The following is a 230686-nucleotide window of genomic DNA, read 5'->3' as shown; positions in this document are numbered from 1 at the left end:
GCAGCGCTCGGCCATGACGGCGAGGACGTCCTGCTCGTCGGTCCAGCGGTCGCCGAGTTCGAGGCCGAGCCAGAAGTAGGCGTTGCCGTTGGCGAGTTCGCGGTAGTGGGAGAGGTTGTTCTCCCGGGGGGTGGCGACGTCGCCCGCGATCCGTGTCAGAACCAGGTGTTCGATCAATTCCGAACGAGTGGGTACGGGCGTGGTCGGCATACGGTCAGTATCGCCCGGGGATCGTCATTCCGGCGGGGGCGTCGCCGAGCTGTGACCTCCCCTTTCACGGGCCGTGGCCCGGTGCGCGGTGACGATCCCGGCGGCCGCGAGCGCCGCCGTCACCGCTCCGGTGACGAGGACCGGCATCGCGGTGAACGTACCGGCGAGTACGAGCAGCGCGGCCACGGGGAAGCGCGCGCCCACGCCCAACCCCTGCGCGACATGGTGCGGGCGCAAGTGCAGCGCCCACAGCGTGACCAGGTAGATGGCGACGGGCACCGTGAGGGTCGCCGCAGCGGTTGTGTTGGGTATGTGGGCGTGGTGGGTCACGTGGTCCACGTTGACGGCCAGTCCGGCTCCCACGGCTGCGGCCGCACCGAAGATCAGGTAGTGGCCGTACCCCCAGATGAAGCCCGTGCGGGTGGAGGTCAGGATCCGGGCGGCGGGTTTGGCGAAGTAGAGCCACCACATGGAGAAGACGGTCAGCAGGCCGCCGCCCGCCAGGACGTAGAGGTCACCGGTGGCCTCCTCAGCGTCGATGGCCCTGCGGACGGCCGTAGTGGCGGACAGGATGGATTCGCCGAGCACGATCATGGTGAACAGCCCGTAGCGTTCGGCGATGTGCTCCGCGTGCCACGGTGTGTGGCTGCGGCGTTCACTCAGCAGGGGGACGCTCAGGTCGAGGGCGGCGAGCAGGGGGAAGACGGGCAGTTGCGCGTCGGCCGGCACGATCAGCCAGACCGCCCACAGGGCCTGCACGACGACGAGGCCGCCCGCGAACCGGAGGGCCGTCGAGCGTCCCGCCGCGTCGCCGTGGGCGGCCCGCAGCCACAGCGAGATGGCGGCCAGCCGCATGACCGTGTAGCCGACGACGATTCCCGCGAAGTCGCCGTCCCCGTACGCCCGCCGTACGCCCGCCGCCAGGATGAGCGCGCCGGTGATCGTCACGAGCGCGGCCAGCCGGTACGGCACGTCGTCCGTGTCGTAGGCGGAGGCGAACCAGGTGAACCCCATCCAGGCCCACCAGATCGCGAAGAAGCAGGTCAGGAAACCGGTGAGGGCGGTGGTGAGGTGGTCGTCGGCGAGGAAGTGGTGCAGTTCGGTGGACACCTGGGCGACGGCGACGACGAAGCAGAGGTCGAAGAACAGCTCCAGCGGTGTGGAGGTCCGGTTCTCCTCGGCCGTGTCGCGGGCCGCCATCGGGCGGTGCCAGGGGTGGTGCGCGGCCATGCGGCCCCCGTGGGGCGGGAGTGCGGCGGCCGGCCGGCGGGAAGCCGGCCGGCCGGGGACGCCGGGGTGGCTCAGGCGCGGCGGGTGACCCGCTGGACCAGGCGGCCCGCGGAGCCCCGTACGCGGTCACCGCGCCGGCGGGCGACGGAGGCGGGGTTCACCTTGTCGGCGAGCCTGCCGAGGTCACGGCCGAGCCGTTCCCGGGTGGCCGTGATCTCGGCCTTCAGCCGGTCGGAGTCCGACCGGTGGGATGACGTGCCCATTGCGCGTCCTCCTTCAGTGTGTCGACGGTCTTCGTCGGAGCCGGGGAGAAGCTGCGCATGCGCGCCCGGCCCTTCGTGAACAGCACGAGGCCGACCACGGCCCAGAACGCCGCCACGATCAGCGCCGCCCACACCTCGTCCATGACATGGGCGAGGGCGAACATGCCGGCCAGCGAGACGAAGACCACCACCAGGTAGCCCGCGAAACCGGCGCCGCCGAACATGCCGGCGGACGTGCCGGCCTTGGTGGCCTCCTCGCGGATCTCGGCCTTGGCCAGCGCCGTTTCCTGACGGAACAGCGTCTCGACGTCGGACGTGACGTCGGACAGCAACTCGCCGACCGACGGGTCCCGCGTGGGCGAGTACCGCGACATGTCAGACCTCCAGGGACTCAGGTGCTCTTCGGGCCATGCGCCCGGCGAGTAACCAGCCCTCGGGGGTCCGAAACGGGCGGATCAACTGATGGAGGCCCCTGGGGGCGGAGTGCGCTGTCAGCGGTAGGCGTCGCGACGGTGCGCCACTTCGACCACGGTGATGTTCACCCGCTGCCGGTTGATCTCGTAGATCACGCGGTATTCGCCCCGTCCTTGGTGTGCTCGGCGAGCAGGTCCTCCAGGGAGACACGCGTCCCGTCGTCCACGGGGCGCTCCCGGGCGGCGAATCGCCGATCAACCTCCTCCTCCGCGGCTTCGTAGTCCTCCATGGACACCACGGCGGCGATCGGCTTGCCGTGCCGGGTGATCACCGTCACCCCGCCCGCGGCCGAGCGCGTCAACACAGGGCCGAGCACGGCAGGCAGGTCGGCTTCGTCCACGCGGTCAGGCAGATCGGGTTCCACGCTCATGCTACGAACCGTAGCGTCCCGAACACTGCGCGGCGAGGGTGCTCAGGGCCTCCGCTTCTCAGCGATGGTCGGAAACGTGGCCGAGGAACGAGGTCCAAGCGGGAGTGGTGAAGGTGAGGACGGCCCCGGCGCGGTTCTTGGTGTCGCGCACGGGGTGAAGCCCGGCGACGTTGAACGCGACCTCGACGCAGTCGCCACCAGTCTCGTTCGAGTAGGAAGACGTCCGCCACGAGGCGGTCTTCAGGTCGGAGTCCTTGATCACGCGCGTTCGTAGTCCTTCACGATCGACTCCATGAAATCCCGCGATGCCTTGGGAGAGAGGGCGGTGGCCCGGGCGTAATCGTAGTCCTTGCTGAACTGGGCGATTATGGCTGGCGAATCGATCACGTGGCCCGTGTGGGTCGTCTCCGTGTAAGCCGCTGGTGGTGCGCCCTCGAAGGTCATGAGGATCAGGTTCTGGGACACCAGCGGGAACGGACCCTCGGAGAAAGGGACGACCTGCAGGGTGACCCGGCGGTTGCGTTGGCTGACATCGATGAGGTGCTGAAGCTGCTCAACCATCACGTTGTTGCCACCGACCGGGGTGCGGAGAGCTGCCTCGTGCACGATGGACCACAGCTCTGGCCCTGTCGGGGAGTCAAGCCGTCTTTGCCGTCCGATTCGGCCGGAGGCCAGCCTGTTGATCTCCTCCGGGGTAGCGAGCGGCATTCCGGCGCTCATCAGCCCGCGCGCGTAGGGAAGGGTCTGGAGCAATCCTGGTACGACCATCGGCGAGTACTGCCGCATGGTCAGCGCCGTCTCCTGTAGTTCCGCGACCACTAGGAAGTAGTCGGCGTGTGGCTCCGCCTCGAGTGCCAGGCGGCAGAGGCGTTGCATGTGCTTGCCGCTTTCGAAGAGGTCGTCGAACTGCTTTGACGTGTCCATCTGGGGACGTCGTACCGCCGTCTCGAACTGCCCGATGTACGTGCCGGAGCAGAACACCTGAAGGCCCAGTTCGTGCTGCGACAGCCCCGCCTGTTCGCGGAGGCGGCGCAGTTCGGCGCCGTAGAAGGCGCGGGGTGACGAGAAGGCGTCGAGGTCTTTCGGGCGAACCAATGGCCAACGCTCCTTCGCCGCAGGGAGTCTGCTGGGTCGAACCCTCTGGCGGAGTCTAGCCGCGCACGGTCACGCTGTGAGTGCGGAAAGTCATTCCGCACCGGTACGAGAGAAGGGGATCCTCCCTCCATGAACAGCGGAGCGATCGGGCGCAAGCCCTCCACCGAGGCGTACGACGCGGCCCTCCTGGCCGTGGACGAGCTGAGCGCCGCGCTCAAGGGCGTCGATCTGGCGCTGCCGTCACTCGGCGTCGACCTGGTGTCCGCCACCTCCCGGTTCTCCACGCGGCCGCTCATCGAGCTGGGCCGGTGCAACCTGGAGACCGCGCTGGAGCTGGCCGCCGTCCTGCGGGTCGCGGGGGCGGTCAAGACGGGCGAGATCGGGTGAGGTGAGCCGGGGCGCGCCGGGCGTACGAGCGGCGCCCGGTGCCCCGGCGTTCGGTTGCCCGCGTCACCGGGGAGTGTTGCGGTGGGATGAAACGGCCGGTCGGCGGTGTTGGTCCGGGCGTGGGCGAGGCGACGGGAGGCACAGCGGTGGCACGAGCACCAGGCGGCGGCGGATGGATCCGGCGGCTCACCGCGTACTGCTGGCGTTACCGCCGCAACCTGCTCCTGTCGGTCGGCTCGTCGCTGATCGGCATGGCCGTCATGGCGCTGATGCCGCTCATCACGCGCACGATCATCGACGACGTGGTGGCGGGCGGCGAGGGCGGCCTCGCCGGGTGGATCGCACTCATGGTCGCGGGCGCCGTCGTCGTGTACGTGTTGACGTTCATCCGCCGGTACTACGGCGGGCGGCTGGGGATCGACGTGCAGCACGATCTGCGCACGGAGATGTTCCGCACGATCACGCGACTGGACGGGCGTCGGCAGGACCAGCTCAGCACCGGGCAGGTCGTGGGGCGCGCCACCAGCGACCTCCAGCTCATCCAGGGCCTGCTCTTCATGATGCCGATGACCATCGGCAACCTCATGCTGTTCGCGGTCTCCCTCGTCGTCATGATCACGCTGTCCCCGCTGCTGACACTGGTGGCGCTCGCCGTCGTGCCCGCGCTGTGGTGGATCACCGCCCGCACCAGGAAGCGCCTGTTCCCCGCCACCTGGCACGCGCAGGCGAAGGCCGCCGACGTGGCGGGCGTCGTGGACGAGGCGGTCACGGGCGTGCGGGTCGTGAAGGGCTTCGGGCAGGAGGAGCAGGAGACGGGGAAGCTGCGGGCCGTCGGCCGGGAGCTGTTCGCGGCGCGGCTGCGGGGCGTACGGCTGGGGGCGCGGTACTCGCCCGCGCTCCAGGCCGTACCGGCGCTCGGGCAGGTGGCGATGCTGGCGCTCGGCGGCTGGATGGCGACGCGGGACCAGATCACGCTGGGCACGTTCGTCGCGTTCTCGACGTACCTGGCGCAGCTCGTCGGTCCGGTCCGCATGATGACCGTGATCGTCACCATGGGGCAGCAGGCCAGGGCGGGCGTCGAGCGCGTCCTGGAGCTGATCGACACGGAGCCGGAGATCCGGGAGGACCCGGACGCCCGCACGCTGCCCGCCGACGCGCCGGCGACCGTGGAGTTCGACCGGGTGAGCTTCGGCTACGGGACCGGCGACGGTGCGCGTCCCGTGCTGCATGAGCTGTCGCTGCGGATCGACCCCGGGGAAACCCTCGCTGTGGTGGGGCGTTCTGGGAGCGGAAAGTCGACGGTGTCGCTGCTGCTGCCGCGTTTCTACGATCCCGACAGTGGGGTCATCCGCGTGGGCGGCGAGGACATCAAGCACCTCACGTATGACTCGCTGCGTACGGCCATAGGGCTGGTGCCGGAGGACTGCTTCCTGTTCTCCGACACGATCCGCGCCAATCTCGCCTACGGGCATCCGGAGGCGAGCGACGAGCAGGTGCGGGCCGCCGCACGGGCGGCGCAGGCGGACGGGTTCATCCGCGCGCTGCCCGACGGGTACGACACGGTCATCGGCGAGCAGGGACTCACCCTCTCCGGCGGCCAGCGGCAGCGCGTGGCCCTGGCGCGCGCCATACTGACCGATCCCCGGCTGCTGATCCTGGACGACGCCACGTCGGCCGTCGACGCGCGTGTGGAGCACGAGATCCACGGGGCGCTGCGGTCCGTCATGGCCGGGCGTACGACGCTCCTGATCGCGCACCGGCAGTCCACACTGCAGCTCGCGGACCGCATCGCGGTGCTGGACGGCGGGCGGCTCGTGGACACCGGTACGCACGCGGAGCTGGTCGCGCGGTGCGACGAGTACCGGGAGCTGCTGGCCGACCCGGGCGAGCTGGGCGGCGTTGAGCGCGACCCGGCGGGTGCCGCAGGCGGCGACGGGGACGACGCCGAGTCCGATGGCGGGGTGACACCGGAGCTGTGGGACCGCGGTAGTGACGCGGCGCGGGAGGCGGACGTACGGCGCTCCGCCGCGATGACGCCGCCGTCGCCCGACCTCGCGGACCGGATAGCGGAGCTGCCACCGGCCACCGACACGCCGGGCGTGGACGAGGAGCGGGCCGCCCGCGCGGAGGCCGGCGGATACGGGCTGCGGCGTCTCCTCGGCGGGCTGGGCCGGCCGCTGCTGGTGGCGCTCGCGCTGGTCGTGGCGGACGCCATCGGGTCGCTCGCCGTCCCGATCCTGATCCGGCAGGGCATTGACGAGGGCGTGCAGCGTGCCGCGCTCAGCGGGGTGTGGACGGCGGCGTGGATCGCGCTCGCTGTGGTCCTCGCGCAGTGGGCCGCGCAGTACGGCTCCCTGCTGGTGATCGGGCGTACTGGTGAGCGCGCGCTGTACTCCCTGCGCATCAAGATCTTCGCCCAGCTCCAGCGCCTCGGGCTCGACTACTACGAGCGCGAGCTGTCCGGCCGGATCATGACGCGGATGACCACGGACGTGGACGCGCTCACCTCGTTCCTCCAGACCGGGCTGGCCCAGGCCCTGGTCGCGGTGCTGACGTTCTTCGGCATCATGGGCGTGCTCATAGCGCTCGACGGGCAGCTCGCGCTGGTGGTGCTGGCAACGCTGGTGCCGCTGGTGGCGGGCACGGTGGTGTTCCGCCGGCACAGCACGCGGGCGTACGAGCTGGCGCGGGAGCGCGTCAGCGGAGTGAACGCCCACCTGCAGGAGTCCGTGGCGGGGCTGCGGATGGTGCAGGCGTTCCGGCGGGAGCGGGACGGGTACGAGCGTTTCGCCGAGCGGTCCGACGGCTACCGGCAGGCGCGGGTGCACGGGCAGTGGCTGATCTCGGTGTACTTCCCGTTCGTGCAGCTTCTCGCGACGCTGGCGACGGCGGGCGTGCTCGTCGTCGGCGCGGGGCGCGTGGGGGACGGGACGCTGACGGCGGGCGCGCTGGTCGCGTACCTGCTGTACATCGAGCTGTTCTTCGCGCCGGTGCAGCAGCTCTCGCAGGTCTTCGACGGCTACCAGCAGGCCACGGTGTCGCTGCGGCGCATCCAGGAACTCCTCGCCGAGGAGTCCACCACGCCCGTGGCCCCCGACCCGGCCGGGGTGGGGCGGCTGCGCGGGGAGCTGGTCTTCGAGGGAGTCAGGTTCCGGTACGGGGGCGCTGACGAGGAGGCGCTGTCCGGCGTCGACCTGCGGATCGAGGCGGGGCAGACCGTGGCGTTCGTCGGTGAGACGGGCGCGGGCAAGTCGACCCTCGTCAAGCTCGTCGCGCGGTACTACGACCCGACCGCCGGGGCGGTGCGGGTGGACGGCACGGACCTGCGTGACCTCGACCCGACCGCGTACCGGCACCGGCTGGGCGTCGTACCGCAGGAGGCGTACCTCTTCGCCGGGACGGTCAGGGACGCCATCGCCTACGGGCGGCCGGACGCGACGGACGCCGAGGTGGAGGCGGCGGCCAGGGCCGTGGGGGCGCACCGCATGATCGGCGCGCTCGACGGGGGCTACCTGCACCCGGTGGCCGAGCGCGGGCGCAACCTGTCGGCGGGGCAGCGGCAGCTCATCGCGCTCGCCCGCGCGGAACTGGTGGGTCCCGACATCCTGCTGCTCGACGAGGCGACGGCGGCGCTCGACCTCGCCACGGAGGCCCTCGTCACGCGGGCCACGGACCGGCTCGCCGGCAGCCGGACGACACTGGTCGTCGCCCACCGGCTGACGACGGCGGCGCGGGCGGACCGGGTCGTCGTGCTCGACCACGGGCGGGTCGTGGAGGACGGGACGCACGCGGAGCTGGTCGCGGCGGGCGGGCGGTACGCGCGGCTGTGGCGGACGTACGCGGGCGAGGAGGACGCCGGCGGGGACGGCGGGCACGAGCTGGCGCGGGTCGGGGGCTGAGCGGCGCGGACGGAACTCAGGTGCGGCCCTCGTCCTCCTGCGCGTCGTGCAGGGTCGGGGAGTCCGTGCCCCAGTCGGCGAGGAGGACGGGGAAGCCGGCGCGCCGGTAGGCGGCACACACGTCGGGGTCGTCGTCCACGACCAGGGAGACCGTGCGGCGCGCGGCGAGGCGGCCGAGGAGCAGCGGCTTCGTGACGCGGGCCGGGCGGCGGTCGTCCGCGCCGCGCATGAGGAGGCGTCCTGGCGGCAGGCCGTGGCGGGTGAGCCAGTCCTCGGTGTCGGCGCGGCAGCGCTCGGGGCGGCCGGTGACGTAGGCGATCTCGTCGGTGGCGGCGCGCTCGGTGGCGAGGGTGACGCCCTCCGGGAAGGGCGGGTCGTGGGGCGCGGCGCGGAAGAAGGCGTCCCAGTCCTTCGGGGGCCGGCGGACGTGGTGGAGGCGGTGCCGCGCGTCGGCGAGGGTTCCGTCGAGGTCGAACACGGCGAGGGGGCGCGCGCTCCCGGCCGCCCGCGCGGTCACCGCGCCGCGGCCGTGGTCCCGTCGCCGCCGCCCTCGTCGTGGGAGCCGGGGTCGGCGGACCAGCGGGCCATGACGGACTGGGGGTCGCCGGTGCCGACCTCGGAGAGGAAGGACGCGGCGCGCGGGCCGGTCAGCGCGGCGGCCGGGGCACCCCGGCGGGTGATGGCGACCGTGCCGTCGGGACGGACGTCGTAGGCGAAACCTTCGGGGACGGAGGCGGGCGCGGGTTCCGGTGCGGCGGACATGGCAGAACGTTACGGCGCGCGCTGCTTCCGCGCATCTCGCGCCGTCCTGCGCGCCCCTGCACGCCCTTGCGGTTGTCAGTGGGCGGCCTTACGGTGAGGCCATGATTACTTTCCGTTACATCGGTCGGGGTCTTCGTCACTCGGGGTGGAGGTCGCGGTGGTTCCGGGGGCTATGCCGGGGTGTGCGCGGGTCCGTCGCCGACGAGGGTCGCCAGGTGGGTGTCGACGGTCTGCACGCGTCCGGCGGGCGGCGGCGTGGCCGGATCCCACCAGTGGATGGCCGAGATCTCGTCGGTCGGCTCGTACGGCAGGGGGGCGTCCGTGTGCGCCGTGAAGACCGCGCCGCGCAGCACGCGCCGGTCCGGGAGCGAGGTCCGTGCGAAGCCGGCGAAGGCCAGCGCGTCCGGGGCGATCCGCTGCCCCGACTCCTCCCACAGCTCGCGCGCCGCAGCCCGCCGCGGGGTCTCGCCCGGCTCGACACCGCCGCCGGGCAGCTCCCAGCAGTCGCGGTGGCGCACATGGACGAGCAGGAGACGGCCCGCGTGCCGCAGCACGACCAGGCAGTAGCCGACCGGATCGGAGGTGAACTCCGCGTCTTCCGGCAGGCGTTCGAAGGCGAGGAGGCGCATGCCGAGAGGGCCGGTCGCCAGGGGCGCGGTCAGGTCGTCCGTCATACGGCCGAGCCTACGACCGCGGCCACCTCCCCGCCGGTGGTCGGGAGTTCGGCCCAGATCGTCTTGCCGCCCGGTGTCTGCCGGGTGCCCCACCGGTCGGTGAGCTGCGCCACGATGAACAGGCCCCGCCCGTTCTCGTCCATGCTCCGGGCACGGCGCAGATGCGGTGAGGTGCTCGACGTGTCCGACACCTCGCAGATCAGCGACCGCTCGCGGATGACCCGGAGCTGGATCGGGCCGCCCGCGTGCCGGATCGCGTTGGTGACCAGTTCGCTGATGACCAGCTCGGTGGTGAACACGGCCTCCTCAAGACCCCATTCCCGGAGCCGGCCCGTCACCAGCTCGCGGGCGCGGCCCACCGAGGACGGATCACCCGGCATGTCCCAGGTGGCGACGTGCGACGCGTCCAGGGCACGGGTCCGCGCCAGCAGGAGGGCCACGTCGTCGGTGGGGCCGCCGGGCAGCATGCTCTTCAGCACGGAGTCGCAGGCGAGCTCCAGCGTCGGGGCCGGCTCGGTCAGCGCCCGGCGCAGCCGGACCATTCCCTCGGCCATGGTGCCCCGGGCGTCGTGGGCACCGCCGTCTCCGTCCGGGGCGGGGCCGCCCTCGTCGCCCGGCGTCCGGACGCGGTCGTGCCCGCCGTCCTGGTCGCCCCGGCCGTCGGGAGCGGTGGAGGGGGCGTCGTCCCGGTGCCGATCCGGGGCCGGGGGGCGGTCGCCGCCCGGCGGCGTCCCGGGCGGGCGCCGCACGAGCTCCGGGTCACCCGAGCTGAGAAGGCCCTTGGTGTACAGGACGAGGAGGCTGCCCTCCGGGAGGGAGACCCGCGTCGACTCGAACGGCAGGCCGCCCAGGCCGAGCGGCGGGCCGGCCGGGACATCGATGAACTCCACCCGCCCGTCCGGCAGCACCGTCGCCGGAGCGGGGTGCCCCGCCCTGGCCACCGTGCAGGTCTTCGACACCGGGTCGTACACCGCGTACAGGCAGGTCGCGCCGATCTCGCCGCGCGCCTCCTCCTGGCCGGTCTCCGCCCGCAGCCGGATCAGCACGTCGTCCACATGCGTCAGCAGTTCGTCGGGAGGGAGGTCGATGTCGGCGAGGGTCCGGACGGCGGACCGCAGACGCCCCATGGTGGCGGAGGCGTACAGCCCGTGGCCGACGACATCGCCCACGATCAGGGCCACCCGAGCGCCGGAGAGCTGGATGACGTCGAACCAGTCGCCGCCCACCCCCACCCCGGCGGTCGCCGGCAGGTAGCGGGTGGCCACCTCGACCGCCGACACGTCCGGGAGCCGGCGCGGGAGGAGGCTCTGCTGGAGCGTCAGCGAGGTGCGGTGCTCATGGGTGAACCGGCGGGCGTTGTCCACGCACACCGCGGCCCGCGCGCCGATCTCCTCGGCCAGCAGCACATCGTCGCTGTCGAACGGCCGCTGCTGCCGGTGCCGCACGAAGATGGCGACACCGAGCGGGGTGCCCCGGGCCAGCAGCGGCACGGCGATCGCCGAGTGGAAGCCGTACTGGCGGGCCTTGACCGCCCGCCGGTCGTCCCGGGTCAGCCACTCGCCCGTGTCGTCGCCGCTCGACAGGTTCGTCAGGACGGCGCGGCCCTGCATCAGGCTCTGCGTCAGAAGGGAGGATTCGGGGTAGATGGCGGTGGCCCCCGGCCGCAACACCGCCTCGGGGGTGTCGCCGAGCACGGAGCGCTGGGCGACGCGCCGCAGCTCGACGGGACCGTCCACCGGACCAGGGGGCGGCTCGTCGCCGCCCAGCACGCCCTCGAAGAGGTCGACGGCCATGAAGTCGGCGAAGCCGGGCACCGCCACCTCGGCCAGTTCCCAGGCGGTGCGGTCCACGTCCAGCGTCGCCCCGATGCGGGTACTGGCGGCGCTCAGCAGCCGCAGCCGGTCCCGGGCCACCATCAGGCGGCCGATGCGCTCCTCCTTCTCCAGCCGGATGCGGCAGACGACCAGCCCCACGACGGAGGTGATGGCCACCAGGCCGATCGCCAGGACACGACTGAAAGGAGCCAGATGGTCGATGACCAGCCCATAGGTCACGGACATGGCGGCCACGGTCACCAGGACCACGATCAGGGTCTGGCGCAGCGGGAGCAGCGCCCCCGCCACGAGAGGAGCGAGCAGGGAGTAACCGGCCAGACGGGGCGCCCCTGCCTGTGCCGCCCAGACCTGCGCGACGGAGATCAGCACGACGTAGACCATCAGGAGGGTGAACACACCCATCCTCGTGTGCGGTCCTTGTCGTGGGGAAGCCACCTGGGGCACCTCCCGGCCGGGGGGCATGGCCGTTCACGCGGTCGTGCGGGCCGGGTGGCCCTCCGGTCCACCGTAACCGCGCCCGCACCACCGGGCGACACAAGCGGGCACGGAGGGTGGCCGGCCGGCCCGCCCCCGGGTCACTGCCTGACGGCGATCAGTTCGTTGTCGGAGCTGAAGCCCAGCCGCAGGCCGCCGTCCCGGCCGGCGAGCGGGTAGACGTCCGTGGGCGCCCGGTCCGGCACGTCGCCGCCGATGCGGCCGACCGGGACGGCCGTGCCGTCCGGCGTGAGCAGCCGCACCGTCCACGCGCCGGCCGCCGGGAGGCCCGTGAGCGGGAAGCACAGCTTGAGCCGACCGGGTGGCTCGGTCCCGTCGGCGCCCATGGCGGGGCCGTCGTGCCCCGGTGCGTCCAGGACGGACACGGCCACCTCGATGTCGTCCGCCAGGATCTCGGCGGAGGGCGTGCCGCCGGCGGTCGCCGTGTCCTCGGCGGGCGCGTCGTGGGCGCTCTCGCCGGCGGGGTCCGGGAGGTCGAACGCGGCGGCGTCGAGGGCCGGGTCGTCGAGGGCCGGGGAGGAGTCGTCGGCGGGTGTGTCGGGATCCGCCGGGGTGTCGGAGGCCGCCGTCTCCGGTGCGGCGGGCTTGGGGACGAAGGGCCGCCCGGCCGCCACCGCCGTCAGTTCGCCGGGCTTGCAGTCGGTGAGGCCGAGCACGGTGACCGTGACGCTCGCGGTGTCCGGACCCGTCTCGACCCGCTCGACCTCCGCGTGGACCGGTCGCAGCCAGGTGCGGAGCGTCAGGTTGCCGTACTTCGTCGGGTAGGGCAGCCAGGCGGAGACGCCGTCCTCCGTCACGCGGGGCCGGGAGTGGACGAGCGCCGCCCGCTCCACGACCTCGGCCAGCACGCGCTTCCCCTTCGGGGGGAGGAACACGTCCCAGCGCCCCTCCGGCAGCGGGCGCTCGGCCGGATCGATCCTCGCGGTCAGCGTCGTGCCCTCGGCGGTCAGCGGGACGCTGATCTCGCGCTCCTGCGGGTCGTTGCGCAGCCGCAGCAGCAGGCCCTCCGCCGGACGGGAACCGCCCGGGAGCGAGATCGTCACCGTGCCGTCCGAGTCGCTCACGGTGCGGGCGAGGTTGGCCGGGCGGCGGGCCGGCTTGGCCGCCTTGCCGGCGGCCGGCAGCGGCGCCGCCGTCGGGGTGGCGGTGGCCGGGCGGCCCATGCGGGAGCGCAGCCGGCTCACCAGGCTGCGTGACGCGGCCGCCTGCCGGGTCCGCTTCGACCACAGGGAGGTGAACAGCTTCTCGTACCGCTGGGCGATGGGGTCGGGCTCGTAGGCCAGCGCCTTGCGCAGGCCGCGCGCGCCCATCCGCCGGCGGCGGCTGTCGTCCTTCATCAGGGCGCGCAGGGACTCCGCGTACGCCTCGGGGCCGCCCTCCATCGGGACGAGCAGCCCGTCCTCGCCCGGCGTGATGATCTCGCGCGGGCCGTACCGGCAGTCCCGGGCGATGACCGGGATGCCGCAGGCCATCGCCTCCACGATCGTCAGACCGAACGACTCGGCGTCCGAGGTGACGGCCGCGATGGACCCCTTGGCCCACTCCGTCTCGATGGGGGACGTCGGCCCCATGAGGCGTGCCTGGCCGCTCAGCCCGTGGTGCTCGATGCGCTCGCGCAGCGCGCCGTGGACGGTGCCGCGGCCGTAGATGCGCAGCTCCCAGTCCGGGAACTCGGGGGCGATCAGGGCGAACGCGTCGACCAGCAGGTCGTAGCGCTTGACCGGGACCAGGCGGCCGGCGGCCACGATGATGCGGTTGTCACCGGTCGACGGGGTGACGCGCGCGGGCAGGGACGTGTTGGGGATGCACAGGACACGGCAGGCCGAGCCCTCGGGCCGGACCTCCCGGTAGACGTCGGCGTCGGCCTTCGACACGGTCACCCACGCGTCGAGCACCCCCATGGCCGCGCGGTGGATCTCCTGGGCGCGGGCGCCCTGGGTCAGGTACGACTGGTGCTCCTGGCCGACGCGCAGGTACCGGTCCGGGTTGCCGTGGCGGGCGAGATCGTCGACCAGCGAGGGCCGGGTGGCTATCACCACGTCCGTGTCGACCTCGCGGAGGTAGGCGGCCAGCCGCGCGTCCGCCTCCTCGGGCGTGGCCTCGCGGTACCCCGTGAGCGGGAGCACGGTGACCCGGTGGTCGAAGGGCAGGTTGAGGCGCTTGCGCGTCTGGATCCTGCTGGCCACGGTGACCTGGTGGCCACGGGCGGCGAGGGCACCGGACAGGTTGGCGACGGAACGGATGGCGCCGCCGATGCCGTACGCGGTATTGATGAGAAATGTAATGTCCATGGTGCCCCCCTGGTAAATAACTCGTGAAAGCTCCCCCAAGGTTGACACGCGGTAGTCACCGATGGTTGTACGGGAGTGCCGGAACGTGGAGTGACGTATGTCTCACGTACGGGGACGGGTGACCGGCCGGCGGAGGGTGCCGCTTGCCTGTGGTGATGGCTCTACGCGTCGGCCGTGAGCTGCCGACTCCTCGGTCGAAGCCCAACGGAATCGGGCGAGGAGCTTCGCAGTATCCGCCTGATGGATGGGGCATGCCCGCGTCCGGGCGTGCTCAAGCCGGCCGGCGGGGTCCTCTGGACGGAGGGGAGCCCCGGCGGTGGCGCGTGTGTGTCACGCCTTCTCCGGTGGAGGCGCCGTGGAGAAGCGGGGGACGAGCGTCGTCGGGCAGGTGATGACGCCGTCCGCCGGGGCCTTGTCGTGCCCCAGCGCGAGGCGGCCCGCGTGCGCGCCCGCCTCCTGGAGCGGTACGCGGACCGTCGTGAGGGAGGGCGTGATGTCGGCGGCGAACGGCAGATCGTCGAACCCGGCCACCGACACGTCCTCGGGGACACGAAGGCCGCGGTCCCGGAAGGCGGCGCAGACGCCGAGGGCGACCGTGTCGTTGGCCGCGATGACGGCGGTCAGGCCCGGCTCGCGGTCCAGCAGGGCGATCGCGCCGTCGTACCCGGCGGCACGGTCGTAGGCCCCGTGGACGATCAGCCGCTCGTGGCCGCCGGCGAGCCCGGCGGCGGCCAGGGCCGCACGGTGGCCTTCGAGACGGTGCCGCGTGGTGGTCCGGGCGGCCGGCCCCGCGAGATAGCCGATCACCCGGTGCCCCAGGCCGAGGAGGTGCTCGGTGAGGCGGCGGGCGCCGCCCCGGTTGTCGAACGTCAGGGTGACCGGCCCCGGCTCCGGCAGCGGCGGCCTGCCGCACAGCACGACCCGGGCGCCCGCGGCCGCCAGCCGGCGCAGGCGCGCGGACAGCGCCGCGGTGTGCTCCTCGTCCTCGACCGCGCCGCCGGTGAGGACCACGGCGGCCGCGCGCTGGCGCTGCAGGAGGGTGAGGTAGGTCAGCTCCCGTTCGCGGGAGCCGCCGGTGTTGCACACGATGGCCATCCTCGGCCCCGGTCCCGCGTCGCCGTCACCGCCGGGACCGAGCTGCGCCTGCACCGCGCCCGCCATGATGCCGAAGAAGGGGTCGGCGATGTCGTTGACCAGGACGCCGACCAGGTCGGACGAGGCGGCGGCGAGGGCGCTGGCCGGCCCGTTGACGACGTACTCCAGCTCCTCGACGGCGCGCAGGACGCGGGCGCGGGTCGTGCCGGCGACCGGGTAGTTGCCGTTGAGCACACGGGAGACCGTGGCCGCCGACACGCCCGCCCGGGCCGCCACATCCGCCAGCGTCACTGACATGCCTTCGCTCCCACACTTGTCCGGGCCGGTGGGGAGAGGTTAGCTTCTTCCCGCATAGAAAGCGCTTACTCCCCCCGTGGAAGGCACACGCATGGCCGCACGCAGGACCGTCAGGATCGCCATGAACGGCGTCACCGGACGCATGGGTTACCGTCAGCACCTGGTCCGCTCGATCCTCGCCATCCGCGAACAGGGCGGCGTGGACCTGGGCGACGGCACCGTCATCTGGCCCGAGCCGGTGCTCGTCGGCCGCCGCGAGCACGCGCTGCGCGAACTCGCCGCGCGGCACGGCCTCGGCGAGGACGCGGTGTCCACCGACGTCGACGCCGTCCTCGCCGACGACTCGGTCGACATCTACTTCGACTCCCAGATCACCCTCGCCCGCGAGGAGGCCATCGCGAAGGCGATCGCCGCGGGCAAGCACATCTACACGGAGAAGCCCACCGCCACCGGCCTCGACGGCGCGCTGCGCCTCGCGCGGCAGGCGCAGGAGGCGGGCATCAAGCACGGCGTGGTGCAGGACAAGCTGTTCCTGCCGGGCCTGCTGAAGCTGAAGCGGCTCATCGACGGCGGCTTCTTCGGCCGGATCCTCTCGGTGCGCGGCGAGTTCGGCTACTGGGTGTTCGAGGGCGACTGGCAGGAGGCGCAGCGCCCGTCGTGGAACTACCGTGCCGAGGACGGCGGCGGCATCGTCGTGGACATGTTCCCGCACTGGGAGTACGTGCTGCACGAGCTGTTCGGCCGCGTGGAGAGCGTCCAGGCCGTGACGCGGACCCACATCCCGCAGCGCTGGGACGAGCGGGGCAAGCCGTACGAGGCGACGGCGGACGACTCCGCGTACGGCATCTTCGAGCTGGCCGGCGGCGCCGTCGCGCAGATCAACTCCTCCTGGTCGGTGCGCGTGAACCGCGACGAGCTGGTCGAGTTCCAGGTGGACGGCACGGAGGGCTCGGCCGTCGCCGGCCTGCGGAAGTGCCGCGTCCAGCACCGGTCGGCGACCCCCAAGCCGGTGTGGAACCCCGACCTGCCCGCCACCGAGGTCTTCCGCGACCAGTGGCAGGAGGTCCCGGACAACGGCGAGTTCGAGAACGGCTTCAAGGCGCAGTGGGAGCTGTTCCTGCGGCACGTCGTGCTGGACGAGCCCTACACCTGGGACCTGCTGGCGGGCGCGCGGGGCGTGCAGCTCGCCGAGCTGGGTCTCACGTCGGCGGCCGAGGGCCGGCGGCTGTCCGTGCCCGAACTGTCCCTGTGAAGCCCCGGCACCCCGCGACCCGACAGGAGCGAACCCCGACATGATCCGACTGCCGGACGCGACCGGCGCGCTGCGCGCGTACACACCCCGCGCGGAATCCGCCGTCCTCGCCGCGGGCGGGCCGCCCCTGGTCTCCCGCACGGTCTTCTCCGCCGCCCACGTGGTGGCCGACCCGTTCGCCGACACGACCCCCGACAGCCCGGCAGCGGTGGACTGGGACGCGACCCTCGCGTTCCGCCGCCACCTGTGGTCGCACGGCCTCGGCGTGGCGGAGGCCATGGACACCGCGCAGCGCGGCATGGGCCTCGACTGGGCCGGCGCCGCCGAACTGATCCGCCGCTCCGGCGCCGAGGCCAGGGCCGTCGGCGGCCTGATCGCCTGCGGCGTCGGCACGGACCAGCTCACCACCGCCACCTCGCTCGACGAGGTCAGGGCGGCCTACGAGGAGCAGCTCGCCGTCGTCGAGGAGACCGGCGCGCAGGCCATCATCATGGCGTCACGGGCGCTGGCCGCCGTCGCGGCCGGCCCCGAGGACTACCTGGAGGTCTACGGGCACCTGCTGCGGCAGGCGTCGGAGCCGGTGATCCTGCACTGGCTCGGTCCGATGTTCGACCCGGCCCTGGAGGGCTACTGGGGCTCGGCCGACCTGGACGCCGCGACCGGCACCTTCCTCGACATCATCGCCGAGCACCCCGACAAGGTGGACGGCGTCAAGGTGTCGCTGCTGGAGGCGCGGCGCGAGGTGGAGCTGCGCCGCCGCCTGCCGAAGGGCGTGCGCTGCTACACCGGCGACGACTTCAACTACCCGGAGCTGATCGCGGGCGACGAGCAGGGCTTCAGCCACGCGCTGCTCGGCATCTTCGACCCGCTGGGGCCGCTCGCCGCCCAGGCCGTACGGACGCTCGACACCGGCGACGTGGCCGCCTTCCGGGCGGCGCTCGACCCGACCGTCCCGCTGTCGCGGCACCTCTTCCGGGCGCCGACCCGCTTCTACAAGACGGGCGTGGTGTTCCTGGCCTGGCTGGCCGGCCACCAGGACCACTTCACGATGGTCGGCGGCCTGCAGTCGGCACGTTCCCTGGCGCACCTCGCGCGCGCCTACGAACTCGCCGACGGCCTCGGCCTCTTCCCCGACCCCGCGCTCGCGGAGTCCCGCATGGCACGCCTGCTGGCGGTGCACGGAGTGGAGCAGTGACGATGACGACCACGGACACGACGGACCTCGCCGGGTTCTCGATCAACCAGCGGACCGTCAAGCAGCTCGCGCTCCCCGAGCTGGTGGAGGGCCTGACGGCGCACGGCGTGCCGGGCGTCGGCCTGTGGCGCGAGCCGGTGCAGGAGTACGGCGTGGCGGCGGCCGCCCGCCTGGTGCGCGACGCCGGGCTCGCCGTGACTACCCTGTGCCGCGGCGGCTTCCTCACCGCCGTCGACCCGGCTGCCCGGGCCGCCGCCCTGGACGACAACCGGGCCGCCGTCGACGAGGCCGCCGCCCTCGGCACGGACACCCTCGTCCTCGTCTCCGGCGGTCTCCCGGACGGCGACAAGGACCTCGCCGGGGCGCGCGAGCGGATCGCCGACGCGCTCGCCGAACTCGCCCCGTACGCGGGTGAGCGCGGCGTGCGCCTGGCGATCGAGCCGCTGCACCCGATGTTCGCCTCCGACCGCTGCGTCGTCTCGACGCTCGCGCAGGCCCTCGACCTGGCGGAACGTTTCCCCGCCGAGCAGGTCGGCATCGTCGTGGACACCTACCACCTGTGGTGGGACGACACGGTCGGCGCCGGCATCCGGCGGGCCGGCGAGGGCGGCCGCATCCACATCTTCCAGCTCGCCGACTGGATCACGCCGCTCCCCGAGGGCGTGCTGAACGGCCGGGGGCAGATCGGCGACGGCTCGGTCGACATGCGGTGGTTCAGGGACGAGGTGGCGAAGGCCGGTTACACGGGTCCGGTGGAGGTGGAGATCTTCAACGAGGACCTGTGGGCGCGGGACGGGCGGGAGGTCATCGCCGAGACCGCCGCGCGGTACCGCGCGCACGTGCTCTGAGCCCCACCGCCCCGGGCGGCGGGCGCTCAGGGGCGCAGACGGGCGAGGACCCGCTCGTCCACGGGGTAGGGGCGCTCGGCGGGCAGCAGCCGCCGGGCGCCTTCCGTGTCCCCGGCGCGCACCCGTGCGTGGACGGCGCGCGCGAGCGGCGTGACGTCGGTGACCGAGACGATCCACTCGTCGGCGTACCGGCGCGCCGCCTCCCCGGTGAGGCCGAGCTGGAGCGAGCGGTGGGGGAGCGGACCGAGGCGCAGGTCGCGCTCGGGGTCCCACTGCACCCGCGCCGGGGAGCGGGTCAACTCCCGCTTCCACGAGCCGCGGTCGCCGTGGAGCGCGGGCACGTGCCTGGACAGGCACGCGTGCCGCAGCGCCCACGCGAAACCGTCGCGGGTGATCTCGACGGCGAGGACCGTCTCCTGGTCCTGCTTCGTGCCCCAGCCGCAGCGGTGCATCATCCAGAGGAACGACGGCTTGACCCAGGTCATGCGGGTCCGCCGCCAGGTGGCGGGGAAGCGGCCGTCGCGTGCCGCCGGCCGGCCGATCGCGGGGGCGTACGCCTGGTACACGGTGATCGTCGCATCCGTGTGGAGGGCGCGTACGCGGTACTCGGGCTCCTGCTCGTCCACGGGACCAGGGTGATCGCCGCCGTCCGGACGCGCCATCGGATTACCGGAACGGCCCGCCGCGCGCCGGGGCTCCGGCGAGGAGCACCGGCGCACGCGCACCGGGCGGATCAGCCGAGGCTGCCTTCCAGCGAGTCGAACTGCTCCGCCAGCTCCGGGTCGGTGAACTCGCCGTCGCCGTCCATGAACTGGGTGAAGTCCTCGGTGACGCCGGACGCCCAGGTGACGCGGATGGTGCCCGAGTCGTCGCTCGTCACCTCGCCCGTCATGCCGGTGCGCTCGTTCTCGCCCTGGACGCAGGACTCCAGCGTGATGTGGCCCTGCTCGCCGAGGGTGCCGGTGCAGGTGTTGCCCGTGCCGCTGCCGTCGTCCATGTAGACGACCATGACGTCCGTGAAGCTCAGGACGGGCGAGGTCTCCGGGGTGTCGATGCCCGCCGACCACAGGCCCTGGAGGGCGTCCGACGCCGGGATGCCCGAGAAGTCGCCGCCGCCGGCGTCCTCCTCGGTACCGGTGCCCTCCTCGCCGCCGGCCTCCTCCGTCGCCCCGTCGCCCGAGTCGTCCGTGCTCTCCGAGCCGCCGGACTCCGCAGCGGAGGTGTCGCTGCCCGACGCGTTGTCGTCGCTGTCGCTGTCGTCGCCGCAGGCGGTCAGGGAGAGGGCGGTCACGGCGGCCACGACGGGCAGCGCGAGCCGTATTGCCTTGCGCATGTGAATCCTTGGTGAATGGGACATGACCGGGGCAGCCTAGGGAACCGCCGGGTGCGACAGCGGTCGCGTTACCCACTTGCGGCAATAGTGGCCCGATTGTTGCCGTCGGGGGCGGTATCGGCGGGTGTCCGAAGTCCGGCGCGCGTGTCTGTGGTGCGGCGGCCGGTTCGCCGCTAGGGTGCTCGGTCGATGGGAGCGCTCCCACAACCCCGTCGCCGATCGTCCGCCCGTCCCCCCGCCGAGTGGAGACCCCATGGCATCCCGCATCGTCCGCAGCGCGCTCGTCCTCGCCGCCGTCACCGCCGTGACCGCGACGGCCGCCGCCCCGGCCGGCCACGAAGGACACGGCAGGGGGCGCCACGACACGTGCCGTCCCACCGCCGCCCTCCTGTTCTGCGAAAACTTCGACGACCTGCCGCGCGGCGGGGCCGCGAGCCTGGACTGGGGTGTCGACACCGAGCACGGCACCCTCACCGTCGAGCGCGGGCGCGGCGGTGACCAGGTCCTCCGCGTCCACACCGAGGGCAACAGCCACGCGTTCCTCGAGGTCGACGGCTTCAGCGCGCCCGGCAACAGCTTCTGGGGCCGCCTGCGCGTCCGCGTCGACGCCTTCCCGACCGCGCCCGACTGGGCGCACTTCACCCTCGTCGAGGCCACGGGACGGGGCGACGGCAGCGTCGTGCGGCCCCTCGGTGGCCAGTGGGTGCCGACCGTCGGCGAGGACGGCGCGGCCCTGTGGGGCGTCGGCTCGGACGGCGGCCCCACGGGCGACTGGACCGACTGGCGCGAATCCGCGCCCGCCGAGGCGGGGGAGTGGACCTGCGTCGAGTGGCGGCAGGACGCCGCCGACAACGAGGTGCGGGTGTGGTTCGACGGAGCGCCGCAGCCCGACCTCACCGTCAGCACCGACCGGCACGGCGGCGAGCAGGTGGACTTCGTGTTCCCCGAGTTCGACACCGTGCGCATCGGGTGGCAGCTCTACCAGCAGGACCCCGACCCAGCGGCGTACGACATCCGGTACGACGACATCGCGCTGAGCACCGAACGCCTGGGCTGCTGACGCGCCGGGGGCCGTGTCACCCGCCCGTGAGCTCCGCGAGGCAGTCGCGGGCGGTGCTGTCCCCCTCGTCCGCCATGCGGCGCAGCTCGGCCAGGTCGCCGCGCTCGACGGCGAGTTCGGCGAGGCAGTCGCGGGCGGTGGCGCTGCCCTCGTCGGCGAAGCGGCGCAGTTCGGCCGTGTCACCGCGCTCGGCGGCGAGTTCGATCAGTTCGTCCAGCGCGTCCGGGTCGCCCCTCCGGGCGCGTTCCCCGAGTCCGTCGAGATGCGGATCGGCCATGGCGGGTGTCCCTCCTCGTGGCCCGTCCCGGACCGGCGGCCCGGCGTACGGGGGTGGTCGTGCGTCAGTCGCCGGGGCCGGGCAGGTCGCCCGAGGCGCGCAGCGCGTCCCGGTGGGCGTGCCACTCCTCCAGCAGGACGGGCAGGCGGTCCGCCAGGAAGTCCGCGAGGGCGACCATCTCGGCGAGCGGTGCCCTGCGCCGCGGTGGGGCGTCGGCGAGCAGCGCGAGGCCCTCGCGGAACAGCGCGGCGTGTTCCCGGTGCGCGGTCGCGTCGAAGTTCTGCGGCTGCCGGCCCACCGGTCCGAGGCCGACACGGTCCACGCGTTCGCCGGCGGCGCGGGTGCGGCGTGCCATCCCGTGCCCCTCCAGCAGCTTGACGGCGCCGGTGACGGCGCTCCTGCTCGCCAGCAGGGCTTCCCCCAGCTCGTCGATCGTCTGCTGCGGCGGGTCGCACACGAAGAGGTAGCCCAGCAGGCGCCCCGCCATGGGCGGGAAGCCGTGGCGGCGTGCGTAGAAACGGCCGACGTGGTCGGCGAAGAGGACCTGCGCGTCATGGGGCACGGCCGACAGCGTAGCGAAGATGGCTGGGATGACACATATTTCTGTCATCCGAGTTCCCGGTGGGGTGTTCGCATCGGTCGGTGTCTGTGTGGTTGACCCGGGCCTGGTGTGCGCGCTTGTGTGGCTCTGAGCCCGAACAGGGCGCCCCGGGCTCCCGTGCCGCCGGCCGCCCGGTCGTAAGCTGGCGAACGGACCACCCGCGTCGAACCGTTCACCGGCCGCCGTGCCGGTGCCGGACCACCGGGCGGTCCGGCGATCCGGCACCGTCCCCGACCACCGATCCCCGACCCGACGGAGCAGCCGCATGACCGATCCGACCTCGCCGGCCGGCACCGTGCCCGCCGACACGACGCCCGACGAACTCGACGCGATACTCGCGTCCGCCGCGTCCGCCGCGTCCGCGTGGGGGCAGACGCCCCCGCGGGAGCGCGCCCGCGCGCTGCGCGCCGTCGCCGACGCGCTCGACGCCAGCGCAGCCGACCTCCTGCCCCTGGCGGCCGAGGAGAGCCACCTGCCCGACGGGCGGCTCACCGGCGAGCTGAAGCGCACCACGTTCCAGCTCCGCCTGTTCGGCGAGGTGCTGGAGGACGGCGCGTTCCTCGACGCCCGCGTGGACCACGCCGACCCGCAGTGGCCGATGGGCGCGCCGCGTCCGGACCTGCGCCGCGTGCTGGAGCCGATCGGTCCGGTCCTCAACTTCGCCGCGAGCAACTTCCCGTTCGCCTTCAGCGTCGCCGGCGGGGACAGCGCCGCCGCCCTCGCGGCCGGCTGCCCGCTGATCGTGAAGGCGCACCCGGGCCACCCGCGCCTGTCCGCGCTGACGGCCGAGGTGGTCACCGGCGCGCTGCGCGCGGCGGGGGCGCCCGAAGGCGTCTTTGCGCTGATCCACGGGGTGGAGTCCGGGGTGGCGGCCCTGCGCGACCCCCGGGTGAAGGCCGCCGCCTTCACCGGGTCGATCCCGGGCGGGCGGGCGCTGTTCGACATCGCGGTCTCGCGGCCGGAACCGATCCCGTTCTACGGCGAACTCGGCTCGGTCAACCCCACCTTCGTCACCGAACGGGCCGCCGCCGCGCGCGCGTCGCAGATCGCGGAGGGCTTCCTCGGCTCGGTCTCGCTGGGCAGCGGGCAGTTCTGCACCAAGCCGGGCGTCCTTGCCGTGCCCGCGGGCTCGACCCTGCTGGACGACCTGCGCCTCGCCGCGCGGCCCGCCGCCGCGCCCATGCTCAACGAGCGCATCCAGTCGGCCTATCTGACCGCCCTGGACACACTGGCGTCGCACGACGCCGTCAGCCCGGTCACCATGGACGACACCTCCCTCGCCGACCCGCCGGCCCCCACGCTGCTCACGGCGTCGATCGAGGACGTGCTCGCCGACCCCGGACCGCTGCTCGCCGAGTGCTTCGGGCCGGCGGCCCTCGTCGTCACCTACTCCGACGAGGAGCAGCTCCTCACGCTCGCCGCCGCCATCGAGGGCCAGCTCACGGCCACCGTCGTCGGCGAGGAGGACGACGCGATCGCGCCCCGGCTGGTGCGCGCGCTGGCCGCGCGGGCCGGCCGCGTCCTGTGGAACCAGTGGCCGACCGGCGTGTCCGTGACCTACGCCCAGCAGCACGGCGGCCCCTACCCGGCGACGACCGCACCCACCGGCACCTCGGTCGGGACGGCGGCCATCGAGCGCTTCCTGCGCCCCGTGGCCTACCAGGGGATGCCGGACCACCTGCTGCCCACCGCGCTGCGCGAGGCCAACCCGGACAACCTGCCGCGTCTGGTGGACGGCAAGCAGGCCTGAGCGGGTCCGCCCCGCCGCACCGACGACCGCCCCGCCGCCCCTTCCCCCTGAGCGGCCGGGGCGGTCTCTGTGTCCCGGCCTGCCCGAACGTGTGCGCGGATGGCGGGACATGTCGTCCGATCCGTGCAACCGAACGGTTCTCCCGGCAGTCTCCACCAGGGCGCGGGAGGGGAGCGGAGGGCCTGGACGGGGGGTCGGGCCCTCCCCGCTCGCTCCCCTCCCGCCGCTCCGGGACCGGCGGCCCGCTGTCGGTCCCGGGGGATACCGTCGGGACATGTCGCACAGCGCCGTGGTCGAAGGAGTCCTCGAACGCATCACGTACGCCAACGAGGACAACGGCTGGACGGTCGCCCGCGTCGACACCGGGCGCGGCTCGGGGGACCTGCTCACGGTCGTCGGCGCGCTGCTCGGCGCGCAGGTGGGGGAGTCCCTGCGCATGACGGGCCGCTGGGGCTCGCACCCCCAGTACGGGCGGCAGTTCACCGTCGAGAACTACACGACCGTCCTCCCCGCGACCGTGCAGGGCATCCGCCGCTACCTCGGCTCGGGGCTGATCAAGGGCATCGGCCCGCGGACCGCCGAGCGGATCGTGGACCACTTCGGCACCGACACCCTCGACATCATCGAGACGGACGTGCGGCGGCTCATCGAGGTGCCGGGGCTCGGGCCGAAGCGGACGGCGTCCATCGCCGCCGCCTGGGAGGAGCAGAAGGCCATCAAGGAGGTCATGGTCTTCCTCCAGGGCGTCGAGGTGTCCACATCCATCGCGGTCCGCATCTACAAGAAGTACGGCGACGCGTCGATCTCCGTCGTGAAGAACCAGCCGTACCGCCTGGCCGCCGACGTGTGGGGCATCGGCTTCCTCACGGCCGACCGCATCGCCCGCGCGGTCGGCATACCGCAGGACAGCCCCGACCGGGTGCGCGCCGGGCTCGCGTACGCGCTGTCCCAGGCCGCCGACCAGGGGAACTGCTACCTCCCCGAGGAGCGGCTCATCGCGGACGCCGTGCAGCTCCTGCAGGTCGACACCGGGCTCGTCATCGACTGCCTCGGTGAGCTGGCCGCCGATCCGGAGGGCGTCGTCCGCGAGGCCGTCCCCGACCCGGCGGGCGACGGGCCGCACACGGCCGTCTACCTGGTGCCGTTCCACCGGGCCGAGGTGTCGCTCGCCGCGCAGGTACGGCGGCTGCTGCGGGCCGAGGACGACCGGCTGGCGGCGTTCGCCTCCGTCGCGTGGGACCGGGCGCTCGCCTGGCTCGGCGGGCGGACGGGGGCCTCCCTCGCGCCCGAGCAGGAGCAGGCCGTGCGCCTGGCCCTGACCGAGAAGGTCGCGGTCCTGACCGGCGGCCCCGGCTGCGGCAAGTCGTTCACCGTGCGGTCGGTGGTCGAGCTGGCCCGCGCCAAGGGCGCCAGGGTGCTGCTGGCCGCGCCCACCGGCCGGGCGGCGAAGCGGCTCGCCGAGCTGACCGGCGCCGAGGCGTCCACCGTCCACCGGCTGCTCGAGCTGAAGCCGGGCGGGGACGCGGCGTACGACCGGGACCGGCCGCTGGACGCCGACCTGATCGTGGTGGACGAGGCGTCCATGCTCGATCTCCTCCTCGCCAACAAGCTGGTGAAGGCGGTCCCGCCGGGCGCCCACCTGCTGCTCGTCGGCGACGTGGACCAACTCCCCTCGGTGGGGGCGGGCGAGGTGCTGCGCGACCTGCTGGCGCCGGGCTCCCCGGTGCCCGCCGTGCGGCTGACGCGGATCTTCCGGCAGGCGCAGCGGTCCGGCGTCGTCACCAACGCGCACCGTGTCAACCGGGGGGAGTTCCCCGTGACGGAGGGGATGAACGACTTCTTCCTGTTCGCCGCCGAGGACACGGAGGAGGCGGGGCGGCTCGCGGTGGACGTGGCGGCGCGGCGGGTGCCCGCCAGGTTCGGCCTCGACCCGCGCCGCGACATCCAGGTGCTCACCCCCATGCACCGCGGCCCGGCCGGCGCCGGCGCGCTGAACGCGCTGCTCCAGCAGGAGATCACCCCGGCGCGGCCCGGTCTCGCGGAGAAGCGGTTCGGCGGGCGGGTCTTCCGGGTCGGCGACAAGGTCACCCAGATCAGGAACAACTACGAGAAGGGCGCCGCCGGCGTCTTCAACGGCACGGTCGGCGTGGTCACCGCGCTCGACCCGGACGAGCAGCGCCTCACCGTCCGCACGGACGAGGACGAGGACATCCCCTACGACTTCGCCGAGCTGGACGAGCTGGCGCACGCGTACGCCGTCACGATCCACCGCTCGCAGGGGAGCGAGTACCCGTGCGTGGTGGTTCCGGTCACGACGAGCGCCTGGATGATGCTCCAGCGCAACCTGCTGTACACGGCGGTGACCCGCGCGAAGAAGCTCGTGGTGCTCGTCGGGTCACGGAGAGCGCTGGGGCAAGCGGTGCGGGTCGTCTCGACCGGCCGCCGCTGCACGGCCCTGGACGCGCGGCTGGCCGGTGCGGTGGCGCGCCCGGAACGTCCGTGATTTTCCGGTTCTCGCGGCACGCCGTGCCAGAAATTTGCCGCATGGCCGACCCCGAGTGCACATCTTGGCGCCAGATGGGGGACAGTGGAGGCAGTCAGGGCACCTCGAAGAAGAGGCACTACGTCGGTGAGGGAAGACGTGAGCGAAAACCGCAACAGCGCCAGCGCAGACAATGCAGTAGTAGTGCGGTACGGGGACGACGAGTACCGCTACCCGGTGATCGACAGCTCGGTCGGCGACAAGGGCTTCGACATCGCCAAGCTGCGTGCCCAGACCGGTCTGGTGACCCTGGACTCCGGCTTCGGCAACACCTCGACCGCCAAATCGGCGATCACCTACCTCGACGGCGAGAAAGGCATCCTCCGCTACCGCGGGTATCCGATCGAGCAGCTCGCCGAGCGGGGATCGTTCCTGGAGACGGCCTACCTCCTCATCAACGGCGAGCTCCCGACCGCGGACGAGCTGGCCGCCTTCAGCCGGGAGATCTCGCAGCACACCCTGCTGCACGAGGACGTGAAGCGGTTCTTCGACGGCTTCCCGACCGACGCGCACCCGATGGCCATGCTGACCTCGGTCGTCAGCGCGCTGTCCACCTTCTACCAGGACAGCCACAACCCGTTCGACGAGCGGCAGCGCTACATCTCCACGATCCGGCTGCTCGCCAAGCTGCCGACGATCGCGGCGTACGCGTTCAAGAAGGCCGTGGGGCACCCGGTCGTCTATCCGCGCAACGACCTCGGGTACGTGGAGAACTTCCTCCGCATGACGTTCGCCGTCCCGGCCGAGGAGTACCAGCTCGACCCGGTCGTGGTGAGCGCGCTCGAGAAGCTGCTCATCCTGCACGCCGACCACGAGCAGAACTGTTCCACCTCCACCGTGCGGCTCGTCGGCTCCTCCCAGGCGAACCTGTTCGTCTCCATCTCCGCCGGCATCAACGCGCTGTGGGGTCCGCTGCACGGCGGGGCCAACGCGGCCGTGCTGGAGATGCTGGAGCGGATCCAGGCCGAGGGCGGGGACGTCGACTCGTTCATCCGCCGTGTGAAGAACAAGGAGCAGGGCGTCCGCCTGATGGGCTTCGGCCACCGGGTGTACAAGAGCTTCGACCCCCGCGCGAAGATCATCAAGACGGCCGCGCACGACGTGCTCTCGGCGCTCGGCAAGTCCGACGAGCTGCTCGACATCGCGCTGCGCCTCGAGGAGCGCGCCCTCAGCGACGACTACTTCGTCTCGCGCAACCTCTACCCGAACGTCGACTTCTACACGGGTCTGATCTACCGGGCCATGGGCTTCCCGACCAGCATGTTCACCGTGCTGTTCGCGCTCGGCCGGCTGCCCGGCTGGATCGCCCAGTGGCACGAGATGATCACCGACCCGACCACCCGGATCGGCCGCCCGCGGCAGATCTACACGGGCGTCGTCGAGCGCGACTGGGTGCCGGTGGAGGAGCGCTGAACATGTGACTCAGGTCACATCATCAGGTGTGCAACCTTCGAAGAAGTTGTGGGTCTAACCGGTCAGTGTTGGCGCGGGTTCGGCTGGACCCACGCCGGCGGCCGTCCGGCCCGGGGTCCCGTGGGGGGACGCTCTGAGCGGACGGCAGGAAGCGCCCCGTCCCGGGCCCTGTGGGGGGACCCGAGTGCGGGGCGCTTCTCATGTCTGCCTTCGGCCGGCCCCCTGGTCAGGCGCGTCCGACCAGCTCGTACCCCGCCTCGTCCACGGCGGCGCGCACGGCGTCGTCGTTCAGCGGCTCGTCCGCCGTCACGGTGACCAGGCCCGTGGCGGCCGTGGCCCTGACCTCGCGCACCCCCGGCAGCGCGGACACCTCGGTGGAGACACTTCCTTCACAGTGTCCACAGCTCATCCCGGAGACCTTGTAGGTGACGGTGCTCATCCTGTCCTCAATCCCTTCACTCCCGGTTCCCCCGACGCGCTGATTCTATACCCCCGAGGGGTATGACGCGGGAGGGTCGCTGTGCGGACCGCACGCAAAACGCGCCGGTGCCTTGGAGGATGCGCGGTGGACCGCCCCGATCGGCCCCCCGGACAGTGGGACGAGGGGTTACCCCGAGGCCGTTCGGGGGTGGCCCCGGGGAGTCCCTAGGGGGCGTCCCGGCAACGTCCCGGGTAGTGAAGAAATGATGTTCCGCACGCCGCGTGTCATGTGTCAGCTTTTGCTGACAGGTTGGCCGGCGGGGAGACCCGCCGTGAGGAAACGGACGCCCCCATGGACAGCGCACTGTGGATGTACGTGCTGCTTGCCCTGACCACCGCACCCCCGCTGGTGCCCAACGCAGCGCTCATCGCCTCGGCCGGCGCCCTCGCGCAGGCGGGCGACATGAGCCTGCCCCTCGTCCTGCTGGTCGTCGCCGGCAGTGCCCTCGCGGGTGACGCCCTCATCTACGGCTGCGGCGTCCTCGGCAGCCGCCGAGCCCTGCGCTGGCTCTCCCGGACGCCCCGCCGCAGCGCCGCCCTCCACTGGACGGCCTCCCGGATGCGCGCGCACGGGCTCCCGTTCGTCATCGGCGTGCGCTTCGTCCCCAGCGGCCGTGTGGTCGGCGCCCTGACCGCAGCCGTCGTCGGCTACCCCGCCCGCCGCTACCTCCTCGGCGCCGGCATCGCCGAGCTGATCTGGGCCTCCTACAGCGTCGGCATCGGGTACTGGGGCGGAGCCGCGCTCGGCGGTGCCTGGCCGTCGCTCTTCATCGGCACCGGCGTCTCCCTCGTCGTCGCCGTCGTCGCCCAGGCCCTCAGCCGGTGCGGCGGGGACAAGCCGGACGGCCGCGGGAGCACGCCGCCCCGCCGCCCCGTCCCTACGCCCTTCGTCCCCGACGCCCCGGGCGGCGCGTGACCCACTCCCGGATCGTGTCCGGGTGCCAGAGCGGCCGACCGCGGTCGACCGCGTCGGGCGGCGGGAGCAGCCCGTGCTTGCGGTAGGAGCGCACGGTGTCGGGCTGCACCCGGATGTGGGCGGCGATCTCCTTGTAGGACCACAGCCCGTCCTGACGCTGCGACATCTCCCGCTCCTCCCGGTGCCACCGGACCCGCCCGGCCGGCGCCGGACCTGACGCCACGTCAGCGCCCGTCCCGAGAACGAGACGCGGCCGGGCCGGTCAGGGTCTGTCGGACGGCCGTGACGCCCGGACCGCGCAACGGTGACAACCGTTGCGGTGCCGTGACACGGGCGGTACCGCACACCCCGTCAGCCGCCCGACGGGAAGACCGGATCGACACCCCCGGCCGCCGGCCCCGGCCACCGGCTCGTCACCACCTTGCCGCGCGTGCAGAACCGCACGCCGTCCTCGCCGTACACGTGGTGGTCGCCGAACAGCGAGTCCTTCCAGCCGCCGAACGAGTGGTGCGCCACCGGCACCGGGATCGGCACGTTCACGCCCACCATCCCCGCCGTCACCTCCAGCTGGAACCGCCGCGCCAGCCCGCCGTCCCGCGTGAAGACGGCGGCGCCGTTCCCCCACCGCGACGCGTTGACCAGCGCGACGGCCTCCTCGTACGACGCGGCCCGCACCACGCACAGCACCGGGCCGAAGATCTCGTCCCGGTACGCGTCCATCCCCGGTGTCACCCGGTCGAGCAGCGAGGCGCCGAGGTAGAAGCCCCCCTCGTACCCCGGGACCCGGCACCCCGTGCCGTCGACCACGACCTCCGCCCCCTGAGCCCGCGCGCCCCGCACGTACGACGCGACGGTGTCCCGGTGCTGCGCCGTGATCAGCGGCCCCATCGCGGAGGCCGGGTCGTGCCCGGGACCCACCCGCACGGCCCGCGCCCGCTCCGCGATCCGCGCCACGAGACCGTCGGCGGCGTCGCCCACCGCCACCACCACGGACACGGCCATGCACCGCTCACCGGCCGAGCCGAACGCCGCGCCCACCGCGCCGTCGGCGGCCAGGTCGAGATCGGCGTCGGGCAGCACCACCATGTGGTTCTTCGCGCCGCCGAGCGCCTGCACCCGCTTGCCGTACGCCGTCGCCGCGCGGTGCACCGCCTCTGCCACCGGCGTCGAGCCGACGAAGCTCACCGCCGCGACGTCCGGGTGCGCGAGCAGCCGGTCCACGGCCTCGCTGCCGCCGTTGACCACACCGAGGACCCCGGGCGGGAAGCCCGCCTCGGCGGCCAGTTCGGCGAGCCGCAGCGCGGCCGACGGCGCCTTCTCGCTCGGCTTGAGGACGAACGCGTTCCCGCACGCCACGGCCAGCGGGAACATCCACAGCGGCACCATCGCCGGGAAGTTGAACGGCGTGATGCCGGCCACCACCCCGAGCGGCTGCCGCAGCGACACCACGTCCACCCCCGACGAGACCTCCGTCGAGACGCGGCCCGCCAGCTCCCGCTGGACCCCGCACGCCAGCTCGACGACGTCGAGGCCGCGCGCCACCTCGCCCAGCGCGTCGGCGTGGATCTTCCCGTGCTCGGCCGTCACGATCCGCGCCAGCTCGTCGCGCCGCGCGTGCAGCAGCTCCCGGTACGCGAACAGCAGCGCCGTCCGTCTGGCGAGGGACACCGCGGCCCACGGCCGGGCCGCCTCCCGCGCCGCCGCCACCGCCGTGTCGACCTCGGCGGCGGACGCCAGCGCGACCCGCCCGGTGAGCTCCCCGGTCGCCGGGTCGTGCACCGGACCCCAGCGGCCCGACGCGCCCGGCACCTGCCGGTTGCCCACGAAGTGCCCGATCGACCTCATGTCCGCACCCTCCTCACAGGCGATGGCGCCGTCCCGCCGCGCGGCGCTCGTACTCCGCGCGGGCCTCCCGCGCCGCCGCGCGCGACGACGTACCGGCGACCGGTACGTCCCACCACGCCTGCGGCGGCGGACCGGACGGCGCGGGATCGGTCTCCACGTACACGCACACCGGCCGCGGCTCGGCCCGTGCCTCGGCGAGCGCCGACCGCAGCTCGCCCCAGGTCGCCGCCGTGATGACCCGCAGGCCGAGGGAAGCGGCGTTCGCCGCCAGGTCGACCGGCAGCGGCGCGCCGGTGTACGAGCCGTCCGGCGCGCGGTACCGGTAGGCCGTGCCGAAGCGCTCGGCGCCGGTCTGCTCCGACAGCCCGCCGATGGAGGCGTAGCCGTGGTTGTCCACGATCAGCAGCTTGAGCGGCACGCCCTCCTGGACGGCCGTCACCAGCTCGGTGGGGTTCATCAGGTAGGTGCCGTCCCCGACGAGCGCCCACACGGGCCGCCCCGGCACGGCGAGCGCGACGCCGATCGCGGCGGGGATCTCGTAGCCCATGCAGGAGTAGCCGTACTCGACGTGGTACTGGCGCGGCGACCGCGCGTGCCAGAAGCGGTGCAGGTCGCCCGGCAGGGACCCGGCGGCGTTGATCACCACGTCGGTGTCGCCCACGACCTCCTCCAGTGCGCCGAGGACCTGGGGCTGGGTGGGACGTGCCGCCGGGTCGGCGGGGCGCAGGACGGCGGCGGTGGCGCGCTCCCAGGCCGCCTTGGCCGCCGTGTACTCGGCGCGGTAGGCGTCGTCGACGCGGTGGCCGCTCAGGGCGGCGACGAGGGCGGCGAGCCCGGCGCGGGCGTCGGCGACCAGCGGCAGCCCGGCCATCTTGTGGGCGTCGTCGGGGGAGAGGGAGAGGGTGGCGAACCGCACCCCCGGCCGGGTGAACAGCGTGCCGGAGGCCGTCGTGAAGTCGGTCCAGCGGGTCCCGACGCCGATGACCAGGTCGGCGTCGCGCGCCAGGTCGTCGGCGACGGCGGTCCCGGTGTGGCCGATGCCGCCGACGTCGCACGGGTGGTCGTGCCGCAGGGAGCCCTTGCCCGCCTGGGTGGACGCGACCGGGATGCCGGTGGCGTCGGCGAGTTCGCGCAGGGCCTCCTCGGCGCGGCTGTGGTGCACGCCGCCGCCGGCGACCAGCAGGGGGCGGCGCGCGGTGCGGACGGCGTCGGCGACGCGGGACAGCGCGGTCGCGTCGGGGGCGGGCCTGGGGACCGGCCAGACCCGTTCGGCGAAGAACGCGGCCGGCCAGTCGTACGCCTCCGCCTGGACGTCCTGCGGCAGGGCGAGGGTCACCGCGCCGGTGCGGACCGGGTCGGCGAGGGCGCGCATCGCGGCCAGGGCGGCCGGGACCAGCGCCTCGGGCCGGTGCACGCGGTCGAACCAGCGGCTGACCGGCCGCAGCGCGTCGTTCACCGACACGTCGCCCGCGCCCGGGTGTTCGAGCTGCTGGAGGACGGGGTCGGCGGGCCGGCCGGCGAAGGTGTCACCGGGCAGCAGGAGGACCGGCAGCCGGTTGACGGTGGCGAGGGCCGCGCCGGTCACGAGGTTGGTCGCGCCGGGGCCGATGGACGTGGTGACGGCCTGCGCGGAGAGCCGGTCGTTCTGGCGGGCGAACGCGGTGGCCGCGTGGACCATGGCCTGTTCGCTGCGGCCCTGGTGGAAGGGGAGCGGCGCGTCGGGTCCGTACCCCTGCTCCACGAGGGCCTGGCCGATGCCCGCGACGTTGCCGTGGCCGAAGATGCCCCAGCAGGCGTCCACGAGCCGGTGCCGTACGCCGTCGCGTTCCGTGTACTGGACGGCGAGGAAGCGGACGAGGGCCTGGGCGACGGTGAGGCGGTGCGTGGTCACCGGGAAGCCTCCTCGGAGCCGGCCCGCCGGGCCAGCGGGAGTCTCGGATCGACGGGGGTGCCCGGCCAGGTGGTGCGCAGCCAGGCGTGGTCCGGGTGGTCGCGGATCAGCCACGCCCGGTCGGGGTCGGGTCCCGCCATGACGTTGAGGTAGTAGAGGGTGTGCCCCGGCGGGGCGATCGAGGGTCCGTGCCAGCCGTCGGGGATGAGGACGGCGTCGCCGTCGCGGACCTCGGTCAGCACATCGGTCGTACGGTCCGGCCCCGAGGGGGAGACGCGCTGGAATCCGGCCGCAGCGGCCGGAGCGTCGGCGGGGGGACGTACGCCGGGCTCCGGGGCGATCTCGTAGTAGTAGATCTCCTCAAGGCACGACTCCTCGCCCGGCCGTGACTCGTCGTGCTTGTGCGGCGGGTACGACGACCAGTTGCCGCCGGGGGTGTACACCTCGACGGCGATCAGGCGGTCGGCGTCGAACACGTCGGCGGCGGCGAAATTGTGCACCTGGCGCGAACACGTCCCCGCGCCGCGCAGCTCGACCGGCACGCCGCCGGCCGGCCCGTACCGCGCGGGCAGGCGCCGTGCGCAGCGCGCCCCGGCCAGCGCGAAGCGGCCGCCGCCCGCCGAGGCGACCGTCACCCGGGCGGTGTCGCGCGGCACGTACGCGAAGTCGCTGACGCCGGCGAACACGTCGGCACGCCCGGTCAGCTCGATGATCGCCTCGTCCGCCGTCACCGTCGCGCCGCCCGCGAGCGGCAGGACGATCCACTCGCTGTCGCCGGCCGCGAAGGTGTGGCCGCCGCCCGGCGGCAGGGTGAGCACGCGCAGCGACGCGTACGACCACCCGGCGCGGTCGGGCGAGACGTGCAGGTCGTACGGGCCGGACGCGGCGGATCCGGCGGGCAGGTGCAGTCGGGGTTCCACGGTGGTGCGGTCCTTCCCCCTCGGCGGGCGGTCAACGGGTGGGCGGGGTGACGGGCGGGCGTACGGCGGGGGCTCACAGCAGCGCGGCGGCGCGCGCCACGGCGCCCGCCACGTCGCCGTCGGGCGGGTAGAGCAGGGCGCGGCCGGCGACCAGGCCCCGGACGCCGGGCAGCCGCAGCGCGGTGCGCCAGCGCTCCCAGACGTCCCCCGTGCCGCCGGGGCCGACGCGCGCGTCGCCGCCGAGGAGGACGGTGGGCAGGGTGGTGGCGGCCATGACACGTTCCATCGCGGCGGGATCGTCGGGCACGGGCACCTTCAGCCAGGTGTACGCCGAGGTGCCGCCGAGCCCCGACGCGATGGCGAGGGACGCGGCGACGGCCCGCGGACCCAGATCGGCCACCGGCCGCCCGGCCGCGTCGCGCCGGCACAGGAACGGCTCGACGAACACCGGCAGCCGGTGCCGCGCGCAGTCGTCCACGGCGCGGGCGGCGGACGCGGCCGTCGTGAGGGACCCGGCGTCCGACAGGTCGACGCGCAGCAGCAGTTTCCCGGCGTCGAAGCGGAGCCGCGCGATGTCCTCGGCGCGGGCGCCGGTGAACCGGTCGTCCAGCTCGAACGCGGCGCCCGCGAGGCCGCCCCGGTTCATCGACGCGAGGGCGAGCCGGTCCTCCAGGGCGCCGAGCAGCAGCAGGTCCTCCAGGGTGTCGGCGGTGGCGAGCACGCCGTCGACGCCGGGCTGCGCGAGGGCGGTGAGGAGGCGTTCCAGCAGGTCGTGCCGGTCCGCCATGGCAGTGGGGAGGCCGCCGGCGGCGAACGCTCCCCGCGCCGGGTGGTCGGCGGCGACGATCAGCAGCCGGTCCCGGGTGCCCAGCAGCGGGCGGCGGGTGCGCAGCGCGGCGGCATCGGCGATCGCCTCCGGATGCCGGGCGCGCAGGAGCGGAAGGTCGGCGACGGACCCGGCGCGTGGAGGGCGGGCGGGGGAGGGGGTCATGACAGCAGCGCCTCCACCTCGTGCGGGTACGGCATGGCGGACGAACAGGCGAGGCGGCCCGCGACCAGGGCGCCGGCGGCGTTCGCGTACCGGACGGTCCGCTCCGTGTCCCACCCGGCCAGCAGCCCGTGGCACAGCGCGCCGCCGAACGCGTCGCCCGCGCCGAGGCCGTTCACCACGTCCACGGGGTGGGCCGGCACGTCGGCGGCCGTGCCGTCGCGGCGCATCGCGAGCACGCCCGCGGGGCCGCGTTTGACGACGGCGAGGTCGACCCCGGCGTCGATGAGCGCCCGCGCGCAGGCGTACGGCTCGCGCTCGCCGGTGGCGACGGCGCACTCCTCCGTGTTCCCGACCGCGACCGTGGCGTGCGCGAGGGCCGCGCGGTAGTGGGGGCGCGCGGCGGCGGGGTCGCCGCCCGCCCAGAACATGGGCCGCCAGTCCAGGTCGAGCACGGTCGCCACCCGTCCGGGGCCGCGGGCGGCGAGTGCGGCGAGGGTGGCGGCACGGCTCGGTTCCTCGCACAGGCCCGTGCCGGTCGCCCAGAACACGCCGGCCGCGGCGATCGCCGTCATGTCGAGGTCCCCGGCGCGGAGTTCGAGGTCGGGGGCCTTCGGATAGCGGTAGAAGTACAGCGGGAAGTCGTCGGGCGGGAACAGCTCGCAGAACGTGACGGGCGTCGGCAGGTCCGGCACGTCCGTCACCCACCGGTCGTCCACGCCGAACGCGCGCAGCGCCTCGCGGCAGTAGGCGCCGAACGGGTCGCGTCCGGTCCGGGTGATCACGGCGGCCGACCGGCCGAGCCGCGCCGCCGCGACCGCCACGTTCGTCGCCGACCCGCCGAGGAACCTGCGGAACGTCTCCACCCGCGCGAGGGGCACACCCGACTGCTGCGGGTAGATGTCGACACCGATGCGCCCCATGGTGATGACGTCCATCGCCGCCCCTCCGCTCGTCCGCCGCCCGGGATCTCCCGGTCCGTACCGAACGTCTACCCGGAAGCGCCGCACCTCAGCGCCGCCCGCCGCCGTGGCTGACATGAGGACGCCACGGACGGGGTAGTGAGCGGGCACCGGCAGTTCTCACGGCGAAGTGGGAGGGCGGACGATGCGACGACGGAACGGCGACCGTTCCGCGGTCCGGAGGGGTCTGGCCGCCCTGGCCGCCCTGGTGGTGGCCGCCGCGCTCGCCACGGGCTGCTCCAGCGACTCCGGCGGGAAGCGCGCCCGGGAGCGGGCCGAGCAGGAGGCCGCGGCCGGGCGCGCGGACACGCCGCGCATCACGGTCGCCCTCATCACCCACGGCGCCCCCGGCGACACCTTCTGGGACATCGTGCGCAAGGGCGCCGAGCAGGCCGCCGCCAAGGACAACGCGGACCTCGTCTACGCCGGCGACCCCTCGCCCGCCGAACAGTCCGCGCTCATCGACAACGCCGTCGACCAGGACGTCGACGGCATCGCCCTCACCATGGCCGACCCGGAGGCCGTCAGCGGCGCCATAGCCCGCGCCCGGGAGGCGGGCATCCCCGTCGTCGGGCTCAACTCCGGGCTCGACGCGTGGCGCGACGCCGGGCTGCTGTCCTACTTCGGCCAGGACGAGGCCCTCACCGGCCGCGCCTTCGGCGACCGGCTGAACGACGAGGGCGGCCGGCACGGCGTCTGCGTCGTCCACGAGCAGGGCAACGTCTCCCAGGAGCAGCGCTGCGGCGGCGTCGCCGAGACCTTCGACGGCGACCTGGAGACGCTCTACGTGGACGGCACGGACATGCCCGCCGTGCGCTCCACGATCCAGGCGAAGCTCCAGCAGGACCCGTCGATCGACTGGGTAGTGGCGCTCGGGGCGCCGTTCGCGCTGGCCGCCGTCGGGTCCGTGACGGACGCGGGCAGCGACGCGCGGATCGCCACCTTCGACCTCAACCCCGAGCTGGTCACCGCCATCGAGGACGGCGACATCGCGTTCGCCGTCGACCAGCAGCCCTACCTCCAGGGCTACCTCGCGATCGACGCGCTGTGGCTGTACGTCTTCAACGGCAACATCAGCGGCGGCGGCGCGGAACCCGTCCTCACCGGCCCGGCGTTCATCGACGAGGAGAACGTCGACACGGTCGCCGACCACGCCAGGAACGGCACACGGTGACGGCCCCCGCAGCGGCCCGGCCGGCCGCGCGCAGGCCGTTCGCCCGCCGGCTGCTGGCCCGCCCCGAGACCGGCGCCCTCGCCGGGGCGGTCGCCGTCTACCTCCTCTTCTGGGCCGTCGCGCCGCCCTTCAGGAAGCTCGACTCCCTCGCGACCGTCCTCTACCAGTCCTCCACCCTCGGCATCATGGCGGTGGCGGTCGCCCTGCTGATGATCGGCGGCGAGTTCGACCTGTCGGCCGGCGTCGCCGTCACCACCTCCGCGCTGACCGCGAGCATGGTGGCGTTCCAGTTCACGCTGAACGTGTGGTCCGGCGTGCTGGCCGCCCTCGTGCTGTCCCTCGCGATCGGCGCGCTCAACGGCGTCCTCCTCGTGCGGACGCGGCTGCCCAGCTTCCTCGTCACGCTCGCCACCTTCCTCATGCTCCAGGGCCTCAACCTCGCCGTCACCAAGGCCGTCACCGGCAACGTCGCCACCGACTCCATCCGCGACATGGACGGCTTCGAGCAGGCGGAGGCGCTCTTCTCGTCGTCGTTCTCGATCGCCGGCACCGAGCTGCGCGTCACCGTCCTGTGGTGGCTCGGCTTCGCCGCCCTCGCCACCTGGGTGCTGCTGCGCACGCGGTACGGGTCGTGGGTCCTCGCGACGGGCGGCGACGCGGCGAGCGCGCGGGCGGCCGGGGTGCCGGTGACGTTCGTGCGGATCAGCCTGTTCATGACGGTCGGGTTCGCCGCCTGGTTCGCCGGGATGCACCACCTGTTCGCGTTCAACACCGTGCAGTCCGGCGGCGGCGTGGGCAACGAGCTGCGGTACATCGCGGCCGCCGTCATCGGCGGCTGCCTCCTCACCGGCGGCTTCGGCTCCGTCCCGGGCGCGGTCGTCGGCGCCTTCCTCTTCGGGATGGTGTCGCAGGGCATCGTCTACGCCGACTGGGAGCCCGACTGGTTCGCGTTCTTCCTCGGCGCGATGCTCCTGCTCGCCGTCCTCCTCAACCTGTGGGTCAGGCAGCAGGCCACCCGGAGGCGATCCCCATGACAGCGCCCACCACCGGCCGCCCGGGACCCGCAGCGAGCCCCGGCGACCCGATCGTCTCGCTCACCGGCGTCGGCGCCTCGTACGGCCCCGTCCGCGCCCTGCGCGGCGTGGACCTCACCGTCAGGGCCGGGCGGGTGAGCTGCGTGCTCGGCGACAACGGCGCCGGAAAGTCCACCCTCATCCGCATCGTCTCCGGGCTGCTGCGGCACACCGAGGGCGAGTACCGGATCGACGGCACCCCCGTGCGCCTGTCGTCGCCCCGCCAGGCCATGGACCGGGGCATCGCCACCGTCCACCAGGACCTCGCGACGCTGCCGCTGATGCCCGTGTGGCGCAACTTCTTCCTCGGCCGCGAGCCGACCCGCGGACGCTGGCCGGTCCAGTGGCTCGACATCCCGCGCATGAAGCGCGTCGCCGACGCCGAACTGCGGGCCATGGGCATCGTGATCGACGACCTGGACCAGCCCGTCGGATCGCTCTCCGGCGGCCAGCGGCAGTGCCTCGCGATCGCGCGCGCCGTGCACTTCGGGGCGCGCGTCCTCGTCCTCGACGAGCCGACGGCCGCGCTCGGCGTACGGCAGTCCGGCGTCGTCCTGCGGTACGTCGCCGCCGCGCGGGAGCGGGGCCTCGGCGTCGTCCTCGTCACCCACAACCCGCACCACGCCCACCTCGTCGGGGACCACTTCACCGTCCTGCGCCTCGGTACCGTCGAGCTGAGCGCCGCGCGCGACGCGGTGACCCTGCCCGACCTGACCGACCACATGGCGGGCGGCGCCGACCTCGACGCGCTGCGCGCCGAACTCGGCGACACCCCACGCACCACCAGGGAGAGCGAGTCATGACGAGCGGCACCGCCCTCGACCGCATCCGCGTCGGCTCGGCGCCCGACTCCTGGGGCGTCTGGTTCCCCGACGACCCCGCGCAGGTGCCCTGGCAGCGCTTCCTCGACGAGGTCGCCACCGCCGGCTACCACTGGATCGAACTCGGCCCCTACGGCTACCTGCCCACGGACGCCGCCCGCCTGGCCGACGAACTCGCCCGCCGCGACCTCGCGGTCTCGGCCGGCACCGTGTTCACCGCCCTGCACCGCGGCCCTTCCGTCTGGGACGCCACCTGGGAGCACGTCGCGCGGGTCGCCCGCCTCACCCGGGCCATGGGCGCCGGACACCTCGTCGTCATCCCCGAGTTCTGGCGCGACCAGGTGACCGGCGCGCCCATCGAGCCGGCGCGCCTCACCGCCGCGCAGACCGCCGACCTCGCCGCCGGCACCGAGCGCCTCGGCCGTGCCGTGCGGGACGAGTTCGGGCTGCGGATCGTCGTCCACCCGCACGCCGACACGCACCTCGACGACACGGCGGCCGTCACCCGCCTCCTCGACGCGACCGACCCGGCCGCCGTCAGCCTCTGCCTGGACACCGGCCACTGGGCGTACTGCGGCGGGGACAGCCTGGAGCTGCTGCGGACGTTCGGCGAGCGCGTCGGCTACCTGCACCTGAAGCAGGTCGATCCCGCCGTCCTCGCGGAGGTGCGGGCGGAGGGTCTGCCGTTCGGCCCGGCCGTGCGGCGCGGCGTCTTCAGCGAGCCGCCGGCCGGTGTGCCGGACCTGCCGCCGGTGCTGGCCGCGGCGCAGGACCTCGGCGTCGAGCTGTTCGCCATCGTCGAGCAGGACATGTACCCGTGCCTGCCGCACGAGCCGCTGCCGATCGCGGGCAGGACCCGCCGGTTCCTCGCCGCCTGCGGCGCGTAGCCTCGGCCGTACGCCGCAGCGCGCGCCCGTACCACCGCACCGCCCGCACCACCGCACCACGCAAGGACCCCGCATGACGCACACCGCCCCCCTCGGCGTCGCCGTGATCGGCACCGGAACGATGGGCGCCGACCATGTGCGCCGCCTCGACCGGGTCGTCAGCGGCGCCCGGGTCGCCGCCGTCGCCGATCCCGACACCGACCGCGCCCGCGCGACCGCGGCGGGGCTCGACGGCTGCACCGTCCACGCCGACCCGCTCGCCGCGATGGCCGCGCCGGGCGTGGAGGCCGTCCTGATCGCCTCGCCCGCGCCGGCGCACGAGGCGGCCCTGCTCCCCGCGCTGGAACGCGGCCTGCCGATCCTGTGCGAGAAGCCGCTCACCCCCGACCCGGCCGCCGCGCTGCGCGTCCTCGCGGCCGAGCAGAAGCTCGGCGCCCGGCGCGTCCAGGTGGGCTTCATGCGCCGCTGGGACAGCGAGTACGTCCAGCTCGCCGCCCTGCTCGCGGACGGCGCCCTCGGCCGCCCCCTGATGCTGCACTGCCGCCACCGCAACGTCGCGGTCCACCCGTACTTCACCGACGAGACGCTGATCAACGACTCGGTGGCGCACGAGTTCGACGCCGCGCGCTGGCTGCTCGGCCAGGAGATCACGGCGGTGCAGGTGTTCCGCCCCGCGCCGAGCCGGCACGCGCCCGAGGGGCTGCGCGACCCGCAGTTCGTCGTGTTCGAGACGGACGCCGGGGCGCTCGTGGACGTCGAGATCTTCGCGGGCAGCGGCTTCGGCTACCAGGTGCAGGCGGAGGCGGTCTGCGAGCGCGGCACCGCGCGCATCGGCGAAGCGCACGGCCTGCTCGTCAACACGGCCGGGCGCTGGGGCGGCCCGGTCGCCCAGGACTACCTGGCCCGCTTCGCCGACGCGTACGACCGCGAGGTGCAGGACTGGGTGGACGCCACCCGGCGCGGCGAGGTGACCGGCCCGAGCGCGTGGGACGGTTACGCGGTCGCCGCCGCCTGCGCCGCCGGGACGGAGGCCCAGCGCACGGGCCGCCGGGTGGCCGTGGACATGATCGAGCGGCCCCGCTTCTACGGCGGCGCCTGAGCCGCGGTGTGTGAACCCGTGCGAACGCCCGTGAACGCGCGTGGCGATCGTGTCACCACTCGCCGGGAATCCTTGTGGGCGCCGGGCCGCGACGGGCACAGTCGTACGCGTCACGGCCGTGTGCCCGAGTGGTTCAGGGGCTCGCCTGCAAAGCGGGTTACGCGGGTTCGATTCCCGCCACGGCCTCCGCGGGGGCCGGTCGGCCGGCGTGCTTGCGCAGCGCCTCGGCGACCGGCCCCTCGCCATCGACCGTCATCCGGCCCGTGGCGAGGGCGTCGGCGGCGCCGAGCGTGCCGTCCGTGAGGGATCTGAGGGTCGCCAGGTCGGCGTGCAGGACGGCGTCCGCCGCATCGGCCGGGCCGGTCCCGTACGCCGGGCGCTCCGGGCCGCCCAGCCACACGTGGAACACCCCCTCGGGCAGCCGCACCTCCACCACGCCCGACTCCTCGCCGGCCAGCGGCGCGAGCCGCCCGCGCAGCGGCACGGCGAACCAGTGCGCCCGCACCGCGTCCACCGGTCTCGGGTCGCCGAGCAGCGGGCCGCCCCACTCGGCGAGCGCCTCGACGACGGGCAGCAGCGCCCGGCCGCGGTCCGTCAGCGCGTAGACGGACGCCGTGCCGGGCGGGGGCAGCCTGCGGCGGGTCAGCACGCCGTCGCGTTCCAGGTCCTTCAGGCGCGTGGCCAGCATGTCGGTGCTGATGCCGGGGAGGTCGGCGTTCAGATCCGTGTAGCGCAGCGGACGGGCCGTCAACTCGCGCACGATCAGGAGCGACCAGCGGTCCCCCACCACGTCGAGGGTGCGGGCGGTGGCGCAGTACTGGTCATAGCTTCGGCGTGGCATGCGGCCAGTCTAGGGAGCAATGGTTGGACTTTCCAAGTCATCACTTGGTAGAACCAAGGACAAGAGGTCGTGTCCAGGGAGGTCGTCGTATGGAATTCCGGCAGTCGAGCAAGCTCACCAACGTGTGCTACGAGATCCGCGGGCCGGTGATCGAGCAGGCCGACGCGCTGGAGAAGGCGGGCCACTCCGTGCTGCGCCTCAACACCGGCAACCCCGCGCTCTTCGGCTTCGAGGCGCCGGACGAGATCCTCCAGGACATCATCAGATCGCTGCCCAGCGCCCACGGCTACACGGACTCCCGCGGCATCCTCCCGGCCCGCCGCGCCGTCGTGCAGCACTACGAGGAGCGCGGCTTCACCGGCCTCGACGTGGACGACGTGTACCTCGGCAACGGCGTCTCCGAACTGATCGCCATGTCCGTCCAGGCCCTCGTCGAGGACGGCGACGAGATCCTGGTGCCCGCGCCCGACTACCCCCTGTGGACCGCCGTCACGACCTTCGCCGGCGGCACGCCCGTCCACTACGTGTGCGACGAGTCCGCCGACTGGTACCCCGACCTCGACGACATGGCTGCCAAGATCACCGACCGGACCCGGGCCGTCGTCATCATCAGCCCCAACAACCCCACCGGCGCCGTCTACCCCCGCGAGATCCTGGAGGGCATCCTCGACCTCGCCCGCCGGCACGGCCTCATGGTCTTCTCCGACGAGATCTACGACAAGATCCTCTACGACGACGCCGAGCACATCAGCCCCGCCACCCTCGCCCCCGACCTGGTCTGCCTGACGTTCGGCGGCCTGTCGAAGGCGTACCGCGTCGCCGGCTTCCGCTCCGGCTGGGTCGTCGTCTCGGGGCCGCGCCAGCACGCCAGGAACTACCTGGAGGGCCTCACCATGCTGGCGTCCATGCGCCTGTGCGCCAACGCGCCCGCCCAGTACGCCATCCAGGCGGCCCTCGGCGGCCGGCAGACGATAAAGGACCTGGTGCTCCCCGGCGGCCGGCTGCGGGAGCAGCGCGACATCGCCTGGCGCAAGCTGAACGAGATCCCCGGCATCTCCTGTGTCAAACCGCGCGGCGCGCTGTACGCGTTCCCCCGCATCGACCTGTCCGTGCACGCGATCCACGACGACGAACGCTTCGTCCTCGACCTGCTGCTGCGCGAGAAGATCCAGGTGGTGCAGGGCACGGGCTTCAACTGGGGCCGCCCCGACCACTTCCGCATCCTCACCCTGCCGCGCGCCGACGACCTGGAGACCGCGATCGGCCGCATCGGCCGTTTCCTCGACGGCTACCGGCAGAGCTGACCCGGCGCCGCCGCACGCCCGGGCCGCGCGCTTTTACGCACCCCCGTCCCGCGGGTAACACCTCCTCGTCGCACGTTCCGTCTCAGCGCACGCGTCTCGATGAGGAGATGGCCGATGGGAGCACGAGCACAGGCACGGGCACGGGCACGACGGCGCCGGGGCGGCGCGCTGGCCGGGGCGGTGGCCCTGGCCCTCGCGGCCACCGCCTGCGGCGGCGGGGACGGTGGCGGGGGCGGCGGCGCGAGCCTCACCATCTCGGCCAACGCGGTCGCCGGCGGCAAGAACGCCGAGGAGGCCGCCTGGATCGAGGACTGGGTGATCCCCGCCTTCGAGGAGCACATGCGCGAGCGGGGCACCGAGGTCGAGGTGTCCTTCGAGTCCAGCGGAGTGGACGACGAGCAGTACAAGACCCGCCTCGCGCTCGACCTCCAGGCCGGCACGGGACCCGACATCATGACGCTGGACGGCATCTGGGTCGGCGAGTTCGCCCAGGCCGGGTACATCGAGCCCCTCGACAACGCGGACTGGGACGGCTGGGAGCAGATACCCGAGGCCGTCCGCGCACTCGCGACGTACGACGGCGACCTGTACGGCATCCCGTGGGGCACGGACGGCCGTGTCCTCTTCTACAACAAGACGCTCTTCGCCGAGGTCGGCCTGCCCGCCGACTGGCAGCCCACCGGCTGGGACGACATCCTCGACGCCGCCCGCGCCCTGGCCGGCCTCGACGGCGTGACCCCGATCCAGCTCAACGCCGGCACCGCCATGGGCGAGGCGACCACCATGCAGGGCGTCCTGCCGCTGCTGGCCGGCACCGGCGCCGAGGTCCACGACGGCAGCGGCTGGACGGGCGCCGACGACGGTCTTGCCGACGTGCTCGGCCTCTACGAGGAGGTGTACGGCGGCGGGCTCGGCGACCCCGTGCTCCAGCAGGAGACGCAGGGCCGCGACAAGTCGTTCGCCCGCTTCGCCGAGGGCGGCGTCGGCATCCTCGTCGAGAGCGACTACTTCTGGCGCAGCGTGCTGTCCCCCGACGGCACCGCGCCGATGGCGGACCGCGACGAGGCCGTCGGCTGGGCCAGGATCCCCGCCCAGCGGCCCGGCGGCGGCGTCGACGGGCAGGACTTCGTCAGCACGTCGGGCGGCAGCGTCCGCGTCGTCAACCCGCACGGCGACGATCCCGGGCTCGCCACCGAGCTGCTGGAGTTCATGAACTCGGCCGAGGCCATCACCGCCGCCGTCGACGGCACGCCCCGCATCACCGCGCGCGACGACGTCAACGCGCGGGTCCTCGCGGACGACCCGATGCTGACGTTCGTCGCCGAGGAGGTCCTGCCCATCACCACCTACCGGCCGCCGCTCGCCGCGTACCCCCAGGTGTCCGTCCTGCTGCAGGAGGCGACGGCCGCCGTCGCGTCCGGCGAGAGCACGGCACGGGAGGCCGCCGACGCCTACGCCGAGGCCGTCGCGGAGATCGACGGTGGCGACTGAGACACCGGGCGACGCGGCAGGGCTCGGGCGCGCCCGCGCGGCGGCCTTCACCGCGCCCGCCCTGCTGCTCGTCGCCGCCTTCCTCGTGCTGCCCGCCCTGTGGACCCTCTACCTCGGCGCCACCGACTACCGCCTCACCGGCCTGGCCGCCGCCGACCCCGAGTTCACCGGCCTGGAGAACGTGCGCCGCGCCCTGGACGAGGACCGCTTCACCCACTCCCTCGGCCTCACCCTCCAGTTCGTCGTCGGCTCGGCCGTCCTCGGCCAGGCGCTGCTCGGCTTCACGATCGCCTGGCTGCTGCGCGACCGCACGGGCCTCCTGCGCCGCCTGGTGGAGGCCCTGGTCCTCCTCGCCTGGATCCTGCCGGGATCGGTCGTCGCGTTCCTGTGGATCGCGCTGCTCGACCGCGACGGCGGCACCCTCAACACGCTGCTCGGCACCGACGGGACGGCCTGGCTCGTCGAGCACCCGATGGCGTCGATCATCGTCTTCAACATCTGGCGCGGCACCGCGTTCTCGATGATGCTGTACGCCGCCGCGATCGGCACGGTCCCGCCGTCCCACCTGGAGACCGCGCGCCTCGCCGGCGCATCGCCCCTCCAGCAGCTCCGCGACGTCGTCCTGCCCCGCATCCGCGGCCACATCCTGACGAACCTCCTGCTCATCAGCCTGTGGACGTTCAACGACTTCACGCCGTTCCTGCTGACGGGCGGTGGCGCGGGCGACGAGGCGGAGATCATGTCGGTCTTCATCTACAAGGCGGCCCTGTTCGACGGCGAACTCGGCTACGGCGCCGCCCTGTCCGTCCTCATGCTGCTGGTCAACCTGGTGATCGCCCTCGTCTACACGCGCCTGCTGCGCGCCCGGGAGAAGGCCGCATGACCACCACACCCGCCGCACCACCCGCCACGGAAGTCCCGCCCGCCGCGGCCGCCCGTTCCGCCGCCCGCGCCGCCGCACGCACCGTGCTGCGCTACACGTTCCTCTGCCTGCTGCTCGCCTTCTTCTCGCTGCCGCTGCTGTGGCTGGCCTTCGCCCCCTTCGACCGCGCGCCCCAGCTCACCACGTCGCTGCCCTCGTTCACCCTCGACAACTTCCGCGAACTCCTCGACAACGAGGCGGCGCTCCGCTCCCTGCGCAACTCCTTGTTCCTCGCCGCCGGCACCGGCGCCCTCACCGTCACGGCGGGGGCGCTCGCCGCCTACGCCCTCAGCCGCGTCCGCATCCCCGGCCGCGACGGACTGCTCTACGCCCTGCTGCTCCTGTCCTCCATCGTCACCGGCACCGTCGCGATGGTCCCCCTGTTCAACCTGGCCCACGAACTCGGCCTGATCGACTCGCAGCTCGGCGTCGTCCTCGTCCTCACCGGCGGGCTGCTGCCGAGCGCCATCTTCATCCTGAAGGACTTCACCGACGCCACCCCCGCCGGCTACGAGGAGTCCGCCCGGGTCTTCGGCGCGACTCCCCTCCAGATCGTCCGGCACATCGTCGTACCGCTCATCAGGCCCGGCCTCGCCACGATCGGCGTCTGGTCCGTCGCCCAGGTCTGGGGCAACTTCCTCGTGCCGTTCCTCCTGCTGCGCTCACCGGAGAAGTCACCGGCCGCCGTCGTCATGTACACCTTCTACACCGAGGGCGGGCAGCCGGACCTCGCGCTGATCTCGACGTTCTCGCTGCTGTACTCGGTGCCGGTCGTCCTGATGTTCCTGTTCGTGTCGTCCCGCTACGGCTTCAGGTTCCACGGAGGGATCAAACGCTGATGGCCGCCATCGACCTCACCGCGCTCACCAAGGACTACCCCGGCGGCGTCCGCGCCCTCGACGGCATCGACCTGACCGTGGAGGACGGGGAGTTCTTCGCCCTCCTCGGCCCCTCGGGCTGCGGCAAGACGACCCTGCTGCGCACGATCGCCGGCCTGGAGGAGGCCACCGGCGGCACGATCGCCATCGGCGGTGACGACGTCACCTGCACACCCCCCGGTGCCCGGGACATCGCCATGGTCTTCCAGGACTACGCCCTCTTCCCCCACATGACGGTCGCCGACAACATCGCCTACCCCCTGCGCATCCGGAAGGTCCCCACCGCGCGGCGGCGCGCCAGGGCGGAAGAGACCGCCGCCGAACTCGGCCTCGCCGACCACCTCGGCAGACGCCCGGGGCAGCTCTCCGGCGGCCAGCAGCAGCGCGTCGCCCTGGCCCGCGCGATGGCCTGCCACCCCCGCGCCTTCCTCCTCGACGAGCCGCTGTCCAACCTCGACGCGCGGCTGCGCCTGGAGGCCCGCACCTTCCTCAAGCGCCTCCAGCGCGAGCTGCGCGTCACCACCGTGTTCGTCACCCACGACCAGGCGGAGGCCCTCGCGCTCGCCGACCGCATCGCCGTCCTGGAGGCCGGGCGGATACGGCAGCTCGGCACGCCGACCGACGTCTTCCGGCGGCCCGCCAACACGTTCACCGCCTCCTTCATCGGCTCCACCCCCATGAACCTGCTGCCCGGCACGGCGGCGCCGGGCGGCGCGCACGTCACGGTCGGCGGCGTCCCGCTGCCCGCGGGACCCGCGCGCGGCGCGCTCGCGGGCGGCGAGGAGGTGGTCTACGGCATCAGGCCCGAGTACCTCGCGCTGCGGTCCGCGCCGTCCCCCGACGGCGGCGCGCTGCCCGGCACCGTCACCGTCGTCGAGAGCCTCGGCGCCACGCAGCTCGTCACCCTCGAAGGCCCGGCGGGAGCCGTGCAGGTCGTGGTGCCCGAGGACGTGCCGGCCGCGCCGGGGGACACGGCGTACGCCGTCCCGCGCTCCGACCGGGTGCTGCTCTACCGGGACGGTGAACTCGTCGCCTGACCCGCCCGCAGGTACGCGCGCCCGCGCGCCGTCAGCACGACCGCCGCGCACACCGCCGAGACGACCGAACCGATGAGGACGCCCGCCTTCACCTCGTCCCGCAGGACGGGCACGTCCTCGAAGGCCAGCTCGGCGACCAGCAGCGCCACGGTGAAGCCGACACCGGCGAGCATCGCGCCGCCGAGGATGTCGGCCCACCGCAGCTCGGGGCTGAGCCGCGCGCCGGTGAACCGTTCCGTCAGCCAGGCGGAGCCGAAGACGCCGAGCGTCTTGCCGACGAACAGGGCGATCACGACACCCAGCGCCTCCGGCTGCCGCACCAGGTCGCCCATCGTGTCGCCGGACACGCTCACCCCCGCGGCGAACAGCGCGAACAGCGGCACCGCGAGCCCCGCCGACAGCGGGTGCAGCAGGCTGCCGATCCGCTCCGCCGGCGCCTCCTTCTCCAGCGGACCCGGCTCGGCGCGCAGCAGCATGCCGATGGCCACGCCGGCGATCGTCGCGTGGACGCCGCTGTGGTACATCAGCACCCAGATCGCCAGGGAGAGCGGCACGTACACGTACCAGCCGGTGACGCCCAGGCGGTGCAGCAGCAGGAACAGGGCGAGACCGGCCACCGCGCCCAGCAGCGCCCACAGGTCGAGCGCGGAGGTGAAGAAGATCGCGATCACCGTGATCGCGATCAGGTCGTCCACGATGGCGAGGGTGAGCAGGAAGGTGCGCAGCGCGGACGGCAGATGACGTCCGACGACGGCGAGCACGCCGAGGGCGAACGCGATGTCCGTCGCCATCGGAACGGCCCAGCCGTCCAGGTCACCGCCGCCGACGCCGGCGACCAGCACGTAGATCAGCGCGGGAACCACCATGCCGCCGACGGCGGCCACGATCGGCAGGACCGCCCGGGCCGGGCGGCGCAGCTCGCCCACGACGAACTCGCGCTTCAGCTCGGTGCCGGCGACGAAGAAGAAGACGGCGAGGAGCCCGTCCGACGCCCAGTGCCCGACCGACAGGTCGAGCCCGAGGAACGGGACGGACAGGTGGTGGTCGCGCACGTCCTCGTAGGTGCCGGCCAGCGGGGAGTTCGCGAGGACGAGGGCCAGCGCCGCCGCGATGAGCAGCAGGAGCCCGCCGGTGACCTCGAGGCGCAGGAACTCGGCGACGCTGCGGCGGTCGCGCTCGTCGTCGGCCGAGGTGCTGTTCTGGCGGGACGGGCGGAGTGTGGGCAGCAATGGGCGGCGGGCCATGGGGGTGTCCCCTTCCGGTCGGCGGTCCGAGCGATCGGGCGATCGCTCACGAAACGCCGCGCGCGCCCGCGCGGCGCTGCCGACCAGACTTCCCGGCACACCTTCGCCGTCACGTCCCGTGACGGGACGGACGGCGCCCGTCCACCCTACCCCGGGACATACCGTACGGGGCGGTACGGACAGCGCGCGCCGCGCGCCTCCGTACCGCCCCGCGGAAGACCGGGATGCGGGCCGGCGTCAGCCGAGCGCGCCCTCCAGACCGGCGTCCGTCTCCTCCAGGGTGTCGGCGGCGGTGATGAGGAACTCGCCCATGCCCTGGAGACCCTCCAGGACCTTCTTCGCACCCTGGGTGAACTCGCGGTACGACTCGTCGAACTTCCGCGAGGAACGGGAGGTGACGTAGCCGTCCGAGACGAGGCCCTCGATGTAGCCCTGGAGCTCCTCCAGCTTGGCGTCCATCTGCTCGTACTCGGACTTCAGGCGCTGCCCCGCGTCCCGCATGTCCTGATAAGTGACTTGCATGTCGCCCATGACGGTTCCCTCCCTCTGCCCGGCGGCGGCCGTTGCGGCCGTCCGCCAATGATCTGCGTCGCGCGGCTGTCGCGGCGGCGGACCCCGGAGTCCCGGCGGTGTCCGTACCGTCAGCCTACGTCCGGGTCCGCGCCGGGGACACCCCGCCCGGGGAATCCGGCCGCACGTGACCCGTTCGTGTAAGCAGGACGCCCGGGGCTCGCCGGCGGTTCCCGCGCTCCCCGGAAAATCCCGCAGTTCGGACCGGATCACACGATCCCCGCCCACCCCTGCCGTCACATGCGCGTCACACCTGACGTCCATGCCGTCTCACCCGCTGTCACCGGAACCGCCGTTGGGCTTATCGTCGTGTTCTGACCGGACGAGCACCCGCGCCGTGACACACAGGAGGAACAGCGTGCGCCTGACCCTGACAGTCGTGGACCCGGTCGGGGGACACAGTGCCGACACCGTGATCGACGCGGAGAACGAGACGCTCGTCGGGGATCTCGCGCCCGAACTGGCCCAGGCCGTCGGCGCCGCCGCGCACGGGTACCCGGCGCAGCCGGGGCAGCCGGGCGGCGTCCCCCTGTACGTGGCCGGCGAGTACGTCGACCCGCGCCTCACCCTCGCCCGGTCGCCCCTGCGCGAGGGGACCGTCGTGAGCCTCCACAACCCGGGGGGCTGCTGGCCGCCCGAGCCCGCCGGCACGGTCGAACTGCGCGTCGTCGGCGGCCCCGCGGCCGGCGCCGTGCACCGCATCGGGGCCGGCCGCGTCGAGATCGGCAACGGCGCCGGGGTCCACATCCACGTCGCGGACGCCACCCTCCCCGAACGCGCCCTCTCCCTGCGGGTCAACCCGGACGGCACCTGCAAGGTCACCGCGTACACGCAGCAGCAGCCCCTGATGGACGGCGAGCCGTTCGTCCACACCGAGGGCGACCGCGCCGACTGGAAACTCGGCAAGCAGCTCGCCGTCGGCGACTCGCTGTTCGAACTCTCCCCGTACTTCCCGCCCGACGCGGCCCTCAAGCCGTCCGAGGACGGCGGCGGCCTCGACTACAACCGGCCGCCCCGCATCCTGCCGCCCGACCGGCAGACCAAGTTCAACCTGCCGAGACCCCCGGGCGAGCGCGAACGCCGCCCGATGCCCTGGCTGATGGCCACCCTCCCGCTGGCCGGCGCCATCGCCATGGCGTCCATCACCGGCCGCTGGATCTTCCTCATGATGGCGTTCCTCAGCCCCGTCATGCTGCTGTCCAACCAGGCCATGGACCGCAAGCGCGGCCGCGTCTCGCACGCCCAGAAGGTCGCGGAGTACAAGGAACGCAAGGTCAGGATCGAGAAGGACGCGCGCGACGCGCTGATCGCGGAACGCTTCGCGCGCCGCCACGCCGCCCCCGACCCGGCCACCGTCCTCACCCAGGCCACCGGCCCCCGTACGCGCCTGTGGGAGCGCCGCCGCACCGACAACGACCACCTGCTCCTGCGCGTCGGCACCGCGCCGATGGACTCCGAGGTCGTCCTCAACGACCCCGAGCAGGACGAGCACAAGCGCCAGGTCGCCTGGCAGATCGCCGACGCCCCCGTCACCCTGCCGCTGCGCAGCCTCGGAGTCATCGGCTACGCGGCGCGCGGCGACGGCTCGCGCGCCCTCGCCCGCTGGTCCCTCGGCCAGATCGCGGCCCTCCACAGCCCCACCGACGTCCAGGTCGTCGTCCTCACCGACGGCACCGGCCAGTACAGCTGGCAGTGGCTGCGCTGGCTCCCGCACGCCAGGCCCGCGTCCGAGCAGGACACCAACGCCCTCGTCGGCACCGACGCCGAGACGATCGGCACGCGCATCGCCGAGCTGACGCAGCTCCTCGACGGCCGCCAGAAGGCGGCGAAGCAGGCCAGGTCGAGCGGTGGCCAGACCTCGTTCAAGGACCCCGACATCGTCGTCGTCTTCGACGGATCGCGCCGCATGCGGTCCCTGCCCGGCGTGATCCGGCTGCTGCGCGAGGGGCCGGCCGTGTCGATCTTCTCGATCTGCCTGGACGAGGAGGAGCGCTTCCTGCCCGGCGAGTGCCAGGCCGTCGTGGTCGCCGAACCCGACCCGAACCGCCCGGCCCGCGACGGCGGCAACCCGCGCAACCCCGTCTACGCCACCGGCTTCCACACCTTCCTCGCCGTGCCCGGCGGCGCCGCCGCGGTCGAGGCGTCCCCCGCCCGGGTCGCCGACCGGCTCCGCGTCGAGCAGGCGGGCGCCTGGCGGCTGCGCGGCGTCCGCCCCGACTGGGTGCAGCCGGAGTGGTGCGAACTCCTGGCCAGGTCCCTCGCGCCCGTCCGCGACATCAGCGGCGAGTCGGAGGACGCGGCCCTGCCGTCGGCCAGCCGCCTCCTCGACGTCATCGAGATGGAGCCGCCCACCGCGGGCGCCGTCGCCGCGCGCTGGCGGATGGGCGGCCAGTCCACCGAGGCCGTCATCGGCGAGAGCTACGACGGCGCGTTCTCGATCGACCTGCGCCGCGACGGCCCGCACGGCCTGATCGCCGGTACGACCGGCTCCGGCAAGTCCGAGCTGCTGCAGACGATCGTCGCCTCCCTCGCCGTGGCCAACACCCCGGAGAACATGACGTTCGTCCTCGTCGACTACAAGGGCGGCTCGGCGTTCAAGGACTGCGTGCAGCTCCCGCACACCGTCGGCATGGTCACCGACCTCGACAACTACCTGGTGGAGCGCGCTCTCGCCTCCCTCGGCGCCGAACTCACCCGCCGCGAGCACATCCTCGCCGGGGTGGGCGCCAAGGACATCGAGGACTACCAGGACCTCGTCCGCCGCAACCCCGGGCAGATCGCCAACATGCCGCGCCTGCTCATCGTCATCGACGAGTTCGCCTCGATGGTCCGCGAACTGCCGGACTTCGTGAAGGGCCTCGTCAACATCGCCCAGCGCGGCCGCTCCCTCGGCATCCACCTGCTGCTGGCGACCCAGCGTCCGAGCGGCGTCGTCTCGCCCGAGATCCGCGCGAACACCAACCTCCGCATCGCCCTGCGCGTGACGGACGGCAGCGAGTCGACCGACGTCATCGACGCGCCCGACGCCGGCTTCATCGCCAAGTCCACGCCGGGCCGCGCGTACGTCCGGCTCGGGCACGCCTCCCTCGTGCCGTTCCAGTCGGGACGGGTCGGCGGGCGCCGGCCCGGCGCCGTGGACCCGGCCGTCTCCCGGCCCTGGTCGGCCCTGCTGGAGTGGAACGACCTCGGCCGCGCCCGGCTGCGCAAGCCCCCGGGCGCCAAGTCCCAGGAGGAGGAGATCACCGACCTCAAGGTCCTGGTGGACGCGGTGATCGAGGCCGACCGCCAGCTCGGGTACGCCAAGCAGCACAGCCCGTGGCTGCCCGCCCTCGACGAGCAGGTCCTGCTGCGCGACCTGGAGCACCCGGCGCCCGCCGGCGCGCTGCCCGCCGCGCCGTTCGGCGTCGAGGACCTGCCCGAGCAGCAGGCCAGGCGGTCGGTGGCGATCGACTTCAAGACGTTCGGCCACATGATCATCGGCGGGTCGCCGCGCAGCGGCCGCTCCCAGACGCTGCGGACCATCGCCGGGTCCCTGGCGTGGATCCACTCGGCGGCCGACGTGCACCTGTACGGCATCGACTGCGGCAACGGCGCGCTCAACGCGCTCAGCAAGCTGCCGAACTGCGGCGCCGTCGTCACCCGCAACCAGGTGGAGCGCGTCCGGCGCCTGATCCGGCGGCTGCGCCAGGAGATGGACCGCCGTCAGGACATGCTGTCGGCCGACGCGCTCGCCGACATCAGCGAGCAGCGCGCCACCGCCGCGCCGGACAAGCGCCTGCCGCACATCGTCGTCCTGCTCGACCGCTGGGAGGGCTGGACCAACACCCTCGGCGAGGTGGACCACGGGGCGCTGACCGACGAGCTGTTCGTCATCTTCCGGGAGGGCGCCAGCGTCGGCATCCACATGATCGTCGCGGGCGACCGCACGGTCCTGACGGGCCGCGTCAGCGCCCTCACGGAGGAGAAGTACGCGCTGCGGCTCGCCGACAAGGGCGACTACACGGGTGTCGGCCTGTCGGCCAGGAAGGTGCCGGACAACGTGCCGGACGGCCGTATGTTCCGCAACCAGGCGGCCACCCAGATCCAGGTCGCCGTCCTGGCCGACGAGCTGTCCGGCCAGGCGCAGGCCGCGGCGCTCGGTGCCATCGGCGACTGGGCGACCGAGCGGGACAAGGGGCTCGCGCGGGTGCGCCGCCCCTTCCGCGTGGACGTGCTGCCGAGCCGCCTGACGTACGCCGACGCGTGGGAGAAGCGCGACCCGGAGGCGTCGGAGTCCCGCCTGTGGGGCCTCGTCGGCGTCGGCGGCGACGAACTGATGGGCTACGGCCCCGACCTCTCGCAGGGCACGCCGGCGTTCATCGTGGCGGGGCAGGCGAAGTCGGGCCGCTCCACGGTGATGTCGATGCTGGCCCGCTCCTACCTGGAGCGCGGCGTGCGGGTCGTCGTCGCGGCGCCCCGGCCGTCGCCGCTGCGCGACCTGGCCGGCAGGGACGGCGTCATCGAGGTCTTCACCGGCGACAACCTGACGGACGAGGAGGTGCGCGAGGCGCTGAGCACCTCGTCCACCGAGCACCCGATCGTCGTGTTCGTGGACGACGCCGAGGACCTGCGGCGCTGCGACGCCGACAACGAGCTGAAGGCCATCCTCACGCAGGGCACCGAGCGGGGTCGCTACCTGGTGCTCGGCGGTGACGAGGGCGACATCTGCGGCGGGTTCTCCGGCTGGCAGGTGGAGGCGAAGAAGGCGCGGCGCGGTGTGCTGCTGTCGCCGGCCTCGCACCGGTCGGGCGAGCTGATCGGCGCGAAGCTGCCGCGCAGCGCGGCGGCGGAGCAGGTGCAGCCGGGCAAGGGCATCCTGCACCTGGGCGACGGGACGCCGTTCACGGTGACGACGCCGGCGCCCTGACGGGCAGCGCCCCGCACGCGGGCGACGGAAAGCGGCCGGTACCTCGGGGAGGTACCGGCCGCTTCCGTGTGCCGTGCGGTGCTGCCCGCGCCCGGGGGCGTCAGGCGGAGGTGCGGGTGCCGCGGCGCTTGGCGATGAACACGGCGGCACCGCCGGCCACCAGCAGGGCCGCGCCGGCGGAGGCGTAGAGGGTCATCTGCGAGCCGTCGCCACCGGTCTCCGCGAGGTGCGGGGTGGTGGAGACGGGCGCGACCTCGGGCTCGCCGACCGGCTCGGCGGCGGCCTCGTCGACCGGGGCCTCCTCGGCGGGCGCCTCGTCGTCGGGCTCGTCGGCCGGGGCCTCCTCGGTGGGCTCCTCGGCGGGAACCTCCTCGTCGGTCGGCTCCTCCGTCGGCACCTCCTCGTCGGTCGGCTCCTCGGTGGGAACCTCCTCGTCCGTCGGCTCCTCCGTCGGCTCCTCGGCGGGCGGCGGGGTCTCCTCGCCCTCCTCGCACGGCGCCTCGCCGTTCCAGGCGGCGATCAGGTCGGTCGGCGTGGCCGAGTCGGGGAAGTGCGGCAGGGCGTTGCCGTTCGTCCCGTCGTACTTGGTGTCGTTGCCGTAGAGGTCGATCTGGCCGAAGCAGGAGGGCGCGTACGCGCTGACGTCGAGGACGTCCTCCTTCGTCTCGCTGGTGAGGACGGTGGTGTCCCAGCCGAGGAACACCTGCTCGCCCGAGGACTCCCAGGAGGGGCCGTCGGTCTGGTAGGAGGCCAGCGAGATCGGGTACTCGCAGCCCTCGGTGATCCGGCCGGAGAGCCGGACGGAGATCGTGGTCGGGGCCTCGCCGGTGAACCGGCCGGTGGTGGACCAGGTGGCGCCGCCGTCGGTCGAGGTCTCGACCCGGACGCGGTCGCAGCGGTCGCCGTCGTGGGCCATGGCCGGGGCCGCGCCGAGGCCGACGACGGCGCCGCCGGCCATGGCGGCCGTGGCGGCCACGCCTATGGCGCTTCTGAGGACGGAACGTGTGCGTGAGGAACGCTGCACTGTCATGCTCCCTGGATACGGGGCGGAGAGAGTACGGTCGGTGGCACGAGCGGATACGTCACGCTTCGCGAGGGGGAAGGGCCTGCGGCCGTGCGGGGCCGTGCCGCCGAAGCGAGTGGGCCGCCACGGGGACCGGGGCGGCCGAACACCCCGCGATTTCATCACTTCATCGGGTGATCGGGTATTCGGCTCTGCGGCGACCGCCCCGATACGCCCGGATTGATCGCCGAATTATTGCCCATCCGTTATCGGACACGTGTCGGACAGGCGGAGCGATCCGGCCGGCGGCGGGTCAGGGCAGCAGGTCCCGCAGCGTGTCCCGGGTGTGGGTGAGATCGCGGAGCCGGGCGTCGGTACGCCGCAGGCACGTCTCGATGAGGGCGGCCGTCGGCCCGTGCGGCACCTGGCCGCTGTCCCGGACGGCCAGCACCTCGCGGATCTCCGACAGCGTCAGCCCGGCCGCCTGCGCCCCCGGATGAACGCGAGCCGGTCGGCGCTCTCCGGGGGGTAGTCGCGGTAGCCGGAGGGAGTGCGGGGCGGCTCCGGGAGGAGCCCCGCGCGTTCGTAGAAACGGACGGTCTTGGCGGTCACCCCCGCCGCGTGTGCCAACGTACCAATGCGCATGTTTTCAGGATAAGGAGGACGCAAGGCCGATAACCGGCCAACTTCTGCTGCCACCACGGTCCCGCCGTCCGACGCGCCGTCACACCGGATCGACGGACGCCAGGAACTGCGTCGCGGCAAGCTCGGCGTACAGCGGGTTCCCGGCGACGAGTTCGGCATGCGTCCCGATCGCCCGCACCTCGCCCGCCTCCATCACCACGATGCGGTCGGCCGCCGCGACCGTGGACAGCCGGTGCGCGACGACCAGCACCGTCGTCTCCCGCGCCACGTCCGCCACGGTGTCCCGCAGCGCCGCCTCGTTCACGGCGTCGAGCTGCGACGTCGCCTCGTCCAGGAGCAGCAGGCGCGGCCGGCGCAGCAGGGCGCGGGCGATGGCCACGCGCTGGCGCTCGCCGCCCGACAGCTTGGTGCCCCGGTGCCCGACGAGGGTGTCGAGGCCGTCCGGCAGGCGCTCGACCAGCGCTTCGAGACGTGTCGTGCGCAACGCCTCGCGCAGCGCGGCCCCGTCGGCGCCGGGGGCGGCGAACAGCAGGTTCTCGCGCAGGGTGCCGGACAGCACGGGGGCGTCCTGCTCGACATAGCCGATCGCGGCGCGCAGCCGCCCGAGGTCCCACTCCGTCACATCGCGCCCGTCGACGGTGATCCGGCCCGACGTGGCGTCGTAGAACCGCTCCAGGAGGGAGAAGACGGTGGTCTTGCCGGCGCCCGACGGGCCGACGAACGCCGTCATGCCGCGCGGCGGCACGTCGAAGCTCACACCGTGGTGGATGAACGGCTGGTCGTCGGCGTACCGGAAGCGCACGTCCTCGAAGCGCACCGTGGCCGGCCCCGTGGCCGTGTCCCCGGCGTCGTCGTGCTGCTCCGGCTCGACCGGAAGGCGCCGCACCTCCTGGATCCGGCTGATCGCCGCCGCGCCGACCTGGTACTGCGTCACCGCGCGCACAGTCTGCCCGATCGGCGCCATCAGGTACATCACGTACAGCAGGAACGCCACGAGCGTCCCCACGCCGATCGAGTCCGTCGCCACCCGGGCGCCGCCCACGCCCAGCACCGTGATGAAGGCGACCTGCATCGACAGGCCCGCCATGTTCCCGGCGAGGGATGACCACTTGGCGGCCCGTACGCTCTCCCGCCACGACTCCTCGGCCGCCGCGTGCACCGTGGCCGTCTCACGGGCCACCGCGCCTGACGCCTTCACCGTGCGCAGGGCGCCGATGACGCGCTCCAGCGCGGCGCCCATCGCGCCCACGGACTGCTGGGCGCGCTTGCTGGCGCGATTGATCAAGGGGACGATCAGCCCGATGACGACACCCGTCAGCGCGATCACGGCGAGGGTCACCCCGAGCAGCGGCAGGTCGACCACGCCCATCATCACGAGCGTCCCGACGAGCGTCAGGCCGCCCGTCCCGATGCCGATCAGCGACTCCGTCGTCATCGCGCGCAGCAGCGTCGTGTCGGAGGTGGCGCGGGACAGCAGGTCGCCCGGCTCGGTCGCGTCCACCGCGGAGATCCGCAGCCGCAGCAGGTAACCCGTCAGGGAACGGCGCGCGGTCAGCACCACCGACTCGGCGGCCCTCTGCAGGATGTAGGAACCCAGCGCGCCGATCGCCGTGTTGGCGAGGACCAGGACGGTCATCAGCACCAGCGTCGGCGCGATGGCGCGGTCCTCGGACAGGTCGCCGATCAGCCGGCGCGCCACCAGCGGCAGCGCCAGCCCCGTCGCACCGGTGACGAGCGACAGCAGCGCTCCGGCGAGGAGCGACCAGCGGTGCGGGCGGACGTACCCGGCCAGCACGCGCCACGCCGGCGGCTCGTCCGGCCGCCCGCTCTCCGGCCGCTCGTCGTCCGACACACCGTCATCCGTCCTCACACGAAAACCTTTCCGGATCTTCACGGCCCGACCGGCCGCGACGCTTCGGGGGAAGACGCCCTGGCAGGGCGGCCGGTTGCGCGGCCGCCGGGCGCTCATGTGTTCGCTTGCGCACCGTGTCACGGTGCTGTTTGACTCTCCCGCAATTCCGGCCACTCAACCGGTTTTCCGCAACCCCACGGAGTCCCGAAACGATGCAGATACCGGCAGCGCTGGTCATGTGTCTGGCGGTGGGCACCGCGTGCGCCGTCCTGTTCGTCGTCCTGCTGATGCGCGAACGCCGGCGTGCGGCGGCCGCCAGGCGGCGCGCCGAGACGACGGCCCATCGCGCGGACGCGACCGACGCCCAGCTCGCCGCCCTCCAGAGCCGGCTCGCCGACGTGCAGCGGCGTGAGCGCCTCGTCGTCGAGGAGCTCGTCCACCTTCCGAAACGCCTGCCGGGTCTCGCCCAGGCGGCCCGGCACCCCCACGTCCGCATCCCGTCGCCCCGGCACGCGGAGCTGAAGGGCAGCGAGGCGGGCACCGCCGTCGAGGCGATCATGAACGGCATCACCGAGGCCCTCGTCACCGAGCGGCTGCGGACCGACGGCGCGGCCCAGGCCGCCGTGCGCGGCGCGACGACCACGCTCCAGACCATGTGCTACCAGATGCAGAGCACCGTGGACGACCTGCTGCACAAGTACGACGACCCGGACCTGGCCCACGTCCTCGCGGGCCTCGACTACCTGAACGAGCAGATCCTCCGCCGCATCCAGGCCACCCGTGTCGTGTGCGGCGCCGGCGCCGGCCTCGTGCGCAGCAAGTCCGAGATCCAGGCCCTGACGGTCGGCGCGAGTTCCCGCATCCCGAGCTACGAGCGGGTCCGGATCGTCAGCCACCTGAAGGAGCCGGTGGCCGTCGTGGACCGCGCGGCCGAGCCGGTCGCCGTCATCCTCGCCGAGCTGATGGCCAACGCGGTGCACCACTCGCACGGCTCGCTCGCCGTCGAGGTCGCCGTCCACCGGGCGCACAACGGCGCCGTCGTCACCGTCTCGGACGCCGGCATCGGCATGAACGCGGACGAGTACCGCCGCGCCCGCCGTCTGCTGGCCGCCGAGGACCCGATCGAGCTGGCCGAGCTGGGCGACCCGCCGCGCTGCGGATTCGCCGCCGTCGGCCAGCTCTGCTCGGCGTACGGCCTGTCCGTCTCGGTCGAACCGTCCCACTACGCGGGCGTCAAGGCGGTGCTGTTCGTCCCGGAGCGGCTGCTGACCGCGCCGGCGGAGAAACTCCAGCCCCTGCCGATCCACTACGCCCCGCAGACCGGCAGCCCGATGGCGCCGCAGTGGGGTCCCGAGCCGCCGCTCAGCCCGGCGCTCACGGGGCAGGCGCCGGTGGCGCCGGGACCGTTCCTCGGCGAGGCGTCGGCCCCCGCCCCCGCCCCGGCCCCGGAGCCCGAGCCGGAGCCCGAGCCCGTGGCCGAGTCCCGCCCCGAGCCCGCGGCCCCGCCCCCGCAGGACCCGGCGCCCGAAGCGGCACCCCCGCCCACCGGCGACCTCCCCGCACTGCCCCAGCGGCGCAACGAACGCCGTCCCACCTGGAAGTACCGCAAGCCCATCGGCGACGCCGGCACCACCCGCCGGCCCGACCCGGACACGGACCCGGCCCCCGACCCCATCCCGTACCTGCGCGACCCGGAGGACGCGGCGTCCCGCATGGGCGCGTTCCAGCGCGGCACCGCACGCGGCCGGGCCGCCGTGGACGGGCCGGAGCCAGAAAGCGAGAGCTCATGACCACGCAGCCCATCTCCCGGCGGATCAAGGCCGACCTCTCGTTCGTCCTGACCCCCGTCCTGCGCGTCCCGGACGTGCAGCACGCCATGATCATCACGGCGGACGGCTTCTTCGAGGCCCACTCGGGACTCGACGCCGAGGCCGCCGAGAAGCTGGCCGCCGTCGTCGCCTCCCTGCTCGCCGCCGGCCGCGGCACCAGCGAGACGTACTACGGCAGCCGCAGCGTCCTGCGCACCGTCATGGTCGAGACGCAGCACGGCTACCTCTTCGTCATCCCGGCCGCCGAGAGTTCGTACCTCGCGGTCTTCACCGGTCCGAACGTCGCCATGGACAACGTGATCTACGAGATGCAGAAGCAGGTGCAGACGCTCGGCAAGGCCATGGCCGTCCCGCCGAGACGGGGCGCGGCCGACGAGGAGGCCCCCGCGCCGGACGCGGACGGCCGCTTCGCATGAGCCGGCGGCTGATCCCGGCGTACCTGTGGACCAGCGGCCGCACCCACCCCAGCCGCAACGTCCTCGACCGCCTGACGGTGCTCCGCGCGGCGGTCGACCACATCCCGTCCGACCTGCCCAACCCCGGACGCAGCGTGCTGGAGATCCTCCGGCACGGCGCCCTGCCGCTCGCCGAGGTCGCCGCGCATCTGTCGATGCCGGTGATCTTCGTGAAGGTCATGGTCAGCGACCTGTTCGACCAGGGCCTGCTGCTCGTGCGAGCGCCCGTCCCCGTCGAGCCCGGCGGGCAGCCCGACCAGCAGCTCCTCGAAAGGGTTATCCGTGGACTCCGCGCACTCCAGTAGAGACATCTACCTGCGCAACCCTGACCAGCGGCTGGTGAAGGTGATCGTCAGCGGACCGTTCGGCGTCGGGAAGACGACGATCATCCGCACCCTCTCCGACATCCCGCCGCTGCGCACCGAGGAGGTGATGACCGAGTCGGGGGCGGTCGTGGACGACCTCGACGGCCTGAAGGACAAGACGACGACCACCGTCGGCCTCGACTACGGACGCATGTCCCTCGGTGACGACCTGGCGCTGTGCCTGTTCGGCACGCCGGGGCAGAAGCGCTTCCAGTCCCTGTGGGACGACCTCACCCAGGGCGCGCTCGGCGCCCTCATCCTCGCCGACACCCGCCGCATAGCGGACTCGTACGAGGTCATGGGCCTGATCGAGCGCCAGGACCTGCGGTACGCGGTCGCGCTCAACGTCTTCCCCGACTCGCCCCGCTACCCCGACGAGGACCTGCGCCGTGCGCTCGACCTCGCGCCGGAGACGCCGATGATCACCTGCGACGCCCGAGACCGGCGCACGTCGCTGGACGCCCTGCTCGCCCTCGCCCAGCACCTGCTGGAGGTCCCCGAGCTGGAGGGCAGGCGGTGAGCGCCGAGGAAGGACCCGCCATGACCCGCCCCGTGCCGCCCGCGGAGGAGCCGCCGCGCGTGCCCCTGTACGGCGAGGACTTCGCCGCCGACCCGCACGCCGTCTACGACCGGCTGCGCACGTACGGCGCCTGCGCCCCGGTGGAGCTGGCCCCCGGGGTGCACGCCACCCTCGTCACGAACTACCGCGTGGCGCTGCGCGTCCTGCACGACACGGAGACGTTCTCGAAGGACCCGCGCGTCTGGCAGCACACGGTGCCGGAGGACAGCGAGGTGCTGGCGATGATGAGCTGGCGCCCCAACGTCCTCTACAACGACGGCGAGGTTCACACCAGGTACCGCCGCGCGCTGACGGACTGCGTCAGCCTCATCGAGCCGTTCGACCTGCGGCAGCTCGTGCACCGCTCGGCGGACGCCCTGATCCGGGCCTTCGGCGAGCGCGGGTCGGTCGAGCTGATCGGCGAGTACGCCCGCCTGCTGCCGCTGATGATCTTCAACGGCCTCTTCGGGATGCCCGACGCCGACAGCGCCCGGCTCATCGGCGCGATGGCCCGCATGTTCGACTCCACGTCGGAGGAGGCGACACGCGGCCTGGAGGAGCTGCAGGAGTACATCCTGGACACCGTCTCCCGCAAGCACGCCGAGCGGGGCAACGACTTCACGTCCTGGCTGCTCGACCACCCCGAGGGCCTGACGCCCGAGGAGGTCGTCTGGCACCTCGTGCTGTCCGTCAGCGCAGGGCACGAGCCGGTCACCAACCTCATCGGCAACGCCCTCGCCCGCATGCTGTCCGACTCGCGCTACTACCGCACCCTCACCAGCGGCGCCCTGACCTCCGGCCACGCCATCACGGAGGTGCTGTGGCAGGACCCGCCCATGGCGAACTTCTCCACCCACTTCCCCCGCCGCGACGTGGACCTCGACGGCACGTGGGTGCGGTCCGGCACGCCCGTGCTGATCTCGTACGCCGCCGCCAACACCGACCCGACCGGCCGGACCGGCGGCCCGAGGTCCGACGCGGGCGCGCACCTGGCGTTCGCCGCCGGGCCGCACGCCTGCCCCATGCAACAGCCCGGGCTGCTGATCGCGACCACCGCGATCGACCGTCTCACCAACTGGCTGTGCGACATCCGCCTGTCCGTCCCCTACGCCGAGCTGACGTGGCGCCGGGGGCCGTTCCACCGTGCGCTGGCCGCCCTGCCCGCCCAGTTCACGCCGATCTCGCCCGACCAGAAGGGAAGCACCCCATGGAACGTGAACCCCTCGTCCTCGACCCCCGTGGCCTAGACATCACCGGTGAGGCCGCGCGGCTGCGGGAGCGCGGGAAGGCGGCGCGCGTCGTGCTGCCCGACGGCGTGGAGGCGTGGGCGATCACGGACCACGACCTGCTCAAGCGGCTGACGACCGACCCACGGGTGTCGAAGGACGCGCGGCAGCACTGGCCGGCGTTCCGCGACGGCCGCATACCGGAGACCTGGTCGCTGTACAACTGGGTCGCCGTCAAGAACATGTTCACCGCCTACGGCACCGACCACACGCGGCTGCGGAAGCTGGTGGCGCCGGCGTTCACCGCGCGCAGGACGAACGCCCTGCACGGCCGGATCGAGACGTTCACCGGGGAGCTGCTGGACGCGATGGCCGCCGCGCCCGCCGGTGAGCCGGTGGACCTGCGCGACACCTTCACCAACCCTCTGCCGATCCGTGTGATCTGTGAGCTGTACGGCATTCCGGAGGAGGCGAAGGGCGGCCTCGAGGAGGCGGTGGACGTCATCTTCCGGACGTCGGCGACGCCCGAGGAGGTCCTCACCACCTACGAGAACGTGTACGGCATCCTCATGTCCCTGGTCGCGGCGAAGCGCGCCGAGCCGGCCGACGATCTCACGAGCAACCTCATCGCGTCCCGCGACGGCGGTGACCGCCTCACCGAGCAGGAACTCCTCGACACGCTCCTCCTCGTGCTCTCCGCCGGCCACGAGACGACCGTCCACCTGCTGGGCAACGCCATCCACGCCCTGCTCACCCACCCCGAACAGCTCGACCTGGTGCGGTCGGGCGGGGCGAGCTGGGACCGGGTGATCGAGGAGACGCTGCGCTGGTCCCCGCCGGTGGCGAACCTGCCGCTGCGCTTCGCGACCGAGGACATCGCGCTGGAGGACGGCGTGACGCTCGCCGAGGGCGACGCGATCGTGCTCTCGCTCTACGCGGCCGGCACGGACCCGGGGCACCACGGCCCGGACGCGGGGGAGTTCGACATCACGCGGCCGGCCGGCGAGCACCTGGCCTTCGGACACGGGACGCACTACTGCCTGGGCGCGCCGCTGGCGCGGATGGAGGCGCGGGTGGCGCTGCCCGCGCTGTTCGAGCGGTTCCCCGACCTGCGGCTCGCCGAGAAGGACCTGACGCAGATCGACTCGCTCATCTCGAACGGTTTCCGCGAGCTGCCCGTCCACCTCTGACGGGTACCGGCCCGGCCCGGCGTCCGCCCGTGCGGCGGGCGCCGGGCCGCGTCGCGTCACCGCGCGGCACCCTCCCGCTCGTGGTCCGGTGCGGCGGCGGGCGGGGCGTCCGCCGTCTCGCGCAGGCCGAAGCGCTCGTGGACGGGTGCGAGCCACCGGGGCAGCCACCAGCCGGCGTGGCCGGCGAGCCGCATGGCGGCGGGCAGCAGCGCGCCGCGGATCAGGGTGGCGTCCATCAGCACGGCGAGCGGCAGGCACACGCCGAGCGCCTGGAGGAACGTGATGTCGCTGACGAGGAAGGCCAGGAACACGATGGAGAGGGTCGCGGCGGCCGCGGTCACGATGCGTCCGATCCGCTCCAGGCCCATCGCCACGGCGGCCACGGGGTCGCCGCCCGCCGCGTACTCCTCGCTGATCCGCGACAGCAGGAACACCTGGTAGTCCATCCCGAGGCCGAACGCCACGGCGAACAGCAGCACCGGCACGGTGCCCACGACGCTGCCGGTGCTCGTGAAGTCCAGCAGTCCGGCGAGGTGCCCGTCCTGGAATCCCCACACGAGGGCGCCGAACGTCGCGGTCAGCCCGATGGCGCTCAGCAGCATCGCGAGCACCGGCAGCAGGACGCTGCCGGTGAGGAGGAACAGCAGGACGTACATCGCGACGGCCAGGGTGATCCCGGCGACGGGCAGCCGGTCGGTGATGGCGTCGATGCCGTCCATGGCGACGGCCGTCTGACCGCCGGTGAGGGAGGTGCCGGGGGAGGGGAGGTCCCGTATCTCCCGGACCAGCGCCTCGGCGTCCTCGGTCGGCAGCGGCTCGGGCACGACGGACAGCCACACGCCGTCGCGGCCGTCGGGGGCGGCGTACGCGGCGTGCCCGGGACCGGGGTCGGCGACCCGGCGGCCGGCGGCGAAGGACCCGGCGGCGGTGTCGACGCGCGCGACGCCGTCGAGGCGGGCGACGGCGGTGGCGTACGCGGCGGCCTCGTCGCCCGTGGGGTCGGTCACCTCGGGCAGGACGGTGAACAGGGCCTGGCTCTCGCCGGAGTCGAACCCGGTCCGCATCTCCTCGGCGACCTGCCGCGCGGGTGACGACGCGGGGAGGGTGCGCTCGTCCGCCGTGCCCATCGAGATGCCGAGGAACGGCAGGCCGAGGAGCAGGAGGAACGCGCCGACGATGCCGGCGACGGGCACGGGCCTGCGCATCACGAACGACGCGACCCGGTGCCAGAAGCCCGGGTGCCCCGGCTCGTCCGCCGGTGCCCGGCGCCGCCACAGGCGTCCCTTCTCGACGCGCGGCCCGAGGACGGCGAGCAGCGCGGGCAGCACCAGCAGCGTGACGAGCGCGGTGAGGAGCGCGACGGCGACGCCCGCCCAGGCCATGGACCGCAGGGCGAGCAGCGGGAACCAGGCGAGTCCCGCGAGGGTGACGGCCACCGTGACGGCCGAGAAGACGACCGTGCGGCCGGCCGAGCGCATCGTGCGGCGGATCGCCTCGGCCGGCTCGTGGCCGGCGGCGATCTCCTCGCGGTAGCGGTTGACCATGAGGAGGCTGTAGTCGACGGCGAGGCCGAGGCCGAGCAGCGTCACGACGTTCACGGCGAACACGGACACGTCGGTGACGCCGGCGAGCGCCCACAGCAGGCCGAACGACAGCAGGATCGTGATGAGTCCTGTGACCAGCGGCAGCGCGGCGGCGACGAGTCCGCCGAAGATGATGACGAGCACGACCAGCATGAGGGGGAACGCGATCATCTCGCCGCGCACGGCGTCCCGTTCGCTCGCCTCGCCCAGCTCGCGGCCGATGACCGCGGGGCCGCCGAACTCCACGTCGATGCCGCCGTCGTGCCGGCCGGCGTAGGCGGGCTCCAGGGTGTCGAGGCGTTCGGCGGCCTCGGTGTCGTCGCCGGCGAGCGCGGCGAGGACGAGCGCGGCGGAGCCGTCGCGCGACCGCAGCCGGTCCGGGGCGCCGGCCATCCAGTAGGAGGTGACGGCGGTGACGCCCTCCTCTGCGGCGAGCCGGTCGCTGAGCGCGGCGCCGGCGCGGGCGGCGGCGGGTGCGTCCACCCCGTCGTCGGCGTGGACGAGGAGGACGAGGTTGGGGTCGTCCTGGCCGAACCGCTCGGCCAGTTCGGCGGCGGCGCGGCCGGACTCGGCGCCCGGGTCGTCGAAACCGCCGCCCTTCATGCGGTCGAAGACGGTGGCGCCGGCCGTGCCGCCCAGCAGCGCGAGCAGTACGGCGACGACGAGGATCGCGCGGCGGTGCCGCAGCCAGAACGGGGTGCGGTCCGCCGGCCGGGGGGCCGGTCGCTTGTCCGGCATGAGTGCCTCCTGTGTGCGGGGCGTCGTTGTCCGCGATCACGACGCGCCGGCCGTGAGGGGATGTGACATCGGATGCCGCGAGGAGACGTGGATCACACCTTTGCCGCCGGAACGGGGGGAGCGCGCCGCCGGGGGCCTTCCGTACGATGCCGTATGGAAGGGGCGGGGGAGCCGGCCGAGACGTGGGACACGGGGGGCCCACCGGACGTGAGGGAGCGTTATGCAGCGTGCCGACACCGCCCGGCAGGACCCCGGGCGGGTGGACGACATGGCCGGTCGGCAGCACTTCGCGCGCTTCGGAGCCGCGTTGCGCCGCCGCCGCGAGCAGGAGGGCATGTCACTGCGCCGTCTCGCCGCGCTCGCCGCCTACAGTCCGGGGTGGCTGAGCAAGGTCGAGAACGGCCTCGCCCGGCCGACCGTCCAGCTCGCCGAGGTGTGCGACCGGGTGCTGGGCGCCGGCGGCGAACTGACCGCCCTGGCCCGCGCGATGCTCTCCGGCGTCATCTGGGCGTTTCCCCCGGCGCAGTTGCCGCCGTGCGACGCGCACACGCTCGTCGGCAGGACCGGTGAACTGGAGGCCCTGGACGCCGCGCTGGAGCGGGCCGAGGCCGCGGACGCGCCGTTCCTCGCCGCCGTCGACGGACCGCCGGGCGTCGGGAAGACGGCGCTCGTGCTGCACTGGGCGCACCGGGTGCGCGACCGTTTCCCCGGCGGCGTGCTCTATGCCGACCTCGCGGGCCACGCACCCGGCGCGGAACCTGCGGACCCGGCCCGGGTGCTGGCCGGCTTCCTGCTCGGCTTCGGGGTGCCGGCGACGACGCTGCCGCGGGACGCGGCACAGCTCGCGGCCGTGTTCCGCAGCCTGATCGCGGACCGGCGGGTGCTGGTGGTGCTCGACGACGCGGCCGGGTCGTCGCAGGTGCGGGCGCTGCTGCCGGCGACGCCGGGCACGGCCGTCGTCGTGACCGGCCGCCGCCGCCTCGCGGGCGTCGGGTCGCCGCTCGGCAGGGGACGCCTGCACCTGCGCCCGCTGCCGCCCGCCGGGTCGCTGGCGCTGCTGCGGTCCGTGGCGGGCGCGGCCCGCGTGCGGACGGAACCGGCGGCCGCCCGCGTCGTCGCGGACGCGTGCGGGCACCTGCCGCTCGCGCTGTGCGTCGCCGCGGAGCGGGTCGCGGCGGGACCGCACCGGCGCCTCGGCCCGCTCGCGGCCGAACTGACCGACCCGGCGCTGCGGCTCGACGCCCTGACGGACGCGGAGGACCCGCGGCGCTCGGTACGGGCGGCGTTCGACGCGTCCTACGCGCGGCTCGACACCGAGACGGCGCGGGCGTTCCGGCTGCTGGGCGGCGGATCGAGGGGCGACGTCCCGGTCGGCGACGCGGCACGCCTCCTGTCCCGGCCGGTGAGCCGGGCACGTCGTCTCCTCGAAGTGCTGGCGGACGAGCACTTGGCAGTGGAGACGGGCCCGGACCGCTACCGGGTGGAAGGGCTGCTGCGCCTGTACGCGGCCGAACGCGCACAGACACACGGCGACACCCACCGGGCAACAGCCTGACGAACCACCCCCGCCACGACGCGACAACGCGGACAAGGACTGCCCCCTGTACGTCTCCCGCCGCTGATCTCCATGGTGGAGTTCGCCCAGTTGCCCGACACCGTGCTCCGGGTCGCCTTGTACGCGGTGGGCGTGCTTCGCACCGATCGGCTCAACGGCGACAGGTCGAGCGAGACGGCACATTCGTGTTGTCCACGCCGGCGGCCTGCTATCAACTACAAGTAGAGGCACTGTCCCAGTCGGCGTCTGTCGCCGCGATCGAGCAGTTACGAGGGGGTACCGCGTGACGTCCGAGACTCCGCGTTGGTTCAAGTCGTCCTACAGCGACAACGGTGGCGCCTGCGTGGAGGCCGCCGACAACTTCGCCATGACGCGCGGCATGGTTCCTGTCCGTGATTCCAAGAGTGTCGATGGTCCGGTGGTGACCTTCTCGACCGCTGCGTTCTCGTCCTTCGTGGCGGGCGTGAAGGCCGGGACGGTAGGCGCGGCCTGATCGCCGGGTCGGTACGTTCGCGGCGAGGGCGCGGCGCCGACCTCTCCGTATCTGACCCCGTCTCTTGAGCCAGGGAGGCGGGGTTCAGGCGTCCCCGGGTACTGCTGCCCGGGGTTGTCGGTGAAGCGGCGCAGCGGGTGTATCTCCGGCCCGGCCGGTGGGGTGGGGGTCCCTTGCGTCCGTAAGATCCGTAAGGTCCCCGGACGTACCGGGTGCGCCGGATCCGTCACGCCCGCGGAGGCCCGTCCGTGTCGCCCTTCAGCCGTATCGCCCACCACCCATCGCTCCCCGTCCGCGCATGACCGGCTGGAGTGTCCGTCACATCTCCGCGCAGGACGGGCGGGTCGCCCTGGTCACGGACGCGGCCGGGCCTCTCGGCCGGGCCACCGCCCGGCGGCTCGTCAGGGCCGGTGCCGAGGTCGTGCACGCCGATTCCGACCCGGAGCGCGCCCGCGCCGCCGCCCGTGCGGCCGGCGGGGCCGTCCCCGGCATCCTGGTCCGCGCCGCCTGCCTCGACCCGGCGGACCCCGAGTCGCTCACCGCGTTCGCCGACCACCTGACCGTCGAACTCCCGTCTCTCGACCTCCTCGTCATCCACGCGGACACCTCCTCGGGACAGGGCGCGCTCCTGCCGTACGCCCTGACGGGCCGTCTCCTCCCTCTCCTCCTCGCGGCCCGCGGACCGCGCGTCGTGACCGTGGGCGGACCGGCACCCCGGGAACACTCCCGACCGCGTGGCACACCCCGCCTGGCGCACCTCGCGCCCCTCGTCTTCGCCCGGGAACTCCAGCGCCGCGCGGACGCCGCCGGTGTGCGGCTCACCAGCGTGGCCGTGCGCCCGGGGACGGGTGCCGGACGCCCACCGGGGTCCGGCTCGCGGCTCGCCCGGGTCCTCGCCGACCACGGCATCCCCCGCACGTCCCACCCGCCCGCCGCCTCGGCCGCCCTGCCGTCGCTCTACGCGGCGACGGTCCCCGGCGTGGCACCCGGCGGACTGTACGGGCCGGCCGGCCGCCTTGAGGGCCGCGGCTCCCCGGGACCCCTGACCCCGCCCCGGGCCGCCACCGACCCCGCCCGCGCGCGCGAACTGTGGGAGAGCTGCGAGCGGGTCACCGGCGTCTCCTACGACTGGCCCGCCTGACCCCCCGCGAACGGCCGCCCGCGCACGCCCCTACGGCCCCCGGCGTCCGCCCCGGGGAGCCGGGCGCGGTCGGGTACTGTGTCCCCCGTTCGGTACGGCTTCCGTACCGGCGTTCGTACTTCGTACTTTTCGTTCTCGTGCCGATCCGAGGAGGTGAGACCGCTGTCCCGCACGTCGTCCCGGACGCCCGTCTCCCTCCCGCGCCGCGCGGGCTGATCCGACGGGTGTTCTCCGGTACTCCGGAAGGTTTCCACCCATGCAGGACCCGCACATCATCGCTCTTCTCCGGGCCGCCGGCTGCGTCTTCGCCGAGGACGAGGCCAGGCTGCTCGCCGACGCCGCCCGCAGCCCCGCCGAACTGACGGCGCTCGCCGAACGCCGCGCCACCGGTGTCCCCCTCGAACAGGTCGTGGGGTGGGCCGAGTTCGCCGGCCTGCGGATCACCGTCGAGCCGGGGGTCTTCGTCCCCAGGCGCCGGACCGAGGCCCTGGTCGCCGAGGCCCTGGTCGCCGAGGCCGTCCGCCGCGCACCGGCACGGCCCGTCGTCGTCGACCTGTGCTGCGGCTCCGGCGCGATCGGCGCCGCCCTGGCCGCCGCTCTCGACCCGGCCGAACTGCACGCCGCCGACATCGACCCGGTCGCCGTCCGCTGTGCCCGCCGCAACCTCGCGCCCGCCGGCGGCACCGTCCACCGCGGTGACCTCTTCGACGCCCTGCCCGCCCGCCTGCGCGGCCGCGTCGACATCCTCACGGCCAACGTGCCGTACGTGCCGACGGACGCGGTGCCGCTGCTCCCGCCGGAGGCCCGGGAGCACGAGCCCATCGACGCGCTCGACGGCGGCCCCGACGGTCTCGGCGTCCTGCGCCGCGTGAGCGCGCGGGCCGCGGGGTGGCTGGCGCCCGGCGGCGTCCTGCTGTCCGAGACGGGCGAGCGCCAGGCGGACAGGGCGGCCCGCATCCTCGCCGGTGACGGCCTGGTGCCCCGGATCGTGCACGACGAGGACACCGGGGCCACCGTCGTCACGGGCCGGCGGCCGCGGACCGTCCCGGAACCCCCAGCGCCCCCGGACCGCCCGTCCGCCTGACTCCGCCCGGGTCCGCCGCCGGTCCGGCCAGTACTTCGCGCCCGCGCCGTTCATCGTTTTCGTCCTCTCCCGCCCACCCGGGCACCTGCGTGACAAGGGTGCCGCTCCGACGGGACGTACCCGGCCGCAGCGACACCCTGACACTACACAGAGTGACGAAATTCAGGAAGGGCTTCTACCCTCTGTCACTCTTTCGAGGGGTGGCGGTGCCGGTGACGGCTCCGGTTCCGGTCCCGGATCCGGGTGGGGATCGGGAATCGGGTCCGGCGGCGGCTTCGGGTGGTCCGGTCCGGGACCCGGCGGCACGGGGCCGGGCGGCAGCGGCCCGGGACCCGGCGGGGGAGTCGGCTCCGGCGGCACGGGATCGGGACCCGGACCAGGCCCCGGGGGACCCGGGGGCGCCGGTGTCGGAGGTGTCGGCTCGGGACCCGGCTCCGGCCCGGGCCCCGGCTCCGGCGGTGGTGTCGGTCCCGGCGGCGCGGGCTCCGTCATACGAGTGGCCATCTCCGCCGGGTTCCCGCCGCACTTCCCGCGAAACCGTGCCGCGCGAGCCGCCCGCGTCAACACCGCATATGGACCCGGGCGCCCCGCGTGAACGAGCCGTCATGACGCCGCCGCACGTCTTTCCCCCCGCCCTACGCTGGCGCTCGGCAGGAATGAGGAGAAAGCCCGGAGGCGGGGGAATGGTCGCGGTCGATTTCACCCGTGCGGACGTTGAGGAGAAAGCGGGGCGGAAGCCCTGGGAGACCCGTCGCGCATTCTCGGCGGAAATCCGTCCCGACGACATGGCCGAAACGGCCGTCGCCTACGCCCGCGCCGCCGCCGACACCACCACCGTCACCGGCCTCGCCGAGCACGCCGACCGGGTCGCCACCGGCGCCGGGGCGCTCGACGGCGCCCCGCTGCTCGACGCCGAAGGGCGGATCGACAGCGGCGCGCGCGCACTGCGCGGCCACGGCGACGCCCTCGACGGGGTCGTCTCCCTGCTGGTCCGCGCGATGAACCTGGCACTCGACACCGACGAGGCGGTGGCCGCCGTCATCGACGGCGGGGCCGGCCCCGGCGACGGCCTCGACGCCCGCTGGAGTGCCCACGTCGCAGCCGCCGAGCGCGAATGGGAGGACTGGCAGCGCCGTGTCGCCGAGGCCGGCGCCGGACCGCAGGCCACCGTGGACATCGGCGGCGAGACCTGCGCCCTCGTGCCCGGCGACGGCCGCCCCGCCTACGCCCTGCCCGGCGACCTGCCCGCCCGGATCCGCGCCCGGCACCTCGGCCGCGCGGCCGACGACGCCACCCGCGCCGCCGACGACCTCGACGACCTGATCGACGGCTACCGCGCCCGGCTCGCCGAGTTCGGCACGGAACTCGCGGGCCTCGGATTCGACCTGTCGGCGGCCGGACCGCTCGACCTGTGGATCACTCCGGGAATGGCCGGGTATTCCGCCCGCAGGCTCGCCGAGGAACTCGCCCGGGACGACCCGGACCCGCTCGTGATCGAGCAGTGGACGAGCGGTCTCGAATTCATCGCGGATTCCCTCTACCGGGACGCCCTGAATCCGGCCGATCCGACCCGGCGGCTCCTGCCCGCCGAATTGGACTATCTGCGGCAATTCCTCGGAACGCTCGACACCGGCACACTCGTAGCACTCGGCGAATTCCCCGGATGGAACCGGGCCAAGGTCGACATCGCCAACGCCACCGCCATGCTGCTCGACCCGGGCGTCGGCGGCCTCGACCCGGCACGCGGGGACCGCGCCGTCCCCGCCGCCCTGCGGCCGTTCCTCCGCACCGGACCCGGCGACGACAGCGAGGACAGCGGCCTCTTCACCGAGGAGACGGCCGGCGGCCGGTTCCGCGAGGCCCTGGCACGCTTCAACGCCGTCGCGGACGTCATCGGCCACGCCACCGTCCCGACCGGGACGCGGTTCAGCGAGGACCTGGCCCACGCGGCACTGGCGGTCCACCGGCGCAGCTCGCTCCAGTACGCCACCGGCTACCCCGGGCACGCACTCGCCGACACGGGCAGCAGCGACCTCCTCTCCGCCGCCTCGCTCAACGGCACCGCGTCCGCCGGCCTCCTGCGCGACGACGACTTCCGCACCGCCCTGCTCGCCCAGAGCTGGGAGGACAGCCAGGGCGCCGCCGACCTCATCCGCAGCGGCACCACCATCCCGCCCGACGCGCGGGGAACGGACGCCGAAGCCCCCTATGTCGCGGCCGCCCGCGCCGTCATCGCCCACGCCACCGCCCATCAGGACACGATCCTCGGCCAAGGCCCCGACGCGCTCGCCGCCCAGGGCGCGGCCCACCACACACCGCTCCAGGCCGCCGTCGCCGACGCCGCGCTGATGCGCATGGCCGACGTCGCCGGCTACGGTGACGCCCCGCTCCCCGAGGAGCAGCGCTACGGCGTCTTCTCCCTCATGGCCCGCTCCGACCCGACCGTCAACGAGGCGTTCAAGGCGGGCGTCACCGGCATCCAGTACGCCCTGGCCCACGACTACTACGCCGACGCCCCCGGCGCGCTGAGCCGCACGACCACGTTCGAGACCGTCGGCAACCTCACCCATCTCGTCAACTGGGGCGAGCACGAGGCCATCGAACGCGCGTCGGGCGACAGCGGCAACGCCCTCGCCTCCTCCCTCACCACCTCGTCGATCGGCGGCGCCCTGTGGGCGGCCTCCGTCCCGCCCGGTCCGCAGCAGCTCCCGCTCGGGCTCGCCGCCGCCGGCTGGTCGGCGGCCGTCCCCGTCGTGCCCCACTACAGCCCGCAGGCACCCGCCGCCCACGGCGATTTCGAGCTGACGGAGGGTTTCCTCAACGAGCAGGTCGCCGCCCACACCATCGCCAGGGCCGCCGCCGACGCCCGCCACGGCCCGGACTCCGGCGACCCGGTGGCGGTCGGCCCCCTCGACACCGACCTGTACGCCCGCGCGGGAGCCGTCCCCGACCAGCGGCTGAACGAGGCGGGCGACCGGCTCGGCATCGTCGGCGACTGGCGGACGGCGGGCGTCACCCCCGACCGGTACGTGCCCGACCACGACCCGGCGGACCGGCGCAGCGCACCATGACCCGGCCGGCCGGAACCCCCGGGACTGTCCGCGCGACCCCGGGGTAAGCGCGGTTCGTGGACGCGGTCCAGCGCGCGCGTCCCGCTACGCTTCGGGAGGTGCGCCGGATCATGTCACGCCTCAGCAGGCTCGACCGCCGGGTCTTCGAACGGGTCGCCGCCGCCAACGTGCCCGGCGTGCAGGCCGTCCTGCCCCGCCTCAGCCACGCGGCGGACCACGGCAGGCTGTGGCTCGGCGCTGCCGCCGCCCTCGCCCTGACCGGTGACCGCCGCGCCCGCCGCGCGGCCGTGCGCGGTGTGGCCGCGCTCGGGATCGCGTCGCTGACCACCAACACCGTCATCAAGTACGTGGCGCGCCGCCACCGCCCGCTGATCGACGCCGTGCCGCTGGCCCGCCGGCTCGCCCGGCAGCCGCACACCAGCTCGTTCCCCTCGGGCCACGCGGCGTCGGCCGCGGCGTTCGCCACCGGGGTGGCGCTGGAGTCCCGCCGCCACGCCGCCTTCGTGGCACCGGCCGCCGCCGCCGTGGCCGCCTCCCGCGTCTACGTGGGCGTCCACTACCCGGGCGATGTCGTCGCGGGAACGGTCCTGGGCATCGGCGCGGCGCTCACCACCGGCCGGTTCTGGCCGCGTCGCCCGCCGACCGAGCAGCTCGTCCACCACAGCGCGCCCGCGCCCGCCCTGCCCGAGGGCGAGGGCCTGGTCGTCGTCGTCAACCCGGGGGCCGGCACGGAGGACGCCGAGGTGACGGCCGACCGGCTGCGCGCCCTGCTGCCGAAGGCGGAGGTCGTGCGCCGCGGCCAGGACGACGACCTGGCCGCGCTGCTCGCCGACGCCGCCGGCCGCGCCACCGCGCTCGGCGTCTGCGGCGGCGACGGCACGGTGAACGCCGCCGCCGCGCACGCCGCCGACCACGGTGTGCCCCTCGCGGTCTTCCCCGGCGGGACCCTCAACCACTTCGCCCTCGACAACGGCCTGCACCGGTACGAGGACACCGCCGACGCCGTCCGCGCGGGCCAGGCCGTCTCCGTCGACCTCGCCCGCATCAGGCCCATGGCCGGCGCGGAGGGGCCGACGCGCCACTTCCTCAACACGTTCAGCCTGGGCATCTACCCCGACCTGGTCCGCGCGCGCGAGGCCCTGCAGCGCCGCTCGCCGCTCGGCCGGTTCGGCAAGTGGCCGAGCGCCGCCCTCTCGCTGGCCCGCGTCCTGCGCACGGCCGAGCCGATCGACGTCGAGATCAACGGCCGGCCGCACCGGCTGTGGCTCCTCTTCGCCGGCAACGGCCTGTACTCGCCCGAGGGCTTCGCCCCCTCCCACCGCACGCAGCTCGACGACGGTCTCCTCGACGTCCGCACGGTCTCGGCCGACAAGCCGCTGGCCAGGACCCGGGTCGCGCTGTCCGCCCTTCTGGGGACGCTGGCCCGGTCGCAGGTGTACGCCGCCGCGCGCCTGCCGCGGCTCCGGCTCACCGGCCTCGGCGACGACCGCTGCCTCGCGTACGACGGCGAGGCGGGACCGGCGCCGTCGGCCCTGCTGCTGGACAAGCGGCCCTCCGCCCTCACCGTCTACCGTCCGGCCGCCGACGACACCGACATCGTCCCGGGTCCCTACGCCCCGCTGTGACGACGCGGCGGGCGCGTGGTTGACTCGCCGTCATGCCGCTGCTGCTGATCGACCTCGACAACACCCTGATCGACAGGGACGGCGCGTTCCGCGAGGCCGCCGCCGCGTTCCTCGCCGGGCACGCGCTGCCCGAGGCCGACGTGGCGTGGGTGATGGCGGCGGACGAGGGCGGGTACGCCACCCGCGAGTCCGTCGCCGACGCCCTGCGCGCGCGGTACGGCGGACGCGTCCCCGAAGCGGCCGTCCGCGCCCTCGTCGACGGTGGCGCGGCCGACCGGGTCGTCCTCGCCGACACGGTGCGCGCCGCCCTGACGGACGCCCGTGCGCTCGGCTGGACGTGCGCGGTCGTCACCAACGGCCGGACGCGCCAGCAGGAGACGAAGATCCGCCGCACGGGGCTCGACACGCTGGTGGACGGCTGGGCCGTCTCCGAGGCGGTGGGTCACGCCAAGCCCGCGCCCGCCCTGTTCCACGCCGCCGCCGGCGCCGCCGGGGCGTCCGTCGATCCGGCCACGACCTGGGTCGTCGGGGACTCGGCCCACGCCGACATCGGCGGCGCGCACGCGCTGGGGCTGCGCAGCGTGTGGGTCGCGAACGGCCGGGACTGGCCCGCCGGCCACCCGTTCACCCCGACCCGTACGGCACCCGACGCCGCAGCCGCGATCCGCGGCGCGGTCACCGCGGGGGACGCCCTGCCGGCCTGAACGGGCCGCGGCTCAGGCGGCCTCCTCCGCCGTGTACCGCTCGTGCGGCACGACCATCGGCGTCCCCGTCCGCGGGTCCGGCACGACGTCGCAGGCGAGCCCGAACACCTCGGCCACCAGCTCCGGCGTCATCACCGCGCCCGGCCGCCCCTGCGCGACGACGCGGCCCGCGTTCATCACGATCAGGTGGGACGCGAAGCGCGCCGCCTGGTTCAGGTCGTGCAGGACCGCGACGACCGTCCGCCCCTCGCGGTGCAGCTCCGCGCACAGCTCCAGCAGTTCGTACTGGTGGGCGATGTCGAGGAAGGTCGTCGGCTCGTCGAGCAGCAGCAGCTCCGTCTGCTGCGCCAGCACCATCGCGATCCACGCGCGCTGCCGCTGGCCGCCCGACAGCGCGCCGACGGAGGCGTCGGCCAGCTCCGTCATGTTGGTCCGGGCGAGGGCCTCCCCGATCGCCGTGTCGTCGTCCGGCGACCACTGCCGCAGCAGCGTGTGGTGCGGGTAGCGCCCCCGGCGGACCAGGCCGCGCACGGTGATGCCGTCCGGCGAGACCGGGCTCTGCGGCAGCAGCGCCACATGCCGCGCCGCCTCCTTGCCGCGGTACGCGTGCAGGTCGGAGCCGTGCAGCAGCACCTTCCCCGCCACCGGCTTGACGGCCCGCGCCAGCGCCTTGATCAGGGTGGACTTCCCGCAGCCGTTCGGCCCGATGATCATGGTCAGCTCACCGTGCGGGATGTCCAGGTCCAGGTCGCGGACCACGGGGTCGCCGCCGCCGTACCCGATCGTCAGGCCGCGCGCGCTCAGCCCCTTGCTCACCCGGCTCACAGGCTTCCCCTCTTCCACTCACGCGTCAGCAGCCACCCGAGGTACGCCCCGCCGATGGCCATCGTGTAGATCCCGACGGGCAGGCCGTCGTCGATCGGCAACTGCTGGGCCGCCAGGTCGGCGAGCACCAGCAGCAGGGCGCCGGTCAGCGCGGCCAGCGTCAGGTGCGCGCCCGTGCCCCGGGTGAGGCGGCGCGCGATCTGCGGCGCGGTCAGCGAGATGAACGCGATCGGCCCGGCCACGCTCACCGCCCCCGCCGACAGCACGATCGACAGCACGACCGCCGCGACGCGCGTCCGCTGCGGCTCGGCGCCCAGCGCGTCGGCGATCTCGTCGCCCATCTCGCCGATCTCCATCCGCCGCGCCAGCAGCAGCGCCAGGGGGACGGTGACCAGCAGCACGAGGCCGATCGTCGCGGCGTCCTCCCAGGCCCGGGCGGACAGGCTGCCGTTGACGTACGCCGACAGCACGGCGGCGCGGTCCCGTTCCATCGCGTACACGACGTACTGGGTGAACGCCGTCGCCATCGCGGCGACACCGATGCCGGCCACGACGAGCCGCCCCGGGTTGCGGAACCCCGTGCCGGTCGAGACGTACACCAGCACCATCGCGGCGGCGGCGCCCGCCATCGCGCCCAGCGACACCGGAACCGTGCCCGGCGCCATCAGGGCGACCAGCGCCGCGCCTGCGCCCGCGCCCGACGTGAGGCCGATGACGTCGGGGCTGCCCAGCGGGTTCCGCGTCACCGACTGGAACAGCGCGCCGGACAGGCCGAGTGCCGCGCCCGTCCCCATGCCCGTGACCAGGCGCGGGCCGCGCAGCCGCTCGATCACGAACGCGTCCACGCCGTCCGCGCCGCCCGTGATGGCGCGCGGCAGGTCGGCCAGCGGTATGCCGAGTCGGCCCAGCGACAACGTCGCGGCCGAAGCGGCGACCAGCAGCACGAGGAGCACGGCGCCGGCGACCAGGTGCGCCCGCGCGACCGGCAGTGCCACGGCCCGTCCGACCGTGACCACGCCGCGCCCCTCGCGTCCGCCCGCCGTCATGTCGTCCCCTTCATCCTGCGCACGGCGAACAGCAGCGCCGGCGCCCCCACGAACGCCGTCACCACGCCCACCATCAACTCCTGCGGCCGCAGCAGCACCCGCCCGACCACGTCGGCGAACAGCAGCAGCGTCGGCCCGAGGACCGCCGAGAACACGAGCTGCGCGCGGAAGTCGATCCCGGCCAGCGCCCGCGCGACGTGCGGGACGGCGAGCCCGACGAACGCGATCGGCCCGACCGCCGCCGTCGCCGACGCGCTCAGCAGCGTCGCCGCGACGAGCCCGCCGACGCGCAGCCACACGGGGTTCGCGCCGAGCGAGGTGGCCGACTCGTCGCCGAGCGCGAGCGCGTTGAGCCCCGGCGCCATGACCAGCGCCAGGACGAGACCGGCCACCGCGAACGGGAGGACGGCCCACAGCACGTCGAAGTCCCGCCCGCCGAGGGCGCCCACGACCCAGTACCGGTAGCTGTCGAACACCTTCGGCTTGCTCAGCGTCACGGCCTGGATGTACGCGGAGAGGACGGCCGAGATCACGGCACCGGCCAGTACGAGCCGCACGAGGTTCCCGCCGCCGGACGAGCCGATGACCTGGAGCAGCACCCCGGCCACCAGCGCGCCGGGCAGCGCCCACCACACGGTGGCGGCCTGCCCGGACACGCCGAGGTAGGCCGTCGCCGTCACGACACCGGCCGAGGCGCCCGTGTTGATCCCGAGGAGGCCGGGGTCGGCCAGCGGGTTGCGCGTGATGCCCTGCATCAGCGTCCCGGCGACCGCCAGCGTGACGCCGGCCAGCACGCCGAGCGCGGTGCGCGGGTAGCGGCTCTCGACGACCGTCGTGATGTACGGGTCGGCCTGGCCGCGCACCACGTCGAGCACGTCACCGAGCGGCGTCGACCTGCTGCCGAACATGACGCTCGCCAGCACCGCGACGGCCAGCGCCGCGACGGCGGCCAGCAGCAGGAACGCCCGTCGAGCGGTGCCCGGCGCGCGCCCCTTCGCGGGGGCGGCGACGCGGGCACCGCTCGGCGGGACCTGGGTCGGTGCGGTCGTCATCCGTCGATGGTGGCGACGGCCTCGTCGATGAGCGGCAGGTACCGGTCGATCACCCACGGCACCGTCAGCGGGTTGATGATGGACGAGGCGGTCACGAACGACGTGTCGTCACTCGCCACGATGCCGCCGCGCTCGACGGCCGGGATCGACGCGTACAGCGGCTGCGCCTCGATCTCGCGGCGCGTCTCCTCGTCGGTGTAGAAGGTGAAGACGAGGTCGCTGTCGGCGAGCTTGTCGGCGTTCTCCAGGCCGATGAGCGCCGAGTCGGTGCCCTCGGTCTCCTCGAACGTGTCCACCACCGGGTCGACGGTGAGGCCGAGCGACGACACCATCTTCACGCGCTGCTCGTCCGGCAGGAACACGCCGAGCGTGCCGGGACCCGACGTGTAGATGTACGAGAACGTCACGTCCGCGTACTCGGGCCGCGTCTCGGCGGCGGCCGCCAACTCGTCCTCGACCTCGGTGATCAGCTCCTGGCCGCGCTCCGGCTGGCCGAGGGCCTGGGAGATCAGCTCGATCTGCTGGTCCCAGTCGGTGCTCCACGGCAGGTCGGGGTAGGCCACGGTCGGCGCGATGTCGGACAGGATGTCGTACTGGTCCTGCGTGATGCCGGACCAGGGCGCGAGGATGACGTCCGGCTCCAGTTCGAGGATGGCGTCGATGTCGATGTCCTCGCCGCCGGTGAACTGCGTCGGCAGCTCGTCGCCGGCCTCGGTCACCGCCTCGTGGATCCACGGCAGGTAGCCGGTCTCGTCGCTGCCCCACTCGTAGCTCTCGATGCCGACGGGGGTCGTGCCGAGGGCGATCGCCGTCTCCGCCGAACCCTGCCCGAGCGTCACGACGCGTTCCGGCTTCTCGGTGATCTCGGCCGTGCCGAGCGCGCTCTCGATGCTGACCGGGAACGCCCCGTCCTCCGCGCCCTCGCCGGCCGCGTCCTGCGAGGAGTCGGCGTCCGACGACGTGTCCTCGTCGTCGGACGAGCAGGCGCCGAGGACGAGGGTGAGGGACGCGGCGGCGGCCGTCAGGCCGAACGCGCGTCTCCGGAAGCGGGTGAGGCTGGTGGACATGGGTGTTCCTTCGTGACGGGGATGGGCATGTCGTTCCCGAGTGAGCTTAGGTAAGCCTAAGTTTATCCTACGGATCGGTCGCCGCCCGGGGGGTTCCCGGTGGCGCGGGCGGTCGGCGCGTTCAGTGGGCACGGGCCGCGGATCGCCCCTAGAGTGGCCGGAGTTCGCTCGTCCCCCGTACTGGCACGATGCAACGGAGTCGGCCGCGCATGGCAATCCACATCCCGCCCCAGCTCTCGCCCTTCATCGACCGGGACGGTGAGCGGGCGGACGCCCTGCGGGCCGCCGAGGTGTCCGAGGCGGCCGGCCGCCCGCTGTGCGTCGCGGTGTCGGGGCTCGCCGGGATCGGCAAGACGGCCCTTGCCTTCGAACTGGTCCGGCACGCGCCCCGCGACCGCTTCCCCGGCGGGGTCACCCACCTCGACCTGGACGACCTGCGCCGCGACGGCGTCGTGGAGGTCGCCGACGTCCTGGGCGACGTGATGCGTCAACTCGGCGCCGACCCGCGCGGCTTCGAACCGGGCCTCGCCGGACGCGCCCGCCAGTACCAGGAGCTGACCCGCACCCGCCGCGTCGCCGTCGTCCTGGACAACGCCCGCTGGGACACGGAGGTCGTCCCGCTGCTGCCCGCGTCCGGCGGCAGCCTCCTCGTCGTGACGAGCCACGGCCCGCTCACCGGCCTGCCCGACGGCGACGTCCTGTCCCTCGACCTCGGCCCGCTGGACGACGCACACGCCGCCGAACTCCTCCGCTCCGTCGTGCGGGACCCGCGCCTGGACGATGCGGACGGCGTCGCGGCCGTCGTACGCCTGTGCGCCGGGCTGCCCGCCGCCCTCCACGTCGCCGCCCGCGCGCTGCGCGACCACCGCCGCCGCACGCTGGAACGCCTCGTCCCGCGCCTCACCGTTGAACTCGACGAGAGGGGCCTGCCCATGGTCGAGCGGGTCTGGGACGCCGCCTACGCCTCGCTCGCCCCGGACGCGGCGCTGTTGTACCGGCTCCTCGCCGATCTGCCCGGCGGTTCCTCCGCGGCGGAGGCGGCCGTCGCGCTCCTCGGCCGGGGCGCCGAGGCGGGGGACGACGCGCTGGACGACCTGCGCAACGCGGGGCTCCTCACCGTCGCCGCCGAGGAGCGTTTCCGGCTCCCCGACCTGCTGCGCGCCCACGCCCGCCGCCGGGCGCGGGCGGACGGCGCCGGCGCGGACGCCGAACGGGACGCCGCCGTCACGCGGATCGTCCGCTGGTACCTGCGGCAGGCGCGGGAGGCCGACCGGATCGCGGCGGGCGACCGTCTCACCGTGGGGGAGTCCGTGCCCGAACTGCCCGGCGCGCCGGACGTGGTGTTCGGTGCCGCCGCCCCGGACGGCGCGTCCCGCGCCTATGCCTGGCTGGAGTCGGAGCGGCACGCGCTCCACGCCTGCGTGCGCCTCGCCCACGCGCGGGGCATGGACGGCGAGGTGTGGTCCCTGTGCGAACCCCTGTGGACCCACTTCCTGCACAACCCCCACTACGCCGACGCCGTCGACGCGTTCCGTCTCGGCGTCCTGTCGGCCGCGCGGGCGGGGAACGCGCGGGCACTGGTCCGCATGCGCTGCCAGTTGGCCCGCCCGCTGTGGGAGCAGGACCGCCTGGCGGAGGCCGAGGAGGAACTCGACCACGCGCTCGCCGCGGCCCGTCTCCTCGGGACGGGCCGGAGGACCGGAAACTGGCCGCTTCCGCACTGGAGTTCAGCGGCATGGTGAGCGGGATGCGGGGCGACTGGACGGCGGCAGCGGCGCGTTTCGACGATGCCCGGCGGACGCACGAGGCGATCGGCAACCGCTACGGCGCGCACCTCCAGGCGTACCGGCTCGGTGAAGCGCTCGCTCATCTGGGTGATCTCGACCGGGCCGCCGGGCTGCTGGCCGAGGCCAACGCGTTCATGGCCGGGGACGGCCGTATGCGCCTCGCCGGCCGTACGGCGCTCGCGCTCGGCACGGTCCTGGCGCGCCTGGGGCGCGCGGACGAGGCGCGCGCCCGGTTGGGGGAGGCCCTGTCCGCCGCGGAAGGTCTCGGTTCGGCGCGCGACGCGGCCCGCGTGCACGACGCGCTCGCCGACCTGGCCGACACGGCCGGCACGCCTGCCGAGGCGGCGCACCACCGCGCGGCGGCCGAGGCCCTGCGCGCGCCGGCCGCCGTCCCCGGGGCGCGGTGACGCGCGTCAGTGCGGGAGACCGTTGGCGGCCGCCAGGACGGCGAGGCCCCCGGCGAGGGCGGAGAGTTCGCCGGGCGTCAGTGACGCGGTGAGACCGTCGTCGACGGCGCGGGCCGCGTCGAGGCAGCCGGCCAGCAGTTCCCGTCCGCGGTCGGTGAGTTCGAGGACCTGACGGCGGCGGTCGGCGGGGTCGCGTGTGCGCCGGACCGCGCCCAGCGCCTGCAGATGGTCGGCCAGGGAGACCACGAGGCTCGGGGCGACCCCCATCGTGCGGGCGACATCGAGCTGCGAGGCGGTACCGCCCCGCTGAAGCACGGTCAGCAGCCCGGCGTGCTTGGGCTTGAGGTCCATCGGCGCCAGCGCGGCGGCGAAGCGGTCGGTGGCCACGCTGCCCAGCGTGCCGAGGCGGAACGCGAGGGTCTCCGGGTGTGAATATGCTGCGTGAACGACCGGTCCTCGCCCTGCTGAACGGTGTCGCGGCCGTCGGCTCCCTGGGCTTCGCGCTCGCCGCGCCGGCCGATCCGGGGCTCGTCCTCCCCCTGGGCGACGGCGGGGCCACGGGTACCGACCTGTACGCGCGGGTGTACGCGGCCCGCGCCGTGCCGCTGGGCGCGGCCGTGCTGTACGCCGCCACCCGCCGCACGGCGTGGCATCCGGCCCCGCTGCTCGTCGTCGCCGGGCTGGCACAGGCAGGCGACGCCCTCGTCGGTCTCGGCGCCGGCATACCCGGCATGACGGTGGCCGGCGCGGCCGCCGTCACCGTCCACCTGGTCTCGGCGCGGGCGCTCGGGCGCCGCCCGTCCGTCATGCCGGTCGCGGCGTGAGCGGCCGTCGCCCGGGAAGGGAGGCCGTACGGTGATCCACCGCGCCGGGCACCACGTCAATGACGTTCTCGCCTTCCTGCTGGAACTCACCGCCCTCGCGGTGCTGGCCCGTTGGGGTTCACCCGGGGCGGGCCGCCGCTCGCGCGGATCGCGCTCGGCGTCGGCGCGCCGCTGACGGCCGCCGTGGTCTGGGGCCTGTTCGCCGCGCCGAGGGCCAGGTTCGACGTACCGCTCCCGGCCGTGCTCGCCGTGAAGGCCGCCTTCTTCCTCGCCGCGGTACTGGCCCTGTACGCGATGCGGCACCCGTCGGCCGCGGTGGCCCTGGCCCTCGTTGTCACGGCCAACATCGCCGTCGCCACGGCGGGGCGCTGACCCGGTGACGGGGATCAGACCGGGCGGGCGGCGGCGTCCCGGGCGGCGGGGGAGACGTGCACGGTGTAGGAGCGGTCGCCGATCGCGCAGACGAGATCGGCGCGGTCCGCCGCCCCGCGCGCGTCCGTCGTGCGCCAGGCGTGGACGGCGCTCACGACGGCGGCCGGATCGGCGCGATGGACCCGGCCGTCCGCGTACGCCGGTTCGGCGCGCACCGCGAGCAGCGGACCGTCAGGCCCGCCCGTACGCACGAGGCACAGCCCCTCGCCGGGGAACAGGACGGCCGCCGTGCGCCGGCCCGGCAGTTCGCGCAGGACGGCGGACGTCCAGCCGTCGGCCGTCCACGCCACCGCGCCGGCCTCTCCCGGGCCGGCGGCCGCGCGGCGGTGGACCACGCCAGCCGTCTGGATCTCGCGGGTGCCCGCCGCCCCGTACTCCGCCGCGAGGTGGCGGTGCGGGAACGCGTCGTCCCGGTCCGGCTCCCCGGCCGGGGGCGCGGGCAGGCGTTCCAGGCGCACGGTGGCGCCCTCGACCCGGGCGCGGACGGTGAAGACCGCCGGTTCGACGGGGCGCGCGGGATCGGGGAGGAGGCGCGCGGTCGGCTGTTCGCGCTGCGGGGGCAGGCCGAGCAGCGCGTAGACCTCGGCGCGCAACCGTTCGAGGGCGCGCCCCTGTTCGGCGAACGCGGCCCGTGCCGCCGCCCGTACGGCCTCCGGCCGGTGCGCGGCGACGGCCGCCGTCACGGCGTCGGGGCCGAGCGCGTCGTCCGGGCCGCCGAGCCGGGGGGCCGCGGCGAGGAGCCGTGCCATCGGGGTGCCGGGGGTGAGTTCACGGCCGCCGTCGTACGCGGCGACGACGGGGCGGCCGAGCGCGGCGGCGTACAGGGCCGTCGAACCGTGGTCCGTGACGACCGCGTCCGCCGCGACCAGCACCGAGGCCCACTCCTCGTAGGGGCGGGTCATGACCAGCCCGGCACGGCGCGCGCGGTCGTACGTCTCCGCCAGGTCGTGCGCGCCCAGGCGGCTGAACTCGTTCGGGTGCAGGACGAACGCGACCTGGAACCGGTCGTACGGCAGCCGCGCCGTCAGCTCGGCCGGCAGGCGCGGGCGCCGCGCGAACAGCGACTCGCCGCCCCAGGTGGAGGTGACGGCGATCAGCGTGCGGCCGCCCGTGCCGAGCGCGGCCCGGAACCGTTCGCGGCGGTCGCGGGAGGCGAGGAGCCGCTCCAGCGTCGGGTCGCCGACGACGGTGGCGCGTTCGGCGTCGCGCGGGCTGGCGGCGGCGAGCCGGCCGACGTCGTCGGGGTGGGCGAGCGCGTGCAGCGCGAAGACCGGGTCGGGGCCGTCCGCGAGCAGGTTGACCGGATCGAAGGCCGAGGGGAACGGGCCGCCCGACCCCTCGCCGGGGACCACCTTGCTGTGCCCCGCGCCGTGGGGCAGCAGGACGCGTGCGCCGCGCAGGAGGTCGAGCCGCCCCTTGGGGCTGGCGGCGATCACCAGGTCGAACGACCGCCGGCACGCCTCGTCCCACGGCACCGTGCGGGCACCGGCGAGGTCGATCGCGGAGAAGGCGTCGGCCTGGAAGTCGGAGCCGGGGACCAGGGTGAACAGCCGGTGCACGCGCGGATCGTCGGCGAAGACGGGGAGCACGTCGAGGAGGCGGTGCAGCGCGGTGGCCGAGCGTGCGGCGAACAGGACGGACCGGCCCGTCGCCCGTCGCCCGTCGCCCGTCGCCCGTCGCCCGTCGCCCGTCGCCCGTCGCCCGTCGCCCGTCGCCCGTCGCCCGTCGCCCGTCAAGTCTGTTCATCCTACCGGGCATGAGGGGGGTCGGGCCGGTGATTTGCCTGCTTCTGTGGCGTTCCGGACGGGTTCGGCGACGGCATGTGCCGATCGTACCCGCCCCCGTTCCGGCGGCCTTCCGCTCACTTCCCCGCTGCGGCAGGATCGCGGCATGAGTGAGTGGGGGATCGCGCTGATGACCACCGGCGCCGCGCTGGCCGGCGCCGTCGTCACCGGCTGGTACACCCGTGGCGCGGGGAAGCGGCAGGCGGAGGCCGCCCGGCACGCGGGGGACCGGCAGGCCGACGCGGCGCTCGCGACCGTGCGCGCGACCCTGCGGGAGCAGCGCGCGATCCGCGTGCTCGACCTGCGGCGGCAGACGTACGTGGCGTTCCTCGGCGCCGCCGAGTCCGTCCTGCTCGCCCAGTGGTCGGGCAGCGCGGAGCCCGCCGAACTGGCGGAGCTGGAACGGGCACTGGCCGCCGTGGTGCTCGAAGGACCGTCCGACGCGGCCGAGGCCGCCCGTACCCTGGCGTCGGCCGCCCGGGACGCGGGGCCGCGCGCCCGCGTGGACGCCGCCCGCGAGACGTTCCTGACGGCCGCCCGCGCGGCACTCGACCTGTGACGCGGTGCGGCGGGTCAGCGCGCGAGCACCTGCACGACGGCGTACCGTCCGCTCGTCCGCCAGCCGCCGCCCCCGGCGTCGAGATCCGCGACGACCCTCTCGTCAAGGCCCGTGATCACGTCCGACTTCAGGGTCCGCAGCGCCGCGACGGGTGAGGGGAACCAGCCGGCGGCGGTGGCGAAGGGCGTCACCGGCGGCCACAGCCGGTCGCCCACCAGACGGCGGTAGTTGAGGTCGCCCTTCAGGACGGTCAGCGTCGCGTCCGCCCACTGGGCACGCAGATCGGCGGGCGCGTCGTGGAACGGCAGGGGCGCGCACAGGAACGGGTGCGCCCGCAGCTCCAGCGTGCCCGCCGTCAGCGCGTCCCGCAGGCGGTGCCCGGTGTCCGCCGCCGCCCCGCCCGGGGCGGCCCGCAACCGCGCGACGGCGGCCAGGACGTCGGCCGTCACGGCGTCGGACACGTAGTAGGGGTGCGGTTTGACGTACAGGGCGACGCGCCCGGCCACGCCGGTGGTGAGGAGGTGGTCGGCGAGGACCAGGTCGGGGAGGAGTTCGCGCCCGGCGTTGTCGGCGACGAGGCAGACCGTACCGCCGGGCGCACGGTCCAGGACGTCCCACAGGGCCGCGGTCTCGTCGGCGAGGAGGCCGCCCGCCGTGCTGTCGCCGGCGGTCAGGCCGAAGCCGAGGTCCGCGCGGTTGCCCCAGAGGGCGGAGGTGACGAGGGCGGCGCGGCGCTCGGCCTCGGCGCGGCCGGCCAGGCGGTCGAGGGCGGCGAGTTCGCCGTCCACCGCGGCGTCGCCGAGGCCGTCGGCCTTCGCCGGGCCGAACGGGTCGATCCCCGTCCACGGTCCGCCGTCCGTGAACCAGCCGGCGGCGCCGAGCAGCCGGCGGTAGAACCAGCTCTCGGCCCACAGGAACGGCAGCTCGGCCCACCGGCGTCCCCACATGCCCTGCCCCCACGCGGTCCACCGGGCGTGGTCGGGCGCGTCGTCGCCCGGCGGTTCGACGACGGCGGTGGCGCTCGTGCTCTCGGCGAGCAGGCGGCGCAGCGCGTCGCGTTCGGCCGGGCCGTACGGTGTGCCGTCCAGGACCTGGGCGATGAGCCGCGGGTGCCGTTCGTGGAAGACGCCGTGGGCGAAGGTCCCCGGCTCGTCGATGCGGATCTCGGGCGGCGTGGGCGGCACGGGCGGGCTCCTCGGTGCTGACGGTCCGGCCGACCTTAGCCGGGCCGGGGAGCCGCGCCGCGCGCCGCGCGGATCACCAGGTGTACAGGGGATTGACGTGCATGCACTTCTCCGAGTCACCGGAGATGATGTCCTCCGATTCGACGGCCGGGCTGTCGTCCTCGGCCGTGCTGCCGTCCGCGGGCTCGTCCGACGATTCCGGGAAGGCCGTCCCCTCGCGCCAGTCGGCGCCGACGACGAGGACGACGCCCGTGTGTTCGGACGAGTTGCGGACCGCGGACCTGGGCAGGCCGAGGGCGTCGGCGATGGACTCGGCGGCCGGCTGGTCGGCGACGTCGGCGTAGTAGACGGCGGTCTCGGACAGGGACGCGGCCGTCGTGTCGGTGGAGGCGGCGGTGAAACCGAGGTCGTGCAGCGCCTCGGTGATGTCGGTGGCGCGGCCCTCGACGGGCAGCAGGCCGTCGGCACCGGTGCCGTTCTGGACGGCGACGGCGATATCGGCCGGATCGGGAGCCTCCTCGGTCTCCTCCTCGCCGCTCCCGTCGCCTTCGCCGCTGTCCTCGCCCCCGGCGGAGGAGTCGTCCTCGCCGTCGATCGCCTCGTCGGCGCGGACCTGGGCGAAGAGCGCGTCCATCGGCTCGGGGTCGGGTACGACCGTGACCTCGGGATTGTTCGGATCGGGCAGCGTCTCAAGGGTGACCATGTTGATGCGGTCGTTCGGGATGTTCCGCAGGTCACTCCCCAGGCTGTAGAGCGCCTGCACCGAGCCGAGGCTGTCGTCCACGGTGAGCGCGTCCACCGCTGCCTCCGCCAGGTCCATGAGCTGTCCCGGGTCGGTCAGTGACGCGCTGCCCTGCAACTCCTCGACCATGTTGCTGAGGTACATCTGCTGCGCTTTGGTACGGCCCACGTCGCTGCCGTCCTCGAAGGCGTACCGGGTGCGGAGCCACTGGAGCGCGTCATCGCCCTCCAGGATGTTGTCGCCCTCCTCCAGGCGGAGACCGGTCTTCGGGTCCTGCATGTTCGCGTCCACGCACACCGGGACGCCGCCGATCGCGTCGGCCATGTCCACGACGCCTTCGAACTCGACCATGATGAAGTGGTCGATCCACGCGCCGGTCAGTTCCTTCCACGTGGCGACCACGCAGCCGGGACCGCCGTAGTACATCGCGGTGTTGATGGACGCCGACTCCTGGGCCGGGTAGACCTCGTCCGTCTCCGGGTCGGTGCACTCGGGGATGGGGACCTGTGTGTCGCGCGGGATGCTGATGAGCGTCGCGTTGCTGCGGTCGGCAGCGACGTGCAGCAGGATCTGCACGTCCGCGCGCACCGGGTCGCCGGCGAGGTCGGCGCGTCCGCCGAGCCGCTGGTTCTCCTCGCCGTCGCGGGAGTCGGAGCCGATGAGCAGGATGTTGAGGGGGGTGTTGCCGTGCTCGTCCGGCTCGGGCGGGGCGATGTCGCTGTTGCCGAGGTCGAGCGGGGCCTTCTCGATGCGGCCGTTCAGATAGTCGATGTAGAACCACGCCGCCCCGGCACCCGCGACGAGGAGGAAGGCGAGCGATCCCGACACCCACAGGACGATGCGGCGCCGCAGCGACTTCGGCTTCTTGCGGCTGCGCCGGGCGCCCCGGGTGCCCCGGTGACCGCCCCGGCCGCCGGCGGAACGTTTCACCCTGGTCTCCGCCCCGGTGTCGGGTCCGCTGTCCGTGCCGTCCGTGCGCTCGTCGTCGCTGGATATGCCGCCGTCCGGCACGTACGTACCCCCGCTCGTCGCCCGGTACGGAGCCGTACCGGGTGTGCATCGTCTTGGTGGAGTGCAGCGTCCCGCGCGGACCCGGGGCTGCCTGTGGGAGTAAGACGCGCGTAGCGCGGCGGGAGTTGTGGCAATGGGACGTACGTCACACGGTCGCCGTGCATGACAAGGCCGACTCCCGGGCAAAGGCGACCGTCTCACCCGCCGAATCGATTGTCAGTGCCATCCGGCATGCTGACCGCATGATCGCTTCCGCCCCGCGAGGGGCGATGAGTGACGGACCGTCATGCAGTCGCGCAGTCCAGGAGGTCGATGGTTGTGAACGCGGACAGCACCGCGTGGGAAGAGCGCAGCACCGTCCAGGTGGTGCCGCCCCTCCGGCCGCGCCGGCTCGCGAAGGTCCCCTTCGTCGAACTGGCCGAAGGGCGGCTCCAGGGCATCGTGTCGAGCGGTACCGACCTCGCCCGCGTCTACGTCTCCTCGATCGAGGCCAGGACCCACGGCATGAGCTGCCGGACGAACAACAACCGGCCGTGCGCCGGCCTCGGCGGTTACGGCCCCTGCAAGCACGTCCATGCCCTCGCCAAGGAGGGCGTGGCGCAGTACGGCATCGAGCGCGTCGCCCGCTACCTGCACGTCGACCCCGACGACAGCGGGGGCATCTGGGCGGGGATGCAGGGCGGGCTCGCGCCCTCGCCCGCCGCCGGCGTCTTCAACCGCTTCCTGCGGTACCTCGCCTACCTGGAGAAGGACGACAGCACCGAGCCCCTCCCCGAACTGCACTGGTTCCCGGCCACGGGGGCGGGCCGCTGATGCTCACCGCCACCCAGCTCACCGAGCTTCTCGACACGGTCCCCGAGGGCACCGACGAGGCCGTCACCGCCACCGCCGGGTTCGACACCGCCCTCTGCCACGGCCTCGCACGCGTCGGCGAGGAGCAGGCCGCCGCCCTGTCCGCGCTCGCCGCCGCCGTCGGGGCCACCCCGCTCGGCCCGGCCGCGGCCGAGGCAGCCGCCGCCGTCACGGCCGGCACCCTGGAGGACGGTCACCTCGCGGCCCTCGCCGCGGCCCGCACCGCGCTCCTCGGCGCGGTCCACGACGCCCACCTCGGCACGCTCGACGCCGTCACCGGCCGCCGGCGCGACCCGTGGCCCGAGGCGCCCGCAGCCCCGGCCGCACCGGGGGACGGGCCGGTCGTCCACGCGCTCGCCGGCTGCCGCGCCTGGCTGCGCGAGCTGGCGATCACCGGCTGGCGCGGCGTCGGTGAGGACCTGCTGCCCACCGCCGACGGCCTCGTCGAGTCCCTGATGGACGCACCGGGCCTGCGCGGCCTCGCCGTCCTCATCGACGGTCTCACCGCCGAGATCCGGGCCTGCTCGCCCGTCTCCGTCGCCGAACGGCTCCCGGTCCGGCGCTGGGCCGACCTGTGGGCACGCGCCCTCGTGGCCTCGCAGCCGGCGGCGCTCCCCGCCCCGGCGCCGGCCGCCGAGTCCGTGTCGGGCCGCCTGCTGCTCCTCGGCGCCGACATCCACGAGCACCCCACCGCCTTCCGGGTCCAGGTCCACGCCGTCCTGGAACCGGCCGGGGGCGCCCCGGCCCGGCTGGTGCGGGCGAGCGTCGCCGCCGCCAAGGTGGACATGGTGACCGGCCCCGCCGTGTGGGAACTCCTCGGGAACCATCCCGTGCTGCTGGGCGCGCTCGGCGGGCGTCTCGCCGTCGACATCACCGACATGCCGCTGCTGCCCGGGGGCGACCTGCTGTGGCACGACGACAGAGCCGCGGCGGGCGAGCCGGCCGATCCGCTCGCCACCGCCCGCGTCCTCCTCCCCGGCGCGGTCGCCCCGCCGGTGCGGCCGCTGGACCGCCACCCCGTACGCCTCGCCGAACCGGTCCTCGTCGAGGGCTACAAGAGCGACGGCAAGGCGCTGCGTTTCGGCGACACCCTCCTGGAATTCGACTTGGAGCGGCTGCCCGCCTGCGGCCCCCTCACCCCGCAGTTGCTCAAGGCGTCGACGGCGTGCATCGGGCTGCTGCGCAGGGACGCGGGCCGCTGGCTGCTTCAGCCGCTCGGGGTCGGCGCCACGGTCAAGCGCCAGCCCGTCGACGCGCACTCCGGCGACTGGGCCACGGGCGTCACCGACCCGAAGGCGGCCAAGGCGGCGGCCCGCCACGCCGAGGTCCTCCCCACCCTGCGGGAGCGAGCGGGAAGGCTGCTGCGCAAATGACCCCGACACCCGACGCGGCTCCCCCCGGCGCCCCGGCCCCGGGCGACGCCGCCGCGGCGAACCGCCGCCAGGTCCTGTACTGGCGCCTCCTCGCCCGCCTCTTCGACCGGGACGAGCAGCCGGCGCTGGAGTCCGCGAGCGTCGCCGTCGTGGAGGACGCGGGGCTGCCCGCCGCCCTGCTCGACCCGTCGATCACGGTCGACACGCTCGTCCAGCGCTTCCCCGAGCTGTCCGACGCGTTCGACGGCGTGCTGACGCCCCACGACGGCGCGGACGACGGCGCCGAGGACCCGGCGGAGCGGGTCCGCCGCGCCGCCCTCGTGTCGAAACTGCTGCTCAACGTCTTCGGCACCGGCACCGGCGACGTCACAGCGGGGCAGCTCGCCGACTGGCAGAGCGACGCGGCACGGCTCCGCCGCGGCATGGGCGGGGGCGATAACGGTGACCTCCCGGGCATGCTCGGCGAGCTGGAGGGCGAACTGGTCTCCCGGATGCGGCTGCGCGAGGTCCTCGCCGACAGCAGGCTCGCCGCCCGGCTCAGTCCCAGCATGTCCCTCATCGAGCAACTGCTCCGCGACAAGCACAACCTGTCCGGCACCGCCCTCGCCAACGCCAAGGCGCTCATCCGCCGCTACGTCACCGAGGTGGCCGAGGTCCTGCGCACCCAGGTCGCCAAGGCGAGCGCCGGCACCATCGACCGGTCCGTGCCGCCCAAGCGGGTCTTCCGCAACCTCGACCTCGACCGCACCATCTGGAAGAACCTGACCAACTGGAGCCCGGAGGACGAACGCCTCTACGTCGACCGGCTCTTCTACCGGCGCACCGCGAAGCGCGTGACACCGGCCCGCATCATCGTCGTGGTGGACCAGTCCGGCTCGATGGTCGACGCCATGGTCAACTGCACCATCCTGGCCTCGATCTTCGCCGGGCTCCCGCAGACCGATGTGCACCTCGTCGCCTACGACACACGGGCGCTCGACCTCACCCCCTGGGTCCACGACCCGTTCGAGGTCCTGCTGCGGACACGGCTCGGCGGCGGCACGAACGGCACCGTCGCCATGCAGCTGGCCCGCCCCAAGATCGCCGACCCGCGCAACACGGTGCTCGTGTGGATCTCCGACTTCTACGACAACCGGATCCTGATGGACGACTTCACGTCCGTCCACCGCTCCGGCGTGAAGCTCATACCGGTCGGCTCGGTCAACAGCTCGGGCAACGCCAGCGTCGACCCCTGGTTCCGTGAGCGCCTCAAGGCCCTCGGGACGCCCGTCCTGTCCGGACACATCAGCAAGCTCGTGCACGAACTCAAGACCTTCCTCGCCTAGGAGAACGCCATGACCACCGAACACCTGCTGCGCGCCCCGGCCGAGGTGAAGTACGCCGAGGAGCTGGACTACCTGGAGTCCGTCGACGACGGCCCGAAGCCCTTCTCCTGGCGGCTGAGTCCCCGCATGGTGCGGCTGTTCGTCCTCGGCTCCGAGCGCTCCGACGGCCTCGACCGCGAGATAGCGCAGAAGTGGTTCGGCGACCGGACCTTCGTCGAGCGCAGCATCGTCACGCTCGCGTCCGACCGCGGGCTGCTCCTGATCGGCGACCCCGGCACCGGCAAGAGCTGGCTCGCCGAGCTGCTGTCCGCCGCGATCTGCCGCGCCTCCACCCTGGTCGTCCAGGGCACCGCCGGCACCACCGAGGACCACATCAAGTACTCGTGGAACGTCTCCATGGTCATCGCCAAGGGCCAGTCCCGGGCGTCGATGATCCCCTCGCCGATCATGACGGCGATGGAACGCGGCGTCATCGGCCGCTTCGAGGAGCTGACCCGCGCCACCAGCGACGTGCAGGACGCGCTGATCTCCATCCTGTCGGAGAAGTACGTCTCCATCCCCGAGCTGGAGGACGACAACATCGTCTTCGCCCAGCCCGGGTTTTCGGTCATCGCGACGGCCAACAGCCGCGACCGCGGCGTGAACGACCTGTCGTCCGCCCTCAAGCGCCGCTTCAACTTCGTGCGCATCCCCGTCGTCACGAACAAGCGCAGCGAGGCGGAGATCGTCCGCTTCCGCACGGAGGAGCTGCTGCGCCGCCACAGCATCGATCTGGAGGTGCCGCCCACCCTTCTCGACATCCTCCTGCAGAGCTTCTCCGACCTGCGCGCCGCGTCCGCCTCGGCCACCAGCGACGACGACCGCCTGGAGTCAGCCCTGTCCACGGCCGAGCAGATCGGCGTGCTGGAGGACGCCATCCTGCACAGCCAGTTCTTCGGCGACCGGACGCTCGGCGCCCGGACCCTCGCCGGCTCCCTCGTCGGGTCGCTCGCGCGCCGCAGCCCCGAGGACCTGGCCATCCTCAACAAGTTCTGGCACGGCGTCGTCGAGCCCCGCGCGCGCGGCGGCGAGGACGGCGGCCCGTGGCACGAGTTCCTGGAGGGGGGACGCGAGGCGATCGCCACCCTGTCATGACGGACACCGCATCCCGCACCCCCCTGTCCGCCGCCGGCGCGGACACCGGCCCCTTCGCCGCCCTGCGCGAGCAACTGCTCGGCGCCGCGGCCGCGTTCGCCGCCGACGGCACGGCCGGCAGCGGCCCCGATCCGGTCGCGGACATCCTCACCGGCATGGTGGACGACGTGGACCGCGCCCTGCGCGAGGACCTGGAGATCTTCCCGGTCTGCCACCACTCGCCCGCCTCCGCGCTCGCCATGGCGCGGCGGCTGCGCGAGAAGCGCCCCAAGGTCGTCTACCTGGAGCTGTGCGAGGACCTCCAGCCGCTCCTGCCGGAGCTGGCCACCTGCAAACTGCCCGTCGCGCTCCAGGCGTACGCGACCGAGGCCGGTGACTTTCCGGCGTCCTGGGCGCCGCTGAGCGTCGTCGCCCCCGTCACCGAGGCATCCGCCGAGTACCAGGCCATCGCCTACGCCCTCGGCACACCCGGTGTGGAGATCGTCGCCGTGGACCGCTCCGCCGACCACGTCTTCCAGTGGCTGCCCAAGGGGGACGGCGGCAGGCCCGCCGCCCCCCGCGACGCCGGGGACGCGGCGGACGAGGAGAAGGGCCTGCACGGCGACTCCGTGGGCGTCGGGATGGGAGACCTGCGCCCCGGCTTCGCCGAGCTGGAGGAGCACCTGCTGCACCACGGCAAGGTCCGCCACTGGTCCGAGTGGTGGGACCAGTACGTCGAACAGCCCCTCGCCGGCGCCGACTACGCCACCTACCGCCAGGTCATGGTGCTGATCGGCAGCCTGTTCCGCCGCCTGCGTCCGGCCCGCGGCGCCGACCACGACCGGAACGAGGACCGCGAGCGCCACATGTGGACGCGTATGCGCGAACACCTCGCCGCGACCGGCACCGACCCGGCCGACTGCCTCTACATATGCGGCGCGTCCCACGCGGCGAGCCGGGTCGAGCAGTTCGGTCTCGCGTCCACCGCCGAGCCGTTCGCCATCACGCCCCGCACCGGCACGGCGTGGAACTACGGCCTCATCCCGTCGAGCCACTCGTCGATCGAGGCGCAGTTCGGCCTGGCGCAGGGCGCCGTGTCGATCGCGGCGGCCGGCTGGGAGAAGGCGCTGCGCACCCACGGCGTCGAACCGTTCCGCCTCGCCAAGGGCAAGGGCAAGGGCAGGAGCGGGGCGGGCAGGGGCCGGAAGGCCGCTCACCCGCCCACCGCCGGGGCGGCGGCCCCGGTCGAGGACCGCCTCGGCGGTTTCCTCGCCACCCCGCCGCAGCCGCTCGGCCTGGACGAGGACGAACTCCTCGGCTGGTGCGTGGACATCGTCCACCTCGCCCGCCGCAACGGCTACGCCGCCAGCACGGCCGACGCCATCGCCGTCTACGAGACGTCGGTCCTGCTGGCGAGCATGCGCGGCCGGGCCAGGCCCACGCCGTACGACTTCGAGGACGCCGCCGTCACCTGCATCGAGAAGGACTCGGTGCCCGGCCGCCGCGACGTGCGGCGGCTGTGCGAGATCCTGCTCGGCGGGGACCGCATCGGCACCGTCGGGTACACGGCCCTGCCGCCCCTCGCCCGCGACGTCCTGGACCGGCTCGAACCCCTCGGGTTCGACCTGACCGCCCGCACCGTACGGCGCGCCATCCTCGACCTCGGGACCGATCCCGAACTGCTGCCCTGCTCCGACCTGCTGTGGGTGCTGCACCGTCTGGCGCCCGAGCTGGCCAGCCCGATCCTCGGCGCCCGGCGGCTCGGCGAGCGGTCGGTGCAGGAGAGCTGGGACATCAACCTCGGCCGGGAGCAGCGCGCCCTCGTCGAGCTGGGCTACGAGGGCGTCACCGCCGAACAGGTCCTGGAACGCCGGCTGCGCCGCGCCGCGTGGGAGCCGCGGGCGACCGCCGCGACGGCGCTGGTGGCCGTCGAGGAGGCCGTGGTCCTCCTGGGCGGCGGCAGGCTCGCCGACGACATCGGCGTCCGCGCCGTCGAACTCCTCGCGGCCGAACGGACGGTGGACGACGCGCCGAAGGTCCTGCGGCAGGTGCGCCGGCTCCTCGCCCACTACCGCGCCACCGGCACGCCGATGCCGCGCTGGTGCGAGGAGTTCGTCGCCACCGGGTACGCCCACTACTGCACCCTGCTCCCGACGGCGTTCAAGGACGACGCGGCGGGCACGCGGCAGATCGCGGCCATGCTGGGTTTCCTGTTCGGCATGGAGAGCTTCGCCCTCTCCCTCGGCTGCGACCGGACCCAGCTCGATCTGGCCGTGCGCCAGTCGCATCCGGAGCGGCCCGACCGCACCGCGCTGCTGTGGGCGGCCCACGCACATTTGGGCCTGGTGACCAGGGACGAGCTGCGCGAGCGCTGCGACGCGCTGCTGGACAACCCGCTGGTCGTCCCCGCCTTCCCGCGCTGGACGACGGGTTTCCTGCACGCGCTGGAGTTCACGCCGGCGCTCACGCCGTTCGTGGTCGAGCTGCTGTCGAAGGCGTTCGGCCGCCTGCCCGACAGCGTGCTGCTGCCGTGGCTGCCGGTGCTGATCACGACGCTCCGCGAGGAGGCGGCGGAGCTCGTGCCGCTGCTGACGCGCGAGGCGGGCCGGGTGTTCCCGGCGACGCTGCCCGGCGTGGACGGGTGGACCCCGCCGTGGTCCGCCCGGCAGGCGGCCCCGGCGGAGCCGGCCGCGCCGTCGGCCGCCGTCTCCGGGCCGGTCGCCGATCTGCTGGCCGGGCACCCCGGTACGACGGACGCGCTGGCGGCGCTCCTCGGCCTCGACCCGGCCTGGCCCGCTCCGGCGGGGCCGCCGCCGGGGGACAGCGCGGCACGCGACCTGCTGGCCCGCCACCCGGAGACGGCCGAAGCCCTGGCGCACCTGCTGACGGCCTGACGGTCCGGGGGACGCCCGGCCGCCGCACCCGGCGGCGGCCGGGCGCCGGGCCGTTCAGCGGAGCACGGCCGCCAGCACGTCGGTCCCGAGCGCCGTGAGTTCGGGCAGGTTGAGGGCGTGCCGGACGTAACGGCCGCGCCGCCGGGCCGTGAGCAGGCCCGCGCGGCGCAGGACCGCGAGGTGGCGGGAGACCTCAGGGGGCGAGAGTCCCCAGGCGTCGGCCAGCTCACCGGTGGTGTGCGGGCCGCGCGCCAGGGTGCGCAGCAGCCGCAGCCGTACCGGATGCGCGAGTGCCTCCAGCCGCAGCGTGACCGTTTCCAGCGACACCGGCTCCGGCGGGTCCGCCCCGGCCACGGGGTACTGCACCACCGGCTGCCACCCGGGCGCGTGGACCGCCACCAGGTGCGGGCGGCCGAAGACACTGGGGAGGAAAGTGACCCCGGTGCCGTGGGCGGCGGTCGCGCTGTCCTGCAGCTTGTCCACGATGACGCTGTCGCCGTCCGGCGCCAGGGTCACGGCGCCGGAGACCGACGCGAGTGCCGTTCCGATGCCCTGGTGCCTCAGCAGGTCGTTCTTCAGGCGCAGGTCGGCGGCGAGGTGCCCGGCGACGCCCGTCCAGGCGGCGTCGAAGAACGCATCGGCGCACTGTTCGAGGGTGTGACGCACCCGCGCCCGCACGTCGGCCGGGTCCGCGAGCAGCCGTTCCGCGAAGGCCTCCTGGAGCGCGCCGCGGGCCTGGGCCAGGCCGAGGGTCCGCTCGCGCTCCGCCGCGTCGGTGAGCGGCGACGGCGCGGCGAAGCGGACCCGGTTGCTGCCGCACGTGGTGATGAGCGCGGCGGTCACGTACGTCTCGTCGTCGATGCGGTCCACGTCGTCCAACTCCTCGGCGAGGGTGGCCCGGGGGCGGGCCGGCACCAGGAAGTCGGCCCGTGAGGAACGCCAGAGGAAGTCCGCTTCCCGCAGCCGCTCGGCCAGCTCCGGCCGGAGCCCGGCCCAGACGTCCCCGGCCCAGCCGGCGAGCCGCGGATGGTGCGCCGGTTCGGCCAGCACGTGCAGCATGGCGGTCAGCTCGGCCAGCGGGGAGACGGCGAACCGCAGTCGCCCGGACGGCGGGCCGCTGATGTCGATCCTCAGCGTCATCCCCCCATCGTCGCCGGTCGGCCGACCGGCGACCGCGCCGGTTGACGGTGTCCGTCAACCGGCGCGCCCGGCCGGGCGGCCGGACCCACCGTTGACGCATGGCGACCACCACCACGATCCGGCCGCGCGCCCTCGTCCGTGCCTCCGGAGGCCCCCGCTATGCCGTGGCCCTGGCCGTGGACGCGCTCGGCACCGGCCTGCTGCGGCCCTTCCTGCTGCTCTACGGGGTGTCCGTGCTGCGGTTGTCCCCGCAGGCCACCGGCATCGCCATGACGGTCGGCGCCGTCGTGGGCCTGGCGTGCATGCCGGCGGTCGGCCGCTGGCTGGACCGTGGCGCACGCAGCACGGTCGTGGCGGCGTCGATGCTGGTGCGTGCGCTGGGCGTGGCGCTGCTGCTGGCCGCTCCGGCGGGGAACGTCCGGCTGTTCGCGGCGGCGGCGCTCGTCCTCGGCGTCGGCAACCAGGCGTGGCCGGCCGCCCACGCGGCCCTCGTGGCCACGGTCGCCCACGGCCGGGAACGCGACGCCGCCCTCGCGGCGGGCCGTGCCCTGCGCAACGCCGGTCTGGGCGCGGGTGCCCTCCTCGCCACCGCGTGCCTGGCGGGCGGAACCACCGCGTTGCAGGCGCTGGCAGCCGTGACCGGGGTCGCGTATCTCGCGGCGGCGGCCTTGGCGTGGTCGGTCCGCGTGCACGCCCGTCCGGCCGCCGCACCGGCCGGGGGCGGGGGCGACGCGCCGGCACCCCGGATGCGCGGGCTCCTGGCCGCCAACGTGATCTACGCCTTCTGCCTCAACGTCCCCGAAGTCGCACTACCCGTCGTCCTGGTGACGGAGCTGCACGCCTCTCCGGTGTGGCTGGGCACCATCTACGTGGCCAACACCGTGCTGGTGGTCACCCTGCAGGTCCCGGTCACCGTCCTGATGTCCCGCTTCCCCCGCCGGTCCGTGCTGGCCATCGCCGGCGTGGTGCTCACCGCCTCCTACCTCGGCTTCCTCGCGGCTGTCTTCCTGGGACACGACTGGGGTGCCCCTGCCGTCGCCGCGGTGTCCGTGGTCTGCACCCTCGGCGAGATCCTCTACGCGGGCAGCGCCACGGCGCTCGTCACCGCTCTGGCCCCGGCGCGTGTCCTGGGCCGCGCCCTCGCCCGCCTCCAGCTCTCCACGGGATTCGGCCTCGCCGTCTCCCCGGCGGTCATCACCGCTGTCGCCCCCCACGGCCCGGCCGCCCTGTGGGGCGGCCTCGCCGCCGCGACACTCCTCTCCGCCGGGGCCGTCGCCACCGAGGGGGAACGAGGACGGCGGCCAGGCCCGTGAGCACCGGTGGGCCTCGCGGTCTCAGCGGTGGCTCAGCACGTTCACCACGCGGCCGTTCGGGTCGCGGACGAAGAAGCGGCGCACGCCCCACTCCTCGTCCTGCAGCGGGTGCACGATCTCGGCCCCGCTCTCCCGCACGGCCGCGTACGCCGCGTCCACGTCGTCCACCTCGATGCTCAGCTCCGGGGTGACCGGGGCGGTCGCGTCCTCGGTCATGACGCTCACCTGCGCCGCCGGCACGACGGGGGAGCCGAGCGTCGTGATCCAGCCATGGTCCATGACCTCCTCGAACCCCAGCAGGCTGTAGAACTCCCGGCTCTCCGCCATGGCCTCCGACCTGATGACGGGCATGACACGGCGTACGGACATCAACGGCTCCCCACGGGTGGCGACTTCCTCCGGACCTCCCAGGGTTATCGCGGGACGCCCACCGCTGTCCACCGTCCCGTCAGCGCCGCGAGCGCGCGGTGAGGAGGGCCGCGGCGAGGGCCGCGCCCGACGCGGCGGCCGTGGCGAGCAGCCCGTCCGCGCGGTGCGCCTCGGGGCGCGGCGCCGCCGCCGTCTCCGGGCACCTGTCGGGCAGCGCGCCCGGCCCGTCGAGGCCGAGGGCCAGCGCCTCCGCCAGGTGCATGGCGCGGCGCCCGGTGCCGGCCCCGTCGATCTGCGTCCGGCAGCTGAAGCCGTCGGCCAGGATCAGCGTGCCGGGCGAGGCGTCCCGCACGGCGGGCAGCAGCACGCGTTCGGCGCACGCCATCGACACGTCGTGGTGGCCGCGCTCGAACCCGAAGTTGCCCGCGAGGCCGCAGCAGCCCGAGTCGGGGATGTCCGCGTCGATCCCGGCACGGCGCATCACCTCCCGGTCCGGGTCCTGGCCGAGGACGGCGTGCTGGTGGCAGTGCGTCTGCACGACGGCCGCGCGGTCCAGCGACGGCGGACGCCAGCCGTCCCGCGCGTGGCCGAGCAGCGCCTCGGACAGGGTGACGGTCTGCGCCGCGAGCCGCTGGACGTCCTCGTCCTGGCTGAACAGTTCGGCCGCGTCCGCGCGGAACACCGTGGTGCACGACGGTTCGAGCCCGACGACCGGCGTGCCCGCCGCGATCCACGGCCGCAGCGTGTCCACCGTGGAGCGCAGCACCCGCTTCGCCCGGTCGAGCTGCCCCGTCGAGATCCACGTCAGGCCGCAGCACACCGGCCGGTCCGGCACCGCCACGCGCAGCCCCGCGTCCTCCAGTACGGCGACCGCCGCCTGCAGTACGTGCGGGTGGAAGTACGTGCTGAACGTGTCGGGCCACAGCACGACCGTGCGCGGGTCGCCGGGCGAGGGCTCCGGGGCGTTCCGCCGGCGCCACCAGCGGAGGAACGATTCCTCGGCGAACAGCGGCGCGTCCCGTTCCCCGGCGACACCCGCGAGGCGCTTCCCGGCCCGCGCGAGCCCGGGCGCGTGCAGGAGGGCGTTCACGGCACGCGGCGAGCCCTGCGCGAGGCGCGCCCACAGCGGCAGCCAGCCCAGCGCGTAGTGGGCGGCGGGACGCGGCCGGCCGGCGTAGTGGTGGGCCAGGAACTCCGCCTTGTAGGTCGCCATGTCGACACCGGTCGGGCAGTCGGACTTGCAGCCCTTGCAGGCGAGGCACAGGTCGAGGGCGTCCCGCACCTCGGTGGAGCGCCAGCCGTCCGTCACGGCCGAGTCGGCGTGCCCGCCCAGCATCTCGAACAGCAGCCTGGCGCGGCCGCGCGTCGAGTGCTCCTCCTCGCCGGTGGCCCGGTACGAGGGGCACATGACGCCGCCCTCGTGGGAGCGGCAGTTGCCGATGCCGACGCAGCGCATGACGCCGCGGCGGAAGCTGTGGTTGTCGTCCGGGTAGTCGAACCAGCTCTCCGGCGAGTCCGGCCGCCAGTGGGGGCCGAGGCGGAGCTGCCCGTCCAGCGGGTTCGGGCCGCCGGCCGGATCCGGGGAGACGATCTTGCCGGGGTTCATCCGGTTCCCCGGGTCGAACAGCGCCTTGTACTCGGTGAACGCCCCGACCAGCCGCTCGCCGAACATCCGCACCAGCAGTTCGCCCCGCGACTGCCCGTCGCCGTGCTCGCCGGACAGCGAGCCGCCGTACCGGTGCACGAGGTCGGCGGCGCGTTCCATGAAGGAGCGGAACCCGGCGACCCCGGGCGCGTTCTTCAGCCCGAACGGGATGCGCGTGTGGACGCAGCCCTGCCCGAAGTGCCCGTACAGCGACGGGTGGTCGTAGCCGAACTCGTCGAACAGCTTCCGCAGGTCCCGCAGGTAGTCCCCGAGCCGCTCGGGCGCCACGGCCGAGTCCTCCCAGCCCTCCCACGTCTCCCGGCCGTCGGGCGGGCGCGCCGTCACGCCTAGGCCGGCCTCCCGCGCCAGGAGGAACTTCTGCTCGCGCGCCGGGTCGTCGGAGATAGCGACCCGCGGGTCGTCCTCGTCCGTGCCGAGGCGGGACAGCAGTTCGCGGACCTTGCGGCCGGCGTCGTCCGGACTGTCGCCACCGAGCTGGACGAACAGCCAGCTGTCGCCCTCGGGCAGCAGCGCGAGGGAGTCGGTGTGGACGTGCTCGGCGCGCATCAGCTCCGCCATGCGGTCGTCCAGCGCCTCCAGTTGGAGGGGGTCGCAGTGCGCGAGGAGGCGCGGCACGTCGTCGGCGGCGGCGAAGATGTCGGGGTAGCCGAGGACGAGGAGCGCGTCGGCGGGCTCCACCGGCACCAGGTCGAGTTCGGCGCGCAGCACGGTGACGAGGGTGGACTCGCTGCCGACGAGGGCGCGCGCGAGGTCGAACCCCTTCTCCGGCAGGAGCGAGTCGAGGTTGTAGCCGGACACGCGGCGCGGGATGTCGGGGAAGCCGGCGCGGATGTCGTCGGCGTACGTGTCCGCGATGGCGCGGGCACCCCGGTACAGGCGGGCGGGTTCGCCGCCGGCGGCGAGGATCTCGTGGTAGCGGGCGTCGTCGGTCGGCCCGACCCACATGCGGGTGCCGCCGTAGGTGAGGACGTCGAGGCGGCGCACGTTGTCCACCGTCTTGCCGTACGCCTGCGCCGACGCGCCGCACGAGTTGTTGCCGATCATGCCGCCGATCGTGCAGTGGCTGTGCGTGGCCGGCCTGGGGCCGAACTTGAGACGGTGCCCGGCGAGCTGCCGGTTGAGGCCGTCGAGGGTGATGCCGGGCTCGACGACGCAGGTGCGTGCCTCGGGATCGACGGACAGCAGCCGGTGGCAGTACTTCGTCCAGTCGACGACGACCGCCACATTGGTGCACTGGCCGGCGAGGCTCGTGCCGCCGCCGCGCGAGAGGACCGGCACGTCCTGCTCGGCGCAGACGGCGACCGCCGCCGCGCCCGCCTCGACGGTACGGGGGACGACGACCGCGATCGGCACCTGCCGGTAGTTGGAGCCGTCGGTGGCGTACGCGCCCCTGCTGCCCGCGTCGAACCTGACCTCCCCGTCGACGCGGGCCTCCAGCTCGGCCCGCAGCCGCCGGGTGTCGAGCCCGGCGAAGTCCTCGGGTGCGGGGTCGCGCACCGGCCGCCTGGTCATCCGATCACCGTCCTTGTGTCGTTCCGTCGTCCCGTGCCCGTCAGGCGACGCGGTACCGCTCCGCGTCGGCCTCCCGGAGCGTGAGGCCGTGCCCGGGCGCCGACATGTCGGGCCGCACGGCGCCGTCGCGCACCGGCAGCGCGCCGTCGAAGAGCAGGTTCTCGATGCGTTCGTGGTCGCTGAACCACTCCAGGTGCCGCAGGTTCGGTGTGGCCGCCGCGGCGTGGGCGGACAGGTTCGGCGCGCAGTGCCCGGAGATCTCCGTGCCGCGCGCCGCGGCGAGGGCCGCCGCGCGCCGCCACTCGCCGAAGCCGCCGCAGCGCGTCACGTCCACCTGGAGGCAGTCGACGGCGCCGGCGTCGAGCATGCGGGCGAAGTACGGCAGGTCGTACCCGTACTCGCCGGCCGTCACGTCGGCGGTGACGCGCTCCCGCACGTGGCGCAGGCCGGCGAGGTCGTCGGAGGTCACCGGCTCCTCGAACCAGGTCACGTCCAGCTCGGCCAGCCGGTGCCCGACGCGCACGGCCTGGGCCGGCGCGTAGGCGCCGTTGGCGTCGGTGAGGACCTCGGTGGCGGGGCCGACCGCGCGCCGCGTGAGCGCCACCCGGGCGAGGTCGCGCGCCACGCGCTGCCCGGAGTCCTCCCCGATCTTGATCTTCACCCTGGTCATGCCGCGCGATGTCCAGTCGTCGAGCTGGCCGAGCAGCCGGTCGTCCGTGAACGTCGTGAAGCCGCCGGACCCGTAGACCGGCACCTCGTCCCGGACGCGCCCGAGGAGCCGGGCGAGCGGCAGGCCGAGCAGCCGGGCGGCGGCGTCCCACAGGGCCGTCTCCACGGCCGACAGGGCGCACGAGACGAGTCCGGGACGGCCGAGGTTGCGGATCGCGCCGCGCATTCGCTCCCACGCGGCCGGCACGTCGAGCACGTCCGTGCCGCGCACGATGTCGGCCAGCATTCCGTCGATGAGGGGGACGCAGGCGGCGTGGGCGTACGTGTACCCGAGGCCGGTGACACTGCCCGCCCGCACCCGCGCGACGACGATCGTCGTCGAGTCCCAGGCGAGGGTGCCGTCGCCCTCGGGCACCTCCGTCGGTACCCGGTACGCGGCGGCCTCGACGGACTCGACGGGCGGTGCCACGGTCAGGCCCTCCGCACAGCCACGACCGCCGCACCCACCACGCCGCCACGCTCCTCCGACCTCATGGACGCCGGGTGCCCGGCCGTACGGCACCGCATGCCGTCCCACCCGGAACCGGACACGGCCCGCCGAAGCCGCACACGACCCGACTCACCGGACAGCACCACACTCCGCACCCTTCATCCCTTTTTGTTCACCCTCCTGCCTTGGTACCACGCCCCCGCACGCCCGGCTCCCCGGTGGAAGGCGGTGAAAACGGTGGCGCGTGGCCGGCCGTGCGTCGTGCGCCGGGAGCCGGATGGGCCGGTGCGGTGAAATGGTCGTATTTGCGGCACGGTCGGGGTGGTGTTGTCCGGGGTGTTCCGGACACTTGGGGCGTTCGTCGTCCGTGTGAGGAGATGCCATGGCTCTGGTGGCCGATTTCGTGCTCGAGCGTCTGCGTGAGTGGGGTGTGCACCGTGTCTTCGGCTATCCGGGGGACGGCATCAACGCGCTGCTCGGTGCGTTCGACCGGGCCGAGGGGGATCCCGAGTTCATCCAGGCGCGGCACGAGGAGATGGCCGCCTTCATGGCCTGTGCCCACGCCAAGTTCACCGGTGAGGTCGGCTGCTGCGCCGCCACGTCCGGGCCGGGGGCCATCCACCTGCTCAACGGGCTGTACGACGCCAAGCTCGACCACCAGCCCGTCGTCGCCGTCGTCGGGCAGCAGAAGACCCTGTGCCTCGGGTCGCACTACCAGCAGGAAGTGCCGCTCGACCGGCTGTTCGCCGACGTCTCCGAGTACTGCCAGATGGTCGTGAACCCGGCGCAGGCCCGGCACGTCATCGACCGCGCCTTCAAGACGGCGCTCACGACGCGGTCCGTCGCGACCGTCATCATCCCCGAGGACATCCAGGCGTCGCCCGCGCAGCCGTCGCCGCCGAAGACGCACGGCGCCGTCTACTCGAGCGCCGGCTGGAGCCGGCCGCGCGTCCTGCCGAACGAGGACGAACTGCGCCGCGCCGCCGACGTGCTCAACGACGGCGGCAAGGTCGCGATGCTCGTGGGGCAGGGCGCCGCCGAGGCGCAGGCCGAGGTCGTGGAGGTCGCCGACCTGCTCGGCGCCGGCGTCGCCAAGGCGCTCCTCGGCCGGGAGGTCCTGCCCGACGACCTGCCGTGGGTGACCGGCCCCATCGGCCTGCTCGGCAGCCGCCCCAGCTACGAGATGATCCGCGGCTGCGACACGCTCCTCATGGTCGGCACGAGCTTCCCCTACGCCGAGTGGCTGCCCGACGAGGGGCAGGCACGTGGCGTCGAGATCGACATCGACGGCCGCATGATCGGCATCAGGTACCCCGTGGAGGCGCATCTCGTCGGCGACTCCAAGGAGACCCTGAAGGCCCTGATCCCGCTGCTGCGCCGCAAGGAGGACAGGTCCTGGCGCGAGGGGATCGAGAAGAGCGTCGCGGAGTGGGAGACCGTCCTCGCGGACCGGGCCGGGCAGACGTCCGGCGGTCTGATCAACCCGCAGAGCGTCGCGCAGGAGCTGTCGCCGCGCCTCCCGGACGGCGCCATCCTCACGGCCGACTCCGGTTCGGGCACGAACTGGTGGGCGCGGCACCTGAAGATCCGCAAGGGCATGCGGGCGTCCCTGTCCGGCACGCTCGCCACGATGGGTCCCGGCACGCCGTACGCCATCGCCGCGCGGTTCGCGTACCCGGACCGGCCGGTCATCGCCTTCGTCGGGGACGGCGCGTTCCAGATGAACGGCATGAACGAGATGATCACCGTGAAGCGCTACTGGGACCGGCTCGCGGGCGGCCCGCCGTTCGTCTTCTGCGTCTTCAACAACCAGGACCTCAACCAGGTCACGTGGGAGCAGCGGGCCATGGCGGGCGATCCGAAGTTCCCCGGCTCGCAGTACATCCCGGACGTGCCGTACGCGCAGTACGCCGAACTGCTCGGCCTGAAGGGCGTCTTCTGCGACGACCCGGAGAAGGTCGGGGCGGCCTGGGACGAGGCGCTGTCGTGCGACCGGCCGGTCGTCCTGGAGTTCAAGGTCGACCAGGAGATCGCGCCGATCCCGCCGCACATCATGGCCGAGCAGGGCAAGAAGGCCGCCAAGGCGATGATGCGGGACCCCGAGGCCCCGGGATCGCCGGGCGCGGCATGCGGCAGAAGCTCGCCGAGGCCGCCGCGCACCTGCCGGGCCGCGGCCGGGGCGAGTAGCGGCGGCACGGCACGCCGGGTCACGGCTCAGGGGTAGGGTCGGCGCAGCGTGACGAACTTCGGTTCGCGCCGTCCCGCCCCACGTCCCAGGAGCAGCACGTCCATGGCGTACCCGTTCGACCCGGAAGAGCCACTGCCCGATCCGCTGACCCCCGAGGCCGTGGCCCGCGTCCGCGCGGAGCGCGCGGAGTTCGCGCCGGTCATGGCCGGGATGAGCCGGGAACTCGTCGTCCACCTCGGCCGGCTGGCCCGCTTCGACCCGCCCGAGGTCGTCCTGGAGAAGCCGAGCCACATCCTGATGCACATGAGCGTCATCAGCGAGATGGAGGACCTGACCGCGTTCGAGGCGGCCGGTTACGAGCGCTTCGACCTGCTGCTGACGGCCTACTGCGCCGAGTACATGTTCAGCGACGTCGGCGGCGGCTGGGTGCTCGACGAGGACCCCGCATCGCCCACCTTCGCCCGCTTCCTCATCGGTGGATACGACACGGAGGACCCGGACGCGACGGTGGACGTCCACGCGGCCGTCAACGCCTTCCTGGCGGAGCCCGAGGGGCGTGACCTGGAGGAGCTGCTCGAATCGCTCCAGGAGGGGATGGGCGCCCCGGTCGGCGTCCAGGACACCTCCTACCCCTGACGGCGCACGGCCGCCAGCGCCCCCGCCCCGAGGGCGGCCAGGGCGCCGGCGCCGGCCAGCCGGCGGCGGTGCCGCGACAGCCACAGCTGGGCGCTGCGGTGCCGGGCCTCGCCGCCGAAGACGCCGTTCGCGCCGTAGTCCGTGCCGTCCGGCCCGTCGGCGGGCTCCCACAGCGCCGTCGGGGCGTCGGCGGGGCGCGGCTCGCCGGTCTGCTGGGAGCCGTACCCGGTCCGCGCGAGGTAGCGCTCCAGCAGCGCGGGCGCCAGCCGGTTGCCGATGAGGGTCGCGACGGTCGAGCCGCCGACCCAGTACTCCCGCCGGCGGGGATGGCAGGCGGCGTACACGATGCCGCGCGCCGCGACCTCCGGCGCGTACACCGGCGCGACGGGCCGGGGATGGCCGTCCATCCGGGACAGCACCCAGCTGAACTGCGGCGTGTCGAGGCCGGGTAGCTGCACCATCGTGAGACGCACCGGGCTGCGGTCGTGCCGCAGCTCGCAGCGCAGGGAGTCGAAGAAGCCGCGGATGGCGCTCTTCGCGCCGCAGTACGTGCTCTGCAGCGGCACGCTGCGGTACGCCAGCGCGGAGCCGACCTGCACGATCGTCCCGCCGTCCGGCTGCCCGGTCATCCGCCGCAGCGCCGCCCGGATGCCGTGCACGGACCCCAGGTAGGTGACCTCGGTGGCCCGCCGCAGCTCCTCGGGGCTGACCTCGGTGACGGGCGCGAACACGGTCGTGAAGGCGGCGTTCACCCAGACGTCGATCCGGCCGTACGCGCGGGTCACCCGGTCGGCGGCCGCGTCCACGGCCTGCGCGTCGGCCACGTCCACGGGGACGGTCATGGCCTCGCCGCCGGCCGCCCGCACCTCGTCGGCGGCGGCGTCAAGACCGCGTTCCCCGCGCGCCAGCAGCGCGACGCTCGCGCCCCGCGCGCCGAACGCCCGCGCGGCGGCCCGCCCGACCCCCGCGCTCGCGCCGGTGACGACGACCACCGTCCCCGGTCCCACCGTCCGCCGGCCGCCTGCGTGCCGTGCACCGAACATCCGCATCACCCATCCCAGCCGGGCATCCGGCCGCGTCGGCCGGCCGCGTCCCCAGTCAACCCAGGGGTGCGAACCGGCGCAAACCCTGCGCGGACCCCGATACCCGGTGCGGGACGGGACATTCCGCTCCCTCAGGCGGCGGCCGAGGGCGGGGGAGGGGTCCAGCGGCGGGTGCGCGGTACCGAGGAGGAGACGCCGAAGTCCTTCTTCAGGTGCTCGGGGATCGCGTAGTGCATCACCCGGCCGCGCGTCAGGGAGGACAGCTCGAACACCGTCGTCAGGTGGCCGATGCGGTCCAGCGCCCAGGCGCCGAGCGGGGAGCGGTCCTCGATCGTCTCCAGGACGCCCAGCAGGTGCGGGACGGCCTTCACGACCGTGTCCCACGCGGTGCGCGGCACCTGCAGCCAGTCACCGCACGTGTCGCCGATCAGATGGCGGATGAGAGCGGACACGATCGGGTCGAAGAACGTGCCGGGAACGACTTCCTCGTACAGGTCGATCAACTGCCGCGTCAGCACCGCTCCCTCCTCGCTCGGCCCCATGTACCGGACCATGTAGGAGTCGAGGAACGCGCGGGCGGACGTGAGGTCCCGGGGCACGGTCTCCTGGTCGACGCCGAGCATCGCGCCGACGACGCGCCACGCGTAGTAGTACGCCTCGGCCCCCTCCGTGCTCATGTGGATGCCGAGCCGGTGCAGGCTGTCCAGCACCAGCATCGAGAAGAACATCTGGCCGCCGATCATGTCCTCCTGGCAGATCGGCGTGCCCAGGCGGGCGGTGTCCCAGCGGTTCTCCCGCACCAGGTGGTGGCGGATGGCGGCGTGCAGCAGCCGGACCTTCTGCGCCGCGGGGATGAAACGGCTCCCCGCCTCGAACGCGTCCGGCCGCATCAGGTGCACGGTGAACTGGCCGGTCTCCGCCATCCGCTTCGACGGGTAGTTCAGCCCGTGCGTCGCCGACAGGAGCCGCGCCACGTGCGGCACGAGGTAGCAGGCGGGCATGGACGCGAAGGACAGCGCGGTGGAGATGTGCACGTTGTTGTCGATGAAGAAGAGCCTGGCCCGCTCCATGACGTCCCAGTCCACCCACGGTGGCGGCGCGGCGGTCGCGGCCAGGTACTCGCGCGCCACGTCCGGCAGCCCGTCGGGCAGGGGCGAGCCGGCCGTGGACACATGGCGCATCAGGGTGTTGAACGTCCCCACCTCCCCGCGTTCGAACAGGGTGGCGACGGTGGCGTCGGCGAGCGTGTCGCCGGCCCGGCGCAGTGCGTCCACCGGCTCCTCGGTGCGGTCCATCTCGGTCTCCTCGTCCTCGTCCTGCCCGGCGGGGCCGTGCGGGTGGTGTCGGGTCACTGCTGCCGTACGGCCGCCGCGTGGGCGAGGGACGTCAGGGCCTCGGCCGCCGGCGGGGACAGGGCCATGCCGTCCAGCGCGCGGACGGCGTCGCCGACGCGCTCGGTGATCATGCGCTCGACCGATTCGGGCGCCCGCAGCCGCCGCATGATCCCGCGCACGGTCTCCACGCCGGCGTCGTCGAGGCGGCGGCCCAGCAGGCCGCGCAGCAGTGCGCGGTCCGCCGCGTCCGCGGCCCGCCAGGTCTCGGCGAGCAGCGCGGTCGGCCGCCGGGCACGGAGGTCGTCCGGGTTGGCCTTGCCGGTGACCGCGGGGTCCCCGAACAGGCCGATCAGGTCGTCCCGCAACTGGAACGCCTCGCCGAGGGGCAGCCCGTACGCCGAGTAGCCGTCGCGCAGCCGCGTGCCGGCGCCGGCGAGCGCGCCGCCGATCAGCAGCGGCTGCTCGACCGTGTACTTGGCGGTCTTGTAGCGGATGACCCGCAACGACTCCGCCGTGTCGGGGGCGGCGCCGGTCCGCAGGATCTCCAGGCACTCCCCGGCCACCAGGTCGCGGGCGAGCGCCGCCCACAGGGGCCGGGCGCGGGCGAGGTAGGCGCCCGGCAGCCCGCTGGTGACGAAGAGCTGCCCGGCCAGCGACATCAGGAGGTCCCCGACCAGGACGGCGAGGGACCGGGCTGCGGTCGCCGCGCGCGGGCGGCGGCGCAGCGCGGCGCGCAGGGCGACGTGCGCGGTGGGCCGGCCGTGGCGCAGGGGGCTGTCGTCGATGAGGTCGTCGTGGACGATCGCGGCGGCGTGGACGAGTTCCATCGCGGCGGCGGCCCGTACGAGGGGGGCGCTGTCGGGCTGTCCCGCGGCGCGCCAGCCCCAGTAGCAGAACGCGGCGCGCAGCCGTTTGCCGTGCGCGGCGGCGGCCCGCACCTGCTCGGCGACCGGCGCGAGGTCCGGGTCGACGGCGAGGAAGGCGTCGGTCTCCCGCGCGAGGAAGTCCGCGAGGACACCGTCGACGCGGCTCTTGAACGCCGCCGTGCCGTGCGGGTCAGTCATCGGCGCGGGCGGCGGCCCGCCGGGCGAGGATCTCCAGGTGGGCGGGCGGCACGGTGGCCCACCGGTCGAGGGCGAGCCGCCCGCGCGCCGTGAGGTCGTGCCGCGCGTCGGCGGCGAGCCCCGCCGTGTCGGCGCGGCCGAGGAAGCCGCGCAGTGTCCCGACGGCCGAGGTGACGGCGCCCACCGCCAGATCGGCCATGCCGGCCAGGAGCAGAACGGCCTGCTCCGCCGGTGCTCCGCCCCTGTCGTCCCCGGTTTCCATCGTGATGACCGCCCCTCGCGCCTCGTCGTCCGTGCTCCACAGCGTGGGGCACCGGGGGCCGGGACGGTCGCCGGAATCCGCGATCTGATGACGATGCGAAAAGACGTGCAGCGGCGCGGGGTGCACGGGAAGCGCCGTGCGGCGGGACCGGACCCGGTCCCGCCGCACGGCGCCGTCACGTGCCGGAGAGGAGCCGGCGGGGCGTGGTGCCCCGCCGGGTGTCATGTCATTCGCCGCCGGCGGGCTGCAGGTTCTTGTAGACCTGCGCCTGGTCCGGGCTCTGCCACAGGGCCGGGTACACGTACAGCTCGCCCTCGGCGGGCCAGCCCGTGAAGTCCTCGACGTTCCAGATGCTGACCGTGCTGTTCAGCAGGACCGGGATGTACGGCATGTCCTGCTCGATCGTGGTCTGGATGGTGTCGAACAGGGGCTCGCGGGCCGCCGAGTCCGCCGGGTCGAGGGTGCTCAGCTCGGCGACGGCCGCGTCCACGTCCGGGTTGGAGTAGCGGGACCAGTTGGTGTTGGCGGTCTCGCCGACCGGCGCGGTGTTGGCGCCGGCGAAGAAGTTGGCGTACTGCCAGTACGGGTCGGCGGTCGGGCCGGGGGCCAGCGAGTCGATGAGGAGCTGGTAGTCACCGCGGCCGCGCGCGTCGGACCAGTCGTTCCACGAGGACTGCTGCACCGTCAGCTCGATGCCGGCCTCCTTCACCTGCTCGGCGATGGTGGAGACGGCCGTGATGTAGTCGGTCCAGCCGGACACGACGCGGACGCTGAGGGCGAGCCGCTCGCCGTCCTTCTCGTAGACGCCGTCGTCCCCGCGCTCCCAGCCGGCCTCCTCCAGGACCCGCGTGGCGCTCTCGACGTCGGCGTCCATCGGGGTGGTCTGGTTCTCCAGCTCGGGGGAGATGTAGTCGCGCTCGGGCAGGCCGAAGCCGGCGGACCCCTGGGCGGCGGCGCCCTGGAACGCGAGGGCGTTGAGCTGCTCGCGGTTCATCGCGTAGGAGATGGCCTGCCGGACGGCCGGGTCGGTCTGGGGACCCTCGCAGCCCTGCTCGGCGTCGGAGCAGGCGCCCAGCACGATCTGGTAGGCGTTGGCGATGACGGCGGAGTAACCGGGGTAGTTCTCCTCGACCTTGTCGAGGTTCGGGACCGGGCTGGTCATCCAGTCGATCTCACCGGCGGCCAGCGCGTCGGCGCCGGCCTGGTTACCGGACAGCGACACCGAGCGGATCGTCTCGACGGCGGGGGCGCCGTCCCAGTAGTCGGCGTTGGCGTTGAGGTCGAACGCCTGCGGCTTGAAGTCGCCCAGGGTGTACGGGCCGGTGCCGACCGGCTCGTTCATCGGGTCGGTCGCGGGGTCCTCGATCTGGCTCCAGATGTGCTCGGGCACGATCCAGGTGCGGCCCAGCAGGTTCGCGGCGTCGAGGTAGTAGGGGTCCTCGAAGGCGACGGTGATGTGGGTCGGGTCCACGACCGTCGTCTCGCCGTCGAAGCCGATGCCGTTGATCGACGGGTTGTCCCGGATCATGTCGAACGTGAACTTCACGTCGTCGGCGGTGAAGTCCTCGCCGTCCGACCACGTCACCCCCTCCCGCAGGGTGATCGACAGCTCGGTGCCGTCCTCGTTCCAGGAGTACTCGGTGCCCAGCAGCGGCACCGGGTCCTCCTGGCGGGAAATGTTCAGGAAGAACAGGGACTCGAAGATGGTGCCCGCGCCCTCCAGCTTGGTCGGCGAGTACGGGTTGAAGTTCCGCTGGAAGTCACCCGCCGCGCCCGTGAAGACGACGAGGGGGCGATTGCCGTCGCCGCCCCCGCTGCCGCCCTCGTCGTCCGAGCCGCCGCACCCGGTGGCCAGCAGACCGCACACCGCCAACCCGACGGCGGCCGTACGTATGCGCCGCCATCTCAGAGCCTGGGACATGACGTTTCCTCTCAGGATCGCCCCCTCATCGGGGCACGGGCGTGATCACCCGGGGGCCGGATCTTGACCTCGTGGAAGTGCCGGGGGCAACCCCGCGGTTACGGAGAGGAACGCATCGTTGTGAAGAAGCAATAAACGTTCGAATATAGGAACGCTGAGTGGGCATGCTTCACCGAATGGTGTGGATTTGCCGACCGGGCCGGCCGTCGACAGGACGCTGCCCGGTATCCGCCGCTGTGGGCAACACCGGGCAGCGCGACGTCAGTTGGCGTCGGCACGCACCTGCACGCCGGTGATCAGCGGACCGCAGTAGTCCTGGCCGTCCGACGGAGCGGCCGAGAACCGTACGGTCGTCCGCTCGCCGGTCGCCGTGAACGTGAGGGAGGTGTCCTCCCACCGGCCGCGCTCGTCCGCCGGCCGGCGGGTCTCGCTCCGCTGCCCGCTGACGCCGACGGCGTAGGTCTGCTCACTCGCGGGTTTGCTCTGGCAACCCGGCTGCCCCGACCCGGGGTCCTCGGGGTCGTACGCGGGGTTGGTCCACGTGTCGCGCACATGGGACCAGGTCAGGGTGTAGGTGGTGCCCGACTCGGTCCGCACCGTCTGCTCGACGGCGCCCGGTCCCGAGCCGTTGAGGGACAGGGCCTGCCGGTTCTGCCCGTACTCGGCGAGCGCATCGCCGTACACATCGGTGCTGCCGTCGGTGACCGACCAGGGGGCGAGCTGCTCGTCGTTCCCCTGGGTGACCCGGACGAAGCTGTCCGGCGGTGCGACGGGGTCGGCGAACCAGCCGTTGCGGATGAGATTCGGCGGGGCCGCCGCCGCGTGCGGGGCGCCGAGCAGCACGCCCGTCACGGCGGTGAGGGAGAGAGCGATCAGGCGGGAGGAGGTGCGCACGGGTGTCTCCGTCTGCTGTGGGGTGGGAGGAAGGGGCGGCGGCGCCCGGTCGGGGGCGCCGCCGCGGTGTGCCGTTCCGTGCGGGGAGGTCAGCCGGCCCGGCGGAGCTGGACGTTGGTGATCATCGCGCCGCAGTCGGCCCAGTTGTTGGACGACTGGGAGATGATCTGGAGCTCCGCCTCGGTGTCGTTGGCGGTGAACTCCAGCGACTGCGTCGTGTAGTTCCCGGGCTGGCCGAAGGGGGTGTAGTTGTTGCCCGCCACGCGCGGGATCGACACGGAGAAGCCCTGCTCCGAGGCCGGCTTGCGCTCGCAGCCCGGCCAGGTGTCCGGCGAGGTCTCCCAGGAGACGACGTACCGCTCGCCCTCCTCCAGGCCGGTCACGTTCTGGGAGAGGATGCCAGGGGCCGAGCCGGTGAGGTTGGCGGCCTGCCGGCTCTGTCCGTACTGCGCGAGCCGGGTGCCGAAGACGTCGATGTCGTTGCGCTCGACGCGCCAGCCGTTCTGCTTCTCCCGGTAGTTGGTGGTGGTCAGCCGCTCGAACGAGCCCGGGTCGTTCACGTGCGGGTCGGAGAACCAGCCGTTCCTGATGAGGTTGGGGTTGGGTGCCGCCTGGGCGGGGGAGGCCGCGACCGGCACGGCCAGCATGGCCATGGCGAGCAGGGCGATGGAACGCACGAGGCGCTTCATGGGGTGATCCTCTCGGTGTGTGGAGGCTTGGGGTGTGCCCGGCGATGTGCTCGTGGCGCCGCCCGCCGGGGGTTCGGGTGCGCCGCCGGTCAGACGGGGCCGCCCCCGCCGCGCTTGAGGACGTCCACGGACGAGACCGTCCGGGTCCAGCCCTCCGGCAGGGTCCGGCCGGTGCCGGGGCGGATCGTCAGCGACTTGCCGCCGTAGTCGACGTAGTCGTAGAGGACGACGTCGACGCCGGAGTTGTTGTAGACACTCCGGGCGGTGTTGCTGAACTGGTAGCGGTTCAGGTCGGGAACGTCCTGGTCCGTGAGGAGGATCGTCCCGTCGAGAACGTTGCGGTTGTAGTCGTCGTGCGCGTACAGGCACACGTGGCCGTCCAGGCAGGCACCCGCGCCCGCGCCCTGGTCCGTCCATGTGGCCATCGGCTGCGCGGCCGTGGCGCTCCCCGCCGTCACGGCGGCGAGGAGACCCGCCGTGCACGCGGCGAGTCGGAGTCGGCCCTTCATCGTCATCTCCCGTTGCGGAGGCGAAGCCGGCGCCGGTCCGGCGTCGGTCACTCAGCAGATCCCCTCTGTGGCCGTTCGTAGTCATGCGCATGACGGGCGGATGACGTGCGCCCCCCGCCGTGCGCGGACGCGGCGCGCCCGCGTGCGCCCGACGCCCCCTCCCGCCGCGTGCTCGCAACAGGCCGATCGCGCACAACCGGCGGCTACTGCTTGTAATCGGACGGGCGCTTACCGTGTCAGTCGGCGGGGATGAGAGACGGAACCAGGGCCGCACAACGGCCCACCACCGACCGGGCGGTGACCCCGCTCGGGGAAGGAGTCATCCCATGGCCGCCATCACCCAGATCACCGTGTACGTGAAGACCGCCGACCAGACGGCCGCCGACACGCGCAGCCCCGTCTGGCTGGGCATCGCCGGGCGCGAGTTCCGCCTCGCCGCCGCCGACAGCGGCGCGTTCGCGCGCGGCGCCGAGTTCACGTTCCAGATCGGCGAGAACTCCACCATCGACAACGGGCAGTGGATCGACCCGCGCTTCCCGCAGCTCGACACGGACGACCTCGACCGCTACCCGGCCTACATCCGCATGCGCAACGAGGGCAGCGAGCCGGCCTGGCTGCTGGAGCGCATCCAGGTCACGGTCAACCCGCAGGCGGAGATCAAGCACCGCTTCGACAACCCCCGCCTCGTCGGCGACGCCGAGAACGCGCGGATCTGGCTGGACGACAACTACGGCAACGTCCTGTTCCTCAAGCGCTTCGACGGCTGAGCCGCCCGCCCTGCCGGCGCGGAGCCGACCGCCATGGCCGCGGCCGGCTCCGCGCCCCATCCCTTCCCCGCGCGGGGCCGGAAGCCACATCCCGGACGGCCACGGCCTCCGGTCGGACAGACCTAAATGCCGGCGCGGCGCGCGGTCGCGTCGTCCAGCGCCGTGGCCAGGCGGTCGCGGACCGCCGTCGCCGCCGCGATCCGGCGGTCCAGGGCGGCCAGGCGCTCGTACGCGACGCGCAGGCCCCGCCCGCTCGGCGCACCCGACGCCATGTCACCGTCCAGGCAGGGCAGGAAGAGGCGGACGTCGTCCAGGGTGAGCCCCACCGAGAGGAGCAGCCTGATGTTCCGCACGCGGACGACGGCCGTCCCGTCGTAGTCGCGGTAGCCGTTCGGCATGCGCTCGGACGAGATCAGCCCGGCCTGCTCGTAGTGGCGCAGCGCGCGGGGCGTCGTCCCCGTCGCGTCGGCCAGCTCCCCGATCCGCACCACGTGGCCCACCTCCCGGGCCAGTGGTATCACGCCACGACCGCGCCGCCGTCCACGGGGAGGACGGCTCCGGTGACGAACGACGCGCCCGGTGAGGCCAGGGCGGTGACCGCCCACGCGATCTCCTCGGGCTCGGCGACGCGGCCGAGGGGGGTGCGCGCGATCTGCCAGGCGCGCAGCCGTTCCGTCTCGGCGGGGGAGAGCCCGCGGTGCCGGGCGATCGGCGTCGCGACGGCGCCGGGCGCCACGGCGTTGACGCGGATGCCGCGCGGCGCCAGCTCCACGGCCCAGCTCCGGGTCAGGGTGTCGAGCGCCGCCTTCGTGGCGGCGTAGACCGCGTTGCCGGGCCAGCCGCGCCCGCCGATCGAGGTGCTGACGTTGATGACGGTGCCGCCCGCGGCGGCGAGGGCGGGCAGCAGCCGCCGCGTGAGGTGGACGGGGGCGGTCAGGTTGGTGGCGATGAGGTCGTCGACGGCGGCGGCGGGGAGCGTGTCGAGGGGGCCGCTGGTCGCGACGGCGGCGTTGTTCACCAGGACGTCGACCCGGTCGCCCGCTGCCGCGGCGACGCGTTCCGGCCCGTCCGCTGCGGTGATGTCGGCGGTCACGGGGGTGATCCCCGGATACCCGTCGGCGGTCTGTGCGAGCGGTTCGGCGCGGCGTCCGACGACGATGACGCGTGCCCCCTCGGCGGCGAACGCGCGGGCGGTCGCCCGCCCGATGCCGGTGCCCGCGCCGGTGACGACGACGGTCCTGCTGGAGCCGGTACGGCTTTCGGTGCTGTTCACGGGGTCAGCGTGCAACCCTGCCGCCGGCGTCAGGGTCAAGCGGTCGTCAGGACGGCCGCGGCCGGAGGCGGAGGCCCTGCATGCCGCCGTCCACGGCGAGGTCGGTGCCCGTGGTGGCGGCGGAGCGGGGACTGGCGAGGTACGCCACGGCGCCCGCGACCTCGTCGGCCGTGACGAGCCGCCCGGTCGGCTGGCGTGCCTCAAGCGCGGCGCGTTCGGCGACGGGGTCGTCGGCGGCGTCGAGGAGGCGCCCGATCCACGGGGTGTCGGCGGTGCCGGGGTTGACGCAGGTGACGCGGATGCCGTCGCCGACGAGGTCGGCGGCGGCCGCCCGGGTGAGCGCGAGGACGGCGCCCTTGGTGGCCGAGTACAGGGCGCGCTGCGGCAGCCCGGCGGTGGCCGCCACCGAGCAGGTGTTGACGACGGCCGCGCTCGGCGAGCGGCGCAGGTGGGGCAGGGCGGCGCGGGTGGTGCGCACCATGCCGACGACGTTCACGTCGAAGACGCGGTGCCACTCCTCGTCGGGGTTGTCCTCGATGCCGCCCTGGGCGCCGATGCCCGCGTTGTTGACGAGGATGTCGAGCCGGCCGCCGAGCGCGGCGGCGGCGGTGGCGACGGCGGCGCGGACCGCCGCGTCGTCCGTGACGTCGGCGCGGACCCCGACCAGGGGTCCGGGGACGTCCGGCGTCAGGTCGAGGCAGGCGACGCGGGCGCCGCGCGCCGCCAGGAGGCGGGCGGTGGCCAGGCCGATGCCGGACGCGCCGCCGGTGACGAGGGCGCTGAGGCCGCTGAACTCGGGGTCCGTCATGCGGGGGTCCTCCAGACAGGTCCGTCGGGGAAGCGGTGGGCGGCGACGGACGCGGGACGCATCTCCGCGCCCGCCCCGGGCACGGTGGGCGCGAGGTAGCGGCCGCCGCGCAGGCGGACGGGCGCGGTGAAGTGCTCGTGCAGGTGGTCCACGTACTCGATGACGCGGTCGGTGAGCGTCCCGCTGACCGCGACGTAGTCGAACATGGCGAGGTGCTGCACCATCTCGCACAGCCCGACGCCGCCGGCGTGCGGGCACACCGGGACGCCGAACTTCGCGGCGAGCAGCAGGATCGCCACGTTCTCGCCGACCCCGGCGACGCGGGTCGCGTCGAGCTGCAGGACGTCGATGGCGCCGGCCTGCAGGAACTGCTTGAACACGACCTGGTTCTGGCAGTGCTCACCGGTGGCGACCCGGACCGGGGCGACGGCGCGGCGGATCGCGGCGTGCCCCAGCACGTCGTCGGGCGACGTGGGCTCCTCGATCCAGTACGGGTCGTACGGCGCGAGCGCGGTCATCCAGTCGATCGCGTCCGGGACGCCCCACGCCTGGTTGGCGTCCACACCGATCCGCACGTCCGGCCCGACCGCCTCGCGGGCGAGCCGCAGCCGCCGTACGTCCGCCGCGCGGTCGGTGCCGACCTTCAGCTTGATCTGGCCGAAGCCGTCGGCCACCGCCTCCCGCGCCAGCCGGACCAGCTTGTCGTCGGTGTAGCCGAGCCAGCCCGGCGTGGTGGTGTACGCCGGGTACCCCTCGTCGAGCAGCCGTGCCCGCCGCCGCGCGCGGCCCGGCTCGGCGGCGCGCAGGATGCCGAGGGCCTCGTCGGGGGTGAGGGCGTCGGTGAGGTAGCGGAAGTCGACGAGGGAGACGAGCTGTTCGGGCGTCATCCCGGCCAGCAGGTCCCACAGCGGCTTGCCCTCGCGGCGGGCGTACAGGTCCCACACGGCGTTCAGGACGGCCCCGGCCGCCATGTGGATGACGCCCTTGTGCGGGCCGAGCCAGCGCAACTGCCCGTCGCCGGTGAGCCGCGCCGACAGCCCGCCTGGGTCGGCCAGCACGTCGGCCACGGGCAGGCCGGTCACGAGGGGCGCGAGGGCCTCGACGGCCGCCGTCTCGATCTCGTTGCCCCGGCCCACGGTGAACGCGAGCCCGTACCCGGCGGCGCCGTCCGAGGTGCGGACCGTGACGTAGGCCGCCGAGTAGTCCGGCTCGGGGTTCATCGCGTCCGAGCCGTCGAGCTGCCGTGACGTGGGGAACCTGACGTCCGTCACCTCGACGGCGGTGAAGACCTCAACCACGGCGGCCACCCGCCGACCTGGGCACAGCGCTTCGCATGGACATGGGATCGATTTATAGGCCGTGGTGCCCAACAGGTCCATACTCCCGGCAAATCGGCGGACGGATTCGTCCTCTCTCTGGCCGACATGGGATCTCCGGGCTACGCTGCGGGGCGTGTCACTGGCCGACAGGGCGATCGCCCGCATCCGGGAGCTGATCAGGTCGGGCGTCCTGCCGCCGGGCGCCAAGCTCCCGCCGGAACAGCAGCTCGCCGCCGAACTCGGCCTGTCGCGGAACCTGATGCGCGAGGCCGTACGGGCGCTGGTCGCGGCCCGGGTGCTCGAGATCAGGCGCGGCGACGGCACCTACGTGACGAGCCTGGAACCCGGGCTGCTGCTCGAAGGGCTCGGCTCGGCGGTCGAGATGCTGAGCGGCGACACCCTCCTGGAGGTCAGCGAGGTGCGGCGGCTCCTCGAACCCGTCGCCACCGCGCTGGCCGCGAGCCGGATCACCGACGACGGCCTGCGCGACCTCGGCCGGCACCTGGAGGCCATGCGGCGCTGCCGCGACGACCCCGAACGGCTCACCGAGCACGACGCCGCGTTCCACCGGGCGGTCACCCGCGCGACCGGCAACGCGACGCTCGTCTCCCTGCTGGACGGCATATCGGGCCGCACCCTGCGCGGCCGGGTGTGGCGGGGTCTGGTGGACGGGGCGGCGGCCGACCGCACCATCGCCGAGCACGAGGCGATCCACGCCGCCCTGGCCGCCCGCAACCCGGCCCTCGCCCACGCCACGGCCCTGGTGCACGTCAGCGCCACGGAGGACTGGCTCCGCGCCCACCTCCGCCCCGACGGCCCCGGGGCGGTCCCCACCGACGAACCCGGAGCATCATGCGCTTCCCGACAGCCGGCCGGCCCGGCCGCCCACCCGTCATGACCGGCCGCGTCGGCCTCGGCACCGGCCCGCTCGGCGGCCTCTACGAGCGGGTGACGGACGATCAGGCGCACGCCACGCTGGCCGCCGCCTGGGACGCCGGCGTCCGCACCTTCGACACGGCGCCCCACTACGGCGCAGGCCTGGCCGAGGAACGGCTCGGCGCCTTCCTCGCCGGCCGCCCGCGCGCGGAGTTCACCGTCTCCACGAAGGTCGGGCGGCTGCTCGTCCCTGGTGCGGCCGAGGCGGACGCCGGCTTCGTCGGCGCCCCCGACCGGGTCCGCGTCCGCGACTACACCGCCGACGGCGTACGGCGCTCCCTCGCCGAGAGCCTGGAGCGCACCGGCCTCGACGCCTTCGACACCGTGCTGATCCACGACCCGGACGACCACTGGGAGCCCGCGCTGCGCGAGGCGTACCCGGCGCTGGAACGGCTGCGGGCCGAGGGCACCGTACGGGCGATCGGCGTCGGCATGAACCAGTCGGAGATGCTGGCCCGCTTCGTGACCGAGACCGACATCGACTGCGTCCTGGTCGCCGGCCGCTACACCCTCCTGGACCGCGGCGCGGACCGCGAGCTGCTGCCGCGCTGCCGGGAGCGGGGCGTGGACGTGCTGGTCGGCGGCGTCTTCAACAGCGGCGTCCTGGCCGACCCGGGGCCGGGCGCGTACTACGACTACGCCCCGGCGTCCGACGACGTCCTGCGGCGGGCGCGGCGGCTGGCGGACCTGTGCGCCGCCCACGGTGTGCCGCTGCCGGCGGCGGCCATCCAGTTCCCGCTGCGCCACCCGGCCGTCACGGGCGTCGTCCTCGGCGCCCGCAGCGCCGACGAGGTGGAGCGCAACGCCGCGCACGCGGCGCTCACCGTCCCCGACGCGCTGTGGGCCGACCTGGACGCGCCGGAGGCCGCCGGGTGACCAGGGTGGACGCGCACCACCACGTCTGGGACCTCGCACTGCGGCCCCACGCCTGGCTCGACGGGCCGGAGGCGGCGCCGATCCGCCGGACCTTCACCCTCGACGACCTGGCCCCCGAGGCGGCCGCCGCGGGCGTGACCCGCACGGTGCTGGTGCAGGTGCTGCCCGACGCCGGCGAGACCCGCGAGTTCCTGGCCCTGGCGGCGGACAGCGACCTGGTGGCCGGGGTGGTCGGCTGGGCCGACCTGACGCGCGGCCGCCGGGTCGCCGACGACCTGGCCGCGCTGCGCGCCGCGCCAGGCGGCGGCCTGCTCGCCGGTGTACGGCACCTCGTGCAGGGCGAGGCGGACCCCGGCTGGCTGCGCCGCCCTGACGTCCGCGCGGGCCTGGCGGCCGTCGCGGACGCCGGGCTCGCCTACGACCTGCTCGTCCTGCCCCACCAGTTGCCGGCGGCCATCGACACCGTGCGCGCGCTGCCCGGCCTGACGTTCGTCCTCGACCACCTGGGCAAGCCCCCCATCGCGTCGGGCCGGCTCGATCCGTGGGCCGCCCTCGTCACCGAGCTCGCGGCCGAGCCGAACGCGTACTGCAAGCTCTCCGGCATGGTGACGGAGGCGGACCGGGACCACTGGACGCCGGACGACCTGGTGCCGTACGCCGACACGGTGCTGACGGCGTTCGGCGCGGACCGCACCCTGTTCGGCTCGGACTGGCCGGTGTGCCTGCCGGCCGCCGGATACCGCGAGGTCACCGACACGGCCGCCGCCCTGACGGCCCGGCTGACCCCCGCCGAACGGCACGCCGTCTTCACCACCACGGCGGAACGCGTCTACGCCCTGCCGCCCTCGTGAGGCGGACGGCCGGCGGGCGCGTCACCGGTTCCGCAGCGCGGCCCTCTGCATGGCCGTCAGCCGGCGGACGTAGACGGCGGTGGCGATCGCCGCCGGCAGGACCAACAGGTGCCCGGCCAGGGAGATCCAGTACGTGAACTCGAACTCGTACCAGTACGTGTGATCGATGGCGGTGTCGCAGAGGGGGAACGCCTCGGTCTCCCCGCTGAGACACCGCTCGGTGCCCTCCCGCTCCCAGCTGACCGCCTCCGTCCACGGGATCCAGTAGCAGGGCCACGTCAGGAAGGTGACCACCCACAGGGACCACCAGGTGTGCAGAGGGCCGGCGGGGGGCATCCGGCCGGCCGGTCCCGAGGCGTGCCAGATGTCGTTGGCGATCTGCTTGGGGAGGAAGAGGTCCGCCACGGGGATGAACCAGCCGAGCACGGCCATGCGCGGGGGGTACCGGAGTCCGCCGGGTCTGAGCCGCTCGGCGACGGCGCGCACATGGGCGGACCAGACCAGCCAGGCCACCACCAGCGCCGCGCCCAGGATGCCCTGGACGACCACCGTCGTCACGGCGAAGTCCGACTGCCGCACGGGCCTCAGGTCGCCCCCTGTCCCGGTCGCGTTCGCCTCGCCCGCGTCGGCCAGCCCGGTGAAGTGGTCGATCAGGGAGACCAGCGAGACGACGGTGAAGAGGGCCAGCATCGCGTACACGCCGTAGTGACTCGTGTCGTACGCCGCTCCGTGGCGTTCATGGACCAGGAGGCGTCGCGCCGTCCCCGAAGAGTCGCGCGGTGGGGGAGGGGAGGGCGGGACGGCAGCGGTGAGCGGGGCGGTCGGCGGACGCGCCGTCCCGGTGCGCGCCGCGGCGTCCACCGCCGGACCGGCGGCTCCGGTGCGCGGATCCTCCTGGTCCAGCAGCCGCACGGCCTCCCGGCCCAGCCGGGCCAGCAGTTCGGGCGGCAGCCACGGGGTGAGGGAGCGGTAGCGCGTCTCCTGCCGTTCGCCCAGTTCCGCGAGGGTCGGACGGTCGGCCGGGTCCTTGGCCAGGCAGTCCCCGATCAGCCCCAGCAGCGGCTCCGGCACGCCGGACAGGTCGGGCGGCTCGTTGACGACCCGGTACATCAGGGCGTGCGGGCCGCCCTCGGGCGCGTGGAACGGCAGCCGACCGGTCGCGGCGAAGGCCAGCACCGCGCCCAGGGCGAAGACGTCGGCGGCCCCGGTCAGCCGCTCGCCCCTGACCTGCTCCGGCGCCATGAAGCCGGGCGATCCGATCACCACACCGGTGGAGGTCAGGCCCGCCGTCGAGGCCGCGTCCAGGGCGCGGACGATCCCGAAGTCGATCACCCGGGGGCCGTCGATGGTCACCAGGACGTTCGACGGCTTCAGGTCGCGGTGCACGAGCCCGGCGGCGTGGATGTCGCCCAGGGCACGGCACAGCCCGGCGGCCAGTCCCCGCACCGAGTGCTCCGGCAGCGGCCCGTGCCACTGGGTCACCACCTCGTGCAGCGTCGGGCCGGCGATGTACGCCGTGGCCACCCAGGGGAGTTCCGCGTCCGGGTCGGCGGCCAGCACCGGGGCCGTCCACTCGCCGCCGACCCGCTGTGCCGCGGCCGTCTCCCGGGCGAACCTGTGCCGGAAATCCGCCGCGGCCGCCAGGTCGGCCCGGACGGTCTTCACCGCCGCCATCCGCCCGCGGGGCGACCGCGCCAGGTACACCACCCCCATGCCGCCCTCCCCCAGCCTGCCGATCAGCCGGTAGTCGGCGATCCGGTCGGGATCATCAGCGCGCAACGGCAGCACGATCGGCGGCCCCCATCCCTCTCGGCATCCCAGCACCCGCGAGCCCCCAACTCTAGGAGAAGAGAAGGACGTTGCCCATGTCGCCGACACCCCCGCCGGACGGACGGCCCGGCCGTCCCGTGGCTACGGCTCCAGGCGCGCGACCGCACCCGTTTCGAGCGCCACCCACAGAGCGCCGTCCGGCCCGAGGGCGATGCCGTGCGGCTCGGACGACGGCGACGGCAGGTCGTACTCGGTGATCCCGCCGCTCCCGGTGATGCGGCCGACACGGTTGGCCCCCCATTCGGTGAACCAGCAGTCCCCCGTGGCGGCAGCGGCGATGGCGTGGGGCTTCGCCGCCGGATCGGGCAGCGGGAACTCCTCGATCGCGCCGTCCACCGAGATCCTGCCGATCCGGCCCGCCGCGATCTCGACGAACCACAGGGCCACGCCGTCACTGGTGATGCCCACGGGTGCCGCGCCGGGGGTGGGCAGCGGGTGGACGGTGACGTCGCCGCCGACGGTGATGCGGCCGATCGCGTTCCCCTGGTTGAGGGTGAACCACAGGGCACCGTCGGGTCCCGCGGTGATGTACGAGGGGAAGCCGCCCGTATCGGGCAGCGCGTACTCGGTGACCTCGCCCCCGACGGTGATCCGGCCGATGCGGTCGGTGTTCATCTCCGTGAACCACAGGGCACCGTCGGGGCCGGCGGTGATACCGAACGGGCCGCTGTCCGGCGTCGGCACGTCGAAGGACTCCGTGGTGCCGTCGACGGTGACGCGGCCGATCCGGTGGTCCTGGGACCGGGTGAACCACAGCGCGCCGTCGGGACCGGGCGTGATGACCGTGGGACGGCACTCGGACGAGTCCAGGGGGAACTCGGTGAGGTCACCGTCGGGGGTGAGGCGCGCGACGCGGCCGTTGTGCGCGTAGGTGAGCCACAGGGCGCCGTCGGGACCGGCCGCGACGCCGTACGGCCCGGCCCCGCCGTCGGCCACCGGGATCTCCTGGACGGCCGGGGTGTGGGAAGGGGGCATCGCAGCTCCTCGCGGGGTGGGGGTGGGGATCAGCCGGCGTTTCCGGCCGCCGTCGTGTCCCGGTCCCGCACCAGGCCGAGGATGATCGCGGCGAGGTCGGCGGGCCGGGTCATGGGGACGTTGTGGTTCGCGTCGATGTCGATCAGGCGGCGGCCCGGGGCGGCGTCGACGACGGCGCGCACCTCGTCGCGCCGCGCCGCGTGGAAGCCGCCCGAGGGCAGCACGATCGTCAGCGGACAGGTGAGGCGGCCGTACACGTCGACGGCGGGGAGGACGTCCGCGGCGGGCGACACGGCGGTGACGGCCGCGATCTCCTCGACGGCCGGACGCCGCACCCACCGGTCGCCGCGGCGCAGGAAGGAGCGGAGCGTGACCTCCCGGACCAGCCCGGGCCGTGCTCCGGCGTTGAGCCAGTCGTCCCCGGCCTCCCGTACGCACTGCTCGACGTGGGCGCGCATCCGGTCGTCGTCGGCCTCCCAGCCGTAGCGGAACGCGGCACGCAGGTGTTCCAGCGCGTCGGCGGTCCGCATGGCGTCGTGCGCCGCGAGGGACGCGTCACGGTCGTCGAGCACGACGCCGTCCACGACGCACAGCGCGGCCGGCTCCGCGAGTCCGGCGGCGGTGGCGGCCGTCACCGCGTACCCGCCGGTGGAGTGGCCCACCAGCACGGGGCGGTCCCAGGCCAGCACGGCGAGGGCGTCGCCGAGGTCCCGCCAGTACTGCTCGGGACCGGCGGAGCCGAGCCGCGTCCGCCCGTGGCCGCGCAGGTCGACGGCGACCGGACGGCACTCGCCGGTCAGGAGGGACGCCACGTCCGCCCACGCCGCGGCATTGTGCCCGCTGCCGTGGACGAGCAGCACCCCCGGGCCGTGACCACCGAAATCCACCGCGGCAAGGACTCCGTCCGCGACGGGCAGCTCGATCTCCGTTCCGATCACCGTCGCACCCTGTCCCCGGCCGGACGGCGCCGCAACCGGTTTTCCGGGGCGGTGCCCGGAATCAGCTCTACGGGTGAAGCCGGAGCCGGGACGGGATCCGGCCGAGGGGGGAAGCGGCCCGGCGCGGACCGCTGCGGGCAGGGGAAGGCACTTGGCGCGTATCCGCCGCGCCTGCTTTCCCGCGGCGCCGCGTCTGACGCTTCGCCTGGTCAGATGGGGTGTGCGCCCCCGGCAGGACTCGAACCTGCGGCCAAGTGCTTAGAAGGCACCTGCTCTATCCGCTGAGCTACGGGGGCCGGTCAGTGGTCAGTGGCGTGGGACGGTGCCCCCTCGGTGACCTCGCCAGCGGACAGGATAGGGCTTCGGGGGGTTCGTCCCGGTTGCTTCACCGAAGGACCGACGTGTGGAGGTTCGGTGAAGCGAACCCGATAATCGCAGGCGAGTACGAGTGGCGCAGCGATTTTGCGGGCGGCTGCGAGGGGTGTTGCGCACTCGTTATGGCTCCGTGGCCCCCCGTGCCCGCGGAAACCGGGCGCGTTCGGGCGAATATGCTTGGGAAACGTCACCGAATTGGGCATTCTGCGCATGTGGCGATCTTGGACGCACGGCCTGAACTGCTCGACGCGCTGACCGTACTGCGGGAGCGTCTCGCTGCCACGCGTTTCCCCCTGGAGCTGCCCGGCGCCGAGCGCGCCCGCCGCTCCAGGGCCGAGCTGCTCGCCCAGCTCGACGGCTACCTCCTGCCGCGCCTGCGCGACCCGGCCGCCCCGCTCCTCGCCGTGATCGGCGGCTCCACGGGCGCCGGCAAGTCCACCCTCGTCAACTCCCTCGTCGGCCGCCGCGTCACCGAGGCCGGCGTCCTGCGCCCCACCACCCGCGTGCCCGTGCTCGTCTGCCACCCCGACGACGGGCCGTGGTTCGCCGAACGGCGCGTCCTGCCCCAGCTCCGGCGCGTCACCATGCCCCGGCAGGACGCCGACCAGCCGGCGGCGTCCCGCGACGGGCACGGCGCGCTCGCCGTGCAGACCACGAGGTCCGTCCCGCCGGGACTCGCCCTCCTCGACGCGCCCGACGTCGACTCCCTCGTCGCCGCGGGACGCGACCTCGCCGCCGACCTGATCTGCTCCGCCGACATCTGGGTCCTCGTCACCACCGCGTCCCGCTACGCCGATGCCCTCCCCTGGCACCTCCTGCGCAGCGCCCGCGAGTACGACGTGACCCTCGCCACCGTCCTCGACCGCGTCCCCCACCAGATCGCGGGGGAGGTCGCCCGCCACTACGCGGCCCTCCTGGAACGGGCGGGCCTCGGCGGCGTCCCCCGCTTCACCGTCCCCGAACTCCCCGAGTCCGCCCGCGGCGGCTCCGGCCTCCTGCCGGGCACCGCCGTCGCCGGGCTCCGCCAGTGGCTGGCCCGCTGCGCCCAGGACCCCGCCACCCGCGCGTCCGTCGTCGCCCGCACGGCGCACGGCACGCTCGCCTCGCTGCGCCCCCGCGTCGCCGCGCTCGCCGGGGAGAGCGCCGCCCAGTACGCGACCGCCGTGCGCCTCGGGCAGCGCGTGGACGAGGCGTACGCCGACGCCGCCGCGGCCGTCCGCACAGCGCTCGCCGACGGCGGCCTGCTCACCGGCGAGGCCCGCGCCCACTGGCTCGCCTTCCCCGACGACACCAGCGCCGATGAGCTGCTCGACGCCCTCACCGCCGCCCTCACCGGCCTGCTCACCGAGACCGTCGCCGCCGCCGACGAGCGGATCGCCACCGCCTGGGCCGACGAGCCGGGCGCCCCCGAGGGCGGCACCGACCCGGCCGACGCCGTCAGGGAGCGCGTCGCCGTCCTCGTGCGCCGTCTGCGCCGCTGCGTCGAGGAGCTGACCGAGGAGGCCCGCACCGCCGCCGGGCTGCGCGGCGAGACGACCGGGCGCCGCCGCCGCTCCCCGGCCGCCGAGGACGGCGAGGCCGCGGCCCTGCTCGCCGCCGCCCTGCTCGGCGGCCGGGCCGGCGGCACCGTCGCCCACCAGACGCTCACCGGGGCGCTCGGCACCCGCGCCGCCGCCCGCCTGCGCGACCAGGGCCGCCAGGAACTCACCCGCTGCGTCGAGCGCGCCCTGCGGGCCGAACGCGAACGCCGCGCCGCGCCGCTGCGCGGCCTCGCCATCACGCCCGACCCGCAGGTCGAACTCGTCGCGGCCCTGTCCACCGTGCACGCCGCCCGCACCACCCCCGCCCCCACCCCCGGAGGGACCAGGTGACCGACACCACCACCGGCGCCGCCCAGGCCGGCGCCCTCGGCGTCCGCCTCGGCGCACTGCGCGAACTCGTCGGCCTCTCCCGCACCCGACTCCCCGACGACCGGCTCACCGCCGCGGGACGCGTCCTCGACGAGGCCGCCGCACGGGACCGCCTGCCCCGCGCCTACACCGCCGTCGCCATCGCCGGCGCCACCGGCTGCGGCAAGTCGACGCTCTTCAACGCGCTGGCCGGCGCCCAGCTCTCCGAGGCCGGCGTCCGCCGCCCCACCACCGCGACCGCCGTCTCCTGCACCTGGGAGGCCGGCCGCGACCTGCCCGCCGACGGGCTGCTGGAACGCCTCGGCGTCCCCGCCCGCGCCCGCCGCCGCGCCCACGTCCTCGACCCGGGGCTGCGCGGCCTCGTCCTCCTCGACCTGCCCGACCACGACTCCGTCGACACCGCGCACCGCGACCAGGTGGACCGGCTGCTGACGCTCGTGGACGCCGTCATCTGGGTCGTCGACCCGGAGAAGTACGCCGACGCGCTGTTCCACGAGCGCTACCTGAGCGCCTTCGCCGGGCACGCGGACGTCAGCATCGTCGTCCTCAACCAGACGGACCGCCTGCCGGACGACGCCGTCGACGCGGTCCTCGACGACCTGCGGCGTCTCCTCGACGAGCACGGCGTCGCGCTCGGCGAGCACGGCGAGCCCGGCGCGGGCGTCCTCGCCGTCTCCGCCCTCACCGGCGACGGCATCCCCGAACTGCGCCAGGCCGTCGCCGAACTCGTCGCCCCCAGAACGGCCGCGGCCCGCCGCCTCGCGGCCGACGTGGACGGCGTGGCCCGCGACCTCGGCCCGCTGTACATCGCGGACGCCTCCGAGGCGCCCGCCGGCCTCACCCCGCAGTCCCGCGAGGACTTCGAGGACCGCCTCGCCGCCGCGGTCGGCGCGCCCGCCGCCGGCCTCGCCGCCGAACGCGGCTGGCTGCGCCGCGCCGACCGCGCCTGCGGCACACCGTGGGCGCAGGGCCTGCGCCGCCTCGCCGCCCGCCAGGCGGAACGCCGTGGCGAGCCCGCCGGGCTCGCCACGAAGCGGCAGAGCGCGGGACCCCCGGCCGTCGCCCGCCCCGCCGTCGAACAGGCCGTGCGCGACCTCGCCGACGAAGCCGCCGACGGCCTGCCCGACCCCTGGGCCAGGGCGGTGCGGGACGCCGCCCGCCGGGGCGCGCGGGACCTGCCCGCCGCCCTGGACGCGGCGCTCGCCGGGGCACCCACCGAACGCCTGCCCCGGCCCCGCTGGTGGACGGCGGCGGCAGCCGCGCAGGCCGTCCTCCTCGCCGCGCAGCTCCTCGGCGTCTGCTGGCTGCTGATCGGCCTCGCCGGCCACCCGGTCGTCGCCGACTGGCTGCCGCCGCTGCTCCTCGCCGGCGGCTCGCTGGGCGGCCCGCTGCTCGCCTGGGGCTGCCGGATGGCGGCACGCGGCCCGGCGCGCGCCCACGGGCGGCAGGAGGAGTGGCGCCTGCGGCGGATCGCCGCCGACTGCGGCCACCGGCAGGTCCTCGAACCCGTCGCCGCCGAGCTGATGCGCTACCACGAGGTCAGGGAGCGCTACGTCGTCGCCGCGTCCCCCACGGGCGGGTCCGAGCTGTCCGGCAGGCTGCGCTGAGCCGTCCGGCGGGCGTGTTCGGGCGGTTGCGGCGGGCATCGTGCGGTTGGTCCCGACAGCACCGTTGATGCCCCTTGGCCCCGGTGGCCACCGGAAAAGGCCGCTCGTCCGGTCGGTGGTGACTCACGGTCAAAGTCCCGCAGCGCGCTGGCAGCCTGGCGTAACGATTCCACCTCGGAATGTGTAACTCCTGGCCCCCCTGGGGACATTGCCGGGCCGCCTGCCTACCATCGCCTACGCACGGGACGCTTTTCGAACGGACCGCCGGAAGGCGCGTGTCCTCGGCCCGTGATCCGTGGACCTCTGGAGGGGCACACCCATGATTTCTGCGCGCAGGCGGACCACCGCCCGCCGTGCGGCCTCCGCCGTCGTGACCGGTCTCCTCGCCACCGGTGCGATCGCCACCGCGACGGCCGCCGTCGCGGACGAGAACCCGCCGCAGCACAACGAGGGCGCCACCGCCACCCTCGACGGCCTGACCACCTTCGGCAAGGTGAACGTCACGCACAACGGCGAGACCGACGAGTACTCCGCCGGCCTCTTCACGCTGAAGGACGACAACGGCGGCACGTACCTCACCTACTGCGTCGACCTGTTCACGGAGACGGCGGCCCACGCCCCCTACAAGGAGGTGGACTGGGACTCCTCGAAGCTGCACGACAACGAGAACGCCGGCAAGATCCTCTGGGTGCTCCAGCACTCCTACCCCGTCCTGTCGGCCGACGAGCTCGTCGCCCAGGCCGGTGTCGAGGGCGAGCTGAGCGAGGACGAGGCCGCCGCCGCCACCCAGGCCGCCATCTGGCGCCTGTCGGACGACGTGGAGACCGAGCCGAAGAACGACGTCGCGGCCGAGGTCGCCGACTGGCTGACGGAGAACGCCCAGACCACCGAGGAGCCCGCGGCCTCCCTGAGCCTGTCGCCCTCCCAGGTCAACGGTGAGTCCGGCGGCCTGGTCGGCCCGGTCACCGTCGACACCACCGCGGCGAGCGCGGCCGTGTCCCTCGACGAGGCCGCCGCCGCCCAGGGCGTCACCCTGACCGACGCCCAGGGCACCCCGCTGGACGAGGGCGCCGTCGCGGCCGGCACCGACGTCTACTTCTCCGTGCCCGAGGGCACCGAGGACGGCACCGCCACCCTCACCGCCTCCGTGGAGTCCGCCGTCTCGATCGGCCGTGTCTTCACCGGCGCCGAGGCCGAGACCCAGACGATGATCCTGGCCGGCACCGAGAACACCCGCACCGAGGCCACCGCCGGTGCCGCGTGGACCACCCCCGAGGCCCCGGCCGCCCCGGCGCCCGACGTGACCTTCGAGGAGAAGTGCTCCGAGAACGGCGGCGGCGTCGACGTCACCATCACCAACAACGGTGACGCCCCCGGCACCTACACCATCGGCGACCAGACGGTCACCGTGCAGCCCGGCACCAGCTCCGAGGCCGTGCGCGTCCCCGCCGAGGAGGACACGCAGGTGACCGTCGAGGTCAAGGACGAGACCGGCACCGTCATCGCCACGCACACCGCGACGATCGACTGCGCCCCGGCCCAGACCGAGACCCCGGCCGCCCCGCCGGCCGACGAGCAGCCCGAGGACGAGGGCCCGGCCCCCGCGGGTGACAGCGAGGACCTGGCCGAGACCGGCAGCGGCACCAACCCGGCCCTGTTCGGCGGCATCGCGCTCGCGCTGCTCGTCGTCGGCGGCGGTGTCGTGTTCTTCATCCGCCGTCGCGGCGCCGGCACCAACTGACACGCCGAGCCCGCGGGACCACGGCCGCACCGGGGCGACCCGGAACGGCGTGACCCGGCGCACACGGGGGCGGGTCCGCGCAGCAGCGCGGGCCCGCCCCCTCGCGTTCGCCCCGGCCCGGCGGCCCACCGGTTTCCGCAGCGGCCGGGCCATGCGGCAGGATGGAGTCCGACCCCCGCGAACCCGCTCCCGATCCACCAGCGAACGATCCACCCACCCGAATCTGCCGGACGGTTTCTCTTGGCTGAGTACATCTACACCATGCGCAAGACGCGCAAGGCCCACGGCGACAAGGTCATCCTTGACGACGTGACCCTGAGCTTTCTGCCCGGGGCGAAGATCGGTGTCGTGGGTCCCAACGGCGCCGGCAAGTCCACGGTGCTGAAGATCATGGCCGGGCTCGAACAGCCCTCCAACGGTGACGCGTTCCTCACCCCCGGCTACAGCGTCGGCATCCTCCTGCAGGAGCCCCCGCTGGACGAGTCGAAGACCGTCCTGGAGAACGTCCAGGAGGGCGTCGCCGAGCTCAAGGGCAAGCTCGACCGGTTCAACGAGATCGCCGAGCAGATGGCGACCGACTACACCGACGAGCTGATGGACGAGATGGGCCGGCTCCAGGAGCAGCTCGACCACGCGGGCGCCTGGGACCTCGACGCGCAGCTCGAACAGGCCATGGACGCCCTCGGCTGTCCGCCCGGCGACTGGCCCGTCACCAACCTCTCCGGCGGCGAGAAGCGCCGTGTCGCGCTGTGCCGGCTGCTCCTGGAGCAGCCCGACCTGCTGCTGCTGGACGAGCCGACGAACCACCTCGACGCCGAGTCCGTGCAGTGGCTGGAGCAGCACCTCGCCAAGTACCCGGGCACCGTCGTCGCCATCACCCACGACCGCTACTTCCTCGACAACGTGGCGGAGTGGATCCTGGAGCTGGACCGCGGCCGCGCCTACGTCTACGAGGGCAACTACTCCAAGTACCTGGAGACGAAGGAGTCCCGGCTCAAGGTCGAGGGCCAGAAGGACGCCAAGCGCGCCAAGCGGCTCAAGGAAGAGCTGGAGTGGGTCCGCTCCAACGCCAAGGGCCGCCAGGCCAAGTCCCGCGCCCGCCTCGCCCGGTACGAGGAGATGGCGGCGGAGGCCGAGAAGACCAGGAAGCTGGACTTCGAGGAGATCCAGATCCCGCCGGGGCCGCGACTGGGCAACATCGTGGTCGAGGTGGCCGGCCTGGAGAAGGCGTTCGGCGAGAAGGTGCTCGTCGACGGCCTGTCGTTCACGCTGCCGCGCAACGGCATCGTCGGCGTCATCGGCCCGAACGGCGCCGGCAAGACGACGCTGTTCAAGATGATCCTCGGCCTGGAGTCGGTGGACGGCGGCAGCGTCCGTGTCGGCGAGACCGTGCAGATCTCCTACGTCGACCAGTCGCGGGCGAACATCGACCCGAAGAAGACGCTGTGGGAGGTCGTCTCCGACGGTCTGGACCACATCAATGTCGGCCAGGTCGAGATGCCGTCGCGCGCGTACGTCAGCGCCTTCGGCTTCAAGGGGCCGGACCAGCAGAAGCCGGCCGGCGTCCTGTCCGGCGGCGAGCGCAACCGCCTGAACCTCGCCCTGACCCTCAAGCAGGGCGGCAACCTGCTGCTGCTCGACGAGCCGACGAACGACCTCGACGTCGAGACGCTCTCCTCCCTGGAGAACGCGCTGCTGGAGTTCCCCGGCTGCGCCGTCGTCGTGTCGCACGACCGGTGGTTCCTCGACCGCATCGCGACGCACATCCTCGCCTACGAGGGCGAGTCGCGCTGGTTCTGGTTCGAGGGCAACTACGCCTCGTACGAGAAGAACAAGATCGAGCGGCTCGGCCCGGAGGCGGCCCGCCCGCACCGCGCCTCGTACAAGAAGCTCACCCGGGGCTGAGGCGCGTGCGGCACATATACCAGTGCCCCCTGCGCTGGTCGGACATGGACGCCTTCGGGCACGTCAACAACGTCGTCTTCCTCCGCTACCTGGAGGAGGCGCGGATCGACTTCATGTTCCGGCTGGCGCGGGAGGCCGCGTCGGGGGCGTTCACGGGCGGTTCCGTCGTCGCGCACCACGAGATCGACTACCTGAAGCCGCTGACCCACCGGCACACCCCGGTCACCGTCGAGACGTGGGTGGCGAAGCTGGGCGGCGCCTCCGTGACCGTGGCGTACGACGTCAAGGACGACACCGCGGTGTACGCGCGGGCCTCGACCGTGGTCGTGCCCTACGACCTGGAGGCGGCCAGGCCGCGCCGGCTCACCCCGGAGGAGCGTGCCTTCCTCCAGCGGTACGCGGACGACGCCGCCGGGGAGGCGCCCGCCGCATGACCTCCGCACCGCGGCGCGACCTCGCGCTGGCCGATCCGGGGGCGGCCGGGGACCTCGTGGCGTTCCTCGGCCGCCAGTTGCGCTGGGACCGCGCGGCCGCGGCGCGGCTGCGGGCGGACGGCGGGGTGCTCGCCGTGTTCACGCGGCCGGCGCGGTTCGACGTGCTGGCGGTCAGGACGTGCGCGCTGCGCGAACCGGCCGCCGTGGACACCACGGTGTCGGCGGGGGAGCTGCTCGACGGCCTCGACCCGGACCGCGGCGTGTGCGCCCTGCCCGCGCCGGTGACCGGTCCTTCGTGGACGGGACTGCTGCCGCCGCGCGGCGGCTGGCGGGCGCTCGCCGAGCTGCCCGCCGGGCGGGCGCGGGAGGCGGCGGCCGGGGTCGTCGCCGAGTTCAGGGAGCGGACCGAGGCCCTCGGGGCCGCGCGGACCCGCGCCGCGCTCGACGCGCTGGCCGAGGAGGTCTGGTCGCGCCGCCTGCCGGGCACGACGCTGCCCCTCCGCGCCGTGCACGCGGCCCACGCCCTCGGGTTCCTGCGCGCGGACGCCCCGCTCACCGTGCTCGGCTCGGGGTCCTGGCTCCGGCTGCGCACCGGGCTCGGCTCCGTCGCCGTGCGCCTGGCGGGCGGCCTGCCCGGCCTCGGTGTGACGCCGGTGCGCGGCCGGGCCTGACGGGCACCGCCCGGAGGCTGGCGTACGCAGGACAGGAAGGCCCCCGGCGCGGCCGGTGAAGCGGCGACAATCTGCCACGCCGCCGACCTTGCCATGATCCATACGTGCACGTATGTTCACTCCGCGCGCCTGTGCGTGCGGGAGATGCATCGGTGCCTCTTCAGGGGACCGGCCACCGGCCGCGACGAGGGGGCGAGCCGGTGCCCGGTGCCCATGGCGCCGTATCGGGGGACCGTCCCTCCGCCCACCCCCCCCGGGCGGTGGGGCGGTTCACGCCCGGGTCCGTCCCGGGACCGCGGGACCCGTCTGCGACGATGGGGGAGTGACCGAGCAGCAGTCGTTCTACGAACAGGTCGGGGGCGAGGAGACGTTCCGCCGGCTCGTCCACCGCTTCTACGAGGGGGTGGCCGGTGATCCGCTGCTCCGGCCGATGTACCCGGAGGAGGACCTCGGCCCGGCCGAGGAGCGGCTCGTCCTCTTCCTGATGCAGTACTGGGGCGGCCCGCGCACCTACAGCGACAACCGGGGCCACCCCCGGCTGCGCATGCGGCACGCCCCGTTCGCCGTGGACCGCGCCGCGCACGACGCGTGGCTCCGCCACATGCGGGACGCGGTGGACGAGCTGCACCTGGCGCCCGAGCACGAGACCGAGCTGTGGAACTACCTGGTCTACGCCGCCGCCTCCATGGTGAACACACCGGGCTGAGCCGGACGGCGCGCGGGGCGGCGGATCGTTCCGCCGCCCCGCGCACCCGGTCACCGGTGTCCGGCACCGGGCGTCAGGCGTTGTCCCAGCGGAAGAACCGCGCGGCGATCGCCGTCAGCACGGCGGTGAAGAGCAGCAGCCCGCCCATCGTCGGGAGCGCGTCGCCCCAGCCGCCGCCCCGCGACAGGACGTCCATCATCGCCTCGTTGAGGTGCTTGAGCGGCAGGATCTGCGAGACGGCCGCGAGCCAGCCCGGCATCATGTCGGTCGGGAAGAACGAGCCGGCCAGGAACGCCATCGGCAGGACGACGACCTGCAGCGCGCCGTTGGCCGCCTCCTCGGAGCCGGCCAGGGCGCCGATGAGCAGACCGATCGACATGAACGCGAGCGTGCCGCACGCCACCAGGGGTATCGCGAGCCACCAGTTCCCGGAGAGCTGGAGCCCGTAGGTGGGCAGCGTGGCGATCGCGATGAAGATCCCGAACTGGACGAACGCGACCGCCAGGCTGACGCCCAGGCGCGCGCCGACGACGGACGCCGGGCTGACGGGCGCGAGCCACAGCCGCCGCAGGATGCGCTTCTTGCGCCAGGTGACGAGCGTGAACGCGGACGAGTACGCAGCGCCCGTCGCCACCGCCCAGCCGAGGAGGCCGGGCGTCAGGAACTGGATGGGCTTCACCGACTCGTCCTCGACGTTGTCGGTGGCCAGCGAGTACGCGGGCTCCTGGCCGGTGGCGGCGACGTTGGCGCTCTGCACGAGGGACTGGACGAGGCCCTGCACCGTCCCGGCGCGGGTGGCGTCGGCCATCGAGTAGCGAAGCTCGATCCGCCCGTCCTCGTCCTCCCAGAGGACGGCGTCGGCCTCGCCCTCGCGCACGTCCTTCAGTGCCTCGTCGCGGTCGCCCGACTTCTCCAGGGTGAGCGCGTCGCCCAGGGCGCCGAGTGCCTCGTCGGACATGTCGTCCAGCACGGACACGTCGCCGACCTGCACGACGGTGACCTTGGCGCCCGTGTCGTTCTGGAACAGCAGCCCGAACAGCGCCAGGAACATCAGGGGGAACAGCACGGTGAAGAACAGCGCCGTCCGGTCGCGCAGCATGCCCCGCAGCATCGCGCGGGACAGGGCGCGGAAGGCTGTGACGTTCACTCGCGGTACTCCCGTCCGGTGAGCTGCAGGAAGACGTCCTCCAGCGAGGCGACGCCGTACTGCTCGATCAGGTCGGCGGGGCGGCCCACGGTCAGGACGCGGCCGGCGTCCATGATGGCGACGCGGTCGCAGAGAATCTGGGCCTCGTCGAGGTAGTGGGTGGTGAGCACCACGGTGCGGCCGGCCGAGTTGATGCCGCGCAGGAGGTCCCACAGGTTGCGCCGGGCCTGCGGGTCGAGGCCGGTCGTCGGCTCGTCGAGGAAGACGAGTTCGGGGTCGTGCACCAGCGCGCAGGCGATGGACAGCCGCTGCGCCTGGCCGCCGGACAGCTTGTCGTCCCGCACGTCGCGCTTCTCGGTGAGGCCGACGCTCGCAAGCATGGCGTCGGCCCGCTCCGGCGTGACGCCGTAGAGGGCGGCGAACGTGTGGATCTGCTCGCGGGCGGTCAGCTTGTCGAAGAAGGCCGACGCCTGGAGCTGCACCCCGATCCGGCGCAGGAGCGCGGGGTTGCGCGGCCAGGAGGGTTCGCCGAGGAGCCGGGCGGTCCCCTCGTCGGGCTCGCGCAGCCCCTCGACAATCTCCAGTGTGGTGGTCTTGCCGGCGCCGTTCGGTCCGAGGATGCCGTAGAACTCGCCACGGCCCACCTCGAACGTCACGCCGTCGACGGCTTGCACGTCCCCGTACCGCTTGCGCAGTCCTTCGACCGCGATCGCGGGTATGTCGTCTGTCACGTCCGGAATGCTATGCGCTGCCGGGGTGTCCGGGGGCGTCGGGTCAGTTGCGGTACAGCGTCAGGGTGGTCCAGGCGCCGATGTGGACGCGGTCGCCCTCGTTCAGCGGCACAGGGACGAACGGCTGGATGGGGTCCTCGGCCATGTTGACGGTGGTGCCGTTGGTCGAGTCCTGGTCGATGACGGCCCAGCCGCCGTCGTTCTGCTGGACGAGGACGGCGTGCTGGTGGGAGACGCCCGGGTCCTCCGGCGGACGCGACAGGTCGATGTCGGGCGACTCGCCGGTGGACTGGCGGCGCCGGCCGATGGTGACCTGCGGTCCGGTCAGCGGCATCTGCTGGTCCGGCGCGTACGCGGGCAGGCTGAGCTGCGCGGCCTCGGGGCCGGAGCGGCGCATCATCGCGGCGAAGTACTGGGCGTCGGTGCCGATCGAGACGTGCCAGGTGCCGGACCGCTGGTCGGGCGGGCCGCCGGGGCCGCCGGGCGCCGAGGGCGCGCCGGGCCACGGGGGCGGCTGGTGGCCGGGCTGGGGGGCGCCGCCGTGCGGGCCGCCGCCCTGCGGCCCGGCGGGGGGCGGCAGGGGCCAGTCGCCGCTCGGCCGGTAACCGCCGGGGCGGCGGGCGGTGCCGCCGGGGGAGCGGCCGGCGGCGCGGCGGACGGGGCGGCGCCGCCGAAGTCGCCGTGCGCGGGCGGCCGGCCGCCGGAGGGCACCGGCGGCATGTAGGCGGTGGGCGCGTTGGTGAGGAAGTTGAAGCGGCACTCCTCGCAGAACGGCGCCTGCCCCTCGCGGGGCGTGCCGCACTGCGGACAGCGCTCACCCGCCGGGCCGTGTCCGTCCCCCGGCCGGCCCGGCTGCGGTATGTGCGGCATCGGCGCGGTGGCGGGAGCCGGGTCACCCCACGGGGACGGCGCGCCGTGCTGGCCGTGCTGACCCGGCTGGCCGTGCTGACCCGGCTGGCCGTGCTGGCCGGGGACGTGCGGGGGCGGACCCGGGGGCTGCTGACCGTGCTGCGGCTGGCCCGGGTAGGGCGGCGGCTGGTGTCCGCCGCCCGGCGCGCCGGGCCACGGGGGTGGCGGCGGCGCGGGCGGGCCGCCGTACCCGCCGCCGGGCGGCGGTGGCGGCGCGGGCATTCCCCCGGAGGCGGCGAGGATGCGGTGCCCGCACACCTCGCACCAGTCATCGGCCGCCGACTGGTGGCCGTTCGGGCAAGTCGGCATGTGACTGCCTCCCCTTACGTCGCGTCGTCGTCACTCGGCTTCGCTGCTCGGCTCGGCTTCTTCTCTCGCGTCGTGCGACTTCTTCTTCACTCTGACGGACCGCGTGGAGCGTGTGGCCAGTGTCATCTCATCGGTTCGACTGACCGCGGTCTTCAGTCGAACAGTACCCGTCGCCGCGTCCTCCACGTCCACCACCGCCGCCAGCAGTTTCGCGGTGGCCTCGTTGCCCGAGGCGTGGGCGAGGCGGACGGCCCGGCCGAGGCGGGCGGTCGCGCCGAACACGTCACCGGCCGCGCGCAGCCGCAGCCCCTCGCGGATCTGCTCGGCCAGCTCCGCCTGGCCCGTGTAGTGCGCCACATGCGGGTTGATGCCCGTGGTGGCCGTCACGTCGTCCGTCCACACGGCGCGGACGAGGCCCTGGCCGAGCACCGTCGCGGGCGGCCCGGCGGGAGCCGCCGGGTCGCGCAGGACCAGGGAGACGCGCGCCGCGAGCATCTCCTCGCCGATCGCCGCCGCCGGGACGTCCACGCACAGGTGGTAGTCGCGGCTCTCGTCGGCACCCCACGAGCCGGTGGGGTAGTCGCCGGCGCGGGGCGGCACATCGGCGCGCCGGCCCGTCAGGTCGGACACGGACGGCGCGACCTGCTTCAGGAACCGGACGGACGCGCCCCGCGGCGTCCACACGCGCAGCGCGACGTCGCCGGTCTCCTTGCCCGTCGCGGCCGTCATCATGGCGGTGAAGTCGCGCGCGAGGCCCTCGGGTCCCGCCACGATGTCGGCGGTGCCGAGCAGGGCGTCGGCGATCCCGGTGACCTCGGCGACCTCCCAGTCCGTGCCGACGCCGCGCGCGTCGCACGTGAGGAGGCCGGCGCAGGCGGTCAGCGCGGCGCTCAGGTCGTCCGGGGACTCGTGCTCGTTGCGGCCGTCGGTGAGGAGGATCGCGTGCCGGACGGGCGCCGTCGTCGTGCCCAGGAGGCGGGCGGCGAGGGTGAGCCAGGTGCCGATGGCCGTGCCGCCGTCCGCGGTCAGCCGCCGCAGCGCCGCGGTGGCGCCGGCGCGGGTCCCGGCACCGGCGACGGCGAGGGCGCCGCCGCCCGGGTAGATCTCGGTGGCGCGGTGGGTGCCCGCGACGACGGCGAACGCCACGCCGTCCGGCAGCGTCCCGATGGCCGCAGCCGTCGCCTCGCGGGCGTACCGCAGCTTGGTCTCCGGGTACGCCATGGAGCCCGAGGTGTCCAGCAGGATCACGACGGCCGCCGGCGGCCCCGTGCCCGCCGCCGCGCCCGCGGCCCCGCCGGTGGCCGTGACGGTGACCACGGCGTTCACCTCGTGCGCGCCCTCGGGCAGGTACTCGTTCTGGAACACCTCGACGCCGAACGGCTGTCCGTGCCCGGTCGCGGCCATCCGATCGCTCCCCCCCCGGCCGGTCAGGCGGACGCGGCGGCGCCGGGCGGGCCCGCGCCGTCGGACCGGTGGGTCGGGAACGGGATGACGGCCACCGTCACGTTGTCGTGGCCGCCGGACTCCAGGGCGTACCTGACGAGCCCGCGCGCCGTCTCCAGCGGGGCGGTCCGCGCGCCGGCGGGGACCAGGCGCGCCATGTCGTCGGCGGCGTCGGCGTAGTTCCACAGGCCGTCGGTGCAGACGATGACGACGCCCGGCCGGTCCGGCTCGAACGAGGCGGTGTGCGGCTCGATCTCGACCGCGTCGGCGCCGAGCCAGGCGGTGATGGCGTGGGCGCGGTGGTCGCTCATGGCCTCCGCCTCGCTCAGCAGTCCGGCGGCCACCATCTGGGCGGCCCACGAGTCGTCCTCGGTGAGGCGGGCGGCCGGCGCGCCGGGCTCCTCGGGCACCCAGTAGGCGCGGCTGTCGCCGATCCAGCCCACGGTCAGCAGGCGGCCGGCCGCGACGGCGCCGACGATCGTGCAGGCGGGGGAGTTGCGGCCCGGCTCGGGCGCGGTCGTCCCGGCGAGCGCGCTGACCGCGTCGGCGGCCGACACGAGCGCGTCGTTCATCGCGCGCGGCCCGGGGACGCCCCGGGGCAGCAGGGACGACAGCGCTTCGACGGCGGCCTCGGCCGCGGCGGCGGAGGCGTCGTCGGGCCGGGTGGAGGACGACACGCCGTCGCACACGATCGCCATGACGGCGGGCGAGCCGTCCGGGAGGGCGGTGGCGGAGACGGTGAACGCGTCCTCGTTGCGGTGGTGCCTGCGGCCGAGGTCGCTGACGGCGGCGACGCCGCCGAGGGCGCGCTCCACGTGGTCGCGGGCCGCGGGCTGGGCGCGGCCGCACTCGGCGCAGTAGCCGTCGGCGTCCACCCGGCCGGTGCCGCAGAGCACGCAGGCCGGGCGCGGTGCCTCGCGGGGCGGCGGCGAGGCCTGGGCGGCGCGCGGATCGGGCGGCGGTACGGGGCCGGTCCGCGGGTCGGCCCAGCGCGGCGGCGCGGGGGGTGCCGCCGGGGGCGCGGTGCCGGGGTCGGGAGCGGCCGGCGGGTGGGGCGCGGGCGGGCGCTGTTCGGCGACGGGCGCGCCGTAGCCCGGCGCCTGCGGTTCCTGTGCGTGGCGGGGTGGGGTGGCTGGTGTCCCGTGCCGGCGGGCGGTGCCGGCGGGTGGGGCGCGGGCGGGCGCTGTTCGGCGGCGGGCGCGCCGTAGCCCGGTGCCTGCGGCTCCGGCGCGTGGCCGGGTGCCGGGGGCGCGGCGCCGTAGCCGGGCGCCGGTGGCACGGGCGGCTGCTGTCCGGAGCCGGGGGCGCCGTAGCCGGGGGCCTGCGGGTGGCCGGGGGCGGCGTGGCCCTGGTCCGGGTGCCGGGGGGCCGTCCCGAAGGCGGGCGCGGGCGGTGCCTGCTGCCCGGGGCCCGGAGGCGCGGGCGGCTGCGGGGCAGCCGGTGGCGGCGGAGCGCCGTACCCCGGACCGCCGTCCGCCGGCGCGGGAGGCCGGATACGGAAGTCGTGCTCGGTGGGCGTGTACGCCGTCGGGGGCGTCACCCGCAGGTCCGTGCCGCAGACACCGCAGAAGCGGTCGTCGTCCTCCAGGGGTTCCCCGCAGCCGGGGCAGGCGGAGAGTTGGTCGAGCTGCGGCATCGTCACACCCATGTTTTCGGGCGGAAGCGGTTGGCCGCCTCCACCAGTTCGGTCCGTTCGTCACTGGTCGGCGCCAGCCGGGCGAGCCGTCGGTAGGACCGTTCCAGGCCGAGCCTGATCCCGGTCTCGTCCAGCGGGCCGCCCAGCAGGCGTCGTGGAGGATCACTTCCCGGCCGGGACGGGCCGCCCGAACCGGCCAGTACCCAGTCGAGCGCGGACCCCAGCACTTCACAGGACAGTTGTTCGCCCAGCCATGGTTCCAGACCGGCGGCCCGCAGACCATCCACCTCGGCGCCGGCCGCCAGCAGGTCCGGCAGCAGGTCCTCGCGCGGATCCCGCTGCCGCAGCCGAGCCCGTACGGCCGCCACGCGTGCCGCCGTCCAGTGCGCCGAGGTCTCGGGCACGGACTCGAGGGCGCGCACCGCGCCGGCCCGGTTGCCGGTGGCCAGGCGCACCCGCGCCAGGCCGAAGCCGGCGCTCACATGGCTCGGATCGGTCGTCCACACGAGGGCGTAGTAGTCGGCCGCGTTGTCGAGCTGGCCCAGCACCTCGGCGCACACGGCGAGCGCCAGCTTCGGCGCCACCTCGCCGGGGAACGCGTCGTACACCGCGTCGAACGACAGCGCCGCCGTCTCCCAGTCGCCCGTCGCGAGGGCCACGAGGCCCCGGTACCAGACCACGCGCCAGTCGGTGCCGTACGACTCGTCGAGCGCCGTCATCCGCTCCACCGCCGTCGCCAGCGCCTCGTCCCCCGGGATGCCGAGCCGGGCGCGCAGCTCCCGCAGCCGCACCTCGACCGAGTCGGCCGGTGCGCCCGCCAGGGCGTGCAGCAGGTCGGCGGGCGCGGTCGTGGCGAGCAGACCGGCGAGGAAGCCGGCGTTCGGGTCGTCCGGGTCCACGCGGGGCGCGGGCAGCGCGAGGACGGTCTGCCGCATGTCCGGCACGACCGTGCGCGGGGCGGGTCCGCCGCCGGCCGGCAGGGGACCCGCGGGCGGCGCGGTCCGCGGCCGCGGCGCGCGCCACCAGCGGCCGGCGGCGCGTTCCCCCAGCGTGGAGACGCCGTCCGCCGCGCGCGGCACCAGCTCGGTGTCCACGACCCGCGGTTCGGGGCCGAACAGCGCGGACAGCGCCGGCTGCGGCTGCCCCGTCCGCGTGGCGACGATCTCCCGCAGCACCCCCGTGAGCTGCTCCGCCATCTCCTGCGCCGACGAGAACCGCCGCCACGGGTCCGGGTCCGTCGCCCGCACCAGCAGCCGGTAGAACGACTCGTACTCCCGGAAGACGTCCACGTGCTCCGGGTCCGGCAGGCTGTCGGCGTAGAAGGTGGTGTAGCCCTGGAAGTCGAACGTGAGGACGGCGAGCGTCCGCGCCACCGTGTAGAGGTCCGACGCCACGGAGGGACCGATCTCGATCACCTCGGGCGCCTGGAAGCCGGGCGTCCCGTACACCGGGCTGAGCCGGTCGTCCTCGCGCCGCACCGCGCCCATGTCGATCAGCTTGAGCTGGTCGCCCTGCTGGATGGCGTTGTCCACCTTGAAGTCGCAGTAGAGCAGCTTGCGGCTGTGCAGGTAGCCGAGGGCTTCGAGCGCCTCGATGCCGTACGCGCACGCCTGCTCCACCGGCATCGGGTCGCGGCGCCCGTCCGGCGTGCGGCGGTCGTTGGCCAGGTCCTTGAGGGAGCGGCCGCCGACGTACTCCATGACGATGTACCCGTCCACGCTGCCGGTGCGCTGGTCCAGGTGCTCCACGAAGTTGTAGATGCGCACGATGCTGGAGTGCTCTATCTCGGCGAGGAAGCGCCGCTCCGAGATCGCGGCCTGCCGCGCGTCCTCGTCGCCCGCGTCCAGCAGGCCCTTGAGCACCACCCAGCGGCGGGAGACGGCCAGGTCGATCGCGAGGTAGATCCAGCCCATGCCGCCGTGCGCGATGCACCCGGCGATCTCGTACTGGTCCTTCACGACGTCGCCCGGCTGGAGCTTCGGCACGAACGAGTAGGGGTGGCCGCACTTGGTGCAGAACCCCTCGGTGCGGCCGCGGCGCGATCCGCGCGAACGGCCCACGGGCGCGCCGCACTCCGGGTTGCCGCAGAACCGCTTGCGCTCGGGCACCTCCGGGTTCTCCAGGACGGCGGTCAGCGGCTCGGGCCGGGGGACCGGCGGCACCGTCACCAGGCCGGCGCCGAGCCGCGACCGCGCGGACGCGCCGCTCGCCGAGCGCTGGGAGCGCACCAGCACCGAGCGCGTGGGCAGGGCGCCGGTCCGCGCACGCGCCAGCCGCCCCGACACCGAACGCCGCGAGTACTGCGACCGGGAGGTCGGACCCGAGGCGGGTCCCGAACCGGAGCCGGGACCCGAGCCGGCGCCGGAGTCCGGGTCCCGGCCCGAGGCCCCGCCGGAGTCCCCGCCCGAAGCGCCGGAGTCCCCGCCGGACGCCCGTCCCGCGCCGGCGCGGCCCGTCGTCCCGGTCGTCGTCGGGCCGATCATGCCCGCGGGCGACACCACGGGGGCCAGGCCGCACACGTCGCAGTAGAGCGCGCCGCCGCCCACGTCCTCGTACTGCCCGGAGCAGCCGGGCCGCTGGCACGCCGTTCCCTCGTTCATCCGCCCGCACCTCCCTCGACGCGGCTCCCGACCCCGCCGACCGGGCCGGGGAACAGTGCCTCGGCCGTCGCCTCCTGGTACCGCAGCACCGCGTACTCCGCGGCCCGCAGGTCGCACGGCGCCGTCCACAGCAGGCGGCGCGCCGCGTCGTACCGCTCGATCAGGATCGGCTCCTCCGCCTTCCCGGACCGCGCCGCCTTCGCCCGGTACGCGTCCAGCCGGCCCCGCAGCTCGGCGCGGACGGCGAGCGGCGCGGTCACCGCGGCGAGCGAGGCGCGGGCGCGCTCCAGCTCCTCGTCGGCCCGCTCCTCCAGCGCGTCCAGCAGCGGGGACAGCCGGTGCCACAGCGAACGGCGCCGGTAGTCGGCGGCCGCCGCGAGCTGTTCGTGCAGCACGGTCGCGGGACCCGACACCGCGGGCACCTCGGACGCCGCGATCTTGGCCAGCACCTCGCCGCGCGCGAGCCGCGCCTCGGCGAGCGTGCGGTCGGCCCGCGACAGCACGTCACGCAGCCGGATCAGCCGCTCCTCGGCGTCCTTGCGGACCCCGATGACCGCGTCCACCTCGCGCCGGATGTCGTCCAGCGCGCGGGCCGCCCGGTCGTAGCGCGCGGTGTCGGGCCGCCCGCCGCCCGGCGCGCTGCTGCCGCCGTCCGCGATCCAGAACGCCAGCGGGTCGGCGATCACCTCGGCGCGCAGCCCGGTCAGGTCGTCGGTGACACGGGCCAGTTCGTCGCCCGCCGGGTGCGCGCCGGGGCGCACGCCGACCGAGTGCGCCAGGGCGCGCAGCCGTTGCTGCTCGGCGGCCAGGAGGTCTATCCGGGCGGGCAGCGCCGACCACACGGCGTCGGCGGCGATCACCATGTCGAGGACGCGGGCGTAGCCGTCGTTCATGCGAGCGACCAGGTCGGGCCAGCCGAGGCGTTCCACCAGGCGCCCCGGCATGCCGGGGACGGCGTGGCAGTCGCCGGTCAGCAGCGCCGTCAGCTCGCGCAGGTCGTCGCGGGACGGCGACCTGCGCCGCGCCCGGATCCGGCGCGCGGCGTGCAGCGCGGCGCTGGCGATGTCGAAGTACTGCCACAGCCGGGTGACCGTCTCCTCGGCGTCCGCCCAGCGCGCCCGCGTCTCGCCCGCCAGGTCGGCGCCCTCCAGCAGCCTGCGGCCGGCGTGGTCCTGGAGGGCGAGCAGGGACGACTCGATCGCCTCGTGCTCGGCGCCCAGCCGCGCCAGGGCGCGGTCGGCCTCCTCACGGCTCAGTACGTGGCCGTCGCCGGAGTCCGGGGCCATGGTTCTCCCCTCATCACATCATCGGATCGCAGTGGTGCGGTGCTGCGGTGGTGCTCGCCGTGTGCCTCCCCTGGCCGGGCGCCGGTCACTCGCGGTAGAGCGGGTCGGGCGGCGTGGACGGGAAGTCGGGGACCTCGGCCCGCTCGCCGTCGCGCCGCGTGCCCTGCCCCACCGCGTCGGCGAGCCAGGTGTCGTAGGCCGCGCGCCAGTCACTGGCCGAGCCGCCCGCCCGGTACTCCTCCAGCACGGAGTTGACCCACCCGACGAGGTCGTTCTTGCCGCGCGCCATGGCCACGCCGTAGTACTCCCGGCCGAGCGGCTGGCCCACCATCCGCATCCCGCGGTCCTGCGCGATGTGCCCGAGCGCCAGGGCCTGGTCGGTCACCAGCGCGTCGGCCTCGCCGAGCTGGAGGCGGACGAGGCAGTCGAGGTGGTTCGGCACCACCAGGGCGGACAGGTCCTCGCTCGCGAAGTCCGTGCCCTCGACGGCGGTGCCGTCGGGCACGTCCACGATCCCGGCGCCCTCGTCCGCGACGCCGAACAGCCCCGCCGCCGACGAGCCGGCGGCGACGCACACCCGCCGGCCCTGCAGCGTCCCGTCGAAGCCGGTGACGGGCGAGCCGGCGGGGACCAGCATCTGCTGGCCCGTGCTGAAGTAGGCGGTGGAGAAGTCGATGCCGTTCTCGCGGCGCGTGCAGGTGATGGACATCGTCCGCACCACCATGTCGACGGTGCCCTCGAGGATGGCCTCCTCGCGCTGGTTCGTCGGGATCGCGAGATAGGTGACGGCCGGATCGTCGGTCCCGAGGATGCTCGCGGCGATCGCCTGCACCAGGTCGATGTCGAAGCCCATGATGCGGCCCGACGACGGGTCGCGGTAACCCCACAGGTAGCTGTTGACGTCGATGCCGACGATCAGCTTGCCCCGCTCCTGGATCTCGCGGACGGCGAGCCCGGCGTTCTCGGCCGCCGGTTCACTGGCCTCGGGGTGGGCCGGGTCGTTGCCGCCGCAGCCGTCCCCGGCGGCGAGGACGTCCGTGTCCGTGCCCCCGGCGGCCTGCGGCCGGCCGGCCCGCGGCTCGGTGCCGCCGGACCCGCCGTCCGTGGCGACCAGCGCCGTCAGCACGGCGGCGCACGCCAGCCCGAGACACGTGGCGGACAGCAGGACGGTCCGCCACCGCGGCCGGCCGCGCTCCCCACGGTCGGTGCCCTCGGTGCCGTGCGTGCGATCCGTCCGGCCCGCGTTCAAGCGGCGCATGGGGTCCCCCTCCTCACCGGTACTCCGACAGACGGCGGCCCATGCCGCTCAGCGCGGCCGCCGTGCCGAGGACGCCGAGCACGCCGGCGCCCGCGGCCAGGCCCGTCAGGGAACGGCGGGCACGGTCGGCCGCCGCGTCGAAGCGGTCCTGCTCGGCCGCCACCGCCTCCCCGAGGGCCGTGTCCACCGCGTGGAACGCCTCCTGCGTGGACTCCTCCGCACCGATGACGAACGCGACGGCGCCGTCGTAGTCACCCTCGCGCTCCGCCGCCTGCGACAGGTTGTGCCGCGTCCGCCAGGTCTCCGTGGCGTCGGCGGCGGCCGTGATGTGCGCGCGGGCCTCGTCGCCCGCGAGGCCCGCCGCCTGCGCCAGCAGCCCGTTGTCCGCGCCGCCGAGTTCGCGGACGGCCTCCCGGTAGCTGTCCTCGAACACGTCGCTGCCGCCCCGCGCCACCAGGGCGAGGCTCTCGTCGCCGTGCGCCTTGAGGGCCGCGATCCGCGCGTCGTTCAGCGTGGGCAGGGACAGCGCCGGACCCTGCCGTATGTCGTCGTGCGCCGCCCGCGAGAGGGTCTGCGCGCCGGCGAGCCACAGCAGCAGCACGGCGGTGGTCGCCGTGGCGGCGAGCAGCCCGGGGTTCAGCACGCGGTTCGTGCGGAGGTAATGGCGGCGCTGCGCCCACACCAGGACGACGACGGCCGCGCCGCCCACCGCGAGCGCGGCCCACGGGCGGCTGCCCGCGTCGGCGAGGTCGTCGCGGAACCTGGCCGTCTCCAGCCGGTACAGCGCCTCGGCCGTCGGCAGCAGGCCGTCGTCGGTGCCGTCGCCGTCGGCGTCGCAGTCCGGGGCCGCTCCGGTGTCGGCGGCGAGGGCCGTCGGGACGCCGCGCTGCATCAGGTCGTCGGCGTACCGCAGGTACGCGCCGCCGAGGGGCAGGCGCTGGCGGTTGTTCGCGCGGGCGGCCTCCACGAGGCCCGAGTAGACGGGCAGTCCGCGGCTCAGGCAGGCGATGTACCGCTCGGACTCGGCCGACGTCGAGGTGTCGGACGCCGCCCTCGCGAGGGCGCCCGCGGCCTCGGCGATGTCGCGCCGGTACGCGGTGCGCGTGGCGGCCGTCTCGCCGTCGCCGGCCAGGAAGCCGTTCACCGCCGTCGTGTTGGCGTCCGCGAGGCTGCGGTAGATCTCGGCGGCGATGGTGCTGAGCGGCTGGCTCGTGCGCCGGACGGTGTCGGCGGCCGCGCTGCGGTCCTGGACCTGGTACGCCGTCACCGCGCCGAACGCCAGCAGCAGCCCGGCGAGCAGGGCGCCGACGGCCCGCAGCCTGCCGGGCTCGGTGCGCGCGGCACGGCGCAGGCGGGCCGCGGCCTCGCGCCACGCGGCGGCCCGGCGGGGCGGGACCGCCGCGGGCGGTGCTGTCCCGCCCGCGGCCGGCTCGCGGCCGGGTGTCCGCGCGCCCGGAATCCCGGGCGGCGCGCCGCCCGGCGCGTGCGCCGGCGGCGTGGTGGACGGGTGCGTCACGGTGGTGCCCCTCCCCCTCGTGGAATCCGGCACGGGGCCACGGCGAGAAGTATGCCGCCCGGCGGGGTCCCCCCACAGGCCCCGCCGCGGATCTTGTCGCTATCGCGATCTTCCGGTACGTCCGGATTCCCCGTCCGTTCGCACACCGGTTCCCCATCGGTTCCCGACCGGTCCCCGCCCGGGTGGACGCGCGGCCCGGCCGGCCGGTTCCCAGCGAGCGCGTGCGCCGTCAGGACAGACGCATGCCCAGGTGGATCGTCGGCCCCGGCTCGTCGTCCGGCTCGGGCAGCAGGACGAAGCCCATGCGGTCGTAGAACGCGCGGGCACGTGTGTTCTCCGGGCTCATGCCGAGGTGCACGCCCGGCACGCCGCGCTCCCGCAGGGCGTCGAGGTACGTCCCCATCAGCTTCCGCCCGAGGCCGCGGCCCTGGCCGTGGGGGAGCAGATCGATGTGCAGGTGCGCGGGGTACTCGGCAGCGATCTCGGGGACGAGCATCCGCTCGGCGTGGTGCAGCAGGGAGCGCAGGTCCTCGTCGGGGCCGGCCGGCTCGCCCTCCGGCTCGGGGAAGCGGTCCGCGACGGTGGGCAGCCACCGCTCCCTGAACGCAGCGAAGAAGGCGGTGCTGTCGGCGGTCCCCACGATGTAGCCGAACGCGCCGTCGCCCTCGTCGGCGACGAACACCAGGCCGGGGTCCAGCTCGGCGTAGGGCGCCGCGAAGAGGGCGGGGAGGATGTCGGGGTCGCGGAAGTGGCCCCGCGCGTCGCCGCCCAGGTGGCCGGTGCGGATGCAGATGTCGTGCAGGGCGTCACGGTCGCCCGGCCGGTAGGGGCGTATGACGGAGGATCGGGTTTCGCTCACGGGGGCATTCTGACCGAGCGGCGCGGCACCCGTCACCCCCCATCTCCTCCGCCTTCCCGCCCGCGCCGCCCGGCGTCAGGACTGCTCCTTCGGGGCGCCGTCCCCGGCGGCCTCCGGGGCAGCCGGGGACGGCGGCGGCACGGTCACCGGCTCGGCCGTCGGCCGCGCGTCCGACGCGATGCCCGCCGCGGCCAGGGCGCGCCTGATCCGCCAGCGCAGCTCCCGTTCCACATCGGGACCCGCGCCGGGCAGGGCCTTCGCCATCACCCGCACCACCATCGCGTCGCGCGTCACCGAGTCCACGCCGAGGACCTTGACCGGCTCCCACAGCAGCTCGTCGTACGGGGCGGTGGACGACATCTCATCGCCGGCCGCCGTGATCACCTTGCGGACGTGGTCCAGGTCGGCGTCCGCCGTCACCTCGACGTCGACGGCGGCCGTGGACCAGCCCTGGCTCAGGTTGCCGATGCGCTTGATCTCGCCGTTGCGGACGTACCAGATCTCGCCCTGCTCGCCGCGCAGCGTCGTCACGCGCAGGCCGATCTCCAGGACCGTGCCGCTCGCCTCGCCGGCGTCGATCGTGTCGCCCACGCCGTACTGGTCCTCCAGCAGCATGAACATGCCGTTGAGGACGTCGGCCACCAGGCTGCGCGCCCCGAAACCGACCGCGACGCCCGCGATCCCGGCGCTCGCCATGAGCGGACCGAGCTGCACGCCCAGCTCGGACAGCACCATCAGGGCCGCCGTGCCGAGGATCACGACCGACGCCGTGGAGCGCAGGACCGAGCCGATCGTCTCCGACCGCTGCCGGCGCCGCTCCGGGTTCACCGCGAATCCGGTGTGCCCCCCGCCGTGCCCGGCACCGGTCCTGGTGCCGGCCCTGCGGGGCGCGGCCTCCTCGCGGTTCAGGCGTCCGACGAGCCGGCTGATGGCCCGCCGCACCACGAACCGCACGGTGAACGCCACCGCGAGGATCAGCACGATCCGCAGGCCGTGCGTCAGCCACGCCTCCCAGTTGTCTCCCATCGGCCTTCCCTCGGTCCTTCCCGCCGTCCTGGAACGGTGTCCCACCGTAGACAGCCCGGTGAACGGTCCGCACGGATGTGGGGAACGGCACACGGGACCCGGCCGGGCACACGCGCGCCGGACGACACAAACGGCGCAATTGCCGCTCGTGGTGGCGCCACGGGCCGCCTCCGGGACACACTGAGGGAGATCGTCCCGGCGCGAGCCACGCGCCGCCGACGGAAACGGAGGGCGTCCGTGCACCACGTCTTGGTCCTCAACGCGTCGTACGAGCCGCTGGGCGTCGTACCGGTCCGGCGCGCACTCATCCTGCTGCTGAACGACAAGGCCGTCAGTCTCGAGACCTCGGGCACGCTGCTGCGCAGCGCCACCCGAGCCGTCCCCGCGCCGAGCGTCGTCAGGCTGAAACGGTTCGTCCGTGTGCCGTACCGGACGGCCGTGCCGCTGACCCGCAGGGCGCTGTTCGCCCGGGACGGCGGGCGGTGCGCCTACTGCGGCGGCGTCGCCACCAGCGTCGACCACGTCGTCCCGCGCAGCCGGGGCGGCCGGCACGCCTGGGACAACGTCGTCGCCGCCTGCCGCTCGTGCAACCACATCAAGGCCGACCGGCACGTCGCCGAGCTCGGCTGGCGCCTGCGGCACACACCGGGGCCGCCGTCCGGGCTCGCCTGGCGCATCATCGGCACCGGCCACCGCGACCCGCGCTGGCTGCCGTACCTGCGGCCGTACGGCGCGGACGACGCCCTCGCCCGCATCGACGGACGGTCCGGCTGAGCCGCCGCGCCCCACCCTTCGTCCGCGCGTTCCCCCTGCCGCAAGAAGCGAGAGGCCGTGGCCTCTGTGCGACAGATCTTGCGGCGCGGGGGGCGTGAGGTGCGTCGCTTTCCCGTCGCGTCGAGGGGTGGCGTGCCGTTGACTGGGTAGAGCAAGCGTGACCGCACGCCACCCCCCCGCCAGCGAACGGAGTGAGCCGTGGCCGGAGCCGCCCGGACGACCGACGCCCCCGACAGAGACGCCCAGCTCCTGAGGGATCTCCTGCTCGGGCCGGCACCCGAGTGCCCGTTCTGCCCGCCGCTGACGAGCGAGCCGCCGCTGTGCGACGCGGCGCCGCTCACCTCGGAGGTGCCCCTCACCGCCGAACCGCCGCTCACGGCGGAACCGGGCGGAACCGCCGGCGCCGGCGCGGAGGCAGTCGAGATCTGATGGACCGGCTGCCCCGGCTCGCCGCGGCGCACGGCGTCGCCACCTCCTACGAACCCTCGCCCGGCCGGCGCGTCAACGTCCCCGAGGACACCGTCGCCGCCGTCCTGACCGCCCTCGGCGTCGATCCCGGCGCCGACCCCGACGAGGCGGCCCCCGGGGCCGGCCGCCTCCTGCCGCCCACCGTCGCCGTCCGCGGCACGAACGCCCTGCCGCCCGCCGTCCTCGCGGGCCTGCCCCATGGCACCGCCCTGCGGATCACCACCGGCGACGGCCGTACGCTCGCCCTCGCCGACGACGGCACCCTCCCCGCCGGCACGTCCGGCGCGCTGCCGCCCGGCTACCACACGCTCCGCGCCACCGCCCCCGACGGCCGCGCCGCCGACGCCACCCTGATCGCCGCGCCCGCCCGGCTGCCGGGCGCGCCGGGCCGCAGCGTCGGGCTCCTCGTCCAGCTCTACTCGCTGCTGTCCGCCCGCTCCTGGGGCATGGGCGACCTGGTGGACCTCGCCGACCTCGCCACCTGGGCGGGACACGTCCTGGGCGCCGGCTTCATCCAGCTCAACCCGCTCCACGCCGCCGTCCCCGGCGGCTCGGGCGAGGCCACCGACCCGTCCCCCTACCGGCCCGGCACCCGCAGGTACGCCGACCCGGTGCACCTGCGCATCGAGGACATCCCCGAGTACGCCTACCTCGGCCCCGAGGCCCGCCACCGCACCGACCGGCTCATCGCCCGCGCCGCCGCGCTGCGGACCGCCGTCCTGGAGAAGGGCGCCCCGATCGACCGGGACGCCGTGTGGGCGCTGAAGCGGCAGGCGCTGGAGATCGTCCGCGCCGTCCCGCTCAGCCCCGGCCGGTACGCCTCGTACTGGGCGTTCCTCGCCGAGCAGGGCCAGGCGCTGGAGGACCACGCCACCTGGTGCGCGCTGGCCGAGCTGCACGGCCCTGACTGGCGCTCCTGGTCGCCGGGGCTGCGCGACCCCAGGTCGCCGGAGACGGCACGCGCGCGCGGCGACCACCTGGACCGCATCGACTTCCACAGCTGGCTCGCCTGGCTCACCGACATCCAGCTCCGGCGCGCCCAGCGCTCGGCGCAGGCGTCCGGCATGACGATCGGGCTCGTCCACGACCTCGCCCTCGGCGTTCACCCGAACGGTTCCGACGCCTGGGCGCAACAGGGGATCCTGGCGTCCGGCATGTCGGCGGGGGCGCCCCCCGACGCGTTCAACGCGGACGGCCAGGACTGGGGCCTGCCGCCCTGGCGGCCCGACGCGCTGGCGGAGCACGGCTACGCCCCGTACCGCGAGCTGCTCGCCGGGCTGCTGCGGCACGCGGGCGGACTGCGCGTCGACCATGTGATGGGCCAGTTCCGGCTGTGGTGGATCCCGGAGGGCGCGGCGCCGTCGGAGGGCACCTATGTGACCTACGACGCCGACGCGATGCTGGGCGTCCTCGCACTGGAGGCGGAGCGGGCGGGGGCCGTCGTCATCGGGGAGGACCTCGGCACGGTCGAGCCCGGCGTGCGCGAGGAGCTGGCGGACCGCGGGGTCGCCGGCACCTCGGTGCTGTGGTTCGAGCGGGACTGGGCGGCCCCCGGCAGCCCGCCGCTGCCGCCGGAGGCGTGGCGGGCCGACTGCCTGGCCACCGTCACCACGCACGACCTGCCGTCCACCGCCGCCCGCCTCGCCGGGGACCACGTGCGGCTGCGGGAGCGCCTCGGTCTGCTCGCGCCCGGCACCGGCGAGCTGAACGCCGCGCTCGCCGAGAGCGCCGAGTGGCAGGCGGTGTTCGCGCGGCTCGGGCTGCTGCCGCCGGGCGCGACGGAGGAGGGCCAGATCGCGGCCGCGTACCGGTTCCTCGCCAGGACGCCGGCGCGGATGATCGGGATCTGGCTGCCCGACATGGTGGGGGACCGCCGCCCGCAGAACCTGCCGGGCACCTGGCGCGAGTACCCCAACTGGCGGCTGCCCGTCGCGGACGGCGCGGGGCGGCCCGTCACCCTGGAGGAGCTGACGACCTCGGCGCGCGTCACCGCCCTCGTCCGGGCGGTGCGGGAGGAGATGGCGGGGTCCTGACCGGGCGGGGGGACGGCGTTCGTTACTGTGGGCCGGTGGTCAACATGAAGCTCATGCCCGAGAAGCGCGCGGCCGGGCGGCGCGGTGCGCGCGTCGCGACACGCGCCGGAGCCGTCGCCGCCGGCACGGCGTTCCTGATGCTGCTGTCCTCCCCGTCCGCCCTCGCCCTGTACCGGGACGACGGCGACGACCCGGGTCAGGGGCTCAGCGTGTTCGAGACGCTCGGCCTGTACGTGGTCGCGCCGATCGCGCTGTTCGCCGTGATCACCGGCCTCGTGATCCTGGGCACCGGCGGGCGCCGGCAGCGCTGATTCGTCCGCGCCCCGCCGCGGTCCCCCTCGCGGGGGACCGCGGCCGGGCGGCGGCCCGGGTCAGTTACCGACCTGGTCGTCGTGGACGGCGCGGTCGTAGGCGGTGATCAGGGACTCGGCCTCCGCGAGGTAGACCTTCTCGATGTCGCGGGTCCGGTCGATCATGTCGGTGTCGGTGTACCGCGAGTCGTGCGCCGGGTCGGGCACGGCGTCGAACTGGTCGGCGCCCTCGTAGCCGGCGCGCTGCGCGACCTGCGCCACCGCCGCGCGCACGTCCGAGTCACCCCAGTTCACCGTGTCCCACTGGGCCTCGGTGACCTCCTCGTTGCCGTCCGGCATCCCGTAGCGCATGGCCTCGGTGATGCCGAAGGCGGCCACCTGGTTGGCCACGTTCCACTTGCCGAAGTCGAGCACGGTGTTGAGCATGGCCGAGCCGGTCGAGATGGCGCCGTAGGTGGTGAACTTCCGCTTCGACTCGTCCTCGATGGGCGCGTTGTCCTGTGCCCAGCGCGCGGTGCCGGCGACCCGGCCGATGTGGTCGAAGGTGCTCCGCTCGCTCTGGCTCTCGCCGCTCTCCAGGCGGTTGAACGCGCCGAGGGCGGTGTCGGTGTACCACGCGTTCACGCCGTCGTAGAACTCGTCGCGGGCCTGGCTGTCGGCGGTGTTCATCATCTTGAAGAGCGTGTTGCGGTCCTCGTCCGAGAGGTCGAACGAGTACTTGTAGTCCAAGCCCTGCAGGTTCTCGTCGGTGAAGCCGTTCTCGGTGGCGGAGAACTCGGACTCCTTGCCGCCCTTGGCGATGAAGTCCATGTAGTTCAGCATCGTGTCGCCGATCGAGTCCTCCAGGCCGGAGTGGTCGAGGTCCCCGTACTCGTTGATCGCCCAGTGGTCCGTGCCGTGGATCGTGTCCGGGTGCATGGCGGCGTAGTGCAGGACGTTGAACGCGGCCTGGACGTACTGCTTGGCCTCCGGGTCGTTGTGGCCCACGCCCTCGGGCACGGTGGTGCCGGACCTGATCAGGTTGCCGAGGCCGTCGGAGTTCTCCCAGTGCGCGGTGAGCGCGTCCTCGCGGAACGTCTTGTCGTTGAGGAGGTCGGCGGAGAGGTCGCTGTTCAGGGCGACGTTCTGCAGGAGGGCGTTGCTGCCGGTGTTGGGGATGTCGCCGCCGCCGCCGTTCACGTACTGGTACTGCGTGAGGTGCTGCATGGTGACGGCCTCGTGGGCCAGCTCGGAGCCGAAGCTGTGGCCCGGGGCGATGGACGCGGTGCCCATCAGCTCGCCGAACGCGTTGAACTCCTTCAGGGCGTCCCAGTAGCTGTCGTCGGGACCGCCGCCGTTCGGCACCATGTTCTTCGCCATGCCCTCGATGAGGGCTTCGCTCGGGCCGTCGAGGAAGTGCTTGAGCCCGGGCGGCAGCGCGTCGCGGCCGGCCTGCGTCGAGATGTCGACACCGCCGATCTCCGGGTTGAACAGCATGTTGAACCCGTTGGCGATGCGCTGGAGCGACGAGAACTGCCGGCCGGCGTCGCCCGGGTCGAGCCCCTTGCCGGACACCAGCTCGCCGAGCGCGACGATCTCGTCCTTGTCGAAGTGGCCGAGGAACTGCTCCAGGTACGCCCGCTCCGCCGCGGTCAGGTCACGCAGCGGGGAGTCGGGGTCGTCCGGGTTCTCGATGCCGAGGGCGATCGAGCCGAGGCCCTCGGTCCACATGTCGAGCTGGTCGATCCAGGCGTCGAGCTCCGCCGGGTCGGTCGGCCGGTGCGCGAGGAGGTACTCGACCTGCTCGGCGGCGTAGTCGGCCATGCCGTCGGTCGTCCACAGGCCGAGGGGGCCGTCCGACAGGTCGTAGCCGAGGGTGCCCAGCTCCTGCCCGTACTCGCCGAGCTTCTTCCGGTAGGCCTCGATCGCCTCGTCGATGTCACCCGCAGCGGTCTTCGCGTCGCCGGCCGCGAGCGCGAGGTGCTTGTTGCGGATGTCCGTGTCGAGGCCGGCGGGCAAGCTGTAGACATGCTTGCCGTTCGTCACCATCGGAATGGCCCAGCGGGTCTCGCCCCCGTACTCCACGGAGACCGGGTATTGAGCGGTCAGCAGCGGGAGGTCTCGCGTCGGGGCGAGCTTCGCCTCCAGCGCGCTCTGCCATCCGTTCCACTCGTCGATGGCGTCCTGGAGACGGTCGGTGTACTTCTTGTCGAGGCCGTTCGCCGGCTCGAAGATGACGTCGTGGACCTCCTCGTCGGCGTCGAGGGCGCGGTTCATCGCGCGCACGACGTACTCGACGACGGTGTCCATGTCCTCGCCGTTGCCCTGGAGTCCGCGGGACGTAAGGTCGATGCGGCCCTCGTCGTCCACCATCTCCTCGCCGTTGATGCCGCCCGCGTCGGCACCGATGTGGCTGGCCTCGGTGGCGAGTTCACCGGTGTCGGACGCCTCGCCGGCCGCCCGCGCGTAGACGGCGGCCGTGTCGGCCATCTCGTCCGGATTGATCTCGTCGTGGAACGTGACCTGGTCCTTCCACGGCTTGACGCCGGCCTTGGCCTCCACCTCATCCCGCGTGAAGCTCAGAATCGGCATGACTTCCCCCTTCGCACGGGCCTCGCCTGATGACACACCACACCCGCGTCGGGGTGGATGGGAGAGCGGTCCCTCGGTCACCTGACGGCCGCCGACCGTACAGCCTCCTGTCAGACGGTAGCCGCTGACACGGTGTCTCAATCTAAAATTAAGCTCAAAACTCAGCAGAACCTCAAGAGTTCTTCCGAAATCGGTGAACGAACGGCACCTTCCGTCCCTCTTGTCCCGGTGAACGCGCCGTGCCGCGCGCGCACCGCCCCGGGAACAGATGAACGCCCGGGGCCGAACCGGCCCCGGGCGTTCACCCTCCGTGGTCACGCAGCGGTGCGTGCCACCGCGCGCACGGTCACTCCGCCGCCGCGTCGGCCGCCTGCGCCCGCAGCGCCCGCTCCACGCCCGCGCGCGACTCGGTGACGAGCCGGCGCAGCGCCGCGGACGGCTCGGCCGTCGCCAGCCACGCGTCCGTCACCTCGAGAGTGGCGCGCTCCGCCTGCGCGGCCGGGTACAGCCCGACCGCGATCTGCTGCGCCATCTCGTGGCTGCGGGAGGCCCACACGTCCTTCAGCGCCGCGAAGTACTTCTCGGTGTACGGCGCGAGCAGCTCCCGCTGGTCGGTCTGCACGAAGCCGCCGATCACGGCCTCCTGCAGGGCGTTCGGCAGGCTGTCGCCCTCGACGACCTGCGCCCACGCCTCGGCCTTGGCCTCCGGCGTCGGCCGCGCGGCGCGCGCCGCCGCGGCGTGCCGCTCGCCGGCGGAGGTGGCGTCCCGCTCCAGCTCGGCCGCGATCTCCGGCTCGTCGGCGCGGCCGGTGGCGGCGAGCCGCTCCAGCAGCTCCCACCGCAGGTCGGTGTCGACGGTCAGGCCGGGAATCGTCTCCGAGCCGTCCAGCAGGCCGGCGAGGACGTCGAGTTCGGCGTCGGAGCGGGCCGCCGCCGCGAACGCGCGCGCCCATGCGAGCTGGTGGTCGCTGCCGGGCGCGGCCGACCGCAGGTGGTCGAGCGCCGCGGCCGACCAGGTGGCGAGCCCCTGCGCGCGCCGGTCGGGCGCGCTGTACAGGTCGAGGGCGAGCTTGACCTGGCGGTGCAGCGACTGCACCACGCCGATGTCGGTCTCCTTGCCGATGCCGCCGAGGACGAGCGTGAGGTAGTCGCGGGTGGCCATCTCGCCGTCGCGCGTCATGTCCCACGCGGACGCCCAGCACAGGGCGCGCGGCAGCGACTCGGTGAAGTCGCCGACGTGCCGGGCGACGGCCGCCGTGGACTCGGGGTCGAGGCGGACCTTGGCGTACGAGAGGTCGTCGTCGTTCAGCAGGACGACGGCGGGGCGGGCGCGTCCCGTCAGCCCGGGGACCTCCGTCAGCTCGCCGTCCACGTCGAGTTCGATCCGGTCGGTGCGGGTCAGGGCGCCGTCCACCAGCTCGTACAGGCCGATCGCGATGCGGTGCGGGCGCAGCGTCGGCTCGCCCTTGGCGCCGGCCGGGAGCGCCGGCGCCTCCTGCCGGACGGCGAACCGGGTGATCGTCCCGGCGTCGTCCACGGCGATCTCGGGCCGCAGGACGTTGATGCCTGCGGTCTCCAGCCACGCCTTGGACCAGGCCGACAGGTCACGGCCGCTGGTCTCCTCCAGCGCCGTCAGCAGGTCGGTGAGGCGGGTGTTGGACCAGGCGTGGCGCTTGAAGTACGTCTGCACGCCGCGGAAGAACTCGTCCATGCCGACGTAGGCGACGAGCTGCTTGAGGACGCTCGCGCCCTTGGCGTAGGTGATGCCGTCGAAGTTGACCAGGACGTCGTCGAGGTCGCGGATCTCCGCCATGATCGGGTGGGTCGACGGGAGCTGGTCCTGCCGGTACGCCCAGGTCTTCATGGAGTTGGCGAAGCTGGTCCAGGCGTGCGGCCAGCGGCTGCCCGGCGCGTGGGCCTGGCAGGCGACCGACGTGTAGGTGGCGAACGACTCGTTCAGCCACAGGTCGTTCCACCACTCCATGGTCACGAGGTCGCCGAACCACATGTGGGCCAGCTCGTGGAGGATCGTCTCGGCGCGCGCCTCGTAGGCGGCGTCGGTGACCTTCGAGCGGAAGACGTACTGGTCGCGGATGGTGACGGCGCCCGCGTTCTCCATCGCGCCGGCGTTGAACTCCGGCACGAAGAGCTGGTCGTACTTGGCGAACGGGTAGGGGTGGTCGAACTTCTCCTGGAACCAGTCGAAGCCCTGCCGCGTGACCTCGAAGACGGCGTCGGCGTCCAGGTGCTCGGCCAGCGAGGGCCGGCAGTACAGGCCGAGCGGCACGGTCCGCCCGCCGCCCTCCCAGGTGCTGTGCACCGCGTGGTAGGGGCCGGCGACGATGGCCGTGATGTACGTGGAGATGCGCGGCGTCGGCTCGAACGACCAGACGGTGCCCTCGGGCTTCGGCGTCGGGGAGTTCGAGATGACGGTCCAGCCCTCGGGGGCGGTGACGGTGAAGCGGAACGACGCCTTGAGGTCGGGCTGCTCGAAGCAGGCGAAGACGCGCCGGGCGTCCGGGACCTCGAACTGGGTGTAGAGGTACGCCTGCTGGTCCACCGGGTCGAGCGAGCGGTGCAGGCCCTCGCCGGTGTTGGTGTAGGCGCAGTCGGCGACGACACGCAGCTCGTTCTCGCCCTCGGCGACGTGCGCGAGGGTGATCCGCGAGTCGGCGAACACCTCGGCGGGCGCGAGCGGGGTGCCGTTGAGCGTGATGCCGGTGACGGCGGGCGCGATCAGGTCGACGAAGGTGGCGCCCGCCTCGCGCGCGGTGAACCGCACGGTGGTCTCGGAGCGGAAGGTGCCGCCCTCCTGCGCGCCGGACAGGTCGAGCGCGATGTCGTAGGCGTCCACGGTGAGCAGCCGTGCCCGCTCCCGCGCCTCTTCCCGGGTGAGATTCGTGCCTGGCACCAGTTCTCCTTCGTCGTGGAATGCGGCTTCGCCGTGGTGTGCGGCGTCGCTCCCGCCATCCTTCCACGCGGAACGCGGCCGGGGCGGGTGGCGGCCTGAGCCGTCCACCCGCCCCGGCGTCGGTGCGGTGGTGCCGTCCCGCGGTGCGCGGGTCAGCGGGTCACGGTGTCACGTGGTCGATCGTGACCGCGCCGGATCCCGTGACGGTGCCGTTCTCGTTGAGCAGCCTGACCTCGCCGAAGACCTGCCGGTCCATGCCGGCCTCGGCCGCTGCGGCGGTGACGGTGACCGTGGCGGTGGCCGTAGCGGTCGCGCCGGTGTCCAGGTCCAGGACGGTGTCCTCGTCGACCTCGACGGTGCCCAGCTCGGAGCTGAGGTAGGCGTCGCGGTAGGCGAAGGTCGTCGAGCCGCTCGGCACGGCGTAGCCGTACACCTCGATCGTGTACGTGCCGGCCGCCGGGTCGGTCAGGCGCACGGCCTCCTCGGAGCCGGAGGACGTGGAGGAGCCGACGAGCGTGCCGTCCCGGTAGACCGTCAGGTCGAGGTCGGAGCCGGGGTCGGACGGGCTGCCGATCACCACGTCGAACTGCGAGGTGCCCTCGCCGACGGTGACGTCCCAGGTGAGGGTCTCGCCCCCGCCGATGGTGGGTGTCTCGTCGTGCGCCGAGCCCATCTCGCCGGCGGCCAGGGTGCCGCGGACGGGCGCCAGGTCGTTGGTGAGGCCCCAGCCGATGGTCAGCGGCTCACCCGCGTCGGCGTGGCCCAGCTCGACCGTCTCCGGGTCGAACGTGGTGCCCAGCACGGTGCTTGTGAGGGTGTACGGGTTGTTCCGCACCGGGGAGGTGCGGCGCGCCTCGACCTCGAACTCCCACACGCCCGGGATCGGGTCGTCGTAGCTGCGCAGGTCGGGGCGGCAGGTGTTGTTGGGGTTGTCGTAGTTCGGGTAGCAGAACGACGTGGTGGAGTCGTCCGCCAGCGTGCCGTACGGGGTGATGGCGATCCACCGGGTCTGGCTGTCCTCGGCCAGGCCGTCCAGGGCGACCTCCAGGGAGCGGGTGCCCTCGGGGACGGTCACGAAGTACGACTCGGTGGAGTTGCGCTCGACGCGGCCGGAGTCGCTGGTGGACCAGTCGGGTCCGGACAGCTCCTCGGGCACGACGACCGTGGCGAGGATCTGCTGGTCGGTGCCGCGGGTCGAGCTGTCGTCCACCGTGAGGATCGCGCTGTGGACGCCGGCCGAGCGCGGCTTGGCCCGCAGCGTGACGGTCACCGGCTCGTCCAGCGGCAGCGAGACGGACGAACGGCCGTCGATGCGGAACGTGCTGCCGTCGTTGTTCTCCAGCGCCAGGTGGTGGCGGACCGGGCGGTCGGGACCGGTGGTGCGGGTGATCGTGATCTCGTAGTCCTCGCTCTCGCCGACGGCCGGGGCGCTCTCGCGGTCGTACACGCCGGTGCCGGTGCCGGGGGTCGCCAGGTAGTCCGACATGGCGTGGTCCACGGGCGCGGAGACGGTGTACTCGCGCGCCGTCGCGCCCTGCCGGATGAGCCGCCAGGCGCCCTCGGTGTCCATCAGGCCGGCGCCCTGCTCGTGCGCCTGCACGCCGCGGATCTCGTCGGCCGAGCTGGTGAGCGCGGTGCGCAGGTCGGCGGGGGAGAGGTCGATGTCCCGCTGCCGCGCGGCGGAGAGCAGCAGCGCGGACGAGCCGGTGACCTGCGGGGACGCCATGGACGTGCCCTGGAGCATGCCGTAGCCGGGCGGCAGGTCGTAGCCGGCCTCCGCGACGGGGCTGCCGGGCTGCCAGGTCGGGATGGTGTTGATCGAGGCGCCGGCGCCGACGATCGTGGGCTTGAAGCCGCCGTCGTCGCGGGGGCCGGCCGAGGAGAACGGCAGGAGGTTGTAGGCGGTGCGGACCTCGGAGCCGTAGTTCGCGGCCCATGTCTCGTCGGAGATGCCGGCGCCGACCGCCACGACCTTGTCGGCCACGGCCGGGTCACTGATGGTGTTGGTGCCCGGGCCGTCGTTGCCCGCCGAGATGAAGAGCTGCACGTCGTAGGTGTCGATCAGCTCGGTGTACAGCCGGGCGCGGGCGTTGTTGCCGTCGTTGAGGGCGGGCAGGCCGCCGATCGAGACGTTGACGAGGTCGACGTCCCGGTTCACGACGAGGTCGATCATGCCCTCGAACAGCGCGGTGTACGTGCAGCCGCCGGTGAAGACGCAGGCGCGCGCCGAGACGATCTGCGCGCCGGGCGCGGCGCCGTCCATGTCGCCGCCGAACAGGCCGTTGGCCGCGGTGATGCCGGCGACGTGGGTGCCGTGCATGCCCTCCACGATGCCGATGTTCACGAAGTCGCGGACCTGGCCGACCCAGTCGCCGCCGTACGGGTCCATCGCGACGTCCTCGCGGATCTCCACGACGAACGGCATGGCCTCGGCGATCGCGGTGTCCGGGTCGTCGGTGCCGAAGTACCCGATCTGGTGGTCGTCGCCGTAGGGCGTCATCGCCTCGTCGTCGGTGAGGTCGGCGTTGTCGTTCACGTCCACGCGGACGGTGCCGGCCTCGGGGTCGTACAGCAGCGCCCAGCGGTCGGTGGTGTCGCCGTCGCGGTTCACGTCGCCGCCGATCTCGCCGACGGCGACGGACTCGCTGAACGTGCTGACCAGGTACTCGCCCTCGGGCGCGGTGTAGGAGCGGCCGTTCAGCGTGAATGAGCCGCCGCTCACGGCGGTGAGCATGGGGCGCCAGGTGCCGTCGCCGTCGAGGATCGGGTCGGTGGCGGTGACCCAGTCCACGATCTTCCGCTCGCCGGTCGTGGTCTCCTGCAGGGCGGGGTGGGCGAGGTCGACACCGGTGTCGAGGATGCCGACTGTGACGCCGCGGCCGTCGTACTCCGGGTGGTCCTCGACGAAGTCGACGGCGCCGGTGTCGTTGGCCGGCTGGTACGGGTTGTCTGCCGGGGTGTCCTCGTCGGGGCCGTCGTAGTCGCTGCCGTGGCCGCTGCCGTGGCCGCCGCGCCCGGTCGCCTCGCCGGAGTCGGGTGCGGGGTCGGGGACCTGGATCTCGTCGTTCATGTCGATCGCGTGGACCGAGGAGAGGGCGGTGGCCTCCTCGATCGCGGCGTCGGCCTGGCCGGTGCGGACGGTGAGCCGCACATAGCCGATGTCGTCCTGGGTGTAGCCGACGGAGGCTCCGGAGACGGCGTCGAGCGCGTCGCCGACCTCCTCGGTCTCGCCCGGCTCGGCGGCGATCATCAGCGTGACGAACGGGTCGCCCGCGTCCTTGGCCTCGGCCAGCAGCGTGGCGTCCTGGGTGGAGAACTTCTCGTCGATCGGCTTGTCCGGTACGGACAGCGGGTCGCTGTCCGTCGCCAGCGCAGGTGCCGCTCCGGTGACGGCGAGCGCGGCCACGAGGCCGGCCGCGAGGGTCACGCGCGACAGGTGTCGATGGGATGGTCTCAGTGACATGGGCATCCTTGTTCGGAATTACCAGAGCAGGATGACCGGCCATCTTACGGAAGTGATCAAAATATGGAGCGACTTGAGGGAGAAATAATTGTTTCCGGCTCAGTCTTATTTACCGTTTGGGGTAGTAATCGGTTGATAGTTTTTGGCGGAACGGACGGTGCTCCGACGGGCGCACCCGGTCACCGCGGCAGCACCACCAGCGGGGTCGCCCCCGGCCGCTCCGCAGCGCTGCGCAACGCGTCGGCGAGGACGCCCGCCTGACGCGCCGGCGCCTCCCGCAGCCCGCGCGTCGTCAGCCGGACCACCTCGACCCCGAGCCCCACCAGCGTCTGGTGCAGCCGCCGCTCACGAGCGGCGCGCTCCGGGTCGCCGCCGGGCCGCCACGCGTCGATCCGCGCGGCCACGGCGGGCCGCGGCCAGTACGCGTCCACCGCGCCCAGGTACGGGCCGCCCGGCAGCCACAGCCCCACGTTCCAGCACGGATCGGGCAGCCCGCCGCGCCGCACCGCGTCGAACAGCCGCTCCTCCGCGAGGTGCCGCCCCTCCGCAGGCAGCGTCCGCACCACGTCCGCCACCGCCGGGCGGTGCAGCACACCCGCCCGCGCCAGCTCACCGACCAGCGCCCGCGGATCGCAGTGCCCGCCGCGCACCGCGTCCCGCAGCAGCCGCGCGTCGGCCCCGTCGGCCCCGTCGGTACCCTCGGCCCCGGCCGCCACCGCGTCCGCCACCGCCCGCGCGACCGGCGCCAGCGGGAAGCCGGCGACCCGCACCGGCCGCGGCAGCACCGCCGTCCGCACGATCCGCACCCGGCCCGCCGACCGCAGCCGCCGCGTCCTCGGCACCAGCACGTCCACCCGCTCCAGCGCCGCGGGCACCGGCACCGACGCCACCCCGTGCAGCCCCAGCGCGGCCAGCCCGCTCAGCACCACCTCGCCGGGCCGGCCGCCCGCGTAGGCCAGGGCGGCCCGCAGCGTCTCCTCGCCCGTGGGCGGCCCGGGGTGCAGCAGGAACACACCGGGCAGCGGCATCTGCCACGGCCCGCCCGGCCGGCACCGCCGGTGCGCCACGGCGGCCGGTACGCCCCGCGCCCGAAGTTCGCGCGCCGTCACGACGGGACCCAGGTCCGGGAGATCGCTCATGTTCCGCCGATTCCCCGCCCGCGCCCGGGCATCCACCCCCGCTCCCGCGCCGTTACGAACCGGTGGGGAAGCCGGGACACGGCCGGGACACACCGGGCGGCCCCGCCGGACGGCCGGCGGGAACTCCCGTCAGCGCCCGTCCCGTTCCTGCGCCCGCAGCGCCCGCGCCAGGTCGTCCTGCGCCTCCAGGACGAGGCGCCGCAGCGCGGGCGGCGCGTCCTCGTGCGCCGCGAGCCACGCCTCCGCCGCGCCGAGCGCCGCCCGGCCCCCCTGGTGGGCGGGGAAGAGACCCCGGACGACCGACATCGCGATCTCGATCGTGCGGGTCCGCCACACCCGCTCGATCACCTCGAAGTAGCGGCCGGTGTACGGGGCGAGCAGCGCGTCCTGGCCGGGCCGGGCGAAGCCGTCGATCGTCGCCTCGACCAGCGCGTTCGACAGGGCGTCCGACTCGACCACGTCCGCCCAGGCGCGGGCCTTCACCGCCGCGTCGGGCCGGGCGGCCAGGCAGCGCACCTGGTGGCGCCTGCCGGACGCCGTGTCGTCCCGCGCCAGCTCGGCGGCCAGCTCCGCCTCCCCGACCCGCCCGGCAGCCGCCAGCGGCAGGAGGAACGACCAGCGCAGCTCCTGGTCGACCGCGAGCCCGTCGATCCGGGCGGTACCGGCCAGCAGGCCCGTCAGCAGCAGGAAGTCGGCGTCCCCCGCCGCGGTCGCGGCGAGGAACCGCGCCCACGCGAGCTGGTGGTCGCTGCCCGGCGCCGAGCGCCGCAGTTCGGTCAGCGCCACGCCCGCGAGGCGCGCCCCGGCCTCGGCGCGGCGCCCGGGCGCCGTGTAGTGGTCCCGGGCGGTCAGCGCCCACGCGTGGACCATCTGGAGGACGCCGATCTCGCTCTCCGCGCCGCTGAAGTCCGCCACCAGCGCGAGGAAGTCACGCGCCGGCAGCAGGCCGTCGCGGGTGAGGTTCCACAGGGCCGTCCAGCACAGGGCGCGGGCCAGCGGGTCGGCGATCTCCCCGAGCCGGGCGCGCAGCGTGTCGAGGGAGTCCTCGTCGAACCTGGCCTTGCAGTACGTGAGGTCCTCGTCGTTGACGAGGATCAGCTCGGGACGGTCCTGACCGGCCAGGCCGGGGACGACCGTCCGCGCTCCTGTGACGTCCGCCTCGGCGCGGGCGTAGCGCAGCAGCGGGCCGGTGCCGTTCTCACGCCGGTACAGGCCGATCGCGACGCGGTGCGGGCGCAGCGTCGGGTGGCTGTCGGGCGCCTCCTGGAGGACGGCGAGCTCCACGACGCGGCCGTCCGCGTCGTAGGTGGCCTGCGGCGTCAGGGAGTTGACGCCCGCGGTCCGGAGCCAGGCGCTCGCCCACTCGCCCATGTCGCGGCCCGATGTCTCGGCGAGGACGGCGAGGAGGTCGTCGAGGCGCGTGTTGCCGTAGGCGTGCCGCCGGAAGTAGCGGCGCACCCCCTCCAGGAAGGCGTCACGGCCGGCGTAGGCGACGAGCTGCTTGAGGACGCTCGCGCCCTTCGCGTAGGTGATGCCGTCGAAGTTGAGCTTGGCGTCCTGGAGGTCGCGGATGTCGGCGGTCACCGGGTGCGTGGACGGGAGCTGGTCCGCCCGGTACGCCCACGCCTTGCGCCGGTTCGCGAACGAGATCCAGCCCTCGGTGAACCGGGTCGCCTCCACGAGCGCGAGGGCGCCCATGTAGTCCGCGAACGACTCCTTCAGCCACAGGTCGTCCCACCACTCCATGGTCACCAGGTCGCCGAACCACATGTGCGCCATCTCGTGCAGCAGGGTGTTGGCCCGGCCCTGGTAGGAGGCCCGCGTCGTCCGGCCCCGGAAGAGGTACTCCTCGCGGAAGGTGACGAGGCCCGGGTTCTCCATCGCGCCGAGGTTGTACTCCGGCACGAACGCCTGGTCGTACTTCCCGAACGGGTAGGGGAAGCCGAAGTGCTCGTGGAAGAAGTCGAGGCCCTGCTTGGTGAGCGTGAACACCTCGTCGGCGTCGAAGTGCTTCGCGAGGCTCCTGCGGCACAGCGCCGCCAGCGGGATGTCGAGCGCCGAGCCGTCCGGCAGCCGCCGCGTGCAGTGGTCGTGCTGCACGTGGTACGGCCCCGCGACGACGGCGGTGATGTACGTCGAGATCGGCCGGGTGGGCGCGAAGTGCCATGTCGCCGCGCCCGTCGCGGGCAGCTCGTCGCGCCCGGTCTCGGCGCCGTTCCCGAGCACCGTCCAGTGCGCGGGCGCGGTGACGTGGAAGGTGAAGGGCGCCTTCAGGTCGGGCTGCTCGAAGGTGGTGAGGACGCGCCGCGCGTCGGCCGGCTCGTACTGCGTGTAGAGGTAGACCTCGCCGTCCTCGGGGTCCGTGAAGTGGTGCAGTCCCTCACCCGTCCGGCTGTACGCGCAGGCGGCGTCCACGACCAGCTCGTTCTCGGCGGCGAGGCCGGTGAGCGTCACGCGCGCGCCGTCGAAGACGCGGTCCACCGGCAGGGACCGGCCGTTGAGCGTGACGGAGTGGACGTGCGGCGCGATGAGGTCGGCGAAGCTGTCCGCGCCCTCGCGCGCGCACGCGAAACGGATGGTCGTCGTGGAGCGGAACGTCCTCGGCCCGTCCGCCGGCGCCGGTCCGGTGGCGGAGGTGAGGTCGAGCGCCACGTCGTAGGCGTGGACGGTCAGGAGCCGTGCCCGCTCGCGGGCCTCGTCGCGGGTCAGGTTCTCTCCGGGCACGTGGCGCTTCCTCTCCTCGCTCGGCGCGCGTGTCGCCAGGCGTCGCCGCCGGTGGACGGAGCCCGGGTGGGGACGGTCGGCGGCCTGTCGGCGCGTGTCAGCATGTCACGGCGACGGTGCACGTGCACGGCGCGGAATGCGGCGGCGCGCGGCACGGTTGAGGACTCGACGGACGGGGCCGCCCCGTCCCCCTGACCCGCCCGCAGTGAGGAGCCCCGCGATGACCGACAGGACGCCCGCCGACTTCTGGTTCGACCCGCTGTGTCCCTGGGCGTGGATGACGTCCCGCTGGATGCTGGAGGTCGAGAAGGTCCGCCCGGTCGAGGTCCGCTGGCACATCATGAGCCTCGCCGTGCTCAACGAGAACCGCCTCGACGAGCTGCCCGAGCAGTACGCCGAGATGCTGCGCACCCGGGCGTGGGGGCCGGCGCGCGTGTGCGCGGCGGCCGAGCAGGAGCACGGCAGCGAGGTGCTCGGCCCCCTCTACACGGCGATCGGCACCCGCTTCCACCCGCAGAAGCGCGAGCAGAACCGCGACACGATCGTGGAGGCGCTGACCGAGGTGGGCCTGCCCGCCGAACTGGCCGACGCCGCCGACACCGACGCGTACGACGCGCCGCTGCGCGCCTCGCACAAGGCCGGCATCGACCTGGTCGGCCAGGACGTGGGCACGCCCGTCATCGCCGTACCCGGGGCGGACGGCGGGCAGATCGCGTTCTTCGGCCCTGTGGTGACCCCGGCCCCCAAGGGCGAGGCGGCGGCGCGGCTGTGGGACGGCACGCTGCTGGTGGCGTCCACGCCCGGCTTCTACGAGATCAAGCGCACCCGGGACGTCGGGCCGCGGTTCGACTGACACGGCACCGCGACGCGCCGGTTCCCGCGCGCTGCCTCCGCGCGGGAACCGGCCGTTCCCCCTCCGTCCGGTTTCCGGGCCGGGCGGCCCGGTGAGAAGACGATCGGACGGCCGGGGGCCGGGTGCCCCAACGGGCGCCGGGACGCCGCAAGTTCACCACGCGCCGGGGCATCCGTGCCACAGCCGGGCCGCGGGCGGCGGGTCCGTCCCCGCGGGGGCGTGCGGCGGCGGCACTGGGCGCCGGGCGTGCGCCGGGTGTGGTGAACCTCCCGCGCGGACCTCCTCGTCTTGTCGCAAACCGCACGTATGGAGCCCCCGCCCGTTCGGATAGCGTCACGGTGACACCAAGTCCGCACCGTCCCCCCTGGAGTCGTCCATGAGCACAGCCGTCCTGGCCGATCTGCTCCCCGCGGCCACCGCGCCCCGTGCGCGCGTGCGCGACGCGGCGCTGGTCGTCGGCGGCGCGGTCCTCACCGGGATCGCCGCCCAGCTGACCCTGCCCGTACCGGGCTCGCCCGTCCCCGTGACCGGGCAGACGTTCGCCGCACTGCTGGTCGGCGCATCCCTCGGCGCGGGCCGCGGCCTGCTGTCGATGGTGGTGTACGCCCTCGTGGGCATGGCCGGCGTCCCCTGGTTCCAGGGCGGCACCTCCGGCGCGGGCGGCGCCACGTTCGGCTACATCGTCGGCATGACGCTGGCCGCGGCCGCCGTCGGCGCGCTGGCCCGCAGGGGCGGCGACCGCACGGTCCCGCGCACCGCCGGCACCATGGTGGTCGGCATGGCGGTCACCTACGGCTGCGGCGTCCCGTGGCTCGCGCTGGAGACCGGCATGAGCCTGTCCGAGGCCGCGGCGACGGGCCTGGTGCCGTTCCTCATCGGCGACGCGCTCAAGGCGGCCCTGGCCATGGGCGCCCTTCCGGCGGCCTGGCGACTGGCCGGCCGGCGGCCGTGACAGACTCGGGTCCATGCGCGTCTATCTCGGTTCCGACCACGCAGGCCACGAGCTGAAGGCCCACCTCGTCGAGTGGCTGAAGAGCCACGGACACGAGCCCGTGGACTGCGGTCCGTTCGTCTTCGACCCCGAGGACGACTACCCGCCGTTCTGCCTGCGTGCCGCCGAGGCGACCGCCCAGGAGCCCGGCTCGCTTGGCATCGTCATCGGCGGCTCGGGCAACGGCGAGGCCATCGCGGCCAACAAGGTCGCCGGCGTCCGCTGCGCCCTCGCCTGGAGCGAGGAGACGGCCCGCCTCGGCCGCGAGCACAACAACGCCAACGTCGTCGCCCTCGGCTCCCGCATGCACACGGCGGACGAGGCGACCTCGTTCGTCGCCGCGTTCCTCGCCACCCCGTACTCGGGTGCCGCCCGGCACACGCGGCGCATCGCCATGCTGACCGCCTACGAGACGGACGGCACCCTGCCCGCCCTCCCCGGCGAGGGGGACTGACCCGGGCATGCCCGAGGGCCACACCATCCACCGCCTCGCCGCCGAGTACGGACACGCCTTCGGCGGCGGGCGGCCGGTCCGGGCGGACAGCCCGCAGGGCCGGTTCGCCGGCGGCGCGGCCCTGGTCGACGGCCGGCCGCTGACCTCGGCCGATGCGGTCGGCAAGCACCTCTTCCTCGGCTGGGACGGCGTCGGCTGGGTGCACATCCACCTCGGCCTGTACGGCAAGGTCCGCTTCGGCGCCGGGCCGCCGCCCCCGCCCGAGGGACAGATCCGCCTGCGCCTGTGGAACGACGCCCGCCACGCCGAACTGCGCGGCCCCACCGCCTGCGCGCTCGTCACGGACGCGGAGAAGGCCGCCGTCGAGGACCGGCTCGGCCCCGACCCGCTGCGGCCCGACGCCGACCCCGACCGGGCCTGGCGCCGCGTCAGCGCCTCCCGCACCCCGGTCGCCGCCCTGCTGATGGACCAGAAGGTCGTCGCGGGCGCGGGGAACGTCTACCGCGCCGAGGTCCTCTTCCGCAACGGGATCGATCCGTACCGGCCCGGCCGCGACCTGACCCGGCGGGAGTGGGACGCCCTGTGGCACGACCTGGTCGCGCTGATGCGGGAGGGCGTACGGCTCGGCCGCATCGACACCGTGCGCCCCGAGCACACCCCCGAGGCCATGGGCCGCCCGCCGCGCGTGGACGACCACGGCGGCGAGGTGTACGTCTACCGCAGGACCGCCATGCCGTGCCTCGTCTGCGGCGACGCCGTGCGGACGGCCCCCCTCGCCGCGCGGAACCTCTTCTGGTGCCCCACCTGCCAGCACCGCCGGGACCCGCCCCGCACCTGAGGCACCGGGTACGCCGCGACGGAAGTGAACGGGCGCTGAACTCTGCCGGGAACAGGCAATGATCTCCGCCGGCCGCCGCCGGATGATGGTCTCCGCAAGGGGGCACCTCCTGATTCCGGCAGCCAAGCCGGCCGGACGGGGTGCCCGGAAGGCCCGTACAGAAGGCAGGTTCCCGCATGGCACTGACCCGCGCGGCGCTGACGGTCGCGGTGGGCGCGCTGGCCCCCGTCCTGATCCTCTCCACGCCGTCCCTCGCCGCCGAGGCGGCCACCGCGCAGGTCGCGGCGCCGGCGGCCGAAGCAACGGACTCCCCCTACGACTCGATGACGGAGGAGGAACTGCGGGCGGAGATCCAGCGTGTGCTCGACGACCCGGACACCGGCACGGGCGTGCGGCGCGAGGCGACGGAGGCGCTGGACGGCACCCCCGACGACATGCGGTACTTCCTGGCGACGGGAATCGTGACCGCTCAGGCGGAGGACGACAGCGTGGCCATCTTCCGGCTGTTCGCCGATCCCGACACCGGCAGGGCGGTCCGGGAGGCGGGGGAGGCGGCGCTGGACGACGGCTCACCGGAGGCGCTGCGGGCCTTCTGGGAGACGGAGTTCGTGCCTGCGCGGGCGGAGGACGACAGCGTGGCCATTTTCCGGCTGTTCGCCGATCCTGACACCGGCAGGGCGGTGCGCGCGGCCGGGGAGGCGGCGCTGGACGACGGCTCACCGGAGGCGCTGCGGGCCTTCTGGGAGACGGAGTTCGTGCCTGCGCGGGCGGAGGACGACAGCGTGGCCATCTTCCGGCTGCTCGCCGACCCCACCATCGGCGACGCCCTGCGCGCGGCCGCCGAGGCGGCGCTGGACGACGGCTCCCCCGAGGCACTGCGGGCCTTCTGGGAGACCGGTCAGTACGAGGTCTGACCGGCACCGCCCGGCCGGAGCACCGCGCTCCGGCCGGGGCGCCCGGTCAGAAGCCGTGCGGCAGCCACGGCGCCACCGGCCAGGCGAACGCGGTCGCCGCCGCGGCCAGCGCCCCGGCCCGTACCTCCCGCACCAGACCGGCGGCCGCGAGCGCCGCCAGCGACGTGCCGCCCAGGTACGCCGCGCCCAGCGCACCGGCCGGCAGGGCCAGGTCGGCCGGATCCGACGTCCGCTCGCACCGCGCGCCGCCCGGGCCGCCGCTCAGCCGCCAGCGGCCCTCGTTCCAGCCGCAGAACCCGTCCGTCACATCGAGGACCACGTCCACATCCGCCGCGTACGTCCGCGCCGCCAGCGCCGCCGCCACGTCCACCGGGCGCGCGTACAGGCGGTCGAGCGTCCGCAGCTCCGAGCGCCGCACGTCCGTCAGCAGGTGCACCAGCGGGTCGTCCACCGGCCGCATCCCGAGCTGCACGCGCGACGTCAGGTCGATCCGCGTGAGGAACCGCAGCATCGCCGCGTACGCCGCCGGCTCCACCGCGTCCAGGTCCCGCACGATCACCGTCCCGTCCGGCACGGTCGCGGTCCACCGGGGCCGCAGCGCGTAGCGGGCGTACCCGAGCAGCTCGCCGTCCCGCTCCGCGAGCAGGCAGCGGGTCGCCGACGCGCCGCCCCGGCTCTCCGGCGGGTCGAGCAGGATCTTCTCCGTCCAGCCCGGCTGCCGCGCCGGCATGCCGGGACGCGTCGGGACGAGCCGCGTGTACAGCTCCTCGCACCGCGGCGCCGCCTCGTGCGGCGAGGTCACGCTCAGCCGCACGTCGTCGGCGCCCGGTGGCACCCGCACCCCGACCCGGGCCGTGTCGATCTCCGCCTGCAGCGCGTACGCCGCGACGCCGAAGCCGAACCGCCCGTAGATCGCGGGCTCGGACGCCGTCAGCACCGCGAGCGGCTCGCCCGCCTCCCGCGCGCGGTCAAGGCCGTGCCGCATCATGCGCCGCAGCAGCCCCTGCCGCCGGTGCGTGGACGCCACGTGCACCATGCTCACCCCGGCCGTCGGCACGAGCGCGCCGCCCGGTACGGACAGGCGGAACGGCAGCGAGGTGAACGAGCCGACGACCGCGTCCCCGTCCCACAGCGCGAACGCGCGCTCCAGATCCGTGACGCCGCGCCACGCCGCCCGCTCCGCCGCCGGTTCGAAGAGGCCGCCGAAGGCCCAGCTCACCGCCTCGTACACGGTGTCCCACTCGTGCTCGGCAACCCGCCGCAACGCAATAGTCATACGAGCATCCCTAACAGACGCCCGTACCTGCGGCGATCCCTTTTCCCGCGCCCGCCGGCCGGTTCCCCACAGGGGTTCGACGCGCCGCCCGGGTGCTGGATAGGGTCCCAGGTCATGGCACGCGGCAGCGACACCCGACCCGGGGCGAGCGGCGCCCACCGGGCGCGCAGGGCGTTCCACCGCGCCCGCGTCCGACTGCGCCGGTCCGCCGTCGACTCCTTCCGCGGCAGCGGCTCCGACGTACCCGCCCTCACCGCGCTGCTGCTGCTCGTCCCCCTCCTCGGCGGCACCTCCCTCGCCTGGCCCGACTGGTGCCCGCCCGAGTCCCTCGCCCTCCCGCTCGTCGCGGGCGGCCTCCTGCTGCGCCCGGCGAGCCTGCTGGGCCTGTACGCCGTCACCGCCGGGGTCCTCGTGCTCGGCACGGCCGCCGACGACCCCGGTGCGCGCGACCCCGGCTCCGTCACGCCCGGCACCATCCTCGTGGTGGCCGCCGTCGCTCTCACCGGGCTGCTGACGGCGCAGTTCCGCAGCCGCGTCGGCGTCCCGTGGCGGCGCGGCGGCACCATGCTCTTCGACCTGCGGGAACGCATCAGCGCCCAGAGCGCGCTGCCCGCCCTCCCGGCGGGCTGGTACACCGACCTGTCGCTGCGCCCCGCCGGCGGCCAGTCGTTCTCGGGCGACTTCGTCGTGGCGGCCCGCACCGGCCCCGAGGGGCGCGTGCTGGAGGTCGTCCTCGCGGACGTGTCCGGCAAGGGCATGGACGCCGCGTCCCGCGCCCTGCTCCTCTCCAGCGCCTTCGGCGGCCTCCTCGGCTCCCTCACCCCGCACGCCTTCCTGCCCGCCGCCAACGGCTACCTGCTGCGCCAGAACTGGGACGAGGGCTTCGCGACCGCCGTCCACCTCGTCCTCGACCTCGACAGCGGCGCGTACGAACTGCTCTCCGCCGGCCACCTCCCGGGCGTGCAGCTCTCCGCCGGCACCGGCCGCTGGCACGAGATAGCCGCCGAGGGGCCGCTGCTCGGCGTCTGGGACGAGGCCGAGTTCCTCCCGGCCAAGGGCACGCTGCGCCCGGGCGACGTGCTGATGCTCTACACCGACGGCCTCGTCGAGCGGCCGGGCAGCGACCTCGCCGAGGGCATCGACCGGCTCACCGGCGAGGCCGACCGCTACGTCACGACCGGCTTCCGGGGGACCGCCTGGCACCTCGTCGAGGCCGTCGCCCGCGATGTGAACGACGACCGCGCCCTGCTGCTGATCTGCCGCGAGTGATCACCCGGCGGGGCGGTTCGGGGAACCGCCCGCCCCGGTGCCCGGCACGCCCGTCGTGAACAGGGCCGACGGCCTCCGCGGCGCCGCGCTGCGGTGCCGCCGCTGTCCGCCGAACGGCCCCCGCCACGGCGGCCCGGCGGATGCGCCGCGCCCGCGACTGGCCTTGGCTCGGAGTCATGAGCCGCAGCCTGACGCGCCGTCGCACCGCACCGTCCCGCCGTGCCCTGTGCGCCGCACTCGCAGGGACCGCCCTCGTCACCGCGGGGGTGTGGGCCACGGCCGACGACTCCGGGACCGTGCGGGCGGCCGGCGTGGTCGAGGACAACGCCGCAGTCCGGCGCACCGTGCCCCACGGCCCGCCCGCGCCCCTCACGGCCCCGCCCCTCGCGTCCCCCTTCCTGACGGCCCCCGCCCTGACGAACGGCCCCGCCGTGCACGGCTTCCCCGGGACCCCGCCCGGCGGCCACGCGTTCTTCCCGCCCTTCCCGCCGCTCGCCCCCGCGCCGGCGGCGCCGGCCCGCCCGGCGGGCGGCGGGGCCGGGGAGTGGGCGGCCCCGGTCACCGGCTACGCCGTCTCCGCCTCGTACGGGACGCCGGGCGACTGGGCCGCGGGCCACCACACCGGCGTGGACTTCGTCACCCCCGTGGGGACCCCGGTGCACGCCGTCGGCCCCGGCACCGTGATCCTCGCCGAGTACTCCGGCGACTACGGCAATGCCGTCATGGTCGCCATGGACGACGGCCACTACACCCTCTACGCGCACCTGTCGGAGATCGCCGTCACGACCGGCCGCCGCGTCACCGGCGGCACGACGATCGGCGCGTCCGGCAACACCGGCAACACGACAGGCCCCCACCTCCACTTCGAGGTGAGGGCCGGCCGCGCGTACGGGACGGACGTGGACCCCGTGGCCTATCTCGCCGGACACGGCGTCACGGTGTGACCGGCCGGTCAGCCGCCGGCGTTCACCGGGCGCGCGCTGCGCGACGCGCCCCGCTGGTGCCGGAACGCCCAGTCCATCCGCGGCTCGACGAGGAACCGCAGCGCCCGGCGCACCGGCGCGGTGCACAGCAGGGTGACCCCGACCGCGCCGATCACCGTGAGCGCGACCAGGCCGCCGGGGGAGGTGACCCACGCCGGCGCGTACCAGTCCCACCAGCGCGACCCCTTGATGAGGAAGCCGTGCAGCAGGTAGCCGTAGATCGTGCCGGCGCCGAGGGCCGTGAACCAGGTGTGCCCGGTGGGGACGAGCGACAGGAACGCCACGGTCAGCAGCAGGCCGGCGCCGAAGAGGGCGAACGTCGCCACGACGCCGACCCAGCCCGGCTCGCCCATCTCCTGGGCGGCGTTGGTGCGGTAGAGCCAGCTCTGGTCGAGCCGCGGCACGGACCAGTACGCGATCGCGAACGCGGCGAGCAGCACCGGCACGGCCGCCGCGCGCACCTCGGGGCGCCGCATACGGGCGAAGTGTTCCGGCCGCATCCGCAGCCCGAGGACGAAGAACGGCAGAAACTGCAGAACCCGCTGAATGTTGAGGTCATTGCCGAAATGCGGCGACACCGACGCGATGGCGGCGATGACGAGGGAGACGGGAACCGGCCAGCGCACGAGGCGCCAGATCGGCGAAGTGAGCCGCCAGATGAACAGCGCCACCAGGAACCAGGTGAGGTAGTACGGCTCCAGCAGGCTGATCGGCCGGTCCGGATCGTCCCCGCCCCACCCGGCGCGGGCGAAGAGGATGTACAGCACCTCGAACACCAGGTAGGGCACGGCCACCCCGGTGACCAGCCGCTTCAACTGGTCGGGCCGGCCGGTGAAGTTCCGCGAGAAGTAGCCGGCGATCAGGATGAACGCCGGCATGTGGAAGGTGAAGACGAAGGCATAGAGGGCCGCGACGGTGCGGGAGTCGTCCCGCAGCGGCGTCCAGACATGGCCGATCGCGACCAGCACGATGGCCAGGTATTTGGCGTTGTCGAAGAAGGGGGCGCGCTCCGCGCGCCGGGGTGCCGGCGCTCCGTCGTCCGCGACAGCAGGTGGGGGCCCGGCCGTCGTGACACTCGTCCCGGACGGCGCGGCGTGTTGATTACGGACGTGCAACATTGTCCGCACGATAGCGCCTCGATGGGCGTCAGTAAATCAGCGCCCCGTAAAGGCGGCGGGTTTATGGAGATCCCGGGTGCGATGCGCGACGGATTGATGGATTCGGCCGCCTCCGCTGTCCGTCTTGTGGCGTTTCGACAGGGTTAAAAGGGGCGTAAGGACGGCCCGGAAGCCGGTGGGAGTACGACCGGGTTCCCCGGGGAATACGCTTTCGGTTCCGTCTGGCGGTGAATTGATCGCGCCCCGCGTGCGCCCCGGATAAGGCGGGTGCGGCGCGCGCTGTGGTTAACGGAGGGGTAACGGGAAAGAAGTGCCCGCGGACGGCCCGAGGTTGGCCGGAGCGTGGTGGACGGAGCGTCACCGCTCTCCACGGGAGGCGTAGTTGATGGCACGATGGTGCCTGCGGGGCTGCGGCGGTCGTGGTCAAGCTGGTTGACGGAGCAGAGGCGAACCTCCCGTAAGGTGTGATCAGTTGTGGTTATCCAGTTCTCTCTGGCGCTCCTGTTCGGAGTGATCCTGTTCTTCATGATCAGGAGCGGCGGCCTCAAGTGGGGTCCCGCCATCGTGGCCATCCTCTTCGGGTTCTCCCTCGCCTCCACGGGCGCCGCCGACCCCATAAACAACTTCCTGGAGTCCATCACCGAGGGCGTCAACTCCGTCGACGACTCCCTCAACGGCGACTGACCCGCTCCCTCCGGCGCGCCACCCGCCCGCTCCCTGCACACACGGCCCGCAACGGCACGTGGCCCGGCCCCCGAAGGGGAGCCGGGCCACGGAGGGCGGATCGGAGCGGGCGACGGGAATCGAACCCGCGTAGCTGGTTTGGAAGACCAGGGCTCTACCATTGAGCTACGCCCGCGGAGCGCCCGTCGTCCCCATCACGCAGGGGTCGGACGCGCGGTGCGTACTCTACCAGCGCCCCCGCACCGGGGCCGGGCCCACCGCACCGCGCCCGGGCCTGTACGCTACGTGTCGCAATCGTGAGCCGGACGGGGTGTGGCGCAGCTTGGTAGCGCGTCCGCTTTGGGAGCGGAAGGTCGTCGGTTCGAATCCGGCCACCCCGACCACGTAGTATGAGTGGCCTGCCTGCGCGCCTGTGGTGTGTCCGTATACGGGGCGCCTCCAGGGAATCGCAACCAGGAACCGCAACCGTCAGCCCCAAGGAGACCGACCGTGAAGAGCGCCGTGGAGACCCTGAACCCCACCAGGGTTCGGCTCACTGTCGAGGTGCCCTTCGAGGAACTCAAGCCCAGCCTCGACGCGGCGTACCGGAAGATCAACCAGCAGGTGTCGGTCCCCGGCTTCCGCAAGGGGAAGATCCCCGCCCGCATCATCGACCAGCGCTTCGGGCGCGGCGCGGTGCTGGAGGAGGCGGTCAGCGAGGCGCTCCCGAAGTTCTACAACGACGCCGTCACCGAGGGTGACATCCAGCCGCTGGGCCGGCCCGAGGTCGACATCACCGAGCTGCGCGACAACGAGCTGCTCACCTTCACCGCAGAGGTGGACATCCGCCCCGAGCTGACGATCCCGGACTTCGGCGGCATCGAGGTCACGGTCGACGCGGTCGAGGTCGCCGACGAGGACGTGGAGGAGGCCCTGGGCCGCCTGCGCGACCGCTTCGCCACCACCACCGCCGTCGAGCGCGCCGCCGCCGACGGCGATGTCGTCAAGATCGACCTGCAGGCCCGTGTCGACGGCGAGATCGTGCCCGACGGGGTCGCCGAGGGCGTCACCTACGTCATCGGCTCCGGCCAGATGCTCGACGGCCTCGACGAGGCCGTGACCGGCCTGGAGGCCGGCGGCGAGGCCACGTTCACGAGCGCCCTCAAGGGCGGCTCCGCGGCCGGCCGCGACGCCGAGGTGACCGTCTCCGTGGAGACCGTCTCCGCCCGCGAGCTCCCCGAGCTGGACGACGAGTTCGCCCAGCTCGCCAGCGAGTTCGACACGCTGGACGAGCTGCGCGCCGACAGCCGCCGCCGGCTCGCCGACGACAAGAAGTACCAGCAGGCCACCGAGGCGCAGGAGAAGGTCCTCGACGCCCTGCTGGAGCAGACCGAGGTCCCGATCCCCGAGAAGCTCCTCGCCGACGAGATCGAGACCCGCAAGCACAACCTGGAGCACCACCAGCTCCCCCAGCTCGGCATGGACTTCGACGCCTACCTGAAGCTCCAGGAGAAGACCGCCGAGGAGTTCGACGCCGAGCTGCGCGAGCAGGCCGAGAAGGGCATCAGGACGCAGTTCGTCCTGGACCAGATCGCCCGCTCCGAGGAGCTGACCGTCGAGCAGGCCGAGCTGACCGAGCACCTCGTGCGCCGCGCCCAGGCGTCCGGCATGTCGCCCGACCAGTTCGCGAAGGCGATCGTCGAGGGCGGCCAGGTCCCGGTCCTCATGGACGAGGTCAGGCGCGGCAAGGCGCTCGCCGTCGTCGTGGAGTCCGCCACCGTCAAGGACAGCAACGGTGAGCCGGTCCGCCTCGACGACGAGGAGGAGGACGCCCAGGCCGACGAGACCGCCGAGGCGGACGCCACCGCCGACGCCGCCGAGACGGCCGCGGAGGCCGGCGCCGGCGAGAGCGCCGACAAGGACTGAGCCGGTACGCACCGGCTGGGACGGGTCCGCGCCCCGCGCGGGCCCGTCCGCGCGTTCCGGGCGGGGGCGGCCCCGCCGGTACCTGCGCTGACAGCGAACAGTTCCCTGGCCGGGAGGGGTCTGTCGGCACCGCGCGTTAGGGTCCGTAGATACAACCCAGAAGCCGACAGACGGCCGGGTGGAACATCCGCCGGCCGTCCGAGAATGAGCAGGTGGACACGTGACGCTCTCGATGCCTTCCGCCATGGCGGAACCCGTGACCAGTGGCCTCGGCGATCAGGTCTACAACCGGCTGCTCGACGAGCGCATCATCTTCCTGGGGCAGCCCGTGGACGACGATATCGCCAACCGGATCACGGCCCAGCTCCTCCTGCTGGCGGCCGACCCGGACAAGGACATCTTCCTCTACATCAACAGCCCCGGCGGCTCGATCTCGGCGGGCATGGCGATCTACGACACCATGCAGTACGTCAAGAACGACGTGGTCACCATCGCCATGGGCCTCGCCGCCTCCATGGGCCAGTTCCTGCTCACGGCGGGTGCCCCCGGCAAGCGCTACGCGCTGCCGAACGCGGAGATCCTGATCCACCAGCCCTCCGCCGGACTCGCCGGTTCCGCCACGGACATCAAGATCCACGCCGAGCAGCTCCTGCGCACCAAGCGCAAGATGGCGAAGCTGTCCGCGCTGCACTCCGGTGTGAGCGAGGAGCAGTGGGAGCGGGACGCCGACCGGGACCGCTGGTTCAGCGCCGAGGAGGCCCAGCAGTACGGCCTGCTCGACCGTGTCATCACCAGTGCCGCGGACATCGCGGGCGGCGGCGGCACGGGCGCCTGAGCACCCGCCCTTCAGCGCAGTCGTCACCGAAGCCCATACCCAAGGCGGTACCCACCAGATGAACACCTTCCCCGGCTCCGGCCTCTACGAGCGTCTCCCGGCCGAGTCCCGTTACGTCGTGCCGCGCTTCATCGAGCGCACCTCGCAGGGTGTGCGCGAGTACGACCCGTACGCGAAGCTCTTCGAGGAACGGATCATCTTCCTCGGCGTCCAGATCGACGACGCCTCGGCCAACGACGTGATGGCCCAGCTCCTGTGCCTGGAGTCGATGGACCCGGACCGCGACATCCAGATCTACATCAACAGCCCCGGCGGCTCCTTCACGGCCCTGACGGCCATCTACGACACGATGGAGTTCGTCAAGCCGGACGTGCAGACCGTGTGCATGGGCCAGGCGGCCTCCGCCGCCGCCGTCCTGCTCGCGGCCGGCACCCGCGGCAAGCGCACCGCGCTGCCGAACGCCCGCGTCCTCATCCACCAGCCGTACAGTGAGACGGGACGCGGTCAGGTGTCGGACCTGGAGATCGCCGCACGCGAGGTCCAGCGCATGCGGACGCAGCTCGAGCAGATGCTGGCGAAGCACTCCACCCAGCCGATCGAGCAGATCCGGGACGACATCGAGCGCGACAAGATCCTCACCGCGGAGGAGGCCGTCGAGTACGGCCTGATCGACCAGATCATCACGACGCGTTCGTCGGTCGCGGTCTGAGGGACGCACCACAGCACGACCCAGCACCACCGGTACCACTGCCGCCCCCTTTGGCGGAGAAGGCCCCACACAGGGGTATTCCCGTCAAGGGGGGCCACCTCCCCGGGGCAACAAGGTACCGTCGTCTTCGGAAAGCATCAGTGCACCGTCTCCCCGGCGGTGCGCAGGCGAAGGGGAAGCACCTCGTGGCACGCATCGGTGATGGCGGCGATCTGCTCAAGTGCTCGTTCTGCGGCAAGAGCCAGAAACAGGTGAAGAAGCTCATCGCGGGTCCGGGGGTCTACATCTGCGACGAGTGCATCGACCTGTGCAACGAGATCATCGAGGAGGAGCTCGCCGAGTCGCCCGACTCCGAGTTGAGCGAGCTGCCCAAGCCGCGCGAGATCTACGACTTCCTGGAGAGCTACGTCGTCGGCCAGGAGAGCGCGAAGAAGGCGCTGTCCGTCGCCGTCTACAACCACTACAAGCGCGTGCGGGCCAGCGAGGCCGACGCGGCGGGCTCGCGTGACGAGGTCATCGAGATCGCCAAGTCGAACATCCTCCTGCTCGGCCCCACCGGCTCGGGCAAGACCCTGCTGGCGCAGACGCTCGCCAGGATGCTGAACGTCCCCTTCGCCATCACCGACGCCACGGCCCTCACCGAGGCCGGCTACGTCGGCGAGGACGTGGAGAACATCCTCCTCAAGCTCATCCAGGCGGCCGACTACGACATCAAGAAGGCCGAGCAGGGGATCATCTACATCGACGAGATCGACAAGGTCGCCCGCAAGAGCGAGAACCCGTCGATCACCCGCGACGTCTCCGGGGAGGGCGTCCAGCAGGCCCTGCTGAAGATCCTGGAGGGCACCACGGCGGCCGTGCCGCCGCAGGGCGGGCGCAAGCACCCGCACCAGGAGTTCCTGCAGATCGACACGTCGAACGTCCTGTTCATCGTGGGCGGCGCCTTCGCCGGCCTCGACGACATCATCCGGGCCAGGTCCGGCGCGCGCGGGATCGGCTTCGGCGCCGACATCCGCTCCAAGCGCGACCGGGACGCGGCCGAGCTCCTCGCGGACGTGCTGCCCGAGGACCTCGTGAAGTACGGCATGATCCCCGAGTTCATCGGGCGGCTGCCGGTCATCACCTCCGTGCACAACCTGGACCGCGAGGCCCTGCTGCGCATCCTCGTCGAGCCGCGCAACGCGCTCGTCAAGCAGTACCAGCGCCTGTTCGAGCTGGACGGCGTGGAGCTGGAGTTCGACCGCCCGGCCCTGGAGGCCATCGCGGACCAGGCGATCCTGCGCCGCACCGGCGCGCGCGGGCTGCGGGCGATCATGGAGGAGGTGCTGATGTCCGTGATGTACGAGGTCCCGTCCCGCCAGGACGTCGGCCAGGTCGTCATCACGGAGGACGTCGTCCGCTCCCACGTGAACCCGACGCTCGTCCCGCGGTCCCGGCTCGCCAAGCAGCGCGGTTCCGGCAGCGGCACCACCCCGCAGGAGAAGACGGCCTGACCCCGGCGCCGGCCGGACGGGGAGACTTCCGGGCCTCCCCCCGGCCCGGGAAGCCGCCCCGCCGTTACTACGCGTCGGTGCCGCTGCCGCCCTCGTCGGGCACCAATGAGGCCGCCCGCATGTCGGCCGAGAGCTGCGCCGCCTCCTCCACGGAGACCTCCACGTCGCCCTGGCCGTTCATCCGCTGCGCCACGATGAAGCCGAGTGTGCTGTCGTCCGCCCACGCGCACACCGGCACCTGCACGGTCTGGCCCTCGAGGAACTGGTCCTGCGTCTCGGCGTACTGGCACTTCATGACCGCGCCGTCCGCCCCGTCGGGGGAGACCTCCTGCGGCTCGCCGAGCAGCGTGATGTCCCCGCCCTGGCTCGCCCCGTAGGCGAACAGCGCGTCCACCGACGTCGCCGGATCGTCCACGGCGCCCCACAGACCGGCCACGAACAGGACGGTCACCTCCTGGTCGCCGAGCTGGTCGGGACCCTGCAGGTCCTCGGCCTCCGCCACGCTGATACCGGCCATGTAGGTCGCCTGCGTGCCCTGGGCGTTCTGCAGGCCCATCTCGGCGAGTCGCTCCGGGTCGGCGTCGCTCGTGTTCTGCGCCGGGGCGGTGAGCGTGAAGTCGCCCTGCGTCTCCGGCAGCTCCAGCCGGTACGCGACGTCGCTGCTGTAGTCGACGCCGCCACCGCCGCCCTCGTCGTCCGAGCCGCCGAACAGGACGATGCCGCCGGCCACCAGGGCGGCGACGACCACGGCCGCGCCGATCAGGAGCCCGGCGTTCCTGCCGCCGCGCCCGCCGCCGCCCGCGGGCGGCATCCCGCCGCCGTACGGCGGCTGACCGTACGGCCCCGGCTGCCCGTAGGGCGCGGGCTGCCCCGGCGCCGCGTACGCGCCCGGCTGGCCCGGCTGACCGGGCTGGCCCGGGTACCCGCCGGACGGCGGTCCGGGCGGGGCCGGCTGCTGCGGGTAGCCGTAGGCGGGGGAGCCCCCGCCGCCGCTGTAGGGGTTGGGACCGGCGGGCTGGCCGTAACCGCCCCCCTGCGGCGCTCCGTACGGGCCGGGCTGCCCGGGCGGCGGACCCTGCGGAGGGTACTGCCCGTAGGGACCCGGCTGGTTGTGACTCATGCGTCTCCCCTCACAAGCCTGCTGGCTGCTGCGCACATCCTGTCGGACAGGATGCGCGTATGTACATCTGACCTGCGCCCCGGCGGCACCCCACCCCGCCGCTCCGGCCGTGTGCCGGAGGCGGGCCGGCGACGCCGCCCCACCGTTCATCCTCGGTCACGACCCGCTTCCCCGCCGACCCGTCGCGTCAGAACTGGTTCGAACCCGGTACACACCGCCTCGTAGACTGGGGCCGTGACCGAGAACACTCAGCCGCCCGCCTCCGGGCACAGCAGCAGTCCCGCCGATCTGCCGACGCAGTACACGCCGGCCGACGTAGAGGGGAAGCTGTACGAGCGCTGGGTGGACCGCGGTTACTTCAGCGCCGACGCCGCGAGCGACAAGCCGCCGTACACGATCGTCATCCCGCCGCCGAACGTCACCGGCAGCCTGCACCTGGGCCACGCCTTCGAGCACACGCTGATCGACGCCCTCACCCGCCGCAAGCGCATGCAGGGCTTCGAGACGCTGTGGCAGCCGGGCATGGACCACGCGGGCATCGCCACGCAGAACCGCGTCGAGCGCGAGCTGGCCAAGGAGGGCCTGTCCCGCCACGACCTGGGCCGTGCGGCGTTCGTCGAGCGCGTCTGGCAGTGGAAGGCCGAGTCCGGCGGCCGGATCTCCGGGCAGATGCGGCGCCTCGGCGACGGCGTGGACTGGGAGCGCGAGCGCTTCACGATGGACGAGGGCCTCTCCCGCGCGGTCCGCGAGATCTTCAAGCGCCTCTACGACGACGGCCTGATCTACCGCGCCGAGCGCATCATCAACTGGTGCCCGCGCTGTCTGACGGCGATCTCCGACATCGAGGTCGAGTACCAGGACGACGACGGCGAACTCGTCTCCATCCGCTACGGCGACGGCGAGGACTCGCTCGTCGTGGCCACCACCCGCGCCGAGACGATGCTCGGCGACACCGCCGTCGCCGTCCACCCCGACGACGAGCGGTACAAGCACCTCGTCGGGCGCCGGATCAAGCTGCCGCTGACCGACCGCACCATCCCGGTCGTCGCCGACGCGCACGTGGACCCCGAGTTCGGCACCGGCGCGGTCAAGGTGACCCCCGCCCACGACCCGAACGACTTCGAGATCGGCCGCCGGCACGACCTGCCGCAGCTCACCGTCATGGACGAGAACGCGGCCATCACCGTGCACGGCCCGTTCCTCGGCATGGACCGGCTGGAGGCCAGGAGCGCCGTCGTCGCCGCGCTGCGCGCGGAGGGCAGGATCGTCGCGGAGAAGCGGCCCTACCAGCACTCCGTCGGGCACTGCTCCCGCTGCCGCACCACGGTCGAGCCGCGCCTGTCGATGCAGTGGTGGGTGAAGGTCGCGCCGCTCGCGAAGGCCGCCGGTGACGCCGTGCGCGACGGCAGCGTCACCATCCACCCGAAGGAGATGTCCTCCCGCTACTTCGAGTGGGTCGACAACCTCCACGACTGGTGCATCTCCCGGCAGTTGTGGTGGGGCCACCGCATCCCCGTCTGGTACGGGCCGGACGGCGAGGTGCGCTGCGTCGGCCCGGACGAGGAGCCGCCGGCGGGCGAGGGCTGGCACCAGGACGGCGACGTGCTCGACACCTGGTTCTCGTCCGGCCTGTGGCCGTTCTCCACGCTCGGCTGGCCGGACCGCACACCGAGCGTCGAGAAGTTCTATCCGAACTCGGTCCTCGTCACCGGCTACGACATCCTGTTCTTCTGGGTCGCCCGGATGATGATGTTCGGCCTGTACGCGATGGACGGCACGCCGCCCTTCCGCACGATCGTGCTGCACGGCATGGTCCGCGACCAGTTCGGCAAGAAGATGTCCAAGTCCTTCGGGAACGCGGTCGATCCCCTCGACTGGATGGACACCTACGGATCGGACGCCGTCCGGTTCACCCTCGCCCGGGGCGCCAACCCCGGCGTGGACGTGCCGATCGGCGAGGACTGGGTCCAGGCGTCCCGCAACTTCGCCAACAAGGTGTGGAACGCCACCCGCTTCGCCCTCATCAACGGCGCCACCGTCGAGGGCGACCTGCCGGAACCGGGCGAGATGACGGCGGCCGACCGGTGGATCCTGTCCCGGCTGAACGCGGTCGTCGCCGAGGCCGACGCCCACTACGACGACTACCAGTTCGCCAAGCTGAGCGACGCCCTGTTCCACTTCGCGTGGGACGAGGTCTTCGACTGGTACGTCGAGCTGTCCAAGACGACGTTCGCCGCCGGCGGCCGGTCCGCCGAGGTCGCGCGCCGTGTCCTCGGCGAGGTGCTCGACGTGACGCTGCGGCTGCTGCACCCGCTGATGCCGTTCGTCACCGACGAGCTGTGGACGACACTCACCGGCGGCGAGTCGGTCGTCGTCGCCGCCTGGCCGGCCGACACGGGGTTCCGCGACCGGGCCGCGGAGGAGGAGCTGGCCGCCGTGCGGCAGCTCGTCACCGAGGTCCGCAGGTTCCGCGCGGACCAGGGCCTCCAGCCCGGCCAGCGCGTCCCCGCCGCGCTCGACCTGTCCGGCACCGGCCTCGCGGCGCACGAGCCGGCCGTGCGCGCCCTGCTGCGCCTCCAGGAGCCGGGGGAGGGGTTCTCGGCCACGGCCACCCTGCCCGTGGCGGGTGCCACCGTGACCCTCGACCTGTCGGGCGCGATCGACTTCGAGGCGGAGCGCAAGCGGCTCACCAAGGACCTGGCCGCCGCCGAGAAGGAGCTGGCGCAGACGTCCGCCAAGCTGGGCAACGAGGCGTTCCTCGCCAAGGCGCCCGAGCACGTGGTGGACAAGATCCGCGGCCGCCGCGCCGCGGCCGAGGAGGACATCGCCCGAATCGGCGCACAGCTCGCACGGCTCCCATAGCGGGACGGCCGGTGCGGGGGCGGCCGAAGCGGACTGTCGGAGGTCCTCCGTAGACTGACCCCGTACGGGGCGGCCGGCTCCGTGAAGGGCAGAAGGCGAACGGAAGATCCAGTGAGTGACAGTCCCGAACCGGACGAGGAGCAGGCGCCGGGCGATCCGTTCGAGGAGATCGTGGCCGCCGAGCGCGACCGCGACCCGGACCTGGCCGTGATCGAGGCGGGCAGTCGCACGCTGCGCGCGCAGTCGGGCGCGCAGCGTGTCGACGACCTGCCCGCCCGCCCGGCCGATCCCGCCGTGGACCGGGCGCTGCGCGAGGTCGAGGCGGAGCTGGCCACACGCTGGCCGGAGACCAAGCTCGACCCGTCCGTGATCCGCATCCAGGCCCTGATGGACGTGCTCGGCGAGCCGCAGCGCTCCTACCCGTCGATCCACATCACCGGGACGAACGGCAAGACCAGCACCGGCCGGATGATCGAGGCGCTGCTCGCCGCCTTCGACCTGCGCACCGGCCGGTACAGCAGCCCGCACGTCCAGTCCATCACCGAGCGGATCAGCCTGGACGGGGCGCCGATCCCGGCGGAGCGGTTCGTCGCCGCCTACGAGGACATCAAGCCGTATGTCGACCTGGTCGACGCCCGGCAGGACTACCGGCTGTCCTTCTTCGAGGTGATGACCGGCATGGCGTACGCCGCCTTCGCCGACGCGCCGGTGGACGTCGCGATCGTCGAGGTCGGCATGGGCGGCACCTGGGACGCCACCAACGTGATCGACGCCCAGGTCGCCGTCATCACCCCCATCTCGCTCGACCACACCGAGCGGCTCGGCGACACGCCCGCGAAGATCGCCGTCGAGAAGTCCGGCATCATCAAGCCCGACGCCCGCGTGGTCCTGGCCCAGCAGCCCGTGGAGGCCGCGTCCGTGGTGCTGCGGCGGGCCGTGGAGGTGGACGCCACCGTGGCCCGCGAGGGCCTGGAGTTCGGCGTCGTCGCGCGGGAGGTCGCCGTCGGCGGGCAGCTCCTGACGCTGCGCGGCCTCGGCGGCGACTACACGGACGTCTTCCTCCCCCTGTACGGCGAGCACATGGCGCACAACGCCGCCGTCGCCCTGGCGGCGGTCGAGGCGTTCTTCGGGGTCGGCGAGGGCCGCGCGCCCGGGCCGCTGGACGCCGACATCGTCCGGTCGGCGTTCGCCTCGGTCACCTCGCCGGGGCGTCTCGAGGTCGTCCGCACCAGCCCCACCGTCATCCTCGACGGCGCGCACAACCCGGGCGGCGCCACGGCCGCCGCGGCGGCCGTCACCGAGGCGTTCGGCTTCAGCCGGCTCGTCGGCGTGGTCGGCGCCAGCGCCGGCAAGGACGTGCGCGGGCTGCTGGAAGCGTTCGAGCCGGTCCTGACCGAGGTCGTCATCACGGAGAACTCCGCCCACCGCGCCATGGACGCCGACGCGCTCGCCGCCGTCGCCGTCGAGGTGTTCGGCGAGGAGCGGGTGCAGGTCGAGCCCCGTCTCGACGACGCCCTGGAGGCGGCCGTCGCGCTCGCCGAGGAGGAGGGCGAGTACGCCGGCGCCGGAGTCCTGGTGACCGGATCCATCATCACGGTCGGGGAGGCCCGGCTGCTGCTCGGAAGGAACCGCTGATGCGCACCCTCTGCGCCAGTACGCTCATCGGGGAGTTCATCGTCATCGGTCTCGCGGGGCTCGTCGCCTCCCGGCTGACCGACGTCTCGGACTCCACGCTGTGGACCGTCAGCGGTGTCGCGATGGCGCTGTCGCTGCTGCTGTGCGGCATGATCACGCGGCGCGGCGGCGTCGAGCTGGGCTGGGTCCTCCAGGTGGGCCTGATCGCGTCCGGCTTCGTGCTGCCGGTGATGTTCGGCCTCGGCGCGGTCTTCGCGGGGCTGTGGTGGGCCTCCATCCACTTCGGGCGGCGCGTGGACGCCCTGAAGGCGGCCCGCGCGGCCGCCGCGGTCTGACCGCCGGGCGGCCCCCGGGCGGGGCCGCCCGCCGCCCCTGTGCGAACACCCGCGCGCCGGGCGGGTACTCTGGCTCCTCCGCCACGATCATCTTTATCCAGGAGCGGTCCGAATGAGCCAGCGCACCCTTGTCCTGCTGAAGCCCGACGCGGTCGGCAGAGGACTCGTCGGCGAGATCATCGGCCGGATCGAGCGCAAGGCGGGGTGGCGGATCACCGCGCTGGAGCTGCGCACACTGGACCGCGCCACCCTGGAGACCCACTACGCGGAGCACGTGGGGCGCCCGTTCTACGAGCCGCTGATCGAGTTCATGTCCTCGGGCCCCAGCGTCGCGCTGGTCGTGGCGGGCGAGCGGGTGATCGAGGGCGTCCGCGCGCTCGCCGGTCCGACGGACCCGATCGCCGCCGGGCCCGGCTCCATTCGGGGGGATTACGGGACGATCGTCCGGGAGAATCTCATTCACGCGTCGGATTCGGAGGAGTCCGCCGAACGCGAGCTGAAGATCTTCTTTCCCGAGCTGGGCTGAGCGGGATTGACCGCGCCTGATCGCGGCTGACCCGGCATCAGGCACTTCCGTGCGCCACGCCCGGTCACCTGAAAGCGGTCGGCCATTCCGGTCGGTAGAGTCGAACGACGGAACCCGTCACCCGAACACCACGTCACCATGACGGAGGGCGGACCGGGTTCCGCCGACAATGGCGAAAGCGGCGCTCCGGCGCTCCGTGTTCGACCGGCGGTGGATACCATGGACGGCACCGCGATCCTCCCCCCGCGTGCGGGAGGGCGCGCCCGGCGCTCCGTTCATCGCACCCCGGCCGATCTCCCCGCACACATCGCTCCAGCCTGGAAGGGCCAGATGCATCCCTATGGCGAACAATATGTCGTTCATCGGTCGTGACATGGCAGTTGACCTCGGGACGGCCAACACGCTGGTGTACGTCAGAGGTCGCGGGATTGTTCTCAACGAGCCGTCCGTCGTCGCCATCAACACCAACACCGGCGGCATTCTGGCGGTCGGCGCCGAGGCGAAGAAGATGATCGGCCGGACCCCCGGCAACATCGTGGCGGTCCGTCCCCTGAAGGACGGCGTCATCGCCGACTTCGAGATCACCGAGCGGATGCTCCGCTACTTCATTCTGAAAATCCACAAGCGGCGTTATCTCGCGCGTCCGCGCGTGGTGGTGTGCGTGCCCTCCGGCATCACCGGTGTGGAGCGCCGTGCGGTCATCGAGGCGTCCACCCAGGCCGGCGCCCGCCAGGTGCACATCATCGAGGAGCCGATGGCCGCGGCGATCGGCTCGGGGCTGCCCGTCCACGAGGCGACCGGCAACATGGTCGTGGACATCGGCGGCGGCACCACCGAGGTGGCCGTGATCTCGCTCGGCGGCATCGTGACGGCGCAGTCGATCCGGGTCGCCGGCGACGAGCTGGACAACGCGATCATCCAGCACATCAAGAAGGAGTACAGCCTCCTCCTCGGTGAGCGGACCGCCGAGAGCATCAAGATCACGATCGGCTCCGCGTTCGACCTGGACGCCGACGAGCACACCGAGATCCGTGGCCGCGACCTCGTCAGCGGCCTGCCGAAGACCGTGGTGATCTCCTCCGCCGAGGTCCGCAAGGCCATGGAGGAGCCGGTCAACGCCATCGTGGACGCGGTCAAGACCACCCTGGACAAGTGCCCGCCGGAGCTGTCGGGCGACGTCATGGACCGGGGCATCGTCCTGACCGGCGGCGGCGCGCTGCTGCGCGGCCTGGACGAGCGGCTGCGCCGCGAGACCGGCATGCCGATCCACATCGCCGAGGATCCGCTGGACTCGGTGGCGCTCGGTTCCGGCAAGTGCGTCGAGGAGTTCGAGGCGCTCCAGCAGGTGCTGGACGCCCAGCCCCGGCGCTGACCCCGGCGTCCGCGCGCGCCCCGTCCGCGCGCGCGGCGGCGCCGGGCCGCGCGGCGGACCAGCCGGCGCCGTCCGCCGGACCACGCACAACCCGACCCCTGCAGAAAGGCACGGCCGCCGCCAGTGAGGGACACCCGAGAGAGCCGGCTGCTTCTCGTCCTGTTGGTCGCCATCGCGTTCGCGCTGATCTCGGTGGACATCCGGGGCGGGGACGACTCCCCGCTCGACGGCCCCAGGGAGGCAGCGGCCTCCCTGTTCGGGCCCGTCGAGGAGGCGGTGTCGGGCGCCGTCGACCCGGTCGCCAACGCCGTCGAGGCCATCCGCGAATCCGGTGACCGGCACGACCGGATCAGCGAGCTGGAGCGCGAGAACGCCGAGCTGCGCCAGCAGCTCGGGTCCGACGCCTACCGCGATTCGCGCATGGAGCAGCTCGACGACCTCCTGCAGACGGCCGGCGCCGGGCAGTACGGCATCGTCGGCGCGCAGGTCATCGCGATCGGCGCCGCGCAGGGCTTCTCCTGGACGGTCACGATCGACGCCGGCACCGACGACGGCATCACCCGCGACATGACGGTCCTGAACGGCGACGGTCTCGTCGGCCGGGTCACCACCGTCGCCGCCGGCACCGCCACCGTGCTCCTCGCGAACGACCCCGGCTTCACCGTCGGCACGCGCCTGGAGGGCAGCGACGAGCTGGGCTTCGCCACCGGACGCGGCGACAACGAGCTGGAGGTCCAGCTCCTCAACCAGCAGGCGCGGGTCGAGGAGGGCGACCGGATGGTCACCTTCGGCTCGGACGACAACAAGCCGTTCGTCCCCGGGGTCCCGGTCGGCGAGGTCGTGAGCGTGGACCGCACGGCGGGCGACCTCACCCGCACGGTGCGCGTCAAGCCCTACGTGTCGTTCACCCAGCTCGACCTGGTGGGCGTCGTCGTCGAGCCGCCGCGCGACAACCCGCGCGACTCCGTCCTCCCGCCGCGCCCCGAGGACGAGCCGCAGAACCGGAGCGCGCCCGCCGAGGGCGACGCCGGTGACGCGGGCGCCGATGCGGGCGAGGACGGCGGGCAGGAGGCCGGCCAGGACCAGCAGGAGGGCGTGCCGCCGCTGGACGACGAGGACGTCCCCGCCGGCGAGCAGCCCGCCGACGCACCGCCGGGCGCCGGCCTCCCGCCGGGCGAACCACCCGCCGAGCAGCAGCCGCAGGCCGGCCAGGACGCCGCCGACGAAGCCCCCACGGAGTGACCGATGCGCGTCTCCCGCACCCTCCTCGCGATCATCCTCGTCGCGGTGGCCCTGGTCGTCCAGGTCAGCGTGCTCTCGCGGCTCGGCCTGCCCGGCGCCGTACCGGACCTGCTGCTGCTCACCGTGCTCGGCCTCGCCCTGGTCTTCGGCCACGTGGGCGGCTGCCTCGTCGGGTTCGGCGCCGGCCTGCTGGCCGACCTCGCCCCGCCCGCCGACCATGCGGTGGGCCGGTACGCCCTGGTGCTCTGCGTCGTCGGCTACGCGGCGGGGCTGACCAGGCCCGAGGGCGGATCCCACCGGTCGGCGACCGTGCCGATGCTCGTCGTCGCGGCCGGCGCGGCCTCCTCCACACTGCTGTACGCCGGTGTCGGCGCCCTCGTCGGTGACACGGCCGCGCGCCATGTCGGCATGACGAACCTGCTGATCACCGCCACCATCTACGACCTGCTGCTGGCCCCGTTCGTCGTGCCGCTGATCATGGCGGCAGCCCGGCGCCTCTCGAACGACCCGCTCGCCGGCGACGGCGGGCCCGGCGGCTCGGGGGACGCGCCGGTGAGCTGGTTCGGCGGGACCGGCACCGGGCTGCGGACGCGCGCGCCGCGCCGCAGCCGCTACGGCAAGGCGGCCCGCTCCGGCGGGTCGCGTTCCACCCTGCTCAGCCGGTCCGCGCGCAACCGGGCCGGGCGTATCAAGGGGGTCAAGCGCCTGTGAGCAACATCCCGGAGACCGGCCGCACATCGCGGATCACGATCCGGCTCGTCGTCATCCAGATACTGGTCCTGTCGCTGCTGCTGACGCTCGGCGGCCGGCTGTGGTATCTGCAGATCCGGCAGGGCGACGAGTACTCGGCCCAGGCGGCGGGCAACCACGTCCAGCAGGTCGTCCAGCCGGCCGTGCGCGGCGCGATCCTGGACGCGCGGGGCGTCCCGATCGCGGACAACGAGACGCGGCTCGTCGTCTCGGCCGACCGCACCGAGCTGAGCAAGCTCCCGGACGACGGCGAGCAGGTCCTCGCCGATGTCGCCGAACTCCTCGGCATGACGGCCGAGGAGGTGCAGAACCGCGTGCGGCTGTGCGACGCCGAGACGCCCCAGCCGTGCTGGAACGGTTCGCCGTACCAGCCGATCCCCATCACGGACGAGGCGACGACGCGGCAGGCCCTGCAGATCCGCGAGCGCACCGAGGACTTCCCGGGCATCTCCGCCGAGCCGACCGCCGTGCGCCGCTACCCGTCGCCCGAGGGCGCGCAGACCGCCCAGGTCCTCGGCTACCTGTCGCCGGTGACGGACGACGAGGTCGCCGAGTCCGAGGACACGGACAACCCGCTGCTGCGCTCCGACCAGATCGGCCGCGCGGGCCTGGAGCGCCAGTACGACGAGTACCTGCGGGGGCAGGCCGGCGTCACACGCTACGAGGTGGACAAGTTCGGCCGGGTCCTCGGCCAGTCGGAGAGCGAGGCCGCGCGCGCCGGCTCCTCGCTGGTGACGACGATCGACTCGCGCGTGCAGGCCGTCGTGGAGCAGGAGCTGGCCCAGGCCATGGAGACGGCCCGCCAGCAGTACGACGACATCTCCGGCCGCAACTACGAGGCGCAGGCCGGCTCCGCCGTCGTCCTGGAGAACGACACGGGCCGCGTCGTCGCGATGGCGTCGGCGCCCGACTACGACCCGAACGTCTGGGTCGGCGGCATCTCCACGGACGACTACGCGGAGCTGACCGACGAGGAGTCCGAGTACCCGCTGCTGAACCGCGCCATCATGGGGCAGGGGCCGCCCGGTTCGACGTTCAAGGTGGTCACCTCCACGGCGGCGCTGCGCGCGGGCTACAGCTGGGAGGGGCCGTACGACTGCTCGTCGTCGTACAGCATCGGCAGCCAGACGTTCCGCAACTTCGAGTCGTCCTCGTACGGGCCGATCAGCCTCGGCCGCGCGATCGAGGTCTCCTGCAACACCGTCTTCTACGGCATCGCGCACCGCGAGTGGCAGGCCGACGGCGGGAACAACCCGGTGGACGACCCCGACGACTGGCTGTTCCGCACGGCCCACGACTTCGGGCTCGGCGAGCCGACCGGCATCGACCTGCCCGACGAGGCCGCGGGCCGCATCCCGGACCGCGAGTGGAAGCAGGAGTACTGGGAGGCCAACAAGGACGAGTGGTGCGAGATCGCCGAGTCCGACCGCGAGGACTACGCGGCCAGGATCGCCCGCGAGAACTGCACCGAGGGCATGCGGATGCGCGCCGGTGACATGCTCAACTTCTCCATCGGCCAGGGCGACGTGCTCGTCACCCCGATACAGCTCGCCAGCGTCTACGCGGCCCTCGGCAACGGCGGCACGCTCTACCAGCCGCAGGTCGGCCGCGCCATCGTCGGCCCCGACGGCACGGTGGAGGAGGAGTTCGAGCCGCAGGAGAACGGCGAACTCCCGGTCGACGACGAGATGCTCGACCACCTGCGCGACGCCACCGAGAGCGTGATCACGGTGGGCAGCGCGGCGTGGAAGTTCGGCGGCTGGCCGCAGGACGAGATCCCGCTGCACGGCAAGACCGGCACCGCGGAGGCGTCCGGCGACCAGCAGACCACCTCGTGGCTCGCGACGTACTCCGACGACTACACGGTCGTCATGACGATCTCCCAGGCCGGTACGGGTTCCGGCGCGTCCGGTGACGCCGTGCGCCACATCTGGGAGGCCATCTACGGCGTCCAGGGCGGAACCGTGGACGACGACGCCGCGCTGCTGCCCGAGCCCAACCGCGACCTGCCCCGGATCGACGACACCGGCGCGATCGTCCCGCAGCGCGACGACGAGGACCGGTGACCGTGACGGCCGACATATCCACGACGATGCCGGCGGCGAGCGGGGAGGCGGACGGGTGAGCGTGCGCAACCTGACCATCGACCGGCTCGCCCCGCGCAGGAGCGGCTGGCGCAGGCTCGCGGCCCGCGACTCCGTGGCCCGCCGGATCGACTGGCTGCTCCTGCTCGCCGCGCTCGCCCTCTCGGGCGCCGGCACCGTCCTGATCTACTCGGCGACCCGCAACCGCACCGGCATCACCGAGGGCGACCCCGAGTTCTTCCTCATACGCCAGATCATCAATCTGGCGATCGGCGTCGCCCTCGCCGCCGGCGTCATGTGGCTCGGCCACCAGCGGCTCCGCAGCGCGGCCCCCGTCCTGTTCGCGCTCTCCCTCGGCGCGATGCTCCTCGTCTTCACGCCGCTCGGCACCGAGATCAACGGGCAGCGCGCCTGGATATCGATCGGCGGCTACACGCTCCAGCCCGGCGAGTTCGCGAAGGTCGCGATCATCCTCGGGATGGCCGTGATCCTCTCCGACCAGGTCGACGCCGGGGACCGCGAGTTCCCCGGCACCCGGGCCGTGCTGCAGGCCCTCGGGCTCGCCGCGGCCCCGCTGGCCGTCGTCGTCGTGGACGACATGGGCATGGCCATGGTCCTCAGCTTCATCGTGCTGGGCATCCTGCTGGCGTCCGGGGCGCCCCTGCGCTGGTCCCTCGGCCTCATCGGCGCCGGCATCGCGGCCGGCACCGCGGTGTGGCTGCTCGGCCTCCTCGACAGCTACCAGATCGACCGCTTCGCCGCCTTCGCCGACCCCTCGCGCGACCCGTCCGGCGTCGGCTACAACACGAACCAGGCCAGGATCGCCATCGGCTCCGGCGGGATGTACGGCAAGGGCCTCTTCCAGGGGACCCAGACCACCGGCCAGTTCGTCCCCGAGCAGCACACCGACTTCATCTTCACCGTCGCGGGCGAGGAGCTCGGATTCGTCGGCGCGGGCGGCATCATCCTCGTCATCGGCATCGTGCTGTGGCGGGCGCTGCGCATCGCCCGCGAGTCGACGGACCTGTACAGCACCGTCATCGCGGCCGGCGTCGTGGCGTGGATGGCGTTCCAGTGCTTCGAGAACATCGGCATGGCCCTCGGCATCATGCCGGTCGCCGGCGTGCCGCTGCCGTTCCTGTCGTACGGGGGCACCGCCATGTTCGCGTCCTGGATCGCCATCGGGCTGCTCCAGTCGATCCGGCTGAAGCGCCCGCCGGCCGCCCCCTGACTCGCCCGCGCGGCGGCCCCGCGCGCTGCCGGTACGCTGAATGGTCCGCACGGACCCCGATCCCCACACGCTCCCCGGAAGGCGCAGCCATGCCAGTCGAGTCGGTCTTCCCGCGCCTGGAGGCCCTGCTCCCGCACGTCCAGAAGCCGATCCAGTACGTGGGCGGCGAGCTCAACTCCACCGTGAAGGAGTGGGACGCCTGCGACGTCCGGTGGGCACTGATGTACCCGGACGCCTACGAGGTCGGCCTCCCCAACCAGGGCGTCATGATCCTCTACGAGGTCCTGAACGAGCGCGACGGCGTCCTCGCCGAGCGCACCTACAGCGTGTGGCCGGATCTGGAGGAGCTGATGCGCGAGCACGGCGTCCCCCAGTTCACGGTCGACGGGCACCGGCCGGTGGGCGCGTTCGACGTGCTGGGCGTGTCGTTCTCCACCGAGCTGGGCTACACCAACCTCCTCACCGCGCTCGACCTGTCCGGCATCCCGCTGTCGGCGGCCGACCGCACCGAGGACCACCCGATCGTGGTGGCCGGCGGGCACGCCGCGTTCAACCCGGAGCCGATCGCCGAGTTCATCGACTGCGCGGTGCTCGGGGACGGCGAGCAGGCCGTCATCGACATCACGGAGGTCGTGCGCGCCTGGAAGGCCGAGGGCCGCCCCGACGGCCGCACCGGGCTGCTGCTGCGCCTCGCGCGCACCGGCGGGGTGTACGTGCCGGGCTTCTACGACGTCGAGTATCTGCCGGACGGCCGGATCGGCCGCGTCGTGCCGAACCGGTCCGGCGTCCCGTGGCGTGTGTCCAAGCACACGGTGATGGACCTGGACTCCTGGCCGTACCCGAAGAAGCCGCTCGTGCCGCTCGCCGAGACGGTGCACGAGCGGATGTCGGTGGAGATCTTCCGCGGCTGCACGCGCGGCTGCCGGTTCTGCCAGGCCGGCATGATCACCCGGCCGGTGCGCGAGCGGTCCATCACCGGCATCGGCGACATGGTGGAGCGCGGCCTCGCCGCGACCGGCTTCGAGGAGGTCGGCCTGCTGTCGCTGTCGTCGGCGGACCACAGCGAGATCGCCGACATCGCCGGGGGGCTCGCCGACCGGTACGAGGCGGACAAGATCGGCCTGTCCCTGCCGTCCACCCGCGTCGACGCGTTCAACATCGACCTGGCGAACGAGCTGACCCGCAACGGCCGCAGGTCCGGCCTCACCTTCGCGCCCGAGGGCGGCAGCGAGCGCATCCGCAAGGTGATCAACAAGATGGTCTCCGAGGACGACCTGATCCGCACCGTCGCCACCGCGTACGGCAACGGCTGGCGCCAGGTCAAGCTGTACTTCATGTGCGGCCTGCCCACCGAGACCGACGAGGACGTCCTCCAGATCGCCGACATGGCGGTCAAGGTCATCGCGAAGGGCCGTGAGGTGTCCGGCTCCAACGACATCCGCTGCACCGTGTCCATCGGCGGCTTCGTGCCGAAGCCGCACACCCCGTTCCAGTGGGCGCCGCAGCTCTCCGCCGAGGAGACCGACGCGCGCCTCGCGAAGCTCCGCGACCGCATCCGCGGCGACAAGCGCTACGGCCGCTCCATCGGCTTCCGGTACCACGACGGCAAGCCGGGCATCGTCGAGGGCCTGCTGTCCCGCGGCGACCGCCGCGTCGGCGCGGTCGTCCGGGCCGTGTACGAGGCGGGCGGCCGGTTCGACGGCTGGCGCGAGTACTTCTCCTACGACCAGTGGATGAAGGCGGCGGAGGGGGCGCTGGCGCCGTTCGGCGTCGATGTCGACTGGTACACGACCCGCGAGCGCTCCTACGAGGAGGTCCTGCCGTGGGACCACCTCGACTCCGGTCTCGACAAGGACTGGCTGTGGGACGACTGGCAGGACGCGCTCGACGAGACGGAGGTCGAGGACTGCCGCTGGACCCCGTGCTTCGACTGCGGCGTGTGCCCCGCGATGGGCACCGGGATCGAGATCGGTCCCACGGGCAGGAAGCTGCTGCCGCTGTCGGTGAAGCAGTAGGTCCGGCCGGTGCGGAGGGGACGCGGGCGGCGCTTCCCTCCGCCGGGACGCGCCGGCCCGGACGGCATGAACGGGTACGGGCGGGGCACCGGCACGGCGGGCCGGGGTGCTCCGTCGTGGGGGCGCGCCGGGCTGCACGTAACCTTGGGGGTGAGGCAACGGCACGCCGTCCGGCGGGCCGGCCCGACCCGACCACGACCGAGCACGCGAGGGACTGACCACAACTGGGCAAGCGACAGCCCGTAGGCCCGCCGCCCGCACCCGCGGTGCAGCGCATCCGACTGCGCTACACCAAGCGGGGCCGCCTGCGATTCACCAGCCACCGCGACTTCCAGCGCGCCTTCGAGCGGGCGCTGCGCCGGGCCGCCGTGCCCATGGCGTACTCGGCGGGATTCACCCCGCACCCGAAGGTCTCCTACGCGAACGCGGCGCCCACCGGCACCGCGAGCGAGGCGGAGTACCTGGAGATCGCCCTGAGCGCGCCCCGCGACCCGGAGGCGCTGCGGGCCGGCCTCGACACGTCGCTGCCGCCCGGCCTCGACGTCATCGACGCCGTCGAGGCGCGGACCGCCGACTTCGCCGAGCGGCTCACCGCGTCGCTGTGGGAGCTGCGCCTCGACGGCGTGGAGCCCGAGCGGGCTGCCGGGGCGGTGGCGGCGTTCCTCGCGGCGGACGCGGTCGAGGTGCGGCGGCAGACCAAGAAGGGGCTGCGCTCCTTCGACGCGCGGGCCGCAGTGGTCTCGCTCACGGCCGGATCCGGGGCCGGTGACGGCGCCGTGGGCGGACCCGATGGGACGGGGACCCGCCCTTGTGCGATACTGCGCCTGGTAGTACGGCACCTCACACCTGCCGTACGACCAGACGACGTCCTGTCCGGTCTCCGCGCTGCGGCCGGCCTGGCGCCGCCGGTCCCCGCAGGGGTGACGAGGCTGGCGCAGGGGCCGCTCGATGAGGAGACCGGCACGGTGACCGACCCGCTCGCGCCCGACCGCGACGCCGCCTTGGCCGCCCCACCCACGGCCGCCGGGCAGCAGGCCGCGGCGGCGCCGGAGCTCGCCGGGCAGTGACGCCGTTGCCGCGCCGCCGAACAGGCTGGGTGCCAGGGAGCCACTCGGGCACCGCCGTTTCCGGGCGACGCACCGACCAGAGGACTTTCGCCGTAGCCAGGCCCTGACGGACTGGAACCGGCGAGCTACACGACAGCTCCCGAGCGGCGCCCGCCGTCACAGGCGAGGCGCCCGGGAGCGTGACGGGAGAACCGCCCGCATGCACGAGCCGAACGAACCCGCGGAAGCGGACAACACAGAACGCGTCGAGACCGACCGTACGGACGACACCACCAGCCCCAGCGACACCCTTCCCCCGCGCCGCAGGCGCCGCGCCACGCGCCCGGCCGCGGCGCCCGAGCCGGCCGCGGCCGGTGGCGAGGACGAGGTGACGCGCGTCACCGGCGAGGCCGAGGAGGCGCCGCCGGCGCCGCGCCGCCGCCGTGCGACGCGCGCCGCGTCCGCCGCCACGGCCGATGACGGCACCGGCGACGCCCCGGCGCCAGCCCGGCGCCGCAGGACCACGAAGACGGCCGCCGCTGCCGCCCCGGAGCCGGCCGCCGAGCCGACGGCCGCCGAGGACCCGGTGGTCCCCGACCCGGGCACCGCCCCGCCCCCGCCGGACGAGACCCCGGCGCCGCGCCGCCGCCGTGCGACGCGCGCCGCGTCCGCTCCCGCCGCCGAGGCCGGTGCCGAAGCGGTCGCCGAGCCCGAGCCGGCCGCTCCGCGCCGTCGCCGCGCCACCCGTGCGGCCACGTCCCCGGAGGCCACCGAGCCGGCGCCCGCCGCGGTGATCGAGGTGCCGGAGCCGGCCGAGGAGTCGCCGGAGGCCGAGGCGGCCGCCGTGTCGGAGGTGGCCGAGCCGGCCGCTCCGCGCCGCCGGCGCCGCGCGACACGCGGTGTCGCGACCCCCGAGGCCGTGGCCTCCGAGCCCGCGGCCGTGGTCGAGGTCCCCGAGGCGGCCGAGGAGTCGCCGGAGGCCGAGGCGGCCGCCGTGTCGGAGGTGGCCGAGCCGGCCGCTCCGCGCCGTCGCCGCCGTGCCACACGCGGTGTCGCGACCCCCGAGGCCGTCGCTGCCGAGCCCGCCGGCGCCGCCGCCGAGGAAGCAGCCGAGGCCGCCGCACCGGCGGAGGAGGCCGCGCCGCGCCGCCGGCGCCGTGCCACGCGCGCGGCGGCGGCACCCGAGACCGTCGCCTCCGAGGCCGCGGCCGTGGTCGAGGTGCCGGAGCCGGCCGAGGAGTCGCCGGAGGCCGAGGCGGCCGCCGTGTCGGAGGTGGCCGAGCCGGCCGCTCCGCGCCGCCGGCGCCGTGCCACCCGCGATGTGGCCGCGCCCGGGGCCGACGAGGAGCCGAAGGCGGCCGAGGCCGCCGCACCGGCGGAGGAGGCCGCGCCGCGCCGTCGCCGCCGTGCCACCCGCGGTGCCGAGGCCCCCGAACCCGTCGCCGAGGAGACGACCGCGCCGCAGGAGGAGACCGCGCCGCGCCGTCGCCGCCGGGGCGGCGACGAGCGGGCCGAGCCCGCCCGGACCTCCGACACCGGGCACCCGGTGACGGCACCGGCGGCCCCGGTCGCCGTGTTCCAGGCCCCCGTGTTCCAGGCGCCCATGTTCCAGACGCCGCAGCGCGCGGCCGAGGAGGCCGCCGCCGGCCGCGGACGCGCCGACGAGGACGAGCACGAGGACGGCTACGAGGACGAGGCCGCCTGGGACGCCGAGGAAGCGGGCGGTACCACGGCCGACGACACCGGCGCCGAGGACGAGGCGTACGCCGCCGACCGGCCCGCGCGCCGCCGGCGCAGGGGCGGCCGCCGCCGCCGCAGGGGCGAGACCGCCGAGCGCGCCGCCGAGGCGGCGGCCGGCGGCCAGGAGCGGGACGAGGCGCCCGAGCGCGCCTTCGCCGAGGACGAGCGGCCGGCGGACCACGCCGAGCCGGACACCGCGGAGCCCGCCGACACCGGCGACGAGGCCGACCACGACTCCGGGGCGGCCGACGAGGCCGGCGGCTCCCGCCGCCGGCGGCGCAGGCGCCGCCGCAGCGGCGACGGCGAGGGCGCGGCCGAGCCCGTCGCCGCCGACGACCCGGAGCGCACCGTCATCAAGGTCCGCGAGCCGCGCCGCAAGCGCGACGAGACGGCCGAGAGCGCGGACGGCGTGCAGTCCATCAAGGGCTCGACCCGTCTGGAGGCGAAGAAGCAGCGCCGCCGCGAGGGCCGCGAGCAGGGCCGCCGCCGGGCGCCCATCATCACCGAGGCGGAGTTCCTGGCGCGCCGGGAGTCCGTCGAGCGGGTCATGGTCGTGCGGGAGAGCGGCGAGCGCACCCAGATCGGCGTGCTGGAGGACAACGTCCTCGTCGAGCACTTCGTCAACAAGGAGCAGTCCGCCAGCTACGTCGGCAACGTCTACCTCGGCAAGGTCCAGAACGTCCTGCCGTCCATGGAGGCGGCGTTCGTCGACATCGGCAAGGGCCGCAACGCCGTCCTGTACGCCGGTGAGGTCAACTTCGAGGCCCTCGGCCTCGGCCACGGCCCGCGCCGCATCGAGACCGCGCTGAAGTCCGGCCAGCCCGTCCTCGTCCAGGTGACCAAGGACCCCATCGGTCACAAGGGCGCGCGGCTCACGAGCCAGATCTCGCTGCCGGGCCGCTACCTGGTCTATGTCCCCGAGGGGTCGATGACCGGCATCAGCCGCAAGCTGCCCGACACCGAGCGTGCCCGGCTGAAGCAGATCCTGAAGCGGATCGTCCCCGAGGACGCCGGCGTCATCGTGCGCACCGCCGCCGAGGGCGCCACCGAGGCCGAGCTCACGCGCGACGTGGAGCGGCTCCAGGCGCAGTGGGAGGAGATCCGGAAGAAGGCGAAGAAGGGCAACGCGCCGTCCCTCCTGTACGGCGAGCCGGACATGACCGTCCGTGTCGTCCGGGACATCTTCAACGAGGACTTCTCCAAGGTCATCGTCAGCGGTGACGACGCCTGGGAGACGATCCACGGCTATGTCTCGCACGTGGCGCCCGACCTCGTGGACCGGCTCCAGCGGTGGACGTCCGAGGTCGACGTGTTCGCGACCTACCGGATCGACGAGCAGCTCGCGAAGGCCCTGGACCGGAAGGTGTGGCTGCCGAGCGGTGGTTCGCTCGTCATCGACCGCACCGAGGCGATGGTCGTCATCGACGTCAACACCGGCCGGTTCACCGGTCAGGGCGGCAACCTCGAGGAGACCGTCACCCGGAACAACCTGGAGGCGGCCGAGGAGATCGTCCGGCAGCTCCGGCTGCGCGACCTCGGCGGCATCATCGTGATCGACTTCATCGACATGGTGCTGGAGTCCAACCGCGACCTCGTGCTGCGGCGGCTCCTCGAATGCCTGGGTCGTGACCGGACCAAGCACCAGGTCGCCGAGGTGACGTCGCTCGGCCTCGTCCAGATGACGCGCAAGCGCGTCGGGCAGGGCCTGCTCGAGTCGTTCTCCGAGCCCTGTGTGCACTGCAACGGCCGCGGTGTCATCGTCCACGTCGACCACGGGCAGGTACCGGGCGGCGGCGGTGCCGGCCGCAAGGGCCGCAAGCGCGGCAAGGGCGGCGCCGAGCAGCAGGCCGAGCCGGCCGTGCGGGAGACGCCCGCCGAGCAGGCGCCCGTGGCCGAGGAGCCGGCGGTGGAGGAGCCGGTGGCCGAGGAGCCGGAGCCGCAGGCCCCGGTGGCGGAGACCCCGGCGGCCGAGGCCCCGGAGGCTCCGGCCACCGAGGAGGCCGGGCCGCGCCGCAGGCGTCGCGTCACCCGCAAGGTGAGCGCGCCCGCCGGGCCGCCCAGGAGTGCCGGTGCGGCGGCGGAGGAGGTCGTCCTCCCCGCCGGTCCCGCGACGGCCGGGCCCGAGCCGGCTCCCGCCGCCGAGGCCGAGGCCGAGCCTGCGCCCCGGCGCGGCGCCCGCAAGGTGACGGTCCCGGCCGGCTCGCCGCGGACCACGGCGGAGCCCGAGGTCGTCGTCGTGCCGGCCACGGCCGCCACCACGGCTCCCGAGCCGGCGGCAGCGGCCGACGAGCCCGCGGACGGGGCCGGTTCCGGCACCGCCGACGTCGTCCCGCCGCCCCGGCGGCGGGCGGTGCGGCGCGCGTCGGCCCCGGCCGGTTCGCCCGAGGGCGCGACCGAGGCCGTCATCACGGTCGTCCCGGCCGGCACGAAGAAGACGGCGGCCAGGAAGACGGCCAAGAAGGCCGCGGCGAAGAAGACGGCGGCCAAGACCACCGCGAAGAAGACGGCGGCCAAGAAGACCACCAAGAAGGCCGCCACGAAGAAGACGGTCAAGAAGACCGCGGCCAAGAAGTCCGCCAAGGCGGCCGCGGCCGAGGCGGCGCCGCCGCCCTCGGTGTCCGCATCCGCCGACGAGTGACCCCCGGGAGGCGCCGGTGGGACGGTGATTTGACCGTCTTACCGGCGCCTCCGTATTCTTGGCGATCGGCGTGTCACCTGATGCGCCACGCCCCTGAGCATCTACCTCCCGCGCCGACGCGCAGGCCCTCGCCGGGTCGCGCTGCGGGAGAGGCCGGGTCCGCCCGCTGCTGGCATCAGGGGCTCCGAATCGAGCGAGAGAGAGTTCCGCGTGTACGCGATCGTGCGCACCGGCGGCCGTCAGCAGAAGGTTGCTGTCGGCGACGTCATCGAGACTGACCGACTGGCCGGCAATGAGGTCGGCGACACCGTCGAGCTCTCCACCCTGCTCGTCGTGGACGGCGACACCGTGACCAGCGACCCGTGGGTCCTGGCGGGCGTCAAGGTCACGGCCGAGGTCCTCGACCACACCAAGGGCGAGAAGATCCGGATTCAGAAGTTCAAGAACAAGACCGGCTACCGCCGGCGGATGGGTCACCGCCAGCTTCAGACCCAGCTGAAGATCACCGAGATCCCCGCCCCGGCCGCGAAGTAAGGGACTGACGCGAGATGGCACACAAGAAGGGCGCCTCGTCCACCCGGAACGGGCGCGACTCCAACCCCCAGTACCTCGGTGTGAAGCGCTTCGGCGGCCAGCTGGTGAACGCGGGCGAGATCCTCGTCCGTCAGCGTGGCACCCACTTCCACCCCGGCCAGGGCGTCGGCCGCGGCAAGGACGACACCCTGTTCGCGCTCCAGCCGGGCACCGTGCAGTTCGGCACGCACCGCGACCGCCGTGTCGTGAACATCGTGCCGGTCGCCGCGTGACGCGGTAGGCGCGACGCACGACCCACGCAGCACCGAGGGCGGACCGTCATCCCCGCAGGGGGAGACGGGTCCGCCCTCGCCGTTCCGGCCGGTCCGCGCGCGGCCGAGGCACCATGGAAGGTGGTGCCGCGGTCCCGCGCGGGCGTGTCCCCACGGCCGGCACCCGTACCGCACGCACCGAACCCTGCCGGGAGGCATCGTCATGACCACCTTCGTGGACCGCGTCGAACTGCACGTCGTCGCGGGTAACGGGGGCCACGGCTGCGCCTCCGTGCACCGGGAGAAGTTCAAGCCGCTCGGCGGCCCCGACGGGGGCGACGGCGGGCGCGGCGGCAGCGTGACGCTGGTCGTGGACAGCGGCGTGACCACGCTCCTCGAGTACCACCACCGCCCGCACCGCAAGGCGGGCAACGGCAAGCCGGGCGCCGGCGGCAACCGCACCGGCGCGCACGGCGAGGACCTGGTCCTGCCCGTCCCCGACGGCACGGTCGTCCTGACGCCGGACGGCGAGGTCCTCGCCGACCTCGTGGGCGAGGGCACGGCCTTCGTCGCCGGGCAGGGCGGTCGCGGCGGGCTCGGCAACGCCGCGCTGGCCTCGCCGCGCCGCAAGGCGCCCGGGTTCGCGCTGCTCGGCGAGCCGGGTGAGGAACGCGACATCGTGCTGGAACTGAAGACCGTCGCCGATGTGGCGCTGGTCGGGTTCCCGAGCGCGGGCAAGTCGTCGCTGATCTCCGTGCTGTCGGCCGCGCGGCCGAAGATCGCCGACTACCCGTTCACCACCCTCGTGCCGAACCTCGGCGTCGTCACGGCGGGGGAGACCGTCTACACCGTCGCGGACGTCCCGGGGCTCATCCCGGGCGCCAGCGAGGGCAAGGGCCTCGGCCTGGACTTCCTGCGGCACGTGGAGCGCTGCTCGGTCCTCGTCCACGTCCTGGACTGCGCGACGCTGGAGAGCGACCGCGACCCGCTCTCCGACCTCGACACGATCGAGGAGGAGCTGGCCCGGTACGGCGGTCTCGACGACCGGCCCCGGCTCGTCGTCCTGAACAAGACGGATATCCCGGACGGGCAGGAGCTGGCGGATCTCGTGCGCCCCGAACTGGCGGCGCGCGGCCTGCCGGCCTTCGAGGTTTCCGCGGTGTCCCGCAAAGGGCTCAGGGAGCTTTCCTTCGCGCTCGCCGAGCAGGTCGGGCGGGCGCGCGCGGCGCGGCCGGCGGAGACGCCGACGCGTATTGTCATCACCCCCCGCGCGGTGAATGAGACCGGATTCACGGTGCGCCCCGAGGGCGAGGGTTTCTTCCGGGTGCGCGGCGAGAAGCCGGAGCGCTGGGTGCGGCAGACGGATTTCACGAACGAGGAGGCCGTCGGCTATCTCGCGGACCGTCTGAACAGGCTCGGCGTCGAGACGGAACTGCTGCGCGCCGGTGCCCGCGAGGGCGACGGCGTGGCCATCGGCGGGGACGACGACGCGGTCGTCTTCGACTTCGAGCCGTCCGTGTCCGGCGGTGCCGAGATGCTCGGCCGCCGCGGCGAGGACCACCGGATGAACCAGCTTCGGCCGGCCGTCCAGCGCCGCCGTGACCGCGAGGCCAGGCGGCGGGACGGCGCGGACCGCGAATTCGAGGAATTCAGTCCTTTCGACTGAGATGTGACGAAAATCGGCCGGGTGGCCGGAAACAACCGTCATGGGTGCGCCCGGGCCGTCGCGTATCGGCCCGGGTATCGGCGCCCGGCCGCGGTGTGCCGCCGTCCCGGGAACGCACGGAGTGCCGCAGCGTAACGCCGTCCTGTCTCAAAGCGATAACCACCGACAACGGTTCATCTCGCTTAGGGGTCAAGCTTCGTCGGGGGTTAACCTTCTCCTCGCGTAGGCGACACTTCTTGATACCGGCAGGAGCAGCCTTGTCCAACCAACCCAACGGACCGTCCCCTCACACCACAGCGGTCGTACTCGCCGGTGGTACGGGTCAGCGCGTGGGTCTCTCCATACCGAAGCAGCTGATCAAGATCGCGGGAAAGGCCGTCATCGAACACACCCTCGCGGTTTTCGAGGACGCCGACGAGATCGACGACGTGATCGTGCTGATGGCCCCCGGCTATGTCCCGGACGTCGAGCGGATCGTCGCGAAGAGCGGTCTCACCAAGGTCAGCCGGGTCATCGAGGGCGGCGCGACGCGCAACGAGACCACCCAGCGGGCCATCGCCGCCCTCGGCGAGGGCCTCGCGGACGGCGAGGAGCGGCATGTGCTGTTCCACGACGCCGTGCGGCCGCTGCTGTCCCGCCGCGTCATAGCCGACTGCGTCAAGGCCCTGGAGCGCTACCAGGCGGTGGACGTGGCCATACCCTCGGCCGACACGATCATCGTGACCCGCACGCACGGCGAGGACGGCGAGTTCATCACCGACGTGCCCGACCGCTCCCGGCTGCGGCGCGGCCAGACCCCCCAGGCGTTCCGGCTCTCCACCATCCGCCGCGCCTACGAGATCGCCGCCGGCGACCCGAACTTCCAGGCGACCGACGACTGCTCCGTGGTCCTGAAGTACCTGCCGGACGTGCCGATCCACGTCGTCCCGGGTGACGAGTACAACATGAAGGTCACCCAGCCCGTCGACGTCTTCATCACCGACAAGCTGTTCCAGCTCGCCTCCACCGCCGTCCCGCAGCAGTCCGACGAGGACGCCTACCGGGAGCGGCTCACCGGGCGGACCGTCGTCGTCTTCGGCGGCTCCTACGGCATCGGCAAGGACATCGCCGACCTCGCCGAGCGGTACGGCGCCAGCGTCTACGCCCTCGGCCGCTCCACGACCGGCACCCACGTCGAGAACCCGCGCGATGTCTGCGACGCCCTGGAGAAGGCGTACGCCGAGACCGGCCGCATCGACTACGTCGTGAACACCGCGGGGATCCTGCGCATCGGCAAGCTCGCCGAGACGGACGACGCCACCATCGAGGAGGCGCTCACCGTCAACTACCTGGCGCCCGTCCGCATCGCCCGCGCCGCGCACAAGTACCTCGCCGAGTCCCACGGCCAGCTCCTGCTGTACACCTCCAGCAGCTACACGCGGGGCCGCGCCGAGTACAGCCTGTACTCCTCCACGAAGGCCGCCATGGTCAACCTGACCCAGGCCCTCGCCGACGAGTGGGCCGCCGACGGCGTGCGCGTCAACTGCGTCAACCCCGAGCGGACCGCCACGCCGATGCGCACCAAGGCGTTCGGCGAGGAGCCCGCCGGGAGCCTGCTGTCCTCCGAGGCCGTCGCCCGCACCTCCCTCGACGTGCTGCTGTCCGGCATGACCGGCCACGTCATCGACGTCCGCCAGCAGGACCCGACGGCCGACGCGAGCAGCGCGGGCTCCTTCGAGCGCGCCCTCGCCGCCGCGATCAGCGCCGACTCGGCGGAGGATGCCGCATGACGGGAGCCCTGCTGCGCCGGCTCGCGGGCCGCGCGCCGGGCGGCGAGATGATCGTCGCCCTGCTGACCGTGCTCAGCTACCCCGTGATGCTCGTCACGGCGATGGTGCCGGTGGGCGTCGCGTTCGTCGTGGCCGCCGCCGTGTCCTACCTCGGCGACCACTACCTGCACCGCCGCGGCAGCTACCTGCTGGTCCGCATGGGCAAGGCGCGCCTCGGCCTCACCATCCGCTTCGCCATCCGCCAGCTCCTGCTGGTGCTGCTGCTGGCGCGCACCGAGGTGGCCGGCGACACCGTGTTCTACGCGGCCATGGTCGCGTTCCTCATCTTCTACGGCCTCCAGGCCCCGCACACCGCGATGGTCATGGTGCTGCGCCGCAAGCGCCGCCTGCCCATCGCCACCCGCAACATCGACCTGTCCACCCTGCCCGTGCCGAACGGCGCCCCGCGCTGGCTGACGCACCGGGCCGTGGAGAAGGTCCTGCACACCGAGGTTCCGACGTTCGTCGGGCTCCTCGCGGTGGCCGCGACCGGATCCTCCGCGTGGGGCTACGCCGGCATGGCCGTGACGCTCGTCCTCGCGATCGGCTACATGGTGACGCTGCTGGCGTTCTTCCGCGCGAGCAAGCTCCCGCCGCCGCCGGAGCGGACGATGGCGTGGTTCGACGAGTGGCTGCGGACGTACCGGCCCGAGGTGGCGCTGTACTTCTCCGGCTCGAAGGACTCCGCGTACCAGGCCAACATGTGGCTGGAGACGATGGAGAACCTGAGCGCCCGGCCCATCGTCATCCTCCGCGAGCGCGCGATCCTCGCCCGCCTGGCCACGACCAGCGTGCCCGTGGTGTGCGTGCCGAGCGCCGTCGACCTGATGAACATGGACCTCTCCACGCTGCGCGTCGGCCTGTACCCGGCCAACGTCGGCAAGAACCTCCACCTGCTGCGCGTCCCGACGATGAAGCACGTCTTCATCGGCCACGGCGACAGCGACAAGATCGCCAGCATCAACCCGTACGCCAAGGCGTACGACGAGGTGTGGACCGCCGGCCGCGCCGGCCGCGACCGGTACGCGCTCGCCGACGTCGGCGTGCGCGACGAGGACATCGTGGAGGTCGGCCGGCCGCAGCTCGCGCCGATCACCCCCGCGCGCGGCGGCCTGCCGCAGGGCCGCATCCCGACGATCCTCTACGCCCCCACCTGGGAGGGCTGGACCGACGACCCGGGCAACACGTCGCTGCTCCTCGCCGGCGAGAACATCATCGGCCGCCTCCTGCGCTCCGAGCGCCCGGTACGGGTCCTGTACAAGCCGCACCCGTTCACCGGCACCCGCAACCGCGTGGCCGGCGTCGTGCACGAGCGGATCGTCGCGATGATCGAGCGGGCCGCGGCCGAACGCGCCGCCGACCCGCGGTTCGCCGAGGAGGCGCGCCGCACCGCCGCCGACCGCGCGCAGGCGCAGGCGACGCTGCGCCGCATCGAGGAGGAGCGCCCCGGCGTCGTCACCACCGCGCTGTGGGACGACGCCTCCGTCTCCCGCGACTCGCTCACGCCCGCCGACCAGGCCGCCGTCGAGCAGCGCCGCGCCCGCGAGTGGAACGAGGCGTACTGGCGGTCCCAGGGCTGGTGGGAGCACCGGATCATCACCGGCCCCGAGCCGCTGCTGTTCGACTGCTTCAACGAGTCCGACGCCCTGGTGTCCGACATCTCCAGCGTCGTGTCCGACTGGATCGCCAGCGGCAAGCCGTACGCGGTGACCGACTCGGCCGGGCTCGGCGAGGAGGAGTTCAAGCGGCAGAACACCGCCGTGCGCGCCGCCGTCATCCTCACCAACGACGCGGCCCGCCTGGACGAACTGGTCACGGCCGTGTCCGTGCCGGGCGCCGACACGCTCGCCGGGGACCGGGCCGAGCTGAAGCGGTACCTGCTCGGCCCCGACGAGCCGACCTCCCTTGAGCGGTTCGACACGGCCGTGCGCGCCCTCGCCCGCAGGGCCGAGGCACGCAACCTGGCGCTCGGCGAGACCGGCAGCACCGGTGCCGCCGTGGTCCCGGCCCCGTAGGAAGCGATCCCCCGAGGAAGCGGAAGTAAAGGCACTGAGTGACGTGGTAGCGAAGGCAGAAGACGTGATTCCGGGCGAGCTGAAGCGCCGCCTCCGGTTCCTGCCGGAGGCCGACGCCGAGGAGCGCGATGCCTTCCTGGGCGAGGCGGGCGCGTTCCTCGCGTCCGTGCCCGCGGGGAAGCTGCGCCGTCTTCCGCCGCTGGAGAGAGTGAAGTGGCACCTCGTCGGCGAGCGCCGGGTGGACGACCTGCTGAGGGCCATCGCCTTCGAGCGGATCAACCCCTCGGCGTTCCCGGTCCGCGGCAGACTGCGCCCGTACATCTCCGTGCCGGGCATCGAGGACCGATCGCTGCCCGCGTCCGTGACCCGGCTGCGGCTGCGGGAGATGCCGGTGCGCGCCAAGGCGACGGACGTGCTGTGGCAGGACGGGAAGATCGTGCTGCGCGGCTACGCCTTCGTGGCGAACCTGCCCGGCGGCGGCTCAGGACCGATGCCGCGCCTCGCCTGGCTGCGGGCGCCGGGCGGGCGCCGCATCCCCGTGCGCTACCGCGCGGCGGAGTCCCTGCGCGCGACGCGTGACTCCAAGCAGGCCCTGCACAACTACGACGACGCCGGGTTCGAGATCGTGATCGACCCGGCCAAGCTCAAGTCGCGCGGCAAGTGGAAGGACGGCACCTGGGGCCTCACCCTGGCGCTGCCGCGGCCCGGCGGCTACGTCCCCGGCAAGGTGGAGCGCGCGGACATCGGGTCGGCGGGGCACTCCCAGGCCCGCGACCTCGGTGACGGCGCCCGGCTCGTCGCGGGGTTCGCCGACGACGTGTTCCAGGTGCGGATCGACATACCCGAGGCGGAGATCGTCGACCAGACGGCCACCGCCGACACCCTGCGCCTCGGCCTGCGGGCGCCCGCGTCGGCCAAGCGCGCCACCAAGCTCAGGATCACGCGCAAGGGCAAGTCCGCCGGCACCGAGTACCTCCTGGTCCCGGCGGACGGCGCCGACCCCCGCCGGCTGCGGTACACGGTGGACATCCCGCTCGCCGACCTCTCCGTGGGCACCGAGAAGGAACGCAAGACCCACGACTTCATCACCCACATCGAGTTCGCCGACGGCTCGTCGCGCCGCGCCACGGTCACCGAGGACTTCCTGCCGGGCCGCTACCTGCGGTCGGGCGGGCGGGAGATCGCCGTCACGACCGACGGCCCCGGGCTGCTGAAGCTGCACGACCGGCTGCGGCAGGCCGTCGTCGACCGCCTGGAGTGGGCCGGCTCCGAGCTGGTCGTCGAGGGCTCCTACGCGGGTCCCGGCGACCGGAAGTGCTTCGTCCTGCGGCACGGCGAGCGGTTCGAGGAGCACGTGCTGCCGCTGGAGTGGTCCGAGGCGCAGAGCCGGTTCACCGCGCGGATCGCGCCGGACCGCATGTCGCTGTACGACGCGATCCTGCCGCTGCGCGCGGGCCGTTGGTACTTCTCGCTGCGCGACCAGGACGCGTGGGGCAAGAAGGAGGACGTGCCGGTCAAGCTGCGCGCCGACCTGATCGACACGCTCGCGTCCGTCAAGAAGCGGGTCTCCGGGCGGACGTACACGATCAACCGCCGCTACTTCGACCGGATCTTCCTCGCCTCGGGTCCCGTGCTGTCCGCCGAGGAGCGCGGCGCGTACCGGCAGCGGCAGCTCCGCGAGGTGCTGACGCCGCAGTTCAAGCAGGAGCCGCTGCGGGAGGCCGTGTTCTACAACAGCTTCGGCGGCAAGCAGTTCTCCGACTCGCCGCGCGCGGTGTACGAGGAACTGGTGCGCCGGGGCGTCGAGGTGGAGCACCTGTGGTCGGTCGCCGACGAGCAGGTCGACGTGCCGCCGGGGGTCCGCCCGGTCGAGTGGCACAGCCGCGAGTGGTACGAGGCGCTGGCCCGCAGCCGGTACGTCATCACCAACGTCGGCCTCGGCGACTGGTACACGCGCCGTGAGGGGCAGTGCGTCGTGCAGACGTGGCACGGCACGCCGCTGAAGAAGATCGGCGCCGATCTCCTCGGCACGCCCAGGGCGAACCTGCAGTACATCGCGAGCCTGCCGCACCGCTTCCGGCAGTTCGACTTCGTCGTGTCGCCGAACGCGTTCACCACCCCGATCATGCGGAACGCGTTCCGGTGCGAGGGCGAGATCCTGGAGTCGGGCTACCCGCGCAACGACATCTTCCACCGGCCCGACCGCGACAAGATCGCGCAGCGGGTGCGGGCGACCCTGGGCATTCCCGAGGGCCGCAAGGTGATCCTGTACGCGCCGACCTGGCGGGACGACCAGCGGCACAACGCGTCCAAGTTCAAGCTCGACCTCCAGGTCGACCTGAACGCGGCGCGCGACGCGCTGGGCGACGACCACGTCTTCCTGTTCCGGAAGCACCCGAAGATCCTCGACGCCATCCCCGGCGCCGGTCAGGGCTTCGTGTACGACGTCTCGGCCTACCCGGACATCGCGGAGCTGTACCTGATCACCGACGTCCTGATCACGGACTACTCGTCGGTGCTCTTCGACTACGCGCACTCCGGCCGGCCGATGCTCTTCTTCACCTACGACCTGGAGCACTACCGGGACACGCTGCGCGGCTTCTACTTCGACTTCACGGAGAAGGCGCCCGGGCCGCTGATCAAGACGTCCGAGCAGCTCGTCCACGCGATCCGCGACATCGACAACGTCGGGCGCACGTACGCCGACAAGTACGCACGGTTCGTCAAGGAGTTCTGCGAGCCGTCGGACGGCCTGGCGACGGCGCGGGTCGTGGACCGGATGCTGGAGATCGGGCGGGGCACCGCGGGCTGACGCCCGCACGCACCGGACGGCCGGGACCCCCGACGGGGTCCCGGCCGTCCGGCGTGTTCAGGCCTGCCGGCCCTGCGGCGGGTGCGTCCCGGTGCCGACGGCGGGCGGGCGGCGGAAGAACCAGGGCATGGTGGGCTCCATCACGGGCCGGAAGACGCGCTGCACGGGGGGCGTGCACAGCAGGGTGATGCAGAGCGCGGACGCCACGGTGAGGATGGGCACGGCGGTGTGCACGTCACGCATGACCTCGGGCTCGTACCAGCCGGCCGCTCGGGAGCCGAGCACGATGAAGCCGTGCAGCAGGTAGCCGTACAGCGTGCCGGCGCCGAGGGCGGAGAACCAGGTGCGGCGGCCGGGGACCAGCGCCAGGAAGCAGGCCGTCACGACGAGCGAGCACACGAAGACCAGCAGCGTCATCCCGACGCCGAACTGCCACGACTCGCCGAGGTCCTCGGCGGACTCGCGGTGGTAGAGCCACTGGTAGCTCACGCGCGGCACCGCCCAGTAGGCGACGGCCAGGGCGACGACCAGCACCGGCACGGCGGCGATCCGCATGGCGCGGTGCCGCACCAGGGCGAAGTGCTCCTTCCTCAGGCGCAGCCCGAGCACGAAGAACGGGAGGAACTGGATCACCCGCTGGATCTGGAGGTCGCCGCCGAGCGACGGCGTGGCGCACGCGGCGGCGGCGAGCACGAGGGCCACCGGCAGCGGCCAGCGCAGCGCCTGCCACACGGGCACGGTGAGCCGCCATATGAACAGCGCCAGCAGGAACCACATCAGCCACTTGGGGTCGAACATCGGCAGGTCCCGCCGGTCGCTGCCGTCCAGCCAGCGGTCCCAGTACGTGTAGGCGACCTGGAAGACCACGTAGGGCAGCAGCACGCCCGTGACGAGGCGGGCCACGCGGCGCGGGCTGCCGTCGAAACTGCGGGAGAAGTAGCCGGCGATGATGATGAACGCCGGCATGTGGAACGCGTACACGAGCATGTAGAGCGCGGTCAGGCCGCGCGAGTCGCCGCGCAGCGGTTCCCAGGCGTGGCCGGCCGCGACCAGGACGATGGCGACGAATTTCGCGTTGTCGAAGAACGCGTCGCGCGCGCCCGGGGCGGATGTGCGGGGTGTGGGGGAGTCGGCGGACTGCCTGGGGACGGCGACTGCCCCCGTCGTCTGCCGGGAGTCGTTCATCACGCGGGCACCTTAGCGCCATCCGCCGTTCGGTGGACCGTCCGACCGGCGTGAAAAGGGCGACGGAGCCGCCGGGGGAGACTGGGAGCCATGGCGAGCGAGACGCGGACGGCGGCGGAACGGCGGACGGTGGCGACGCCGGTGGGTGACGCGCGGATCACCTGGCACACGGCGGACCGGCCCAGGGCGGTGCTGGCCCTCGGACACGGGGCGGGTGGCGGGATCGAGGCGCGCGATCTCGTGGCGCTGGCGGGCGCGCTGCCCGCGCGGGGTGTCACTGTGGCGCTGGTCGAGCAGCCGTGGCGGGTGGCGGGCCGGCGGCTCGCGCCCGCCCCGCGGACGCTGGATACGGCGTGGACGGCCCTGTGGCCGGCGCTCGCGCGGTGGGCGGGTGCGGGGGTCCCGGTGGTCGCCGGGGGCCGCAGCGCCGGGGCGCGTGTGGCGTGCCGGACGGCGCGCGAGGTGGGCGCGCACGCCGTGGTGGCGCTGGCGTTCCCGCTGCATCCGCCGGGCCGGCCGGAGCGGTCGCGGGCGGCGGAACTCACGGACGCGGGCGTCCCGACCCTCGTGGTCCAGGGCAGCAGGGACCCGTTCGGGCGGCCGGCGGAGTTCCCGGACGGCACGGACCTCGTCGAGGTGCCGGGGGGCGACCACGGCTTCGCCGTACCGAGGAGCGCGCCCGTGGACGCGACCGGGGCACTCGCGGCGGCGGCCACGGAGATCGGCGACTGGCTGACCGCCCGCATCCCCGCCTGACCCGCTGCGCAGCCCGCGGCTCGTACGGACGTCCCGGTGCACCATCCGGCGCACCCCGGGGCCGCTCCCGGCCGGTCGTCGGCCGTGCCTCTCCGGTTCGGCGGGCTGCACGCCGTCACGTGCCCGAGCCGCGTCCGGGGTGTGTCGGCGGTGGCACAGCCGCAGGCGGGGACCGATGCCGTCGACCGCCGACGGGCACGGTCCGCCCGGTCGGTCACCGCGTGCCCGCCCCGCACGCGGGTGCTCGCGGGGTGCCCGTCACGTGCCGGGGAGCCGTGTCGGCGGCGGCACGGGAGGAGCCGGCCGCCCGCGTGCGCGGGGCGGCGGCGCACCACGGTGTACGTACGCCCGGTGCGGTCCGGGGCCGCTCCCGTCGCCCGTCGCAGGGGCGCGGCGGGAGCGGCCGGCCCCGTCGTCAGGGGCGGTTCCCGGCGGGCCACAGGGCGGTCGCGTGGTCCCCCACCATGGCGGTGATCCCGCGCAGTGCCTCCCCGTCCGGCAGCGGCGCGAGGCGGCGGCCGTCGCGCAGGCGCAGCGCCACCAGACCCTCCGCGGCCTCCCGCGCGCCGATCACCGCCACGTACGGCACCCGCCGCGCCGCGTGGATCCGCGCCCCGAGGCTCCCCCGGTCCGGGTCGCCGAGCTCGGCCCGCAGCCCCGCGTCCGCGCAGCGCCCGGCGAACGCCTCGGCCGCCGCGAGGCCGTCCGCGCCGACCGGCAGCACCGCCACCTGCACCGGCGCGCACCACGCCGGGAACGCCCCGCCGTGCAGCTCGACCAGGTGCGCCACCATCCGCTCCAGGCTCCCCAGCACGGCGTGGTGGATCATCACCGGGCGGTGCCGGCGGCCGTCGTGGCCGGTGTACGCGAGACCGAACCGTTCCGGCTGGTGGAAGTCGACCTGCACGGTGGAGAGGGTGAACTCCCGCCCCGCGCCGTCGGTCAGCTGCACGTCGATCTTCGGTCCGTAGAACGCGGCCTCGCCGTCCACCTCCTCGTACGGCAGCCCGCTCTCCGCCAGGACCCCGGCCAGCAGGGCGGTGGCGCGCTCCCACAGCGCCGGGTCCGGCACGTACTTCCCGCCGTCCCCGGGCAGCGACAGCCGCAGCCGCGCGCCCTCGATCCCCAGGGCCGCGTACGCGCGCCGGATCATCGCCAGCACCCGCGCCACCTCGCCGGGGACCTGCTCAGGGGCGCAGAAGACGTGCGCGTCGTTCAGCTGGATGCCGCGCACCCGGGTCAGCCCGCCGAGCACGCCCGACAACTCGGCCCGGTACATCCCGCCCAGCTCCGCGAGGCGCAGCGGCAGCTCGCGGTGGCTGTGCGGGCGGGACCGGTAGACGACGGCGTGGTGCGGGCACAGGCTCGGACGCAGCACGAGCTGCTCGCCGCCGACGTCCATCGGCGGGAACATGTCGTCGCGGTAGTGCGCCCAGTGCCCCGAGCGCTCGTACAGCTCCCGCTTGCCGAGGACCGGCGAGTGCACCTGCCGGTAGCCGGCGCTGCGCTCCTGCCCGCGGATCCAGTCCTCCAGGGACTGCCGTACGGCGGCGCCCGCGGGCAGCCAGAACGGCAGCCCCGCGCCGATCAGCGGGTCGGTGTCGAACAGGTCGAGCTCGCGGCCCAGCCTGCGGTGGTCGTGGACGGTCATGGGCGGTCTCCTCACCGCTCGCGCCGGAGCGGGGACGGGTGACCACGCGGCGGAGCCCCGGGGCACTCGCCCCGGGGCTCCGCACTTGGTTCGTCGGTCAGCGCGCCGGGACGGGGTCCGGCGTCGTCGTGCCGACGGCGATGGCGCGCTGCATGGTCCGACGGTAGCGCCGCGGCCCGCCGCGCCGCGCCCCGTTTTCCCGGCCGGGGCGGCGGCACGGCCGTCAGCGCGACGCGTCCTGGCGCGCGTCCCGGCGCGCTATCGGCAGCTCGGCGTCCTGGTCGGCCGCCGCCCCGTCCGGCACACCCGCCTCGCGCTCCGCCGTCTCGGCCAGCTCGGCGACGCCCGGCGTCGCGCCCACCGCCGCCTGGCGCGCCCTGCGCTTCCCGGCGGCGGCGCACAGGGCCGCCACCGCGCTCCGGAACCGCTCCAGGGACGGCGGGTCGGACGGCCCGAGGAGGTACTCGGTCAGCTCGGCCCGCTCCCCGGCGAGCGGGTCGAGCGACGGGTCGACCACCCTGTCGATCAGCGCGGGGATCCCGGCGGCGTCCGGCGTGAGGACGGTCGCGCCCCGCACCGTGGCGTTCGCCTCGCGGAACCGCTCCTCCGGCATCCCGCTCGTGTTCACCACGGCGTACGGCTTGCCCGACGCGAGGTGGTCGGCGACGACGCTCGACACGTCCGACACCAGCAGGTCCGCCTGGTTGAAGCAGGAGTACAGGTCGGGCCGCGCCCCGGTGAGGACCAGGTGCTCGGCCGCCCCCCGCGAGGCCCAGAACGCCGCACGCCACGCCTCGGTCGCCGCCGCGACCGCGGCGGCCCGGCCCGGCTCCGGCTCGCCCTGGGCGGCCATGCGCTCCATCTCGTCCGCGCCAGGACGCCCGCCGCGCGCCGTCAGGGCGTCGAGGACGGCTTCCCTGCGGGCCAGCTCCTCCGCCGCGGCCGGGTCGGGGTCGGGGTGCAGCCCCGCCGCCCGGTTCGCCTCCGCCACCAGTGCGCGGATACGGGCGTCCGCCGCGCCGGCGAGGGGGTTGACCGACCCCGTCATCGGGTGCGGCCGGTACAGCAGCCGGACCCGCGGGTCGGCGAGCAGGGCGCGCACGATGTTCTCGCCGGCCAGGATGACGGACGTGTTGCCCGGGTCGTTCGTCCAGCCCTCCCAGGTGGGGGCGTACAGCACCGTGACGGGCCCCCCGGCGGGCGGCGGACCCGCGTACCGGGTGATCGGCGCGAGCTGCGGGCGGCCCACCTCCACGACGTCCCGGTCGTCCACGCCCACGTCGGCCTTCGCGTACCGCAGGCGCGCCGCCGGACCGGCGACCCACACCTCGTCGTAGACCTTGGCGTACGGGTTGCAGCTCGACAGCTTGTCGCTCTCGCCGTGATTGGTGAACGCGTGCTTGATCGTCGGGACCCGCAGGATCTGCGAGGTCTTCGGGGCGTTCGCCGGGTGCAGGAGCATCTTCAGCGACGAGTGCTCCAGCTCCATCAGGTGGGCGACGCGCGGCACGCACACGATCGGCACGTCCGTGTCGGCGAGCTGCTGGACCATGGGCCGCTCCCGCAGCACGACGAGGGGGCGCGGCAGGGCGGCGAGCGTGCTCAGCCACATGTTCGCCTGGTACGCCGTGCCGGTGCCGCCGGAGAAGTACAGGCCGACCTCCGGGCGGTACGCCGCCAGCCAGTCGCGGAACCAGCGCAGGACCCGCTCCTCGCCCGGCGGTCGCTTCCCCGGCAGCAGCCACGTCGCGAGCCGCAGGGTGCCGCCCGCGAACAGCAGCAGCGAGGCGCCGACACCGCACAGCCCCCACACGACGCTCTCCGCGGCCACCGTCGCCAGCATCCCGGCGGTCGCCGGCACCGAGAACAGCAGCATCCGCCGCCCCGGGTAGGACAGCAGGCGCGGCGGCGCGGGGGAGAGGCGGAGGGCGCTCGTGTCGACGTTGCGCGTGATCACGGGCAGCGTACGGGCGCGCCGCACGACGACGCCCAGGCCCCGGCAGACGAGGTGCGCGCCGTAGCACGACAGCAGGCCGCCGACCAGGAGCAGGCGGGCGAGGGTGTCCACGGCGGACAGGTGGGTGAGACCCATCACGATCAGCAGGTCCCGCAGGAGCTGCCGGACGGTCTCGTCGCAGTGCAGCCGGTTCAGGACGGACAGCAGGCCGGGCCGCCACAGGCGGCAGCCCAGATCGAACGCGTGGCAGGCGGCACCCGCGGCGCACAGCAGCGGCGCGCTGGGCAGCTGCGCCCCGACGAGCAGGGCGGTGTACAGGCCCAGCAGCGTGCCCAGGGCCAGCACGGTGCCGCGACGGATCGACGGTACAGCGGGCAAGGTGAGGCTCCGGTTGGGAGAGGGTGTGCGTGGGGGAAACGGCCCGGGGCGCGGGGCTGTGGTCCGGCAGGGACGCGGTCACCTGCGGGGACGACGGCGCGATTTCAGCCGTACGAGTGAAGGCCGAACCGTCGCGCGGGGCGGTCGCGCCGGAGTGCGCGCCGCGGACCGGGAACGGAGCGGCCGGTTATATGAGCGGGCGGGCCGTCCGGGCGGTGGCATAGATTACGGGGGAGACCCCGGTACGGCAGTGACGGCGACCGGGACCGAACGACCGCGCGGACGCTCCGACGGCCGACGGCGCGTGCACCACCGCACCGCCACCGGCCGCCCGCACACCGCCCGCGCCGCCGCCCGACCGGCGGCACAGCGAACAGGGAGCAGCAGCAGTGGCAGCGGCACCACGCCAGGACGTCTCCGGCGCCCGCAGGATCGTCGTCAAGATCGGCTCATCCTCGCTGACCACCGCGGCCGGGGGGCTGGACGCCGACCGGGTGGACGCACTCGTCGATGTGCTGGTGAAACAGGACGGGAGGCAGATCGTACTGGTTAGCTCCGGTGCGATCGCCGCGGGACTTGCGCCCCTCGGGCTCGGCAGGCGCCCCGCCGACCTGGCCCGGCAGCAGGCCGCCGCCTCCGTCGGACAGGGTCTCCTGCTCGCCCGGTACACCTCGTCCTTCGCCCGCTACGGACGGCGTGTCGGGCAGGTCCTGCTCACCACCTACGACACGAGCCGCCGCAGCCACTACCGCAACGCCTACCGCACACTCGACCAGCTCTTCACCATGGGCGTGGTGCCGATCGTCAACGAGAACGACACCGTCGCCACCGACGAGATCCGCTTCGGCGACAACGACCGCCTCGCCGCCCTCGTCGCCCACCTCGTCCGCGCCGACCTGCTCGTCCTGCTGACCGACGTGGACGGCCTCTACGACGGCGACCCGTCCCGCCCCGGCGCGCGGCGCGTCACCGACGTGACAGGACCCGGCGACCTCGCGGGCATCGAGATCGGGCGGGCCGGCCGCTCCGGCGTCGGCACCGGCGGCATGGTCACCAAGGTCGAGGCCGCGGCCATCGCGACCGGCGCCGGCATCCCCGTCGTCCTCACCTCGGCCGGGCACGTCGGCGAGGCGCTGTCCGGCGCGCCCACCGGCACGTACTTCCACCCCACCGGCCGCCGCACCGCCGGCCGGCTCCTGTGGCTCGCGCACGCGTCGGCGCCGCGCGGCGCGGTCGTCCTCGACGCCGGCGCCGTCCGGGCCATCACCGAACGCCACGGCTCCCTCCTGCCGGCCGGCATCACCGGCGTCGAGGGCGACTTCTCGGCGGGCGAGCCGATCGAACTGCGCGACGAGACCGGCCGCGCCGTCGCCCGCGGCCTCGTCAACTTCGACGCCCGCGAGATCCCCCGCCTCATCGGCCGCTCCACGCACGACCTGGCCGCCGAGCTCGGCCCCGCCTACGAACGGGAGGTCGTCCACCGTGACGACCTCGTGCTGCTGCGGGCATGAAGCGCGGAGCACGGCGGCGGATCGGGTGAAGGCCGGCGCCCGCGGGCGGGGCGTTCCGCGAAACGGGCCACGCACGCGCCCGCGAACTGGTCAACTCGTCGGTGGCCCGGCCGCCGCGGAGCGCCGTGCCGCGCCGCGGTGGGCGGCGGACCCGTGCCCGACCCAGCACAGGATTGGAGGCCGCCGGTGAGACGACTGGCCGGCGTCGGAGAAGACCGCAGGGACGACGCGGCGCCGCGGGACACCCGGCGGCCGCCACAGACGTCCCGGCTGTGGCACATCACGCTCAGTGTCGCCGGGGCGGCCCGGCCCCCGCACGAGGTGCGGCGCGCGCTGGAACGCCTCGCGGACGACCACCCGTTCCTCCTGGCCGGCCGCTACGCCCCCGACCACGCCGAGATCGGCTACTGGGAGGAGGCCCGCGACCTGCACGACGCGGCGGCGATCGCGCTGCGGCTGTGGGGCGAGCACCGGCGGTCGGCGGGCCTGCCGCCGTGGGAGATCGTCGGCCTCGAAGTCGTCGGCCTGGAGACGTACCGGCGCCGCGTCGCGGAGGGGAACGGCCCGCCGCCCGTCGCGCGGGCGGGCGTCCGCCCGTTCTGAGGGGAAACCGGCCCGGGCTTCTCCGGGGAAGTCCTAAGCTGAAGGTATGAGCGCACCCTCTGCCACCGGGACCACCGGGTCGTCCCCCGTCCTCGCCGCCGCCGCACGTGCCAAGGAGGCCGCCGCCGGCCTCGCGCCGCTGCCGCGCACCGCGCGGGACGCCGCGCTGGCCGCCGTGGCGGACGCCCTGGAGGCCAGGGCCGCCGAGATCGTCGCCGCCAACGCCGAGGACATCGACCGCGCCCGCGCCGCCGGCACGGCCGCCTCGATGATCGACCGCCTCACCCTGACCCCGGAGCGCATCGCGTCCATCGCCGCCGACGTGCGGCACATCATCACCCTGCCCGACCCGGTCGGCGAGGTCGTCCGCGGCTCCACCCTGCCGAACGGCCTGGAGCTGCGGCAGGTCCGCGTACCGCTCGGGGTCGTCGGCATCGTCTACGAGGGCCGGCCCAACGTCACGGTGGACGCCGCCGCCCTGTGCCTCAAGTCGGGCAACGCGGCGCTGCTGCGCGGCTCGTCGTCCGCGTACGCCTCCAACACCGCGCTGGTCGCCGTCCTGCGGGACGCGGTCGTGAGCGCGGGGCTGCCCGCCGACGCCGTGCAGCTCGTTCCCGGCGAGAGCCGCGACTCGGTGCGCGAGCTGATGACGGCCCGCGGTCTGGTCGACGTCCTCATCCCGCGCGGCGGCGCCTCGCTGATCCAGGCCGTCGTGACCGGCTCCACGGTGCCGGTGATCGAGACCGGCACCGGCAACTGCCACGTGTACGTGGACGAGTCGGCCGACCTCGACATGGCCGTCGACATCCTGGTGAACTCCAAGGCCCAGCGCCCCAGCGTCTGCAACTCCGCCGAGACGGTCCTCGTGCACGCCGGCATCGCCGACCGCTTCCTGCCGCGCGCCCTCGCCGCCCTCACGGCGGCCGGGGTCACCGTGCACGGCGACGAGGTGTGGCAGAAGGCCGGCGCGTCCGCGGGCACTGTCGTCGTCCCGGCGACGGACGAGGACTGGGCGACGGAGTACCTGAGTTACGACATCGCCGCCGCCGTCGTGCCGGACCTCGACGCGGCCGTCGCCCACATCCGGCGGTGGACCTCGGCACACACCGAGGCCATCGTCACGCGGGACACCGCGGCGGCGCGGCGGTTCGTCGCGCGGATGGACTCCGCCGCCGTCATGGTCAACGCGTCGACCCGGTTCACGGACGGCGGACGCTTCGGCTTCGGCGCCGAAATCGGCATCTCCACGCAGAAGTTGCACGCGCGCGGCCCGATGGGCCTGGTGGAGCTGACCTCCACCACCTATGTCGTCACAGGTGATGGTCACACCGTTGAGTGAAATCCGAATGGCCCTCCCTTTCGCCCCGTATTCCGCCTACGCTGGGGAACGTGCCGGACGATCTGGAGGGCCTGCCGTTCCCTGACGGCGAGGGTCCCGGAAGTGACGACCGCAGCGCGGCGGCCGACGAGGAATTCGCCGCGCTGGTGCTGGACGAGGCGTTCGTCGGGGCCGCCCGGGTCCACGAACCGAGCGCGGACGAGCGGATGCTCTACGCCGCGATGGAACGCGCCGAGACCGAACCGGGCGAGACCGGATTCCACGGCGACCCGGATCCCGACCCGGGCGCGCCGGCCGGGTTCGCCGGCTTCACGGGCGGCATCCCGGGCCACGGGTACACCCGGTGGCCCCCGGACGACCACGCGGACGCCGACGAGGACGGCCCCGAAGGGTTCGACCCCCTCGAAGAGCTGGTCGACGGCGTGGAGTTCGGGTTCTCGCGGTTCGGGGCCGCCGAGCCGGTCGCCCGGGAGTTCGGGGCCGTCGAGTTCGGGCCGGGGGACGACGAGTCCGGGAACGGCGAGTTCGAGGACGAGGAGGACGGCGAGGGGCGGTTCGACCGGTCCGACTACCTCCAGTACCTGCCGGACGACGCCGACGCCGACGCCGACGACCCCGATCACGCGGACGGCCCGGACGGCACCGCGGCGCCGTCCGTCTCCCACCACCGCCCCCCGCCCGGCACGGCGATACCGGCCCCCGCGCCGCGCGGCCTGCCCCCCGCCCCCGGCGGCCGGCCGCGCTGGGAGCGCCCCGTCGCCTGCGTCCTGGCGATGGTCATGGGCATCGGTGTCCTCGCCCTCGCCCTCATGGCCGTCCAGCGCGCCGGCTCCACCCCGCGCGACGCCTCCGACTCCGTGTCCCCCGCCCCGCCCGCCGGTGAACAGCACGACGTCCCGCCGGAGTCGGACGACTCCCCGGGAGCCGGGGACTGACCGCCGCCGCCACCGGTCACGAAGTCCCGGGCAGGAGGGCTTTTTCCGCCCCGCCCCGCGCCGTACGCTGGAAGCGTGGCCGGGCCTTACGACCCTCCGGGGGCCTCCGGAGGAGCCCCGGGAGCCGGGGACGAGGAGTACGGATCGACCGTCTTCGACGAGTCGTTCGTCCAGGCTGCGCGGCTCCAGGAGTTCTCCGCTCAGGAACGCCTCGCGGATCACACGACGGCCGTGCGCGACCGGCGGCCGGAGCCGGGCGAGACCCTGATCCGCGCCGTCCCCCGGCAGGGCATCGTCCTCGCCGTCATCGTTCTGCTGGCGTTCGCCGCCGCCATCTACCTCGGCGCCCGCACCCCCTACGGTCCCGGCGCGCGGCTCGTCCTCGACCCGCCCGCCGCGACCACGGTCGTCCTCGCGCCGCGGGACGCCGTGGCGGGCGCCCCCGACACCGACACGCTGTTCGCCGGCTCGCCGGCGGCCGCCTTCGGCGCGGGCGACGGCGCCGTCGGCCTGCCCGACCCCCGCCCCACCGAGCACTTCTCCCGCGAACAGGTCCTCACCGCGCTCACCCTCGCCAAGGAGTACCTCGTCGCGAGCGCCCTCACCCCCGACGTGGTGTCCGGCGCCACCGCCGTGCCGGTGCGGCAGCTCCTCGGCCCCGAGCAGCAGCGGCAGCTCGACGCCGCGCTGGACGGCCACGGCGGACGGACGGCGGCCACCGACTGGCTGGTGCGGTTCGACCCGGCCGAGGTGTCGCCGGTCGGCGGCGAGATACGGGTGAGCGGGACGTTCACCTTCACCGAGATCGAGCAGGACATCCTCCAGGTCACCGGCCGGCACGCCGTCGCGTACGCGGTGCGTCCCGCCGGGGACCCCGCTGAGGCCGTCGCCCTGTTCACGGTGCAGCGCGAGGTGCGGCTCCAGTTCGGCGAGAACGAGCTGCGCGACCGGCGGGTCGTCGTGCGGCAGGTCATGACGGCCGCCGGCCCGAGCGACTGCGCCTCCGACCCCGACGACGCGCTCCACCCGCTGACGGCGGGCGCGCGCGCCACGCTCCTCCCGGAGGCCGCGCCGATCGACCCGTACGCGCTCCAGGAAGTCCGCCCGGTGCTGTGCGGGGTCTACGGGGCCGGCGGCTAGCGCGGGGGTGCCCGGACCGCCGCGAGGGTGGGGGCGGGAGGCCGCCCGCGGTGGCTGCGCTTACGATGACCCTACGTTGACCCGACGTTCAGCAGCCCGCCGTACCCGGAAACCGGATAGGTCCCGCTCATGACTCCGCTTCTCCAGCCCGCAGCCGAAGCCCTGACCACGCTCGCCGAGGAGGAGGGCGGTCACGGCCACGGCCACGACAGCCTCAACGCCTACGGCATCGGCATCGGGGCGTTCGTCGCGCTGCTGGTCCTCCTGTGGATCGTCACGCGCCTCAACCGCGACCGCTGAGACCGGCCGTGACAGACCGGATAGACGCCCCCGGCAAGCGGCGGATCGGGGTCATGGGCGGCACGTTCGACCCCGTGCACAACGGCCACCTGGTCGCGGCGAGCGAGGTGGCGGCGCGGTTCCGTCTCGACGAGGTCGTGTTCGTGCCGACCGGCCGGCCGTGGCAGAAGGAGCAGCGGCGGGTGTCGGCGGCCGAGGACCGCTACCTGATGACGGTCATCGCGACCGCGTCGAACCCCCAGTTCTCCGTCAGCCGCATCGAGATCGACCGCGGCGGGCGCACGTACACCATCGACACGCTGCGGGAACTGCGTGCCCTCCATCCGGATGACGACCTGTTCTTCATCACGGGGGCGGACGCGCTGGCGCAGATCATCGGCTGGCGGGACGCGGACGAGCTGTTCGGCCTCGCGCACTTCATCGGCGTGACCCGGCCCGGGCACGTCCTGGCCGACCCCGGCCTGCCCGGCGGCGGCGTGTCGCTCATCGAGGTGCCCGCGCTCGCCATCTCCTCCACCGACTGCCGGGAGCGGGTCGCGCGCGGTGATCCGGTCTGGTACCTCGTGCCGGACGGCGTCGTGCGCTACATCAGCAAGCGCGCGCTCTACCGGAACGGAGCACCGGAAACCACGGGTGGCACGGCCTGATCCCACGAAAGGGCGGCTTTGGTGAACGACCGGCAGGACCCGTACGGGCAGATCTACGGTTACGACGCGTACGGCCGCCCGCTGTACCGCGCGGAGCCACCCGATCAGACGCCCGCCGCCGGCTACCAGGACCCGCAGTACGGATACCCGCAGGAGGGGTATCCGCAGCAGGACTACGGCCAGTACGGCGCCGAGCAGTACGGGCAGGATCCGTACGGGCAGCCGTACCAGCAGCCGTACGGAGAGCAGGGTTACGACCCGTACGCGGCGTACGGCACGTCCGCGCCCGCGGCACCCGCCCCCGAGCCCGTCGCCGAGCCCGCCCAACCGGAGCCCGAGCAGGAGCCCGAGCAGGAGCCCGAGCCCCGGCCGGAGCGGCCCGGCGCCGCCGCGCCGCCGCCCGTGCCGCCGCAGCGCGACACGGACGACACGGACTACCGCACCGAGCAGTTCGCCTTCGTCGACGAGCAGAACGACGAGGTCGAGGACGTCATCGACTGGCTCAAGTTCTCCGAGAGCCGCACCGAGCGCCGCGAGGAGGCCAAACGGCGCGGCCGCAGCCGGCGCCGCCTCCTCGTGATCCTCCTCGTCCTCGCCGTCATCGGCGGCACCGGGGCGCTGTGGGCCACCGGCCGGCTGCCGTTCCTGCCGGGACCGGGCGAGGACGACGGGGCGGCCGGCCCCGGCGGCGGCGCGCGCGAGGTGATCCTCGTGCACCTGCGGGCCGTCGACTCCGACGACAGCTCGACCGCCCTCCTCGTCGCCGACGGCCCCGACGCCACCGGCACGACCCTGCTGCTGCCCGACGAGCTCGCCGTCATCGCCGACGGCATGGGCACCACCCTCGCCCAGGCGGTCGTCCAGGAGGGCGCCTCCACCGTCCGCGACGCCGTCAGCAACCTGCTCGGCACCGACATCTCGGGAAGCTGGCGCCTCGACACCCCCTATCTGCAGAACCTCGTGGACCAACTCGGCGGCGTGCGGCTCAGCACCGACGTCGAGGTGCCCGGCGAGGACGGCGGCGAGCCCCTCGTCCCGCTCGGCGACGACATGCGCCTCAGCGGCGCCTCCGCCGTCGCGTACGCCACCTACCGGGCCGACGACGAGCCGGCCGCGGCGCAGCTGCAGCGGTTCGGGGCGGTGCTGGAGGCCGTCCTCGACACCATGCCGACGGACGAGGAGTCCGCGACCGGCATCGTCCGCAACCTCCAGCAGATCGTCGACCCCTCGCTCAGCGAGGAGGAGCTGGGCGCCAGCCTCGCCGCGCTCGCCGCGTACGCCCAGGACGACGCCTACACCACGACCGTGCTGCCCGCCGAGGAGGACGGCACGATCAGCGACGAGACCGCCGAGGGCCTGGTCGCCGACGTCCTGGACGGCACCGTGAGCAACGCCAACCCGGACGGCATCGCGCGGATCGGCGTCCGGGACGCCACCGGCGTCGACGGCACGGCGGAGGAGGCGCGCATCACGCTGCTCAACGGCGGCTTCACCGTCGTGGACGCCCGCGCGACCGACGAGCCGGCGGACGCCTCGCAGGTCACCTACAGTGACGAGGCGTTCCAGGAGACGGCGATCGAGGCGGCCCGCACCCTGGGACTCTCCGAGGACGTCGTCACGCAGGGTGAGACCTCGGCCAATGCCGATGTGACGATCGTGCTGGGAGGGGATTATGACGACTGACACGGACGGCTCCCGTCCGGGCCGTGAGACCCTGGAGAGGGACCGTCCGACCGCACGACCGAGGAGACTCCCGCACCTGTGACCGCAACGGACCGCGCCACCGAGCTCGTCCGCGCCGCCGCCCAGGCCGCCGCCGACAAGCTCGCGCACGACATCATCGCCTACGACGTCAGCGACGTCCTCGCCATCACCGACGCGTTCGTCCTCGCCTCGGCGCCCAACGACCGGCAGGTCCGCGCCATCGTCGAGGGCATCGAGGAGCGGCTGCACACCGAGTGCGGTGTCAAGCCGGTGCGCCGCGAGGGCGAGCGCGAGGGCCGCTGGATCCTGCTCGACTACGTCGACGTCGTCGTGCACGTCCAGCACGTGGAGGAGCGTGTCTTCTACGCGCTCGAGCGCCTCTGGAAGGACTGCCCGCTGCTCGACCTGCCCGAGGACGCCAAGGCCACCGCGGGCAGGTCCGCCACCGCCGCCGCCACCGCCGGGGGCGGTGAGGGCGCCTGAGCGGGGCCGCCGGCGCGCCCCGCCGGATCGTCCTGTGGCGGCACGGCCAGACCGCCTGGAACCTGGCCGACCGCTTCCAGGGGCAGCTCGACATCGACCTGACCGACACCGGCCGCGCCCAGGCCCGCCGGGCGGCGGCCAAGCTCGCCGACCTCCCGCCGGACGCCATCATCTGCTCCGACCTGCGGCGCACCCGTGACACGGCGGCCGAGCTGGCCTCCGTCACCGGCCTCGACGTCACCTACGACGATGCCCTGCGCGAGACGTACGCCGGGGACTGGCAGGGGCTCACGCACACCGAGATCCGTGAGCGCTTCGGCGACCAGTACGAGGCGTGGCGGCGCGGCGAGCCGGTGCGGCGCGGCGGCGGCGAGCTGGAGACCGAGGTCGCCGACCGGGCCGCGCCCGTCGTGGAGCGGACGGTCGAGAAGCTGCCGCCCGGCGGCGTGCTCGTCGTCGTCAGCCACGGCGGCGCCATCCGTACGACCATCGGCCGGCTCCTCGGGCTGCCGCCGCAGACGTGGGAGGCCCTCGGCGGGCTCACGAACTGCTGCTGGTCCGTGCTGGGCGAGAGCGTACGGGGCTGGCGCCTGCTGGAGCACAACGCCAACTCCCTCCCGGAACGGGCCATCGGCGACGACGTCTGAGCCGCTCCCGCCCGGCCGTCACCCGGCGGTCGGCAGGGGGGCGCAGCCGCCGTCCACCGCGGGGGACACGGGGATCGGCGCGCCGACCAGCCCCTCCAGGCGCAGCCGGCTGACCTCGTCGTCCGGCACGTAGACGATCATGCGGGCGTCGGGCAGGCCGTTCACGGTCAGCGAGTGCGACCGCACGTGGATACGGCCCGCCTCCTTGTGATCGAACAGCTTCATGCGCATCCCCGGCGGCGCCACCGCACCGTTCGCCCACAGCCGCGCGAAGCGCGGGCTCTCCCGCACCAGCTCCTGGATGAGCGACTCCCACCGCGGCTCGCCCGTATGGCGGCCGTACCCCCAGCGCAGCGTGGACACCAGGCTGGTCAGGTCCGCCTCGCTCACCACCACGGGGCACTGCCTGCGCGGATCCAGGAACAGCAGCCGCAGGAGGTTGTCGGTGGGCACGGCGCCGAGGATCGCGCGGTAGCCGGCGTTGCTGGCGAGGAAGTCGTACCGGGCGTTCCACACGACGGCGGGCAGCGGGTGCAGCGCGTCCAGCATGATCTGCATGTCGCACAGGGACTTCCCACGCGGTGGCATGCCGTCCGCCGTGCCGTTGATCGGCACCTCCGCCAGGTGGTACAGGTGCTCGCGCTCCGCCGCGTCGAGCCGCAGGACGCGCGCCACGGCGTCGAGGACCTGCCCGCTCGCGTTGATGGGGCGCCCCTGCTCCAGCCACGTGTACCAGGTGACACCGACACCGGCGAGCTGCGCGACCTCCTCGCGCCGCAGCCCCGGTGTCCTGCGGCGCGTGCCGGGCGGCATGCCCACGTCCTCGGGAGTGATGCGGGCACGCCTGCCGCGCAGGAACGCGCCCAGCTCCGGTCGCCGTCGTGCGGTCGTCACGCTCACCCCTCCAGGGTGCGCCGGGCGCTCCGTCCCAGCCAGGTGTCTGCCAGTACCAGTATCGACCGGCTCTCGTTACCCGTACCGCGCCGGTCGCACGCTGAGCCGTATGACACTCTCCTCCACGCCCCCGGCGCCGCCCTCGCCCTCGGCCTCGGCCGGGCCGCCGGCCCCGGCCGCTCCGGCACCGGCCGCCCCCGAGCGGCCCGGGCGGGTCCTCGCGGTCGTGCTGGCCGGCCTGTTCATGGCGTTGCTCGACGTCTTCATCGTCAACGTCGCCGCGCCCACGATCCGCACCGACCTCGGCGCGTCCGACAGCGGCCTGCAGCTCGCCGTCGCCGGCTACACCATCTCCTACGCGGTCCTGCTGATCACCGGCGCCCGCCTCGGCGGCCGGTTCGGCCCCGGGCGGCTGTACCTGGCCGGGCTCGGCACGTTCACGGCCGCGTCCCTCGCCTGCGGGCTCGCGCCCGGCACCGGCACGCTGATCGCGTTCCGCCTCGCCCAGGGCACGGGTGCCGCGCTGATGATGCCGCAGGTGCTGAGCCTGATCCAGCTCACGTTCACCGGCGCCGCGCGCGGACGGGCGCTGCGGCTGTACGCCACCGTCATCGCGACGGGCGCCGCCGCCGGGCAGATCGTCGGCGGCGCCCTGATCAGCGCCGACCTGTTCGGCCTCGCCTGGCGGCCCGTGTTCCTGGTCAACGTGCCGTTCGGCATCGCCCTGCTGGTCGTCGGCGCCCGGGTGCTGCCCGCCGCGGGCGGGCGCCCGCCGGGCCGCGCCCGCCCGCTGGACCCGGCCGGGCTCGTCCTGTTGAGCGCCTCGGTGCTGCTGCTGACCGTCCCGCTGGTCCTCGGGCAGGACCGGGACTGGCCCGCGTGGTGCCTGTGGTGCCTGGCGGCGAGCCTCGTCCCGGCGGCGCTGTTCGCGGCGCAGCAGGCACGTACGGCACGGACCGGGGGCGCGCCGTTGATCTCCCCGCGCATGCTGCGCACGCCCGGCGTGCTGCCCGGCGCGCTCAGCGTCTTCCTGTCGATGGCCGTCACCGGCGGCCTGACGTTCAGCGTCTCCCTGCACGTCCAGGGGCCGGACGCGACGGGCGGCCTCGCGTACGGCGCGCTGCACGCGGGGCTCACGTTCATCCCGCAGGCGGTCGGCTACGGACTGGCCTCGCTGTACTGGGGCAAGGCGGCCGCGGTGCTGCGCCACTGGACGGCGGCGGCCGGCTTCCTGGTGGCCGGCGCGTCGATGGCCGTCACGGGCCTGCTGCTGCGGGACGGACGCGGTGTCGACCTGCCCGTGCTGCTGGTCTTCACCGTCACCGGGCTCGGGCTCGGCCTCTCGTTCAGCGCCTCGCTGAACCGCACCCTGGCGTCGGTCCGCCCGGAGGAGGCCCCCGACGCGAGCGGCCTGCTCGGGATGATGACGCAGCTCGGCATGCTCGCGGGCATCGCGGCCCTCGGCACGCTCTTCCTCGGGCGCGCGGACTCCGCGCACTCGACGGCGGACGCGCTGTGGCCGACGATGATCGCGCTGTCCGCCGCCGCGGTGGTGGGCGCCCTCGCCGCGGCCCGTCTCAACACCGCGGCGCGCGGCGGGAGGTGAAGAGCCACCGGAGGCCGAAGGGCTTCCGGGGAGGCCGTATATCGATCCCGTCTCCCTTCCGTGGAGGCGGGATCTTCCGCTTATCGGCGGATCGTTCACGTGGCAGAATCCTGGGTATACGCCGGTATACGCCGGGCGGCGGGAGCCCTGGCCGCTGATCGCTCGGCATCTCCTTGGGGGGTACCCACGTGAGCACGGCCCACGACCGAGGGTGGAGCTGAGCGCTCATGGGTGCACACAGCAGGAAGTGCGACTGGTGCGCGGCCGGCACACCGATCGTGCGCGATCTCCAGCCCGTCAACGTGTCCTACCAGTACTGGTGCGTCGAGTGCGCCCGCGCCCTGATCATCAAGGGCGACCCGATCGAGGTGTACCGCGAGCTGGAGGGCGAGCCGATCTACGGCCGTCTCCTCGACGAACACTGCGCGCTGAAGCGCTTCTACTCCTTCGCGAGCGCGTGACCGCCCCCACACCGCCGCCCCCGCCCACCGATTTGGCAAACGCCCCCGGGAAGTGTGTAAAGTAGGGATCACCGCGAGGGGGAGACCCCGACCGGGACAAGCAAGGGGCTATAGCTCAGTTGGTAGAGCGCTTGCATGGCATGCAAGAGGTCAGGAGTTCAATTCTCCTTAGCTCCACAGGTCAGAGGCCCCCTCCCGCAAGGGAGGGGGCCTCTGCGTGACTAACTGAGTGACTAACGTCCTTGCCTCGGACGCAAGCGTCCGAAATGCGGCTTCTGGGCGTCAACCCCCGGCGATCGTTCCCCCGTCGAACTGCCTTCCGCATCGGGCTCGGCCGGTCGATCCTGGTCGGTTCAGTGCTGGAAGATGCGGTCCATGGTCAGTGCTCCGGTCTGGATGACGGGACGGATCTGCTTCCGGTAGACCTTCTCCGTGGTCTCGGTACTGGAGTGCCCCACGAGCCGGGCGATCTCCTCGACGGGGACGTCGTGGTCGGAGAGCAGGGACACGAAGCTGTGCCGCATCTCCCTCGGCGTCCACTCGGCGGGGTCGATGCCGTCGGCCTTGGCGATGGCCCGGCGGAAGGCGCGGCGCACGTTGGCGGCGTCCAGGATCGTGCCGACGTCCGAGGCGAAGACGAGGTTGTTCTCCCGCCACCTCTCGCCGGCCATTCTCCGCTGACGTTCCTGTACTCGGCAGTGCCGTCGCAGGGCGGAGACGCAGCGGCCGGGAAGGGCGAGCGTGCGCCGGCTCTTCCGGGTCTTGGTCTCACCGCTCCGGCGGACGGAGCGCCAGACCGCGATGTGCGGGGGGACCGGCGGATCGGCGTGCGGGCGTCCTCCGAGATCGACGTGGTCCCAGGTGAGCGGGCGCAGTTCCTCGGTCCGCGCACCGGTGAGGAGCGAGACGACGATGTAGGCGCGCATCGGGTCGTTCTCGACGGCCCTGAGGACGGCCTCGGCCTGGGAAAGCGTCATGGCCTTCGACGGTCTCCCCGGCTGCCCGGTCGGTACCGCGCACAGGGCGACGACGTTGCGGCTGACCTTTCCGCGGACCATAGCGCGCTGCACCGAGCGGTTCAGGCAGGAGTGGATGCCCTGCAGGGTGCGGGTGCTGAGCGCCCGCGCCTTCGCCGCCAGCCATCTGTCGACATCGTCGACGCCGAGTTCGCGAAGCTTTCGGTGGCCCAGATCGGCAATGACGTGCGTACGGGAGAGGTTGGCGTACCACTGCACCGTCTGCGGGTCCTTTCCGGCGAGGCCGTACGCCAGCCAGTTGGTGACCGCTTCCTCGACGGTGCAGTCGGTCGTGGCGGCCACGAGGCCGGTCTCATGCTCGCTGAGAAGCTCCTTGAGCTTGCTTTTGGCCTCGGCCTTGGTCCTGCCGCTCCTGCGTCTGACGACACGCTTTCCGGCGTCGTCATACCCCAGACTCACGGAAGCGATCCAGCGTTGGCGCCCGGCGTCCCAGTGCAGGCCGCCGTCTCCTCGGTCACGGCGTGCGCTCACCGCTTCCCTCCGGCCTCGCGTTCGAGAAGTGCGACGTACTCGTGGAGCGCGGAGCTGGGGACGCGCCTCGACCGTCCCTGGCGGACCGTCCGCAGACGGCCGGTCCGCATGAGGTCGTAGACGACGGACCGGCTGAGGTTGAGCAGCTCCACCACGTCCGAGACGCGGTACAACTGAGGCTCTGTCACCGAGCCTCCTGACCGGGGATGGCCGTTGCGCGAACGGAGCCGCCGACCGGCTCAACGACGCGAGTGCTCTGGTGTGCGGCGCAGCAGACCAAAGTTGTCTCGCGCGAGCCATCGCTGCACCACAGGCCGGTGGTGATGGCGACGGTGCGGAAGTCGCCGCAGTTCGAACAAGGTGGCAGGTTCGGGGCGGACTCAGGCATGATGAACGCTTCCTTCTCGGATCGATGCGGTTCGGGTGAGGAGGCGCCCCGCGCGGCGGCGGATGCTTGGCGGTATCGAGGCCGCCCCGCGGGGCCGACCGACGGCTTCCTGTCGCCGGTCGAATCGAGTGGGCATTCACAGTTGTTCACGGATAATAAGCGCGGTTGACCCGTGTATGCCCGGATTCATAACGATCTTGCGTGTTGCTCGTTGCTGCTCGCCCCGGTAGCGCGTTAACTCGTGTTTACGGCGAGCGAACTCGCCGAGACGTCCATTTGTTCGGATTTTCGTGTGGGTGAGGTGGCGAGCTTCGGCGGTGAGGTGAGTTGCCAGCTCCATTCTGTGGACTTGATTTGGCAAAAGCAAGTCCACTAGCTTGTGATCCCCCACCGGCACGGCGAAGGAGGCATGTACATGCGGCCCTTCCGAGGGAGTGCTTCTCGACGGTTGCGTGTCCTTCGTTGCGATGCGGCTGCCCGGCGCCCTCCGTTGTCCTGCTCGTGGCTTCCATGAGCCGCTACGGGCGCATCGAGCGCGGGTACATGGCAGCTGACCGGTTCACCCAGGTCTCCAACGACTTGGCGCGGGACCGGCGGTTGAGCAGGAAGGCGCGTGGGCTCTTCCTGGAGATCGCCTCGCATCGCGACGGCTACGGGCTCACCGTGGAAGCTCTCGTCCGCTCCGGCCCGGAGGCCGCGGGGCCATCATGACCGGCCTGCAGGAACTCGAGCAGTACGGCTACCTGGAGCGCTACCAGGAACGCGACGAGCGCGGTCGGCTCGGCTCCGCCGTCTACCGCATCACCGACTCCCCGCGGGCTCCCCTGCCCACCGAGGCCGATGAGAAGCAAGAGCCCAGGTCGGAGCCGATGTCGGAAAACCCGACGACGGATGACCCGACGTCGGATGATCCGCGGCCTAAGAAGAACAAGAGCAAGAAGACCAACCCGCAGAAGACCAGCCCTTCCCCTCCCTCCGTCCCGGTCGCGCCGAGCGCCGGCGTCTCACTGCTCCTGGCGATCGGCGCGCGCGAGCCGCGTCTCCGCATCGGCGGCCAGGCGCTCAGCCGCGAGGGACAGCGGCTCGACGATCTCCTGGCGGCCGGCTGGGACGCCGACAGCCTGCGGGCCGCCCTGACAGGTGGCCTCCCGCTCAACGTCACCCACCCTGCCGGTTTCCTCGCCCGCCGAATCGGGCACATCCCACCGACCCCTTCGCGGTTGCCCCTGCAGGACGCCGGACCGGAGCGCTCTGCGACCTACACTCCGCCCCGCTTCGGGAAGCACGTCCGGCCTCCTGCCCTGCCGGAGTGCGACGACTGCGGACGCCCCCCGGTGCCAGGGCGCGCCCTGTGTGCGGAATGCCTGGGCTGGCCACTGTGCTCCGGTTGCCAGAGACGGCGCGGTGATCCGGAAGGGGCGAACCTGTGCCGTACGTGCGGCGATGACGCCCGTGAGCAGCAAGCGGCCGAGATGGCCCTGCGCGCCGCTCTTCGGACCTCCTGATGGTGGACATCACGCTCATCCCGCAGGCGCGTGACTTGCGGAATCCCGGTCGGCCTCGCCAGCATGTCGGGGTGACCGCAGCCGACCCCATCGCCGTCCTCAAGGCAGCCAAGGGCCGGTTCGACCGTCTCCACGCCCGACTGCCCGAACGAGAGGCCCGCCGCAACAGCCTGCTCGCCGACTCCCATGCCGACCCGCTGAGCGAGCGCGAGAAGCGGGAGCGCGAAGCCCGCAGAGCCCGCGGGGAGAAGAACCCACCGGTGCGCGGCCGCGGTCGGCGAGCGGCCATCGCCCGGCTCATCGGCCAGACCGAGCAGAACGTCCGGAACCTCTACGAAGCCGAACTCGCCTACCGCGAGGCCACCGACCGGCCCCGGCGGCTCACCGAGCCCGACGCGGCCTTCGCCCTCCTCCCGGAGGCCCAGCGTGCCGTCGACGAGGTCACCGTCGCGCGCGACGCCTACTACGCGGCGATCGCCGACGCCCTCCCCCCACACGTCCACGGCGCCCGCCCCAGCGGCGCAGACGCCGACCGCTTCGCCGAGGTCCGACGCATCACCGGCCTCGACCCCTCGCACCTGCGCAGAATCCAACGCGGAGTACTGGAGAAGCGCACCCCACCGGCGACGGAGTAGCCCCGCACTCCCCGATCGAGTTCACGCGGCCGAGCCGCAGCACAGGCTCAAGAGGAGGCGCTGTTCGGCCGACGGAACCGCGGTCAGGTGATGGAGGACCAGTGCCAAGGGCGAGGGCCGGCGGCTCCCCGGAGACAGGCAAGCCTGTAATGGGCCTCAGCGGCGGCTTGCTGGCTGGTGGGGGCGAGCTGTAGGGCGAATGTCACCAAACGTAGCTCGCGTATCGACCGCAGCGTGGCGTATCCGGACCACGTCATGACGTCGAAGCCGTAACTCGCGACGAAACGTTCGTACTGTTTCCTCGAAATACTGCCCGCACTGTCGTAGCCGACCGCGGTGGAGGCCAGGTCCCACTCCGGCGGACCCAGCGAGGTCCGCTCGAAGTCGAGCAAGTAAGCGCGGTCCGTGGTGGCTGCGACGTT

At 73.9% G+C, this 230686-nt stretch carries 190 protein-coding genes, 5 tRNA genes and 3 pseudogenes (2 of these 198 only partly in view); 111 read left to right on the top strand and 87 right to left on the bottom strand.

Translation table 11 applies throughout. From position 1 onward, the window contains the following. The 7 genes from EMA09_RS09490 to EMA09_RS09455 all read right to left on the bottom strand — a co-directional run. Positions 1 to 210: the beginning of a phosphatase gene (locus EMA09_RS09490; protein WP_129840628.1), read on the bottom strand. Its footprint begins 579 nt before the window's first position; the window shows 210 of its 789 coding nt (coding positions 1-210); it begins with the start codon at positions 208 to 210; its stop codon lies off the left edge, out of view. A gap of 24 nt (positions 211 to 234) precedes the next feature. Further along, positions 235 to 1440, bottom strand: a complete 1206-nt coding sequence (locus EMA09_RS09485) for a low temperature requirement protein A (protein ID WP_129840627.1) — start codon at positions 1438 to 1440, stop codon at positions 235 to 237. Positions 1441 to 1511: 71 nt separating this feature from the next. Next, entirely contained in the window at positions 1512 to 1703 is a 192-nt protein-coding gene (locus tag EMA09_RS09480; protein WP_129840626.1) for a DUF3618 domain-containing protein, read from the bottom strand. Next, on the bottom strand, positions 1664 to 2077 hold the full coding sequence (locus tag EMA09_RS09475) for a phage holin family protein (protein WP_129840625.1): 414 nt from the start codon (positions 2075 to 2077) through the stop codon (positions 1664 to 1666). Before EMA09_RS09475 ends, EMA09_RS09480 begins: the two co-directional genes overlap by 40 nt. Positions 2078 to 2268: 191 nt before the next feature. After that, the gene (locus EMA09_RS09465) at positions 2269 to 2547 is read right to left on the bottom strand and encodes a type II toxin-antitoxin system prevent-host-death family antitoxin (protein ID WP_129840624.1); all 279 of its coding nucleotides are present in this window, start codon (positions 2545 to 2547) and stop codon (positions 2269 to 2271) included. Between the two features lie 58 nt (positions 2548 to 2605). Continuing rightward, positions 2606 to 2809, bottom strand: coding sequence for a DUF397 domain-containing protein (locus tag EMA09_RS09460; RefSeq protein WP_346655819.1), 204 nt, complete (start codon positions 2807 to 2809; stop codon positions 2606 to 2608). After that, positions 2806 to 3642, bottom strand: coding sequence for a helix-turn-helix transcriptional regulator (locus tag EMA09_RS09455; protein ID WP_129840623.1), 837 nt, complete (start codon positions 3640 to 3642; stop codon positions 2806 to 2808). Before EMA09_RS09455 ends, EMA09_RS09460 begins: the two co-directional genes overlap by 4 nt. A gap of 129 nt (positions 3643 to 3771) precedes the next feature. Here EMA09_RS09455 and EMA09_RS09450 point away from each other — a divergent pair, with 129 nt between their 5' ends. Continuing rightward, entirely contained in the window at positions 3772 to 4029 is a 258-nt protein-coding gene (locus tag EMA09_RS09450; protein WP_129840622.1) for a hypothetical protein, read from the top strand. 146 nt (positions 4030 to 4175) lie between these two features. After that, entirely contained in the window at positions 4176 to 7928 is a 3753-nt protein-coding gene (locus EMA09_RS09445; protein WP_240796326.1) for an ABC transporter ATP-binding protein, read from the top strand. 16 nt (positions 7929 to 7944) lie between these two features. Here EMA09_RS09445 and EMA09_RS09440 read toward each other — a convergent pair whose 3' ends face one another. The 6 genes from EMA09_RS09440 to EMA09_RS09410 form a co-directional block, all read right to left on the bottom strand. Then, positions 7945 to 8445, bottom strand: coding sequence for a hypothetical protein (locus EMA09_RS09440; RefSeq protein WP_240796325.1), 501 nt, complete (start codon positions 8443 to 8445; stop codon positions 7945 to 7947). Continuing rightward, positions 8442 to 8690 (bottom strand): hypothetical protein, encoded by a 249-nt coding sequence (locus EMA09_RS09435; RefSeq protein ID WP_129840620.1) that lies wholly within the window; start codon positions 8688 to 8690, stop codon positions 8442 to 8444. Before EMA09_RS09435 ends, EMA09_RS09440 begins: the two co-directional genes overlap by 4 nt. A gap of 170 nt (positions 8691 to 8860) precedes the next feature. Continuing rightward, the gene (locus tag EMA09_RS09430) at positions 8861 to 9364 is read right to left on the bottom strand and encodes an NUDIX domain-containing protein (protein ID WP_129840619.1); all 504 of its coding nucleotides are present in this window, start codon (positions 9362 to 9364) and stop codon (positions 8861 to 8863) included. Then, positions 9361 to 11601 (bottom strand): SpoIIE family protein phosphatase, encoded by a 2241-nt coding sequence (locus tag EMA09_RS28925; RefSeq protein WP_240796324.1) that lies wholly within the window; start codon positions 11599 to 11601, stop codon positions 9361 to 9363. The genes EMA09_RS09430 and EMA09_RS28925 overlap by 4 nt, the downstream gene beginning before the upstream one ends. Positions 11602 to 11774: 173 nt before the next feature. Then, positions 11775 to 13985 (bottom strand): glycosyltransferase, encoded by a 2211-nt coding sequence (locus EMA09_RS09415; protein ID WP_129840618.1) that lies wholly within the window; start codon positions 13983 to 13985, stop codon positions 11775 to 11777. 330 nt (positions 13986 to 14315) lie between these two features. Further along, the gene (locus EMA09_RS09410) at positions 14316 to 15377 is read right to left on the bottom strand and encodes a LacI family DNA-binding transcriptional regulator (protein ID WP_129840617.1); all 1062 of its coding nucleotides are present in this window, start codon (positions 15375 to 15377) and stop codon (positions 14316 to 14318) included. A 91-nt stretch (positions 15378 to 15468) separates the two neighbouring features. Between EMA09_RS09410 and EMA09_RS09405 the strand changes: the two genes are divergently transcribed. From EMA09_RS09405 to EMA09_RS09395, 3 genes are read left to right on the top strand one after another with little or no spacing between them, the layout of a single operon-like run. Then, positions 15469 to 16629 carry a Gfo/Idh/MocA family oxidoreductase gene (locus EMA09_RS09405; RefSeq protein ID WP_129840616.1) on the top strand — a complete coding sequence of 387 codons (1161 nt, stop codon included), beginning with the start codon at positions 15469 to 15471 and terminating at the stop codon, positions 16627 to 16629. 40 nt (positions 16630 to 16669) lie between these two features. Further along, entirely contained in the window at positions 16670 to 17824 is a 1155-nt protein-coding gene (locus EMA09_RS09400) for a dihydrodipicolinate synthase family protein (protein WP_129840615.1), read from the top strand. Positions 17825 to 17826: 2 nt separating this feature from the next. Continuing rightward, positions 17827 to 18672 carry a sugar phosphate isomerase/epimerase family protein gene (locus EMA09_RS09395; protein ID WP_129840614.1) on the top strand — a complete coding sequence of 282 codons (846 nt, stop codon included), beginning with the start codon at positions 17827 to 17829 and terminating at the stop codon, positions 18670 to 18672. Positions 18673 to 18698: 26 nt separating this feature from the next. Here EMA09_RS09395 and EMA09_RS09390 read toward each other — a convergent pair whose 3' ends face one another. Together EMA09_RS09390 and EMA09_RS09385 are read right to left on the bottom strand one after the other, a co-directional pair. Then, on the bottom strand, positions 18699 to 19334 hold the full coding sequence (locus EMA09_RS09390; RefSeq protein WP_129840613.1) for a DUF4291 domain-containing protein: 636 nt from the start codon (positions 19332 to 19334) through the stop codon (positions 18699 to 18701). A 71-nt stretch (positions 19335 to 19405) separates the two neighbouring features. Continuing rightward, positions 19406 to 20005 carry a hypothetical protein gene (locus EMA09_RS09385; RefSeq protein ID WP_129840612.1) on the bottom strand — a complete coding sequence of 200 codons (600 nt, stop codon included), beginning with the start codon at positions 20003 to 20005 and terminating at the stop codon, positions 19406 to 19408. Between the two features lie 253 nt (positions 20006 to 20258). On the opposite strand from EMA09_RS09385, the gene EMA09_RS09380 reads away from it, so the two are divergent. Continuing rightward, positions 20259 to 21065, top strand: coding sequence for a hypothetical protein (locus EMA09_RS09380; RefSeq protein WP_129840611.1), 807 nt, complete (start codon positions 20259 to 20261; stop codon positions 21063 to 21065). Positions 21066 to 21081: 16 nt separating this feature from the next. On the opposite strand, the gene EMA09_RS09375 is transcribed toward EMA09_RS09380, so the two are convergent. Together EMA09_RS09375 and EMA09_RS09370 are read right to left on the bottom strand one after the other, a co-directional pair. After that, a complete protein-coding gene (locus EMA09_RS09375; protein WP_129840610.1) occupies positions 21082 to 21342 on the bottom strand; it encodes a hypothetical protein in 261 nt (86 codons plus the stop codon). 64 nt (positions 21343 to 21406) lie between these two features. Continuing rightward, entirely contained in the window at positions 21407 to 21904 is a 498-nt protein-coding gene (locus EMA09_RS09370) for a MarR family transcriptional regulator (RefSeq protein WP_129840609.1), read from the bottom strand. Between the two features lie 304 nt (positions 21905 to 22208). Between EMA09_RS09370 and EMA09_RS09365 the strand changes: the two genes are divergently transcribed. From EMA09_RS09365 to EMA09_RS09355, 3 genes are all read left to right on the top strand, one after another. Further along, positions 22209 to 23693 (top strand): aldehyde dehydrogenase (NADP(+)), encoded by a 1485-nt coding sequence (locus EMA09_RS09365; protein WP_129840608.1) that lies wholly within the window; start codon positions 22209 to 22211, stop codon positions 23691 to 23693. A 274-nt stretch (positions 23694 to 23967) separates the two neighbouring features. Next, entirely contained in the window at positions 23968 to 26196 is a 2229-nt protein-coding gene (locus EMA09_RS09360) for an ATP-dependent RecD-like DNA helicase (RefSeq protein WP_129840607.1), read from the top strand. 138 nt (positions 26197 to 26334) lie between these two features. After that, entirely contained in the window at positions 26335 to 27648 is a 1314-nt protein-coding gene (locus EMA09_RS09355) for a citrate synthase (RefSeq protein ID WP_240796323.1), read from the top strand. Positions 27649 to 27874: 226 nt separating this feature from the next. Here the strand turns inward: EMA09_RS09355 and EMA09_RS09350 are convergent, their stop codons facing one another. Then, complete coding sequence (locus EMA09_RS09350; RefSeq protein ID WP_129840605.1) at positions 27875 to 28087, bottom strand: heavy-metal-associated domain-containing protein; 213 nt, start codon at positions 28085 to 28087, stop codon at positions 27875 to 27877. Between the two features lie 333 nt (positions 28088 to 28420). Between EMA09_RS09350 and EMA09_RS09345 the strand changes: the two genes are divergently transcribed. Continuing rightward, positions 28421 to 29044 (top strand): VTT domain-containing protein, encoded by a 624-nt coding sequence (locus tag EMA09_RS09345; RefSeq protein WP_129840604.1) that lies wholly within the window; start codon positions 28421 to 28423, stop codon positions 29042 to 29044. On the opposite strand, the gene EMA09_RS09340 is transcribed toward EMA09_RS09345, so the two are convergent. The 6 genes from EMA09_RS09340 to iolC all read right to left on the bottom strand — a co-directional run bounded on the left by EMA09_RS09340 (position 29007) and on the right by iolC (position 35626). Then, positions 29007 to 29210, bottom strand: a complete 204-nt coding sequence (locus EMA09_RS09340) for a MerR family transcriptional regulator (protein WP_129840603.1) — start codon at positions 29208 to 29210, stop codon at positions 29007 to 29009. The two genes, EMA09_RS09345 and EMA09_RS09340, sit on opposite strands and share 38 nt — an antisense overlap. A 185-nt stretch (positions 29211 to 29395) precedes the next feature. After that, positions 29396 to 30889: a CoA-acylating methylmalonate-semialdehyde dehydrogenase gene (locus EMA09_RS09335; RefSeq protein ID WP_129840602.1), complete on the bottom strand. Its 1494-nt coding sequence runs from the start codon at positions 30887 to 30889 to the stop codon at positions 29396 to 29398. Positions 30890 to 30902: 13 nt separating this feature from the next. Then, positions 30903 to 32780 carry a 3D-(3,5/4)-trihydroxycyclohexane-1,2-dione acylhydrolase (decyclizing) gene (iolD, locus tag EMA09_RS09330; RefSeq protein WP_129840601.1) on the bottom strand — a complete coding sequence of 626 codons (1878 nt, stop codon included), beginning with the start codon at positions 32778 to 32780 and terminating at the stop codon, positions 30903 to 30905. Next, a complete protein-coding gene (gene iolB / locus EMA09_RS09325; RefSeq protein ID WP_206305926.1) occupies positions 32777 to 33700 on the bottom strand; it encodes a 5-deoxy-glucuronate isomerase in 924 nt (307 codons plus the stop codon). The genes iolD and iolB overlap by 4 nt, the downstream gene beginning before the upstream one ends. 73 nt (positions 33701 to 33773) lie before the next feature. After that, positions 33774 to 34691 (bottom strand): deoxyribose-phosphate aldolase, encoded by a 918-nt coding sequence (locus EMA09_RS09320; RefSeq protein WP_129840600.1) that lies wholly within the window; start codon positions 34689 to 34691, stop codon positions 33774 to 33776. Next, complete coding sequence (iolC, locus tag EMA09_RS09315) at positions 34688 to 35626, bottom strand: 5-dehydro-2-deoxygluconokinase (RefSeq protein ID WP_129840599.1); 939 nt, start codon at positions 35624 to 35626, stop codon at positions 34688 to 34690. Before iolC ends, EMA09_RS09320 begins: the two co-directional genes overlap by 4 nt. Before the next feature lie 169 nt (positions 35627 to 35795). Between iolC and EMA09_RS09310 the strand changes: the two genes are divergently transcribed. From EMA09_RS09310 to EMA09_RS09285, 6 genes are all read left to right on the top strand, one after another. Then, positions 35796 to 36824 carry a sugar ABC transporter substrate-binding protein gene (locus EMA09_RS09310; protein ID WP_129840598.1) on the top strand — a complete coding sequence of 343 codons (1029 nt, stop codon included), beginning with the start codon at positions 35796 to 35798 and terminating at the stop codon, positions 36822 to 36824. Continuing rightward, positions 36821 to 37858 carry an ABC transporter permease gene (locus tag EMA09_RS09305; RefSeq protein ID WP_129840597.1) on the top strand — a complete coding sequence of 346 codons (1038 nt, stop codon included), beginning with the start codon at positions 36821 to 36823 and terminating at the stop codon, positions 37856 to 37858. Before EMA09_RS09310 ends, EMA09_RS09305 begins: the two co-directional genes overlap by 4 nt. After that, positions 37855 to 38700: an ATP-binding cassette domain-containing protein gene (locus EMA09_RS09300; RefSeq protein WP_129840596.1), complete on the top strand. Its 846-nt coding sequence runs from the start codon at positions 37855 to 37857 to the stop codon at positions 38698 to 38700. Before EMA09_RS09305 ends, EMA09_RS09300 begins: the two co-directional genes overlap by 4 nt. After that, positions 38697 to 39605, top strand: coding sequence for a sugar phosphate isomerase/epimerase (locus EMA09_RS09295; protein ID WP_129840595.1), 909 nt, complete (start codon positions 38697 to 38699; stop codon positions 39603 to 39605). The genes EMA09_RS09300 and EMA09_RS09295 overlap by 4 nt, the downstream gene beginning before the upstream one ends. A 73-nt stretch (positions 39606 to 39678) precedes the next feature. After that, on the top strand, positions 39679 to 40704 hold the full coding sequence (locus EMA09_RS09290) for a Gfo/Idh/MocA family oxidoreductase (RefSeq protein WP_129840594.1): 1026 nt from the start codon (positions 39679 to 39681) through the stop codon (positions 40702 to 40704). 114 nt (positions 40705 to 40818) lie between these two features. Continuing rightward, positions 40819 to 40890: transfer RNA gene (locus tag EMA09_RS09285), tRNA-Cys, on the top strand. Here the strand turns inward: EMA09_RS09285 and EMA09_RS09280 are convergent. After that, a complete protein-coding gene (locus EMA09_RS09280) occupies positions 40862 to 41545 on the bottom strand; it encodes a helix-turn-helix domain-containing protein (RefSeq protein WP_129840593.1) in 684 nt (227 codons plus the stop codon). The genes EMA09_RS09285 and EMA09_RS09280 overlap by 29 nt on opposite strands. Positions 41546 to 41634: 89 nt before the next feature. Between EMA09_RS09280 and EMA09_RS09275 the strand changes: the two genes are divergently transcribed. The 5 genes from EMA09_RS09275 (at position 41635) to EMA09_RS09255 (ending at position 47177) form a co-directional block, all read left to right on the top strand. Next, positions 41635 to 42849, top strand: a complete 1215-nt coding sequence (locus EMA09_RS09275; protein WP_129840592.1) for a pyridoxal phosphate-dependent aminotransferase — start codon at positions 41635 to 41637, stop codon at positions 42847 to 42849. Positions 42850 to 42963: 114 nt separating this feature from the next. Continuing rightward, complete coding sequence (locus tag EMA09_RS09270) at positions 42964 to 44340, top strand: extracellular solute-binding protein (RefSeq protein WP_129840591.1); 1377 nt, start codon at positions 42964 to 42966, stop codon at positions 44338 to 44340. Continuing rightward, a complete protein-coding gene (locus EMA09_RS09265) occupies positions 44330 to 45223 on the top strand; it encodes a sugar ABC transporter permease (protein WP_129840590.1) in 894 nt (297 codons plus the stop codon). The genes EMA09_RS09270 and EMA09_RS09265 overlap by 11 nt, the downstream gene beginning before the upstream one ends. Further along, entirely contained in the window at positions 45220 to 46101 is an 882-nt protein-coding gene (locus EMA09_RS09260) for a carbohydrate ABC transporter permease (protein WP_129840589.1), read from the top strand. Before EMA09_RS09265 ends, EMA09_RS09260 begins: the two co-directional genes overlap by 4 nt. Continuing rightward, positions 46101 to 47177, top strand: a complete 1077-nt coding sequence (locus tag EMA09_RS09255) for an ABC transporter ATP-binding protein (RefSeq protein WP_129840588.1) — start codon at positions 46101 to 46103, stop codon at positions 47175 to 47177. The genes EMA09_RS09260 and EMA09_RS09255 overlap by 1 nt, the downstream gene beginning before the upstream one ends. Here EMA09_RS09255 and nhaA read toward each other — a convergent pair. Beyond that, positions 47150 to 48421 carry a Na+/H+ antiporter NhaA gene (gene nhaA / locus EMA09_RS09250; protein WP_129840587.1) on the bottom strand — a complete coding sequence of 424 codons (1272 nt, stop codon included), beginning with the start codon at positions 48419 to 48421 and terminating at the stop codon, positions 47150 to 47152. The two genes, EMA09_RS09255 and nhaA, sit on opposite strands and share 28 nt — an antisense overlap. A 237-nt stretch (positions 48422 to 48658) precedes the next feature. Next, positions 48659 to 48952: a WXG100 family type VII secretion target gene (locus EMA09_RS09245; RefSeq protein ID WP_129840586.1), complete on the bottom strand. Its 294-nt coding sequence runs from the start codon at positions 48950 to 48952 to the stop codon at positions 48659 to 48661. Between the two features lie 397 nt (positions 48953 to 49349). On the opposite strand from EMA09_RS09245, the gene EMA09_RS09240 reads away from it, so the two are divergent. Continuing rightward, the gene (locus EMA09_RS09240) at positions 49350 to 53897 is read left to right on the top strand and encodes an FtsK/SpoIIIE domain-containing protein (protein WP_129840585.1); all 4548 of its coding nucleotides are present in this window, start codon (positions 49350 to 49352) and stop codon (positions 53895 to 53897) included. A 100-nt stretch (positions 53898 to 53997) separates the two neighbouring features. Here EMA09_RS09240 and EMA09_RS09235 read toward each other — a convergent pair whose 3' ends face one another. The 3 genes and pseudogenes from EMA09_RS09235 to EMA09_RS09225 all read right to left on the bottom strand — a co-directional run bounded on the left by EMA09_RS09235 (position 53998) and on the right by EMA09_RS09225 (position 57397). After that, positions 53998 to 54873, bottom strand: a complete 876-nt coding sequence (locus EMA09_RS09235) for an LAETG motif-containing sortase-dependent surface protein (RefSeq protein WP_129840584.1) — start codon at positions 54871 to 54873, stop codon at positions 53998 to 54000. A 340-nt stretch (positions 54874 to 55213) separates the two neighbouring features. Continuing rightward, positions 55214 to 55545, bottom strand: a pseudogene (locus EMA09_RS29455) (heavy metal-responsive transcriptional regulator). A 79-nt stretch (positions 55546 to 55624) separates the two neighbouring features. Then, complete coding sequence (locus EMA09_RS09225; RefSeq protein ID WP_240796643.1) at positions 55625 to 57397, bottom strand: ABC transporter ATP-binding protein; 1773 nt, start codon at positions 57395 to 57397, stop codon at positions 55625 to 55627. Positions 57398 to 57609: 212 nt separating this feature from the next. Between EMA09_RS09225 and EMA09_RS09220 the strand changes: the two genes are divergently transcribed. From EMA09_RS09220 to EMA09_RS09195, 6 genes are read left to right on the top strand one after another with little or no spacing between them, the layout of a single operon-like run. Continuing rightward, on the top strand, positions 57610 to 59187 hold the full coding sequence (locus tag EMA09_RS09220; RefSeq protein WP_129840582.1) for an ATP-binding protein: 1578 nt from the start codon (positions 57610 to 57612) through the stop codon (positions 59185 to 59187). Beyond that, on the top strand, positions 59184 to 59642 hold the full coding sequence (locus EMA09_RS09215; protein ID WP_129840581.1) for a roadblock/LC7 domain-containing protein: 459 nt from the start codon (positions 59184 to 59186) through the stop codon (positions 59640 to 59642). Before EMA09_RS09220 ends, EMA09_RS09215 begins: the two co-directional genes overlap by 4 nt. Next, on the top strand, positions 59639 to 59986 hold the full coding sequence (locus EMA09_RS09210; RefSeq protein ID WP_129840580.1) for a DUF742 domain-containing protein: 348 nt from the start codon (positions 59639 to 59641) through the stop codon (positions 59984 to 59986). The genes EMA09_RS09215 and EMA09_RS09210 overlap by 4 nt, the downstream gene beginning before the upstream one ends. Further along, on the top strand, positions 59964 to 60566 hold the full coding sequence (locus EMA09_RS09205) for an ATP/GTP-binding protein (RefSeq protein ID WP_240796320.1): 603 nt from the start codon (positions 59964 to 59966) through the stop codon (positions 60564 to 60566). The genes EMA09_RS09210 and EMA09_RS09205 overlap by 23 nt, the downstream gene beginning before the upstream one ends. A gap of 20 nt (positions 60567 to 60586) precedes the next feature. Continuing rightward, the gene (locus tag EMA09_RS09200; RefSeq protein WP_129840579.1) at positions 60587 to 61852 is read left to right on the top strand and encodes a cytochrome P450; all 1266 of its coding nucleotides are present in this window, start codon (positions 60587 to 60589) and stop codon (positions 61850 to 61852) included. Beyond that, the gene (locus EMA09_RS09195) at positions 61813 to 63021 is read left to right on the top strand and encodes a cytochrome P450 (RefSeq protein WP_129840578.1); all 1209 of its coding nucleotides are present in this window, start codon (positions 61813 to 61815) and stop codon (positions 63019 to 63021) included. Before EMA09_RS09200 ends, EMA09_RS09195 begins: the two co-directional genes overlap by 40 nt. 56 nt (positions 63022 to 63077) lie before the next feature. Here EMA09_RS09195 and EMA09_RS09190 read toward each other — a convergent pair whose 3' ends face one another. Further along, on the bottom strand, positions 63078 to 65342 hold the full coding sequence (locus tag EMA09_RS09190) for an MMPL family transporter (protein ID WP_129840577.1): 2265 nt from the start codon (positions 65340 to 65342) through the stop codon (positions 63078 to 63080). A gap of 220 nt (positions 65343 to 65562) precedes the next feature. Between EMA09_RS09190 and EMA09_RS09185 the strand changes: the two genes are divergently transcribed. The 7 genes from EMA09_RS09185 (at position 65563) to EMA09_RS09155 (ending at position 75015) form a co-directional block, all read left to right on the top strand. Further along, on the top strand, positions 65563 to 66897 hold the full coding sequence (locus EMA09_RS09185) for an XRE family transcriptional regulator (RefSeq protein ID WP_129840576.1): 1335 nt from the start codon (positions 65563 to 65565) through the stop codon (positions 66895 to 66897). A gap of 283 nt (positions 66898 to 67180) precedes the next feature. Beyond that, positions 67181 to 67390, top strand: coding sequence for a DUF397 domain-containing protein (locus tag EMA09_RS09180; RefSeq protein WP_129840575.1), 210 nt, complete (start codon positions 67181 to 67183; stop codon positions 67388 to 67390). A gap of 298 nt (positions 67391 to 67688) precedes the next feature. After that, positions 67689 to 68531 carry an SDR family NAD(P)-dependent oxidoreductase gene (locus tag EMA09_RS09175; protein WP_129840574.1) on the top strand — a complete coding sequence of 281 codons (843 nt, stop codon included), beginning with the start codon at positions 67689 to 67691 and terminating at the stop codon, positions 68529 to 68531. A 256-nt stretch (positions 68532 to 68787) separates the two neighbouring features. After that, positions 68788 to 69615, top strand: a complete 828-nt coding sequence (locus EMA09_RS09170) for a putative protein N(5)-glutamine methyltransferase (RefSeq protein WP_129840573.1) — start codon at positions 68788 to 68790, stop codon at positions 69613 to 69615. A 785-nt stretch (positions 69616 to 70400) separates the two neighbouring features. Further along, complete coding sequence (locus EMA09_RS09165) at positions 70401 to 72686, top strand: hypothetical protein (protein ID WP_129840572.1); 2286 nt, start codon at positions 70401 to 70403, stop codon at positions 72684 to 72686. Between the two features lie 110 nt (positions 72687 to 72796). Beyond that, positions 72797 to 74311 carry a bifunctional phosphatase PAP2/diacylglycerol kinase family protein gene (locus EMA09_RS09160; RefSeq protein WP_129840571.1) on the top strand — a complete coding sequence of 505 codons (1515 nt, stop codon included), beginning with the start codon at positions 72797 to 72799 and terminating at the stop codon, positions 74309 to 74311. Positions 74312 to 74343: 32 nt separating this feature from the next. Further along, entirely contained in the window at positions 74344 to 75015 is a 672-nt protein-coding gene (locus tag EMA09_RS09155; RefSeq protein ID WP_129840570.1) for an HAD family hydrolase, read from the top strand. A 12-nt stretch (positions 75016 to 75027) separates the two neighbouring features. Here EMA09_RS09155 and EMA09_RS09150 read toward each other — a convergent pair whose 3' ends face one another. The 4 genes from EMA09_RS09150 to EMA09_RS09135 are packed head-to-tail and all read right to left on the bottom strand — an operon-like array spanning position 75028 to position 79005. Beyond that, complete coding sequence (locus EMA09_RS09150; RefSeq protein ID WP_240796319.1) at positions 75028 to 75840, bottom strand: ABC transporter ATP-binding protein; 813 nt, start codon at positions 75838 to 75840, stop codon at positions 75028 to 75030. Next, the gene (locus tag EMA09_RS09145; protein ID WP_129840569.1) at positions 75837 to 76886 is read right to left on the bottom strand and encodes an iron chelate uptake ABC transporter family permease subunit; all 1050 of its coding nucleotides are present in this window, start codon (positions 76884 to 76886) and stop codon (positions 75837 to 75839) included. The genes EMA09_RS09150 and EMA09_RS09145 overlap by 4 nt, the downstream gene beginning before the upstream one ends. Next, complete coding sequence (locus tag EMA09_RS09140; RefSeq protein ID WP_129840568.1) at positions 76883 to 77938, bottom strand: iron chelate uptake ABC transporter family permease subunit; 1056 nt, start codon at positions 77936 to 77938, stop codon at positions 76883 to 76885. Before EMA09_RS09140 ends, EMA09_RS09145 begins: the two co-directional genes overlap by 4 nt. Continuing rightward, positions 77935 to 79005, bottom strand: coding sequence for an iron-siderophore ABC transporter substrate-binding protein (locus EMA09_RS09135; RefSeq protein ID WP_129840567.1), 1071 nt, complete (start codon positions 79003 to 79005; stop codon positions 77935 to 77937). The genes EMA09_RS09140 and EMA09_RS09135 overlap by 4 nt, the downstream gene beginning before the upstream one ends. 209 nt (positions 79006 to 79214) lie before the next feature. Between EMA09_RS09135 and EMA09_RS09130 the strand changes: the two genes are divergently transcribed. Then, positions 79215 to 80747: an NB-ARC domain-containing protein gene (locus EMA09_RS09130; protein ID WP_240796318.1), complete on the top strand. Its 1533-nt coding sequence runs from the start codon at positions 79215 to 79217 to the stop codon at positions 80745 to 80747. Beyond that, positions 80741 to 81199 (top strand): hypothetical protein, encoded by a 459-nt coding sequence (locus tag EMA09_RS28910; RefSeq protein ID WP_240796317.1) that lies wholly within the window; start codon positions 80741 to 80743, stop codon positions 81197 to 81199. Before EMA09_RS09130 ends, EMA09_RS28910 begins: the two co-directional genes overlap by 7 nt. 6 nt (positions 81200 to 81205) lie before the next feature. Here the strand turns inward: EMA09_RS28910 and EMA09_RS09125 are convergent, their stop codons facing one another. Further along, a complete protein-coding gene (locus EMA09_RS09125) occupies positions 81206 to 81586 on the bottom strand; it encodes a MarR family transcriptional regulator (protein ID WP_240796316.1) in 381 nt (126 codons plus the stop codon). A 47-nt stretch (positions 81587 to 81633) separates the two neighbouring features. Here EMA09_RS09125 and EMA09_RS09120 point away from each other — a divergent pair, with 47 nt between their 5' ends. Together EMA09_RS09120 and EMA09_RS09115 are read left to right on the top strand one after the other, a co-directional pair. Next, positions 81634 to 82023, top strand: a complete 390-nt coding sequence (locus tag EMA09_RS09120) for a hypothetical protein (RefSeq protein ID WP_129840566.1) — start codon at positions 81634 to 81636, stop codon at positions 82021 to 82023. 111 nt (positions 82024 to 82134) lie between these two features. Further along, positions 82135 to 82395 (top strand): YrdB family protein, encoded by a 261-nt coding sequence (locus tag EMA09_RS09115; RefSeq protein ID WP_240796315.1) that lies wholly within the window; start codon positions 82135 to 82137, stop codon positions 82393 to 82395. 14 nt (positions 82396 to 82409) lie between these two features. On the opposite strand, the gene EMA09_RS09110 is transcribed toward EMA09_RS09115, so the two are convergent. Then, positions 82410 to 84191, bottom strand: coding sequence for a translation initiation factor 2 (locus EMA09_RS09110; protein ID WP_346655818.1), 1782 nt, complete (start codon positions 84189 to 84191; stop codon positions 82410 to 82412). Positions 84192 to 84345: 154 nt separating this feature from the next. On the opposite strand from EMA09_RS09110, the gene EMA09_RS09105 reads away from it, so the two are divergent. Further along, positions 84346 to 84798, top strand: a complete 453-nt coding sequence (locus tag EMA09_RS09105; RefSeq protein ID WP_129843929.1) for a hypothetical protein — start codon at positions 84346 to 84348, stop codon at positions 84796 to 84798. Positions 84799 to 84812: 14 nt separating this feature from the next. On the opposite strand, the gene EMA09_RS09100 is transcribed toward EMA09_RS09105, so the two are convergent. Next, positions 84813 to 85982 carry a damage-control phosphatase ARMT1 family protein gene (locus EMA09_RS09100; RefSeq protein ID WP_129840565.1) on the bottom strand — a complete coding sequence of 390 codons (1170 nt, stop codon included), beginning with the start codon at positions 85980 to 85982 and terminating at the stop codon, positions 84813 to 84815. Between the two features lie 73 nt (positions 85983 to 86055). Beyond that, a complete protein-coding gene (locus EMA09_RS09095; RefSeq protein ID WP_240796314.1) occupies positions 86056 to 87735 on the bottom strand; it encodes an LCP family protein in 1680 nt (559 codons plus the stop codon). A 318-nt stretch (positions 87736 to 88053) separates the two neighbouring features. Here EMA09_RS09095 and EMA09_RS09090 point away from each other — a divergent pair, with 318 nt between their 5' ends. The 5 genes from EMA09_RS09090 to EMA09_RS09070 are packed head-to-tail and all read left to right on the top strand — an operon-like array spanning position 88054 to position 95292. Beyond that, a complete protein-coding gene (locus tag EMA09_RS09090; RefSeq protein ID WP_240796313.1) occupies positions 88054 to 88548 on the top strand; it encodes a hypothetical protein in 495 nt (164 codons plus the stop codon). Further along, positions 88548 to 89960 carry a hypothetical protein gene (locus EMA09_RS09085; protein WP_129840563.1) on the top strand — a complete coding sequence of 471 codons (1413 nt, stop codon included), beginning with the start codon at positions 88548 to 88550 and terminating at the stop codon, positions 89958 to 89960. Before EMA09_RS09090 ends, EMA09_RS09085 begins: the two co-directional genes overlap by 1 nt. Next, a complete protein-coding gene (locus EMA09_RS09080) occupies positions 89957 to 91285 on the top strand; it encodes a VWA domain-containing protein (RefSeq protein WP_129840562.1) in 1329 nt (442 codons plus the stop codon). The genes EMA09_RS09085 and EMA09_RS09080 overlap by 4 nt, the downstream gene beginning before the upstream one ends. A gap of 9 nt (positions 91286 to 91294) precedes the next feature. Next, positions 91295 to 92419 (top strand): AAA family ATPase, encoded by a 1125-nt coding sequence (locus EMA09_RS09075; protein ID WP_129840561.1) that lies wholly within the window; start codon positions 91295 to 91297, stop codon positions 92417 to 92419. After that, entirely contained in the window at positions 92416 to 95292 is a 2877-nt protein-coding gene (locus EMA09_RS09070) for a DUF5682 family protein (RefSeq protein WP_129840560.1), read from the top strand. The genes EMA09_RS09075 and EMA09_RS09070 overlap by 4 nt, the downstream gene beginning before the upstream one ends. A 54-nt stretch (positions 95293 to 95346) precedes the next feature. On the opposite strand, the gene EMA09_RS09065 is transcribed toward EMA09_RS09070, so the two are convergent. Then, a complete protein-coding gene (locus EMA09_RS09065) occupies positions 95347 to 96432 on the bottom strand; it encodes a DUF5937 family protein (RefSeq protein ID WP_129840559.1) in 1086 nt (361 codons plus the stop codon). Positions 96433 to 96530: 98 nt separating this feature from the next. Here EMA09_RS09065 and EMA09_RS09060 point away from each other — a divergent pair, with 98 nt between their 5' ends. Beyond that, complete coding sequence (locus EMA09_RS09060; RefSeq protein ID WP_129840558.1) at positions 96531 to 97745, top strand: MFS transporter; 1215 nt, start codon at positions 96531 to 96533, stop codon at positions 97743 to 97745. A gap of 21 nt (positions 97746 to 97766) precedes the next feature. Here the strand turns inward: EMA09_RS09060 and EMA09_RS09055 are convergent, their stop codons facing one another. The 3 genes from EMA09_RS09055 to EMA09_RS09045 all read right to left on the bottom strand — a co-directional run bounded on the left by EMA09_RS09055 (position 97767) and on the right by EMA09_RS09045 (position 102436). Next, entirely contained in the window at positions 97767 to 98114 is a 348-nt protein-coding gene (locus tag EMA09_RS09055) for a VOC family protein (protein WP_129840557.1), read from the bottom strand. Positions 98115 to 98193: 79 nt separating this feature from the next. Continuing rightward, complete coding sequence (locus EMA09_RS09050; protein WP_129840556.1) at positions 98194 to 101292, bottom strand: FAD-binding and (Fe-S)-binding domain-containing protein; 3099 nt, start codon at positions 101290 to 101292, stop codon at positions 98194 to 98196. Between the two features lie 40 nt (positions 101293 to 101332). After that, positions 101333 to 102436 (bottom strand): enolase C-terminal domain-like protein, encoded by a 1104-nt coding sequence (locus EMA09_RS09045; protein ID WP_129843927.1) that lies wholly within the window; start codon positions 102434 to 102436, stop codon positions 101333 to 101335. 397 nt (positions 102437 to 102833) lie between these two features. Between EMA09_RS09045 and EMA09_RS09040 the strand changes: the two are divergent. Beyond that, positions 102834 to 104638 (top strand): annotated as a pseudogene (locus tag EMA09_RS09040) (thiamine pyrophosphate-requiring protein). Positions 104639 to 104741: 103 nt separating this feature from the next. Then, complete coding sequence (locus EMA09_RS09035) at positions 104742 to 105275, top strand: hypothetical protein (RefSeq protein ID WP_129840555.1); 534 nt, start codon at positions 104742 to 104744, stop codon at positions 105273 to 105275. Here the strand turns inward: EMA09_RS09035 and EMA09_RS09030 are convergent. The 8 genes from EMA09_RS09030 to EMA09_RS09000 form a co-directional block, all read right to left on the bottom strand. Beyond that, positions 105266 to 106318: an SDR family oxidoreductase gene (locus EMA09_RS09030; RefSeq protein ID WP_129843926.1), complete on the bottom strand. Its 1053-nt coding sequence runs from the start codon at positions 106316 to 106318 to the stop codon at positions 105266 to 105268. The two genes, EMA09_RS09035 and EMA09_RS09030, sit on opposite strands and share 10 nt — an antisense overlap. 131 nt (positions 106319 to 106449) lie before the next feature. Next, positions 106450 to 107613 carry an oxygenase MpaB family protein gene (locus EMA09_RS09025; protein ID WP_129843925.1) on the bottom strand — a complete coding sequence of 388 codons (1164 nt, stop codon included), beginning with the start codon at positions 107611 to 107613 and terminating at the stop codon, positions 106450 to 106452. A 53-nt stretch (positions 107614 to 107666) separates the two neighbouring features. Then, positions 107667 to 108716, bottom strand: a complete 1050-nt coding sequence (locus tag EMA09_RS09020) for a polyprenyl synthetase family protein (protein ID WP_129840554.1) — start codon at positions 108714 to 108716, stop codon at positions 107667 to 107669. After that, positions 108709 to 108978 (bottom strand): polyprenyl synthetase, encoded by a 270-nt coding sequence (locus EMA09_RS09015; protein WP_129840553.1) that lies wholly within the window; start codon positions 108976 to 108978, stop codon positions 108709 to 108711. The genes EMA09_RS09020 and EMA09_RS09015 overlap by 8 nt, the downstream gene beginning before the upstream one ends. Positions 108979 to 109204: 226 nt before the next feature. Beyond that, positions 109205 to 110899, bottom strand: a complete 1695-nt coding sequence (locus EMA09_RS09010) for an ABC transporter substrate-binding protein (RefSeq protein ID WP_129840552.1) — start codon at positions 110897 to 110899, stop codon at positions 109205 to 109207. A 261-nt stretch (positions 110900 to 111160) separates the two neighbouring features. Next, positions 111161 to 111793 (bottom strand): DUF642 domain-containing protein, encoded by a 633-nt coding sequence (locus tag EMA09_RS28260; protein WP_168220680.1) that lies wholly within the window; start codon positions 111791 to 111793, stop codon positions 111161 to 111163. Positions 111794 to 111882: 89 nt separating this feature from the next. Further along, positions 111883 to 112482 (bottom strand): DUF642 domain-containing protein, encoded by a 600-nt coding sequence (locus EMA09_RS28255; RefSeq protein ID WP_168220679.1) that lies wholly within the window; start codon positions 112480 to 112482, stop codon positions 111883 to 111885. Between the two features lie 89 nt (positions 112483 to 112571). After that, positions 112572 to 112991, bottom strand: coding sequence for a peptidase inhibitor family I36 protein (locus EMA09_RS09000; RefSeq protein WP_168220678.1), 420 nt, complete (start codon positions 112989 to 112991; stop codon positions 112572 to 112574). A 326-nt stretch (positions 112992 to 113317) separates the two neighbouring features. Between EMA09_RS09000 and EMA09_RS08995 the strand changes: the two genes are divergently transcribed. After that, positions 113318 to 113758: a hypothetical protein gene (locus EMA09_RS08995; RefSeq protein ID WP_129840549.1), complete on the top strand. Its 441-nt coding sequence runs from the start codon at positions 113318 to 113320 to the stop codon at positions 113756 to 113758. A 122-nt stretch (positions 113759 to 113880) separates the two neighbouring features. Here EMA09_RS08995 and EMA09_RS08990 read toward each other — a convergent pair whose 3' ends face one another. The 4 genes from EMA09_RS08990 to EMA09_RS08975 are packed head-to-tail and all read right to left on the bottom strand — an operon-like array spanning position 113881 to position 117137. After that, positions 113881 to 114246 carry a MerR family transcriptional regulator gene (locus EMA09_RS08990; protein WP_129843924.1) on the bottom strand — a complete coding sequence of 122 codons (366 nt, stop codon included), beginning with the start codon at positions 114244 to 114246 and terminating at the stop codon, positions 113881 to 113883. A 29-nt stretch (positions 114247 to 114275) separates the two neighbouring features. Continuing rightward, entirely contained in the window at positions 114276 to 115031 is a 756-nt protein-coding gene (locus EMA09_RS08985) for an SDR family oxidoreductase (RefSeq protein ID WP_240796311.1), read from the bottom strand. Between the two features lie 46 nt (positions 115032 to 115077). Then, positions 115078 to 115839: an SDR family oxidoreductase gene (locus EMA09_RS08980; protein ID WP_129840547.1), complete on the bottom strand. Its 762-nt coding sequence runs from the start codon at positions 115837 to 115839 to the stop codon at positions 115078 to 115080. Beyond that, positions 115836 to 117137, bottom strand: coding sequence for an enolase C-terminal domain-like protein (locus EMA09_RS08975; RefSeq protein ID WP_240796642.1), 1302 nt, complete (start codon positions 117135 to 117137; stop codon positions 115836 to 115838). The genes EMA09_RS08980 and EMA09_RS08975 overlap by 4 nt, the downstream gene beginning before the upstream one ends. 154 nt (positions 117138 to 117291) lie before the next feature. Between EMA09_RS08975 and EMA09_RS08970 the strand changes: the two genes are divergently transcribed. From EMA09_RS08970 to EMA09_RS08960, 3 genes are read left to right on the top strand one after another with little or no spacing between them, the layout of a single operon-like run. Continuing rightward, on the top strand, positions 117292 to 118056 hold the full coding sequence (locus EMA09_RS08970; RefSeq protein ID WP_129840545.1) for a FadR/GntR family transcriptional regulator: 765 nt from the start codon (positions 117292 to 117294) through the stop codon (positions 118054 to 118056). Beyond that, positions 118053 to 118970, top strand: coding sequence for an aldo/keto reductase (locus tag EMA09_RS08965; protein WP_206306047.1), 918 nt, complete (start codon positions 118053 to 118055; stop codon positions 118968 to 118970). The genes EMA09_RS08970 and EMA09_RS08965 overlap by 4 nt, the downstream gene beginning before the upstream one ends. Continuing rightward, the gene (locus EMA09_RS08960) at positions 118967 to 119821 is read left to right on the top strand and encodes an amidohydrolase family protein (RefSeq protein WP_129840543.1); all 855 of its coding nucleotides are present in this window, start codon (positions 118967 to 118969) and stop codon (positions 119819 to 119821) included. The genes EMA09_RS08965 and EMA09_RS08960 overlap by 4 nt, the downstream gene beginning before the upstream one ends. Before the next feature lie 21 nt (positions 119822 to 119842). On the opposite strand, the gene EMA09_RS28250 is transcribed toward EMA09_RS08960, so the two are convergent. The 4 genes from EMA09_RS28250 to EMA09_RS08935 form a co-directional block, all read right to left on the bottom strand. Beyond that, positions 119843 to 121609, bottom strand: a complete 1767-nt coding sequence (locus EMA09_RS28250; protein ID WP_168220676.1) for a protein kinase — start codon at positions 121607 to 121609, stop codon at positions 119843 to 119845. A 123-nt stretch (positions 121610 to 121732) separates the two neighbouring features. After that, positions 121733 to 122626 carry a virginiamycin B lyase gene (locus EMA09_RS08950; protein ID WP_129840542.1) on the bottom strand — a complete coding sequence of 298 codons (894 nt, stop codon included), beginning with the start codon at positions 122624 to 122626 and terminating at the stop codon, positions 121733 to 121735. Positions 122627 to 122655: 29 nt separating this feature from the next. Next, complete coding sequence (locus EMA09_RS08945) at positions 122656 to 123564, bottom strand: alpha/beta hydrolase (RefSeq protein WP_129840541.1); 909 nt, start codon at positions 123562 to 123564, stop codon at positions 122656 to 122658. Between the two features lie 223 nt (positions 123565 to 123787). Further along, positions 123788 to 123860: transfer RNA gene (locus EMA09_RS08935), tRNA-Arg, on the bottom strand. A gap of 300 nt (positions 123861 to 124160) precedes the next feature. Here EMA09_RS08935 and EMA09_RS08930 point away from each other — a divergent pair. The 7 genes from EMA09_RS08930 to EMA09_RS08900 all read left to right on the top strand — a co-directional run bounded on the left by EMA09_RS08930 (position 124161) and on the right by EMA09_RS08900 (position 132913). After that, a complete protein-coding gene (locus tag EMA09_RS08930) occupies positions 124161 to 125810 on the top strand; it encodes a dynamin family protein (protein WP_129843923.1) in 1650 nt (549 codons plus the stop codon). Next, positions 125807 to 127456: a GTPase gene (locus tag EMA09_RS08925; RefSeq protein WP_129840540.1), complete on the top strand. Its 1650-nt coding sequence runs from the start codon at positions 125807 to 125809 to the stop codon at positions 127454 to 127456. Before EMA09_RS08930 ends, EMA09_RS08925 begins: the two co-directional genes overlap by 4 nt. A 319-nt stretch (positions 127457 to 127775) precedes the next feature. Further along, positions 127776 to 129197 carry a thioester domain-containing protein gene (locus EMA09_RS08920; RefSeq protein WP_129840539.1) on the top strand — a complete coding sequence of 474 codons (1422 nt, stop codon included), beginning with the start codon at positions 127776 to 127778 and terminating at the stop codon, positions 129195 to 129197. Between the two features lie 240 nt (positions 129198 to 129437). After that, positions 129438 to 131102, top strand: a complete 1665-nt coding sequence (ettA, locus tag EMA09_RS08915; RefSeq protein ID WP_129840538.1) for an energy-dependent translational throttle protein EttA — start codon at positions 129438 to 129440, stop codon at positions 131100 to 131102. A gap of 5 nt (positions 131103 to 131107) precedes the next feature. Further along, entirely contained in the window at positions 131108 to 131536 is a 429-nt protein-coding gene (locus EMA09_RS08910; RefSeq protein ID WP_346655817.1) for a thioesterase family protein, read from the top strand. Continuing rightward, entirely contained in the window at positions 131533 to 132207 is a 675-nt protein-coding gene (locus tag EMA09_RS08905; protein WP_129840537.1) for a hypothetical protein, read from the top strand. The genes EMA09_RS08910 and EMA09_RS08905 overlap by 4 nt, the downstream gene beginning before the upstream one ends. 322 nt (positions 132208 to 132529) lie before the next feature. Beyond that, positions 132530 to 132913, top strand: a complete 384-nt coding sequence (locus EMA09_RS08900; RefSeq protein ID WP_129840536.1) for a globin — start codon at positions 132530 to 132532, stop codon at positions 132911 to 132913. A 73-nt stretch (positions 132914 to 132986) separates the two neighbouring features. On the opposite strand, the gene EMA09_RS08895 is transcribed toward EMA09_RS08900, so the two are convergent. The 12 genes and pseudogenes from EMA09_RS08895 to EMA09_RS08845 form a co-directional block, all read right to left on the bottom strand. Next, positions 132987 to 134060 carry an ABC transporter permease gene (locus EMA09_RS08895; RefSeq protein WP_240796310.1) on the bottom strand — a complete coding sequence of 358 codons (1074 nt, stop codon included), beginning with the start codon at positions 134058 to 134060 and terminating at the stop codon, positions 132987 to 132989. Then, on the bottom strand, positions 134057 to 134791 hold the full coding sequence (locus EMA09_RS08890) for an ABC transporter ATP-binding protein (RefSeq protein WP_346655816.1): 735 nt from the start codon (positions 134789 to 134791) through the stop codon (positions 134057 to 134059). Before EMA09_RS08890 ends, EMA09_RS08895 begins: the two co-directional genes overlap by 4 nt. Positions 134792 to 134834: 43 nt before the next feature. After that, positions 134835 to 135551 (bottom strand): FHA domain-containing protein, encoded by a 717-nt coding sequence (locus EMA09_RS28905; RefSeq protein ID WP_240796309.1) that lies wholly within the window; start codon positions 135549 to 135551, stop codon positions 134835 to 134837. A gap of 488 nt (positions 135552 to 136039) precedes the next feature. Then, positions 136040 to 137413, bottom strand: a complete 1374-nt coding sequence (locus tag EMA09_RS08880) for a VWA domain-containing protein (protein WP_129840535.1) — start codon at positions 137411 to 137413, stop codon at positions 136040 to 136042. 23 nt (positions 137414 to 137436) lie between these two features. Beyond that, positions 137437 to 138348, bottom strand: coding sequence for a PP2C family serine/threonine-protein phosphatase (locus tag EMA09_RS29450; RefSeq protein ID WP_346655815.1), 912 nt, complete (start codon positions 138346 to 138348; stop codon positions 137437 to 137439). 677 nt (positions 138349 to 139025) lie between these two features. After that, positions 139026 to 139088 (bottom strand): annotated as a pseudogene (locus tag EMA09_RS29445) (hypothetical protein); the annotation flags it as partial. 2 nt (positions 139089 to 139090) lie between these two features. Beyond that, positions 139091 to 141688: a serine/threonine-protein kinase gene (locus EMA09_RS08870; protein ID WP_129840534.1), complete on the bottom strand. Its 2598-nt coding sequence runs from the start codon at positions 141686 to 141688 to the stop codon at positions 139091 to 139093. Continuing rightward, on the bottom strand, positions 141685 to 142974 hold the full coding sequence (locus tag EMA09_RS08865; protein ID WP_129840533.1) for a hypothetical protein: 1290 nt from the start codon (positions 142972 to 142974) through the stop codon (positions 141685 to 141687). Before EMA09_RS08865 ends, EMA09_RS08870 begins: the two co-directional genes overlap by 4 nt. An 85-nt stretch (positions 142975 to 143059) precedes the next feature. Beyond that, positions 143060 to 144232, bottom strand: coding sequence for a transporter substrate-binding domain-containing protein (locus EMA09_RS08860; RefSeq protein ID WP_129840532.1), 1173 nt, complete (start codon positions 144230 to 144232; stop codon positions 143060 to 143062). A gap of 13 nt (positions 144233 to 144245) precedes the next feature. Then, on the bottom strand, positions 144246 to 145748 hold the full coding sequence (locus EMA09_RS08855) for a hypothetical protein (protein ID WP_240796308.1): 1503 nt from the start codon (positions 145746 to 145748) through the stop codon (positions 144246 to 144248). Positions 145749 to 145977: 229 nt separating this feature from the next. After that, positions 145978 to 146607 (bottom strand): GNAT family N-acetyltransferase, encoded by a 630-nt coding sequence (locus EMA09_RS08850; protein WP_168220675.1) that lies wholly within the window; start codon positions 146605 to 146607, stop codon positions 145978 to 145980. A gap of 75 nt (positions 146608 to 146682) precedes the next feature. Beyond that, a complete protein-coding gene (locus EMA09_RS08845; protein ID WP_129840530.1) occupies positions 146683 to 147633 on the bottom strand; it encodes a mechanosensitive ion channel family protein in 951 nt (316 codons plus the stop codon). Positions 147634 to 147870: 237 nt separating this feature from the next. Between EMA09_RS08845 and EMA09_RS08840 the strand changes: the two genes are divergently transcribed. From EMA09_RS08840 to EMA09_RS08825, 4 genes are all read left to right on the top strand, one after another. Further along, positions 147871 to 148407, top strand: a complete 537-nt coding sequence (locus tag EMA09_RS08840; protein ID WP_129840529.1) for an HNH endonuclease — start codon at positions 147871 to 147873, stop codon at positions 148405 to 148407. A 249-nt stretch (positions 148408 to 148656) separates the two neighbouring features. Beyond that, the gene (locus EMA09_RS08835; protein ID WP_129843918.1) at positions 148657 to 148836 is read left to right on the top strand and encodes a hypothetical protein; all 180 of its coding nucleotides are present in this window, start codon (positions 148657 to 148659) and stop codon (positions 148834 to 148836) included. Further along, a complete protein-coding gene (malQ, locus tag EMA09_RS08830) occupies positions 148836 to 150908 on the top strand; it encodes a 4-alpha-glucanotransferase (RefSeq protein ID WP_129840528.1) in 2073 nt (690 codons plus the stop codon). The genes EMA09_RS08835 and malQ overlap by 1 nt, the downstream gene beginning before the upstream one ends. A gap of 53 nt (positions 150909 to 150961) precedes the next feature. Further along, entirely contained in the window at positions 150962 to 151219 is a 258-nt protein-coding gene (locus EMA09_RS08825; RefSeq protein ID WP_129840527.1) for a hypothetical protein, read from the top strand. A 60-nt stretch (positions 151220 to 151279) separates the two neighbouring features. Here EMA09_RS08825 and EMA09_RS08820 read toward each other — a convergent pair whose 3' ends face one another. From EMA09_RS08820 to pepN (EMA09_RS08800), 5 genes are all read right to left on the bottom strand, one after another. Then, on the bottom strand, positions 151280 to 153790 hold the full coding sequence (locus tag EMA09_RS08820; protein ID WP_129840526.1) for a hypothetical protein: 2511 nt from the start codon (positions 153788 to 153790) through the stop codon (positions 151280 to 151282). Positions 153791 to 154136: 346 nt separating this feature from the next. After that, positions 154137 to 156701: an aminopeptidase N gene (gene pepN / locus EMA09_RS08815; protein WP_129840525.1), complete on the bottom strand. Its 2565-nt coding sequence runs from the start codon at positions 156699 to 156701 to the stop codon at positions 154137 to 154139. Between the two features lie 160 nt (positions 156702 to 156861). Then, on the bottom strand, positions 156862 to 160170 hold the full coding sequence (locus EMA09_RS08810) for a S8 family serine peptidase (protein WP_129840524.1): 3309 nt from the start codon (positions 160168 to 160170) through the stop codon (positions 156862 to 156864). 173 nt (positions 160171 to 160343) lie between these two features. Next, a complete protein-coding gene (locus EMA09_RS08805) occupies positions 160344 to 161303 on the bottom strand; it encodes a hypothetical protein (RefSeq protein ID WP_129840523.1) in 960 nt (319 codons plus the stop codon). A 129-nt stretch (positions 161304 to 161432) separates the two neighbouring features. Beyond that, positions 161433 to 164027, bottom strand: a complete 2595-nt coding sequence (pepN, locus tag EMA09_RS08800) for an aminopeptidase N (RefSeq protein ID WP_129840522.1) — start codon at positions 164025 to 164027, stop codon at positions 161433 to 161435. 220 nt (positions 164028 to 164247) lie between these two features. On the opposite strand from pepN (EMA09_RS08800), the gene EMA09_RS08795 reads away from it, so the two are divergent. The 5 genes from EMA09_RS08795 (at position 164248) to EMA09_RS08775 (ending at position 168077) form a co-directional block, all read left to right on the top strand. Beyond that, positions 164248 to 164880, top strand: coding sequence for a DsbA family protein (locus EMA09_RS08795; protein ID WP_129840521.1), 633 nt, complete (start codon positions 164248 to 164250; stop codon positions 164878 to 164880). Between the two features lie 376 nt (positions 164881 to 165256). Continuing rightward, positions 165257 to 165832: a biotin transporter BioY gene (locus EMA09_RS08790; protein WP_129840519.1), complete on the top strand. Its 576-nt coding sequence runs from the start codon at positions 165257 to 165259 to the stop codon at positions 165830 to 165832. 13 nt (positions 165833 to 165845) lie between these two features. Next, the gene (locus EMA09_RS08785) at positions 165846 to 166325 is read left to right on the top strand and encodes a ribose-5-phosphate isomerase (protein WP_129840517.1); all 480 of its coding nucleotides are present in this window, start codon (positions 165846 to 165848) and stop codon (positions 166323 to 166325) included. 7 nt (positions 166326 to 166332) lie between these two features. Further along, positions 166333 to 167163 carry a DNA-formamidopyrimidine glycosylase family protein gene (locus EMA09_RS08780; protein ID WP_129840515.1) on the top strand — a complete coding sequence of 277 codons (831 nt, stop codon included), beginning with the start codon at positions 166333 to 166335 and terminating at the stop codon, positions 167161 to 167163. Between the two features lie 176 nt (positions 167164 to 167339). After that, a complete protein-coding gene (locus tag EMA09_RS08775; protein WP_129840513.1) occupies positions 167340 to 168077 on the top strand; it encodes an ALF repeat-containing protein in 738 nt (245 codons plus the stop codon). 46 nt (positions 168078 to 168123) lie between these two features. Here the strand turns inward: EMA09_RS08775 and EMA09_RS08770 are convergent, their stop codons facing one another. Then, positions 168124 to 169353 carry a GNAT family N-acetyltransferase gene (locus EMA09_RS08770; protein WP_129840511.1) on the bottom strand — a complete coding sequence of 410 codons (1230 nt, stop codon included), beginning with the start codon at positions 169351 to 169353 and terminating at the stop codon, positions 168124 to 168126. Positions 169354 to 169467: 114 nt separating this feature from the next. On the opposite strand from EMA09_RS08770, the gene EMA09_RS08765 reads away from it, so the two are divergent. Both EMA09_RS08765 and EMA09_RS08760 read left to right on the top strand, forming a co-directional pair. Next, positions 169468 to 170622 (top strand): PP2C family protein-serine/threonine phosphatase, encoded by a 1155-nt coding sequence (locus tag EMA09_RS08765; RefSeq protein WP_129840509.1) that lies wholly within the window; start codon positions 169468 to 169470, stop codon positions 170620 to 170622. Between the two features lie 176 nt (positions 170623 to 170798). Continuing rightward, entirely contained in the window at positions 170799 to 171566 is a 768-nt protein-coding gene (locus EMA09_RS08760; RefSeq protein WP_129840507.1) for a M23 family metallopeptidase, read from the top strand. A gap of 8 nt (positions 171567 to 171574) precedes the next feature. On the opposite strand, the gene EMA09_RS08755 is transcribed toward EMA09_RS08760, so the two are convergent. Further along, positions 171575 to 172723, bottom strand: coding sequence for an acyltransferase family protein (locus tag EMA09_RS08755; protein ID WP_129840505.1), 1149 nt, complete (start codon positions 172721 to 172723; stop codon positions 171575 to 171577). A gap of 474 nt (positions 172724 to 173197) precedes the next feature. On the opposite strand from EMA09_RS08755, the gene EMA09_RS08750 reads away from it, so the two are divergent. Next, complete coding sequence (locus tag EMA09_RS08750) at positions 173198 to 173407, top strand: hypothetical protein (RefSeq protein ID WP_129840503.1); 210 nt, start codon at positions 173198 to 173200, stop codon at positions 173405 to 173407. Between the two features lie 104 nt (positions 173408 to 173511). On the opposite strand, the gene EMA09_RS08745 is transcribed toward EMA09_RS08750, so the two are convergent. Beyond that, positions 173512 to 173582 (bottom strand) — tRNA-Gly (locus EMA09_RS08745). A gap of 131 nt (positions 173583 to 173713) precedes the next feature. Between EMA09_RS08745 and EMA09_RS08740 the strand changes: the two genes are divergently transcribed. The 5 genes from EMA09_RS08740 to clpX all read left to right on the top strand — a co-directional run bounded on the left by EMA09_RS08740 (position 173714) and on the right by clpX (position 178349). Then, positions 173714 to 173790 (top strand) — tRNA-Pro (locus EMA09_RS08740). A 106-nt stretch (positions 173791 to 173896) separates the two neighbouring features. Continuing rightward, entirely contained in the window at positions 173897 to 175312 is a 1416-nt protein-coding gene (gene tig / locus EMA09_RS08735) for a trigger factor (protein ID WP_129840501.1), read from the top strand. 232 nt (positions 175313 to 175544) lie between these two features. Next, positions 175545 to 176147, top strand: a complete 603-nt coding sequence (locus EMA09_RS08730) for an ATP-dependent Clp protease proteolytic subunit (RefSeq protein WP_129843917.1) — start codon at positions 175545 to 175547, stop codon at positions 176145 to 176147. 58 nt (positions 176148 to 176205) lie between these two features. After that, positions 176206 to 176856, top strand: a complete 651-nt coding sequence (locus EMA09_RS08725) for an ATP-dependent Clp protease proteolytic subunit (RefSeq protein ID WP_129840499.1) — start codon at positions 176206 to 176208, stop codon at positions 176854 to 176856. 185 nt (positions 176857 to 177041) lie between these two features. After that, positions 177042 to 178349 carry an ATP-dependent Clp protease ATP-binding subunit ClpX gene (clpX, locus tag EMA09_RS08720; protein WP_129840497.1) on the top strand — a complete coding sequence of 436 codons (1308 nt, stop codon included), beginning with the start codon at positions 177042 to 177044 and terminating at the stop codon, positions 178347 to 178349. Positions 178350 to 178416: 67 nt separating this feature from the next. On the opposite strand, the gene EMA09_RS08715 is transcribed toward clpX, so the two are convergent. Then, positions 178417 to 179469 carry a hypothetical protein gene (locus EMA09_RS08715; RefSeq protein ID WP_129840495.1) on the bottom strand — a complete coding sequence of 351 codons (1053 nt, stop codon included), beginning with the start codon at positions 179467 to 179469 and terminating at the stop codon, positions 178417 to 178419. A 234-nt stretch (positions 179470 to 179703) separates the two neighbouring features. Here EMA09_RS08715 and EMA09_RS08710 point away from each other — a divergent pair, with 234 nt between their 5' ends. The 18 genes from EMA09_RS08710 to EMA09_RS08625 all read left to right on the top strand — a co-directional run bounded on the left by EMA09_RS08710 (position 179704) and on the right by EMA09_RS08625 (position 208031). Continuing rightward, complete coding sequence (locus tag EMA09_RS08710) at positions 179704 to 182331, top strand: valine--tRNA ligase (protein WP_129840493.1); 2628 nt, start codon at positions 179704 to 179706, stop codon at positions 182329 to 182331. 111 nt (positions 182332 to 182442) lie between these two features. Then, positions 182443 to 183966 carry a folylpolyglutamate synthase/dihydrofolate synthase family protein gene (locus EMA09_RS08705; RefSeq protein ID WP_129840491.1) on the top strand — a complete coding sequence of 508 codons (1524 nt, stop codon included), beginning with the start codon at positions 182443 to 182445 and terminating at the stop codon, positions 183964 to 183966. After that, entirely contained in the window at positions 183966 to 184301 is a 336-nt protein-coding gene (locus EMA09_RS08700; RefSeq protein WP_129840489.1) for a DUF4233 domain-containing protein, read from the top strand. The genes EMA09_RS08705 and EMA09_RS08700 overlap by 1 nt, the downstream gene beginning before the upstream one ends. Positions 184302 to 184413: 112 nt before the next feature. After that, positions 184414 to 184827 carry a nucleoside-diphosphate kinase gene (gene ndk, locus EMA09_RS08695; protein WP_129840487.1) on the top strand — a complete coding sequence of 138 codons (414 nt, stop codon included), beginning with the start codon at positions 184414 to 184416 and terminating at the stop codon, positions 184825 to 184827. A gap of 352 nt (positions 184828 to 185179) precedes the next feature. Further along, on the top strand, positions 185180 to 186199 hold the full coding sequence (locus EMA09_RS08690) for a rod shape-determining protein (RefSeq protein WP_129840485.1): 1020 nt from the start codon (positions 185180 to 185182) through the stop codon (positions 186197 to 186199). A 123-nt stretch (positions 186200 to 186322) separates the two neighbouring features. Continuing rightward, positions 186323 to 187441, top strand: coding sequence for a rod shape-determining protein MreC (gene mreC, locus EMA09_RS08685; protein ID WP_129840483.1), 1119 nt, complete (start codon positions 186323 to 186325; stop codon positions 187439 to 187441). 3 nt (positions 187442 to 187444) lie between these two features. Next, positions 187445 to 188152: a rod shape-determining protein MreD gene (gene mreD / locus EMA09_RS08680; RefSeq protein WP_129840481.1), complete on the top strand. Its 708-nt coding sequence runs from the start codon at positions 187445 to 187447 to the stop codon at positions 188150 to 188152. Then, the gene (gene mrdA, locus EMA09_RS08675) at positions 188149 to 190257 is read left to right on the top strand and encodes a penicillin-binding protein 2 (protein WP_129840479.1); all 2109 of its coding nucleotides are present in this window, start codon (positions 188149 to 188151) and stop codon (positions 190255 to 190257) included. Before mreD ends, mrdA begins: the two co-directional genes overlap by 4 nt. A 55-nt stretch (positions 190258 to 190312) precedes the next feature. Further along, a complete protein-coding gene (locus EMA09_RS08670) occupies positions 190313 to 191506 on the top strand; it encodes an FtsW/RodA/SpoVE family cell cycle protein (protein ID WP_129840477.1) in 1194 nt (397 codons plus the stop codon). Between the two features lie 89 nt (positions 191507 to 191595). Continuing rightward, positions 191596 to 193521, top strand: coding sequence for a TIGR03960 family B12-binding radical SAM protein (locus EMA09_RS08665; RefSeq protein WP_129840475.1), 1926 nt, complete (start codon positions 191596 to 191598; stop codon positions 193519 to 193521). A 266-nt stretch (positions 193522 to 193787) separates the two neighbouring features. Continuing rightward, positions 193788 to 194588: a TIGR03936 family radical SAM-associated protein gene (locus tag EMA09_RS08660; protein WP_129840473.1), complete on the top strand. Its 801-nt coding sequence runs from the start codon at positions 193788 to 193790 to the stop codon at positions 194586 to 194588. 199 nt (positions 194589 to 194787) lie between these two features. Then, entirely contained in the window at positions 194788 to 198945 is a 4158-nt protein-coding gene (locus tag EMA09_RS08655; protein WP_129840471.1) for an Rne/Rng family ribonuclease, read from the top strand. Positions 198946 to 199155: 210 nt separating this feature from the next. Continuing rightward, positions 199156 to 199479, top strand: a complete 324-nt coding sequence (gene rplU / locus EMA09_RS08650) for a 50S ribosomal protein L21 (protein ID WP_129840469.1) — start codon at positions 199156 to 199158, stop codon at positions 199477 to 199479. Positions 199480 to 199493: 14 nt separating this feature from the next. Next, entirely contained in the window at positions 199494 to 199751 is a 258-nt protein-coding gene (rpmA, locus tag EMA09_RS08645; protein ID WP_129840467.1) for a 50S ribosomal protein L27, read from the top strand. A gap of 202 nt (positions 199752 to 199953) precedes the next feature. After that, the gene (obgE, locus tag EMA09_RS08640) at positions 199954 to 201396 is read left to right on the top strand and encodes a GTPase ObgE (protein WP_129840465.1); all 1443 of its coding nucleotides are present in this window, start codon (positions 199954 to 199956) and stop codon (positions 201394 to 201396) included. Positions 201397 to 201653: 257 nt separating this feature from the next. Then, positions 201654 to 203165, top strand: a complete 1512-nt coding sequence (locus EMA09_RS08635; RefSeq protein WP_129840463.1) for a bifunctional cytidylyltransferase/SDR family oxidoreductase — start codon at positions 201654 to 201656, stop codon at positions 203163 to 203165. Further along, positions 203162 to 205219 carry a hypothetical protein gene (locus tag EMA09_RS08630; protein WP_129840461.1) on the top strand — a complete coding sequence of 686 codons (2058 nt, stop codon included), beginning with the start codon at positions 203162 to 203164 and terminating at the stop codon, positions 205217 to 205219. The genes EMA09_RS08635 and EMA09_RS08630 overlap by 4 nt, the downstream gene beginning before the upstream one ends. A 64-nt stretch (positions 205220 to 205283) precedes the next feature. Further along, positions 205284 to 208031 (top strand): CDP-glycerol glycerophosphotransferase family protein, encoded by a 2748-nt coding sequence (locus EMA09_RS08625; protein WP_240796307.1) that lies wholly within the window; start codon positions 205284 to 205286, stop codon positions 208029 to 208031. Positions 208032 to 208088: 57 nt separating this feature from the next. Here the strand turns inward: EMA09_RS08625 and EMA09_RS08620 are convergent, their stop codons facing one another. Then, complete coding sequence (locus EMA09_RS08620) at positions 208089 to 209216, bottom strand: acyltransferase family protein (RefSeq protein WP_206305924.1); 1128 nt, start codon at positions 209214 to 209216, stop codon at positions 208089 to 208091. A gap of 90 nt (positions 209217 to 209306) precedes the next feature. On the opposite strand from EMA09_RS08620, the gene EMA09_RS08615 reads away from it, so the two are divergent. Next, positions 209307 to 209972: an alpha/beta family hydrolase gene (locus tag EMA09_RS08615; RefSeq protein ID WP_129840457.1), complete on the top strand. Its 666-nt coding sequence runs from the start codon at positions 209307 to 209309 to the stop codon at positions 209970 to 209972. Positions 209973 to 210387: 415 nt separating this feature from the next. Here EMA09_RS08615 and thrS read toward each other — a convergent pair whose 3' ends face one another. Together thrS and EMA09_RS08605 are read right to left on the bottom strand one after the other, a co-directional pair. Then, positions 210388 to 211623: a threonine--tRNA ligase gene (gene thrS / locus EMA09_RS08610; RefSeq protein WP_129840455.1), complete on the bottom strand. Its 1236-nt coding sequence runs from the start codon at positions 211621 to 211623 to the stop codon at positions 210388 to 210390. Between the two features lie 223 nt (positions 211624 to 211846). Further along, positions 211847 to 213958 carry a hypothetical protein gene (locus EMA09_RS08605; RefSeq protein ID WP_129840453.1) on the bottom strand — a complete coding sequence of 704 codons (2112 nt, stop codon included), beginning with the start codon at positions 213956 to 213958 and terminating at the stop codon, positions 211847 to 211849. A gap of 389 nt (positions 213959 to 214347) precedes the next feature. Between EMA09_RS08605 and proB the strand changes: the two genes are divergently transcribed. The 10 genes from proB (at position 214348) to EMA09_RS08560 (ending at position 223267) form a co-directional block, all read left to right on the top strand. Further along, a complete protein-coding gene (proB, locus tag EMA09_RS08600) occupies positions 214348 to 215469 on the top strand; it encodes a glutamate 5-kinase (RefSeq protein WP_129840451.1) in 1122 nt (373 codons plus the stop codon). A gap of 186 nt (positions 215470 to 215655) precedes the next feature. Beyond that, on the top strand, positions 215656 to 216072 hold the full coding sequence (locus EMA09_RS08595) for a hypothetical protein (protein WP_129840449.1): 417 nt from the start codon (positions 215656 to 215658) through the stop codon (positions 216070 to 216072). A 46-nt stretch (positions 216073 to 216118) separates the two neighbouring features. Next, positions 216119 to 217411, top strand: coding sequence for a glutamate-5-semialdehyde dehydrogenase (locus EMA09_RS08590; protein WP_129840447.1), 1293 nt, complete (start codon positions 216119 to 216121; stop codon positions 217409 to 217411). Positions 217412 to 217461: 50 nt separating this feature from the next. Then, positions 217462 to 218346, top strand: a complete 885-nt coding sequence (locus EMA09_RS08585; RefSeq protein WP_129840445.1) for a hypothetical protein — start codon at positions 217462 to 217464, stop codon at positions 218344 to 218346. Between the two features lie 75 nt (positions 218347 to 218421). Continuing rightward, entirely contained in the window at positions 218422 to 219486 is a 1065-nt protein-coding gene (locus EMA09_RS08580) for a hypothetical protein (protein ID WP_129840443.1), read from the top strand. A gap of 129 nt (positions 219487 to 219615) precedes the next feature. Next, on the top strand, positions 219616 to 219786 hold the full coding sequence (locus EMA09_RS28245; protein ID WP_168220674.1) for a hypothetical protein: 171 nt from the start codon (positions 219616 to 219618) through the stop codon (positions 219784 to 219786). Between the two features lie 8 nt (positions 219787 to 219794). Next, complete coding sequence (gene nadD / locus EMA09_RS08575) at positions 219795 to 220433, top strand: nicotinate-nucleotide adenylyltransferase (RefSeq protein WP_276324176.1); 639 nt, start codon at positions 219795 to 219797, stop codon at positions 220431 to 220433. A 21-nt stretch (positions 220434 to 220454) separates the two neighbouring features. Continuing rightward, a complete protein-coding gene (locus tag EMA09_RS08570) occupies positions 220455 to 222116 on the top strand; it encodes an LCP family protein (RefSeq protein ID WP_129840441.1) in 1662 nt (553 codons plus the stop codon). Between the two features lie 78 nt (positions 222117 to 222194). Further along, positions 222195 to 222620, top strand: coding sequence for a ribosome silencing factor (rsfS, locus tag EMA09_RS08565; RefSeq protein ID WP_129840439.1), 426 nt, complete (start codon positions 222195 to 222197; stop codon positions 222618 to 222620). Next, positions 222617 to 223267: a histidine phosphatase family protein gene (locus EMA09_RS08560; protein ID WP_129840437.1), complete on the top strand. Its 651-nt coding sequence runs from the start codon at positions 222617 to 222619 to the stop codon at positions 223265 to 223267. Before rsfS ends, EMA09_RS08560 begins: the two co-directional genes overlap by 4 nt. A gap of 18 nt (positions 223268 to 223285) precedes the next feature. Here the strand turns inward: EMA09_RS08560 and EMA09_RS08555 are convergent, their stop codons facing one another. Beyond that, positions 223286 to 224161, bottom strand: coding sequence for a helix-turn-helix transcriptional regulator (locus EMA09_RS08555; RefSeq protein WP_346655814.1), 876 nt, complete (start codon positions 224159 to 224161; stop codon positions 223286 to 223288). A gap of 109 nt (positions 224162 to 224270) precedes the next feature. On the opposite strand from EMA09_RS08555, the gene EMA09_RS08550 reads away from it, so the two are divergent. The 3 genes from EMA09_RS08550 (at position 224271) to EMA09_RS08540 (ending at position 226405) form a co-directional block, all read left to right on the top strand. Further along, entirely contained in the window at positions 224271 to 225767 is a 1497-nt protein-coding gene (locus tag EMA09_RS08550) for an MFS transporter (RefSeq protein ID WP_129840435.1), read from the top strand. Between the two features lie 227 nt (positions 225768 to 225994). After that, complete coding sequence (locus EMA09_RS08545) at positions 225995 to 226228, top strand: hypothetical protein (protein ID WP_129840433.1); 234 nt, start codon at positions 225995 to 225997, stop codon at positions 226226 to 226228. Positions 226229 to 226332: 104 nt separating this feature from the next. Next, positions 226333 to 226405: transfer RNA gene (locus tag EMA09_RS08540), tRNA-Ala, on the top strand. Positions 226406 to 226581: 176 nt separating this feature from the next. Here the strand turns inward: EMA09_RS08540 and EMA09_RS08535 are convergent. After that, positions 226582 to 227736, bottom strand: coding sequence for a site-specific integrase (locus tag EMA09_RS08535; protein ID WP_129840431.1), 1155 nt, complete (start codon positions 227734 to 227736; stop codon positions 226582 to 226584). Beyond that, positions 227733 to 227924 carry a helix-turn-helix domain-containing protein gene (locus EMA09_RS08530; protein WP_129840429.1) on the bottom strand — a complete coding sequence of 64 codons (192 nt, stop codon included), beginning with the start codon at positions 227922 to 227924 and terminating at the stop codon, positions 227733 to 227735. The genes EMA09_RS08535 and EMA09_RS08530 overlap by 4 nt, the downstream gene beginning before the upstream one ends. Positions 227925 to 228667: 743 nt before the next feature. Here EMA09_RS08530 and EMA09_RS28240 point away from each other — a divergent pair. From EMA09_RS28240 to EMA09_RS08520, 3 genes are all read left to right on the top strand, one after another. Continuing rightward, positions 228668 to 228835, top strand: coding sequence for a hypothetical protein (locus tag EMA09_RS28240; protein WP_168220672.1), 168 nt, complete (start codon positions 228668 to 228670; stop codon positions 228833 to 228835). Beyond that, the gene (locus EMA09_RS08525) at positions 228832 to 229629 is read left to right on the top strand and encodes a hypothetical protein (RefSeq protein WP_129840427.1); all 798 of its coding nucleotides are present in this window, start codon (positions 228832 to 228834) and stop codon (positions 229627 to 229629) included. The genes EMA09_RS28240 and EMA09_RS08525 overlap by 4 nt, the downstream gene beginning before the upstream one ends. A gap of 71 nt (positions 229630 to 229700) precedes the next feature. Then, positions 229701 to 230264 carry a hypothetical protein gene (locus EMA09_RS08520; protein WP_129840425.1) on the top strand — a complete coding sequence of 188 codons (564 nt, stop codon included), beginning with the start codon at positions 229701 to 229703 and terminating at the stop codon, positions 230262 to 230264. An 83-nt stretch (positions 230265 to 230347) separates the two neighbouring features. Here EMA09_RS08520 and EMA09_RS08515 read toward each other — a convergent pair whose 3' ends face one another. Next, positions 230348 to 230686, bottom strand: partial view of an aminoglycoside phosphotransferase family protein gene (locus EMA09_RS08515; protein ID WP_129840423.1) — the 3' portion only. 570 nt of this gene lie beyond the right edge of the window; 339 of the gene's 909 nt are visible here — the last part of the coding sequence; the start codon falls outside the window, past its right edge — the gene reads right to left on this strand; its stop codon occupies positions 230348 to 230350.

Source organism: Streptomyces sp. RFCAC02 (assembly GCF_004193175.1).
Taxonomy (GTDB): domain Bacteria; phylum Actinomycetota; class Actinomycetes; order Streptomycetales; family Streptomycetaceae; genus Streptomyces.
Note: the sequence above shows the minus strand (reverse complement) of the source record. Positions and strands in the feature narration are given on the sequence as shown.

Excerpts from the sequence above, each read along its gene's own strand:
- EMA09_RS09485 (WP_129840627.1), bottom strand. The coding sequence starts at position 1,440 with ATGGCCGCGCACCACCCCTGGCACCGCCCGATGGCGGCCCGCGACACG.
- EMA09_RS09480 (WP_129840626.1), bottom strand. The coding sequence starts at position 1,703 with ATGGGCACGTCATCCCACCGGTCGGACTCCGACCGGCTGAAGGCCGAG.
- EMA09_RS09475 (WP_129840625.1), bottom strand. The coding sequence starts at position 2,077 with ATGTCGCGGTACTCGCCCACGCGGGACCCGTCGGTCGGCGAGTTGCTG.
- EMA09_RS09465 (WP_129840624.1), bottom strand. The coding sequence starts at position 2,547 with ATGAGCGTGGAACCCGATCTGCCTGACCGCGTGGACGAAGCCGACCTG.
- EMA09_RS09450 (WP_129840622.1), top strand. The coding sequence starts at position 3,772 with ATGAACAGCGGAGCGATCGGGCGCAAGCCCTCCACCGAGGCGTACGAC.
- EMA09_RS09435 (WP_129840620.1), bottom strand. The coding sequence starts at position 8,690 with ATGTCCGCCGCACCGGAACCCGCGCCCGCCTCCGTCCCCGAAGGTTTC.
- EMA09_RS09430 (WP_129840619.1), bottom strand. The coding sequence starts at position 9,364 with ATGACGGACGACCTGACCGCGCCCCTGGCGACCGGCCCTCTCGGCATG.
- EMA09_RS28925 (WP_240796324.1), bottom strand. The coding sequence starts at position 11,601 with ATGGGTGTGTTCACCCTCCTGATGGTCTACGTCGTGCTGATCTCCGTC.
- EMA09_RS09415 (WP_129840618.1), bottom strand. The coding sequence starts at position 13,985 with ATGGACATTACATTTCTCATCAATACCGCGTACGGCATCGGCGGCGCC.
- EMA09_RS09410 (WP_129840617.1), bottom strand. The coding sequence starts at position 15,377 with ATGTCAGTGACGCTGGCGGATGTGGCGGCCCGGGCGGGCGTGTCGGCG.
- EMA09_RS09405 (WP_129840616.1), top strand. The coding sequence starts at position 15,469 with ATGGCCGCACGCAGGACCGTCAGGATCGCCATGAACGGCGTCACCGGA.
- EMA09_RS09400 (WP_129840615.1), top strand. The coding sequence starts at position 16,670 with ATGATCCGACTGCCGGACGCGACCGGCGCGCTGCGCGCGTACACACCC.
- EMA09_RS09395 (WP_129840614.1), top strand. The coding sequence starts at position 17,827 with ATGACGACCACGGACACGACGGACCTCGCCGGGTTCTCGATCAACCAG.
- EMA09_RS09390 (WP_129840613.1), bottom strand. The coding sequence starts at position 19,334 with ATGGCGCGTCCGGACGGCGGCGATCACCCTGGTCCCGTGGACGAGCAG.
- EMA09_RS09385 (WP_129840612.1), bottom strand. The coding sequence starts at position 20,005 with ATGCGCAAGGCAATACGGCTCGCGCTGCCCGTCGTGGCCGCCGTGACC.
- EMA09_RS09380 (WP_129840611.1), top strand. The coding sequence starts at position 20,259 with ATGGCATCCCGCATCGTCCGCAGCGCGCTCGTCCTCGCCGCCGTCACC.
- EMA09_RS09375 (WP_129840610.1), bottom strand. The coding sequence starts at position 21,342 with ATGGCCGATCCGCATCTCGACGGACTCGGGGAACGCGCCCGGAGGGGC.
- EMA09_RS09365 (WP_129840608.1), top strand. The coding sequence starts at position 22,209 with ATGACCGATCCGACCTCGCCGGCCGGCACCGTGCCCGCCGACACGACG.
- EMA09_RS09360 (WP_129840607.1), top strand. The coding sequence starts at position 23,968 with ATGTCGCACAGCGCCGTGGTCGAAGGAGTCCTCGAACGCATCACGTAC.
- EMA09_RS09350 (WP_129840605.1), bottom strand. The coding sequence starts at position 28,087 with ATGAGCACCGTCACCTACAAGGTCTCCGGGATGAGCTGTGGACACTGT.
- EMA09_RS09345 (WP_129840604.1), top strand. The coding sequence starts at position 28,421 with ATGGACAGCGCACTGTGGATGTACGTGCTGCTTGCCCTGACCACCGCA.
- EMA09_RS09340 (WP_129840603.1), bottom strand. The coding sequence starts at position 29,210 with ATGTCGCAGCGTCAGGACGGGCTGTGGTCCTACAAGGAGATCGCCGCC.
- EMA09_RS09335 (WP_129840602.1), bottom strand. The coding sequence starts at position 30,889 with ATGAGGTCGATCGGGCACTTCGTGGGCAACCGGCAGGTGCCGGGCGCG.
- EMA09_RS09320 (WP_129840600.1), bottom strand. The coding sequence starts at position 34,691 with ATGACCCCCTCCCCCGCCCGCCCTCCACGCGCCGGGTCCGTCGCCGAC.
- iolC (WP_129840599.1), bottom strand. The coding sequence starts at position 35,626 with ATGGACGTCATCACCATGGGGCGCATCGGTGTCGACATCTACCCGCAG.
- EMA09_RS09310 (WP_129840598.1), top strand. The coding sequence starts at position 35,796 with ATGCGACGACGGAACGGCGACCGTTCCGCGGTCCGGAGGGGTCTGGCC.
- EMA09_RS09300 (WP_129840596.1), top strand. The coding sequence starts at position 37,855 with ATGACAGCGCCCACCACCGGCCGCCCGGGACCCGCAGCGAGCCCCGGC.
- EMA09_RS09295 (WP_129840595.1), top strand. The coding sequence starts at position 38,697 with ATGACGAGCGGCACCGCCCTCGACCGCATCCGCGTCGGCTCGGCGCCC.
- EMA09_RS09290 (WP_129840594.1), top strand. The coding sequence starts at position 39,679 with ATGACGCACACCGCCCCCCTCGGCGTCGCCGTGATCGGCACCGGAACG.
- EMA09_RS09280 (WP_129840593.1), bottom strand. The coding sequence starts at position 41,545 with ATGCCACGCCGAAGCTATGACCAGTACTGCGCCACCGCCCGCACCCTC.
- EMA09_RS09275 (WP_129840592.1), top strand. The coding sequence starts at position 41,635 with ATGGAATTCCGGCAGTCGAGCAAGCTCACCAACGTGTGCTACGAGATC.
- EMA09_RS09270 (WP_129840591.1), top strand. The coding sequence starts at position 42,964 with ATGGGAGCACGAGCACAGGCACGGGCACGGGCACGACGGCGCCGGGGC.
- EMA09_RS09260 (WP_129840589.1), top strand. The coding sequence starts at position 45,220 with ATGACCACCACACCCGCCGCACCACCCGCCACGGAAGTCCCGCCCGCC.
- EMA09_RS09255 (WP_129840588.1), top strand. The coding sequence starts at position 46,101 with ATGGCCGCCATCGACCTCACCGCGCTCACCAAGGACTACCCCGGCGGC.
- nhaA (WP_129840587.1), bottom strand. The coding sequence starts at position 48,421 with ATGGCCCGCCGCCCATTGCTGCCCACACTCCGCCCGTCCCGCCAGAAC.
- EMA09_RS09245 (WP_129840586.1), bottom strand. The coding sequence starts at position 48,952 with ATGGGCGACATGCAAGTCACTTATCAGGACATGCGGGACGCGGGGCAG.
- EMA09_RS09220 (WP_129840582.1), top strand. The coding sequence starts at position 57,610 with ATGCAGATACCGGCAGCGCTGGTCATGTGTCTGGCGGTGGGCACCGCG.
- EMA09_RS09215 (WP_129840581.1), top strand. The coding sequence starts at position 59,184 with ATGACCACGCAGCCCATCTCCCGGCGGATCAAGGCCGACCTCTCGTTC.
- EMA09_RS09210 (WP_129840580.1), top strand. The coding sequence starts at position 59,639 with ATGAGCCGGCGGCTGATCCCGGCGTACCTGTGGACCAGCGGCCGCACC.
- EMA09_RS09200 (WP_129840579.1), top strand. The coding sequence starts at position 60,587 with ATGACCCGCCCCGTGCCGCCCGCGGAGGAGCCGCCGCGCGTGCCCCTG.
- EMA09_RS09195 (WP_129840578.1), top strand. The coding sequence starts at position 61,813 with ATGGAACGTGAACCCCTCGTCCTCGACCCCCGTGGCCTAGACATCACC.
- EMA09_RS09190 (WP_129840577.1), bottom strand. The coding sequence starts at position 65,342 with ATGCCGGACAAGCGACCGGCCCCCCGGCCGGCGGACCGCACCCCGTTC.
- EMA09_RS09185 (WP_129840576.1), top strand. The coding sequence starts at position 65,563 with ATGCAGCGTGCCGACACCGCCCGGCAGGACCCCGGGCGGGTGGACGAC.
- EMA09_RS09175 (WP_129840574.1), top strand. The coding sequence starts at position 67,689 with ATGACCGGCTGGAGTGTCCGTCACATCTCCGCGCAGGACGGGCGGGTC.
- EMA09_RS09170 (WP_129840573.1), top strand. The coding sequence starts at position 68,788 with ATGCAGGACCCGCACATCATCGCTCTTCTCCGGGCCGCCGGCTGCGTC.
- EMA09_RS09165 (WP_129840572.1), top strand. The coding sequence starts at position 70,401 with ATGGCCGAAACGGCCGTCGCCTACGCCCGCGCCGCCGCCGACACCACC.
- EMA09_RS09160 (WP_129840571.1), top strand. The coding sequence starts at position 72,797 with ATGTCACGCCTCAGCAGGCTCGACCGCCGGGTCTTCGAACGGGTCGCC.
- EMA09_RS09155 (WP_129840570.1), top strand. The coding sequence starts at position 74,344 with ATGCCGCTGCTGCTGATCGACCTCGACAACACCCTGATCGACAGGGAC.
- EMA09_RS09145 (WP_129840569.1), bottom strand. The coding sequence starts at position 76,886 with ATGACGGCGGGCGGACGCGAGGGGCGCGGCGTGGTCACGGTCGGACGG.
- EMA09_RS09140 (WP_129840568.1), bottom strand. The coding sequence starts at position 77,938 with ATGACGACCGCACCGACCCAGGTCCCGCCGAGCGGTGCCCGCGTCGCC.
- EMA09_RS09135 (WP_129840567.1), bottom strand. The coding sequence starts at position 79,005 with ATGTCCACCAGCCTCACCCGCTTCCGGAGACGCGCGTTCGGCCTGACG.
- EMA09_RS09130 (WP_240796318.1), top strand. The coding sequence starts at position 79,215 with ATGGCAATCCACATCCCGCCCCAGCTCTCGCCCTTCATCGACCGGGAC.
- EMA09_RS28910 (WP_240796317.1), top strand. The coding sequence starts at position 80,741 with ATGGTGAGCGGGATGCGGGGCGACTGGACGGCGGCAGCGGCGCGTTTC.
- EMA09_RS09120 (WP_129840566.1), top strand. The coding sequence starts at position 81,634 with ATGCTGCGTGAACGACCGGTCCTCGCCCTGCTGAACGGTGTCGCGGCC.
- EMA09_RS09105 (WP_129843929.1), top strand. The coding sequence starts at position 84,346 with ATGAGTGAGTGGGGGATCGCGCTGATGACCACCGGCGCCGCGCTGGCC.
- EMA09_RS09085 (WP_129840563.1), top strand. The coding sequence starts at position 88,548 with ATGCTCACCGCCACCCAGCTCACCGAGCTTCTCGACACGGTCCCCGAG.
- EMA09_RS09080 (WP_129840562.1), top strand. The coding sequence starts at position 89,957 with ATGACCCCGACACCCGACGCGGCTCCCCCCGGCGCCCCGGCCCCGGGC.
- EMA09_RS09075 (WP_129840561.1), top strand. The coding sequence starts at position 91,295 with ATGACCACCGAACACCTGCTGCGCGCCCCGGCCGAGGTGAAGTACGCC.
- EMA09_RS09070 (WP_129840560.1), top strand. The coding sequence starts at position 92,416 with ATGACGGACACCGCATCCCGCACCCCCCTGTCCGCCGCCGGCGCGGAC.
- EMA09_RS09065 (WP_129840559.1), bottom strand. The coding sequence starts at position 96,432 with ATGACGCTGAGGATCGACATCAGCGGCCCGCCGTCCGGGCGACTGCGG.
- EMA09_RS09060 (WP_129840558.1), top strand. The coding sequence starts at position 96,531 with ATGGCGACCACCACCACGATCCGGCCGCGCGCCCTCGTCCGTGCCTCC.
- EMA09_RS09055 (WP_129840557.1), bottom strand. The coding sequence starts at position 98,114 with ATGTCCGTACGCCGTGTCATGCCCGTCATCAGGTCGGAGGCCATGGCG.
- EMA09_RS09050 (WP_129840556.1), bottom strand. The coding sequence starts at position 101,292 with ATGACCAGGCGGCCGGTGCGCGACCCCGCACCCGAGGACTTCGCCGGG.
- EMA09_RS09035 (WP_129840555.1), top strand. The coding sequence starts at position 104,742 with ATGGCGTACCCGTTCGACCCGGAAGAGCCACTGCCCGATCCGCTGACC.
- EMA09_RS09030 (WP_129843926.1), bottom strand. The coding sequence starts at position 106,318 with ATGTTCGGTGCACGGCACGCAGGCGGCCGGCGGACGGTGGGACCGGGG.
- EMA09_RS09025 (WP_129843925.1), bottom strand. The coding sequence starts at position 107,613 with ATGGACCGCACCGAGGAGCCGGTGGACGCACTGCGCCGGGCCGGCGAC.
- EMA09_RS09020 (WP_129840554.1), bottom strand. The coding sequence starts at position 108,716 with ATGACTGACCCGCACGGCACGGCGGCGTTCAAGAGCCGCGTCGACGGT.
- EMA09_RS09015 (WP_129840553.1), bottom strand. The coding sequence starts at position 108,978 with ATGGAAACCGGGGACGACAGGGGCGGAGCACCGGCGGAGCAGGCCGTT.
- EMA09_RS09010 (WP_129840552.1), bottom strand. The coding sequence starts at position 110,899 with ATGTCCCAGGCTCTGAGATGGCGGCGCATACGTACGGCCGCCGTCGGG.
- EMA09_RS28255 (WP_168220679.1), bottom strand. The coding sequence starts at position 112,482 with ATGAAGCGCCTCGTGCGTTCCATCGCCCTGCTCGCCATGGCCATGCTG.
- EMA09_RS09000 (WP_168220678.1), bottom strand. The coding sequence starts at position 112,991 with ATGAAGGGCCGACTCCGACTCGCCGCGTGCACGGCGGGTCTCCTCGCC.
- EMA09_RS08995 (WP_129840549.1), top strand. The coding sequence starts at position 113,318 with ATGGCCGCCATCACCCAGATCACCGTGTACGTGAAGACCGCCGACCAG.
- EMA09_RS08980 (WP_129840547.1), bottom strand. The coding sequence starts at position 115,839 with ATGACGGACCCCGAGTTCAGCGGCCTCAGCGCCCTCGTCACCGGCGGC.
- EMA09_RS08965 (WP_206306047.1), top strand. The coding sequence starts at position 118,053 with ATGACCGGCCGCGTCGGCCTCGGCACCGGCCCGCTCGGCGGCCTCTAC.
- EMA09_RS08950 (WP_129840542.1), bottom strand. The coding sequence starts at position 122,626 with ATGCCCCCTTCCCACACCCCGGCCGTCCAGGAGATCCCGGTGGCCGAC.
- EMA09_RS08920 (WP_129840539.1), top strand. The coding sequence starts at position 127,776 with ATGATTTCTGCGCGCAGGCGGACCACCGCCCGCCGTGCGGCCTCCGCC.
- EMA09_RS08905 (WP_129840537.1), top strand. The coding sequence starts at position 131,533 with ATGACCTCCGCACCGCGGCGCGACCTCGCGCTGGCCGATCCGGGGGCG.
- EMA09_RS08880 (WP_129840535.1), bottom strand. The coding sequence starts at position 137,413 with ATGGCCGCGACCGGGCACGGACAGCCGTTCGGCGTCGAGGTGTTCCAG.
- EMA09_RS08870 (WP_129840534.1), bottom strand. The coding sequence starts at position 141,688 with ATGAACGAGGGAACGGCGTGCCAGCGGCCCGGCTGCTCCGGGCAGTAC.
- EMA09_RS08865 (WP_129840533.1), bottom strand. The coding sequence starts at position 142,974 with ATGGCCCCGGACTCCGGCGACGGCCACGTACTGAGCCGTGAGGAGGCC.
- EMA09_RS08860 (WP_129840532.1), bottom strand. The coding sequence starts at position 144,232 with ATGCGCCGCTTGAACGCGGGCCGGACGGATCGCACGCACGGCACCGAG.
- EMA09_RS08845 (WP_129840530.1), bottom strand. The coding sequence starts at position 147,633 with ATGGGAGACAACTGGGAGGCGTGGCTGACGCACGGCCTGCGGATCGTG.
- malQ (WP_129840528.1), top strand. The coding sequence starts at position 148,836 with ATGGACCGGCTGCCCCGGCTCGCCGCGGCGCACGGCGTCGCCACCTCC.
- EMA09_RS08825 (WP_129840527.1), top strand. The coding sequence starts at position 150,962 with ATGCCCGAGAAGCGCGCGGCCGGGCGGCGCGGTGCGCGCGTCGCGACA.
- EMA09_RS08820 (WP_129840526.1), bottom strand. The coding sequence starts at position 153,790 with ATGCCGATTCTGAGCTTCACGCGGGATGAGGTGGAGGCCAAGGCCGGC.
- EMA09_RS08810 (WP_129840524.1), bottom strand. The coding sequence starts at position 160,170 with ATGCCCATGTCACTGAGACCATCCCATCGACACCTGTCGCGCGTGACC.
- EMA09_RS08805 (WP_129840523.1), bottom strand. The coding sequence starts at position 161,303 with ATGAGCGATCTCCCGGACCTGGGTCCCGTCGTGACGGCGCGCGAACTT.
- EMA09_RS08795 (WP_129840521.1), top strand. The coding sequence starts at position 164,248 with ATGACCGACAGGACGCCCGCCGACTTCTGGTTCGACCCGCTGTGTCCC.
- EMA09_RS08790 (WP_129840519.1), top strand. The coding sequence starts at position 165,257 with ATGAGCACAGCCGTCCTGGCCGATCTGCTCCCCGCGGCCACCGCGCCC.
- EMA09_RS08785 (WP_129840517.1), top strand. The coding sequence starts at position 165,846 with ATGCGCGTCTATCTCGGTTCCGACCACGCAGGCCACGAGCTGAAGGCC.
- EMA09_RS08780 (WP_129840515.1), top strand. The coding sequence starts at position 166,333 with ATGCCCGAGGGCCACACCATCCACCGCCTCGCCGCCGAGTACGGACAC.
- EMA09_RS08775 (WP_129840513.1), top strand. The coding sequence starts at position 167,340 with ATGGCACTGACCCGCGCGGCGCTGACGGTCGCGGTGGGCGCGCTGGCC.
- EMA09_RS08770 (WP_129840511.1), bottom strand. The coding sequence starts at position 169,353 with ATGACTATTGCGTTGCGGCGGGTTGCCGAGCACGAGTGGGACACCGTG.
- EMA09_RS08765 (WP_129840509.1), top strand. The coding sequence starts at position 169,468 with ATGGCACGCGGCAGCGACACCCGACCCGGGGCGAGCGGCGCCCACCGG.
- EMA09_RS08760 (WP_129840507.1), top strand. The coding sequence starts at position 170,799 with ATGAGCCGCAGCCTGACGCGCCGTCGCACCGCACCGTCCCGCCGTGCC.
- EMA09_RS08755 (WP_129840505.1), bottom strand. The coding sequence starts at position 172,723 with ATGTTGCACGTCCGTAATCAACACGCCGCGCCGTCCGGGACGAGTGTC.
- EMA09_RS08730 (WP_129843917.1), top strand. The coding sequence starts at position 175,545 with ATGCCTTCCGCCATGGCGGAACCCGTGACCAGTGGCCTCGGCGATCAG.
- EMA09_RS08725 (WP_129840499.1), top strand. The coding sequence starts at position 176,206 with ATGAACACCTTCCCCGGCTCCGGCCTCTACGAGCGTCTCCCGGCCGAG.
- EMA09_RS08715 (WP_129840495.1), bottom strand. The coding sequence starts at position 179,469 with ATGAGTCACAACCAGCCGGGTCCCTACGGGCAGTACCCTCCGCAGGGT.
- EMA09_RS08700 (WP_129840489.1), top strand. The coding sequence starts at position 183,966 with ATGCGCACCCTCTGCGCCAGTACGCTCATCGGGGAGTTCATCGTCATC.
- ndk (WP_129840487.1), top strand. The coding sequence starts at position 184,414 with ATGAGCCAGCGCACCCTTGTCCTGCTGAAGCCCGACGCGGTCGGCAGA.
- EMA09_RS08690 (WP_129840485.1), top strand. The coding sequence starts at position 185,180 with ATGTCGTTCATCGGTCGTGACATGGCAGTTGACCTCGGGACGGCCAAC.
- mreD (WP_129840481.1), top strand. The coding sequence starts at position 187,445 with ATGCGCGTCTCCCGCACCCTCCTCGCGATCATCCTCGTCGCGGTGGCC.
- EMA09_RS08665 (WP_129840475.1), top strand. The coding sequence starts at position 191,596 with ATGCCAGTCGAGTCGGTCTTCCCGCGCCTGGAGGCCCTGCTCCCGCAC.
- EMA09_RS08655 (WP_129840471.1), top strand. The coding sequence starts at position 194,788 with ATGCACGAGCCGAACGAACCCGCGGAAGCGGACAACACAGAACGCGTC.
- rpmA (WP_129840467.1), top strand. The coding sequence starts at position 199,494 with ATGGCACACAAGAAGGGCGCCTCGTCCACCCGGAACGGGCGCGACTCC.
- obgE (WP_129840465.1), top strand. The coding sequence starts at position 199,954 with ATGACCACCTTCGTGGACCGCGTCGAACTGCACGTCGTCGCGGGTAAC.
- EMA09_RS08630 (WP_129840461.1), top strand. The coding sequence starts at position 203,162 with ATGACGGGAGCCCTGCTGCGCCGGCTCGCGGGCCGCGCGCCGGGCGGC.
- EMA09_RS08620 (WP_206305924.1), bottom strand. The coding sequence starts at position 209,216 with ATGAACGACTCCCGGCAGACGACGGGGGCAGTCGCCGTCCCCAGGCAG.
- EMA09_RS08615 (WP_129840457.1), top strand. The coding sequence starts at position 209,307 with ATGGCGAGCGAGACGCGGACGGCGGCGGAACGGCGGACGGTGGCGACG.
- thrS (WP_129840455.1), bottom strand. The coding sequence starts at position 211,623 with ATGACCGTCCACGACCACCGCAGGCTGGGCCGCGAGCTCGACCTGTTC.
- EMA09_RS08590 (WP_129840447.1), top strand. The coding sequence starts at position 216,119 with ATGAGCGCACCCTCTGCCACCGGGACCACCGGGTCGTCCCCCGTCCTC.
- EMA09_RS28245 (WP_168220674.1), top strand. The coding sequence starts at position 219,616 with ATGACTCCGCTTCTCCAGCCCGCAGCCGAAGCCCTGACCACGCTCGCC.
- EMA09_RS08550 (WP_129840435.1), top strand. The coding sequence starts at position 224,271 with ATGACACTCTCCTCCACGCCCCCGGCGCCGCCCTCGCCCTCGGCCTCG.
- EMA09_RS08545 (WP_129840433.1), top strand. The coding sequence starts at position 225,995 with ATGGGTGCACACAGCAGGAAGTGCGACTGGTGCGCGGCCGGCACACCG.
- EMA09_RS28240 (WP_168220672.1), top strand. The coding sequence starts at position 228,668 with ATGGCAGCTGACCGGTTCACCCAGGTCTCCAACGACTTGGCGCGGGAC.
- EMA09_RS08525 (WP_129840427.1), top strand. The coding sequence starts at position 228,832 with ATGACCGGCCTGCAGGAACTCGAGCAGTACGGCTACCTGGAGCGCTAC.